Raw genomic sequence first — 176,868 nt, forward strand, 5'->3', positions numbered from 1 at the left:
ATTGATTTAACCCCAAATACTCAAGGCTTACCCCTCCGTAAGCCTTTTTAATCGGAAGCTTAAAGCGATTATTAATCGTTGCTCTAGTTGTCATTACTCTAATTGCCGTTACTCTAGCTATCTTTGCTATTTTGTCTGCCTGCAAAAACCCTTTGCTCTCTAAAAATCTAAGCATTCATAACACACGGTATTATCAGCTTCAGACCAAGACCCCATCGCTAAGACTATAAATATTAAAGATTATTCAATTGTTTATTTTTTGGCTTGCAATCTTATAAATATTCTGTAAAATTCTCGCCACGTTGCCGGCATAGCTCAGTTGGTAGAGCAACTGACTTGTAATCAGTAGGTCCACAGTTCGAATCCGTGTGCCGGCACCATTTTTACTTAGCCTCGCTTTTTTAGTGAGGCTTTGTTGTTTTTGGCTTATGTATTTTCTTATAATTTTTTGATCTGTTTGATAGCGTCGCAAATAATAAAAATTATGTTTTGACTGCGTTGAGCTGTATATATCGAACAATTCCCTCTTCAAATAACCTTTGACAAAGTTTTGCGGTCATTTGTATTTTGATTTGATCTAGCCCTCCACGCTCCGTTTTCGCTCTTGTCGCAATATATTGACTAAAACCAGCCAATACTGCTGTAGAGAGATCTTCTAGCGCGATTTGCTCAAGACCATGCTGTTGCAGGGCATGATTGATTTGAGTCGCGGTCATCAGTGATTTTAAATCGACATCAGCGGCTTTAAGTAGCCATTTATATTTCATTTTTTGTTTTGAATTTAAAACTGTGTCTGAAAGCATCAACGTATGAAAACCCAAACGACCTTTTGAATTTAAAATTGGGACGACTGAATTTAAAAATAAATTTAAATCGCTATGGTAAGCCGCATCAATACACAACACCACATCAAAAGGTTGCGTCAATAAAAGCGCATTTAAATTTAAAAAAGATTGGCAGTGAATCGCCTTAATTTGCGGGAGTTGTTTTTGAATTTTATCGACACACTGTTGTTGTAACTCAACCGCCTCTAAATCTTGAATTTGGTAGTGTTCTAACCAGTATTTTAAACTGGCACCTTGACCACAACCTAAATCCAGTACCCGATCATGTTGATTAAGCTGTACCGCTTGTGCAAGTCGTTCAGCAAGTTGCTGACAGGCTTGAGGGTAAGAGGATGTAGTCTCATCCCAATACCCTAAGTTAGTCCAAGCACACTCAGCAGAATCTCCTAACATTTTTGCATCGATTGCATATTTATGTTTTGGAAGTTTTTGCTGAATCACTTGAAGCCATTTCATTTTAAATCATTCACTTATTCAGTTATGAATTCATTAAACTTTATATGAATTCACTGGGCTTTAATAGCCAAGTTGCGGAGCCACCTCAACTTTAGGTTTTAATCCTACAAATGGCAATGGTGCACCAAAAATTTCTGCGATATGCATTGCAGAAGTTACCGCAGATTCAAGAATTGGCAAACCATCACATGACCATGAGCCACAATAGAATACTTTACGATTAGCGACTTTATGACGCGCTTGCAACTCAATGTTCAATGCTACTGTTTCAGAATCCACCACAGCACGGGTTAAGGTCACTGTAGAAATGACTTTCTTCGGATCGATGCTGGTCACAGGACGCCATGTTTGGAACACTGGAGATTTACCCACCAGACTTGGTTCAATCGAGTTCAGCCAAACTGTGAATTGTTGTTTGGTAAATTTACGGTCCATCATATAACTCAATACAGCCCAATCTTTACGATTTGGCGGCATCACTGATGCATCGGTATGCATAACCAACTCGCCTTGCTCAAACTTAAATTTTTGCAATAAAGCAATATCGTCAGCAAATTGTTGTTTATTTAAAAAGTTTTCTAATTTATTGGTCGGTGTTGCAACCACCACACGGTCAAATTGAAATTGCTCACCATGTGCATTTTCAACCAGAACAGCACTACCCTGTTCATCAACTTTGGTAATTTCAGAACCGCTATGAATATCAATACCTTCAATCAATTTATCGACAAAAGCAGGCGTTCCACCGTGTAAACGTAATAAAGCATCACCATCGGTTAATTGCTTTAAAAAGATTAAGAGCGGTTTTGCAGGCCATTCACCAATGGTTTTAGGGTCACAGGTGCAAATGGTATAAAGCACAGGCATTACTGCACCATGCCAAAATACTTCTTCAATGTCATTGTGATTGATAAAATCAGCAAGGGTAATGTCTTGATTTTTAGATTTAAAAAATTGAGAAATGGCGGTTTTAAGCTGCAACATCCCTTTGACTAAACGCCAACCATACTGCTTAATCCCTTTACGGTTATTGATAATGGGGAAATTACCAATACGGGTGCGTGATGTGGTCAACCAAGTTTCTGTTTTATCTTCAAATAACCAACTGCATGCCATAAAGGTACGCACTGGAAAGGTTTTTATACCGAGGTGTGTTGCAAGGCTCAGTGTATTTTTCCATAAATGCTGATTCATCACGCGCAAAGGTGCATCAATCAAACCACCTTCAAACTCAATGCTGTGACTATCCATACCACGACCAGGTAATGCTTCGAAGATGGTAATGTTATGACCTGCATCTTTAAGAATTCTTGCGGTGGCCAGGCCAGCCATACCACTACCAATCACTGCAATATCCAAAGTTATTATCCGTGCGTAACCATTTTTTTTATTATGAGCTATAGCCGATTAAATCGCGGTATTAAAAAGTTCCAGTTTTAACTTTTTTTGTTGGAAATTTTTTAGGAAAAATCTCCATTCCTCGGTGTTTATTTAATTTTAGTGGTTTTAGACCAAGCTCTTGTGCGACACCCTGCTTATACTTGATTGATATTTATATATATAAAAAAATACTGTTAAAAACATACAGATAATTTAACTATTTATTAAAAAAACATTTACAAATGCCAATTTATTGATTATTATTTACAGCATAAAAACGATAAATAATTCACATTTACAATAAAAACAAATAATTATGACAACACACACAATAAAAGAAACTACAGCATAAAAAGGATCTCTATAGTGTGGAATAGAGATCCTTTTTTTTACTTTGAATTTGCTTTTTAAGCAGATCAATTGCACCACTTGTAAAATGACGGCATACAAAAAACACTAAAACAACGGATATAAATTAACCAAATGAAATATATTGTGCTTTACTTCACATTTTTAATTAATTATGATGCGTGAATAACAAAACAACCCAATCAAAACAAGACATAATCATCTAAAGAAAAAACTACAGCGTAAGAGAGCTTCTGTTCGATAAGAGCAAAGCTCTTTTCTTTTTTTAAATTTCTGATCTTTTTGGTGCTAAAAATTTTACATATAAAAAAAGCGGATTTTACAATCCGCTTTTTGACTTCTCGATATCTCATACATGGCTGAACTCATAGACTAAAGACATGCAAGGTATCCGTTATACACAAATACCTATCATCAAAATCAACTAAGCTTCCGCTACAATTTCACCAAATTTGCCATTATTGAAATCGTTAAACGCTTGCACGATTTCTTCTTTGCTATTCATTACAAATGGACCATAGCCTTGGATTGGCTCATTCAGTGGTTTACCTGTAAGGACCAAAAACTTAGCATCTTGCACCGCTTCAAGTTGAATTGCTGCATCGCCATCTTTTTCAAACATGACAATCGAGCTATCAAGTACCTTTTGTGTACCATTGAGTAGCATTTCACCTTCGAGTACAACCACCAAAGTATTGTGGTCAACTGGCACATGAATAATTTGCTCATGACCCGCTTTAAGCTGACCATCCCAAACATTGACCGGACTAAAGGTTGAAGCAGCACCTTGTTGTTCAGCATATTTCCCAGCAACCACACGTAAGTGACCTGCATCATCATCAAAATGAATCACAGGAATATCTTGCGCAGAAATTGCTTGATACTTAGGTTGGGTCATTTTATCTGCTGCAGGTAAATTCACCCATAGCTGAACCATTTCAAAGATTCCACCTTTTTCAGTGAATTCATGTGAATGGAATTCTTCATGAACCAAGCCTGCGCCCGCAGTCATCCATTGCACATCACCTGTTTTAATGGTTCCACCTCCACCATGGGAGTCTTTATGAGTAACTTCACCTTGATAGGCGAGTGTCACTGTTTCAAAACCACGATGTGGATGTGAACCTACACCGTGCTGTTCATGGCTAGGTGCAAATGTATAAGGCGCTGCATAATCCAATAATAAAAAAGGACTAATCGCTTGACCTAAACGATCATAAGAAAACAAGTTTTTTACAGGAAAGCCATCACCGACCCAATGCATATTTTGATTGCGGTATACACCAATAATTCTTTTCATCTCAATACTCCTATCTCTAGGCTTTAATATGAATCCATTTTAGGTTTTTTAAAGTGATCAATACAGCAATCTACCAATACGCTGAATCCCAAATATAGGATATTCAATAGCGACGGCACAGCGTAGTTTTTAATCAATCATCTTATTTATGAGATTATTAATCTCAGTTTATAGGCTTAATTATCATGATTAAGCCACGTAACATGAAATCCATGCAAAATAATTTGTTTTGTATTTAAGCACAATTTAAATTTTAGTGACTTCAAGGATATAAAAAATGGGAAAACCTTACGTTCGTTTAAACAAAGATGATGCTGCGGTATTGTTAGTCGATCATCAAACTGGATTACTTTCTTTAGTCCGCGACATTGACCCAGATAAGTTTAAAAACAATGTTTTGGCGCTGGCTGCGGCGGCTCAATATTTTAACCTTCCCACCATTCTGACCACCAGTTTTGAAGATGGCCCCAATGGTCCACTGGTACCAGAGTTAAAAGCGCTTTTTCCAGATGCGCCTTATATCGCTCGCCCTGGTCAAATCAATGCTTGGGACAATGAAGACTTTGTCAAAGCAGTAAAAGCAACAGGGAAAAAACAACTGATTATTGCGGGTGTTGTCACAGAGGTTTGTGTTGCCTTTCCTGCACTTTCTGCCCTTGAAGAAGACTTTGAGGTCTTTGTGATCACCGATGCTTCTGGAACATTTAACCCGCTGACACGTGACTCAGCTTGGGACCGTATGAGCAATGCAGGTGCACAATTAATGACTTGGTTTGGTGCCTCATGTGAGCTACATCGCGATTGGCGTAATGATATTGAAGGTTTAGGTACGCTATTTGGTAACCATATCCCTGACTATCGTAATCTGATCAACAGCTACACGCAAAACACTTCTCAAAAATAAGACAATCGTTGTCGCTAGGAATGTAAGTCTTTGCATTCCTCGCTTTTGTTTGTGCATTTTATTTGTACAAATTTTAAAATATTTTCCTATTAATGATACTATTTTATCATCACTACACCTGAGATGAAGCTGTGCACTCTTTTGATGATTACTATTATTTCTATCTGGTGGTAAAACATGGTGGATTTAGTGCTGCAAGTGAAGCCAGTAATATCACCAAGTCTAAACTGAGCCGACGTATTCTGGATTTAGAAGCCAAATTTAATGTGACTCTGATTCAACGCTCGACACGGCATTTTAAAGTCACACCACTAGGACAAGAATTCTTTGAGGAGTGTGCAAAGATTATTGAACAGGCGGATAATGCCCAGAATGTCTTATTAAAACAAGAAATTGAATTACAGGGTCTGATTAAAATTAGTTGCCCGCCGGTGATGATGGAACATCAAATTCGACCAATTCTAAATCAGTTTTTAAAAAAATATCCCAAAGTTCGGGTTGAATTAGCACTCACCAGTCGACGTATCGATGTGCTGCATGATGATATTGATTTGGCCATTCGTACTAACTTTTCAAGCAATGAAGACTCCAGCATTATCGTTAGAGATGTGATTAAAACCACGCACTGTTTAGTGATTAGTCCTGAACTTTTAGGCGATCGTGAAATTCAACATGTCACAGAACTTTGTGAATTTCCAACCATTGTATTAGGTACAGATAAACAGCACTATCATTGGCATTTACATCATATTCAGCAACGAGAAGAAATCGATATTCCGTTACAGCCTCGGGTCAAAAGCAATGACTTAATGGGTGCGTATTATGCGGTACTCGATGGCTTAGGTATTGCTGATCTTCCATATTTAACGGTAGAACGAGACATTGCTTCAGGGCGTTTAATCCATCTGTTACCAGAGTGGTGTTCCAATATCGGTGTTGTACAGTTGGTCTATGCATCACGCAAAGGTCAACGCTTAGTCATGGAAAAATTAATTGAAGATTTAGTTGAAGGTATTCGTGCCTATGCACCTAAACACGATGGTTATATTTTATAAAGCCAAGCGAACAATAAAAAAACCAGAAGTTAAACTTCTGGTTTTTCAATTCTAATCCTAGGCAATGATTAGATTTTACCGATCAAATCAATTGAAGGTGCAAGTGTTGCATCGCCTTCTTTCCATTTTGCAGGACATACTTCACCTGGGTGTGCGTGCACATATTGTGCTGCTTTCACTTTACGCAGTAATTCTTGTGCATCACGTCCAATGCCACCGGCATTGATTTCAATAATTTGAATTTTACCTTCAGGATCAATTACGAAAGTGCCACGATCTGCAAGGCCTTCAGCTTCAATCAACACTTCAAAGTTTTTTGCCAAAGCCCATGTTGGATCACCCACCATTGGATATTGGATCTTTTTGATTTCATCTGAGTTGTCATGCCATGCTTTATGGGTAAAGTGTGTATCGGTAGAAACTGAGTAAATTTCTACGCCCATTTTTTGGAATTCAGCATAGTTATCTGCTAGATCGCCTAACTCTGTTGGGCAGACAAAAGTAAAATCAGCAGGATAGAAAAATACCACAGACCATTTACCCAAGAAGTCTTTTTCAGACACTTCGATAAATTCACCGTTTTTATATGCAGTTGCGTTAAATGCTTTAACTTCAGTATTGATCAAACTCATTTGGTCTTCCTTCAATAGGTTTCAGGGATTGCTTATCTGTGAAATCACTATACGAAATATTATTAAATCGGTAAAACTGGAGTTTTTAATAAAAATAATCGGTTTTATAGATTTATTTTTTCCAATCTGTTGGCTTGGTTTGATCGAAAATATTATTTCAAACTTTGCTTGACCTTTCACCGTTTACTCTATAGATTTTCTTTTTGAGTGGACTTTAAAAAATGACGTTCTCAATTCTTTTGGAGCAATTCCAAAACCTTCCTTTTGGTACAGACGCTTTTAAACAACTGAAAATAAACTGTGAATCTCAAATTGCTCATTCTGAGGCTGATTTTGAGAAAACGGCAATTTTTATGATTTATGGTTTTGCCAAGAACTATGTTTTACTCTATGAAGATCAAGCCATTACTGCTGAATTTGCGGCAAAAGCAAAAAACCAATTGCTAGGCTATATGCAGCAACTGGACACAGCAATTCAAACTCAAGATCGTGCAACCATTCTTAATCACTTAAATCAAGTCACAGCGCACTATATGCAAAGCTCACGAATTTTTTAATCATAGCATCGTAATTCAACAAGCTTGATTATTCAGCCTTGTTGTTGCTGATATACGCTTTCTAAACTGCACCAAGCCGCATGTGCCAATGCTGCTTGGTAAACTTTTGGCGTGGCTTTCACTTTACCTGACAACCATGCCCGACAATAACTTTCTGTCGATCCAACCATAAATGACAATAATAATTCATGGGGAATGTTCTTGATCACCCCATAATCGGGTTGCTGTTTCATCCAAGCCAGTAAGTGCTGATTACGTAAATGATTCTGCTGTTTTAGCTGATCCCGCTGAGAACTTTTAGAAATACTAAAATTGGCAGTATATAAAAATCTGGCGAAATCAGGATAGTCCATGACCCAGTCTATATAACTTGCTGTCATCACTTGGATACCCTGCTGTAGACTTTGTGCAGACAATAATGCTTGATCACGGCGTTCTGCTTGGTCTTCTATGGCTAAAATATACAGGGCTGCCACTAAACCTTCTTTATTTTTAAAATGGTGATAAATCGCTCCCACACTGGTTTGCGCACGTTCACGGATCATTTCTATTGTTGTTGTTTCAATCCCATATTCTAAAAAACAGGCTAATGCTTCCGTTAAAATCACACGTTTTAATTCTGCACGACGTCCACTATAACGACGTTCCAACAAACTTTGATTATTCATGTACAGCCTTTGATTTTATTTAAGCATTTTCTATATGACATTTTACGCGATTCAAATCGTCTGTCGAGCCAATAACAGAATTTAATTCTGTATTAGAATAATATTCTGTAAACTAAATAAGGAATACAACAATGAGCCAAACCCTAAAACTGTGGAATAGATTTAAAAATAAGCCCGCTGGCAAATGGACATTTTCAAAATTATTGTGCTTAAAAGCGCCTTATTTCAGCAGTATCTCACCTGTTTTTGAACGACTCGAAGCGAATTATGCTGAAATTAAAATCAAAAAACACCGTGCTGTACTCAATCATATTGGTACAGTCCATGCAATTGCCATGTGTAATATGGCTGAACTTGCTGGCGGAACCATGACCGACGTAACTGTGCCTTCCACGCATCGTTGGATTCCCAAAGGGATGACTGTTGAATATTTAAAGAAGGCTGAAACTGATTTAATTGCGATTGCCACGCCTGTTGAGCGCAATTTTCAGTGGAATCAAGGTAGTGATTATTTGGTCAATGTGGAGGTCAAAGACACGCAAAATAATCTGGTGTTTAAAGCCGTGATTACCATGTGGGTTTCTGCGAAAAAGTGATTGTCTAAAACCAAATCATGAAGTTCATAAAAAAACCCTTTGTTTTCACAAAGGGTTTTGATAAAGCTTGACCGTTTTTATCAACTAAAACGGTAAGTCATCATCCAAATCCGCAGGGGCAGCAGTAGGTGCTGATGGTGCAGCTGCAGGTTTAGGCGATTGAAAACCTTGGTTTACATTGTTTCCGCCATTGCCATAGCCACCTTGTGGATTGGCATTGCCGTAACCACCGCCTTGATTACCTTGATTCGCATAACCGCCACCGCCTTGGTTGTTGTTAAAACCACCTTGCTGGTTGTTATTGAAACGTGGTTGGTTATAACCACCATTGTCAGCAGCAGCGCCTTCACCTTGTTGACGGTTGTTATCAAGCATCTGCATTTGTTCGCCACGAATTTCAGTGGTATAGCGCTCTTGACCATTTTGATCCGTCCACTGACGGGTACGTAAAGAACCTTCAATATAAACTTTTGAACCTTTACGTAAATACTGCTGTGCAATCTCACCTAAACGGTTGTGCAATACAATACGATGCCATTCCGTTTGTTCTTTTCTTTCACCGGAATTTTTGTCTGTCCAAGATTCACTTGTCGCAATTGAAAATTGAGTGAGAGAACCCCCATTTGGGAAAGTTTTAGTCTCAGGATCACGACCTAAAGTACCAACTAAAATAACTTTATTTACACCACGCATTAGATGTTATCTTCCTATTCGATTCTATGTTTTACTTTATAAGAGTTATGTTTAAATGGCTACCTCTTTCCCAAACAACTGCGTTAAATGTTGTCGCGCAGCATCATCAATTTGCTGTTTATCAACTTTTATATACGCAACTTGCTGGTCAGACATAACCACAACTTCCTCAATACCACGAATTGACAACAACTGAGAAGTCCAATTATCGGTTTGTTTATCCTCAGGCAATCGTAATACGATTGATGTTAAATATCGTGGTTGAGCTAGCCCAAAACTAATGAGCAACCAAAGTATAGCAATAGCTGATAAGACACTCCAACCCATTGTTGTATTATTGAGCAAAATTAATTGTCCACCGAGTGTGCCACCAAAAAAAGCCCCTAAAAATTGAGCACTTGCATTGACACCCATCGCTGTTGCTTTGGATTGAATCGGTGCTGCTTTAGACAACCATGAAGGGAGTAATGCTTCCATGACATTAAAGGCAATAAAGAACAATCCAAGGCCTAACAACAAGATATATTTGGATTCATAACCAAAAATCAGAACAACTAATCCCGCTATAATTCCTGCAATTGCCGTTAGAAAAATGCTGCGCATTTTACGGTATTTTTCAGCCAGAATAATGCTCGGAAATGCAAAGAACAGACTGATGACCAACAAAGGCAAATAAACAATGCCATGTTGCGCCAAAGGGATTCCGGCAAAATTGATCAATTGAGAAGGCACATAAACAAACATTGCGGTAAGCAATAAGTGCAGCGCAAAAACTGAAACATGTAGACGATTTAAATCGCCCATTTTTAAGACTTGTTTGAGCTGATACAGATAACCTTGTTTAAAGTTTTTATGATGGCGTGTGGTTTTAGGCACCATAAACAACATGAGAATTGCCAATAATCCCATAATTGTTGTCACCCAGAATAGTCCTGAAATCCCCACCAAACTGGTGAGCCAAGGCCCTAAACTAAAAGCCACAACAAAAGACAATCCGATACTCATGCCCATCACAGCCATGGCTTTGGTTCGATTCTCTTCACGGGTGACATCTGCCAACAAAGCCATAACAACCGCAGATACAGCCCCAGCGCCAGCAATCGCACGGCCAATAATGACCCCATAAATGGTTTCAGACATTGCCGCAACAGCACCACCCAAAGCAAACAGCAGTAAGCCAAAAACAATCAAAGGTTTCCGACTAAAACGATCTGCCCATAAGCTAAAAGGAATTTGCAGAAGTGCTTGGCTGAGGCCATAAACGCCGACCGCTAAACCGATCAAAGCAGGTGTGGCATACTGATAAGACTGACCAACCACCGCAAACACAGGGATAATCATGAACAACCCCAACATGCGTAAAGCAAAAATACTACTTAATGCAAAGGTCGAGCGGCGTTCTAAAGGATTCATCATATCTACTGGCTTATCAAAACTGGCGAGCTAATTATCAAACACATCATCGCATATTGTGGCAACTTTGTGGAAACATTGAGCATAAAAAAGAGCACTGTTAAAGTGCTCTTGTATTGTAATCTCTTTTCTTAAAAAAGGATTAACTCTGTTGTTCAATTCGCTTGTTATATTGAATCGATGCAATCACTGCCCAAACAATAAAGGCAACACCAATCAAACCCGTTACCACTTCAGGTACATGTAAACCTGTACCACTCGCAATCATGATAAATGCCAAAGCACCAATGGCATAATGCGCACCATGCTCAAGGTAGATATAGGCATCAAGTGTACCTTTATCGACCAAGTAAATTGTCATTGAACGAACAAACATCGCACCAATGGCTAAACCAAGCATAATGATGACAACATCAGAGGTAATCGCAAATGCACCGATCACGCCGTCAAAACTAAACGATGCATCTAAGACTTCTAGGTAAATAAAGCCACCAATACCCGCTTTGATCACACCTGTAGGTGCACCATTGGCATCATGACCCACAGCATTGCCGTCTTCATCTACTTCTGGCTCGCCACCCAGTAAATGACTGAGTACTTGTACACCGATATAAATCACGATGCCCCAAATACCTGCCATTGTGACCACAAGGCGTTTCGCTTCATCTACATTTGCAGCCATAATCAGCAATGCCACTAAAGCAAGGAATACCGACATTGCTGGTACATTGGCCAAGTTGGCTAAACGCTTTTCAATCCATTTAAACCAATGGGTATCTTTGCCTTCATCCAAGAAAAAGTTTAAAAATACCAACAACAAGAATGAACCACCAAAAGCAGCAATTTCAGCATGATGTGCCAATAATTTTTCTGAGTATTGAATTGGATCATTTAATGCCATTTTCACAACATCAAACATGCCCATATCCGCTGTGACTGCAACAATCACAACAGGAAATACCAGTCGCATACCAAATACAGCAATCAAAATACCAACGGTTAAAAAGATCATTTTCCAGAAATGATCCCAATTACGCAGCACAGATGCATTTACAACAGCATTGTCAAAAGACAGAGACACTTCCATAACAGCAAGAATTGCCGTAATGGTCAGTGCAGAGAGCATGGCTTGCACGCCTGCATTTGGACCATGGGTAAAGCCCCAATATGCAGAGATTGCCAAACACACGATCGTAAAAAATATTGAGAAACCAAAATGTTTCATCATGGGAATTCGACCTACGGAGAATAGTTTTTGAATCAGAAAACTGAAATAAAAATCGCGTTTTTAATGCGCACATTATGACGACTTTTTCACATTTATCCAAAGTTCTTTGTCATATTTTTATGCAAATACAATCGAATTTTCTGCATTCAAATACCTAAAGCAATTTAGAGTTGCTATAGTCTTGCAAACTGAAATCATTTTATAACTTGAATCATTGCATAGGAAAATGACATGTCTTTTTCTCAAGACGTATGGCAACGTAATCTTGCTTTATATAACAAAACTTTAGCTCTTCCATTTAATCAAGAACTTGCGACAGGCTCATTAAACAAGGAAGCTTTTTGTCATTATGTGATTCAGGATGCGCATTATCTGGTGGCTTATGGTCGTGCATTGGCTGTCTGCGGTGCAAAAGCATTTGATGCTGACGATATCATCCAATTTACCCAAGGTGCGAAAGAAGCGATTGTGGTTGAACGTAGCCTACACGATGGATTTATGAAAGATTTTGGGATTAGCAAAGCTGACTTTGAGAATACCCCGCTTACCCTTGCCTGCCATCACTACACTGCTTTTTTAACTGCGACGGCTTGGTCTGAAAGCTATCCTGTGGTTTTGGCTTCGTTACTGCCTTGCTTCTGGATTTATGCAGAAGTTGGAAAAGATATTGTGAGTAAATCTATTGACAATAATCCATATCAAGCATGGATCGATACCTATTCAGGTGAAGAGTTTAACGAAGCAGTTAAAAATGTTTTAGCAACGATTGACCGTATTGCAGAACATTGCGATGCAGATACCCTTGAGAAAATGCATAAAGCCTATACCAAAGGCGCTGAATTAGAATGGTTGTTCTGGGATAGCGCTTATCATCAAAGACAGTGGTTGGGCTTAGATCAGTAATACAATTTTATTGAAAATTGCCGATGTAGATAAAGATGAATAATTAAGCTACTTCATATATCACATCTACAGCTATCCCTCATAAAACTGAGGGATAGCTTCAATAAAAAAGAGTGCCAAAGCACTCTTTACTCGCAACAGAATAAATTAAAACGCTATTTTAAATTTATCTGATAAATTGCTGTACTGCCACTGACTTCATTGCCCACAATCAACATAGGTTTTGAATTTGGTGAATCTTTGGCAGAGACAAACGTCAGTCCTTCAGGACCTAAATCACTTTTCTCAATCAGAATCTGTTTACCATCCTTGTTTAAGATCGGCTGACCTTTGGCATCTTTATAAACCTGATCCTGTTTAAAGGTACGATTATTAAAATACTGTATAAACACAGGCTTTTGTGGATTGCTAATGTCGTATACCATTATCCCACTTTGGCGCTCTAAGCCGATAAAGGCAAAGGTTTTTTTACCAATCGTACCCAGCGCTAAACCTTCAGGCTCAGGCCCTTTATTGTCACTTCGGTCATCAAAAGCCGCCGCTTCATGATCACTATTAAAATAATTTGGAAATAGCTCAGCAACTTTACGCTCAAACTCACTGCCTGAATCCCAAACTAACTTACCTTGTGCATCCCATATACTGAAAGAACGTGCGCCATAGCTATAAAGTTTACTATAGGTCAATAATCCATTGGCATCCAATTTTGGTGAGCCATCCGTGTTGGTTTGATAACCCATATTCCAAGCAATGTTTAAACGTCCTAATTGTGTATCATCACGGCACATGCCCGGATCAGTCGCTGTTGCACCACAATAGGCAAAAACTGTGGCATCTAGTTTGGCCCCTTTTACACCCGCAACAAGATTGGTCAAATGAGCAGGATAATCGCCTTTATTATTGAAACCTTTGACGTTGAATAAATGCTTCATTCGAATTGCTTCTGCAAAACCTTTACTTTGATCTCCAGCATAATATGCAGTTGAGTCCTTCAACCATTCACGTGAATCACCTTCATTGGCTGTGACTAAATAACTTGCCCCATTGGCTTGATAATGGGCAATTGAATCAGGTTGATACATCCCCACCAAACCCGGCCAAGCCTGAATATTAATTTTTCCATCTTTATCACTGACATCTAGCGCATTATTGGCAAGCCCATGATCTTTATAACCTAATGGAAAAATATCTGTCACTTTTTTAGCAACGATATCAATTTTGGCAATGACATTATTTTCTTGTAAGGTCGTCCAAGCAGTTTTCCCATCATTGCTGATGGTGATGTACTCAGGTTCTAGATCCTGAGCCACTGTCGCTTTAGGACCAAAAATGCGTACACCCGCTTTAATCAAATCGGCTTTTTTATCATTAAACGCTTTAAAATCGGCAAGGTTGGCGGTTGGTCGTTGAATATTGCTGATATCAATAATGCTGATTGAACCTTCAGGATCGATACTATAGTCATCATTGGGTTCAGCCTCATTTGCCACCAAAACAGTTTTACCATCTGGGCTAAATGTCAGCATATCAGGTAAAGCACCAACTTCGACTTTACTGATTAATTTCAAATCTTTGGCATTAAAAAAAGCCACAATACCCTTATCTGTTTTTTGTTTGGCTTGAACGGCTAGTGCCACAATGCCATTTTTAATCGCAACTGAATTTACTTCTGAATCAGCTAAAGCTTCACGTGCCGAAAGCTCACCAATATGCACAGGCGTTTCGGGTTTAGACACATCTAACACATCAACCAAACCTTTTTTGGCATTGACCACAAATACCCGTTTTGTTGTTGCATCATATGCGGGAATCTCTGCTGCACTTTCAGCAAAAATACCTGTTTCATAACGCCCCAATAAGCTTAAATTAATGCTTTCAGGTGTGGTTTCTTCAACCGTTGGCGCTGTTGTTTTATTATCATCATTACATGCCACTAAGCCAACAGAAAGCATTGCTAAACACAATGCTGAAACTTTTATGTTCATAAACAGCCCATTTTTTGTTTAATTTGGCTTAATGTATTCATCATGGGTGTAAGTTCCATGACAAGCAGATTACAGTTTTATGGCAATTTCTTGAACATTCAATTTGGTATCACGCCTGATTCAATATAAAGCAACGATTTCATACAGATTTAGTCAGATGATTGTTTTAAAATATTCACAAAATGGGATTATTTAAGTTCTATGACGACTACGCCATCGCACAGTAAACTCCAACCTAAATTCTATTTATTGGTTTTTTTAGTTTCGATCGGCTTTTTCATGCAAGGCTTAGATACCACGATTATCAATACCGCTTTGCCTGCTATGGCAGAAAGCCTGCAAGAAAATCCATTAAAAATGCATGGCATCGTGATTAGCTATGTCTTGGCAGTTGCTGCGTGTATTCCTTTAAGCGGTTGGTTGGCAGATCGCTTTGGGGTACGAAATATCTTTTTTGCAGCAATCGTGATTTTTACCGCTGCCTCATTGGGCTGTGCACTGTCCAATGACTTCAATCTGCTTATTGTATTTCGAGTTATTCAAGGTATCGGTGGCGCATTACTGGTTCCAGTCGGGCGACTCGCTATGTTAAAAATCATCCCTCGTGAGCAGTTTCTTTCTGCAATGAGTTTGATGAGCTTGGCGGGATTACTCGGTCCATTAATGGGTCCGATCTTAGGCGGTTGGTTGGTCGAATATGCCTCTTGGCACTGGATTTTTTTGATTAATTTACCCATCGGTATTTTAGGCACTTTTGTCACCTTTAAAGCCATGCCCAATGTGGCTGAAGCATCGGTAAAATCCTTTGATTTCAGTGGCTTTATTCTATTGGCGATTGCAATGGTGGGAATGGCTTTAGGGATTGAAAATATTGCCAGCAATGAAATCTCCAAAAGCCTGAGCTTAGGCTTACTTTTCGCTGGGATAATCTCAGCCTTGGTCTATGCCTATCATGCCCATACCCATAAAAATGCATTGTTTCGTAGTCGACTGTTTAAAAATAAAATTTATACCATCGGTGTACTCGGTAATTTCTTTGCACGCTTTGGTGGAAATGCCGTTCCCTTTATTTTGCCACTGATGCTCCAAGTTGCATTTAAAATGGAACCTTTTATGACTGGGGTAATGATGACCCCAATTGTACTCGGTTCATTATTTTCTAAACCCATCATTCGCCCGATTTTACAACGTACCGGTTATCGTCCATTTCTTCTGGTCAATACCTTATTGATCGGTGCATGTATTGCCAGTTTTGCCTTACATACAGCGGATACCCCGACATGGTTAGGTGTGGTGCATTTCTTTATTTTTGGTGTACTCAACTCGTTACAATTTGTGACCATGAATACCCTTACGCTTAAAGATCTCCCTCAACAGGATGCCAGTAGTGGGAATAGCTTTTTATCGATGATTATGATGTTATCAATGAGTATTGGGGTTGCTTTGGCAGGTACTCTACTCAATGCATTTACAGGCTATTTTAGTGAAGCGCATATAACACAAGCATTTCACTATACCCTAATTTGCTTAGGTGCGATTAACATCATTACGGCGTTGATATTCTTTCAAATTCCCAAAGATGCGCAAATTTAAGTGTTGCAATTTTTATTCAGCCATCGTTTTTTAGAACCAAAGCACGTTAAACTGATCCATCTGGATATTTAGAAAAACCATGTCAAAATACGCTGCGAAAAAACACAAACAGCAAAAAATCACTCGCAATAGCTCAGTTTTAGCGATCGCACTTTTCTGCTGCGTCATACTCGGGACTTTGTTTTTTGTTCATAATAATGCCGCCTTGGCTGAAGCCTATCCGATTAAAGGTTTCGATGTTTCACATCATCAAGGTGATATTGATTGGAAAAAAATCTCTCCGCAGCACTATCAGTTTGTCTATCTCAAAGCCACTGAAGGTGGCGATTATCAAGATGATAAATTTCAGCAGTATTGGTTAGAAGCACGTGAACGTGGTCTACGTGTGGGGGCTTATCACTTCTTTCGTTTATGTCGTGATGGTGATATTCAAGCACAAAATTTTATCAAAACAGTGCCAAATAAAAGCAATGCCTTGCCCCCTGTGATGGACTTGGAATATGACAGCAGTTGTATAAACACCTATACCAAAGAAAAATTAATCAAACACATCAAAAGTATGCATGATCAATTGCAAAAGCATTACGGTAAACAACCGATTTTTTATACCTCTAAAATCTTTTACAACATGGTTTTAACAGGTGAGTTTAAAGATACACCGATTTGGATTCGTGAATATAAAGATAAGCCTGATTTAAAAGACCAACGTACATGGACATTTTGGCAACAGAGCAACCAAGGCAAAATTCAAGGCATCGAGAAAAATGTCGATTTAAATGTATTTTATGGTGATGCAGAACAATGGCAGCAGTTTTTACAGAAAAATAAGTTGAATTAAGCGCAATCAAGATCATTCATGACATAAGCTGTCGCATATTCTTTACAAAATTTAAATTCATCAATAGAAACAAATCAAGATCGGTTAGAATAATCACACAGCGTTTCAACACTGTGTAATTCATGAGAAAAATCATCCATATTGACATGGATGCATTCTATGCATCTGTAGAGCTACTCGACCGTCCTGAATTAAAGCATCTGCCTGTGGTGATTTCCTCACATCATCCTCGGGCTGTGATTGCTGCTGCATCCTACCCAGCGCGTCAGTTTGGATTACGCTCTGCCATGTCGATGTCTCAGGCAAAAAAACTCTGCCCTCAAGTCTATGTGATTGAACCGAATTTTGAAAAGTATCGTGACGTTTCTGTAAAGATTCATGAGATTTTTCAGAAATACACTGCGCTTATCGAACCTTTATCTTTAGATGAAGCTTATTTAGATGTCACTGAAAATTTACAAAATATTCCCAGTGCCACTGAAGTGGCGGAACGAATTCGAGCTGATATTTTTCAACAAACAGGGCTTACGGCTTCAGCAGGTGTGGCACCGAATAAATTTCTTGCCAAAATTGCCTCGGATTGGAATAAACCCAATGGCATTTGCATCATTAAACCGACCCAAGTTCAACATTTTATCCATGATTTACCCCTGAAAAAAATTCCCGGTGTCGGTAAAGTCACTCAGGAAAAACTGAAAAGCTTAAACTTAGAGACTTTGGGGGATTTGCAAAAAATTGAAGAAAATATACTGATCCATCATTTTGGCAAATATGGTAAACAGTTGTTTTTATATGCCCAAGGTATTGATGATCGCCCAGTACAAGCCGAACGACAACGTCAGCAAATTTCCAAAGAAACCACATTTGATGATGATCTCAGCCTTGAACAGTGTTCAATCTATTGGGACAATTTAATTGAACGTGTTTGGCTCAGTTTAGAAAAAAAACACATGCAGGCTCGCGGTGTCACCGTTAAGTTAAAACTCAAGAATTTTCAGGTTTTACAGCACAGTAAAAGTTTTAGAACCGCACTTCAATCGCAACAAGAAATGGTTCAGGTCACTCAAATATTATTAAGCGAAATGCAAATTCCTGAGCATTTCCAATTCCGTTTAATCGGAGTGGGTTTGTATCAACTGACAGATCAGCAAGATGAAGCACAATTGTCATTATGGTAAACATAAATGAAAAAGACATGTGCGACTTCAGCTTAAATCTTTTACTTTATATCAGAAATAAAATCGTGAATTAATCTGGCCACTTGATTTGCGTGTACATTGGCCAAATCATGTTCCCCTTGTTCAATGATATGCAATCTGGAATGCTGAATTTTTTCATGCAAATATTTACCCACGCCCACAGGGCTAATGGGATCTGCATCTCCCCAGAGTAACAGGACTGGGTACGCTATTTTGTATAATAAATCATCTAAATGGGATTGATGATCGACAAACCAATTGGACACTGCAAATGTTTGCTGATAATTCCCTCGCCAATCCGCAAGCTGAAAAGGGCTTAAATCAATTCCACCAGAGCTTGCAACCAAAACCAAAGCTTTGATCAATTCAGGTTTTTGTAATGCTGCTTGAACTGCAAAAACACCTCCCATAGATTGAGCAATCACAATACAGGGCTGTTGAATTTGGTCGAGAATATAGCCCTGTAAATCGTCAAAACTATCAATATGCGGATGCTCTGGATACCCAGCAAAACTTGGATAGGCCATCACTGTTTTTTGATGATCGGCTGAAAGCTGCTGCATAACAGGTTGCCAAAACGCTGTACTTCCCGATGCACCTGGTAAAAAAATTAAATGCATTCACCCATCACCTTGATATACAAAATTTAATCATCACTCTTTAGTTTAGCGCGTTGAAAAGCAGGACGCTGCTGAATTCGTTCAGCATATGCAGCCAGTCGAGGGGTTTTATTTTTGGTTCGTTGTTGCATGGCAATCACGGGAAAACTCATTTGAATGTCGGCAAAAGAAAACTCACCTGCGGCATAGTCATGTTGACTAAAATAAGCTTCCAAAAAGGCTGCATGCTCTTTTAAACGAGGATTGCTAAAGCCGCCACGGACACCTTCTGAAATTTTCTTTGCAATAGGACGAATTAAAAAAGGAATATGTTTTGGCATATTGGTCATGACCAAGGTCATCAACAAATAAGGCATTAAAGAACCCTCGGCATAATGCATCCAGTAGTTATATTGCATTAAGTCTTTAGGATTCTGAGGCTTAAACTGATTTTTTGTATCATAGGTTGCTTGAAGATAATCTAAAATCACAGCAGATTCTGCAATAGTCAGGTCACCATCGGTCAATACAGGTGACTTTCCAAGCGGATGAACTGCTTTTAACTCAGGGGGCGCAGCGAAAGTAGGCAAGCGCTTATAGTGCTTAATCTGATATTCAAGTCCCAGCTCTTCTAAAGCCCAGATAATACGGAGTGAACGAGATTGATCTAGGTGATGTAATGTAATCATTGTATTGCCTCAGTTTTTATCATTCGACTATAAATTGATCTCAACTTTTCAACAATTCTATTACTGTATTTAAATCATTTTTTTATCAACTTTGTTTATACTCTAGATTCAATATTGGTTATTCTGAGAATAAAAATGAAGTCACTTATCCCGTTAATTTTCTTCTTTATTTGTTCAAATCTATATGCATATCAACCCAAGCTTATGTTACTGGGATCTCTTGAGAATAAGGGTGAGTCCTTTATTGATGTAAATGCACATCAAAAAATTCGTGATTCGTTTAAGCAAGCTGTCATCTATGATAAATATGCCAACCCTATTAAAGATGAGCAAGGTGCAACATATCAATCAGTTATTAAACAGCTTATTGTAGATTGCACAGGAAAAACCATCGCCATTCGGGGCGCTGATTACTTTGCAGGAAAAACATCAAACAGTAAATTAGTGAAAAAATTTGATGACATTACCTTGAGCCATGATGGTGAAACGGGAGCAGCTTTTTATTCCTTTGACGACTTAGAGTTTAAAGCCTTGAATCAAGATAAGTTCTATAACAAAATTTATGCAAACACCTGTAAATAAAATAATTTTTGAATAATCTTACTGGCAGAAAAAAAGATATTTTGTTTTTATACAAAATATCTTTTTACGGATCAGCGACAACGACCATATTTACATGGCGGTTTTTACATAGCCGTTTTTTAAATAATCGTGGTATTGATTTCCACACTACGCAATAAAGTCTTGGTCACTGGGGTTTTTTGGCAAATGTCTAACACTTTTTGATGCAACTCTTCAGACAACGGAGTGGCAAAAGACAAGCGACGCTCGACCCATTCTTTCCCCTCTTTATTGGCATTAAAATCAGCTTCAACTGTAAACTCACCCAAATCAAGACCTTTGTGTTGAGCATACATACGCAAAGTAATCATGGTACATGAGATCAAACCTGAACAAATAAAATCATAAGGCGCTAAGCCCTTGTCTTGCCCACCGAATGATTCTGGTTTATCGGTAATCAGTTGATGTTTTCCACTCACCACCTCACCTGACCATGGTTCTGGATAGGTTTTTACCTTTGCATTTGCAATAATTGCCATTTTATTTTCCTTTAATCTTTAAATTTTTAGTGAATGCCAGTTTAAATAAAAACTTGTAAACGCAACACTTGCGCTAAAGGATGATCAAGCACCTCTTTAACGCAAATTATTTAGTTTGAATCCCTGTCTAAAGATCGATAATGCGCAATGCAGCACATCACTTCGATGCTCGCATCTTGTCTGGGAATGCTGGTGCTTCTAAACGTGGACCATCATAATCAGGGATCGTTCCGAAACGGGCATCCTGATTTGCCCATTGCTCTGTTGCTGTTTTTAGTTCTTCCTGTGTTCTGCCCACAAGATTCCACCACAATAAAATAGGCGACTCAAAAGGTTCACCACCAATCAACAGTAAACGCGAGCCTTTTGGTAACTCAACCTCAATCTGTGAAATTCCAGGTTCTATCACTACCATATTGTCACTATTTAAATCATGACCATTTACTGTTGCTTCACCTTCTAATGCCATAAATCCATATTCAAAATGAGGATTCAGTGGAATACGTGTCTTGGTTGATTCTTTTGCAAAAAAATCGATCCCCACTAATTCCGTATGCACTTTGACAGGAGATTTGGTATTCATGAATTCACCGACTAAAACTGTAAATTCGATATGGTCCTGCTCTACGATGGGTAATTCTGGATAATGATCAAACTGCGGTGCCATATTGATCTTATCATCAGGCAATGCAATCCAAAGCTGTGCAGCATGCATTCTTGTTTCAGTATCGGGAGCAACTTCTGTATGGGAAATTCCATAACCAGCAGTCATTAGATTCACTTGTTTAGGACGAATCAATTGTTTAGAGCCGATGCTGTCTGTATGCATCATCGTCCCTTCGATCATCCAAGTGAAGGTTTGTAATCCAATATGTGGGTGCGGTCCAACATCCAATCCATCTCCCTGAGGAAATACGACTGGGCCAGCGTGATCTAAAAAGCACCATGCGCCAATCATGCGTTTTTGACGACTGGGTAATGCACGTTTAATGACGGTGCCTTTGCCTATTTCTGCTGAACGGATTGGAAAATCTTGAATGAACTGATTCACATATTTTTCACAATCGTCAGAGTTAGAAATCTCGGTATAGTTGGTATTGGTCATTTTGTTATCCTAAATTTGTCCATCAGCTCAGGACGTTATTGCAACATCTACAATTTCATTTTATTTAGCTTATCGGTTTTATATACATCGACCTATAGCTATCTTAATACGCTGAATACCATGAATAGGACAATAATAGTTTGGTTTTTGTTATGCAGTTTCTGATTACAAGATCTGGGAGCAATACTTTACCAAGTTGAATATTCTCTGAAATGTTTATAGGCCCGTCATCACCCTATAGCATGTTCAAAGTCTTGATCGAATTAAGCAGAAGGTGGTGGCGTAAGATCTACAAATAAGCCTGTGAAACGGCGAACCAGAGGTAAAAAAATTAATACTGTGGGAAAGGCAATCATCCATGAAAATAGCCAGACGCTAAACCATTTCGCAAAAAATCCATCGAACCACCCCACATTTTTCCATAAGTTAATCATGAAAATGGTTGCACTCATCAAAGCTGAGAGTATCAACGGCATAATCCACCCTGCATATTTTACTGGTAATTTCGGAATTCCAGCAAAAATCATGGCAGGCTTATGTTGATCGGGTCTATTTTCGATCTTGATCTCTGGTTTTAAATCACGCATTTTTCTTCACGTTCTGCTTTAAGTTTTTCATAAATTGTTTAACTGCGGGTTCAAAGTCTTGAAATAGCACATGATCACGGTGGGTAATCATCACCTCTAAAAAGAGTTTTAATCCTACCGCAAACGCTTTAGTGGTTTCTTCATCAAAAAACTCAGCAGCTTTTAAGCGCTCTACGATTTGGAAAATATCATCGTGATTACCCACATTAAATTCGATATTTTCATCGTAGGTTGATGGATGACCTTGCGCATCTGCAACATGTTGCACAGTTACATAATATTGATGTTGTTTCATAAGATTTCTCTAACTTGTTAAATATTCGGCTGGGTTTAATGTAATGTCGTACTAAATTTAATATCCAAAACATCAATATCAAACGCTTGAAAAACCTGTTCCAGTGAAGCGATCAATGATGCTTTATTGATCTGGGTTAGGTCGGCACATTGGATATTGAGTGACTCCACTTCGGATAAATAAGGCAAAGCATATTTGGCTTCATCTCTGCCATGCAGATTTTGTGTAATCAAACCGACTTTCTCTAAATCGCTCACCACTCGATATATGGTCGATAAGCTGATCTGCTTATTTTGTACATATAACTGCTGATAAATCTGCTTTGCTGTCAGTTGTGTTTTTTGGTCCAACAGCGCTTTGAATACAATCACTCTTGCTTGGGTCACTTTTAAATTTGCATGACGCAGTTTTTGTTGTACCTCAATACTCATGTCTCACCTAAACCTTCTATTGCCCCATTATTGCACTGTTATAAACGTCCAATTTCTACTGCAGCTTGATCAATTTTTTCAGCGACTTGTCTAACTTGCTCAGCATCAAAATCTTTACCCTTGAGCTTTAAGCGTAATGATGTTTTTAAGTTTTCCATCGCACGATGAATATCCAAATATTGGTCGTTTTCATGAATTTCGCGTCGAGTTTCCAAACGCTCTAATAAGTGTTTGATATGTGCATGCTGCTCTTTTAAATGTAATTTTCCAGCATCAGTAATGTGATATTGCTTACGATCACCTTCTGTATTTTCAGCATGCACAAAACCAATTTCTTCAAGATAGGTCAGGGTTGGATAGATTGTGCCTGAACTTGGAGTATAGCCTCCACCGACCAGATCACTGATGGCTTTGATAATTTCATAACCATGCTTTGGCTGTTGCTGTATCAGATGTAAAACCAAAAGCTTCATTTTACCCGATTCAAACAACCGACCTCGTCGCCCACCATAGCCTCGTTCGGTATGCTGTTCACGATGCTCAAAATCATTTTGTGAATGATCATGTCGCTCTGATTTCATCTTTATTTTTCTCAAATTGATTAATTTATGCATTTTAAGATATATCTTAATAAGTCTTAAGGCAAGACAATAGAACAAAATCAATTATAATATTTTGATAAATAATAAATTAAATAATTTTGAATCGATCTATCTTAAAAATTTAAGACATAAAAAAGACCGATTAAAAACCTTTAAACTGAATCTATTGGCTATTTTTATTGTTGTTATGGATTGCTTAAAGCTTGACTCAGTTACCCATTTTTTAAGCATTGTTTTTATGTCATGGCGCAGCAAACTTTTAATTTTCAGATCTTTAGCCTTGACATAGAGATTAATTTACATACAATGCGATTTGTAACAAAAAATTAATATTTTTATAACAAAAGGGTCACACAATGTTTAAGAAAACTTTATTTGCTGCATTACTTGCTAGTTCTTTTGGGTCTGCACATGCATACCAAGCTGAAATCGGTGGTTCACTCGGTATTGTTGATCCAGATAAAGGGGATACCTCTACTGGTTTTGCTATTGATGGAACATATTATTTTAACCCTGTTCAAGTTAAAAATAACCCATTAAACGAAGCTGCCTTTCTAGATCGCGCAAGCAACGTAAATGCTGGAATTAGCTATATCGATTATGATGCCTACGATGTAACAGCTTATGGTGTTGGTATTGAATATTTCGTTCCAAATACCGATTTTTATGCAAGTGCTGCTATTGGACGCTCTACAGCTAAGGCCGATCATGTCGATGATTTAGATACAACAACTTACTCTGCTGAAGTAGGTTACTTGCCAATCCCGGGACTTTTGATTGCAGTGGGTTTAGCAGGCTATGATAATGATTTTAATGATGATATAGATCCAACTATCCGTGCTAAATATGTCACTCAAGTGGGTCGCTATGACATGAATTTTGAAGGTGGTGCAAGCTTTGGTGATACCGATGCTTACAGCGTAGGTACGGATTTATACCTAGATAAAACTTTCAGTGTCGGATTGGCTTATTCAGGTAGTCGCACTGATGGTACTGATGAAGACAGCTTTACAATTCGTGCAAAAAAATTCTTTACTCAACAAATCAGCTTAGAAGGTTCTGTTGATTTTGAAGATGACGATAATATCTATGGTCTACGTGCTGCTTACCGCTTCTAATTATTGTTAAAACTTAAAAAACCGCTCTTGTATAAGCGGTTTTTTAATCTCTAAATTTACTGTTCTAAATGCAGCATTCTTAACTGCAAACTCACATTGCCATTAAATTGATTTTTATCCAATTCATACACGATACGTACCATATCTTGCATGGGATCAAAATTGAATTTATCACGTACATTAAAGGCAATCGCATCAATCGGTTGGCCATTTTCCAAAGCTAAACGCAATTTCAGATGCACTTCCTTTAACCAACGATAATCGATGACTTTAAAACGCCCTTCAAATACCGGTGCAGGAAACTTTTGCCCCCACGGTCCCAATTGCGCCAAAGTATCTACAGTTTGCAGTTGAAATGCCTGAGCAGGTAATTCACCATCTGTCCACAAAACCGCTTGGAATAGTGCATCATCTGATTGAGCAACCAACTCAGTAAAACGTTGTTTAAATTCTTCAAAATGTTGCTTTTGAATGGTCAAACCCGCCGCCGCTGCATGCCCACCAAAATGACTAATCAAATCAGGATATTGCTCGGCAACTTTTTCAATACTGTCTCGAATATGAATACCATCAATCGAACGTGCGGAACCTTTGATATGAATCCCATCTTTATCCGCCGCAAATACAATACTGGGGCGATGAAATTGTTCTTTTAAACGCCCTGCCACAATACCAATCACCCCTTGATGCCAATGCTCTTCAAACATGACCAGCGCTGCGGGTAAATGATCTTGATCAAGCTGTAGATTTTCCAGCGCTGCCAAAGCTTCTTGTTTGATCTCCGACTCAACTTGACGGCGTTCTAAGTTTAAATCATTGAGCTGGCGTGCCAAAGTGTGGGCTGTTTGCATATCCGTTGCCAAAAGACATTCAATACCAATGTCCATGGTTTCCATACGCCCTGCTGCATTAAGACGAGGCCCTAACACAAAACCTAAATCAGAGGCTTTTAACTCAGCAGGATCACGCGCTGCAATGTCTAATAAGGCACTAATCCCAGCACGACATTGATTCTGTTGAATCCGTTTAACCCCCGCATCCACTAGGATACGATTGTTATGGTCGAGGCTGGCAACATCGGCATAAGTGCCCAAAGCAACCAAATCCAAATATTGCGGCATTTTTGCAGCCGGCTTACCCAGTTTTGTCCGATGGCTACTTAACTTTGCCAATAGGTAAAATGCCACACCGACGCCAGCCAAAGCCTTACTTGGAAATTCGCAACCTAACTGATTTGGATTGACAACCGCTTCAGCTTGAGGCGTTTCCTTGGTCGTTAAATGGTGATCGGTGATAATCACCTGCATTCCATATGACTGCGCTTGTGCTACCCCTGCATGACTGGAAATTCCATTATCGACCGTAATTAATAGATCAGGCTGATATTTTTCAAAAGCCAAATCGGCAATTTTAGGAGTTAAGCCATAACCATATTTAAAGCGATCTGGAACGAGGTATTCAACATTGGCGCCCATTTCTCGTAAAGCCAGCATCATCAGCGCGGTACTGGTGGCACCATCTGCATCATAATCGCCGACAATCACAATTTTTTTATGTTGATCTAAGGCTTGATCAATAATTTGAATGGCTTGCTCCAAACCTTTCATTTCTGGTGCAAGTAAATATTTAAGCTTTAAATCTAATTCTTGTTCAGTTTGCACACCACGACGGGCTAAAATTTCAGCAATAAAGGGTAACACGCCCTGAAAATTTTCAGGGCGTGTGATCAATGGTCGTTGTTTAATTTGTAATTTTTGCATTTATGGCATCAAACGTTGTATTGTCCAAGATCCACCTACTTTTTCATAAGTTAGGCGATCATGTAAGCGATTTGGGCGGCCTTGCCAGAATTCATAATACGTCGGCTCTAAACGATAGCCTCCCCAAAATTCGGGTTTAGCCAATTCATTTTTTTCAGCCACTTGATCATACAATGCTTGAAAACGCTGTTGTAAATGTTCACGACTTTCAATCACGCCACTTTGTGGGGTGCTGATATGTGCTGCAATTTGGCTATCACGCGGACGTTTATGATAATAATCAGTAGATTCTTGTTCAGATATTCTCTGAACTTGACCACCCACACGAACCTGACGTTCTAACTCAGGCCAATAGAATAGCAATTCTGCATAAGGATTTTCAGCTAAGTCTAAGCCTTTTTGACTGTCATAATTGGTATAAAAATCATAACCAGCCTCGGTAGCACCACGCAATAACACAGTACGCACATGTGGACGCCCTTGTGCATTTGCGGTTGCCAACGACATTGCATAGGGTTCATGCAGTTTTGCTTCTAAAGCCAAATTAAACCAATTGAGAAACTGTGCATGAGGATGAGCATCCACCTGCTCCTCATGGAGTTCACCTTTTTGATAAGTAAGGCGAAGCTCACTTAACTCTTTAATTACATCACGCATGAAGCAAAACCTTCTACAGACGATACAATATTTTAAGCCGCATTTTGACGAACAGCATCTGCTAAATGATTTGCCAAATCAGTTACTTCTTGCAGATTATCGCCTTCTACCATAACACGGATGATCGGTTCCGTCCCTGACTTACGAATTAAAATTCGCCCACGTCCTTTAAGTGCTGCTTCTACTTTATCAAACTCGGCAACCAATGCTGGCACTGCGAATGGGTCAAACATTTGTTCAAGGCGAACATTGACCAAAACATTGGGTAAAGTTTTAAAATCTGCAACCAATTCATCTAAAGCTTTATTCTGTTCGACCAATACTGTTAACACTTGTAGGGCTGCAATGATTGCATCGCCTGTTGTGCTCTTGTCTAAAGTCAAAATATGACCAGATGGTTCGCCACCAATCACCCAGTTGTTTTCTTCTAAATTTTGCAATACATAGCGATCACCCACTTTAGCACGTACAAAAGGAACTTTGGCTTTTTCAAGTGCTAACTCTAATGCCATGTTACTCATCACTGTACCCACGATACCCGCCGGTTTTTGAGATGCTTGGGTTGCTAAAATATACAGAATATGGTCGCCATCAATCAATTTACCAAAACGGTCAACCAAAACCACACGATCTGCATCACCATCAAAAGCAATACCTAAATCTGCTTGATGCTCAATCACGGCTTTTTGTAAATTTTCAGGATGCGTAGAACCACAATCCTTATTGATATTTAAACCATCTGGTTCGTTATAAAGCGCAATAACTTTTGCGCCTAATTCACGAAATACTGCTGGGCCGACGCTATACGCTGCACCATTGGCACAATCCACCACAATTTTTAAATGGCGTAAATTGAAATGATACGGGAATGTCGATTTACAAAACTCGATATAACGACCATTGGCATCTTTAACACGCACACTCTTACCTAAGTTTGCGGTGTCTTCAATGATGATATCGTTCTCAAGCTCTCGGTTAATCGCATCTTGAATCGTATCTGGGAGCTTTTTCCCTTCATCTGAAAAGAATTTAATCCCATTATCAAAATAAGGGTTATGCGAAGCAGAAATCACGATCCCTAAGTTGGCATGCAATGCGCGGGTTAAATGAGCAATTGCAGGGGTCGGCAAGGGTCCAAGCAAATGTACATAAACACCTGCCGCATTGAGACCCGCCTGTAAAGCAGCTTCAAGAATATAACCCGATAAACGAGTATCTTTACCTAAAACCACAATCGGTTTTGATTTGGGGCTAATTTGCTTTAATACTTTCCCTGCCGCAAATCCGAGTTTAAGTGCAAATTCTGGGGTAATTGGGAGTTCACCAAATTTTCCACGAATCCCGTCTGTTCCAAAATAACTCATCTTTTACCCACTTATTATGTGTTGTATAACAATCAATTTTTAAGGTTTACTACTTTACACCAAAATAAAAAAGCCGTCATAAACTGACGGCTTTTTCCAATCAAAATATTACAAAAGATTAACCTACACGATAGTTCGGTGCTTCTTTGGTAATCGTTACATCATGCACATGTGACTCTTGCATACCTGCAGCGGTGATTTTCACAAATTTTGCATTTTGACGTAAGTCTTGAATGGTTGCAGAACCAGTATAGCCCATAGATGAACGTAATCCACCCATCATTTGATGTACGATATTGCCCATTGGACCTTTGTACGGTACGCGGCCTTCAATCCCTTCTGGGACCAATTTTTCAGCGCCTGCTTTCGAGTCTTGGAAATAACGATCGGCAGAACCCGTCGCACCAGCCATTGCACCCAAAGAACCCATACCACGGTATGCTTTATAATAACGGCCTTGGAAGAATTCAACTTCACCAGGTGCTTCTTCAGTACCCGCCATAAGTGAACCCACCATAATCGTGCTTGCACCAGCACCAATTGCTTTGGCCATATCCCCAGAGAAACGGATACCACCATCAGCAATCAATGGAATTTGATCTTTCAATGCATTGGCAACACTGTCAATTGCAGAGATTTGTGGCATACCAATACCAGCAACGATACGTGTCGTACAGATTGAACCAGGACCAATACCTACTTTCACTGCATCTGCACCCGCATCAAGTAATGCCAAAGCAGCATCACCCGTTGCGATATTACCGCCAATCACTTGGACTTGAGGGAAGTTTGCTTTCACCCAACGTACACGCTCGATCACACCCGCAGAATGACCATGCGCCGTATCCACTACAATCGCATCAACGCCGGCTTCAACCAAAGCTTCAACACGACTTGGGGTTTCTGCGCCAGTACCCACTGCAGCACCAACACGTAAACGACCTAATTCATCTTTACAGCTATTTGGATAAGATTCCGCTTTACGGAAATCTGTAACTGTAATTAAGCCTTTTAATGCATTGCTTTCATCAACCACCAATACTTTTTCAATACGGTGTTTTTGCAATAATGCTTGAATATTTTCTTTCGATTCATTTTCACGAACAGTCACAAGACGATCTTGCCCTGTCATGATATTGCTTACTGGTTGTTCCAAGTTCGTTACAAAACGAGTATCTCGGCCAGTTACAATCCCAACCACTTTGCCATCTTTAACGACAGGTACACCGCTGATGTTGTTGGCTTGTGTAATTGCCATCAAATCACGGATCGTGGTTTCAGGTGTCACGGTAATTGGATCTTTCACCATTCCCGCTTCGAATTTTTTTACACGGCGAACTTCTGCAGCTTGTGCAGAAATATCCATGTTTTTATGTAAAATACCAATACCACCGTTTTGCGCCATTGCAATCGCCATACGTGACTCAGTCACAGTATCCATTGCTGCTGAAACCATAGGGATGTTCAGTTGAATGCCGCGTGTGAGGCGTGTCTTTAGAGAGACATCTTTTGGGAGGATAGTAGAATAGGCAGGGAGTAATAAGACATCATCGAAGGTTAGCGCTTCTTGAACGATGGTCAACATAACAGTCTCGCTGGTAATTTCCGTGAGCTATTATATACAAATTTCCGTTCAATTTTCATTTTTTATTGTGCGGATTTATCTTATTCTCGATCACACTTTATTTTTCAGTATCTTATTGAAATAAAAATGGGCTTTGAATATAAAATTATCGTGGATTTAACACCACAGTAAACTGTCGACTTACAGTCTCTGCCTGATATCCTAAATTTTCCCACTTTAGCGTTAACACACCTGATCAAAGTCTTCATCATTGCTGGGTGTAGCGACTTCTATTTCGATCAGGGGAATTAAACCATAGCCTTGTCTTGCTTTTGCACATTGTGAATCCCCAGCATGTACCTGTTTGCATGAAGAACTCCGTTGCTCATACATACTACAGCTGACTTGCTGTCCAATCTCACCCTTTAATGCCACACAACGCGGTTGCTTTTGATTGGTGCCCTGCATACAAGAATACACGGCTGTCAAAGGTTCGACATAATCTGGTGGCATGGCTTCTCCTTCTGCCCAATAAAATGAGACTCGGAAAAAGGCGCAACACGCCCCGCAACTTAAGCACGCATCCTGTGCTGAGATTTGTGACAACATTTTTTTAAGATTCTCGTTATCAATTTAAAATTTTGGCAAGAAAATCCTAAAAAAAGTCGCACTCAAACTCAATATCTTTTTTGAATTTTTTATTGCGGACAGGTAAACACTGACTCATCCATCAAATCGACACCACATTGTAAATTTTCGATCCAGTCTAAAAACTGATGAATCATCTCTTTACCAATAAACGGCTTACCATGCTGCGGCACAATCATTTCAATATCCATTTGACGCACCATTTTCACCCATAAACGGATCACCCGATTGGTACACATATAGCGCTGATGAAAACCATGCATGGTTGGAATGTGCATTGCAAAATCTTCAATTGGTTTCGAGGCATCATCAACAATCGATGCACCCATATCACCTGAGAATAAAATTTTTGAAATTGGATCGTAAAACTGGAAATTTCCAACGGAATGTAAGAAATGCGCAGGAACCACGATAATGCGCGTTTCTCCCAATGGAATAGAACCACCTTGGTCAGGCAATTCGATCAGACGTTCTAACCAGCCCCCTTTCATACGGTCACTCATAAATGCTGAGTTTAAATGAGGTAAAAAGCGCGCCCATAATTTAGATGCGACCACTTTGGCATCGGTATAGACCAACCAGCGTGGCATTGAGGTAATAATGTCTGGGTCTTGGTGAGATGCCATGACATAGTCTAGATTTTGTAATCGGGTGTATTTATTAAGCTCCATGGTCAGGGGGACATAGGTCAAATCACCGCCTGGATCTAATACTGCTGCACGTTCATTATTTAAAATAAGAAACTGATTGGCTTGTACACCTTCACCTTTCACCAAACTGGTAAAACTTATACATTTATGAGTGCCATTATCAAACAAAACTTGCGACGTGGTGCGATCTAAAGCCATACCAGAAACCCCAAAACCTTTTTTAAAATAAATCTTTAGTTATCCCATACAACATATAAGGTTTTCTTCAAAGTTACAATAAATCTACAACCTAAGTTTAAAGATTATTTGTGTCATCATTCTCAGAATAATAAAAAACCCAACATTAAGTTGGGTTTTCAGCTTTAAAAATAGATGCCTTTATTGATGTTCAATCAGCTTGGAAAATTGTGCTTAAAAAAAGTAATGCTGAACTAAAGCGGCGACACCAATAATAAAGAAGATTGCAGCTCCAATTTTATGAATCAAAGCAATAGGTAATTTATCTGCCAATTTATTCCCAATAAATACAGCAGGTGCATTGACCAGCATAATCCCCAATGTCGTACCTATGGTTACCCAACCGATACTGTCAAAGCGTGCAGCAAGTGCCACTGTGGCGATTTGGGTTTTATCCCCAATTTCTGCAAGGAAGAATAATACAAAGGTTGCACCAAAGACCCCATATTTTTGCCATTTATTAATACTTTCAGATTCATCATCCAATTCATCTGGAATCAGCATCCACCCGGCCATACCAATAAAGCCAAGTGACACAATCCAAAGTAACACTGTCGGGCTAAGGACTGTGGTAATCCACTGACCAAGCACAGCCGATACACCATGATTGACAATGGTTGCTAATAAAATTGCAATTAAAATAGGAATAGGTTTACGAAAACGTGCAGCAAGAAGTAATGCGAGCAGTTGTGTTTTATCGCCCATTTCGGATAAAGCGACAACCACTAAAGAGATGAGGAAGGCATTTAACATTTCAAAGTCTCTGGCTAGCAATATTTACCGATGACTTACCCCTCCTGCTAGCCAATATGAATAGTCGCCTATTCAACGCGGAGTGATAAATCAAAGGTCTTGCCAACAAAAGATAGCTGAGTAAACACCTTCAGCTAAATTGGTTCTTTGCTATGATGACCATACTCTGTTGAGTAATTATGTTGATCATCACCCATTTATCATCTCGCAGATGACAAACAGCGGCTACTCCCCAATGAAGTACAGCTATTCTACAACGCTTTATCAATCATTTTCAATTTTTAAAAATTAAAAAATTTAAAGCTCAGATAAACTTCAAAAAATATCGTGCCAAAGCATTTTTAATGCCCGCAGAGGATGAATTCAATTTCGTTTCTTCACTAAAAATAAGCTCTCGATTTTGCTATAGGCAATTTCCATGATGAGCCCTGCAAGTTGATTTAACAATATAGTCAACCTGTCCAAAAACTCAGATGCATGAATATAATTTTTATTAAATCAATTATATAGAAAAATAAATTATTTGATTATAAAAAAACTTGCAATGCCACAGCTTACATTCAAAGTTTAAATACCTTTGCGTAGGCGATGCCTCACTTTTCAGAGATGAAAGATGACAAAAATCTTCTTTTGGGCGAGGGGTACGTCCTATACCCCCGCCCAACGGCAACATCCATGTCGCCACACGATAGAACAACCATCTATGATTCAAAAGTACAAAAAATGAATTGAATGATGATTTTAAAGCAGATTTGAAAATTATTGATAAAACAAAATTAGATCCATATAAAAAACCTCGCCTAAAGCGAGGTCTTCTATGATTTAAAACTTAAAGCAAGATGTTACGAATATCTGATAACAACTTGGTCAATTTATTGGTGAATCGCGCAGCATCCGCACCATTAATCACACGATGGTCATAAGACAATGACAATGGCAACATCAGTTTTGGATCAAAGCCTGAGCCATTCCATACCGGTTGCATGGTTGCAGGTGAAATACCCAAGATCGCAACTTGCGGCCAGTTCACCAATGGCGTAAATGCAGTACCACCAATTGAACCTAGGCTGGTAATGGTAAAATTTGCACCTTGTAAGTCTTTCGGAGAAAGTTTCTTATCCCGTGCTTTTTTACTTAACTCACCTAATTCAATGGCAATTTGCTTAATCGATTTTTGATCAGGATTACGCAATACTGGAACAGTTAAACCATCTGGTGTCGCCACAGCGATTCCCATATGAATTTCTTTACGCAACAGCACAGACTTTTGATCATCTGCCAAGTGACCCGCAAAATAAGGCTCTTCTTTAAGTAAGAACGCCACCGCTTTTGCAATAAAGGCAAGGATCGTTAAGCTAATACCATCTTGCTTAAATTTCCCTTTTAACTCACCGCGCCAAGCTTCTAATTCAGTAATATCTGCTAAATCAAATTGTGTCACTTGTGGAATGAAATTATTTAATGACAATTGCGGTACAGACACTTGCTGTAAACGCGTCATTGGTGCAATTTCACTACCACCAAATGCACTGAAATCTGGTAATGCAGGCAATCCTGAAGCGGCTGGCGCAGCGGCGGTTTGAGCTACTGCTTGTGGTGCAGTCAATTTGGCTTTAACAAAAGCAAAAACATCATCTTTCATCACACGTGCATGAGGACCAGAGGCCTCGACTTGTGATAAAACCACACCCAGTTCACGCGCAAGCTTACGCACGGCTGGACCAGCATAAACTTTGGCATTTTCAGCTTGTTGTGCTTTAGATAACTTTTCAGTACCCGCTTGAGCAACGGCCACTTCAGCTTTTGGCGCTGATGCTGTCGTTTTCGCGGCTGGTGCTGATGCAGCTTGTGATGCTTGAGCAGCTGGCTTTTCTTGTGGTGCTGGTGCAGTCTGACCCTGTGCTTCAATCGTCACCAAAGCAGTGCCCTGACTCACAGACTGATTCAATTCCACATGGATCGCCGTCACCGTACCTGCAACCGTACTTGGCACTTCTACAGAGGCTTTATCCGACTCAGCGACGCAAAGGCTTTGGTCTTTTTCAACTTGATCGCCTACGCTCACCAAGATTTCAGAAATTGTTGCTTTATCTACACCAAGATCAGGAACAGCAACTTCAACTTTACCCGATTGGGCTGGCGCTGATGCTTCTGGTGCCGCAGCTTGAGTTGGTGTTGCTGACGCTTGTTGAGGCGCTTCAGTAGGTTCTGCCGCCGAAGTCGTTGCAGCGCCTACAGTTTTCACTGTAATCAGTACCACACCTTCTTTAACATTATCGCCTTCTTTGACCACAACACTTTCAACCGTGCCAGCAACTGTACTTGGAACTTCAACTGTTGCTTTATCCGATTCCACTACAACGATGCTGTCATCTACCGCAATTTCGTCGCCCACTTTAACCAAAACTTCGCCGACCAAAGCTTTTTCAACACCAATATCTGGCACTTGAACTTCAACTGTTTGAGATGAAGCTGGCGCAGATGCTGAAGGTGCCACAGGTTCAGCTTTAGCTTCTACAGCAGGTTCAGTTTTTGCAGCTTCTTGAGCAGGTTGTACTGGAGTTTCTGCCTCTGTTGCATCCGCAGATTCAACTTCGATCAACACAGCACCTTCTGAAACTTCATCACCTTCCGTAACAGCAATACTTTTAACCACACCTGCTGAAGTGCTTGGCACTTCAACAGAGGCTTTGTCTGACTCAAGTAGAACGATACTGTCATCAACAGCGATGGTATCCCCTACTTTCACCAAGATTTCTGCAACAGTGGCCTTATCAACGCCAATATCAGGAGTTTTAACTTGCATCATTATTTCTCCTCTGTCACTTCAGTATAAGCAGCAACTTCTTGTACAGATGGGTGCGCTTGCGGTAACCATGCAACTGGACGATCAACATCAAGTTCAAATGAAGAGATTGCATCTTTCACTAAACGTGGATCAACTTCGCCTTCATCAGCAAGTTTTTTCAATGTTGCAACCACAATATGTGCCGCATCTACACCAAAGTAACTACGCAAATTACTGCGTGTATCTGAACGACCATAACCATCTGTACCCAATGTTACATATGGACGGCTATCTGGAAGATAAGCACGGATCTGTTCGCTATAGGCACGCATATGATCTGTTGCTGAAACAACAATACCATCCGTGTCACGTAATTGCTGAGAAACCCAAGACTCTTTACCGTCTTCGAGTGGATGTAGGCGATTGTATTCTTCAACAGCCATACCATCACGTGCCAATTCATTGAAGCTTGTTACGCTCCATACATTGGAATGGATTTGGTATTCATCACGTAAAATTTGCCCAGCTTTAATCACTTCACGCAGAATCACGCCTGAACCCAATAACTGAACTGTGGCTTTTTCATCTTTATTAAACAAGTACATACCACGTTTGATGCCTTCTTCAGCACCTTCAGGCAATGCAGGTTGGTCATAGTTTTCATTCATGAGGGTCAAGTAATAGAACACACGTTCCTGATTCACATACATACGTTGTAAACCATCATGCACAATCACGGCTAACTCATAACCAAAGCAAGGATCATAAGCTACACAGTTTGGAATCGTACCTGCCAAGATATGAGAATGACCATCTTGGTGTTGTAAACCTTCACCATTTAATGTTGTACGACCAGCTGTTGCACCACACAAGAAGCCTTGTGCCTGAGAATCACCCGCTGCCCATGCAATATCCCCAATACGTTGGAAACCAAACATTGAGTAATACATATACATCGGAATCATTGGTAAGTTATTGGTTGAATAACTGGTACCCAATGCTGACCAAGCGCTCATTGCACCTGCTTCATTGATCCCTTCTTGCAACATGTGACCATCTTTTGCTTCACGATAGTTCATGAGCTGTTCTTGGTCTTCTGGGGTATAGTTTTGTCCATGCGCAGCATAGATACCCAACTGACGGAACATGCCTTCTAAACCGAAAGTACGCGCTTCATCAGGTACGATAGGCACAACACGGTCTTTAATGGCTTTTTCTTTTAACAATGCGGCAATCAAACGCACCATAACCATCGTGGTTGATTGTTCTTTACCACCACTGCCTTTAAGCACACCATCAAATACTGAAATCTCAGGAATCGCCAATACTTCACTGTCTTTACGACGTGCAGGTAAATAACCACCTAAAGCTTCACGACGTGCTTTCATATATTTCAATTCAGGTGAGTTTTCACCTGGACGATAGAATGGAAGCTCTTCAAGTTGCTCATCAGAGAATGGCAAATTAAAACGGTCACGTACATATTTCAATGAATCGTGTTGCATTTTCTTGATTTGGTGGGTTTTGTTGACGGCTTCAATTTCGTCAGACAAACCATAACCTTTCACTGTTTTTGCCAAGATTACAGTCGGTTGACCATTACTAGTCATTGCTGCTGCATACGCGGCATATACTTTGTATGGGTCATGACCACCGCGATTCAGATTATCAATATCCTCATCACTTAAGCCTTTCACCAACTCCGCAGCTTCTGGGTATTTACCAAAGAATTTTTCACGGGTATAAGCGCCGCCTTTTACTTGGTAGCGTTGGTATTCACCATCTAGCGTTTCATCCATACGGGCTTTTAAAGCACCTGAGGTGTCTTTGTCCAGTAAAGGATCCCAATGACGACCCCAAACCACTTTAATTACACGCCAGCCTGCACCACGGAACAGTGACTCTAGCTCTTGAATAATTTTACCGTTACCACGTACAGGACCATCTAGACGCTGTAAGTTACAGTTAACCACCCAGATTAAGTTGTCTAATTTTTCGCGACCCGCAAGCGAGATTGCACCTAAGCTTTCTGGCTCATCCATTTCACCATCGCCAAGATACGCCCAAACCTTACGGTTTTCTTCTTTGATCAAACCACGATTCATCAAGTACTTTTGAATATGCGCTTGATAAATTGACATGATTGGACCAAGGCCCATCGAAACGGTTGGGAACTGCCAGTAATCTGGCATTAAGTAAGGATGAGGATAACTTGAAAGCCCCTGACCACCCACTTCACGACGGAAATTACTCAATTGATCTTCAGTCAAACGACCTTCTAAAAATGAACGTGCGTAAATACCTGGTGCACAATGACCTTGGTAATAGATCATGTCGCCACCAAAGCTATCGCTATTGGCACGGAAGAAATGGTTAAAACCGACATCATATAGGGTTGCTGAAGACGCGAAACTTGCCAAGTGACCACCTAAGTCATCACCTGTTTTATTGGCACGTAGAACCATTGCCAAAGCATTCCAACGAATTAATGCTCGAATACGACGCTCCATATCTTGGTCGCCTGGCATCGCTGGAGATTCTTCAACTGGAATGGTATTTAAATAAGGGGTATTTAGACGCTGAATAGGTACATGCTTCGAAATTGCTTGTTGATATAATTTTTCTAATAAAAACGCAGCACGATCCGTACCCATATGCTGGAGCACTGAATCAAAGGCATCTTGCCATTCTTGTGTTTCCTGAGCGTCGCTATCACCATAATACGCCATTTCCCACTTACTCCTTGAATAGTTTTCTATATATTATATGTATCATGTTTTGGGCCTGTTAAGTTATCGTTACAGCCAAATGCAGATTGTAAGGATTATTTAGCAACTAAATAGTTGTTGACTAATTAACACTTAAAATAACAAAAAACCGCCAATAAAGGCGGTTTTTTATACAAAATAATTTTTTATTTGATGATAGTCTGAATACAGTATTTAATTCATCGCGACTACGAATTCAACCATGCATACAGAGCATCAGTCATAAGCTCAACAATCAAATGTTTAGCGTTATGGCAACATGGCTAAGTAAGAAGATGGATTTTTACGTTGACCATCTTTCACTACTTCATAATGCAAATGTGGACCTGTGCAACGACCTGTGCAACCCACGTTGGCAATATGTTCACCAGCCTTCACCTGATCACCTACACGGGCAATTAGACGTGAAGCATGCGCATAACGTGTGATATAGCCATTACCATGGTTAATTTCTACATATTGACCATAACCAGTGCCCCAACCAGACTTGGTCACAATACCAGGACCTGTTGCATAAATTGGTGTACCACTTGGTGCTGAAAGGTCTAAACCAGAATGATGTTCTGCACGACCACCCATTGTACGGCCACCAAAATCAGAGCTTACGCGCTTCATATCTGGAAGCGGATGAGTGACTAACCAAGAATATGGAGAGTTTGCAGTGTAACGAGAAGCAGAGTTTGCGCTAGAACCGTATTTTTTAGCGATACTTGCATTGTTTAACTCGATTGGTGCATCCTGGCTACGTAAAGTAATATTCATCTTTGCTGAAGCAGGAAGATCTAAATCATCTGGATTATAAGAGCCTTGAGATAAAGTCTTGGATAATTGTTCTAAACGATCTGGTGATTGAACCAAGTCTGCAAATGCAGCGGTTGCAGCGGAAGCTGCTAAAGTAAAAGCCAATAAAATACGTCGCGTGTGCATAAAAACCTCTTTAACTGTTCTTAGTCAAGTTTCTTGAGCGATCTCATCCTTGATATCTATCGAAATGAGCGCTTAAGATAAGACATAAATATGTAGGAACCATGTATGTCTGAACCCAAAAACGTCTTTCAACCAACAAGACAACACTTAAAAACAGGAAACTTATCGTTTCTTACAAAGCAAGTTGCCGAATGGCAAAAACTTACTAAATTAATTCAACCGCTACTTCCTCAACCTGAGAATTGGCGAGTTGTCTGTTATCAATACGGTATTTTGACCATCACCGGTGAAAATCAAGCCATGATTAGTCAACTCGGTTATCTTCAAAAACAGTATATTTCTCAATTGTCACAAATCAACGAACTTCGTGATTTACAAAAACTGCAAGTTCGTTTACGTATTCAAAACAGCAATACTGAAACACCCCCACAACGCCATAAAACTGTAAGAAGCATACAACCTGCAACATCTGAAATGTTACAAAATGCCGCTAGTTTTGTGAGCGACCCTAAGCTTAGCCAAGCTTTACTACGTTTGGCAAGCAATAAAAAGTAACCTAATTAGATTAAATTAAGATTAAAACTGGTTAAAATATGACAGATATCACACTTTTTATTGTTACATTATAACACAATGCCTAAAAGACAAAGACTTATGTCACGTTGACAAAATGAATTGGGCACAGCTTCTCGTCATCAAATGTTACAATTTCATAGCTGCTTGGATCGCTTTTAACATTGCGTAAAAGTTGATTATTCAGTGCATGACCCGATTTATAGCCGTCAAATTTGGCAATAATTTGATGCCCAAGTAGGTATAAATCACCGACTGCATCCAAAATTTTATGTCGAACAAACTCATCTGCAAAACGTAGACCTTCTTCATTGACCACGCCAGTATCATCTAAACCAACAGCATTATCTAAGCTCGCACCCAATGCTAAATTATTGGCTTTTAAATAATCGAGATCTTTCATAAAACCAAAAGTACGTGCACCACTGACTTCATAGACAAATGTTTCTGTTGAAAAATCAATGGTCGCCGATTGATATTCTTTTGCAAAGGCAGGATGATCAAAGTCGATAGTAAAATTGATTTGAAAACCATCGTGAGGGGTAAAAATTGCACGCTTATCTTCTATGAGTGCTTCAACAGGTTTAAGAATTCGAATAAATTTTTTCGGTGCGTCTTGTTCTACTAATTCGCCCTGCATGAGTAAATATATAAATGGACCTGCACTACCATCCATAATTGGTATTTCAGAAGCAGACACTTCTATAATCAGGTTATCTATACCCAAGCCAGCGATTGCACTGGTGACATGTTCAATGGTTCCAACCTTGGTTTCATGACTAACCAAATTGGAACACATGAATGCTTCTTGAATCAGCATAGCATCTGCTGGCAGATCGACAGGTGGATTTAAATCGATACGGCGAAATACAATACCCCCGTCCGCCACATGCGGTAAAAAGTTAATCATGACTTTTTGTCCGCTATGTAGTCCGATGCCACTCGCTTTAACGACTCGCTTCAGGGTACGTTGTTTCAACATGCTAATTCGGTCTTCATTCTCAAATCCGCTATACGTTAGCACATTTAGCCATTGATAAAAAACAAAAAAGGTAATGAATCTCACTACCTTTTTCGTTGATATTAATTATTTTTAATAATTATCAATCATTTACGCTGTTGATTTTTCAAATAATCTTGAATACTCATTGGCGTAGAACGACCGCTTGAACTTGGTGCTGCAACAGGTGCACCATCTTCTTGACGTTTATTGATCGCTGGAACGTCATCTTCATCAACCACAGTGTTGTGGCTAGCTTGCTGGCTATATGATTGCGCAACATTGCTGATATGGGTTCTGCGTTTTGCTTCAGTTGCATCACTGGCATTACGTGTTAAACCTGTAGCAATCACAGTGACACGGATTTCATCACGTGCGTCTGGATCAAATACAGTACCAAAGAACACTTCACCTTCTTCAAGGTCAACAATCTGGTTCACAACATCTGTAATCACTTCAGTTTCACGTAAAGTCACATCAGCACCGCCAGTGATGTTAATTAACACCCCTTTGGCATTCATGATATTTACATTATCCAATAAAGGACTACGGATCGCCAAACGTGCAGCTTCTTCAGCACGGTCTGGACCACTACTCTTACCTTCACCCATCATCGCATAACCACGTGTACTCATCGCAGTTTTCAAGTCAGCAAAGTCAAGGTTAATATGACCAGGACGAACAACCAGATCAAAAATACTACGTACCGCATTCAGCAACACGTCATCTGCTTTACGGTAAGCATCTTGCATAGAGATGTCACCATAAACGCTGAGTAAACGTTGGTTCGGTATAATAATTAAAGAATCAACATGTTGTTCTAATGCTTCAATCCCTTTTTCAGCCGAACGTTGACGACGACGACCTTCAAAGTTAAATGGCGTTGTCACCACACCTACAGTAAGAATACCCATTTCTTGAGCAATCTCAGCAACAACTGGTGCAGCACCTGTACCTGTACCACCGCCCATTCCAGCAGTCACAAATACCATATCCGCACCTTCAAGGTGTTGACGGATTTGCTCACGGCTTTCTTCAGCAGCAATTTGACCTACATCTGGATTAGCACCAGCACCCAAACCGCGTGTGCTTTGCTCACCAAGTTGCATTTTAAAAGGGGCATTCATGCGATCAAGGGCTTGCTTGTCTGTATTTGCACAAACAAATTTCACACCTTTAATGTCAGATTGCACCATGTGTTGTACAGCATTACCACCGCCGCCACCAACACCAAACACAGTAAAACGGGCTTGACCGTTGTTATCGGTTTGTCCATCGTCTAAAAATTCAAATGAGGCCATGACCTTTAGATTTCCTAATATAATTTGGCAGTCACTTAAGCCCGTATACTGCCTTGATCTTCAATAATAAAAATTGTTTTTAGGATGCTGTTCATTGCAGAGCTTGTCAAGTATTGGACAGAACACTTACAACTTCCTAACAATATTCCCCAAAAAACCACACCTAAAAAATACCTTTTAATTTGTTATTTAAGGCATTCCAACCATTCACAATCCGATCAAAGAATGGTCTTCCACCTTGAACTTCAGGTTCTTCAATCGCCTCTTGCATGTCACTTTGACTAAACAAAAGTAACCCTGCTGCTGTAGCATACATTGAACGACGTAAAGATGGTAAATTCTGATCATCGGTCACCACTTGTAACGGTGGATTGCCTAAGTGTGCAGAGATACCCAACATACGACGAGCCAATGTCACCATGCCTTCAATCTGGCAAACATCACCTGTCAGTACGACACCATGATACAAACTTTGTAGTGCACTACGTTGTTCTAATTCGTATCGTACTTTACCCAAGATATCTTCATAACGTGCGATAATAATTTCCGTCAACTCAATACGACTAATGGTTTGTGGGCCATCAATTGCCTCAAACTGAATCATATGATCCGGTTTAACTTGGTGAATATCAACACAACCATGCAGTAGCTTAATCCGTTCAGCTTCTTCGGTTGTGGTTTGCAACACTGTTGCAATATCACGTGTGACATTTTCACCACCACATTGAATGGTATGGGCTAATGCCAAATGCCCTTCAATATAGACTGCAATATTGGTCGTTCCAGCACCAATATCGAGCAAACAAACGCCATATTCCTTTTCATCTTTCAGCAAACTGCCTTCTGCAGTTGCTAAACAAGATACCACCATTTTTTCAACTGAAATATTGGCGCCTTTCATTGCACGATCCAAGTTCTGCATAGTACTGATTGGCATCATCATCAATTGATAATGGGCTGTCATACTATTGGCAGATAAATTGATTGGGTTCTGTACCCACTCACTTGAATCATCCAGCTCAAAACCTAAAGGCACTGCACTTGCCAAGTAATGATCGGCTGTCATATGACTAGCTTTAGCAAGCTCTAATGCACGCACCACTTCAGTTGTCGTAATGGTATGTTCTGAATTTGAAATCGGCGTACGACCAATCGCATAATGGCTTTGTAATTCGGTGCTTGGAATAGAAACCCAAGCTGAATGAATACGACACTCAGCCATATCTTCAGCTTCTTGAACGGCTTGTTTAATTGCATTTGTGACTTTATCAAGGCTCACAATTTTGCCTTTATTCATTCCTTTATTGCGTGCGCTTGCCATGCCAATAACCTGAATATTATCAGGGGCATGTACTTTACCAATCAGTACTGAAACTTTATGTGTCCCAATGTCAATTGCAACAACTGAGGGAACAGCTTCATTCATCACTTTGCTACCATTATCTTCATTGTTTATGTTTGGCTATATGCCTCTTTTTCAAGCCACGTATTATGGCTGTGCAACCATCCCACCTGCAACGCTTATGTCATTACTGGTTACAACAAACTGACCATTCACAATTTTTGGTGAAATAGAATTTCTCCATTGAATTGCCAAACCATTTCGGTAGCGCAAATCAATGGCGGAAATATTCGACCAAGTAGGTTTCAAATCAGTTTGTGCCAAGTGACTTAAACGTTGTAGCTTACTCATGGTTTGATCTTGATCTACGATCACCCGTAGTCCCGAATCAAACTGCATAAACCAAGTCATACGTTCAGTGAGATAAAGCTCTTTTAAACGTAAGTTGACTGGGTGAAATAATTGATTAATTTCATTATAGCGACGCATCATCACTTTGGATTGGCTGAGCGGCCCATGAAGCAATGGCAGGTTTGAATAATTCTTCGCCACCGCTTCTGTATAGACATCTCCAGCATCACTCAGTAATCGCCCAGTTCCCCAACGAGCGATTGCATGACGTGGCATAATCCGCACGCGAATACCATTTGGCCATGCCCGTGAAACCACAACACGATCCACCCATGATACTTCTAGTGCTTTATCTCGAATCTGTTCTAAATCCGAGGTGAAATAATTATTTTTAACAACAGGCGCCAAATGTTGTGTAATCGCTTGTGACTCTACCGATGAGGTGGTACCTACCACTTGAAGTGTGGCCACCCGAGCATCGGTAATCACCTTATACAGACCATAGATTCCTGCAAATAGCACAGCAATAGCAATGACCATAAGCAACCAGCTTCCCACGTTGAGAAGCTTTTCCTGACGTGTTGGCGGCTTATCGTGTATTGATGTAATTGCCGCACGTTTGCGACGCATCGAAGCAGGAAGTTGAGCCATAAACTTAGTGTGCTTGTTCCGTGAGCGTTTGCGCTAAAATCGCAACACACAATTCATCAAAGCTATAACCCACAGCTTTTGCAGCTTTAGGCACAAGTGAGTGACTGGTCATGCCAGGCACTGTATTCACTTCTAACAACCAAAAATGACCTTGTTCATCTAACATCGCATCAATCCGTCCCCAACCACTGGCACCGACTGCTTGGAAAGCACGTAAACACAATTCTTGTAAGTTCTTTTCTTCTGACTCGCTTAAACCACATGGAATACCATACTCCACGTCATTACGGTTATATTTTGCCTCATAGTCATAGAATGCAACATCAGCAGGCGGTTGCAAACGAATCACAGGTAATGGCAAACCATTGAGGAAAGAAATAGTGTATTCACGCCCCGTGATCCATTTTTCAGCCATCACCACAGCATCATGTACTGTAGCTTTTTCAATTGCAGCAGCAAGCTCTTCAGCTTTTTCAACCTTGCTCATACCAACACTAGAACCTTCATGTACAGGCTTAATGATTAATGGTAAGCCAAGGCTTTCAATCACTTCAGTTAAATCAGAATCTTTGGAAATAATACGATACGGTGCAGTCGGTAAATCTGAACCTTGCCAGATTTGTTTGGTCTTAACTTTGTCCATCCCAATCGCTGAACCCTGAACCCCTGTACCTGTATACGGTACATTCATCCATTCTAACGCGCCTTGGATTTGACCATCTTCACCACCACGACCATGCAATACAATAAATGCGCGATCATAGCCCACAAGTTCCGTCACACTACGCTCTTGTGGATCGAAGCCTTCAGCATTCACCCCCGAACGTAATAATGCTTCTAAAACAGCTTTACCACTATCTAATGACACCTCACGCTCAGCAGATTTCCCACCAAGCAATACCGCTACTTTGCCGAATTTAGAAGCATTTGACACGTTTAAATCCTTAAACTTATAAGTTAGTCAATTTAATTTCTAGGCTTTATTCAAATCCAAATTTAAACAAAGCCAAATCAATTATTTTAAATACAGTTGGTTTTGAGCCAATTCTACAGAAATTGCTCCCACGTTACCCGCACCTTGTGTTAATAACAAGTCATTCGCTTGTAACACTTTTTGTATCGCGTTCTGCAAATTGCCTTCCACTGGGTCAATCAAGATCGGTTCAACTTCGCCACGCAGACGAATACTCCGCGCCAAAGAACGACTATCTGCACCAACAATCGGTTTCTCACCTGCAGAATATACTTCTAACAACAACAATTGATCGACTTGTGACAACACATCTACAAAATCATCAAAACAGTCACGAGTACGACTATAACGATGTGGCTGGAACATCATCACCAAACGACGATCTGGATGGCTGGCACGTGCAGCTTTAATCGTCGCTTCAACTTCTTTCGGATGATGCCCATAATCATCTACAAGTTTTACAGTGCCTTCATCCAACTCAAACTCACCTTGAACTTGGAAACGGCGACCTACACCACTAAAGCTTTCTAAGGCACGTGCGATCGCAGCATCAGAAACACCTTCATCTGTTGCAATACCAATCGCAGCCAGTGCATTTAGAATATTATGCAAACCCGGAAGATTAATGGTTAAACGTAATGGTTCACGACCTTTACGCAATACCGTAAAGCTTGACTGCATACCAACTTGTTCAACATCAATTGCTCGAATATCATTGTCTTCATTAAAACCATAGGTCAGCACTGGGCGACCAATACGTGGCATGATTTCACGAATATTGGCATCATCACCACAAACTACAGCCAAGCCATAGAACGGCATTTTCTGTAAGAATTTGATAAAGGTGTCTTTAAGTACATCAAAACTACCGCCATAGGTATCCATATGATCTGCATCAATATTGGTAACAATGGCCGCCATAGGCTCTAGATGTAAAAATGATGCATCTGATTCGTCTGCTTCTGCGACAATAAAACGACTAGCACCCAACGCTGCATTAACACCGGTACGGTTTAACAGGCCACCGATCACATAAGTTGGATCCATGTTCTCTTCTGCCAACATGCAGGTCACTAAACTGGTTGTGGTGGTTTTACCATGGGTTCCTGCAACCGCGATACCATGACGATAACGCATCAATTCACCCAACATTTCTGCACGGCGCACTACGGGTATACGATTTTCAATTGCTGCTTTTACTTCTAAATTTTCAGGGTCAATTGCAGTAGAAACAACCAGTACATTTGCACCTTTGATATTGTCTGCAGTATGTCCAATAAAAACTTTAATGCCGTTTTCTTCAAGTTGAACTGTTGTTTTTGATGCCTTAATGTCAGAACCAGAAACCTTATAGCCTTGGTTTTTCAATACTTCTGCAATACCACACATCCCAGCGCCACCGATACCCACAAAATGGATATGTTTAATACGGCGCATCTCTGGAATTTTAATTAGGTTTTTTGCTTTATCAGCAGGGCTTGTTGGAGACATAATCAACTCTAACTTACAAATCTTGAATTAAACCAACCACACGTTGTGTTGCATCTGGTTGAGCTTGTTGACGAGCTTTTACCGCCATTTCCATCAGTAATTGGCGGTTCATCAACGGTGTTAGTAAATCCTTTAACGAATCTGGAGTCATGCTCTGCTGCGGACAGATTTTCGCAGCACCTGTTTTCTCCAAAAATCTTGCATTGGCAGTTTGGTGATCATCTACCGCACTTGGTAATGGCACAAATACAGCCGCCACACCAGCAGTCGCCACTTCAGTGACCGTTAATGCGCCTGCACGACAAATAATTAAATCTGCGTTGCTATAGGCCAGTGCCATATCTTCAATAAATTGCTGAACCTCAACCTGTATATTTGCAGGTGCATCCGCATATAAAGCCTGTGTGGTGTCTTGTTTATTTTGCCCACACTGATGAAATACTTTTAATGGAACATCAAATTGTTTTAAGGCTTGAGGTACACATTCATTCAGAGCTTGCGCACCCAAAGAACCACCGACAATTAAAATATGTAAGGGTTCAGCCGCATTTTCGCGTTCTTTATAACGAAAAGAAGGATTATAAATTGCGGTAATTTCTGCCCGTACAGGATTACCTGTTGTCACAATTTTTTCACTTTTCGGAAAAGTATCTGGAAATGCTTCGCAGACTTTTTTAGCAATTCTTGAAAGCTGGGTATTGGTAAAGCCTGCCACTGCATTTTGTTCATGAATAATCACAGGAATACCCAACAAACGTGCAGCCAAACCACCTGGTCCCGCAACATACCCCCCAAAACCAGCCACTGCATCGACATTGAGCTGTTTCATATAGCGCATTGCGCTCAAGGTTGCTTTTAAAATTTTAAAGGGTGCAGCTAATTTACGTACAATACCATTGCCACGTACACCTTGAATATCAATTTGATAGATTGGAATATCATGTTGTTTTAAAAGTCGATTTTCCATACCTGTCGGAGTCGCCAACCAAGACACTTGGCTGCCTTGTTGTTGCAATTCTTTTGCAACTGCCAGTGCAGGGAATACATGTCCACCTGTACCTGCCGCCATCATCATGATGTGTTTCGGTGTGCTTTGCTGGGGTTCGGTCACGGTCTAATTCTTCAATGCAAAAATAAATATTTAACGAATATCTTAAACAACCAATTGTAATCACAATCCGCTATGGGGAAAAGTTTATTTACTTTTTTTCACCAAGCCTTTCATTGTTTTTTTCTACTGATTTGAAAGTTTAAACTACTTTTATCATTAATCTGTTAAAAAAAGTGGAATTAAACGTTATTTTTTTATATTTCTCGATGATTTATCATTTTTATAGCCAATCGACAGCAAAAAAATAGAGCCGCGAACGACTCTATTTTTTAGTTGAGATTTAGAATGCAGTATCCCAGCTTAAATTAAACTGACTGACCTGCTTCTAGTACATTAAACAAATCATCTGCAATTGAAGTACCAAATTGATCATCAATTTCACGAATACAGGTTGGACTGGTGACATTGATTTCAGTGACATAATTTCCAATTACATCTAATCCCACAAAAACCAAACCTTTGGCTTTTAAGAATGGTCCAACTTTGGCGGCAATGGCTTTGTCATTTTCAGTCAATGGACGAGCTTCACCCAAACCGCCTGCTGCCAAATTCCCACGCACCTCACCATTTTGAGGAATACGAGCCAAGCAATAAGGTACAGGCTCACCATTAATCAGCAAAATACGTTTATCACCATCTACAATTTCAGGGATATAGCGTTGTGCCATAATCGGTTGTGTGCCATTTTCAGTTAAAATTTCAATGGTTGAACCAATATTGACGCCATCTTGATATAAACGGAAGATCCCCATTCCACCCATACCATCCAGTGGCTTAACAATAACGTCACCATGTTCTTTTAAGAATTCACGAATCAGACTTTGCTGTGAAGTCACTAAAGTGGGTACTTGTAGATCTGGAAATTGGGTCGCAAATAGTTTTTCATTACAGTCACGCAAACTTTGTGGTTTATTAATAATCCACACCCCTTCACGCTCTGCCTGTTCCAAAATATAAGTGGTATAAACAAAGTTCATGTCAAAAGGCGGATCTTTACGCATCAACACCACATCATACGTTGCAAGCGACTCTTTGGCTTTTTCACCTAACTCATAGTAGTGATCATAATCTTCAAAAACCTGAAGCGGTGAAATCAAACCAAATGCTTTGCCTTGGTCAATATATAAGTCTTGTTGTAATGCATAGCCTAACTCATGCCCTCGACGTGCAGCAGCCCATAACATTGCCATTGTTGAGTCTTTTTTCAGGTTTACACTTTCGATGGGATCCATCACAACAAGTACGCGCATATTGATGCTCTTATAAAATTTTGGATTGAATGCAGTATAGCGGAGAATCTGGTGTACTTTTTCGAAATTTCGCTAAACTCTTAGCAATTATTGTGAATATGATGATCGAAATGCAACAAGCCATTGTGGGATTTCATTTGGATGAGGAGCAACATTATGTTGCTGAACTTGCGTGTGGGCATCAACAACATGTACGTCATCTTCCGCCTTGGCAGAATCGTCCGTGGGTGTTGACAGAACAAGGACGGCAGGAAAAAATAGGCATGTTTTTAGCGTGTAAAACGTGTGATCTTCAACAAAATAGTTTATAAGTTGAATTAGTTTCTATTCGTCAATAAAAAGAGTTATTCAATGTCGAATCAACCTGACTCAGAGATTAAAAATTACTATAACAAACTTGCGCACGACTACGATAACAACCGTTTTAACAACAGTTATGGGCAATATTTAGACCAACAAGAGCGTGCTTTTCTCAAGCATATTCTCAGTAAAACAGCACCTACACATTGTATGGATATCGGTTGTGGTACAGGTCGTTTACTCGATTATGCCGATTACGGTGTAGATTTCAGCCCTGAAATGCTGAAAGTCGCTAGAGAAAAATATCCGCATAAAATCTTGCTTGAAGGCTCTCTGACTGAAATTCCAATCGAAAACCATCAGCTCGATGTCATTTATAGCTTTCATGTGATCATGCATCAAGACCATACAACCACAGAACAGTTTCTGAATGAGGCGCAGCAAAAATTAAAAACCAATGGCAAGCTTATTTTTGATTTCCCCTCCGCCAAACGTCGACAAGCTGTAAAGCATCAACAACAAAGCTGGCATGCTGCTCATCAAATGACATTGGTAGAGATTGAAAAGCTGCTTGGCCCTCAATGGAAACTGGTTGAAAGTCAGGGCTTTTTATTTTTCCCTATCCATCGTATTCCAACGATTTTACGCCCACTGTTTAGAAGCCTAGACAGCTTGATGTGCCGTTCATTTTTAAAAGAATATGCATCATACTTGGTTGTGGTTTTAGAAAAACAACCGTCAGTAAACAATTAGAATAAGCAGGTGGAATATGCGGCAATATTTACCCAAATCATGGAAACTGCTTTATCAGTTATTACGCAGGTATTGTCGTGAACACCTTTTCTCGAAGCTACAGTTTGCCTTAAAACATCAAACACTGTGGCAATCAGACCAGCAAATTTCAACCCAACAAAGCATCAAGATAAATCATTATTTTGAAAATAAAACCCATAACATTGATCTTGCGATTCAGAGCATAAACGGTTTGGTCATTGAGCCAAATCAAATCTTTTCATTTTGGCATTTGGTAACAGCCCCGACGTTAAACAATGGCTTTAAAACAGGGCGTAATCTGGTCAATGGAAAAATTTCAGAAGATCTGGGTGGTGGGATCTGTCAAATTTCTTGCTTGCTCTATATCAATGCGTTAAAAGCGGGATTGACCATCACAGAACGACATTCACATTCGATTGATATTTATCAGGAACATGAGCGCTTTACCCCTTTAGGCAGTGATGCAACTGTGGTGTATGGCTATAAGGACTTACAGTTTCAAAATTGTTTAGATCAGGCACTACAAATTCAAATTTTCAGACAGCATGACCAACTGGTCGCCAAGTTGGTTGCTCAGCAGTATTTAAAGGAATATGCACTCAAATTTATTGTTGAAGATTCTAAAACCCATCGAATTGTACGCACCTTGCAAGATCAAAAACAGATTGAGCAAAGTATCTACTTGCTCAATTCACATACTGATTAAGCTTATTTTTCTTGAAATTGTTGTTGGCTATTTTCTATCAGGTATTGATGTGCAGTCCGTGGATCACGCGGTAAGGCCAGTTTGACACGACAGCCCAACTCGATATCATCTTTTTCAAACACAATGATTTCAGCATCTAGCTCGATCGGGCGACCAATTTCAAAATCGGTTTGATCTAAACTTTCTCCCAATAAGTCTGCATATTTCTTTTCTAAGTGCCCAATAGTTAAATCTTGAATCATGACTTTAATCGAGTATTGTTGTCTCGAACATTCAGGTTCACGTTGAATACGTGATTTCTTGATATAACTGTTCTCAGATGCTCTTAACATCAATTCATTGATTAATTTTTTCTGGGCGTGCACGTTGATATTTAAAACCAGCTCAAACTGTTCTAAACCTTTCCATTGAAATGGATATTGCCGAAAAAACATATCCCGCTCAAATTGGTAACGTTGCCAACGTCGTTGATCGATATGTTTGACCAGCATAATGCCAAGTACAGCAACCACGACGATTATCAATAGAATGAACATTTAAAATGGCACCTAATCCTTTATAGTCCATAAAAATAAGGAGCTTATGCTCCTTATCTTATCCTTTTTTTTAACTTATATACCATATTTCACACGGTAAGCTTCCATTTTTGCTAAAGCATCTTGCTCGCCTTTAGCATCTAGATAATCCATTAAGTCTTTCATGCTAATTAAAGCATGCACTGGAATCTCAAGTTCTTGTTGAACTTCTTGGATGGCAGACAGTTGGCCTTGCCCTTTTTCTTGACGATCTAGCGCAACCAATACGCCTGCAATTGTCGCACCTGCATTTTTAAGAATTGTGACAACTTCACGAATTGCGGTACCCGCTGTAATCACGTCATCAATAATCCAGACTTTTTTACCTTCTACTGAAGCACCGACCAATACACCGCCTTCACCATGGTCTTTGGCTTCTTTACGGTTAAAGCCCCAAGGCACACTTACACCATGTACTTGTGACAAAGCCACAGCTGTTGCTGCAACAAAAGGAATTCCTTTATATGCAGGTCCAAAGATCACTTCAACGTTGTTACATTGTGTTAATTTATCTGCATAACCTTGAGCTAAAAGCGATAATGCTTCACCATCGTTGAGTAAACCTGCATTAAAAAAATAAGGGCTCACACGGCCTGATTTTAAAGTAAACTCACCAAATTTAAGCACACCACGTGATAATGCGAGTTCGATAAAAGCTTGCGGGTTAAACTGAGCTGGCGTTGACATGAGGTGCTCCAAAATTCATACATTGAGGTTATGACTGCGCATGATACCAAAGAGTAGCTATCCAAGTGATCAAAAAATTTTAAGAGTTGTCTCAATTAACGTAAATGGCTTACGTTCATCCGTCACTAAAGGCCTACTTGAATGGATGGAAAAGTCAGATGCAGACGTGATCTGTATCCAAGAAAGCCGTATTACACATGAACAATGGACCGATAAATTTAAACCCGAAGGTTGGTTTACCCATCTGTTTCCTGCGGAAAAATCAGGCTATGCAGGTACAGCGATTTACAGTCGCTTGCCGTTTAAATCGATCCAGAATGGTTTGGGTTTTGAACTTGCCGATAGCCAAGGTCGTTTTATTAGCGCAGAATTTGATGTCGGTTTAGCCAAGCCTGTGCATATCTGTTCACTGTATTTACCTTCAGGTTCATCAGGTGATGAAGCACAAGCCCGTAAAGATCACTTCTTAGAAGAATATCGAAAAATTTTAAAACAATGGCGCGATGAAGATAAGTCGATCATTGTATGTGGCGATTACAATATTGTGCATAAACGAATCGATATTAAAAACTGGTCAGGCAACCAAAAATCTTCAGGTTGTTTACCGCATGAACGTGCTTGGTTAGACCATATTTATGACGAACTGGGCTATGTCGATACATTTCGTGAAGTACGTAAAGAAGCTGAAGTATATTCTTGGTGGTCCAATCGTGGACAAGCGCGTGCTAAAAATGTCGGTTGGCGAATTGATTATCAAGCATGCTCACCTGACTGGAAAGATCGCACAGTCAATGCTTGGGTCTATAAAGATGAATGGTATAGCGACCATGCCCCTGTGATTATTGATTATCAAATTTAAACAGCCCTATGCTCAATTTTTAAATAAAAATTGAGCATTTTTGTGAACAAGTGTTCACTGATTACAAGGAAATAACTTACAAATTTTGTCGTGTTATCTTATATTTTCTTCATATCAACAAGCGCATTATACACGCACGGCACAGGGACATTGTCAGGATGACAGCAAAAGGATAGGACGCCGTAGGAAGAAAAGGAAATAAGTATTTTGAATATTTATTTTTCAAGGATGTGACATTGGACGTTGTAATGAGACCCGCATAATCAGGATGATTAGATGCGGGTTTTCTCTTTTTTTAATTTCAAATTTTTTTAGTTTCATTTTTTATTTTTAAAATTTAAATCATTTAGTCAGCCAGTCTGCTGCTCGCTTCAATAAAATATTAAGCGCAAATTGTTAAATTCTGATGACAGCAATCATGCCTTTTAAAATATTTTATCTATTCTTATACTGTACATATTGGCAATTTTGCTACTCTTTCTGTCAAATCAAACAATTGAATATTAGGTTAAGACATGTTGAAAATTTATGGAATCAAAAATTGTAACTCCATGAAAAAAGCTTTTGATTTACTGACTGAACTTGGCTTGAGTTATGAGTTTCATGATTATAAAAAACAAGGCATAGATGCAGAGACGGTTAAACAATGGCTCGATCATATTGGGCAAGATCTTGTGCTCAATAAAAAAGGCACAACGTGGAAAAAACTCAGTGAACAAGAACAGCAACTAGCTTTGTCGAGTGAACAAGCACTGATTCAAGCGCTTACCACACACACCAGTTTAATCAAACGCCCTGTGATTGATCAAAATGGCCAATATGTAATTGGTTTTGATGAAGATAAAATTAAAGCTTTAAAACTTACAACATAAAAATAATCGAGCAACAAAAAGCCTGATCAATAGATCAGGCTTTTTGTTGCAGTGAATCAATCTGCTTAGTTTGCACGCACCCAAGTTTGGTTGCGACCTAAAGCAGAAATACCCATATAACCACGTAACTTTAACTGATTACCAGCAAGTTCACCTTTGAGTTTATAGGTCTTGCCATTTTTAGGATCTAGAATCGTACCATTGTCATAGTTTTTACCACCGACATTTTTTAAACCATTGACAATCGTCACGCCTTTCAATGATTTATTGTGGTAAGGGCCTTCACATTTGGTACAAGTATTTTCCTCACCTGGTGTTAAAATACTTTGAATTGTTGCCGTCAATGTTCCATTTTTTTGTTCAGTGAATTTCACAATTGCTTTTGGCTGTTTCGTTGTGTCATCAATTGTTTTCCAAACTGTTCCATTGAGTGGATCCGCAGCATTTGCAAGAACTGTTGCTGATAATAAGCCTAATGCAAGTACAATTTTTTTCATTGTTTTGTTTTCCCTAGTCTAATTGACACTTTATAGTATCAAAAATTTACGTCGATTTAGCAATTCTTGAATGTGACTATATAGTGTACCCTTGTAACAAATGTTGATAAATCAACAAAAATAAAGTCAAAAGTTTAACAATATGGAAGGAACATGAAGATTAACCCAGCTCTGAAACAATATCTTACAGAATCTATTCTTAAATCTAGCTTCAAATTTCCAAGTCGTTTCAATCTTCCCCCGGCAACTGCACGTTTTGGAATAGAACAACTTGCACGTGTTTTTCCACAACGTAAAGATGTACAGATCCGTTCTTTGCGCATTGCGGGGATTCGGGCAGAAGAAATTAAACCGCAAGCGCATGCGACTCAAATGATTTTTCATATTCATGGTGGAGCGTTTTTTGTCGGTTCTATCAAAACCCATCGGGCTTTTTTATCTGAAGTTGCTGCACGTACACAAATGCAAGTTTTACATGTCGATTACCCGCTCGCACCTGAAAGTAAATTCCCTGAAGCAAGTGATGCGATTTATGATATTTATCAGCAACTTTTAGATCAAGGCGTGCTAGCGAAAGACATTATTGTGTCAGGTGATTCTTGTGGAGCGAATCTGGCTTTGACACTCGCATTACGAATCAAAGAAGAAAATAAGCAACAACTCCCTAGCGCTTTAATCCTAATGTCACCCTTCTTAGACCTGACCTTAACAGGCGAGTCTTTACGCTATAATCAGAAGCATGATGCTTTACTGTCAATCGAAGCACTTGAATCTGGTATTGATTTTTACGTACCGAAAAACATGGATCGTTCTTTACCCCCACTTTCGCCTATTTTCGGAGATTTTGCAGGGTTGCCTCCAACCTTGGTTCAAATTGGTTCTAAAGAAATTCTTTTGTCAGATGCGCAACGTTTCGAAGAAAAAGCCAAAGCTGCTGGTGTCCAAGTCAATTACAAGCTATATACGGGAATGTGGCATAATTTCCAAATGTTTAGCCCATGGTTTGATGAAGCAAAACAATCTTTAGCAGATATTGCTGAATTTGCTCATAAAATTGACAAAGATTGATCCCAGTGTTGACCAAATAATGAACAACAGATGATTTTAAAAACCAAACTGTTGTTCATCTTTAAAAATAAAATAATCAATTTAAAAAATGAGCATTCACTAGAATAATAACCATACAATTCATTGAAACTATATTGCTTGTCAGATTTATGTTTAGTGCTTTTTCAAATTTCAACAGACTCTTAACCTATACTACAAAATTAATCACATTTTTTTAAATTATGTATATATCCTTCAATTATTTACTTCAACTTTAGTTTGAGTTTAAGTCAATAAATTGCTACATTCTAGGCATCAACAATAAAAATCCAAGTGTGGATGGATTAGATTATGCGTAATAAAATTTATTCCGAAAAACGACGTAAAATTCATTCATTATTCAATCAAGTATTGAAACACTCATTTATTGCCAAATTAATATATAAAAACCAACTGAGTAACAGTTTGGAAATCGACCCACATACAGGTATTTATAATCAGTTTGCAATTAATACCTATTTAAAAGAGTTACATCCTCAGACTGATTCTAACTTTGGTATCATTTTGCTTAGTGTTGATAACTTGTGTGAAATCAAGAACAAATACAATCTAAAAATTGCACATAAAGCTTTAGCGGCTATAGCCCAAGAGTTATTACAAAATATCCGTGAAACTGACCTTGTTGGCCGCTATAGCGAATCTGAATTTATTTTAATTCTCAGTGATGTCACTCAGGATCAAGCACGTCATATCGCAGATCGTCTATCACGTTTAATTAATCATTATGATTTAAAGATCAACAACAAAGTCATTCCACTTCAAACAAGTTGTGGTGCATCTGTTTCTAAACATGACAGCATGAGTAATGCAGTGTTACAACAAGCAGATCAAGCATTATATATTGCGAAAACCAATCGTAAACCTTGTTATTCGGGCACAGGTGTTTTGTCTTAAAACATCTGTATATTTAAAAATTAATTACACCACTATTTACTTTATATTAATAATAAAATACCTGTTTATTAACAAATAAATGATAACAATTCTTTGTTTTAATAAATTTTAATCACTATAATTTAAAAAATTATTAATCAGTACTTAATGAATTACAGCTTGAAAAACCCTGGAATAATTATGAATGAAGGTATCGAATATAAGACTTAATCCTTACTGGCAAAAGCTGAAACAACAATTAGATTCAAATATCATTATGAATTGGAGCAGTTTACATAAATGTATCTTGATTCTGTTCCTGACTGTTGCCCTTCATTTATCATGGATTGTATGGAAAATTTTTATCCTGTTAAATCCAGAAACTTGGCAATGGGTCAATATCTCCTTGATTCGTTCACAACTTGTGGTCAATGCTGGCTCAACCCTACTGCTTTTTTTTCTGATTGCATTTTGTTATTTCTTTCAAAATAAAAAATGGGCGAACACTATCCTCCCCCATATTGTCATCAGTATTTTTATTCTTTTAATGCTTGCTGATGGTTTCCTCGTTGGTATCTATAGTCCAGCTACTGTTTTTGCATTTGTTTGTATTTCTGGTGTGGGTTTAATCTTATTCAATAGAAAAATTATTTATCTGCAAATTAGCACTGCACTGTTGTTCTATATTTCAATGATGCTTTGTACTTATTGGCGCATCATTCCGTATGCCCCAATTTTTAATACACATATATTAGAAAATAATCGGCATGATAACCCGTTCTGGGTAGGTACAATGCTATATTTTATTATTCCTATTTTAATTGTATGTTTGATTTTATGTGAGATTTTACTGTCTCAGTGGCGACATAGAGAGTCATTAATCAAAAAACTCAGTGAAATTGACCCACTGACCAATTTATATAATCGTCGTTTTTTTAATGAAAAGCTTGATGATATCCAAAATAAGCAAACCGAATATGCCATTATCTTGATTGATATTGATCATTTTAAAGAAATCAATGACTTATATGGACATCATTTTGGTGATGAAGCATTGTGTCAAGTTGCCAAATTATTATCATCTCACATTCGTCAGTCGGATATTGTGGCTCGTTATGGCGGTGAAGAATTTATTATTGCCTTACCTGAAACCTCTTTAAACATTGCTCAAGCACTTGCTGAACGCTGTCGATTGGCGATTCAAAACCAAGTGCTTGAATCCCTTGATCATCATTATGTTCAGCTGACCGCCAGTTTTGGTATTGCCACCTCCAGTGACGATGACAATATTAGTAAAATTATTCATCTGGCAGACAAAGCGCTATATCGGGCGAAACAGTCTGGGCGCAATCAAGTACAGCTCTACCGCGCTCAAATCAATGAAATAGCTTAGCAGTATTCAATAGATTAAACCTGACTGCGATATTGCTCTTCACATGCTACAAATCGAAATTCTGCTTGCGCTTCTGCTATCCATTGCTTTACAGCAGGGACGGCTAATATCTTGTCGATATAACGTTGACTGTTTGCTGATACTGCAATGCCATAACCCATAAACCGCATCACAACTGGCGCATAAAAAGCATCGACAATAGTAAACTCATCACCACATAAAAAACTGTCAGGGTGTGGTCGCTCCGACCATAATTGTTCAATCCGTTTTACATCTTGCTGTAGTTTTAAATTTTCCTGCCAAAGCTGTGCACCAATATGCTTTAAATCAGCATCTAAATTCATATCACAACAACTACGCAAAGCCATAAAACTACTGTGCATTTCAGCGGACATCGATCTTGCGCGTGCACGTTGTTTTACATCTTGAGGCCACAATTGTTTTTCAGGAAACTTTTCTGCCAGATATTCACAAATCGCCAAAGAATCCCAAACTAAAAAGCCATCGTCTACTAAAGCTGGGACTTTGCCAGTTGGGTTTATTTTTAAAATACTTTGTTTAAATTGGCTGTCGAGGTCAAAGTGATCAAAAGGGATTAGGTGCTCTGTAAATGAAATATTAAAATGCTGAATCACTAACCAAGGACGCATTGACCAAGTCGAGTAATTTTTATCACCAATAAACAGTTCTAACATTTTAATACTCCTGTGTTTATTGCTTATTTTGAACTCAGCATACACAAGATAAGACTATTCTAAAAGCATTTAAAAAAATGCTCGCTTTGGAAACAAATCAAGGAGTAGATCGACTACTCCTTGACGATGTATCAGACTGAATTGATTAGAATAAGAATGCCACACCTAAACCAGCTTTATAACTACGGTCTCGCCCTTCCAAATCCACACCCACACTTCCATCAAGTTGGGTACGCTCATTAACCGCATAGATCAAACCAGAGCCTAGACCATACTTATAGTTTTGGCTTTCTGTTTTTGAATAGACAAACTCAGAGAACCCTGAAAGATTACCTGCAATTTTATAACCGACAGTAGGTACAGCGGTCACTGACCAATGACCATCTTGCACAGCATAGTTCATGGTGATTCCAGTATTGACCAAATCGTTATACTGATAATCTAATGATGTGCCGATGCTATAAATATCATCTTCTTCACTAAAACCATCATTGCCCGTTGCAATCAAAGCTTGAGCCAAAATCGCCATGGATAATTTATCATCTTTTAAGTCGATGGCTTTTTTAATCCCAATAGAAACATCACCTAAGCCAGAGTCATCCTCTTTAATGCCTTTGTACTTGGTTTGTGTCCAAGCTGGACCCTGCCAGCCTAACTGTAACTCCATACTAGAGGTTAAACCGGTACGGAGCAGCATATCGCCATTGAGGGTTACAGTTTTTGCTTTTGCGCCATCTACTTTAGTTTCTGTATAGGTCGCACTTGGTAGACCTTGCTCCCAAGCCAATTGACCCACTGGCGTGATTCCTGTTCCAAAACCTGTTCCAGGACGATCAAAAGAAAATTCTGCTGCCATTGCGCTTATACTTAGACTCGAAGCAAGGGCTAATGTGATTCTATTTAAAATTGCCATATGAAGACTCAAAATTTACGATAATTCTTTGGACATTTTCGCACCGCGACTACGTAGTAACTCTAAAGATTCTTTCTCTTCAGGTAAAGCCTGAGACCAATCTATTTGATCAAATTCACAATCAAAGAACAAATCACTGATCGAGGATAAAATAGTCTTACCTTCTTCATCTTTGGTGTTCGGGTCAACCTTATGATCTAAAAGCTTATCAATTGCAGGTACACAGGCTGCGCTTGCTGCATCCCACAGTGGACCATAGCACTCTTCAGTGTCCCACAAATAAAAGTTTGCTTTGGCATTAATTAAAGCATCCAAAATATCTAAATGCGGTTGTAAATCTTGTGCTTTTTGTTCTGCCGTTAAAGGATGACCTGCTTCATAGGCATCACAAATTTTTTCCCACCATTTAAACAATCCATCTGACCAAATTGAAACAGCTGGTCCTTTTTCAGGTTCCATAAAGTTAGGATCAAATCCATCTGCAAGCAAACGTTTGACTTGAGCAAGGTCTAAATCTTCTAAAGCCTGTATAAAGACTTGTTGTTGTGCTGATAACATTTTGATCTCACTATTCTATTCCTATACAACATTATGACGAATATTTTTAAAATAGCTTTGAAAAATTTTAATCGTGTCGCTTTTATTTTATAAATGGCATTTATTGTTCATTTATGACAAAGAAGATAATCAAGGACTGTTTTAAAACCATAAAATTGAAGACCATAAAAAAGCCCCGAAGGGCTTTTTATCAGATCATGCTTCATCTGCATCAGCAAGTTCTAGTTTTCCACCACGTGGATTTTCAATTTTTTCTAATACGTGCTCTAGGCTACGCTTTACGCGATCTATCGCACCGTGTAATGAAAGATCAATGTTTTTCGCTCGATGTTTTACCACGACTGGCTTCAAACCTGCTGCTTTGACTTCAATCATACACTGGATATCATCCGCCCCACCTTTGTCACCGTTCTCATCACTGATATGAACTGAAAACTGGGTAATACGTTCGCTATGACGTTGGAATTCTTGATTTAGCTCATCGCGTACGTAAGTAATTAAACGATCACTATTTCTAATATTTTTATCTGTACGGATTTCTATATTCATAAAAAACATCCTCTTTCTAATCAAAAAACGAGTGCAAAACTTATATTTTCGGCACACTTTGCGCCTGCTGTATAAGACAGCTTTTCACCTACAATAAATTGGAACCGTAACTCCTCTATTGCAAAGATGAACACTTTTAACGATCTGCAGATAGGTGTTCTTATACATTCAATATCAGGCCATATTGGAAAATATGCAAGTAGATTTTTAACTTTTTTATGAAAAGAATATGAAAAATGACATCTTGTTACGTTACTTTATAATTAAATGATTTAATGGATTTTTTAATGACTAATTCTGACTAAAAACATCAACTATGTTTAATTCTTAAACTTTTAATGGATATAAATTTTAAATCTTTGCTTTAAATATGCGACTCACGTTTTAAAACATTTCACCTCTTGATGTTTACATATTTATTTTCATTCCATCTAATTTTCGCTTTATTTTTATTTAAGAATCTGTATTCTTGAAGCGCTTTTCTTGGGGGAAAGGAAGAATTCATGAAACTTACACAAATTGCGGCTATCTGCGCAATCGCTTCAACTGCAACTTTGGCTCAAGCTGCGCCTGTTTGGCAAGATTTTAGTATTACTGGTCTTTATGGTGAAAACTATGAACTAACACCAGATGAGAAACAATCTACTATCACTTTTGAGTATGCTGCCAAACTTAAATACGGTGATTTCTTTGCCTTTGCTGACCGTACCAACAGTGATGGTCAGTCGGATACTTATTTTGAGGTTTCTCCACGTCTTAGCTTAGGCGCTGTTTCTGGGAAAAAACTTGAATTAGGCCCAATTAAAGACGTATTAATTGCGACCACTTGGGAAGGTGGTAAAGACATGAACAACTACCTATACGGTGTTGGTGTTGATTTAGCCATTCCTTATTTTCAATATGCGCAATTAAATTTCTACCGTGCCAATAATGAAATCCAAGAAGATGACTATCAATTGACATTTACCTATGGAATTCCATTTAAAATTGCATCTGAAGAATTCCTTGTGGACGGGTTCCTTGATTGGTCAACTGCAGAAAAAGATCAAGTTGCACACTCAAGCGAGTTGAACTGGACGACACAATGGAAATGGAATGCGGGTAAACACATTTCTCCAGATACCCGTCTATATCTTGGTGTTGAACACTCTGTATGGCACAACAAATACGGTGTTCCAGGCAAAGACGAAAATAATGTCAGCGCTTTAATCAAGTATCATTTCTAAGACTGAGCTAAATCCATTGATCAGAAAGCAAAACTTCGGTTTTGCTTTTTTTATTGCCCTTAAAAATAAATCTTTTTAGAATACCCCTATCAATTTTCCATTGACCTGTATCCATGAATTTTCAGATCCGCCCTGCTCAAGCTTCTGACCTAACTGAGATTATGCGTATTTATAATCATGAAATTGCAACAGGTTTAGCAACATGGAACAGCCAATTAAAGACTTTCGCAGATTACCAACAGTGGTTTCTAGAATTACAACAACAGCAATTTCCACTTTTTGTTGCTGAAGAAACAGCGACTCATGCCATTGCAGGCTATGCCGATTATGCAAGCTTTAGAGCAATCAACGGTTATCTATATACAGTTGAGCACTCTGTTTATATCGACCCAGAATTTACTCGACAAGGACTCGGCAAACGCTTAATGCTGAAATTGATTGAACATGCTCAACAGCACAATATCCACGTTATGGTTGCTGCAATTGACCATGAAAATACTGGTTCGATTTATCTACACCAACAACTCGGATTTAAACAAACAGGTTACATGCCACAAGTCGGACAAAAATTTGGGCAGTGGCGTGATTTGGTGTTGATGCAATTAAATTTTGATTAAAATAGAGCAGTATTTATACAGAACCCGTCGTAATTTTTTTTTGTCGCTTTTTCAAAATCTGTTGTATAACCATAAACAATATTGCTGAACTTCAGAGCGAATATCGATGAATAAAATGATAATCAGTCTATTGGCACCATTTGCATTGATACTTAATACATCAAGCCATGCTGCTGACTACGATGAACAAAATATAAAACAGGGTTGTGCCAAACTCAGTCAATATCGTAAATTGGGACAAAAATTTTACGACCAGAAAAACTATAAAAAAGCGCTTGATCAGTTTCAAAGACAAGCATCTTGGAGTGCTTTTTGTCAGTCTGTGGGTGAAGAAGACACTGGCATTCGGGTTTCAGATAATGACATCGACATTGCCAATAATAATGTGGGTTTAACGTATAGCAAACTCAATCAACCCTTATGGGCAAGAGCGTGGTTTCAAATTAAACCCACAAAAACCAGTCAATTTAATTTAAAAAAGTTAGTAACACCAAAACCAAACAATGACTTAACAGGAGAATATGCCAGTTATGCAGGTTTTGGCGAATGGAATAATATCACCATTAAAAAACGTGATCAGAAATATCTCATTCAATTCACTGGTCTATGGATGGGTGCTCGAAGCCTAATTTATGGTCCAAATATTGGCGAATTTGAAACAGAAATGCCACTTCATGCCAAGAAAGCAAGCTATCGTTTTGAAAATTGTCAAATTGACATCAATTTCACTTATAACGCCTCTTTAGGCAATTTTATTAAAGTGAAAGAATTAAATGAACAAGCCGATTGTGGCTTTGGTATGAATGTTTCATCAACAGGCTATTATCAGAAAGTTGAGCCTCAATAAAATTTTGATTCGGAATTCAAAATAGTTTAGTTTGTTGCATTATATGCTTTAATATCCTTTACTTAATACATAATAATTGGGTGAAAAATGGCAAAATTTCTAAATACGAGCGGTACAAATTTTTTCTTAGAAGAATTGATAAAAAATGCAAAAGAAAGACTGATTTTAATTAGCCCTTATCTTCGGCTTAATGACCGTATCAAAGAATTATTAGAGGATAAAAATCGTTTAAAAATTGATATTCGGATCATTTATGGGAAAAGCGATTTACATCCTGATGAAATTAAATGGATGCAAAAATTAGATTATGTACGAGTAAGTTTCTGCAAAAATCTTCATGCTAAATGTTATTTAAATGAAACAAGTTGCATTATTTCCAGCTTAAATTTATATGAATTTAGCCAAGTAAATAATAATGAAATGGGGATCTTAATCAATAAAGAAGATGATACTGACGTATATAAAGATGCCTATGAAGAAGCTCAACGTATCATTCGTATTAGCGATGAGGTTCGAATTTCTCTTGATGAAGTAAAAACAGAAGAAGTGGAAGATAATTCAAAAGAGCTATTAGAGAATTCGAGTAAATTAACTTCCTCAAAACTTGCTGCTAAACATAAGCTTAAAACGCCTGAATTATTAGATAAACTTGTAGCAAAAGGTTTTTTAACTCTAAACGATGGCGGTAAACATTATTTGACTGAACAAGGTAAAACTGTGGGTGGAGAATTCAGATCAAGCCAATATGGTGGTTATTTTCTGTGGAATGAAAATACAGAAATCTAGACTATTTTCATGTGTATTCGTTTAGCCTTAATCGAATACAAGGGTTGAAAAGAATGAAGTTCTCACTATTCATTTTATAAGTTGAGAGCTTCATTCCTCATTATTAACCATCAAATCGCCACTAAATCACGAATCCCCTTTTCAGGCATTTCTTCACCGATGCCTTGTGCAACCACTTGACCACGTGCCATCACGGTATAGTTATCGGCCAGTTCCTCGGCAAAATCATAGAATTGCTCTACAAGTACAATCGCCATTTCGCCACCATCTGCCAATTTTCGAATCACTCGACCAATATCTTTAATAATCGAAGGCTGAATTCCTTCGGTCGGCTCATCTAAAATCAAAACTTTCGGTTCTGATGCTAAAGCACGTGCAATGGCTAATTGCTGTTGCTGCCCACCAGACAAATCTCCTCCACGGCGATGTTTCATTTCGTCTAAGACAGGAAAAATTTCATATAAATGCTCAGGAACTTTACGGGTTTTTGCGCCTGAAAACTTCGCCATACCGATCAAAATATTTTCCTCTACAGTCAGGGTTGAGAAAATATCTCGCCCTTGAGGAACATAGGCCAAACCCGCGCGTACACGCTGTTCAGGGCTCATTTTAGCAATGTCTTTACCATCCAATAAGATTTGCCCAGACTTAATCGGTAAAATTCCCATCAAACATTTTAATAAGGTGGTTTTACCCACACCATTACGTCCTAAAACCACAGAACACTCACCAATCGGCGCAGTTAAAGTCACATCACGGAGAATGTGACTGCCCCCATAAAATTGATTGACGTCTTTTATTTCTAGCATATTGCTCCCCTTAACGTCCTAAATACTTTTCAATCACATCTTCATTGGCTTGTACTTCCGCCAAGGTTCCTTCGGCTAGAATGGCACCTTGTGCCAGAACCGTAACTTTCTCACTAATGGTGTCGATAAAGCTCATATCGTGCTCAACCACAACCAAGGTATGATTCTTTTTTAATTCCAAACATAACTCTGCTGTCCGTTCAGTTTCAGCATCGGTCATTCCCGCTACAGGCTCATCCAACAAGATCAGTTTAGGTCGTTGCATCAACAGCATGCCAATTTCAAGCCACTGCTTTTGTCCATGTGATAACAATCCCGCAGGCTTTTGAATAAACTCTTGTAAACGAATCTGTTGCAAAGATTCATCCAAAGCCAACTGTGCATCGGGACTTAACTTACTAAAAAAACTTTTTTTCACGGTTTTGTCTTTTGGCGCAGCAAGGAGCAGATTTTCCATCACGGTAAAATTTTCAAATACAGTCGGTTTTTGAAACTTACGACCGATACCCGCTTCTGCAATTTGTTCAGTACTCATTTTGGCAAGATCATAGTTTTGACCAAAAAAGGCAGAACCTTCGGTAGGGCGTGTTTTACCGGTGATGACATCCATCAATGTGGTTTTTCCCGCACCATTTGGCCCAATAATGCAGCGCAACTCCCCTTCTTCAATGTAAAGAGACAAATCATTTAAAGCACGGAAAGAATCAAACCATACACTGACTTTTTCTAAGTAAAGTGCAATACCATGGCTGAAATCGGCACCTTCAGCTTTGGGACGACCATAGCCCTCACCGATTTGACCACCATGTTGCGAATTTAAGCCCAAATCTGACAATAGCTCTGACATTAGTGATCCTCCTTTTTAAAGCGCTCAAGCAATCCAATCACCCCTTTAGGGAGGAAGATGGTTACAACGATAAATAATGCACCAAGGATCAATAACCATATTTCAGGATATGCAACGGTAAAATAGGTTTTAACTCCATTGATCAGACCTGCACCTAGAATTGGGCCAATCAATGTGCCACGACCACCTGCTGCAACCCAAACCGCCATTTCAATCGAATTCACAGGATTCATTTCGCTTGGATTAATGATGCCTGCTTGTGGGACATACAATGCACCTGCAATTCCGGCAATCACCGCTGAAAGGACCCATGCCGACAGTTTGTACCACAGGGTACGATAGCCTAAATATTGCAACCGGTTTTCGCTATCACGGATTGCCCCCAACACTCGACCATAAGGCTTATTCATTAAACTACGTAAGCCGATAAAGCTCAGTAACAACACTAAGGCAGTAAGGAAACATAATGTCGCTCGCATAGAAGCAGAGGTAATATCCATCCCAAGAATGGTTTTAAATCCAGTAAAGCCATTGTTCCCGCCAAAACCTGTTTCATTGCGGAAAAACAACAGTGCAGCAGCAAAAGTCATGGCTTGGGTGATAATCGAAAAATACACACCTTTAATTTTGGAACGAAATGCAAAGAATCCAAAGATAAAGGCTATCACGCCTGGTACCAAAATCACCAAAGCCAAAGCCCATAAGAAATGCTGGGTTCCGACCCAGTACCAAGGCAGCTCAGTCCAACTGAGAAAGCGCATAAAGTCAGGTAATTGCTCGCCTGCTGACTCTCGCATCAGGTACATACCAAAAGCATAACCACCCAAAGCAAAATATAACCCATGCCCCAGACTTAGAATGCCGGCATAGCCCCAGACCAGATCCAAAGCCAGTGCAACCAAGGCGAGACACATGATTTTGCCAATCAAAGTCACCCAGTATGCTGATAGGTGTAAGGCTGAATCTTGTGGTAACACATGAAACCACGGCAGAATCAGCATCACAGCGAAACATACAGCTATGGCGATTGCACTATAGGGTTTATCTGAAAGTAATGATGTGATTTTCATAGGCTTACTCCACAAAACGACCTTTGATAGCGAATAAACCTTGTGGGCGTTTTTGAATAAACAGAATCACAAGAACCAAGAGAATAATTTTGGCGAGCACTGCGCCCATACCAATTTCGAGAATTGTTCCACTCACACCTAAACCTAATGCCGCAAGCACAGCACCCCAAACCTGACCAACGCCACCCACAACAACCACAAGGAAAGCATCAATAATATAGTTTTGCCCTAGGTCAGGTCCGACATTGCCGACTTGTGCCAAGGCACAGCCTGCCAGCCCTGCAAGTCCTGAACCCAGTCCAAAGGCCATCATATCGATTCGTGCAGAGCGAATACCGACAGCACGTGCCATCTGACGGTTTTGCGTGACTGCACGGACGAATAGACCAAATCGGGTTTTATTGAGCAAGTAAACCAGTAAAAGTAATACAGCGATGGTGAAGACGATGATCGCGATACGGTTATAGGGCAGCATCAAACTAGGTGTAAGCGAAATCCCGCCTGAAAGCCATGAAATATTTGATACTTCCACATTCTGCGCACCAAAAATCATCCGGACCAATTGCATCAAAATAAGGCTGACACCAAAGGTCGCCAACAAGGTTTCTAACTGACGGCCATACAACGGGCGAATCACGGTTCGTTCTATCAACATGCCAATCAAAGCACTGACTAAAAACGCTGCTGGAATTGCTGCAATCAGGTACCAATCGACATAAGCACCCAAATGGGTTTTAAAGAAACTTTGCACCACATAAGTGGTATAAGCACCGATCATGATCAACTCGCCATGTGCCATATTGATCACACCGAGTAAGCCATAAGTAATCGCCAGTCCTAATGCTGCGAGCAATAAAATACTTGCGGTACTGAGGCCTGAAAAAACATGTCCTGTCCATTCACTGGCTTGAATGCGGGTTTTAATACTACTTTGCGCACTAACCAAAGCAGCCTTTAATTCTGGATTTAAATTTGGCTGTGTTAGCGCTTGTTCGATGATCGCCAAAACATCAGGACGACTAGAATCTTTTAGCGTTTTAACCGCTTGAATTTTGGTGAGCGTATCTGGACTATTAAAATCAATTCGTGCTTTTAACTGGGCTAAACGTGCCTTCACTTTATTATTTTTTTCATTGAGATAAAGTTGGTTGATGACCTTAATATCCAGTTCATCTAAATTATTTTCCAAAATATCAATCGCAGCCAATCGCTGCGATGCATCTGGGGACTGTAACTTGATCTTCGCCTGACCAAAGCTCAAAGCTTTATGTAAAGTGTTGACCAGCGTCACTTGATTTAAATCACCTGGCCAATCAGTAATTGCCTTTTCATCTGGATAACTGAACAGTTTATCGCCAGCTTTCATGATGTAGGTATTTCCCGAACTGTCGGTATAAAGCTCGTCGTTTTCGACATAGGCCACCAGCTTATCAAGCTCGTCTATACTTGCTGGCCATTGATTCAGCATCGCTCGACGCTTTGCAAAATCTGCACGTACAAATTTTTGAATGGCGTCATCATGACTTGCCGCTGGCTGAGCGGATGACGATTGCGCACTATGCACAGATTCAGCAAAAATCTGTTGAATAAGAAATAATTGAGAGATCGTAAAAAAAAGTGCTGCGAGTTTCAGTCTAAGTGACATGTGCAACTCCCCCTATTTTTGTTTAAATACAATGACCTTTAAAGTTGAGTCATCAGTTAAGCCCACTATGCATATAGCGGGCTTTTGGGGTCGTAAAGTCTTTATTTAGGAATGTACGGGCTCCATGGTTCCGCTTTGATCGGTTGAGGGCTCTTGTAAACCACATCAAATTGCCCATCACCACGAATTTGTCCAATCATCACAGGCTTATGCAAGTGATGATTAGTAGCATCCATACTTAAGGTATAGCCAGACGGTGCTTTAAAGCTTTGACCTGCCATCGCTTCACGGACTTTATCTACATCCGTTGTTCCCGCTTTTTCAACGGCCTGTTTCCACATATTGATGCCAACGTAGGTGGCTTCCATTGGGTCATTGGTCACCAATTTACTGGCATTGGGTAGCTTATATTCGACTGCGTATTGCTTCATCTTATTGACGAATTCGGTATTCACTGGATTCTTCACAGACATGAAGTAGTTCCAAGATGCCAAATGCCCGACCAGTGGTTTGGTGTCGATACCGCGTAATTCTTCTTCACCAACTGAAAAGGCCATCACAGGAATATCGGAAGCTTTTATGCCTTGGTTACCCAATTCACGATAGAACGGTACGTTAGAATCGCCATTGATGGTGGAAATAACCGCGGTCTTTTTACCCGCAGCGAATTTCTTAATATTGCCGACGATGGTTTGATAATTACTGTGTCCAAATGGTGTGTATTCTTCCATGATGTCTGCATCGGCAACACCTTTAGACTTTAAGAATGCACGTAAAATTTTGTTGGTGGTTCGCGGGTAAACATAGTCGGTACCTAATAGGACAAAACGTTGCGCCTTACCTCCCTCTTCACCCATTAAATATTCAACAGCAGGAATCGCCTGTTGGTTAGGTGCTGCACCTGTATAGAAAATATTTTTAGACTGTTCTTGGCCTTCGTATTGCACTGGATAGAACAACAGACCATTGAGCTCCTCTACAACTGGTAACACTGATTTACGAGAAACTGAAGTCCAGCAGCCAAAAATGACAGCGACTTTATCCTGAGTTATTAACTGGCGGGCTTTTTCAGCAAATAATGGCCAGTCTGATGCAGGATCGACGACAACGGGCTCAAGCTTTTTCCCCATCACCCCACCTTTGGCATTAATTTCATTGATTGCCATCAGTGCCGTATCTTTAAGCGATGTTTCAGAGATTGCCATGGTTCCAGACAATGAATGCAAGATGCCCACTTTAATTGTGTCACCGCCTGTAGCAGTTGCCGATTTATTTTCTGCTGCGGGTTTCGCTTCCGTTTTATCTGCGGGTTTTGAGCAAGCCGTCAGCGCAATGCTCCCCATCATTGCCACAGCGAGAAGTGTTTTTGAAAACATTTTTTGTTGGAACATCATCTTTTTCTCTCCAAACCTTTTGGTGCATTTTTGAATGCGCGATTTTGCTTTTACCTGACAGGCTTAATTCAATTTTTATGCCAAGTGGAGAATTTGTGATTTTATCGTTGAATATTTTTCCTAATAAAAAATAATAAAATCAAAATATTAGCTGCAATTATTTTTATATAAGTTGAAGATACATTGATAGGCATTAAATGCCTTTCCATCACTGGATATAGCCAGCACTTAGCAAGTAAAAATGCGAGATTAAAAGCCACACTGGTCAAATTAAGTGCAATTTTTTTTGTTTAAAATGAACGATGAGAGTGCAAAAAATTTACCCAAAATTAAATTTTTAGGGCTTTCGGGATAAATTTTGCTTTACAGCACCAAACGATTTTTGACGGGATAATCCAATCCCTGAGATGTATGGCGTAGAGGCAAAAGAATAGGAGAAAAAATAGAAAGATAATGCAGAAATTATTTGTACTACGAAGAATGTAATTCTGTTTGCATCAATGCGATGTTTCAGAGGTATCAAAAAAAATGATGCTCTGAGGCATCATTTTTTAAATATGAATGAGTTCAGCAATCAAACACTCAAATCAGCTAAATTACCTTTTTGCTCTAACCAGTCTTTACGATCACCTGACCTTTTTTTAGCAAGTAATTTGTCCAGTAAGCCTGTTGTGTGATGCGTGTCGTCCAAATCCAACTGCACCAAACGGCGCGTATTTGGATCTAAGGTGGTTTCACGCAATTGACTGGCGTTCATTTCACCCAAACCTTTAAATCGCGTAATTTGCGGGTTTTTAGATTTAACTCTCTTTAAGATAGCTTCTAACTCTTCGTTATCAAGCGCGTAATAAACATCTTTGGCATCATCGATACGGAACAATGGTGGCATTGCAACATATAGGTGCCCAGCATCGACCATTGCAGGGAAATGCTTGACGAAGAGTGCACAAAGCAAGGTCGCGATATGTAAACCATCTGAATCGGCATCGGCAAGGATACAAATTTTGCCATAACGTAATTCGGAAAGATCATCACTGCCCGGATCTACGCCAATCGCAATCGCAATATTATGCACTTCTTGAGAAGCCAACACCTCGTCAGAAGACACTTCCCAAGTATTTAAAATTTTCCCGCGAATCGGCATGATCGCTTGGAAGTTTTTATCGCGTGCTTGTTTTGCAGAACCACCGGCAGAGTCACCTTCGACAATAAACAGTTCTGATTCTTCAAGGGTATGACCCACGCAATCTGATAGTTTTCCGGGTAAGGTAGGGCCGGCAACAATCTTTTTACGTTCAACTTTTTTCGCTGCTTTTAAACGGCGACCCGCTTTCGCAATCACAATCTCAGCCAATTGCATGGCCACTTCAGAGTTTTGATTTAGCCAGAGTGCAAAAGCATCTTTGGCAATATTTAAAACAATGTTAGACGCTTCTCGGCTTGAAAGACGTTCTTTGGTTTGTCCTGAGAATTGTGGTTCTTGGAATTTAAGCGACAGGATATAATTGACCCCGTCCCAAACATCTTCAGCAGACAATTTGAGATTACGTGGCAACAAGTTACGTAACTCACAAAACTCACGCATCGCATCGGTAACACCTGAGCGTAACCCGTTTACATGGGTTCCCCCTTGTGCTGTCGGGATCAAATTCACATAACTTTCCTGAATTTGTTCGCCACCCTCAGCATTCCAGCAAATTGCAAACTCAGCGCTGGCGCGTTCAGCTTCACCCGTTGCGACAAAGGCAGGATCTGGAATGATTTCACGATCTTGTAATTCATCCATCAAATAGTCGACGAGACCATTTTCAAACTGCCATTCAATTTTTTCGTCATTAATCTGATCAATATAATTAATTTGTAGACCAGCAGCCAATACAGCTTTGGCTTTGAGATTATGTTTTAACGCTTTTAAAGCAAATTTAGGTGAATCAAAATATTTCGCTTCTGGCCAAAAATGTACTGTTGTCCCCGTAGCACGTTTTGGCGCTTTGCCTTCCAAAACCTCTAAAGGCGCAACAGGTTCACCATGTTCAAACGCCATTTTATAAAGATTGCCGTGGCGTTGAACTTCAACTTCAACACGATCGGACAAGGCATTGACCACGGAAATTCCAACACCATGCAAACCGCCCGAAAACTGATAGTTATCGGTGCTAAATTTACCGCCTGCATGCAGTTTCGTTAGGATAATTTCAATCCCGCTTTGTCCGTATTCAGGATGAATATCGACTGGCATACCACGTCCATTGTCTTCGACCGACAACGAACCATCTTTATATACCGTGACAGTAATTTTATTGGCATGTCCTGCAAGTGCCTCATCGACAGCATTATCAATTACTTCTTGCGCCAAATGGTTTGGACGAGTGGTATCGGTATACATACCTGGACGGCGACGTACAGGATCTAGACCAGATAATACTTCAAGTGATTGGGCCGTATATTGAGACACGTTGAGTTTTTTCCTTTTATTTTACGGAGTATGATAAAAATTCCAGAATCATGGGTATTTTATCTGCAAAATCTTCCATCGCATGATTACCATGCATTTCTGTCATGATCAATGATGTGTGTGGAGCTGCACTATAATACCGTTCAGCGTCACGATAATCTAAAACTTCATCACCTTGTTGCAATAAGACCAGTATTTTGTCTGCATCTTGTACAAATGGCACGGCAATCGCTTCCAAGTAGTCAAGTTGTAAACGATCTAAAGTCCATTGTTCATTGATCTTATAGGGAATTTGTTCAATCCCAAATAAGTTACTGAACAATTGCCATGGTCGCATAGCTGGATTAATTAAAACAGCAGGCACACCATATTTTGCGACCAATTGTGTCGCATAAAAGCCACCAAAGCTACTCCCCACCAGTGCAACATCAGGCAATTTTTCAATGAGCGCTGAAATTTGATCTAAAACCAGTTGCGGATGCTGGTTTAAATCAGGCAAATGCACACTATGCGATGAATAGCATCGACAATAATCATCTAGTTGTTGCCCTTTTATTGATAAAGGACTACTTTTAAAACCATGTAAATAAATAATATTCATTGAAAATAGTTTGCTTTTTTACCACCAATGTTTTAATTTTTAATGTGATTCAAATCACATTATTGTTTTAATTTGTATATGTCGGGATATTGTCCGACAAAAAACTAAAACTTAATCGCAATTATCGGTATTTTAAATAGCGTTCAGGATGAACAAGATAAGATGATTGCCTAGGGATTTATACATTGATCTACAGCAAAAATAAAGTCTTTGTTCCAGATCAATATGGATGAGGAAATAACAATGCCAAGCTTAACCCCTTTACACGAAACCTATTGTAAGTGGGATCGTTCGCCTCCAAGTCAGGCCGACGTATTAGAAGGTTTAGCGCAGTTAGTCAGCACGCCACTCAGTGGCATGGTTCAAGACTTCATCCAGTCGATTCAACGTGAAATGTTGCTGAGTATTTTTGGCTTAAGTAAACAAAAAGCCAAACGATTTCAATCCCGTCCAATTGTCGATAAATTCTATCAATTTGGTTATCACGCATTGCAAAATTATGGTAGCCACCTGATTGCTCCAATTTTACGTAAAACCATTGAACGTTTTCCAAATTTACATGATAAGCCATTGACCTCTCACATGACTTTTTTGGTCAGTGTTTTAAATGGGGTACTGGGCGATTATTTGTTGGCAACTCATAATCCGCTCGCACTGTCACCTGTGCTCTATGATCATTATGGTTCATTACAGCAAGGTGATTTGGCTGGCCGTGTGGTGATTTTCTCTCACGGTTTATGTATGAATTATCAAGACTGGACCAATCGTAACAATGGCGGTATTGGTGAGAAACTCTTGGCGCAACGTGATCACAACACCATGTTGTATTTTCACTACAATACTGGACGCAGAATTTCAGCCAATGGACGTTCATTGGCAAATCTTTTAGAAGATTTAATCAAACGTAACCCTCGCATTACCAGTATTGATTTAATTGGCCACAGTATGGGTGGCTTGGTTTCTCGCAGTGCGCTGTTCTATGGCAAACAAAACATGCACCAGTGGTTCCACATGGTTGAGAATCTGGTTTGTATTGGTTCTCCGCATCATGGTGCGTTATTAGAACGTTTCGGATTTGCCATGCAAGAGAAAGTGGGTAATTTCCCGATTGTTAAAATGATCAGCCATATCGTCAATATCCGCAGTAATGGCATCTTAGACTTGCGTTATGGAAGTGTTCGAGATGATGACTGGGAGCATAACAATGCCCGTATTGGTTTGATGGATGACAACCGTAAACCAGCTCCGCTACCATCGCATATCAATACCTTTTTAATTGCAGGTACCTTGGAGTTTGAAAACCGCAAAAACCGCACCTTAAAAGTGATTGGCGACTATCTGGTCAGTGTTAAAAGTGCCTTGGGTGAACACCCGAACCCACGTTTCCAGTTGAAATTACCTGAATCGCATAAAGCTGTGTTTTATGGCTTAAACCATCTTGAGATTCAATATCATCCTTTGGTTTCGGAACAAATTGCCAAATGGTTTTATCCGCACCATGATGAATTGGCAGAAGAACAAATTCGCAAATACTTGATTAAATTAGAAAGTATGCAAGGGATTGTTGAAACTTAATTGCAAAAAAGCTGATCTTCAATCAGCCTTTTTTGCTATTTCACTTCAATTTGATAAGACTTGTTCTGCTGAGGATCAATCATGTCACCATATTCATCAAAGTTTGATTTTTCTGCACATTGGGTATCGATCAATAAGCGTTGATTTTTTGCAATAAAGCCTTGTTTTAATTCACAAGTCCAAGCTTTATTATAAAATTTTTGGCTGAGCTTTTTGCCTGTTAAATCAAATTGCGTCACCCCAATCAGCGACTGGGCAAGCGTTCTAGCAGGATGGCTCTGCGACACAGACAATACGTAGTATCTGCCGCCATGTAACTGACAGTCTTCAATTCGACTTGAAAAATAATCTGGATCGACAATAAATTTTTTAAATGGCTGAGCGCCCAATTTGATATAGGAAACATCGGCTGGAATAGTGTCATCAAACTTAGATTTAAACTGACAAGACACATCTTTACTGACCACATTGTTGGCTGGTTTTGCAGAGACTTGTGTTGTAGCCAAGCAGACCAGTATGCCGATCCCGGCTAAATTTATTTTATGATTCATGATTTTGCTTGATTTATAAATAATTGAAGTTTATATGAAAAAAGAGCCAGTTTAGACTGGCTCTTAATGTTTTTAAATTAGTACTTTCTAAACAACTGCCACAGACTGATCAATGCCAATACACTGAAAAACAGTAATGACCAAACAGGTAAAGACTGTCCTAAGAAAGTCCAATCAACCATGGCACATTCGCCAGAACCCTTAAGCACATTTTCAAACACAGCCTTTAAAGGCAAAGTGTTGACCCAATAGTCCAGACCGGGACCACAACTTGGGACCTGATCTTTGGGTAGATTCTGTAGCCACACATGACGAGCGGCAACACCAACTGACCAAGAAATCGCAGCTAAACCCAAAAAGCTATAAATGCGTTTAAATACATTTGTTTTTGGGTTATGCAAAAAGGCAATCAGTGAAATTAGCCCTAGACCAATCAATCCAATACGTTGAAATACGCATAGTGGACATGGCACAAGGCCTTGTACATGCTCTAAATAGAGCGCAAATGACATACCAATCACACTTGCCAAAAATAAAAGACCACTTACGAAGCGATAACTACGCCATTGCATGGAACTTCCTCATTATCTAATTAATGCTTTATCTAAATTTACTCAGATAATCCTCGAAACTTATACTTGTATTTTGTTCAAGTTGCTGTTGTTCTGCGAGAGATGTTCGAGTAAGCCCCTCAAAATACGCTAAAGTTTCCGGACTTAATACATGTTGTTCGTAACTTTGGATATGTTGATTGGCCATATAGCCACCAAAATTCCATGTACCACCTTGCTCTACAGTATCGGCAATCACATGCGCTGATAGTGTTTCATCCACATCATCAATACGTGTTTGCATCACCATCAACGCTTGGCGATATAAATCTGTTGCATAGGATTGGTTGAGTAGATCTGCAAGTGGTTGCATGGCGGTGACATGTTGTTGAATCCACTCAAGTAATGGATATTCAACACCCGCTTCAATGATTTTCGCATTTGGCGCACGACCACGATTGACCACTTCAGCCTGATTTTGCTCAATAATATCTTGTTCTTCATCCCATAAATCTGGGCTTTCTTTAAGCAAGCAATACAACGCAACCACTTCCAAGAAGCCTGCTGTATCCTCATCGATGCCAATCGCACTGTATGGATTTACATCTACCGCGCGTAACTCAACATAGCCAATCCCACGATTTGACAAGGCCTGAGATGGCGTTTCCCCTGCTTGTGGCACTTGTTTTGGACGGACTAAGCTGTAGTATTCATTTTCAATTTGTAAGACGTGATCATTAATTTGAATCGGCTGACCATTGGCATCGTTTAAACCTAAATGACTAAACTGTGCATAAGGTGAATTGACTGCTTTTTGTAATTCAGCCACATAACTTTCTAAATTATTGTAATGAATACCCAATTGTTTTTGTGCAGAATTTTGATAACCAAAACGCCCCATACGCAATGCTGTGGCATAAGGTAGAAATAATGTGCCTTTGATTAAAGGCAACAATTGATGCTCACGCCCTGTCATAAAGCATTTACAGACTGAAGGGCTGGCACCTACCAAATACATCACGAGAGGAGTTAAACGAATAAAGTTACGGATTAATCCAAGATAACGATGACTGCGATAATCTTGCAGGCTTAATGCTTTAAGCGCTTGATTGCTTTCGTGTTGTTGTAATTGTTCAAATAACGCATCTGGGAAAGACACATTATAATGCACACCCGAAATCGTCTGCATACGGCGCCCATAACGGATGCCGAGACCATGACGGTATAAGGTTTTGAATTGACCAATATTGGATGTACCATATTGTGCCAAACGGATATTTTCTTCTTTGTCATCCAGCATACATGGCATGGACAAAGTCCATAGCTTTTCATCATTTTCTAAATGGCGATGCACAACAGCATGTACATCGGTTAAAAAGCTTAATGCTTCAGGAATGCTTTCTTTGGGAGGTGTAATAAACTCCATCAAAGCTTCTGAATAATCTGTGGTGATATGCGGATGTGTTAGGGCTGAGCCTAAAGACTGAGGATGATCAGCCTGTGATAAAAAGCCATTACTTTGCATACGCAGGCTTTCACGTTCGATGCCACGTAACATGCCTCTGAATAAGGTAGAATCCACCCAATTTGGTACTAAAGATTGGGAAATCGTTTCGGGTTGACTCATACTTACTCGCTTATCTTAAAGAATTTTTTAAAATAAAATGTTTTGATGCGCGCAGTATAACGTTATTTATCGATATACACGTATAAGCATCGTTGTTTTAAATGAATTATTCACTTTATTTCGGAAAAGTTTTTAACACAAACTACCTCTACAAGACATCTAAAATTTGTGATTTTATAGAAAAATTACCACTAAAGAATTGTAACTACTATGAATTATCAAGAAATTATCGATTTTTGGTTTAGTGAAGAAACTCAACCATTTTGGTTCGCAAAAAGTGACGCATTCGATCAAACTTTGCACCAGCGATTTGCACATACCTTGGATCAAGCCAAACATTGTGAGCTATGGACTTGGCGTGCCACAGCAGAAGGTCGCTTGGCTGAAATTATTGTTTTAGATCAATTCTCGCGTAATTTGTATCGAGATCATGCTGAATCTTTTGCACAAGATGCCTTGGCACTTGCGCTAGCACAAGAAGCAATTCAGCTAAATTTAGATCAGCAATTAAGCCCCGAACAGCGTTCATTCCTGTATATGCCATTTATGCATAGTGAATCAAAAATTATCCATATCCAAGCTTTACAACTTTTTGAAGAGCTGGGTAATCCACTCAATTTAGATTTTGAGAAAAAGCATAAAGTGATTATTGATCGTTTTGGACGTTATCCTCACCGTAATCAAATTTTAGGGCGAAGCTCAACGGCAGAAGAAATTGAATTTTTAAAACAGCCGAATAGTCATTTTTAATCCTATTTATTTTTATCTAAACAGCTTATGCAGAAATATTTTGCATAAGCTGTTTGACCCGCGCATCAAAGCATGCTGATCCATCAGAAACAACAAGCGTTAGAAAACATAGCTGTGTTTAATAATGGTATTTTCAATCATTTCTGCATGTATGGACTTTAACTGCTGTTCATGCGAGTCAAAACTTGAAAAGAGCGGTATGCCCTTTCCAAGAAGAACAGGCATGATAAAAACCTCTAAAGTATTGAGCAGCTTCTGTTCAATAAAGGTATTCTGCAATTGTGTTCCACCGACAATCCAGACATTGCCGTTATAATTCTGTTTGAGATGCTCAACAAGTTCATCCACACCTAAGTTCCACCGCGAAAGCGAGGCATGAGTTAAAGCTAAATCAGGATTAGAAGTGACGATAAATCCTTTCTGGTTTGGATAGGGCCACGCCTCACCAAAAGAACAAATCACTTCATAGGTTTTACGCCCCATAATCACGATATCGATATCTTGGATAAAACCATCATATCCACAGTCAATACTTTGAAATGGCGCTAAAAAGGCTACAGAACCATCCAGTGTTGCAATATAGCCATCTGCACTTGTTGCAATATAACCTTTAATTTGAATACTCATTTAACCCTCTCTCAACAGCCTTCACTCTCAACAGTCTTTATTTTTTTATCATGGATCAAATACGCATAATATAGGGCTTATTGTTTAAATTTTACGTGAACAGTCATTTATCTTGTTGAGTATCATTTTGAATTAACAAAATTCTTCTTGAAATTCATTGTCAGTCCATCAATTTAGAACAATATACTGAGGATTATAAATTCATTAAATTCCATCCAGAAGAATGGAAAGGAGAGACACATGAACAAAGTACTCATTGGTCTAACTATTGCAGCGGCGCTCACCATCACAGGTTGTGCGACGACACCAAGCAAACCACGTACCTTTGACCAGCTTGGGCAATACACTACGGTTCCACTTAACGATCATAGCTATCGCATCAGCTTCCAAGGCAATAGCAATATGAGTTTTGGAACAGCTGAAGAAATTAACCTTGTCAAAGCCGCACAAACAACGCTTTTAAATGGGTTTACTTACTTCAAGGTTTTAGATGATCCAATTAATCGCACTCAGCAACCGCCTCGTAAAGCAGTAGTTTACCCATCATCAAACTACTATCCATATGGCTGGGGCTATCGTCGTCATCCTGTGTTCTGGAATGACCCATTTTATGATATGCCACAAGTGGTGACCATTGACCCTGTGCAAATTTCCTATACGATAGAATGTTATAAAGATAAAAAATCATCACCGAATGATGCTTTTGACGCTCGTCTGATTTTGCAATCTTTAGGACAAAAATATGGTGTTAGTCCGACAGGACAAGTACTGCAACCACAGCCTGATGCGGTAACATCAACGAAATAAAAATGTAGAAATCGATTTAGGAAAATGAATGAGCGGAATTGAACAAAGTGAAGTTCTCAATGAAATTCCAAACTTAGATCGAAGCAAACGCTTTGCGACCATCGCTTTGGTGGTGGCTGTTGTCGCATGGTTTGCTTTGATCATTTCCGCCAAACTGATGCCTGAGTATGCTTGGTTTATTCATATTCTCATGCTGGGTGCTGAAGCTGGCGTGGTCGGTGGCTTAGCCGATTGGTATGCGATTACCGTGTTGTTTCGCAATCCCTTTGGGAAAATTCCCATTCCTAAATTCCTCAAAGATCACACCGAAATCATTCCACGTAATAAAGCACGTATTGCGGAATCGATGGGTAAATTTGTCCAAGAAAATTTTCTCTCCCCACAAATTGTTGAACGTAGTTTAAAAAGTATTGATCTTAGTTTTGCTGTGGGTCAATGGCTGGCCAATCCTAAAAATAACGGTCAAGTGGTGGACGTAATTCAGCAGACTGTTCCTAAAATTTTCGAATTTGTCGGGCAAGACCAAATTGGACGCTTTATTCAAAACAACAGTGTGCAATGGGTTCGAAATACTCGAATGAACCAATTGGCAAGTGAAATGTTGCGTGCAGTTTTAGAAAATGATTTCCATCAAGATGTATTACAACGTGGACTGGATATCGCCCATGAATGGATGATGACCCATCCTGAAAAAACCCGTGAAATTACCCAAACTATGTTTAAAGAGCTTGGTGTTTCACGCCTTGCCAAAGGTGCCAGCTGGATTGGGATTGATGTTGAGCAACGCACCATTGATTCAGTGATTGAAAAAGTGGAATCCATGCTTGCTGATCAGGAGCATCCAATTCGTCAAAAAATTGAAGAAGCTGCACATGAGCTTATGTTGCAATTGGCGGATAACAATAGCCATGCCAGCATCAGTTTAAATGAAACCAAGAATGCCCTGTTAGACAGCGAACCAGTACTCAACTTTATTACTGGTGCTGTGGTGATTTTATGTGATGCGGTTAAATCTGACTTGCTTAAAGCAGACTCGGGTATTGCCATGAATTTACGTATCGCCATTCAGCAGCTCGGTGAAAACTTGATGCAAAATCAGTCTGTACGTGAATTGCTGAATGATCGAATCAGCGGAATTGCCATCAATTTAAGTGACCAATATAGTGAGAAAGTGATTAAGTTTATTAGTCAACGTATCCATGAATGGGACTCTACCGAAATGATCGCCAAGATTGAAAATGAGGTAGGCGGTGATTTACATATGATCCGTGTTAATGGTGTTGTGGTGGGTGCATTTATTGGTCTAAGTTTAGGTGTGATTCGTGCTGTGATTGATTTTGCGATTTGAGAATATAAAAAAATGGGAGTCTAGCTCCCATTTTTTAGCACTGCACTTTTATCAATTTAAATGCTGTATCAATCAATCGCATAATTGATGGTCACGACAACCCGCGCAATTTTATTAATGGTGGCTTTGTCATAAGCACCGCCATAATCACTGTCATCATCAGAACCACTTTCAGGTAAAATATAAAACGCACCTTGACTTGCAGAACGCATCGCACCGACTTTTACCCCACCGACTTTTGCAAACTCATTGGCACGGCTATGCGCATTTTTAGTTGCATTGGCGATCAATGACATTTTTATTTCTTCTAGATTCGACACCAAATACTGCGGTTTTTGCTCGATGGAGATCCCCTTTTCATCTAATAAATACGCATCTTTTGCGGCTTTCTCAATCTTTTGAATATCACGACTATTTATCACTAGTGATTGCATCGCAGTATAGCCTCTAAACTCGCGGGTAAATTTCCCCTCGCCTTGATTCACTTCTTCATAATAGGGTTGAGAGCTTTTATTACCCAGTTTCATTTCTGTTGCTTTAAATCCATGCTCAATAAAGAAATCTTGTAGTGCTTTTACTTCTTGATCTAACAATTGATAGGCGGCTGAAACACTGTCTGAAGCACGACTGGTTTGCAGATGAATCTCCCAGCGCGCTAGATCTGCTTGTATGGGTTTTTCAGCCAACCCTTTGACGACTATTGAATTTTTTTCACCATTAAACTGCTTAAGTGCATAGCCCATGACACTTGCCGAGATAATGAATCCTAAACTTAGAATGAGTGCAAAGACCCATAAAGTTTTATATGTGATTGATTTATTTTCCATTATTGTAGTATCGCTAAAATTATTATAAATAAGTTATAGTAAGGATCCTACGACAAGTCAACCCACTTTGCCCCTATAAACAACATTGCGTTATAGTTTGCGTCATCTATAAAGATTGATCACGCCTTATAACTCAATCTTGGTTAATATCAGAAAATTAAAGGGTAATACCTTTAATTTTCTGATAAGTCTTAATTAAAAAATCTTTTATAAGGGTTTGTTAGTGGAAAAGAGGTTTGGCAAACCATAAATATGATTTATGGTTTGTTAGTTGCTATAGTATTAAATTAGAAGATCACACCGAAATCATTCGTTTACTCAGAGCCAAAGATGCCACTAAAACGGAGAGAAGAAAATATGAGCATGGTTAGATATACAAAAGAAGAACTTAATGAAAAGTTCAAAGACAAACGTGAAACAGAAATCCAACGTTTAGTTGCGAGAGGTAAAATCTCTGACGAACACATAGACCTTTCTGATATTCCAGAAATTACTAACTGGAGCAAAGCTATTCGCCATGAGCAACGTCATCATCCATTGAAATAACAAACCTCTCGTCTGCAAGATAAGTAATTAGACTTGCTTAAAGCTCTTTACGTTCGATTGATCCAGCTTCTTTAATTGAAGAAGCAAAGTCATTAAATAAATTATTATCTATGAAATTTCTCATTCACTAATTGGTGCAGAACTGCTGTTTTCTTAACTATTCAACTTAAAACTTTTCGTTGTTATGTTAATTTAAATCATCTAGATTTTTTAACATATTCATATCATCCTGACTAAATTTTTCTTTATCTTTAAAAGAATTTTGATGGATAGTTTCAACGCTAGAAGAAGTTTCACTCGAAGATAAATATGCAATATTTTCAGACATATTTATAAATATTTTGATATCAGTTTTATTATCACCCATGACTAAACCATTGGTATACTTCATTTTGCGTACTGATTTTTATATTTTGCGTAGATATAATAATCACTAAAAGTTTTTATATTTTCTTTTTTATAAATTTGCATTCTCCCATCTTTAAATAAAACAGTATGATTGCTAGTTTTTCCTATATATTTTTTTAATTCATGTCCATCTAAAAGATACCCATACGGATTTACCACCAACTTTAAGTCATTATTATCTATAGATTTATCAAAGATAATATCTACATTTGTTTCATAATTCTGCGAAGATATGTTTGAGCATGAAACCATAACTATTAATCCTATAAAAATTGTAAATAACTTTAAAACCATAGTTAAATCCTTAATTTATAATCTCTATTTCTCGTTGTGATTTAAAATCATTACAATAGACTTCTTTCATCAGCCCTTTTAAAACTATAGATCAACATAAAATTTCCCTCATCCTAGCCTTCTCCCAGAGGGAGAAGAAAATTTCAATACCAATATAATTCACTACTCATGATCATTTTTTTATTTGTAAAAGAGCTATATTGCATTGATTTAAATACTGTTATAAGTTCAATTTTCAAATTTCTTCATATTATGTGCCTCAATTAACTTTTTCTTTTGACTCATCGATATATTTTTTAATTTTAAAATATCTTTATTTAATAGCTTATCTGTTTCTAACAACTCTTCAAATGTCATAGATTCTAGGATCGTAATTGTATCAGGCTCTAATTGTGTAAGTTCAAACTTTGCTTTGTTCGGATCATAGTAAATAAATTTTTTTTCTCCAGAGTTTTCAAATTTTTTGTAGTACAAAATACCATCGCTAAACAACTCTTTATTTTTATAAACTTTAAATTTTAGGTGATCCTCTGCAAAAGAGTAGTTATTTTCTACAACACTATCCTTAATAATATTTTCGGTATAATACATTTTATTAAAATTAGTATTAAACACATAAAATTCATAATAAAAAACATTAGAATTAATCGAAGTTTTTTTTATTAAATCTCCTTGATTAACAATTGTTTCCTTCTTAACCAAACCGTACCATTTTGAATTAAAATCTTTTCTATATGTAAATAAATTTACATTTAAATCTTTCAAACTTTCCTTATTTTCTATACTAAAATTTAAATGAGTGGACTCTTGCATATCTTGTGAACATCCTAAGAAAAATATAAAGAAGATCAGAAAAATTATTTTTTTATTTATCAAAGCCATTTGCTCTCCAATGAATTAACGCTGCATATTCTTTAGAACCATCATCATTCTTACGATCAACTCTATGATCATTAAAAAAAGATTGAGATGATTCTGATAGTAATAAATCATTCTTATAAAAAAGCATTTTATTCACTGGAGTATTCTCACTGCGTTTTAAAGCTTTCTTCCCTTCCCCTTCATTTCCACCAACCATATATGTTGGTCCAACATCCCAAGCGACTGAAGGGCTGAGATTAATTTTATCGTAAGGATCTGATGTCAGTCCGTTTTTAAAAGTTAATGACCTTGCTAAACTTGTAAATCTTTTATCTGGGTAAAATGAAGGAAAAGAAGAAGTAGACTGTCCTGAAACAATGATATCTTTAACATTATTAGACTGTGAAACTTGACGAACAAAACGTTTATTTTTGTTCTTATAATATGCAGTATTACAACCAAAAAAATTTAGTCTAGAGTCTTTAGCCCAATAGAAATTAATTTTTTGCCAATATTCCATAATGAGTTGTGATTTATATTGAGGCTCTAACATTTCCACTGGAGTGTTATTTATTGCACTATAAATAATAGGACCATCTAACCCAGCATGTGAAAAAAAGCTTACTTCTTTTACTTCAGCTAGATCTTTCCCACCATAATGATTAACCCAATAATCTATAATTTTTTGAATTTCGGTGAATCCATGTAAAGGAGGGCAATGAACCTTATGGATAGTTTCATCAAAATTTTTGAGTGTTTTAATATTTATTAATCTCGTTTGAGCTGATTCTTTAAAAAAATCCTTACCAACATCTTTTTCAGCAACCCAGAATAAAAGAAATAATTGTTTTTTCCTAGTAATTTTAATATGTTGTATATTATTTTCTTGAGTAGAAGTTCTTGCTGTTGAAGTCTTTCTTGGTGGAATACCCATTTTTATTTTAGCTCCAAATGAATTTGGACGTCTTTTTCTTCATTTGAAAAGAATGTAGATGAGTAACCATCCTTATCTGTCATACCTTTTATTTCCGATCCATTCGGATAGATTGCTGTATATGGCGTATTTTTATAAGGAATTCCATTATCATCAGTAAATAAATATCGTAAATTGTATGTAGTACCTTCAGGGAGGAAAGGTAATCTTGTTTCCACCTTTGCCCCGCTCTTAAAAATATGCTGCCCAGCTTTTACTTCAAACTTTGCTGGAGTGATTATAGTTATCCCATTTTTATTGATAATAATTTGAGAACCACCTGCCATAGCCCACCTTTTTATTAAGTTTTTATAAAATAAGTTGTAAATATAGTTTAATATAAAAATTCAATAATTCAAAACTTACAATAAAATTATGACTTTTATCATTGCGATACAATTAAATGACAGCGCCATTATTGCAGCAGACAATAAGAAAATTGTTTTAAAAGAAACAACGGAAAGCCAATTCAACATAGAAATGGCTTCAAAAATTTATCCGTGGGATAACGGTATCATTACAGGTACTGGTGAAAGCTACGTTGTTAGTAGATCTATTGAATTATTTAAAAAATTAGCGCATTCCGATCTAAACAAACTTCCTAAATGCCTTGAAATTTCAAGACAGATGAGAGAGTTAGAAATTGGAACAAATTATTTCCAAGTGGAAAATACGAAATTGTTGTGCTCCAGTTATAGCGAACATGGTGCACAGCTCTATAAAATCGAGCGATTTGATCCATTACAACCATACAAACTGATTGCTGTTAAACCACTGGATATATCAGTTTGGCTCTTTCACGCCAACATTGAGAGCATTTCAACAGACTTACAGCATCTCTATAGAGATCTAAAAGACTATTCAACTTTCTCCAATCCAACGGATTGGGTAAATTACTACATCAGCCGAATAGCACCGATTTATCAGAAGCAAAGCCTATGTGATCCCTTAATGAGCCAAAGCTTTGATATATTCTTTCAAACTAAGGATAAGTACAACTTTGGTCATGTTCCAAATACTCAGGATGAGCTATTAGAAGTTAAAGGGTTTTAACCAAACCAGTAAAAAAAAGCTATTCAATCTAGTATGTTCAAAAATATTTGATCAAAAAAGTCTTTATGATTTTCAATCATGCGAAAATTTGATTTAAAAATCGTGGAACGTGAAAAATCAATCAAAAGCCGTTCCAGTGCGCTGAACTCTAGAACGGCTTTGACTAAAATATTGATATAAAAATGAAAATTTCAATAATTTCGTATAAGCTGTATTATGTTAATTTTAGGAAAATTAATTAATACGATCAACAGTATTATCTATTTTCTTATTATTTAGCTGATTTTTCTCAATGTCTCGACTATCACTAGTGATAGTTTTGTTAATGCTCCCCATTAAGTCATTATTTATATGATCTCTTTTTTTCAGTTTAGCTCTACTGATACGCACAGAAAATATAGCAACAGTCGTAGCTAAAATTGCTGTTAGTGTTGGTATAATAATACCTATTAGAAATCTATCATTAGCTATATATGATAAATTTGGCATCGTTTGGGTAACCGTTGCTAAAAATGTAAATACTGCTACTAATATAGACAATGTTAATGACATTGTGTGGATCAAGTCATTTTTATAATCAAGTCTTATTTTTTTATCCTCAAGAAGCTGTTCTTTTGGTAACTCTTCTTTTATTAAAGGACTTAGTAAAGCACAGAAACTTGCTTTAGACTCTACAGGAATAAAACTAGAATCCATTACTTCTTTTATTAACTCTTCAGCTAATTCTTTATTTGTATAAATATCATTAATATCAACAGAATACTTTCTAGAAGTCGCAGATCTTAATGCTGCTAATACTTCTAAATTTGGTAAATCTTTTTGAGAAATCCCTGATCTAAGGGAATAAATTAATTCTCTATTAACAGATAGTACTTTTTGTATGTACGCTTGTGTCTGCTTACTTTTAAAAAGATAATTTGTTATAAACCAAACAAGAAGACCACTAATAGAACCTCCAACAATACCAATGAACCAATTGTTGTTAATAATTTCTAGCATGAAAATACTTTTAATAAAGATAATTAATTTCAGTACTTTGCCAAAAAAATAAAATAAATACTAGAATAGGTTAAAAATTTTTATTTAACAGAAATCTCTTATGCGTAATTTCCAATATTTGAATTTTCCACTAAATCACTATCCACTTAACATAATGGGCATTATACGAAGTCATATCTACCTTTAACTATTGATAACATACAGGCTTCACAACATTCATACCAACCTTACTCCCCCAATATATTATGTAACAAAACATTACCTCACATCCAAAACCTAACTTCATCTATCTTGAACACCCATTGTCTCCCCTAACCAATAGATTTCTTAATCCTATTCAGCTCATTAAAACGACCTGCTAAACTGCCACCAATGCATTTATAAAATTAGTCTGGTCATGATCGAAATCCACTCCAAACTTCCTGCACAAGGCGTCACCATTTTTAGCATCATGACCGCTATGGCACATCGTCTTAACGCCCTTAACTTGTCACAAGGTTTTCCAGACTTTGATGCACCACCAGCTTTGCTACAAGCACTCAGCCAAGCCACATTAGACGGTTTTAACCAATACGCTGCTGGCGATGGTTTATTAGCGCTAAGAGAACAACTGGCGCAACTGTTTTTAAACCGTGATCAATTACAACTTGATCCTGTCACAGAAATCACCATCACCCCGGGGGCAACGATCGGGATTTTTAGCGTAATACAAGCCATCATTCATCAAGACGATGAAGTGATTATTTTTGATCCAAGCTATGACAGCTATGCACCAAGCGTGCAATTGGTCGGTGGTAAAGCTATTCATATCCTGCTCAATGCACCTGAGTTTTCTGTGGATTGGAATCAAGTCAAATCTGCGATTACAGATAAAACCCGTATGGTCATAGTAAATACCCCGCACAATCCAACTGGGGCGATTTGGTCTAAACAAGACTGGCTAAATTTAATTGAACTGATTCAAGATAAAAATATTATTGTGCTTTCAGACGAAGTCTATGAACATCTAATTTTTGACGGCGAAAAACATTATTCGGCATTATCATTTCCAGAACTTAGAGATCGTAGTTTTGTGGTGGGCTCTTTTGGTAAGACCTTTCATGTGACAGGTTGGAAAACAGGTTATTGCATTGCGACACCAGAGCTTATGAAAGTATTTCGTCAAATTTATCAATTTGCCAACTTCTGTGGGGTAACCCCCGTACAAATGGCGCTTGCCAATTTTATGCAACAACATCCTGAACATATTGACGGGCTATCAAGCTTTTATCAGCAAAAGCGTGACCTATTTATTTCAGGTATTGCGGATTCAAAATTTAGTTTAATTCCCTCTCAAGGCACATTCTTTCAAAATGTTGACTACAGCCAAATTCGCCCAGATTTAAATGATGTAGAGATGTGTAAATTCTTAGCGGAAGAACATAAAATTGTGGCGATTCCAGTTTCTGTTTTTTATAAGCAAGCCCCTAAAAACTTACGTTTAGTGCGTTTTTGTTTTGCTAAAAAGGAGCAAACTTTGATTCAGGCCTGTGAAATTTTAAATCAAATTTAATCCCAACCCATACAGATCATCTCTGTAAAATTAAAGCCTGAGTTACTCAAATACTCAGGCTTTTTACCCAGCGTTTGTTATATTATCAATAAGATAAAGACACTCGAAATAGACAGTAGAATAAAAGATGCCAGCTCGTCCCGATATGCTTCACCAACCCAAATTCTGGAAGGTTTTTTTAATCTTCCTTGGCCCACTGATTCTAACCAATATTCTGCAAAATCTGTCTGGAACAATTAATACCATTTTTGTTGGACAGATGCTCGGTGTAGAAGCGATTGCTGCAATTTCGGTATTTTTCCCGATTCTATTTTTATTGCTGGCTTTTGTGATTGGTCTATCTACAGGTGCAACTGTGCTGGTTGGGCAAGCGTGGGGCGCCAAAGATATCGAAAAAGTGCGTACCATTGTTGGTGCATTGTTATTTATGACCCTGATTGGTGGATCAATCATTGCCTTTTTAGGGGTGTTTTTTGCCAAAGAAATTCTATTACTTTTGGGTATAGATCCCAAAATCATGCATCTTGCACTGCCCTATGTTCAATGGATGTTAATGAGTAGCCCTTTTCTATTCATCTACATCACCTACACCTCTATTTTACGGGGTGTGGGTGACAGTACTACACCCTTGATGGCATCAAGTCTGACGATCATTGTGGGTGTGATTGTAACCCCAGCCTTGATTGGCGGTTATTTTGGTCTACCTAAGCTTGGTATTATTGCTCCAGCGATTGCCAGTGGCTTAGGCTTTATTTCGACCTTAACTTTTCTCTATATCTATTTGAATAAAAAAGATCATGCTTTAAGACCAGATTCAGCGTTAATCCAACATATCCGCTATCACCCACAATTTAGTCGCAGTATTTTGCGCTTGGGTGTGCCGACAGGTATTCAAATGGTGACCAACTCGGTCGCAGGTCTGGTGGTGATTGGACTGGTTAACCAACATGGTGCACATGCAACAGCGGCCTATGGTGCAGTCAACCAAGTGCTCAACTATATCCAATTCCCTGCATTGTCGATTGCCATTGCGGGTTCCATCTTTGCCGCTCAAGCGATTGGTGCTGGGAAATCTGAGCTGTTGGCAAAAGTGACGCGAACGGCGCTGCTGAGTAATATTGTGATTACAGGTTCATTGGTACTCTTGGCCTATATTTGTTCAAAATATTTGATGGCGTTGTTTATTACAGATCCATCAGTGATTGAATTGGGGCAACAATTACTATTTATCGTGTTGTGGTCGATTATATTCTTTGGTGCAAGTGCAATTTTTGCCTCAATCATGCGGGCCAGCGGAACCGTGACTGTTCCTATGATTTTTAATATTTTATCCATCCTGCTCATTGAAGTTCCATGTGCTTATTTATTTAGTCAGTGGTTTGGTTTACAAGGCATTTGGTATGCGCTTGCACTGACCTTTTTCAGTCTATGCCTTATGCAAGGTTTGTATTATCAATTTGTTTGGAAAAAGAAAACCATTGAGATTTTAATTTAAATGAATGGATATTGAGTTCTAATTCAACAGATTATTTCACAATATCTAAAATGAAAAAACCGTCAGCTTGACGGTTTTTTCATTTTATAAATCAATTATTTTGGTTCTAGCTTTTTACTAAACTTGGTCGCAAAACCTGTAATTTTTTGATATCCAGTCGGTAAAATACGCTGAATTAAATCTAAGGTTTTTGCATCATTTCCAATAAGCAAACGACGTTTGTCTTTCAGTACAGCATCCAACATTTGTTGAGCAGCATCTTCTGGTGGCATACGTAATAGTTTATTAAATGCTTTAGCTGATTTCTCAGGGTTCATTCCTAAAGAACGTAAGCTGTCATTCATACGTGCATCATTTGCAATATTGGTACGAATGCCGCCTGGATGAACACATAGCGCTGATACACCACACTTTTCGATATCTAATTCTTGACGTAATGATTCAGTAAAACCACGTACCGCAAATTTAGATGCATTATATGCAGACTGAGTCGGTTGCGCGGTTAAACCAAACAAGCTCGAAATGTTGATGATATGCCCATCACCTGTTTTTTTGATATAAGGCAAAAATTCTTTTGTTCCGTATACAACGCCCCAGAAATTGATATCCATAATCCATTCTAGTTCGTCATAAGATGCACCTTCTACCGTAGAACCTAAAGCCACACCAGCATTGTTAAAAATCATGTTTACAGAACCATGATTTTGCACCGTATCCGCAGCCCAAGCTCGCATTTCTTCAACTTTGGCAACATTCACTTTCTTTGAGGTCACACGAACATTATACGGTTTGACCAGTTCAACGGTTTCAGCTAAACCTTTTTCATTCACATCACTAATGGATAAATGACAACCTGCTTTTGCCAATAAAATAGCAAGTTGTTGTCCCATACCAGAGCCAGCACCAGTAATTGCAGCGACTTTGTTTTTAAAATTTTTCATTGTCTATCCTTTTTTAAACCCGCACAAAGCATTCAGAGTGATGTGCAGCTCACTTGCTCAATATAATTTTGACAATCATTATTGTCAATATTATATTATGATTTAGTCGATGTTTTTTTATACAAAAATTCTAGAATAGGTTTCAATGGCTTTTATTGCTAAAATAAGCGCTTCTTTGTGACAATCAAATATGACACGAGTAATTTTTTACAATGAATGAGCCACTTTCCACTGAAAAGAAAACTATAAATAAAGCAGCCAAAGAGCGTCAATTTAAAGGCATGTCCTTATCTGAGCGGAAACTTGCACGTCGAGAAAAGTTGATCGAAGCAGGGATTGAAGCTTATGGTACGCATGGCTTTTTTTCTGTCACCGTCAAAGATATTTGTAATGAAGCCAAGCTGACTGAACGTTATTTTTATGAGTCCTTCAAAAAAAGTGAAGAACTGTTCCAAGTCATCTTTCTACAACTGATCGAACAATTACAGCAAACCGTGATGCAAGGGGTTATGCAAGCAGCACCTGATCCTAAAAACATGATCCGTGGTGGCTTAACTGCAATCTTTACCATGTTAAAAAATGATCCACGTGTGGCGCGTATTATTTATATCGATGCCATGCTGGTTCAAGAACTGCATAATCATGCCACGATCCATGAAACGATGGGCCGTTTTGACCGATTAATTCACTCCTTTGTCACCCTGATGATGCCGCATATTAAACGCAGTGAACAAGAAATTTCCTTGGTTGCCACAGGTTTAAATGGCTATGTAACTCAAATTGCGGTGCGCTGGGTCATGGGTGGATTTAAACAATCGCTTGAAGAAATTGTCTCAGCATGTGAAATTGTATTTATATCGCTGATTGATTCATTTTCATCTAAATAAGCTTTTTAGCCTGCACAATCCTGTCATAAAATTGTCATAAAACTGTCAAATAGCGTATTTTTATGTTCAGTTTAAATAAATTTCTTTTCTCAAAATGGAACATTTATTTAAAAATGTCATGGATTATTCATCATATCGACGATTATTTGTCACATTTTTTTGCAAAAATTCGTCAACATCTTCTTTTTGCAATGATACTGTCATAATTAATCTTTGTAATAAGCCTGTCATAAATAAAAGACGGTACACCGTTCATACATAGGATATTGCGTTGTGAAAGATGACTATATATTAATCGTCGATGACGAACTTCCGATTCGAGAAATGATTCATACCTCATTGGATATGGCAGGTTTTCAATGCCTGCAAGCTGAAGATGCAAAACAAGCCCATCAAATGATTGTTGACCAACGACCGTCTTTGATTTTACTCGATTGGATGATGCCTGGCGGTGTGAGCGGTGTAGACTTATGTCGTCGCTTAAAACGTGATGAAAACTTGGCAGAAATTCCAGTCATCATGTTGACAGCACGTGGCGAAGAAGATCATAAAGTTCAAGGCCTTGATGCTGGTGCAGACGACTATATGACCAAACCATTCTCTACCCGTGAATTGGTTTCGCGTATCAAAGCTGTCCTTCGTCGTGCCAATGCACTCAGTGGCGAAAAAACCATTGATGCCAATGGATTAATACTTGATCCAGTGAGCCAACGCGTCAGTTTTAGTGATAATATTTTAGAAATGGGTCCAACAGAATACCGCTTATTGGCATTCTTTATGACACATCCTGAACGTGCTTATACACGTGCCCAGTTACTTGATCAAGTCTGGGGTGGTAACGTGTATATTGAAGACCGTACCATAGATGTACACATCCGCCGCTTACGTAAAGTGCTTGAACCTTATGGTGCTGATCGCTACGTACAAACTGTACGTGGAACGGGTTATCGCTTCTCTACCCGTGCAGATGTTGCTTTAGGTTAAGCATTCTCAAGGTAAATAAATTTCTATGTATGAACCCTACCCCGTCCCAGATCTTGCACGAGAACATAAAAAATTCCGTTACAGTAGCTTGTGGGAATTTGCAAAACAAGATTTACGCCTGCTTGGTTTTTTACTCATCATTGGCGGATTTATTGGTTTAGGGATAGGGTATTTTTGGATTTGTATTTCCATCGGTTTTGCTGTTTTTTTTCTGTTTCAATTACGCTCTTTATACTTGGTCAATGAGTGGATTTCGAATCGTCCTTACGACTCTCCACCCAATCTAGAAGGTATCTGGGGTGCGCTGCTTTTTAATGTTTATCGTGCACAACGCCAAGAACGGGTTGTTCAAGCTGAAATGGTCGGATTGATTGATCGGGCGCAATCCTCACTGATAGCTTTAGCAGAAGCTGTTGTTTTAACGGATGAATTACATCAAATTGAATGGTGGAATCCTGCTGCGGAAAGACTGTTAGGCATTCAACCGCTAGATCGTGGTCGTAATATCTTGACCATTATCCGCCAGCCGAGCTTTATTGAATATTTTAATAATATCGACCAATCTCCAGATGGCATTAAAATAAAATCTTCGGTTTATGAAGAGCATTATGTACAGATTAAACTAACACGTTTTGGCAGTGAGAGCCGTTTGCTCGTTGCTTACGATGTCACACGTGTACATAATCTGGAACAAATGCGCAAAGACTTTGTCGACAATATTTCACATGAACTTCGTACCCCGCTGACTGTACTCAGTGGTTATATCGAAACCTTTACCGACCAAGAAGATTTAAATCCGCGCTGGAAACGTGCCTTTGAACAAATGCAATCGCAAACACGGCGTATGAATGCGTTGGTCAATGACTTACTCTTGCTTTCACGTTTGGAAGGCAATAAACAGGTCGCAAAAAATCAAATCATCGATATGCCGAATTTGATGAATCAGCTTTTTGATGATGCACAAGCCTACAATGTCGATTATGGCCATACTTTAAATTTAGATATCGACAGTCATTGTGACTTAATTGGTTCTGATGCAGAGCTTGCCAGTGCGTTTAGTAATTTAATCACCAATGCGATTAAATACACCCCTAAAGGTGGCACTGTTACAATCGGCTGGCATGATGACAGTGAACATGGTTATTTCACTGTTGAAGATACCGGGATCGGGATTGATCCAAAACATATTCCGCGTTTAACCGAACGCTTTTATCGCGTAGACAGCGCACGAAGCCGCCAAACGGGTGGAACAGGTTTAGGGCTTGCCATTGTGAAGCATGTTTTAATGCAACATAATGCGTATTTAGAAATTGATTCTAAAGAAAATCGGGGGTCTATTTTTAGAGTGGTTTTCCCCAAAGAGCGCCTTGATTTTGCAGGTTAATATTTGATTTTTTTTTGATTAATTCGAATGAAACTATTTCTAGATTGTGAATTTAATGGCTTTGGTGGTGAATTAATTTCGCTGGCATTGGTTGACGAGAATAATCAACATTTTTATGAAGTTTTAGAATGTGCTGACCCAATTACTTGGGTTAAAGACCATGTCATGCCTCGTTTAAATCAAAAACCGATTTCATTAGCGCAATTTCAAAGTCGCTTACAGGTTTATTTATCTCAATATACAAGTCTTGAAATTGTGGCAGATTGGCCAGAAGACTTTGCCTTGTTTACCCGTAGTCTGGTACTTTCTGCAGGAAAATGTATCCGAACACCTCCGCTGACCATGCAGTTATGGATGCAGGATCCAATCGAAACCCATGTCCCCTCTGAAAATCCACACAATGCCTTAGCAGATGCACAGGCTTTAAAGCTGTCTTATTTCAATGCCATAAGGGTTTAGACTCGGTGACTTTCTACAACAGAAAGTGCACCTCATCATAGAACACGCAAATTAAACGGTATGCCCTAAAGCTTCGCCCATCACCACAATAGAATTGGCTTTAAACTGTTCATCCCAAGTGATTTTATTCTGTTCAAACAATACAACTGCGGTTGAACCTAAATAAAAACGTCCAAGCTCAGCACCCTTTTCTAAGGCTAAATCATGCTGGTTTAACTCTAAACGCCCTGTTGGTTTTACTTTGCCAGTCGCCACAGTTTCAATTCCTGCAACGATCATTGCACCCACGAGAACAACCGCCATACGTCCTAATTCGGTATCAAACAAACATACCATACGCTCATTACGTGCAAATAAACCTGGGATATTCTCTGCTGTAGTTTGGTTTACAGAAAATAACTCACCAGGGATATACAAGGTTTCGGTCAACGTTCCTGCAAATGGCATATGGACACGGTGATAATCACGTGGTGACAAATAAACCGTGGCAAATTCACCATTGATAAATGGTGCAGCCAATTGCGGATCGCCAATCAGTTTGTCTACAGAAAAACTTTGGCCTTTGGCCTGAAAGACATCACCATCTTTAATTTTACCCAACTGAGAAATTGCACCATCTGCTGGAGAAACAATACTGGTCTGATCTGCGTCAATTTCTCGAACACCGTCTTTTAAGGCACGGGTAAAAAATTCATTGAATGATTTATATTTTAAAGCATCACTTTGCTCAGCAATAGAAAGGTCTATCCCGTACTGTGCTTTAAATGCTTGAATCGCTAAATTTTTAACAATTGGATTTTCACTGGCTGCAACTTTACCAACAACACGGCTGAGTTGCTGTTGCGGAATGACTTTTTGTGCTTGGATAAAAATTTGTTTTTTTAACGTTGATGTAAGACTCACGCAGGTGATTCTCCAGTAATAATTGGACTATCGAGGCGATTGCCCCACTCGCTCCACGCACCATCATAGGCTTGAATATTCCAATCCAATAACCGACCCAAGATATAAGCCAGACCAGAACGATGATGTGACTGACAGTACACCACCACAGGCTGGTCAAATTGAAAGCCTAATTGTTCTAGACGTTGTTGCGTGCGTTCTAGAGGATGCAATTTTAAATGATTTTGACGATTAATTGCAGTACTCCATTCAAAATGTTGTGCACTTGGAATGTGACCGCCGCGTCGCGCTGCTAAACGCTGTCCCGTATATTCTTCTGAAGTTCGACAATCCCAAACTTGAATCGCTTGCTGTTCAACCTTTTGCAACAGTTTGGCATATTCAATTCGGTGTTGATCAAGATGTTGTAAATTGACGGTAACTAAGTGTTCAACTTTGCTAAAGCTTTCCGCTTCAGCCGAAGTTGGGTAGCCTGCTGCCAACCATGCATGAATTCCGCCATTGAGGAGGCTAGTATTATAAAAACCAAGGCAATGTAAATTCCAAATCAAACGCCCAGCCCAAGCACCACCTTCATCATCGTAGACCACAACATGATGTTCGGGAGAGATGTTTAAATACTCAATCAGCGCTTTTAAACCGTCCTCATCGGGCAATAACCCTGAAGCTTGTTCTTCCTGTCGAACCAACAGTTGTGGTTTAACATGTAAGGCATGTGGAATATGTAATTGATCATACACAGAGCTACGACTTAGATCGACAATACGAATTTTGTCATGACCTAAAAATGGCACAAGTTGTTCTGCTTCTATGAGTAATTCGAAGTTAAAGGCTGATGTAGTCATACGTTTTTCTATTTTAAGACCTTGAGCACAAATGATCTTAGCACAGTGTTTTTTACCAATATGCTGATTTTTCACATTCTTTTAGCAAAAATTCAGATATCAATTTTCACTGCTTCGACAACTTCAGGTATTTCAAAGACCTGTCGTAAGTAAGCCAAGAAAGTATCGTTATCCGTCATGGTTTTTCCGGGACTATCTGAAATTTTCGCCACCGATTGACCATTACACTCCACCAGTTTTAACACAATATTGAGTGGCGTTTGCCCCATATCATTGGTCAAATTGGTACCAATACCAAAACTAACTTGAAAGCGATCTTTAAAGTATTGATACAACGCCCATGCACGTTCAATATCTAATCCATCACTAAAGGTTAGCATCTTGGTTTTAGTATCAATTTTTAGTTTTCGGTAGTGCTGATAAGCTTTATCGCCCCATTCAAATGGGTCACCACTGTCATGACGTAAGCCATCGAATAACTTGGCAAAATACAAATCAAAATCTTGTAAGAATGCATCCATACCGACCACATCGGTCAAGGCAATGCCCAAATCACCACGATATTCTTGTACCCAGGTTTCTAAAGCCGCTTTTTGAAAATCTCTTAAGCGGACATCTAGCGCTTGGAATGCTTGTAGAAACTCATGCGCCATGGTTCCAATGGGATGAATATTTAATTCCTTTGCCAAAAGGACATTACTGGTACCTCTAAACACATTGGGTACAGCTGCATGGAAGGTCTGGATCACATGTCTTTGCCAATCTAGGCTATAACGACGACGAGTACCAAAATCTGAGACTAAAAATGGAGGAGCTTGAGTGCCTTGTTGTTGTTCAAATTTCTTTAATAATTCAACTTTGGCTTGTAGACGACGTTCACCTTCAACATAAATGTCATCATTACGAATCCGGCTAAAATAGAGTTCATTGACAATCGCCAGAACAAAAATTTCAAACATCATCGCCTGAACCATTGGGCCTTCAACCCAAATGTCTAAACGACCTTGTTCATCAATACCCGCTTTAATAAAACGGCGTTTGAGTTGGAATAATTCTAAATAGTCAACAAAATCACTTTTGATAAAACGCATACTGCGTAAATATTGCAATTCATCTTCTTGGAATTTGAGTAAGCAGAGATGATCGAGCTGCTCGTTCAAATCATCCAGAATATCCGTCAGGGGATAAACCGTAACATCTAGATTACGACAGCGAAAGTGATACACACTGTGCGTTTGAGGAAATTTATGTAGCACCACTTGTAACATGGTAAATTTATATAAATCTGTGTCGAGCAAGGATTGGATGATTGGCGCCATATCTATTTTAATTTCGCTATGCTGTTTTTATTAAAGCATATTTTTCACTGAGATAACGTAATCATTTATAAGTGATGAACTATATTTTCAGTTAAGCTCAACAGAAATCTCAGCAGAATTATTTTTTTTGATTTATCTGCTCATATGATAATTTTATAAATTCTATTTTTATTCAAAAGCTTATCAACAGCTTCAACTTTTCACCAATAGCGTACTCGCATCATCTTACTGGGTTTTCCCTGTTAGAATAGCGCTATCGTATTTTAGTCTTATTGTTTATATGCGCGCATTATTACAAAGAGTGTTAGAAGCCAAAGTTGTTGTTGATGGTGAAACCACTGGCGAAATTCAAAAAGGAATTTTGGTTTTTCTAGGCTTAGCGAAGGAAGATAATTTTGAAAAAGGTCAAAAATTAATTGATAAAATTTTGAAATATCGTTTCTTTGATGATGAACAAGGCAAAATGGGCTGGAATGTCAGCCAAGCCAATGGCGGGATTTTATTGGTTTCTCAATTCACCTTAATGGCACAAACGCAAAAAGGTTTGCGTCCAGACTTTGGGCCAGCCATGCCGCCCGCTGAAGCTCAGGCACTGTATCAACAATTGGTTGATTATGCTCGATCACAATTTAAAAATGTTGAGACGGGTATTTTCGCAGCGGATATGAAAGTGCATTTGGTCAATGATGGGCCTGTGACCTTTAACTTAGAAGTTGAATAATTAAAAGCTGAATAATCAAAATCTTGAGCTTAATGCCAATGTTTAAATCCTAAAAAGCCCGATCAGATCGGGCTTTTTAGGATTTTCGATTCGCTTAGCGTCCAATCTTCTCTTTTAAGAATTGACGTGCCAATTTAATTTTATCTTTTACTGGTTTTGGAACTTTTGGTGGAATCAGTTTAGCCACTTGGTTAAACCAGACCAACAAACTGAAATCGCCTTCCATTTTGATACTGCCGTTTTGCATACCCGTCATAAAAGCCGTTGGATCGCCTTTTACCAAAGTTTTTACACCTTGCTCACTGTCAGCAAACTGTAAAACAAAATCAGCTTTTTGTTCAGCACCTGAAACTGTATCAATTTGACCATTGTTCACAATAATTTGGCGTGCCACGCCCAAGTCAGTACCAATCTGAATACGGAACTGACGGTCATGGGTCAATTCAATAAATTTTGGACTGGTACGAGCCAATTGTTTCATACGAAGTGCTAAACCCAATACAAGCAAATCCAGTGGATCTGTACTTGCATCAACGATTGGTAACTTCACAACTGGAATTGCAGAAAGTTTCATGACATTTAAGCCTGTTGTTTTTTAAATTAGATTCGAATTTGCTCATCCTAGCATAACTTGTCATTGCGTAGACATGGCTTTCAGAGCAAAGTATAAACTGAAAAAAAGGTATACCATTATGATATACCTTGGAATGTCTAAATTGATTTTTTTCGTGTAATTAAAGTCACTATTGTTATCTTAGCGTTCATATTGACTGAAGTTTTCACTCAAAACTTATTCATCTTCATAGACTGGGGTATGTTCAATATATTGGCGATTTGCCAATGCTTTTTGTGCACGACTGTCTTCACGCAATAAAAGAGCAATCAATGCTGACATCGCCAACATAATCGCGGTTAAATAGCTATATGCGACCGAAATATCAAAGATGTTCTGTACACTATAACGCATTGCTTCCAAGGTGCCCCAGAAGATCATGCCTGCAAACATAAACCCTAACCAATGACGATAAGGGGAAAAGAAAACGGTAGCCAACGCTGCAGCAATTAGACCGAATCCAATCAATGTTGCAAATGTTGTTGATACCATAACAACCTCCGTCAAAATGATGCCTTATAAAAAAACCGTTTAAATAGGTGTTTCACAACAATTTCAAGCTTTATAATTTTTCTTAAATCACCTTATAGAAGCTTATGCTTTGCATTATGTATAGTTTTTAAGAGAAGGAAAGCGCTGTTTTCTGCTTAAACGACACACTTTGTCGCAACATTCATTTGTCATTACATTTTTTAAGAATACTGTTTTTCTCACAATCTAATTACCATCAATCATGCAGTGTCATTACAAAAAAATACACACAGCTTTTAATCCCTGAAAAACTTTTTTTAAGTTCTAAAACGAATATTTTTATCAAGCTGTTTTATTGAGCGCGAATGGCAGCAAAGTGATTCATTTTCAAATAAAAAATAGCGACTTAAAGTCGCTATTTGTCATGATTCTGCAATATAACCCATGTCATTTAAGCACGGGACAAATCTTTATCATGCACGCCTAAAAGATAAAGCACACCATCTAGACCTACACTTGAAATGGCTTGATTGGCATTTTGACGAACCACAGGTTTCGCACGGAATGCGACTCCGAGCCCTGCAATTGAAAGCATCGGCAAATCGTTTGCACCATCTCCAACCGCAATCGCTTGCTCAGGTGAAATCCCCATTTTCCCAGCCAATTCAGTCAAGAGATACGCCTTGCGCGCTCCATCAACGATATGGCCTTTAACCTCACCTGTCACGACACCATTTTCAACATCGAGGATATTGGCATGCACTTCATCAATGCCCAATTTTTCTTGTAGATATTCAGCAAAGTACTGAAAACCACCAGATAAAATCGCAGTTTTATAACCCAGTGATTTTAGTGTCGAGATTAACCGCTCGGCACCTTCTGTCACGGTTAGTCGTTCAGCAATTTGAGGCAATACCGTGGCATCAAGGCCTTTAAGTAACGCAACGCGTGCACGGAAACTTTGTTGAAAATCCAACTCCCCTTGCATTGCACGTTCAGTGATTTCAGCGACTTTATCGCCCACCCCTGCTTCTTTAGCAAGTTCGTCAATCACTTCTTGCTCAATCAAAGTCGAGTCCATGTCGAAGCAGACTAAGCGACGATTACGGCGATAGGCATTGTCTTCCTGCACCGCGACATCAATATTTAATTCAGCAGAAAGCCGTAAACATGCGGCACGCATCGCCTGTGCATCCAGCATTTGCCCACTCAAACCGAATTGAACACATGAACGTTTCAGCCCATCTTGGTGTCCATTACGTTCGGGACGACCCGACAAGCGCGTCACTGTTTCAATGTTAAAACCTTGACTTGAAACAATATTGGTCACCGCTTGCAGATGTTCGGCTGTGAGCTCTGGTGCTAAAGCGGTCACGATATAACGTGTGCGCCCACCTTCACTCACCCATTGGTCATATTCTGCGCCTGAAATCGGCTTAAAACGAACAGTTAAACCAATATCATGTGCTAAAATAAGGATGTCTTTCATGGCTAAAGCTGTTGCAGTTTGATCGTTTGACGACACTACAATACCTAAAGTCAATTGATTATGGATGACCGCCTGTCCTACATCTAATATTTGCAAAGAATGTACGGACAACACTTGCATTAATCGAGTAAACTGATTGGGTTGGTCAGGTCCTAAAAATGAAATAAGAATGATTTCTCGCATGAATTGACTCGGGTCTGAGCTACAACAATTGGAAGAATCATAATCGAAATCGAAATTTTTTGCTTTGGAAGTTTACGTTGAATGCGCCAAGACAAGGGCTATTTGCTAGCCTACTTATTGTAAGTTTTGCATTTCATACCTTTTTATTGGTAGTTGCAACAACACATCAGTTGAATGAAAACCGTGCCAGCCAAGGCCAACTCATGACCAGCCAATTGGTCACGGACAGCCTATCTGAACTCGAACCCGCAAATACGGTGTCATTGGCGCTGTTGGCAAATCGCTATGCGACCAATCCAAGCGTGGCTTCGATTCGAATACTGGATGCTAAAAAACAAGTGCTGGCAACCAGTGGTATGGCAAAAACTCGTCAAGGTGAAGTTTTTGTTCGTGATGCATTACAGAACGAGAAAAAAGTCGGCACTATTGAAATTACCTTGATCAAGCCAAGTATTGGTGAAATTTTACGTACCCAATGGCTGGCTATTTTAGTGTCCTTATTGATTCATACCTTCTTATGGTTGGCCTACCGTGCCATCGCTCGTCCAACACGTAGTGAATATTTGGCTCGCATCAACAATGAAGCCCGTTTAAAACATGAGATTCAACAACTGACAGAAGCACTTGAAGCTGAGAAAGCCAACCGCACGATTGCGATTGCCCAAGCTCAACAACAAGCGCAAGCCAAAGCAAAACCTGAACCCAAAACTCCTGTAACCACGACACTGGAAAATGACCAAGAGATTTTGGCGCTGAATATTCAGTACTATGATCCAAAACAACTGATGAATACGGTCAACCAGTCGGTTTCACTGCCTTATTTTAATTTATGTCAGATTTTTCTGAATAAAAGTATTGAACTTTGCGCACAGCATTTCAAATTGAATGCAAAAGATTTCACCATTCATCAAGAATTTAATCAGAATGGTGCAATCCTGAGTATTAATGCTGAAAAACCCAATGCAGCACAATCTATATTAATGGTTGGTTCGGTATTTCAATTATTGTCAGAAGTTCTGTATAAACGTTACCGTGAAGACAAGCGCTTTGTGTTACAGACGCGTTGTGCGGTCACCACCTCAGTAGAGGCGATGCAACTTGATGCATCTCAAGCTGCTGAGCGCTTGGTGAATCATTTAATTGCCAAAGAAATGGCATTGTATTTAAGCAATGATCAGCTCAAGAATATTGATGATTGTTATCAATTGGTTGCCTTACCAAATCCAACCAATGTGTTGACCCGTCACTCATTTATGATCAATGGTATGAATAATGACTGCGCTGAACTTGCACAAAATATTCGTACTGAGATTTTAAAAGGTAAGAAAAATACACCGAATTCTGAAGCAATCTCAGAGAATTAAATATTTATCATCTATCAAGCCCTCCTCTTTTTTTAAGTGCGAGGGTTTTTCTTTTATTACACTCAATTTCCGATAAGTTAATCTTATTTTTTTCGAAATGAGTGTCTGATCTTTATACTAAATCGCAATGTTTCAATTTTCTTCTCTTTTCATTGCCCTACAAGCTTGTGTATAACTATCTATCTCAAAGGAAGATGATAAGCATAGGCAAAATACGTAAAAACACGTTAGACTATGCTCCGAATGTACTCAATGAAAATGTCATACGACAGAACAAAAAGGTGAAGGTTGATGCCGCTCAATACTGTTGAAGAGCTTGTAGCAGATATCCGTGCAGGTAAAATGGTTATCCTCATGGATGACGAAGATCGTGAAAATGAAGGCGATTTAGTCATTGCTGCAACACACGTACGCCCTGAAGACATCAACTTTATGATCACCCATGCTCGTGGTCTTGTATGCCTAACACTGAGTCGTGACCGCTGTAAGCAACTCGATCTACCATTAATGGTCGACCATAATGGCGCACAACACAGTACAAACTTCACGCTTTCTATTGAAGCGGCAAATGGGATTACCACTGGTATTTCTGCCGCAGAACGTGCCCATACCATTCAAACTGCAGTTGCAGCACATGCCAAACCTGCTGATATTGTACAACCTGGACATATCTTCCCATTGATGGCACAACCAGGTGGTGTATTACACCGTGCTGGGCATACAGAAGCTGGCTGTGACTTATCTCGTTTAGCGGGTTTAGAGCCTGCGTCGGTGATTTGTGAAATTATCAATGAAGATGGCACGATGGCACGTCGTCCAGATCTTGAAGTATTTGCTGAGAAACATGGCTTAAAAATTGGTACAATTGCTGATCTGATTCATTATCGTATGACCAATGAACAAACCGTAGAACGTTTGGATCAACAAAGTATAGATACTGAATACGGTACCTTTGATTTATACCGTTACCGTGAAATTGGTAATCCAGACATTCATTTGGCTTTGGTCAAAGGTGAACCAAAACAAGGGGTGACGACTGTCCGTGTACATGGGTTCAATCCTGTACGTGATTTATTGAAACTCAATAAAAAAGATGGTGAGCCTGCTTGGAACCTTGATAAAGCACTCAAAACGATTGCCGACAGTGATCGAGGGGTTTTGGTCTGGATTGGTCAACGTCATTTATCTGACTTAGGCCCTGCTTTAGCAGAACTTGGTAAGCCAAAACCAACAAAATCAAATGCTGCACTTTCACAGCAATACCAAACGATTGGTGTTGGTGCACAAATTTTACGTGATCTTGGTGTTGAAAAGATGAAACTTCTTAGCTCACCATTACGTTTCAATGCATTATCAGGCTTTAATTTAGAAGTGGTGGAATACATCACTGCTGACCAAAAAACGGGTCAATAATTTTTAATCAGACTGCATTTATTGCTCAATTAGGTTTTTAGTCGGGAAATAAAAGCAGTCGGTACAACCACTTATCTGTTAAATTATCGAGGTTGCCATGGCGATTCGCCGAATTGAAGGTTTATTACATCTCGCGAGCGAAGACCGTTACGCGATTTTAGTTGGTCGTTTTAACAGCTTTGTTGTTGAACATTTATTAGAAGGTGCAATTGATACATTGCATCGTCATGGTGTAAGCGACGATAATATCACTGTCGTTCATGCACCTGGCGCATGGGAACTTCCAGTTGTGGCTAAAAAATTAGCAGCTTCTGGTAAATTCGATGCAGTGATCGCACTTGGCGCAGTGATTCGTGGCAGTACGCCACATTTCGACTTCGTTGCAGGTGAATGTGCCAAAGGTTTAGGTGTAGTTGGTTTAGATACTGGCCTACCTGTAATCAATGGTGTATTGACTACGGATAGTATTGAACAGGCGATTGAACGCTCTGGTACAAAAGCAGGTAATAAAGGTGGTGAAGCTGCCCTTACTGCTATTGAAATGGTTAACCTGTTAAAGGCAATTTAAAGCATGTCGCAAACACTCCAAGCTACTTATGCAGCAAAACGTAAAGCACGTCGCTTTGCTGTACAAGGGATTTATGAATGGCAAATGAGCCACAACCCAGTGCATGAAATTGAAGCACGTACCCGTGTTGAAAACGCAATGCATAAAGTGGATCTCGGCTATTATCATGAGTTGCTCACAGCCGTGATCGCAAACCATGAAGCATTGGATGCTTTACTTGTTCCTGTTCTGGATCGTGAACTGAGTGCATTGGACGGTGTAGAACTTGCTACATTACGTTTAGGTGCATACGAACTCAAAGACCATCTTGAAGTCCCTTATCGAGTTGTACTCGATGAAGCCATTGAGCTGGCAAAACACTTTGGTGGTGCTGACAGTCATAAATACATCAATGGTGTATTAGATCGTTTAGCAACAAGCCTGCGTGAAGCAGAAAAGCAACAAAGTAAATAAGTTGTTTTACATGGCTGAGTTTTCAATTATTGAGACCTATTTCAATCGTCAGCAGCAAACTGATGTTGATCTAGGCGTCGGTGACGACTCAGCTCTGCTCTCCCCGCCTTTGAATCATCAATTGGTGATTTGTACGGATACCCTTGTCGCTGGTCGACATTTTCCGTTAGAAACTTCTCCACATGCCATTGGCTGGAAATCTGTTGCTGTCAATCTGTCAGATATTGCTGCAATGGGTGCAAAACCCCACAGTATTTTACTCGCATTGAGCCTATCCCAAATTGATCATGACTGGCTAAAACAATTTAGTCAGGGTTTATATGATTGTTGCGATCAATTTGGCGTACGTTTAATTGGTGGTGATACCACACAAAGTCCACATCTCACCATTACCGTCACCGCACTGGGCTGGATTGAAACAGGCAAAGCCATTACCCGTTCTGGCGCACAAGTCGATGATTTAATTGTAGTCAGTGGCTCGATTGGTGATGCCGCTTTTGGGCTAAAACATTTAGGACATCCACTACAACAACGTCTAGATTACCCAACACCGCGCTGCGAATTAGGTGCTCTGTTAAAAGACTTGGCGTCCAGTATGATTGATGTTTCAGATGGACTTGCTCAAGATCTCGGGCATATCTTAGATGCCTCGGGTGTCGGTGCAAAAATAGATTTAAATCAACTCCCAATTCATCCAGCTTTAAGGCAGCTCAGCAACAATGAGCAATGGAAATATGCTTTAGCGGGCGGAGATGATTATGAGTTATGCTTTACAATAACTATGCAAAATTATGCTAAACTTTTGCAATTAAAACCAAATGTAACCACTACAATCATCGGCCAAGTTACACAAAAATCTGGGATTGTATTTGAGAAAGATGGCTTAGACCATCCACTTCAACTTCAAGGGTACCAACACTTTGCATAAACCTCCGATTGTCTTTAAAAGTATGACATGGGCTGAACGCTTTATTGTGTTCTGCGGTGTGGGCTTTGGTTCAGGCTTAGCGCCTAAAGCACCAGGTACATTTGGCTCAGCATTTGCGCTTTTGTTTATTCCGATTTGGCTTGCAATTGGTTTTTATGGCTCCATATTGGCCATCATAATCATGTCATTGGTCGGTATTTGGATTTGTGGGAAAACCGCAGAGATTATCCATGTGCATGATGATGGGCGCATTGTTTGGGATGAGTTTGCTGGGCAATCAATCACGTTCCTGCCTTTAATTTATTTAGGACAAATGAATTGGATTTGGGCACTGGTTGGATTTGCACTGTTCCGTTTATTTGATGTCTGGAAACCATGGCCTATTCGTGTCATTGACCAAAAAGTCGATGGTGGCTTTGGGATCATGCTTGACGATATTATTGCAGGCCTCTGGGCAGCAATATGTATCGTGATTTATTTATATTTTAAAATGGCTTAAGCCAGATCTGTTAGGTGTGATATGTCTACAACTGTGATCATTCTTGCTGCAGGTAAAGGAACACGTATGCGTTCTAGTTTACCCAAGGTACTCCAACCTTTAGCAGGACGCCCACTACTCGGTCATGTGATTGAAACAGCAAAACAATTACAAGCAAAAAATATCATTACAATCTTTGGTCACGGTGGTGATCTAGTTCAAAATGCATTTGCACATGAAAATATTCAATGGGTAGAGCAAACCGAACAACTCGGTACGGGTCATGCCGTTAAAGTGACTTTACCTGTTTTGCCCCAAGATGGCATTTCTTTAATCCTTTCTGGTGATGTGCCTTGCGTGCAACAAAGTACCCTACAACGCTTGGTTGATGTATCCAGTCAAACAGGCATCGGTTTAGTCACATTAACGCTTGATGATTCTACTGGCTACGGTCGCATCGTACGTAAGGATGGAAAAATCCAAGCGATTGTTGAACATAAAGATGCTTCTGATGAACAACGTCAAATTAAAGAAATCAACACAGGTATTTACTGTGTCAGCAATGCCAAATTACATGAATGGTTACCTAAACTCAGCAATGACAATGCTCAAGGTGAGTACTACCTCACTGATATCGTGGCAATGGCTTTAGCGGATGGTATGGAAATCGCATCCATTCAACCAGAATTGGCTTTTGAGGTTGAAGGCGTAAATGATCGTATTCAACTTGCAGCATTAGAGCGTGAATTTCAAAATTATCAAGCCAAATTATTGATGCAACAAGGCGTGCATTTGATTGACCCTTCACGTTTTGATTTACGTGGTCAACTCACTGCGGGTACTGACGTTCGTATTGATATTAATGTGATTATTGAAGGTCAATGTACTTTCGGAAATGGCGTTGAAATTGGTGCAGGATGTATTATTAAAAATACCCAAATTGCGGCAGGAACCAAAGTTCAAGCATATAGTGTTTTTGAAGATGCGGTAATTGGTGCAGATGTACACATTGGTCCTTTTGCACGACTACGTCCAGGTGCAAAATTGGCAGATGAAGTTCATATCGGTAACTTTGTTGAAGTGAAAAACACTTCTGTTGGTCTAGGTTCAAAAGCCAATCATTTCACCTATTTAGGCGATGCAGAAATTGGTGCGGGTTCAAACATCGGTGCAGGTACAATTACCTGTAATTATGATGGCGCCAATAAACACAAAACCATCATTGGTGATAATGCCTTTATTGGAACCAACAACTCACTGGTTGCACCGATTAAAATTGGTCATGGCGCAACCACAGGTGCGGGTTCAGTGATTACCCATGATGTAGCAGACAACAGTCTTGCATTTGAACGTGCAAAACAAATTTCGAAAGAAAATTATCAACGTCCCCAAAAGGTCAAGAAATAAGAGGATATTATTATGTGCGGTATTGTTGGTGGCGTTGCTGAACGAAGCATTACAAATATTTTAATTGAAGGCCTAAAACGTCTTGAATATCGTGGTTATGACTCGGCGGGTGTTGCTCTAGTTGATCAGGGGCAAATCTTACGTGAACGTCGTGTTGGTAAAGTTGCAAATTTAGAAGGCGCGGTTGCAGAGTCGAATATTTTAGGTTCTGTGGGTATTGCACACACACGTTGGGCAACCCATGGTAAACCAACTGAAAACAATGCCCATCCGCATATTTCTGGGCATGTTGCAGTGGTACATAACGGTATTATTGAAAATTACCAAGAGCTTAAAGATGATCTTGAAGCTTTGGGTTATGTGTTTACATCTCAAACCGATACTGAAGTCGTTGCTCACTTAATTACTGAAGCACTAAAATCATCGCCAAATTTATTAAAAGCCGTTGAAGAAATCGTACCTCAACTGAAAGGTGCTTATGCACTGGGGATTGTGCATACCGATTATCCAAATGAATTAATTGCTGTTCGTGAAGGCTCACCTTTAGTCATTGGTGTCGGTATTGGTGAGAACTTTATTAGTTCAGACCAATTGGCACTATTACCTGTGACCAACCGTTTTATCTATCTTGAAGAAGGTGATATTGCGCGTTTAACTCGTGAAACGATTGAAGTTTTTGTTAATGATCAATTGGTTGATCGTCCGGTGAAAGAGCTGGATGCAACCGTGAGTAATGCCTCTAAAGGTGAATATAAACACTACATGCTCAAAGAAATTTTTGAGCAACCTGAAGCAATTCAACAAACGATCTCTCAAGCTTTAAATGGCAATACATTACGAGAAGACTTTTTACAAAATGCTGAAATAGATTTTAAAAATGTTCAGCAAGTTCAGGTGCTTGCTTGTGGTACCAGCTACCATGCGGGAATGATTGCAAAATATTGGTTTGAACAACTGATTGATCTGCCTTGCCAAGTTGAAATTGCCAGTGAGTTCCGTTATCGCTCGCCTGTGATTGTAGATAACACCTTGTATGTTTGTATTTCCCAATCAGGTGAAACTGCAGATACCTTGGCTGCATTACGTGATACCCAAAAGCGTGCTAAAGCAAAAGGCTTAAATATCTATACCATGACGATTTGTAATGTCGCGACCTCATCTATGGTTCGTGAAACAAATCATCATTTATTAACCCTAGCTGGTCCTGAAATTGGGGTCGCATCAACCAAAGCATTTACCACACAGCTTGCGGCTTTGATGTTATTGACCCTTAAACTTGGTCAAGTTAAGCAAACCATTTCAGCTGAACGTATTGATGAAATCACTTCCGCATTGTGGCATATCCCTAAAGTCATTTTAGATACCTTACAAAATGATGCAGAAATTTTACGGTTATCTGTTCTGTTCAAAGAGAAACAGCATTGCTTGTTCTTAGGTCGCGGTACAGAATTCCCAATTGCGCTTGAAGGTGCATTAAAACTTAAAGAAATTTCATATATTCATGCCGAAGGTTATGCTGCGGGTGAATTGAAACATGGCCCACTGGCTTTGGTCGACAATGATATGCCTGTGGTGATTCTTGCACCGAATGATGACATGCTGGATAAACTTAAATCCAATATGGAAGAAGTCCAAGCACGTGGTGGTGAACTGTTTGTTTTTGCTGATGAAAATAGCGGTATCGTGGCCAAAGAACGCCAACATGTTGTCTATGTTCCAACGGTCAATACTTGGTTAGCGCCAATCGTTTATAGTGTACCTGTGCAATTGTTGTCTTATCATGTTGCGGTATTACGTGGTACTGACGTTGACCAACCTCGTAATTTAGCAAAATCAGTTACGGTTGAATAATCAATCAGTTACTCATTGAGCATATGTGTATGAAATAAATTAAGTTTTATACACATATCAATAGCTCAAGCAATCCACACAAACCGTGCGCTAAAATTGCATGAATGTGTGGATTTTTTATGCCTGATTTTTATAGATCCATCAATTTAAAAATAACCTAAACACAAACCACCCTCTTAAACTTGAACCAACAAAATCCCTGAGCGAAAAATAGCCTCCTTTTTACTTCGTATCAAAGTAAATAAGCTCGAAAGTGAATCAGTTCGTTTTAAAAACTTTATTTCTATTCTGTTTTATTAAACCTAAGTGCCTTATGGCATCAGTTTTTTAAAATTTTTGATTCACAATGCAATAAAAAATTAACATGAAGCTATTTGACAAAACAAACATATGAACATATATTCATATGTAAATAATCCAATTCAGAGGTCCTTATGGGACACAATCATAATCACCCCCATAATAGCCATAGTGATCACAACCACGCACATGTACCTGAAGCAACTACAGGAAATGAAAGAAAAATTCTGATTTCTTTCTTCATTATTTTCAGTTTTATGCTTGTTGAAGCTGCTGGGGGAATCATATCTGGTTCACTGGCACTGTTAGCTGATGCAGGCCATATGATGACGGATGCACTTGCATTAGGATTAGCATATGCAGCGTTTCGCTTTGGCCGTCGTACTGCGGATAAATCACGTACTTTCGGCTATATGCGCTTTGAAGTAATTGCAGGCCTGATCAATTCTCTAACCTTGTTTGGGATTGTTGGATGGATCGTCTATGAAGCGATTGTACGCTTTCAATCACCTCAACCCGTACTTGCAGGACCGATGTTTATTGTCGCAATTGCTGGTATGTTGGTGAATATCTTTGTTTTATGGTATCTCACACGAGATGATACGGATCATGTAAATATCAAAGGTGCAATTCTGCATGTGATGGGTGACTTATTGGGTTCTGTTGCTGCAATTATCGCTGCAATCGTCATCTGGTACTCAGGCTGGACACCGATTGATCCGATTTTGTCTGTGCTTGTATCATTACTTGTATTGCGCAGTGCATGGTCTTTGTTTAAACAAACCATTCATATTTTATTAGAAGGTGCGCCTGCCAATGCGAATACAACAGATATCACCACTCACTTATTAAAATCCGTTCAAGGCATTCAGAAAATTAGCCATATTCATGTATGGATGATTACTTCAGGAAGAGCAATGGCAACATTACATGTCCAACCTGAAGCAGGTGTTGATATCAAGACACTCACCGAACAAATTGAACATGAATTAAAAACCAAATTTGATATTGAACATCCAACTGTCGCGATTGATTGGCAAGGTGATAGCAGCTGTAGCCTTGAAAAACCGACAAAAATTGATCCTCATGCTGGACATAGTCATTAAGATCAATATGGATCAAGCACAAAATGCCACAAGGTCATTGATTGTTGCCTTGTGGCATCCACATTTTGAAATTCACTTTGCTTTTAATAATCGATTTAAAAAATAGAAAATTTAACCACACTGCTCTTCTGCAATATGTTTTGCCATATCAGACAAAACATGGCTGACATGCGTATCAGCGATTTCATATAAGACTTGTTTGGCCTGACGCTCACTTTTCACCAAGCGTGCTGAACGTAATAAACGTAAATGATGACTAACCAAAGATTGCGACAAATCGAGTGCTTCACAGATATCGCCAACTGGACTAGGTCCACGCATACAGAATAAAAGAATTCTGAGACGTGAGGCATCTCCTAAAAGTCGAAAAGTTTCAGCCAGAATAATAATCTCGTCTTGCGATATTTCTGTTGAGCCGTCTTTAAAAGTCATATATTAATCACAATCGTTGTTCATAATTTTTCATCATAAAAGATTCTACTCTTGTGCTTCTCATAAGGACAAGACTTAATCGCGATAAAGTATTTTTCTGGAGATACGGTTTTATCAAGCTGAAATAAAAAACCAAGACTTTATAAAGATTGGTTGAGTTGTAACTTCAGTTTCTTTCCGCAGGCAATAATGGTTTTTCGATCAGCATCAATTGCGCCATAAGCAATCGCCATTACACGCATTTGCAGGGTAATATCATAATGCGGATAAGAGGCAGTGCGATGAAATAAACGGGCATCGATTTCCAACATTTGCGCAAAGTGATGTAATTCCTCCAGTGTATCTGCCATCAAATGACACCATTCTTGGCCTTTAAAAGGAACTTTTGCACGATCAACATACACGCTCATAACAAGATTCATTTTCCCTATTTCGGAATTGATTATCCCATGAAATTCATACATGATTGAATACAAATTCAAGGTATAGCAAAGCGTCATTTGATGACAAAATATAATGAAAATTTATCCAGCCACACCAATCCATCTCAAGCAACTCAATCAGCTTGCCTGCACCACATATTGCCAACATTTTACTGATCTTTGGTCAGAACAAGGCCTACAAAATTTTCTCAATCAAAATTTTAGTTTAGAAAATTTGTCCGAATCTCTGCGAGATCCTGATCAAGTTTGGCTATTGCTTGAAAATGAACAAGCGCAAATTATTGGATATGCCAAGTTAAATCTCAACCAATATGAACCACATTTAGATATTACTGGTGCAGAATTACAGAAAATTTATTTGCTTGAAAATTCTGTTGGAAAAAATTTTGCATCTACGCTCATGCAAAATGCGATTGATATTGCACGTGAACATCAACAAGCTTCTGTCTTTTTAGAAGTATTGAAAACCAATATACGTGCAAAAAAATTCTATCAAAATTTTGCTTTTACAGAAAAATTAAGCATCGACTTTAAAACCGATTTATATGATATTGGTATGGATTTAATGCAACTCGAATTAACCTCAAGATGATGAAAAAATATCTGATTAGTGCATGTCTTGTGGGTGAAAATGTTCGCTACGATGCCAAGAACTGCCTACAACACAAGCTTAAACAACTGGTAGACAAGCAACAAGCCGTGGTGATTTGCCCTGAAGTTTCAGGTGGCTTAAGCACACCTCGACAGCCCGCTGAAATCGTAGGTGGTGATGGTTATCAAGTTTTAAAAGGACAAGCCAAAGTAAAAGATGCCAATGGTGATGATGTTTCAGCTGAATTTATTTTGGGTGCAGAAAAAACCCTAAAACTTTCCCAATACCATCAAGTTACACATATTATTTTAAAAGCCAACAGTCCTTCTTGTGGTTCACAGATGATTTATGATGGATCATTTTCAGGGCATAAAATATCAGGCAAAGGGGTTACAGCAGCCCTACTTGAACAACATGGCTTTAGTGTACTCACTGAAGATGAGTTTTTAAAACAGTTAGCGCATGAATAAGCACTATAAATAAAAAGAGAGCCAAGGCTCTCTAAATGAAAGGTAAATTTTAAAATAGTATTATTGTTTATTTTCAGCCATTTTATCTGCTTTCGCTGCCCAATAGGTGGCTAAAACAGGCCCAGAAATATTATGCCATAAACTAAAAATAGCACTTGGCACTGCGGTTATTGGAGATGCTGCAAAATGTATTGCCGCTAAGGTCACACCTAAACCAGAATTTTGCATCCCCACTTCAATCGCAACAGCTTTAGAGTCAGGATAAGATAGGTTGAATAGACGACTTGCCCAATAGCCTAATAAAAAGCCTAAACCATTATGTAAAATCACCACACCCAAAATCAGCAAGCCCGATTGCAAAATTGAAGCCTTACTGGCTGCAATAATTGCTGCCACGATCACCACAATGGCAACCACAGAGATCAAAGGCATCACTTGAATATATTGCTCGGTCTTTTGTTTAAATAGGCTTCTTAAAATCACGCCCAAAATAATTGGAAAAATCACCACTTTAAGAATATCGATAAACATTGAACCCGCATCAATCGGAATCCACTGGCTGGCTAACACATAGAATATCGCAGGTGTCAAAATAGGCGCTAAAAACGTTGAAACAGATGTACATGTGACGGATAAAGCAGTATTTCCTTTGGCCATATAGGTGATGACATTGGATGCTGTCCCTCCGGGGCAACAGCCGACAAGGATTACCCCTACCGCAATTTCGGGTGGTAAATTAAAAACTTTACAGAGAAAGAATGCCACACTGGGCATCACCACAAAATGTGCAACGACACCGATCACAACTGCTTTGGGATTTGACAAGACATTCTTAAATTCGTCCACGGTCATGGTCATGCCCATTCCCAGCATGATAATCCCTAAAACCCATGGAATATATGCTTTCATCCAGACAAATGCCGCTGGAAAACATAAGGCAATAAAGGCAAATACCACAACCCACAGGGCAAAAGTTTTTTGTACAAACTGACTAAAACGTAAAATTGCTGACATTGTCCTTACCCAAGCAGATTGAGGATTTCGGCTTATCTTAAAGCAAGATGTTTTAAAGCAGTAATATTTCTCAAATGCTGCAAGTCTTAATACTTATGCTGCGTTGAAAATCTCTTTTGAGATCAGGCGTTTTACACCCACAGCCAGCATTTCCTGCCATGCGTGTTGTAAAGAACCCTGTAAATCAATTGCTTTGGTCGCGTCCGAAATCACAAAGGCTTTAAAGCCTAACTTGGCGGCATCCATCGCCGTCCATGCGACACAGAAGTCTGTTGCAATCCCGACAATATACACCGTATCTATACCACGCTCTTTAAGATAGCCCGCCAAGCCTGTAGTGGTTTTATGATCGGCTTCCATAAAGGCTGAATAGCTGTCAATTTGAGAACGAAAGCCTTTACGAATGATCAGTTGAGCAGTTGGTATGTTTAGATCAGGATGAAATTCAGCATCTTTACTCCCTTGTACACAGTGTGATGGCCACAATACTTGCGGACCGTAATCTAACTGAATCAGCTCATAAGCTTTACGGTTGGGATGATTCTCAACAAATGAAATATGGTTTTCAGGGTGCCAATCTTGAGTCAATACAATATTGTCAAAATGTCGTGCCAATTGATTGATGGTTGGAATAATTTGCTCAGCATGGGCAACTTCTAAATTTCCCCCTGAAGTGAAACCATTTTGTACATCAACAACGATCAAGGCGCTACGCTCAGATTGCAACATTTCCCTACCCTTATATTGGCCAAATGACTATTATTTTAATCGTAAAAATTTAAATACTCGATGACTCAACATACAATAAAAAAGCCTACATTTGCGAGCATCTTATCAAAATCAATCGTGAAATCATCTAGAACGGTTCGCTAGATTCTAAACGGCGAGACTCAGCCGCCCAATAGAAAATTATTTTCTAGCGAGGATAGATTTTACCCTGCATTTGGATTAAAACTGCATGCCGGTCATGTTTGATAAAAAACTGAAAATTAAAAAAATTGCTTGGAAATGTGAGTGATTTGTTGCTTTTGTTAAAGAATTTCCAAGCTTTGACTAAAGCATATTGTTCTGACACGCTGAATCAGTCATAATTTGCATAAGCATTAGGCAATCTTTAAGATGATTGTTTCACGCTCAAATCAAAATACTGCAACCATCCCAATCCTTGTTTACTCAAACGCATGTGGATGGAAAAATAGGATATTTTTTTAAAATGACTCAGCAAGCACAGACCATTCAAGGCTCAATTGTCGCAATCGTCACCCCTATGTTTGAAGATGGCAGCGTAGATTGGAAGGGTCTCGAGAAGCTCGTTGAGTGGCACATAGAACAAGGCACTAATAGTATTGTTGCTGTCGGTACAACTGGCGAAGCATCTACTCTTAGCATGGCAGAACACACAGAAGTAATTAAAGAAATTATCCGTGTTGCCAATAAACGTATTCCAATTATTGCCGGTACTGGTGCAAACTCGACACACGAAGCGATTGAACTCACCAAAGAAGCCAAACAACTCGGCGCAGATGCCGCACTTTTAGTTACTCCTTATTATAACAAACCAACGCAAGAAGGTTTATTCCAACACTATAAGGCAGTTGCTGAAGCTGTTGATTTACCTATCATTCTTTACAACGTACCTGGTCGTACTGGTGTAGATCTGCACAACGACACCGCAATTCGTTTAGCAGATATTCCTCAAATCGTAGGAATTAAAGATGCGACTGGCGATGTTCCCCGTGGTAAAGAGCTGATTGATGGCTTAAAAGGTAAAAACATGGTGGTGTATTCAGGTGATGATGCGACTGCGAGTGAATTGATTCAGTTAGGCGCCCACGGCAATATTTCAGTAACAGCAAATATTGCACCAAAAATCATGAGCGAACTTTGTGCTGCTGCAATTGCAGGTGATGCTGCAACAGCGAAAAGCAAAGATGACCAAGTTGCAAAATTAAACAATATTCTATTTTGCGAATCGAACCCAATTCCAGTGAAATGGGCACTTCATGAAATGGAATTAATTGGTACTGGCATTCGCTTACCATTAACTCCCCTAGCAGAACAATACCGTGCACCACTGCGTGAAGAACTCAAAGCAGTGGGTCTCATTTAATAAGAGCTTAGTATTATGCAATTACGTTTAGGTTTAACTCTTGCCATTTCAGCTTTAAGCTTGGCGGGTTGTAGTTCCCTTGGAATCAGTAATGGTTCTTTAGATTATAAAAACACGACCACTGTAGAGCCACTTAGCTACCCTGAAGGTTCAACAGTTAGACCTGCAACGCCAATGTATCCAGCTCCTATTGTTGACCCTCTTGCACTTCAGCATGCACCAAAATTTGAAAATAAACGAGGCAACCGTTACGAAGTTCCTCGTCCAGATGTTGCTCAAATCAGTGCACCTGCTGATGAAGTTTCTGCATCAACTGAAAGTGTTGGTCGTCCTCAAATTTTAACTGATGGAAATGGCAATCCACTGATCAAAATTGATGGAAATTCTGCTACAATTTGGCAGTACGCACTTGCGACCCTCAGTAGCTTAAATCATAAGGTTATCGGCCAAAGCAAAAATGCCAATGAGGCAACTGTAAAAATCGATAATTCAACTTATGTATTGAAACTTAATTCTGTAGGTTCAAGTAACACACTTGCTGTGTTTAACGCCGATAATAGCTTTGCAGACAAAGAAAAAGCTGCAGAACTATTAACCCAGATTTACCAAAACTGGCCAGCCTAGTCGTTCTAGGCAATTTTTTTTTGCAAAAGGTTCCCCCATGTTAAAACAAACCTTGCTCTATACTGGTAAAGCGAAATCTGTTTATGAAACAGATAGCGCGGATCATCTAATTCTAGTTTTCCGTGACGATGCTTCTGCATTTAATGGCGAAAAAATAGAGCAACTAGACCGTAAAGGTAAGGTGAACAACCGTTTTAATGCCTTTATCATGGAAAAACTGGCTGCAGCTGGTATTGAAACACACTTCGAAAAACTTCTTTCTCCAACTGAAGTTTTAGTGAAAAAATTGCAAATGATCCCTGTTGAATGTGTAATGCGTAATTATGCTGCAGGTTCATTATGCCGTCGTTTGGGTGTTGAAGAAGGTTTAGAGCTTGTTCCACCAACATTTGAATTGTTCTTCAAAGATGACGCTTTAGGCGATCCTATGGTGAACGAGTCTCAAGCAATTGCATTGGGTTGGGCAAATGCTGAACAATTGGCGCAAATGAAAGAATTGACTCAAAAAGTCAATGTTGTGCTGAAAGATTTATTCGCTCAAGGCAACATGCTTCTTGTTGATTTTAAACTTGAATTTGGCGTGTTCCATGACCGTATCGTTTTGGGTGACGAATTCTCTCCAGACGGTTGCCGTCTATGGGATAAAGACACCAAGAAAAAACTCGACAAAGACCGTTTCCGTCAAGGTTTAGGTGGTGTTGTTGAAGCTTATGAAGAAGTGGCTACTCGCATTGGTGTAGATCTTTCAGATATCTAATTTTAGATACTGATTCTTCAAAAACCGAGCTTTTTAGCTCGGTTTGTTATTTTAAGATGCTGATTTTTCTAATAGGTAATCATATAAATTTTCACCAGCTTTTTTCTGAAAGCGGTTTTCAAATAAAGGCACTAAAAACTCAGGATTAATTTGTGGGAAACTGATGTCCTCAAAATCTTCATCGGATGAGTCTGCATATTGAATAATGACAATAATTTCTTCACCCTGTTGGTTTTTTAATTTTCCTTGTGTTCTTAAATCTTGTAATGCTTGAATAATGGTCTTTTGATAGTGCGCTTGCAATTCGCTATATTGCTCATCTGTATAATCCTCTCCCAAGTCCTGATACAAAGCCGTGATTGCATCGTGAACACGATTATTGGCAGTACTTGAACAACTCCATTCTGAAATCCACCATGCTTCATAGACGTCTTCAAAGGTTTTTAATTGTTCTAATGTGCATCCTACATAAAAGAAACCACAGAAATCCTCAACCATTCCCAAACCAATAGCACATAAATGCTGATCTTGTGTAAGCTGCTGAATCTCAGCGAAAGCATCTTGAATGTCTTGGTAAATCACTGAATATAAATGCTCTTTATTCATCATCATGTTCTTATCATTCACAATTTCAATGCAGAGTTTACTATCAAAGCATAAATTCTGTATATAAACCATTCGCTTATGTTGGCATTTAGCATTCGTAAAAAATTGAGCAATCGACGACTTAAAAATACTGTAAATTATTTTTGAAAAAGCGTTGCGATGAAACTTTAAACATTAAAACTTGACCTTACAATTATGGTAAGGTTTATCTTAAGTTTAAGTCTTCTTAGAGCAGGGTGAGATATGGAATTTTATATTGAAAATATGACCTGTGGTGGTTGTGCACGTGGTGTAACCAAAGCAATTCAATCTGTAGATGAAAATGCTAAGGTGATTGCCGATCCACCAAGTCACAGTGTTAAAGTTGAAACAACAGCAACACAGCAACAAGTGGTTGATGCTTTATCAGAAGCGGGCTTTCCTCCACGCTAAGCTGATTGGATAAAGTGAAAAGGGCTATCAATTTAAGGTAGCCCTTTTGCATTAAAGCAAATATAAACTGATCAAACTGGGCTCTGTCATCACAGTTATATGTCTGTATAGCACTGATCAAACCCAGCTTTTACTGATGTAAATCGTTGATCATTACTATATTTCATCAACTTGATTCAATATCATCACCTCATCACTGAGCTGTTTAAAATTATATGCTTTATCAATAATTTCAAAAGATTGTGTATCAAACTTCCTATAAAACATCACATGCTAAAATCTAGATTTCTAAACTGAGAACACTTTAAATAACCATACACTTTGCAGATTTTATTCTATTTATATTTTTAAAAGTTGTTTTCTAAATAATCTCAAGCTCACTATGATCACAACAAACCGTTACAAAAAGAGCTACAAAATAGAGTTATGCGTACATTATCAAACCGATATTCATTAAGCCTGACCGCCAGCTTAGTTTTTACATTTCTGTATCCACATGCCTACGCTGCGGAACAGATTCCAGCCAATCAAGAAGTTAAAACACTTGATACCATTGTTGTCACAGGTACCCGTTCGCTAAAACGTTCTAAAACAGATTCCTTACAACCGATTGATGTGATTAGTGCAGCGGAATTGACAGAACGTACAGGTTCAAGTGAGTTAGGTACGGCGCTGGCTAAAATTATCCCCTCGATTAACTTTCCTCGTCCAACCGTTGTCGATGGAACAGAACTCGTTCGCCCAGTGCAACTAAAAGGGCTTTCTCCTGATCAAGTTTTGGTTTTAGTGAATGGCAAACGTCGCCATACAGGGGCATTTATTAACCTTGGGGGCACCATTGGACGCGGTTCGGCACCGACCGATTTAAATGCCATTCCGATTTCTGCTATCAGCCGTATTGAAGTACTTAGAGAAGGTGCGTCTGCTCGCTATGGTTCAGATGCAATTGCTGGTGTCGTCAACATTATCTTAAAGTCTGATCCTAAAACAGGTGATGCAGGTATTCGCTACGGTATTTATGACAAAGGTGATGGTGAACAAAAACAATCCTATGTTTCGGGCGGTACTCAACTGGGCAATTATGGTTATGCCATTTTTTCTGGTGAATGGCAGGACAATGAAGCAACCAATCGCGCAGGTTTAGACCTTCGTGATCCAAACGCCACTACATACGGACAAAGAACTTTTCGTTTTGGTGATCCAAAATCAGATGAGGTAAAAGCTTCTGTTAATGCTGGTTTTGACCTTAGTGATACTGTTGAATTATATGGTTTTTCAACCTATAGCCATCGTAATGCAGAAACTGCTGGGTTCTATCGTTTGAGTAATGCCTCGAACAATGTACCTGCATTATTTCCAAATGGTTATTTACCGCTGATTCGCGGTCAATTAGATGACTTTAGTGCCGTTGCAGGCTTACGTGGGGAAGTCGCAGATTGGCGCTATGATGTTTCAGCCAATTATGGCTTAAACCAATATGATGTAAATACAAAAACCATCAATGTCGATCTATACAAAGATACAGGTTCAACACCAAATTCATTCCATAATGGACAGTTAAAGAATACTCAAGCTGTTTATAATATTGATCTGTCAAAAGAATTTGAGATCTCTGCTTTTGCAAGTCCATTAAATGTCGCGTTTGGTGCTCAATATTTAAATCAACAATATCAAATCAAAGCAGGCAATCCGGCCTCTTATTATAAAAGTGGTTCTTCAGGTTTATCAGGCTTTCGTCAAGCAGATGCCGGGAAATGGACACGTGACAGTTATGCAGGATATCTTGATTTAGAAACAGATATTACCCAAAAACTTTCAGCATCTACAGCCTATCGTTATGAGAAATATGATGACTTTGGTGACACCAATAATGCATCTCTTTCATTACGTTATAAGCTTTTACCTCAAGTTGCGGTACGTGGCTCAGTTTCTACAGGCTTTCGCGCACCGAGTCTGGCACAACAATATTTCACCCAAACTTCTTCGCAATTGGTCAATGGACAGTTTGTTGAGGCTGGAACATTTCCAAGTTCTTCACAAGTTGCACAATTGCTCGGCGCAGAAGACTTAAAAGCTGAAAAATCAAAGAACTATAGCCTTGGCTTGGTATTTACCCCGACTAAAAACCTATATGTGACTTTGGATGCCTACCAAATTGATATTGATGACCGCATTAGCTTATCTTCAAATATCAATGCCAGCAGCCCCGCTGTTCGCGCTTATTTGGTATCTAAAGGGATTACCGATACCAATTTCAGCACGGTTCGTTTCTTTAATAATGCCAGTAATACTCGCACTCGTGGTGTAGATTTAGTTGCCAATTACCAATGGCAAAACCTGCCTTATGGCGAGTTAACCACATCTTTGGCTTATAATTTTAATCGCAATAAAGTCACCGATGTCGATAAAAACCCTGAGATTTTAAATGCCTTGGGTGTCAACCTCACCCGTTTAGACCGTCGTGAACAATATGGTCTATTGGCAGGAAGCACGCCTGAACATAAGTTCAGTTTAGCCAATGATTATAAAATTGGAAATTTTGGTATCAATACCAATATCACACGTTATGGTAGCTTCGAAACTTACAGTAACTCAGGTGCTGCCAGTGATCAGAAATTTTCTGCAAAATGGCTGTTGGATTTAGCACTGACATACCAATTAAACAATTGGAAATTTACTGTTGGGGGAGACAACATTACCAATGTTTATCCTGATAAAGATGTTTATGACATCAACAAACCTACTGGCGGAAGTTTGCAATACAGCCAGTTCTCACCGTTTGGTTTTAATGGTGCGTTCTATTACGGCAAAATTAATTATAAGTGGTAGGGGTTAAAGTTAACCAAGGGCTTAAAACCGAGTTGAATGGCTCGGTTTTTTTATGTGTGTCGTTATTGGGTATATCCCCAACTTGTTCAGAAACACATACACTAGAATATAATTTTCTTCATTCATAATTTTAATTAAATCAATTCCATAGGCAAATAAGTTGTTTGATTTAAAAAACATTCATTGCACACTTTGCTTTGAAAGTTTAAATCAATTTGCGTAGGCGCTGCCTAACTTTTCAAAGATGAAAAGATACAAGTTACAAAATCTCCTGTTGGATGAGCAAATATCGGTAAGCTTGGATTACTGATGAACTTTTTTTAAGAAACTTATATACTCAAAACAAACGATATTCAGATTTAATCCAACATGATAAAAACAATTTATGCTGTCATTTTATTCTTGATCATTTTAAATCCTGCACAGGCGGAAGAGTTAAGCTGTCAGCAAGATTATCCTAAAATTATTGCGCCAGACTTAGATCAATTAGGACAAGATTTAAAGAAAAATGATTATTCATTTATGCAACAAAAAACCCATCCATCTCTGATCAACTATGTTGGTGGTGCAGAAGCTTATCAACAGCTGCTTAAATACGTTCAAAATCTGCTTACCAAATCACAGGTAGAAATTGTCAATGTACAATCAAAGCCGCCACTTTATAGCTATATCGTAGATCGTGAAGAAATTTGCTTTGTACCCAAAACCATCACCATGAAAGTTGCGGGTCAAATTCAAGCAGCATCACCCTCATTTATGGTCGCCATTCGTTCACTACAATCACATCAATGGACCTATCTGGACGGTGAAGGACTAAAGAATAATCCTCAGATGCTGTTTACACTTTTTCCAAATTTCCCCAAAGATGTGGAACCTCCATTTCAAACAGATGCCATAAAATAAGCTATTGGATGATGACTTTTATAGGGGCTGAAAAGATTTGATAAAAGTTTTGTGCATCGATCTGATATTTATAACCAGCCAAAACATATGCAGTGCCCTTTTCAGAGAAACTCAACTGACCATTTTTAATCTCATGTTTTGCAGAACCTGATAAAACGACAAAATTACTGAGTCGTTGATTGAGTTTCACGCCATCTTGCTGAACCAATTGCACATTGAGTAATACTGGCTGTTCAACTTTTACTTTGACATTTTTGGGTGCTTGAATATCAACGATGTATTTCGCATAAAGTTGCGTAGAATTGGTGGTTATTCCGTAGGTCCCTGCAATATATAATTTTTTAAATGTTTCATCATTCAATGCCCAAGGCCAAAAACTGATTCCACGGTGCTTGGTCGTTTCTAAAAGATTGATCAAATCAGCACGATAAGCTGGGTTATACGTTGAATTATATTTCTGAACATCGGTATTGATTTGTTTGGCCGCAATTAAAGTATTGCGACTATTGGGCATGCTTCCAACCAATAACCCTCGCGGTATCTCAGACAATTGTGACTGTGCACGTGCAACTTGATCTGCATTAAATGAGGTCGTGACGACTTGATTTTCAACTTGGTGCTTTTTAATTTCATCCTGCATTTTTGCAACCAATGCTGGATTGGCACTTTTCATTTCGATCATCAGTACAAAGTTTGGATTGTGCTTAAATGTAGTGAAATATTCTGCAAGGGTCGGTATTGGATAAGCTTTGTTTTTAGATTTTAATTGCTGAACCTGCGCAAGGCTCATTTCTTCAATTTTACCTGTTGAACGCGTAGTGCGATCCACTGTTGCATCATGCATCACTACAAGATGCTGGTCTTTGGTTAAATAAATATCGTTTTCAACAATATCTGCACCCAAAGCAACTGCATGTTTTGCACTTTCTAAGGTATTTTCATCTTCTAAACTGGGTACACCACGATGCCCAATAATAAAGGGTTTACGTAATAGTGTATTTTTTGGAAACTGCTTTAAAACACTGGCAAATAGCGTACTTTGCGTTGTAATAATCCCATTCACACCTGAAGTCAAAATACCGGCGACATCCTGTGGATCATTTGCTGGTGTATCAACCCACACTGTCATTAAATGACGTTGAATAAAGCTGACACTCGGTTTGTTGGCAAGGCTATGCGGAAGAACCACGATGCGTGCATAGGCCTGATTAGTACGACGCATAATTTCAGAAAGACCGACATGACTCTCCTTTAAATTTTCGCGACTTAAATCTAATGCTGTTCGAAGCGTAGGTACAATTTGATGCGCAGACTTGAGTAAATCATCACTTTTGGACAATACAGTAATATCACTAATATCATGAGATTTAGAGAGTAATTTTAAGGCTTCAATGCTTTTGGGATCTTTGATTTCTAAAACAGGAATGGTATTGCGCTGTGGATTCACCAAATATTGTTGTAATGTTTCAACCACCTGCCCTGTCTGATCAAGCAAGTTTAAATTGGCATCTAATTGATAATATAACTGATTCGCTGAATTTAATGGACTGCTGGTATTTTTAACTTTTTGAATCAGCGTCGGTGCTAAAGCGACATTAGTTTGAATTTCTTGCACTTGGGTGACTTTATTGGCTAAGTCTGGCAATGCACTGGTTTGTTCAGAGACTTGAATATTTTTAACTTTTAAGACTAGGCCTGTTGCTGAAAGCCCGATGCCGCCTTTGGCAGATCCTTGGTCAAGTTCTACATCTTGCATTAACTGGTGGTTTAAATAGTGTTGTACCCGTTGTCCAGAGACCACAATGCTGGCTTTATACCATTGATTTGCTTTGATGTTCTCCGAAAATGCTTTCGTTTCAGAGACCTCCCACTGCCCGTTACTTTTATGACGACCAAACTCCGTACCATTTTTTGCAGTGGTATCTGTTCTGAGGGTAAATTGATAATAACTGCTTGGAATCACCCCCTGAGTTTCTGTGACATCATAAATCACACTGCCCCAACGCGAGTTATTGACAGCTTGGTCTAAAGTAAATTCGAGATCAATGCGATAATTTTGCTGTTTTTCAAGATTTTGCGGTAATAAAATTGAGGTCGGACTGACTGAATTTGCTCGACCATCAATATGAAGCATCCCATTCTCAACATAGACATTGCCGGCATTGTTGCCAGGAATACGCCAGCCTTGAGGAATTGTTTTTTGCTGAACAAAACTTTGTTGATAAAGTGTTTTAAGCTGTTGCGAAGCAAGTTTAGGCTGATTTTGGGTCGAAATTTTACTTGCAAGCTCAGCATGGCTCAACATCGGCAAAGAAATTAAAACAGCAAAAGATAAAACGGATAATTTCATAAAATTTCTAAACCATTTAGAAGCACTTTGCTCAAGCGTATTTCTAAAATGGTGTCAGCCTAATTTAAATTTTGCCGATATTTTAAACCTTTATATAAAATAGAACATCTATTTAAAAGATGCCTAAGCAAATAAACTTTACAACTATTGTTGCTGCTGTTCTTGTTGCCAACGACGTTGCTGTAAACGCTCACCTTCAACTTCACGCTTATTACGAGCAGACTCATATAATTTTGTGCCTTTTAATTCAGGTGGTAAATATTCCTGTAGCACAAAATTTTCAGGGTAGTTATGAGGATAAAGATAATCCACACCATAGCCTTGTTGTTTCATAAGCTTGGTCGGTGCATTACGTAAATGGAGTGGCACAGGTAAGTTGGACGTTTTTTCTGCAAGTTCTAAGGCTTTATTGATCGCCAAATAAGTGCTGTTACTCTTTGCACTGGTTGCCAGATAAACTGCGCATTGGCCTAAAATAATTCGACACTCAGGCATGCCTATCGCTTGAACCGAGCGGAAACATTCGCCCGCTAAAAGCAAGGCATTTGGATTTGAGTTTCCAATATCTTCTGAAGCAGCGATCAACATACGACGAGCGATAAAAACCGGATCTTCACCGCCTTTAAGCATACGTGCCATCCAATACAATGTTGCATCAGGATCACTACCCCGAATAGATTTAATAAACGCAGACACAAGATCATAATGTTGCTCACCTGACTTGTCATAGCGTGCAATGTTCTGTTGCGCAACTTTGACCACGATCGCATTGGTCACAATATTTTCAATATCGGACTCAAAGGTACTGGCAATTAAATCGATTAAATTAAGTGCCTTACGTGCATCACCCGCAGCAAACTGAACCAATGCATCAAATTCTTCAATCTGGATATGGCGGTCTTTTAAAAATTTATCTTGTTGAATCGCGCGTAAAATGAGTTCTTGAATCGCCTCATTACTTAATCCATTTAAGGTATACACCTGACAACGAGACAGCAAAGCACTGTTGACTTCAAATGAAGGGTTTTCAGTGGTCGCACCGATCAGGGTAATTTTGCCTTTTTCAACCGCATTCAATAAAGCATCTTGTTGCGACTTATTAAAACGATGAATTTCATCAATAAACACCACCGGTGTTAATAAATCACCACTGTCAGCAATCACCTCACGGAGCTCTTTTACCCCTGTATTTAAGGCAGATAAGCTAATAAATGTACGATCGACTGCTTGAGCCAATAACAATGCGATGGTGGTTTTTCCAACACCAGGCGGCCCCCAAAAAATAATCGAGGGTAAATGCCCTTGATCAATCATTTGACGGAGTGGTGCTGCAACACCGAGTAAATGATCTTGCCCAATAATTTCAGACAAATCACGTGGACGTAAACGTTCTGGAAGCGGAATTTGAGTGTCTGACATACTGCTTTTTTAATTGATGAATGCTGTCCTTAGTCTACTATGGAAAATCATCAATATTGCACTTTCAGCTTTAAAATAATCGATTCTGCAAAACATCCATTAATGAGGCCTGAAATACTTGACCATGACTGAGGTGTGGATAAAGCATTAATTTTGCATCTACGCCTTTACTGGCCAAATCTAAAACCAATTGACGGTTATTTTGAATCATGTCCCGATCTGCATTTGGGCTGATTGGTCCAGTTGTAGACTGAATAATGTCACCTTCCATCACCCATAATTTTTTATTTTTTAATTGCTCAGGTGGGGCTTTTTCAACGGCTTTGAGTAATCGAGAATCTGCCCATGTGAGAGATGGACTGGCTGAAAAATAGTGTGAAAACTTATTATCTGTGCTTTGACTATTTAAAAGGGTATCTAAAACAAATAAACCAGCATAAGAATGTCCCCATAATGCGGTACGTTGCTTATCCAGTTTTACTTGCGTATTGACCCACGGCATAATTTTTTCAAACAGCACCTGTCTAAATTGTGCACTACCGCCTGCCATACGTTCAGGATTGCGTGGGTCAGCCGCCACTTTCCCAGATTCATCGGCAGGTGTGTAGTCTACAGACCGTGAAGCGGACTCAAACGGTAACTGGGTTTGATAGCCTATAGCTACCAACACGGGGCTGTCTTGTTCGGATAGTTTTTTTAACAGTGACTCATCTAAACGCGCCATAGCAGAGTTGCCATCTAACATATAAACAGCAGGTAAGATCTTATTTTTATTGATGTGTTTAGGGATACCGACCCAAACTTTATAATGCCGTTGTTGATCTGCGGATTGAAAATTTTTTACTTGAAATTGATAGTAACTGGAGCCTTGCTCCGCAATATTTGGCCCTAAAGCTTGCAAATCTGGTTTTGCATAAACATTGCAGTGAATACCGAAACTCAGGCTGATTGCACATAAACAGAATGCACTTTTTTTGAATAACCAAGATAAAGCAAACATTTTAAAACACATCAAACTGAAGAGTTTGCCTATCATATTACTATTTGATAATGATTATCAATTCATAATTGATTCAAATGATTTAACGCACCCATCTTACAATGTATTCATCAATGTCTTCTTCATTGACTTCTGTTTCGGAGATACAACGCCCAGCAGCAGATTTTCTGGCCTTAATCACATTGCTTCTTGAGCCTGTGATCAGATAGTGCCATGCCGGTAAATTTTTACCTTCATTCACCCGACGATAAGCACAACTTGAAGGCAACCAATGAATATTGGCTAATTTTTCAGGGCTTAATTGAATACAGTCAGGTACATAATCTAAACGATTAGGATAGTCAGAACATTGTGCTGTTTCACAATCGAGGAGTTTACAAGACACTTTGGTATAGGCTATTTCATGTGTGTCATCATCTTCTAATTTCACCAAACAGCACAGCCCACAACCATCGCACAACGCTTCCCACTCGGTCGGATTTAACTCAGACAGTGTATAATTCTTCCAAAACTGGGGGCGGATCTCAAAGGTCATGGCATAACATTAAAGTCATTTAAGGCGAAATAATTATATCAGTATATAAGCAGAAATTAGAAAATTTAAAACAGAACAAACCTTTACATATTGCTTTATTAATCACACTTTTTAAACACAACTTCACAAGTCCCTTAGATTTTTCTGCCTATACTGAAAATACATAACAAAAATATGGAGATGAATCTTATGTTTCGTTGGGCAATTATTTTCGCTGTGATCGCCTTAATCGCAAGTTTATTTGGTTTTGGTGGTGTTGCGGGAATGTCTAAAGACTTCGCAGTCATTCTTCTCGTTGTCGCGGTAATCCTCGCGATTGTTGGTTTTATTTCGAGAGGAAAAGTTTAGCTTTTCCTGATCAATTTTCATAAAAGAGAAGAACCTTGGTTCTTCTCTTTTTCATTTGAAAACGACCTTTTTCATTCATAAATTTTCACATTTCTATTGTAAATATTCGAAATTTAGTCATTTGAATCTTATATATTTATGCTTTAATCAATCTCATTCTCGCCGATACACAAGGATTAACAGATGGCTCTTGCAATCAAAACTCGTGAAATTCAATATCAAGCAAAAGATGGAACAACTTTAATCGGTTATTTTGCTGCACCTGAATCCGCACAACCAGTTGCAGGTGTGATTGTTGGTCCAGAATGGTGGGGTCGAAATGAGTATTCTGAACAACGTGCTCGAGAGTTGGCACAGCATGGTTTTGCTGCGCTGGCAATTGATATGTATGGTGATAAAAAAACCACCGCTGCTGCGACTCAAGCCCATGAGTGGATGATGCAAACCTTCCAACATGAGCAGACCATTGTTGAGCGTTCTGCTGCTGCTCTGGCAGCTTTAGCAGCACAACCAGAAGTCGATGCAACGCGTTTGGCTGCGATTGGATTCTGTTATGGTGGTAAAGTGATATTAGATTTGGCACGCTCAGGTGCTGACTTAAAAGCTGCGATTACTTTCCATGCAAATTTATCTGCACAAAATCCAGCGGAAGCAGAAAAATTTAAAGCGCAAGTTTTAGTGCTACATGGTGAAAAAGACAGCATGGTGTCTTTGGCAGATGTCGAATCGTTTAAACAAGAAATGCAGCATGCTCAGGTAAAATCTGAAGTGATCATCCTTAAAGATGCTAAACATGGCTTTAGTAACCCACAAGCAGATGAAAAAGCAAAAGCCAATGGCGTAGATCTAGGTTATAACGCCGAAGCAGAAAAAGCTGGATTAGCAGCAATGTATGATTTATTAGATCGCACCTTGGCTTAACCTACTCTGGCTTAATTAAAATATGTTCTACGTTGATTAAGACAACAAAACGAGGGATTAGAAATGACTGAAAAAGTATGTCCTTATTGTGACTTTGAAGAATTTGATATCATTGATAAAAATGAATTTGGTGCAATTTTGCCTGAACATAACCCTTTGTCTAAAGGTCATTCAGTGATTATTCCTTTGCGCCATATTGCTTCTTTTTTTGAGGTTTCAGAGAAAGAACGTAAAAGCCTTTCCTCTTTATTGGAACTGGCACGTAACGAGCTTAAGATTCGCCATCAACCTGAAGGATTCCATATCGCCTTTAATGATGGTCATGTGTTTGGTGAAGACCAAAGTGAACATTTCCATATTCACATTATCCCACGTTATAAAAACGAACCGCTTAAACTCGATAAGCGTTGGGGTATCATCAACGAAAACTAAGTTGTGACTATAAATGCTTTTGAAAAGACGCTTTGGCGTCTTTTTTTATGCAGATTACTGCTCAAGTTTAAGATAATTTTCCGCAATAAATTTATCTTGGTTATACTGAGCATCCAATTTTTACGCTAGATTGTTATGTCGCAATTTTCATTTTCAGATGCGCTATTGACTTGGTTTGATCAACACGGGCGCCATGATTTACCGTGGCAAGTGGCTGATGATCCATACAAAGTTTGGGTGTCTGAGATTATGTTGCAACAAACACAAGTCAAAACTGTACTGCAATATTTTGATAAATTTATCCAACGCTTTCCGACTGTCGATGATTTGGGTAAAGCCTCATGGGATGATGTTGCCCCCTATTGGGCAGGATTAGGCTACTACGCCCGTGCACGCAATTTGCATAAAGCAGCAGGCGTGGTCAGCCAGCAAGGGCATTTCCCACAAAGCTTAGAACAATGGGTGGAACTTTCAGGTATTGGTCGCTCTACTGGTGGCGCACTAATGTCGCTTGGCTTACGCCAATATGGCGTCATTATGGATGGCAATGTAAAACGTGTTTTGGCCCGTTTCTTTGCCATTGAAGATGACCTGAGTAAACCCATCCATGAACGAGCCATGTGGCAACTGGCGGAAAGTTTATGTCCAACTGAACGCAACCATGACTATACCCAAGCAATTATGGATTTGGGCGCAACCATTTGCACGCCCAAAAAGCCACTCTGCTTATACTGCCCTATGCAACAACATTGCCAAGCCCATCAACAAGGGCTAGAAACCGAACTGCCTTATAAGAAAGCCAAAAAGCCTGTTCCTGTTAGAACTGGCACAGTGTTATTAATTGAGTCAGATCAACAATGGTTATGGGAACAGCGTCCCAACAGTGGTTTATGGGGAGGCTTATGGAGTTTACCGATTTTTGAAAATGAGCTCGCGTTTCAACAGCTTTGTCAAAGTCTAAAACTTATTTCAACTGTTGAACCTGTCCAAATCTCGCATAGTTTTACCCATTTCACATGGATCTTAAATGCGCATATTGTTCGAGTTGAATCAGACCAAAAAGAATACCTTCAGGCTGAACTTGGGGGCGAATGGTTAACACCACAAAAAGCTACACAAATGGGCATCCCTACAGCCATGAAAAAATTGATCTCAGCAGTAAAAATATGACATAGTCAGACACGGGTATTCGAAGCATATTTCAATTTTAATTTGCCCTTTTGAAACTTGAAAATAAGGATTTCTCGTGTCACGTAGCATCCAATATTGCTTGATGGCCTTGCTTGCCATTATTTTAACTGCATGTACCACTGCACCTAAAAAGCCAAGCTCATCTAAGCCTCAGCTTCCACAAGCTCAAATTAACCGCCTAAAAGCAATGTCAATGCCAACCCGATTGGCAATTCCTGTAGATGGAGTAAAACCACAAAACCTCACAGATACTTGGGGTGCATCTCGCAGTGCTGGGCGAGCACATGAAGGAATTGACATCATGGCTTCACGTGGAACCAAAGTTTATAGTAGTACTGAAGGTGTGATTGCCAGCTTAAAGAGCAATAATCTGGGGGGTAAAGTGATTTGGCTCATCGGACCAGGTGGTGTTTATCACTATTATGCTCATCTAAACGATCACAAACGTGGTCTACAAGAAGGCGATTACGTTAAAAAAGGTCAGTTAATCGGCTATGTGGGCAATACTGGAAATGCACGACATACTGCACCGCATTTGCACTATGGACTATACTTAAGAGGTAAAGGCCAAGGTGCAGTCAACCCCTACCCTTATTTACGTTAATTTTAGATTGAATCAATTTAGGAATATTCCATGTCAGAAGCATTGCTTGAGCGTTTAGTTGAATTTGCAGAATCAGGCAATCAACAAAAAATTGCCCTCAATGGACAAAATCATCAAGGCTGGATTATGGAAATCACCGATGAAGCATTAATGATCAGTACTGGCTTTGCAGACAAAGCGGGTAAAGATATTTGGGTAAATTTTAAAGATTTACAACATGCGCAACTTTCCTATTGGGACAACAAACAAGATCAGTGGGTCGAATTTAAACTTTAGACAATTAAAACTTAAATCAATCAGAACAATGGTAGATCTTTTATGACAAATAAACGCTGTGGTTGGTGTTCAGATGATCCTATTTATATTGAATATCATGATCAAGAGTGGGGTAAATCCAATCGAGATGAACAGCATTTATTTGAAATGCTTTGCCTAGAGGGGCAACAAGCAGGTTTATCTTGGATTACTGTTTTAAAAAAGCGTGAAAGCTACCGCGCCCAATTTTTTAACCACCCGATTCAAACCATCGCCAATTTTACTGAACAAGAGCTTGCGCTAAAATGTCAGGATGCTGGGCTGATTCGCCATATCGGTAAATTAACGGCGATTCGTGACAATGCCGTTGCATGGCAAAACATGAAAGCTCAAGACATCGATATGGTGAACTGGTTATGGGATTTCGTCGACCAGCAAGTACAACTCAATGATGTCCCTGATTATAAATTAGCACCGGCACAAACTGAAACCAGTCAAAAGCTTTCCAAAGCGTTAAAAAAGAATGGTTTTAAATTTGTTGGTCCAACCACTTGCTATGCCTTTATGCAAGCAGTGGGTATGGTCAATGACCATGAAAATGATTGTATATCCCGCTAAAAGTTTAACTGAGCAAACAGGAAGGATTCACATGTCAAATAATACGTTTCATGCTTATGCTGCCTTAGAGGCAGGTGCAGCACTTGTGCCCTATCAATTTGATGCAGGTGAATTACAGCCTCATCAAGTCGAAGTCAAAGTTGAATATTGCGGTTTATGCCATTCCGATGTTTCAGTGATTAACAATGAATGGGGAAATTCAGTTTTTCCAGTGGTTGGCGGTCATGAAATTATCGGTACCATCACTCAACTGGGTTCAGAGGCGAAAGGATTAAAAGTCGGTCAACGTGTTGGTATCGGCTGGACTGCGGAAAGTTGTCAGCACTGTGATCCATGTGTTAGTGGTCAACAAGTGCTTTGCACAGGGGGTTCAGTTGCAACTATCGTTGGTCATGCAGGCGGGTTTGCAGATAAGGTCCGTGCAGGTTGGCAGTGGATTATTCCTTTTCCTGAAGATTTAAACCCTGAAAGTGCTGGCCCTTTATTGTGTGGTGGTATCACTGTTTTTGACCCAATCTTAAAACATCAAATTCAAGCAGTTCACCATGTTGGTGTCATTGGGATTGGTGGCTTAGGTCATATGGCCATTAAAATACTCAAAGCGTGGGGTTGTGAGATCACTGCCTTTACATCGAGTTTGGATAAAACAGATGAACTTAAAGCGATGGGTGCAGACCATGTGGTCAATAGTCGCGATGCCAATGCTTTAAAAGCACAACGTGGCAAATTTGATTTATTGCTCTGTACGGTAAATGTGAGTTTGGACTGGAAAGCATATCTCAATACACTGGCGCCAAATGGCACAATTCATATGCTAGGTTTAGTCCTCGAACCGATGCCGATTCCAGCGGGTGCACTGATTGGCGGTGCAAAATCAGTGACTGGTTCACCAACAGGCTCCCCTTTTGCATTGCGTCAATTATTACAATTTGCCGCACGCAAAAATATTGCACCACAAATTGAAGTTTATCCAATGTCAAAAATTAATGAGGCTTTGGAGCGACTTCACTCTGGAAAAGCCCGTTATCGTATCGTATTAAAAGCGGATTTCTAATTTAAGTCTGACCATCCATCACGGTTTATCAAGAACCGTGAATGGAATAAGGCTGTCGGGCTATGCATTTGCTCACAAATCAGTTTAAGCCACACTCTTGGCTGACAATTCACCTCTTACCCAATCTGCCAATAACATAATTGCATCCTGAATTTCCTGAGACAATTCATGGCCTGCATTTAAACGAATACAATTGTTATAACGGTGATCCTCACCAAAAATAATCCCTGGTACAATATTGATACTGTATTGCTGTGCATAATAATACAACGCCAAGCTATCAATCTGCTCTGGGAACTGTAACCACAAGGCATAACTTCCTTGCGGTTGATTTAAACGGATCTCTACCCCATAAAAAGCATGTTGAATAAACTGTAAATATTGCGCAACTTGAGCCATCAACTTAGGGCGTAACTCACTCAAATGCTGACGATAGGCTCGGCTATAAATCAAATCAGCAAGACCCAATTGCAATGGTGTATTGACCGAAACATTTTGTAAAATCAACTTGGCATGTAAGTGCTGTAAACGTTGTGGCAAACAGAACCAACCGACTCGATAAGAGGTCGACAACGACTTGGAAACCGATCCGCAATAAACCACATAGCCCTGTTGATCCCAATATTTAATCGGTAAAGGGCGTTTGGCATTAAAGCTACATTCAGCATAAATATCATCTTCAATCACGTAACACTGATACTTCGCTGCCAGCTGTGCGATTTTTTCTTTCTCGGCATTAGTCAAACAGAAGCCTAAAGGGTTTTGAAAGTTGGCGGTTAATAAACAGACTTTTGCGCCTGAGTTTTGCATCTCTTGTTCTAAACGCTCCAGATCAAAACCTTCGGTATTGGCAGGGATTTCAATAATTTTTCGTTTGAGCAACGCCAATAATTGCAACTGACCATTATAGTTTGGCGTGGGTACAATCACACTGTCACCGATTTGGCTAAGGCTTTGAATCATCACAGACAATGCCGGCATACAACCATTGCTGATATAAATATCTTCTTTGGCAATATAAAAACCATCTTCAGCCCAATGTGCTGACAATGCCTCTCTTAACTGAAGGTGCCCTTGGCGGTCATTATATAAAAAGTCTTCTGGCTTACTGTGCTTTAAAGCACGTTGTATTGAACGGCGTAAGGCCTCTACAGGAACTAAATTAGGCGATAACTGAATCGAACCTAAATGGATCAGTTTATTATTGATTGCTGCTTCATGAATTTGAATTTGTAAGTCTAGATTTGAAACCTCACGCGCTCTCGACTTAAAATCAGGATGGTCAGGTACAGCAATCTGTGGGGCTTTTTGCTGCGATTGAACAAAATAGCCAGACTTTTCTTTGACGTAAATCAAGCCTTGCGCTTCAAGCAATTCATAACAACTCTTTGCTGTATTCAGACTAATATTTTGCAATGCTGCAAATTTTCGCAAAGAGCTCAGACGTTGCCCAACGGCCAACTCTCCACAATAAATTTTCTGTGCAATTTGTTGTGCTAATGTTTGATATTGAAAAGCCATATCTGTACTCAAATTTTAATATTTGTTGTATCTGTATCTATAAAGTTAACAGATTTATGCTTCATTCACAGCCAATTTTTACAAACAAATTGATTTGAAAGGAGAAAAAAATGAGAACGATCGCTTTAATCAGTATTGTCTTTGGATTAACTGCTTGCCAGCCTCAGCAGGTCAATCAAGCTGCTCAGAAACAACATTTTGTATGTAAATCTTTGATTGAAGGCTTTTTAAAAACACAAAATTTAGCTGAGTATCAGCTTGATCATCTAGAACCCACCTTACACCAGACTGCAGCTGTGCGAAACTACCGCTACCATTCCAGTAGTGATCAACGGATGAAGATTAATATCCCGGTGCAAAAAGACTTGGCGTTCAAATGCCTTCAGACAGCAACTGATCATTTTGAAATCCAATTGGTCAATCCACAACAAACCAGTAGCCAAACTTTACTGAGTCTGGATTTACCACCACAAAAGACTATCGAAACTTTGACAGCTTTTGTGTTAAAAACTCAATAAATAAACGGACACGCTTTGGTAAATGTTCCTGTTGATAATACACTGCATGGATGTGTTGCTCATAAAGCTCTATTTGATCTTCAAATAGAGCGATCAAGCGTCCTTGCTTTATATCTTTTAAAATCTCAAACTCAGACAATCTCGCAATTCCATGCCCGCGTAAACACAGTTGACGGACAGTTTCACCACTGGATGCTTTGATTTTTGGTTTGACAGTAAGCCTTTCTCCATTGACTCGAATCGGCCAAGTATTTAAACGGCTGACTTTGCTAAAGCCAATTTGGGTATGATTTAAAATATCTTGCGGTGTTGCTGGATAACCATGTGTAGCTAAATACTCAGGACTGGCAACGATATATAATCGGCTTTTACACAACAAACGCGCATGTAAGCTCGAATCATTAAGATCACCAAAACGTATTGCAACATCTGTCTTATGTTCTAATAAATCGATAATCTGATCGTTACTGTTTAACTCTATTTCTATTTCAGGATACAACTGAGAAAACTCTTGCATCAACGGTGCAATCACATGTAATACAAAAGGTGTCGCGGAATCCACGCGAATCAGCCCAGATGTATCACTGTCTGATTTTAATAAAGCATCTTCTGCTTCATTGAGGTCATGCACAATTTTTCGGGCTTTTGCTAAAAATAATTGCCCCTCTTGGGTCAACTTAAGTTTACGTGTTGTCCGCTCTAATAAGGTGACATTCAGTTTAGATTCAAGTCGTTGCAAGGCTCGACTTACACCTGAAGTGGTTTGTTCAAGATGCGTTGCTGCTGCAACAATCGAACCACTATCGACAATATTAATAAAAGCCTGTAATTCTTCGAGTGTAGATTTCATTGCTGTCAGCGCTCTGTTTATTGTTGATTTCTAGTCAACAATATTTTGCATATTCCTGTGTTTTTTCGCAACAATTAAAGTAGCAAAATACACCCAATCTCAGAAAATAAAGTGAAATCCAGCATGACAAACATCGTTCCTCAATTTGGTGTCGGTACTTTCCGTTTAACAGGACAAACTGTGATTGACTCGGTCAAAACAGCCTTAGACGTTGGTTATCGTGCTGTAGACACTGCTCAAATCTATGGCAATGAAGCAGAAGTCGGTCAGGCCATTGCAGAAAGCCATATCCATCGTGATGATTTGTTTATCACAACAAAGATATGGACAGATCATTATCAAGCCGACAAACTTATTCCAAGTCTTAAAGACAGCTTACAGAAACTGGGTACTGATGCTGTCAACTTAACCTTGATTCACTGGCCAGCGCCAAGTCTAGGAATTTCTGTTGCAGAAATGATGCATAACCTGTTAGAAGCGAAAAAGCTGGGCCTAACTGAACATATTGGAATTTCAAACTTCAATATCGACTTATCGCAACAAGCCATCGCTGCTGTAGGACTTGAAAATATTGCCACCAACCAAATTGAACTTAGCCCTTATTTGCAAAATGATAAGTTGGTGAATTTTTTACAGTCACAAAATATTGATGTGACCTCTTATATGACCTTGGCGTATGGCAAAGTTTTAAATGACCCAACATTAACTGAAATTGCCAAACAGCATCAGGCTTCTAGCGCTCAAATTGCATTGGCATGGACATTGCAGAAAGGCTTTGCTGTCATTCCGTCATCGACTAAACGTGAAAACTTAATCGCCAACTTAAAAGCACAAGAGATTCAGTTATCTGCTGAAGAAATGCAATTAATCGCACAATTGGAACGAAATGGCCGTGAGGTTGATCCTGAAAACTTAGCACCTCAGTGGGATGTTTAATTCACTGCTGGAGTAAAAGTGATTTAAAGCAGAGCAAATCTTGGCTCAGGCTTTGATTAGCAAAGTTTGGTTGCTAGGTTTTTGCTTACTAGGTTTCGAAACAGGGTTTACCGCCTTTTGATCATGACTTAGATTGCTTCGCAAGATTATTTTCTTGCGAAGCTTTATTTTGTCACTTCATCAACATAGCGGCTGAAAAGTAAATGACCATCCTCGTGATTGGCCGAACACTGTTACATCCCATCATTTTCAATATGCTGTATATTTGAGATTTCTCATGAAATTAAATTTTCCCTTACTCGCATTGGCCATTGGTGCTTTTGCAATAGGAACAACTGAATTTTCTCCTATGGGCTTTCTTCCCCAAATTGCAGAAAATTTGAATATTTCAATCCCAACCGCAGGCATGCTGATCACCGCATATGCACTCGGTGTCATGATTGGTGCACCGTTTATGACCTTATGGTTTGGACGGTTTCCACGACGTAAAGCACTTATTTTAGCCATGATTATTTTTACCATTGGCAATATTCTTGCTGCAATTGCCCCCAATTACTGGGGCTTAATGGCCGCTCGAATCCTGACCAGTCTCAATCATGGGGTGTTTTTCGGGATTGGTTCCATTGTTGCAACAAGCGTCGTACCTAAAGACAAACAAGCCAGTGCAGTTGCCACCATGTTTATGGGCCTCACCATTGCCAACATCGGTGGTGTGCCTTTAGCCACATGGGTTGGGCAGAATATTGGCTGGCGTATGTCATTTGCAGCAATCGCCTTACTCGGCGTGATTACTATGCTGTCACTATGGAAAGCCTTGCCTGAAGATAAAGCAAGTCAACGTCCTGATGTCAAAGCAGAATTAAAAGTGCTGACTCGGCTGCCTGTGGTTCTTGCATTGCTCACCACGGTGATGAGTGCAGGTGCAATGTTTACTCTCTATACCTATATTGCGCCTAGCCTACAAAACATCACCCATGCAAGCCCGATGTTTATTACCTTGATGCTGGTACTGATTGGAATTGGTTTTTCAATTGGTAATCACTTAGGTGGGAAATTTGCAGACTTGTCACTGACCAAAACATTGACCAGTTTCTTGCTGTTACTGATGGTGAGCATGTTGCTGTTCCCTATACTGGCTCAAACTCAAATTGGTGCAGCATTGGCACTGATTGTCTGGGGAGCAGCAGCCTTTGCAGTGGTCCCACCTTTACAAATGCGTGTCATGTCTGTTGCTCATGAAGCACCTGGATTGGCGTCCTCTGTGAATATTGGGGCATTTAATTTAGGCAATGCTTTAGGTGCAACAGCTGGTGGAGCAGTATTGAGTATGGGCATGAGTTATGCTGCGGTGTCTATTGCAGGTGCGGTACTCACAGCTTTAGGGTTAGTGCTGGTTTTTATTCAAATGAAAATGAATAAAGCGCCTGCTCAACAATATAGCCATTCAGCGTAGCGCTTAACAATCGCCACAAAGACTGCAAGTAACCTTTCTTTCTACATCAACACATTGAGAAAGGTTACTTTCAATAGTTAAATGAGCGGAAAGATCTGCCAAGCATTATTTTTTCGAATATAGCGTTGTTTCGTCAATAAGTGATCTGCTTCAGGATTATTGATCAAACAATGCCTATTTTAAAATATCAGGCAAAGCTGTAAAGGGTTTATTCTTTGCCAATTCTGTTTTCATTTTCTGCAACATCTGATAAGGCTGCTGTTCGACCAAAATATTGGTTAAGCTTGCAGGAATGGAACCTTCTGGATTGGCGTGTCCAGAGGTAATGACTTTGACTTTATTGGCACCGAGTTTTTGAAAGGTCCAATCACCTGAATAATCTTTTAAACGCACATAGTCAGGATTTAATGCTTTACCTTGCTGAATCGCAGAATTCTTAATAAAAATGCTGCCATTTGCATCTTTAGACATGGTTCCTTTAACCACCATGTCGCGATCTTTTAACGGAAAGGGAAAATCTAAAACCATATAAATGCTGAATTCACCTTTTTTATCATCGCGAGATAACACTTCAGCTTTGGCAACATTGGGTACCCATTTCGGTGAGTTTTTGACGTCCAATACCAAAGCGACAGCACGATCAATCGGCACGTCTAATGTTGTTTCAGCTTTATAAGACAACACAGAATTACTGGCATCCTTGTATGTCCATACCTGAATGTTATTTTTATTCAAACTCAATTTGGCATTGCTTGGTAAAGCAGCTTGTGTAGTCAGGCCAAAAGCACTGATTACACAAGCAAATAACATCACTGTTTTTTTCATTTTTGAATGTTCAAAATTTGACTAATTGTTTTAATTCTATCGCATCAGATTTTAAGCTTAAATATCATTTAAGCCTAAAACGTCTTTCATATCGTATTTTTTTGCATCTTTGCCGACAACCCAAGCAGCTGCACGTACAGCACCGGCAGCAAAATTCATACGATTCGTGGCTTTATGTGTCACTTCCACACGCTCACCTTCGCCAATAAACATCACTGTATGTTCGCCCACAATATCACCACCACGAATCGTTTCAAAGCCAATGGTTTCACGTTCACGTGGACCTGTATGCCCCTCACGACCATAGACAGCAACTTTCTTTAAATCACGACCCAGTGTGTCAGCAACAGCTTCACCCATCATCAATGCAGTACCTGATGGTGCATCTACTTTATGACGGTGATGTGCTTCAATAATTTCAATATCCACAGTATCGCCAAATACTTTAGCTGCCAACTCAAGTAATTTAATCGAAACATTCACACCCACTGAATAATTTGCAGCATAAACAATCGGTGTCTGAGTCGCAGATTGATTTAATAGCTCTTTTTGTTGATCCGAAAAACCCGTTGTACCAATCACCATCGCAACACCAGCAGCACTGCATAGTTTTAAATTATGTTCAGTGGCAACAGGCGCAGTAAAATCAATCACCACATCTACATCTTTGAGGATCTCTTCCAAGTTGCCAACCACTTTGATTCCCACAGCACCAATTCCTGCAAGCTCTCCTGCATCTGCACCAATTAATGTGCTTTCTGGACGCTCTACTGCAGCAGCAAGCTGAAAGCCTGCTTGTTGTACAGCTTGAATCAATGTACGGCCCATACGGCCACCTGCACCTACAATACCAATGCGTGGAGCTGCTGACATACGATCTTCCTAAATCTGAATTTGAAAATTTGGCTCTACTATAACAAAACTCGGTTCCAAGACGACGTTTCAATATAAAAAAATACTGTGATCTTTTTACTTGCTTTGGGATCTGTTGCGCTCATTGGTACAGAATAGCCTGAACGAATAAATAGATTAATTTTATAAAATATATCGGTAAAACTTTGAAAAATTTACAACTTTTCAAATCCATTTCATCAAAATGCAAGAATCCCACAGCAGACTACATGCCACGAATGAAAATAATATGGCTTATAAGGAGATCAATATGCATTCGAATAAAGTGGCTTTCGCTCTGGTACTCGGCATGATGATGACAAATGTTTGGGCTGAATCAGCGCCTGCAACAACATCAGCAACAACTGAAGAAAAAACGCTTGCTCAACCCAATAGCAACACAGCATCTGAACCTCAAACAGAAGTTCGTGTTGAAGATATTGATGCACCAATCATCGAATAATAAGTACCTATTTTTCAGCGGTTGAGGGCATGTCCAATACCTTCAACCTCTCATTTTAAAAATAACTCAATTCAATTGTAATTATCATCATAAAAATTAGGCACTACAGCCAAACATCAACACTTATATTATTTTTAAATTATCTAAAAACTGCTTGAAATGTGTATTAAATTACAGCTAAAAATAACTAAAAAACAAAATTTAAATTTTTCAGATCTGTAAGGTCTGTTAATAATTCGTCTATGTTTGCGATTTTGCGTTTTTTTAACTGATACTAGGCACAAAATACCAAATCTAGTCTTTCTAAATAATGACAAACATCATTTTGCAAGATAACGATGTAGTAGCAAAAATACGCTACACTAAAAGCGCTTGGACGCAATCATAAAAAGCATATATCAAAGGAAATACCATGCAACTCAAAAAAATCATTTTAGGATTGATGATGACAACAACTGTTTCACTAGTTTGGGCCGAAGACACCACACCGCCTACCGCTCCATCATCAGAATCATCGACACCAGCAACACATCCCGCGGTGATACTCCCCCAAGATGATAATTCAATAGATGCTGCCCCGGATGACAACGAATTTGATTTATCACCATCGAATCAAGCATCAAAATAAAAAAAACGGAGCAACAAGATCTGTTGCTCCGTTTTTACATATTCAATGTTTAGCTTGCTAAATGAAAAGATCTAAACTCAATTAGTCAAATAAACGATCGAAGAAAGATTTTTTCTTCGGTGACGATTTATTGTCATCACTTTCCATCGTGGCTTGAAGTTCTTTCAAGAGCTCACGTTGACGGCTGGTCAAATGTACAGGTGTTTCCACCACAATACGGCAAAGTAAGTCACCTTGCATACTGCTACGTACAGGTTTTACCCCTTTACCACGTAGTCGGAACATTTTACCGGTTTGTGTACCTTCAGGCACTTTCAAACTGACTCGGCCATCCAATGTTGGAATTTCAAGTTCTTTACCTAAAGCAGCATCTGCGATACTAACAGGTACATCCATATATAAGTCTGCACCATCACGTTGGAAGATATCGTGCTCACGTACTACGACTTCAACGTATAAATCACCAGATTGACCATCACGAATCGCTTCACCTTTACCCGTTAAGCGAACGCGATCACCATTATCAACACCTGCAGGAATAGTAACTTCAAGAGTTTGCTGACGATCTGATACACCTGAACCATGACATTTGCTGCATGGATTTTTAATAATTTTACCTTGTCCACGACAGGTACTACATGTCTGCTGAACAGAGAAGAAGCCCTGTTGCATACGCACTTGACCTGCACCATGGCAAGTCTTACAGGTTTCTACATCATTTGGATTTTTTGAACCTTTACCATCACACACATCACAAGGTGCTGGTGCAGTAAAGGTAATGGTTTTCTTAACGCCTCTCACCGCTTCTTCGAGTGTTAATTCCATGACATAACGCAGGTCGGAACCACGACGCGCACGTTGCTGACCACGGCCACCTCCGCCAAAAGCGCCACCAAAGATGTCACCAAACTGACTGAAAATGTCTTCGGCGCTGAAACCACCACCAAAGCCACCGCCGCCCATACCACCTTCAAAGGCGTTATGACCCATACGGTCGTACATGCTACGTTTTTCACCGTCAGAAAGAATTTCATATGCTTCCGCACATTCTTTAAACTTTTCTTCAGCTTCTGAGTTGTCAGGATTACGATCCGGATGATACTTCATCGCCAACTTACGGTAGGCTTTTTTAATTTCATCATCACTAGCGGTTTTAGCAACACCTAAAACCTCATAATAATCACGTTTAGCCATGATTGGCGATGCTCCACAAAATTTGATAATACTTCTATGCAGAGTAAATTGGGGGCGATGTTATTTTTTACAAGCGTGAAATGTGGTTTTTTTTAAAAAACAGCTTTTTTCTGTAAATATTTAGTAAAACCTTTGAGCCATGTATTGAGTAAATATAACCACGCAATGGCACTAAATACCACACCAGCCACAGTGCACGCTTTTACCCAAATGAAACTGTCCCAATAGAAAAAGATTAACGGAATAAACCATAGCGCAGCAAAAGCTGCCAAAATCAAAAAAATGAGAGCATTGCGCATAATCCACAACGCTTGCGCATGTATCCATACCTCTGCATTATCTGCCACTGCTACTTTACGTGCTAACCAATACGCCAACACGGCTGTAATCACCGTAAACAATGCAAGAAACATAAACAAATAAGAGCTCGTAATAAATTTACGATGCTGTTCTGGATTTGTTTGCCCCATGGGTGTTTTTGACCTCAAATTTATTGCATACCGATTTACTTATTATGCAATAAAATTTCCTATGTTATTTTCTGTTAAAGATTAAGTGCTACTATATTGAAGTTTTCAATTTTTCGCACCTAATATTCTCAACAATTTATGTATTTTCTGTAGTTTTTTTAATCTTAAACCAAGTCGCATACAGCGCTGGTAAGAAAAATAACGTTAAAAGTGTCGCAATAATTAAGCCACCCATAATGGCCACTGCCATTGGTCCAAAGAAAATACTCCGAGAAAGCGGAATCATGGCCAATACTGCTGCCAAGGCGGTGAGAATAATTGGACGGAATCGACGAACTGTAGCATCCAAAATTGCATCCCATTGATTCTGCCCTGATCGAATATCTTGTTCGATCTGATCAATCAGAATCAGTGAGTTACGCATAATCATTCCAGATAATGCAATGGTACCCAGCATCGCCACAAAACCAAAAGGCTTATTGAATAAGAGCAGGAATAAAACCACCCCAATTAAACCTAACGGCGCTGTCAAAAATACAATGAATGAGCGAGAAATACTCTTTAACTGCAGCATCAGCAAAGTAAATACCACCGCAAGGAATAATGGCATCCCTGCATTCACAGAGGTTTGCCCTTTTGCCGACTCCTCTACCGCGCCACCAACTTCTAGCAAATAACCACTAGGTAAGGTTGTACGGAGCTGATCCATTTTTTCAGCCAGCTCATTGACCACGGTTGCAGGCTGTAACTTGGTCCGAATATCTGCACGTACAGTAATGGTCGGTAATCGATTGCGGTGCCAAATTAAACCATCTTCAAATTTATATTGAAGCGTAGCGATCTGCGCCAAAGGTACGGTGGTACCTTTACTTGTTGGAACAGCAAGACTGGATAATGCTTCAACATTGACACGCTCAGCCTGATCACCGCGGATACGAACATCAATCAGCTCACGTTTTTCACGATATTGATTGATAATTGCACCCGATATCGAACTGTTTAAAAAATTCGCCAAATCTTCTGAGGTTACACCCATTTGACGGGCACGATCTTGATCAATCACCAACGAAATGATTTTACTTTGCTCACCCCAGTCCAAATGAACATTTGCGGTATTTGGATTTTCACCAACCAGTTGAGCAACTTTTTGCGCTTCCTGACGAACAATTGCAATGTCTTCACCCGATACACGAAATTGCAATGGATAGCCAACAGGAGGACCATTTTCTAATAAAGAGACACGAATACGCACCTGTGGCAATAATTGGCGAATTTGCGTATCTAAGGATTTACGAATTTCATCACGATCATCCAGTGATGATGCTAAAACCACAAATTGTGCAAAACTGGCTTGTGGCATCTGTTGATCTAAAGGCAGATAGAAACGTGGTGTACCTGTTCCTACATAAGCAACATAATTATCAATACCCTTTTGCTTGGATAAAAATGCCTCGACTTTCTTGACGGCATCTTCAGTTGCAGTCAGTGATGCGCCTTCTTCCAGTTTTAAATCAACCAAAATTTCGGCACGGTTTGAAGACGGGAAAAATTGTTGGGGTACAAACTTAAACATCACCACAGACAGGACAAAAACCCCAACCGTAATTGAAATGACGGTTTTTCTATAGGTCACGCACCAATTCACCAACTTTCTAAAGCTTTGATAAAATTTAGATTGATATGGATCAAAATGCTCACCAGTATGATGAATCACGGGCTGAGGTTCTGGTTGCTTACGTAATCTTGCAAGAAGACGCTGATACCACGGTGCTTTTTGTGGCACTTTGTTAAAATCTGGAAGTAACTTATCCCCTAGATAAGGAACAAAAACCACAGCAGCAATCCATGAGACAATTAAGGCAATGGTCACCACTTGGAAAATTGAACGGGTATATTCCCCTGTGCTTGATGCGGCTGTAGCAATAGGTAAAAAACCTGCTGCGGTAATTAATGTTCCGGTCAGCATCGGAAATGCGGTACTGGTCCATGCAAAACCAGCTGCCTTCATCCGGCTATAGCCCTGTTCCATTTTGATGGTCATCATTTCGACGGCAATGATGGCATCATCAACCAATAACCCTAAGGCCAGAATCAAGGCTCCTAGAGAAATCTTATGTAAGCCAACATCAAATAAATTCATGCCTGCAAAAGTCATCGCAAGCACCAGTGGAATCGAAAATGCCACCACCAAGCCTGTACGAAAACCAAGCGAAAAAAAGCTCACCAATAAAACGATAATGACTGCTTCTGCAAGAACTTTGACAAATTCATGAATACTGCGTTGAACAGCCACTGGTTGATCTGAAACTTTTTTCAGTTCCATACCTAAAGGCAGTGATTTTTGTAAGGTTTTAAATTCCGTTTCTAGGTTTTTACCCAGTGCGATGATGTCACCACCTTTACGCATAGAAACCGCTAAACCAATTCCATTCTCACCCATAAAACGCATGCGAGGTTGTGCAGGCTCACTAAATCCACGATAAACGTCAGCAACATCGCCCAGTTGAATGGTTCTATTTCCCACCAACAAGGGCATTTTTTTCAAATCATCGACACTTTTTAAAGCACCACTGACTCGTACTTGAATACGGTCAGTGCCTGTTTCAAAAAAGCCAGCACTGGTCACACTGTTTTGCTTTGCCAAAGCCTCTTGGATTGCAGTAACTGGTACGCCCATTTGTACGGCTTTAGTGTTGGAAAGCTCAATCCAGATTTTTTGATCTTGTAAGCCCACCAGATTGACTTTACTGACATCTTTTACCCGTTGTAAGCGAAGCTGTAAACGGTCTGCATATTCTTTTAACGTTGCATAATCAAAATCTTTGCCTGTTAAGACATAGATATTCCCAAAGGTATCCCCAAACTCATCATTAAAAAACGGCCCCTGAACACCAGAAGGTAATTGTGTTTTGATATCGCCTACTTTTTTACGCACTTGATACCAAACATCTGGAATTTGGTTAGATTTTAATGAGTCTTTTGCCATAAACATGACCATAGACTCACCTGGACGCGAGTAAGCCATAATCTTGTCATAGAGCCCTGTGCTCATCAGTTCTTTTTCAATTTTATCGGTAACTTGTAAAGAAACCTCTTGAGCTGTTGCACCAGGCCAATAGGTTTGTACCACCATGACTTTAAAAGTAAATGGTGGATCTTCACTCTGAGAGAGTTTTGAATAGGAAAATAGCCCAACAATACCCAATAGGATCATAAAATAAAGTACTAATCCTTTATTTTTGAGTGCCCATTCTGACAAGTTAAAGGAGTTAAATGGACTCATGATCATGCTCCTTTTTGAACAGTTACAGCACGATTTTCACGGTCTACCGGTTTTATTTTTTGCTTTTCACGAAGTAAATGTACCCCTCCTACAACCACCCATTGCCCAGGATTTAAGCCTTTCACGACAGTAACGCTGTCACGGCCATAGCTGCCCAAAGTCACTGAAACTTTAGCAATCGTTTGGTCTGGATTCACCACCCAGATATAGGCTTGATTGTTATTTGCTGAGACGCTAGATAAAGGCACACTCAATACATTTTGAATATTTTGATTAAAGAATACCCGTGCACTTTGCCCAAGTTGAATTGCGGACTGCCCTTCTTTTAAAGCCACTTTAACCATAAATGTACGTGATTGATCGGCTGCTGGAGAAATCTCTCGAACATAGGCAGCAAATCGATCTTGAGGTTTAGACCATAAAGTCACCCATGCATTTTGTCCGACTTTAATCTCTGCAATGGCTTGTTCAGGTACACCTATCACCACTTCACGATCACCATCAATCGCCAGTTGGTATGCCGCTTGCCCTGCTGAAATCACTTGCCCAGTTTCAATATTACGTTGGGTAATCACCCCATTTTTATTGGCAATCAATTGGTTATAACCCGTTTGATTGGCGCTCACATCATAATTGGATTGGGCTTGTTTTAAACTTGCCTGAGCAGCATCATATTGATTTTTCACTGAATCATACTGTGAACGACTCACAGCATTGATCGGTAAGAGCTGCTGAAAGCGTTTAAATTCATCTGCTGCAGCCTTAGCTGCAGATTGTGCACTTTCGAGTTGTGCTTTGGCTGAGTTCAATTGCAATTGGGCATCTTTCACATCAAGTTTTGCTAAGACTTGCCCAACTTTGACACGAGCCCCAACATCGACATAGCGTTCTGTAATTTGTCCCCCGACACGGAATGCCAATGCTGTTTGCTGTCGAGCTTGAACATCCCCCGCATAACTTTTTTGGTCTTCATGTGATGTTGTAGGTTGGGTCACCATCACCAAGGGAATTTGTTCCGCTTCAGGTGCTGGTTTGCTACACCCCACTATTGTTACACTACACAATACCAATAGGCTCGTGATCATTAAATTTAAACTACGCATAGGCAAGGCTCTTAATCAAATGCATTTTTTCGGGCAAAATAGAATGAGTATATTTATTTGCTCATTTTTTAATTAATATACTGCATGGTACAGTAATTGTGAATCATGTATAGAGTAATTGACCTATTTTTCTTTTTTTGGAACTTATTGTGCAAATAACAGCTGGACGTCCAAAGGACTTAGAAAAACGGAAACACATTTTGGAAGCCGCCAAAAAGCTATTTCTAAAATTGGGTTATCACGGTTCAAGCATGAATCAAATCGCCAAAGAAGCAGGCGTTACAAAGCTGACGGTATATAACCATTTTCAAGATAAAGAAACTTTATTTAGTTGTGCCATAGAAGCAACCTGTGAAGCCTCTATCGATGCTCGACCATTACGACTCAATCTTCAAAGTGATTTTTATGCGCATTTTTTTCAGGCGTGTGAGTTGGCCCTCACTGTCATTAGCTTACCTGAAGCCATTAAACTTGAGCATCTATTGTTAGAACTTGCCGCAGAAAAAAATCCTTTGGCTTTACAGTTTTATAATTCTTCCCATCAAAGAATGTGTGCAGTTTGGCAAGATTTTTTCCAACAAGCGGTCACGCTTAAATTTATTCAAACAGATGATATTGAAAAACAAATTAATTTAATTTTGTCATTATTATTGGGTGTTCGACACCACGAGGTCTTATTGGGGATTCGCCCGATTCCTACGGAAGATGAAAAACAGCAAATCATCACCGAAAGTATTGATTTATTTATGATGAAATATAAAGCCAACTGAAATTATTTAAAAACAAAATAATGTCCAATTGTTGTTTAAGGCATACTCAATGCATATCGCATAGGCTTGTTGATATCAAAAGGGCAAAAACTAAAGCTAAATATCCAAATTAAAATTAAGCCAAAGTCGACTTCTTGCACAGTCATTTACATACTTTTGTAGGGAGTCTCTTGGATTGTGGTGGAATCACGTTATATTCGAGATAACAAGAACTGGAGAGTAACAAATGGTTCAACAAATTGATGCTCCGCTGCGTGAAGATGTACGCTTACTCGGAAACCTTTTAGGCGAAACGCTAAAGGAACATGCAGGACAAGATTTGTTTAATCAAATTGAACAAATTCGGGCTTTAGGTAAAGGCGCTCGAGATGGTCAAATTGAAGCAGAAAAACAACTTGAACAATTATTTTTAAATTTAAAAGATGATGAAATTCTGCCACTCACCCGCGCCTTTTCACACTTTCTAAATTTTGCCAATATTGCTGAACAATATCACGTTGTGCGTAGTCGTCGACAAAGTGAGTGCGATGAAAACTCACCATCACCCAATGTGCTGGATCATTTATTTAGCAAATTCAAAGATCAGCAAATTTCAGCAGAAACGCTCTATAAACAAATTTGTGAATTAAAAATTGAATTGGTTCTCACAGCGCATCCAACCGAAGTCAGTCGTCGTACTTTAATCCAAAAATATGATGGCATTAATCATTGCCTGTCTACTTTTGATCAGCAAAAACTGACACCTAAGCAACGTGCAGATGTGTTAACCGATTTAAAACAACTGATCTGTTCTGCATGGCAAACTGACGAAATCCGTCAGCATCGCCCAACCCCGATAGATGAAGCAAAATGGGGCTTTACCACGATTGAACAGACTTTGTGGAATGCGGTTCCAAAATTCATCCGTGAATTGGATGACCTCGTTCAGGACAATTGTGCAAAAGCTTTGCCTTTGGATATTTCTCCAATTCGTTTTGCATCTTGGATGGGGGGTGACCGTGATGGCAATCCGAACGTCACCCATAACATTACTCAAGAAGTTTTGTGGTTGTCACGCTGGAAAGCGGCTGACCTTTATGTGCGTGATATTGAAGATCTTCGTTGGGAACTCTCGATTGAAGCCTATTCCAATGAGCTACTTCAAGCTTTGGGTTATAGCCATCCTGAACCTTACCGTGAATATTTGCGCGCGACCCGTGAACGCCTCAAAGCAACCCGCCAATGGTTGGCAGATAAATTACGTGGTCAGCATTCAGATGTAGATCGCAGTTTAATCATTCGCCATAAAGATGAATTATTACAACCGTTATTACTTTGCTATCGTTCACTGATGGCATGTAATTTACCTGAGATTGCCAATGGTAAATTGCTCGACTTTATCTATCGAGTAAATTGTTTTGGTATTGAATTGCTTAAACTGGATATTCGCCAAGAGTCAGGTCGCCATCGCCAAGCTATCTCAGCAATTACTGAATATCTTGGTTTGGGTAATTTTGAGACATGGACAGAACAAGCGCGTCAAAATTTCTTATTGCAAGAATTACAAAGCAAACGCCCGTTATTGCCTAAACATTTAAATGAGCCTTCAGGTAGTCTGATTGAAAACCCTGATGTTCAAGAAGTCTTTGCAACCATGCGTACTTTGGCTGAACAACCCAAAGAAAGCTTAGGTGCTTATATCATTTCAATGGCGGAATATCCAAGTGATGTTTTGGCGGTATTGTTACTGCAAAAAGAAGCGGGAATTGAACATCCATTACGCGTTGTTCCTTTATTTGAAACCTTGAAAGACTTGGATGGTGCTGCAAGTACCATGAGTACCCTGTTCAATATGCACTGGTATAAACAGCATATCCAAGCTAAGCACGAAGTCATGATTGGCTATTCGGATTCTGCCAAAGATGCTGGTTTTATGTCCGCAAACTGGGCCCAGTATCGTGCGCAAGAAGAGCTGACTGCAATTGCCAAACAACATGGCGTTCAACTGACCTTGTTTCATGGTCGTGGTGGTTCAATCAGTCGTGGTGGTGCACCAACCCAACAAGCATTATTTTCTCAACCGCCGGGCTCAATTTCAGGTGCAATCCGTGTGACTGAACAAGGTGAAATGATTCGCTTTAAATTTGGTCTAGAAGAAATTGCCTTACAAAATTTGGAAATTTATGCTGCTGCGACCTTAGAAGCGACATTATTACCACCACCTGTGCCAAAACAAGCATGGCGAGATTTGATGCACAGCATGACGGATTTATCTGTTCAGGTATATCGTCAGACCGTGCGTGAAAATCCTCATTTTGTTAAATATTTACGCACCGTCACCCCTGAGCTTGAGTTACAAATGTTGCCGCTTGGTTCACGCCCTGCGAAGCGTAAAGTCAGTGGTGGGATCGAATCTTTACGTGCCATTCCTTGGGTTTTTGCCTGGACCCAAATTCGTTTAATGCTTCCTGCTTGGCTGGGTACTGGCGCAGCGATCAACCAAGTGATTGATCAAGGTCAAAAAGCGGTATTGGATGAAATGTTAAAGGAATGGCCTTATTTCCAAACCTTAATTGATATGTTGGAAATGGTCCTCTCTAAAGCCGACTCAAATATTGCACTGTATTATGAATCTCATCTTACCGATGATGAAGACTTAAAAGTACTTGGTGCTGAATTACGTCAACGCTTGCATGATGCAGTACAAACCCTGTTGGCGATGAAAGGTGAATCGCAACTGTTAAGTTCCAATGATGTACTTGATCAAGCCATGAAAGTACGTAAGCCGTATTTATTACCCTTACATTTATTACAAGCCGAATTGATGAAACGTCGTCGTGCATACTTGGCTGAATGTCAGGCGGAGCATACCCCTGTAGATCATGCACTGATGGTCAGTATTGCTGGTATTGCAGCAGGTTTACGTAATACGGGTTAAGTTCAAGTTTCTTTGAAGGGGTACATAGGTACCCCTTCAACTTAGTGACCCTCGATAAAGTCATTTCTTTGATTATGGATATAAGCAGAAAAGCATTGGTTTCTTGTTTGGAAGCAAATATTAAAACTGCTACTCATCCAAGTATCGACTTGACTTTGTTTATAGAAAATTTCTGCAATAGGATGAAGATAATAATTAAACCCATCTGCTTGTTGCTCAAAAGAACTATAACTTCGTGCTTTGCTATACAAGTTGTTTAAATCTTGCGTTATTTCCTGAATATTTTGGTTAAAAAACCAAACGATTACATCGTTATTTTGAAATTCACGAGTTCGATAAACGCCTGTTTCATCACATTCAACAGCAAAAATTTTTGCACCTGAATCACTAAAGCTTGAATAGAGCAATTTGGATGATTGGATTTGCTCATGCTGACCAACCTCCATTTCACGAATTTGTCTGGATATATTTAAACATTCTGGTAATTTTTTAAGATCAGATTCAGCATTATTAATAAAAAGTCTTATTGCTTTATCAATGACATACATTTCACCCGTTCCCGTGATAACACCACCATCCCACCCATACAACTTTACATCGTCATATTCCTCAAAATCATTGATATTTTTATCTTTTAATTGAATGTTTTTGTTATCTACAGCAACCACTACACCATCCTCAAGTTGTATAGCAATGATAAAAGTCATATTGTTCATTTTTGTAAGATATGCTAAACATATAATATCAACAAACTAATAAATGGTATAGTCATGGCTGGTGGTTCACAAATCATCATTTCAAAAAATGGCATAACAATTAAAACACCAAATGATTTTAAAGTTTTTGCCGGGCAACATCAGTTTAAAGCGGGAAGTCGTGTTAAAGCTGAAATTCCAACACTTCCTATCTTAAAAGAAGAGACTCTATTTAGTAATAAATGGGATTTTTATGATCTTTTTTATCAGACTGATTTTTCTAATGTGAAATATAAGCTCATCAATAATAAAAATAACACCTATGTTTCAGGGACACTGGATCAGCATGGACGAACCCAAAGACTAAGCTCGAACCATAATGATGACTACGATATTCTCATTGGTACAGAAGAAGATTGGACCGTGTCTGTAGATGATGGTCTTGACGATGAGGACGCGTTTGAATACCTATGCCGTTCACATGACCAGCATCATCAAGAGGTTTAATGATGGATTGCTTAGCAAATATTAAATTTCTTGATGCATTAGAACAACCTATTCAAGGATTAGTCCATCAACTTTGGGTGGGATCTTCTCTTATATCTGATCATGTTACTCCTGCCAGTGGTGAATCTGTTTGGTTTAAGCGACCTATAGGCACGATGATTGATGTGAGGATCAGGAGTAGTACATCTGGGGAATATCAATCTAAAGTCAAAATACAGCTGGTTGGAGAAAAAACCATTTTTATTGTTCGTAGCCCAAAAGTTTTACTGAAAGGCGTGAATCTTTCTACAAAGGATGTGGCAACTGGTACTTATCTAAGATCAACCTATATTGTGGCTGAAGGTGATTATTTATCTCGAATAGCGAATGATAATCAAACAACGACATCAGAATTGATCAAAATAAATAATTTAAAAAGTGATACAGATATTCATCCTGGGCAAGTGCTAAAAATCCCTGTCAAAAAAACAGCAACTCCTGAAAATAAAACTAAGCCAGTAGAAACAAAGCCTCGTCAGCAAGAAAAAACCACGATCATTGTGGTTCAGTATAAAGATACATTAACTTTAATTGCAAAGCTTACAGCTAATACGGTCGATGAAATTAAAAAGCTTAATGGGCTAAGCGATGATCATCTCCGTGAGAACCAAAAGTTAAAAGTCTATGACCGAAAAGTAGGGCTCACTCAAGCAAAAGCTAAAATTGAGAGCAAGAAAGATAAGAAGTCTACGCCACCAAAAGTAAAACAGAATGCTTCTCAAAACAAAGAAGAATCTCCTGTGGCTGAAGTGGAAGCATCTGATCCTGTCAATACTAGTGGCTTATTACCAGAGGCATGTGGAGGAGAGAAGCATTACAAACGGGCATTAGCTAGAATTTCTGAACTTCATCCAATATATCAACCCTACATAATTCAATTAATTAATACTGGCTACCAAACACTCAACATATGTTGGACAATTACGGATGGTTATAGAAGCCCTGCAGCACAAGGCGCTTTATCTAGCGGGGTTACAAAAGCGGGACCATTAAAAAGTTATCACCAATATGGTTTGGCTGTAGATGTTTGGTCTGTGCGAGATGGTGAAATTGTTGCCTATAATCAGAAATTATCTCCACAAGACAGAAGAAGTAGTGCAGAAGAAGATCATAAAAAATTAGGACCAATTGGTGAACAATTAGGATTAGTATGGGGTGGTCGATGGAAATCCCTAATTGATAGGCCTCATTTCGAATTACATCCCAATGGAAAAACATGGCGTGACTTAAGACCTCAACTTTTAGTACTTGGTATAAGTAATTATAAAAAATTAAATTTTTAGCTTTCGGAGTGTTTATGAAAAATATTTTAGCCTTGTTATTTTTTATTTTTATAGTTGGAGGTTGTACAACTAAAATCACTGATTCTTATAAATATACAGGATATGAAATTAAAAATAAATTTAAAATCTTACAGAGCTTTACCATAGATTATGAAGTTGAAAATGGAGGTCCCGTCTTTGATAATGAAATTAGTATCTATAAATTAGATAAAAAAAATTGTGTGATTGTTTCTCAAATAGATGGTGATTCTGGAGTATATGGAACTGAGACAATATTATATTTTTTCAATTCAAAATTTTTAACAGGTTACAGAGAAAATTATAGTTATACTGTTTTAAATAATGAAGGAACTCTAAAGTCGAAAATTCCAAAATATGAGAAGCATATGATTAATAATAAAAATCTTGTCGAGTTAGAAAAAGAACTTCAAAATTATATAAAGTATATAAACAGAAGAACGTTGAATCAGTGCTAACGAAAAATGAAACTATTAATTTAGAAGCAACTTCACACAAATAAAATGCCTAATTCATCAACAATTGCAAAAAAATCTCAATTTGAATGGAAAAAATTTAAGCAGTTACAAAATCCTGAATTATTCTTCTTTTTTATATTTATATTTTTTAATACTTTGATTTTACGCACTAACATTATTCAAATATTTGACCGAATGGTACAAAACATCAATTTTCCCTAATAAATGCAAGTGCTTAGTTTGACTAAAATGATTAAAACTCTCGAAAAGAAAGCGTATGATGTGTCCAATTTGTTTTTTGAGTGCTCAATTTATGTCCAACTGGTTTCCCAAATGGCGTCCTTATTCTGGCAGCATTGATGCAAGACCTGTCGGTACCAATGAGTATCTACCTCCTGCGCAAAGTGTCGTTTTAGGGATTCAACACGCATTTGCCATGTTTGGTGCAACTGTACTCGCACCCTTTTTAATGGGCTTTGACCCAAACCTTGCCATTTTAATGTCAGGGATTTGTACCATCTTATTCTTTATTGTTACGGGTGGTCGTGTTCCAAGTTACCTAGGTTCAAGCTTTGCCTTTATTGGGGTCGTAATTGCCGCTACTGGCTATGCTGCATCAGGTACGGGTACGCCAAATGCAAATTTAGCTGTTGCAGCTGGCGGGATCATGGCATGTGGTGTGTTGTATGCAATGTTCGGCTTGCTCGTGATGGCAACGGGAACCAAATGGATTGAAAAACTCATGCCACCAGTGGTGACTGGTGCAGTGGTCATGATCATTGGTTTAAACCTTGCGCCTGTTACGGTGAAAGGTGTCGCTGGCAATGACTTTAATATGTGGATGGCCTTGGTCACTGTACTGTGTATGGGTTCAATTGCTGTATTCACGAAAGGTCTATTACAACGCTTATTGCTCTTGGTCGGGTTGTTATTGGCTTATTTGATCTATTTCATTGTTGCAAATGTAATGGGAAATGGGACACCGATTAATTTCACGCCTATTCAACAAGCTGCATGGTTTGGTACACCCACTTTCCATTCACCTGTTTTTGATCTCAATGCAATGTTAATTATTGCCCCGATTGCTTTAATTTTAGTGGCAGAAAACTTGGGTCATATCAAAGCAGTCAGTGCCATGACTGGCGAAAACCTAGATTCACAAATTGGTAAAGCTTTTGTTGCAGATGGTATTGCAACCACGCTTTCTGGTGGTGTCGGCGCACCTGGTATGACCACCTATGGTGAAAATATTGGTGTAATGGCCGTTACGCGTGTTTATTCTACGATTGTTTTTGTCATTGCTGGTATTTTTGCAATTTTCTTAGGGTTTTCACCTAAATTTGGCGCAGTTATTCATACCATTCCAACGGCCATTTTAACAGGTGCTTCAATCGTGGTCTTTGGTTTAATTACCATTGCGGGTGCGAAGATTTGGATTGAAAATAAAGTCGATTTTTCTCAAAATAAAAACTTGATGGTTGCCGCAGTAACAATCATTTTAGGAACGGGTGACTTTGCCCTTCAATTTGGTGATTTCAACTTGGGTGGTATTGGTACTGCAACGTTTGCAGCATTGATTCTCAACTGGTTCTTTAGCTTAAAAGATAAATCATAATTATAAATTTAACCTATTTTAAGCAGCCAAAAGGCTGCTTTTTTTATTTTTATATAATGTGAGCATCTATCCACAAATAAACGTTTTTTATTTCTTGGAGAGAGGTCTCACTTGGTACATTTGGATGATCAAGTTCTTTTAACAAGTATTGAAATGCTGCTTTCTGTTCAGGATATACATCTATCGCTTGTGCCACAGTATCGTTTAAATTACATGGCCATCCTTCTATATTGTCCAATGTCAAAGGGAGCAGTCGTATTATCCGTTTAATTAAAGATTTTTTAAGGTTGATTAATTCTTTTGCTGTTTGATCAGATGCCTCTAATATGCGTAAATACCCTTGTATATCTGCATCATAACCACTATTTATCGCCTTAATTACATCTCGATCAATCTGAACATCGTTAAAGAGCGCAGATAAATCTTCTCCATAAATACACTGACAAAAGAATTTGATCCATGCTCCCCAACTTTGTAGGGAATGCTCATTTAAAACCTCGTCTAGAAAACCAATATCGACATCAACTTTAGGTATAAATGGGTGTAAAACCCTAAGATTTGCGCTTATTTCAACAATTTTTTCATTTAAATTTTTAGGTTTATTTTTAAAAACAACACAAAGGTCTAAATCTGACTGACCGATAATTGCAATGCCTTGAGCGACACTGCCATAAACATAGATACTATGTAAATCTTCGGCAAAGCTGCGACTAAAAGCGTTAATCACCTCTTCTAGCACGGGCTGAAATACTTTTTGAATCCTCATTGATTGCAACATTCATTCACTTTTTAATTTTTAAAAAAAATTAACAATTGAGACAAAATAAAATATACTCATTTTAATTAGACTATAAAAACTAAAAATGATGAACATGAATAAATTTTTTTTTGTTACTCTCATTATATGCCTAACAATAAATCCTCTCCTCGCAGAAAATCAAACTCTTAAAGATATTCAACTTCTTGCGGAACAAGGAAATTCCAATGCACAATTCAGATTAGGCAACATCTACTTGCAAGGAAAAGAAACAGAAAAAAACCCCATCAAAGCTTTAGATTGGTACACCAAAGCTGCTGATCAAGGGCATTCAACAGCTCAATTTGCACTAGGAGTTCTATATGACTTTGGTGAATATGCTGACAGCATAAAACAAGATTCTGTAAAGGCAATCAAGTGGTATACAAAAGCAGCAGATCAAGGTGTTGCCATTGCTCAATTTAACCTTGGAAATAACTATTACAATGGCGATGGTACAGATAAAAACTATGCAAAAGCGTTTGAATTATTTACAAAGTCTGCATTTCAAGGAAATGATGATGCTCAGTTTTATTTAGGTTTAATGTATGCTTATGGGCAATATGTTAAACAAGATTATGAGCAAGCGTTAAGCTGGTATACTCAATCGGCTAATCAAGGGAATAGTAAAGCTCAATTTAATCTTGGAAACATGTATTTATATAAAAAAGGCGTAGAACAAAATTATACTAAAGCATTTGAATGGTGGACTAAAGCAGCTGATCAAGGTCTTGTTAATGCCCAATTAAATTTAGCTTATGGTTATTATACTGGTCAAGGTACTCAACAAAATTTTGTAAAAGCTTTCGAGTGGTACAATAAAGCTGCCAATCAAAACTCTATTACAGCACAACTTTACCTAGCAAAAATGTATAGAGATGGTGAGGGTGTAAAACAAGACTATTCCAAAGCATTTGAGTGGAATAGTAAGGCATCAGCCCAAGGAGACCCCACTGCGTCCTACAACTTGGGCATTATGTATAGAGATGGTGAAGGCGTAGCTCAAAATTATAAAAATGCTTTTGATGCTTTTAACAAAGCTGCCAATCAAAATCATAGTTCAGCATTATATAATTTAGGAGTCATGCACTCTAAAGGTTTAGGTATACCTCAAAACTCTACCAAGGCTCTTGAGGCGTTTAGTAAAGCTGCTGATCTAGGACTGCCTGAAGCTAAAGAGATTTTAAATAAAGTTAAAAATACAAATACTTTGCTATATTTTTAAAGCTGAACTATTGATATTCACTCTCTTTCCAACATAGTTTTTAAACAAGGAGAAAAAAACAAATTCCCTTGATACATCCCCCGCAAAGTTTTGCTCATCACCATCACCCACAACATCATTAAAATTGCAGCAAATGCTAAGCCTGTATCTACAATAAAACTGAGATGTAATTGGTGACCTAAACTCAATATTGCCAAGGTAAATACACCCAGTGGGAAAGTCAGGCCCCACCAACCGAGATTAAAAGGTAGCTCGGTTGCCGCATGTTTAAGTGTGGTTAGAACTGCGATTGCAACCCACCACACACCAAAGCCAAGCAAAATAAAACTTGCCACAATCCCAGCATTTTGAAAGAACACACCTAAATTTTCTAACTGAATCAATGCCAAAACTTGAGGAGCCTGAGCACCTAGAACCAAGAGTGCCAATGCACCTGTACCAATTGGCCCTAAAGCTAACCAGCTCGTAATTGCCAACTCTTTGCTCGGCAATTGATGTACAGCCAAACGTAACATCAGAATGGTGAGAATCCCAAAAGCAGGCAATACAGACATCCCCCACAGCATATAACTGGCGAATAAAATAGCCACTGCCTGTTGACTAGCATGCATATGCGCTAAAAGTAAGCCGCCTGATGTTGCTGCAACTTCACAGGCCACAATTGGCAATAGCCACATTGCAGTCATTGTATGCAATTGATGATCTTGTTTATGGAACATACAAAACGGTACCAGCACCCCAATACCCACCGCTAAAACCACATCGACATACCACAACAACTGCGCAATTTGGAACGCAACATCACCATAAATGGGTATGCCATATTTTAAAAAGCCATTTAATACCGTTGCCAACCCCATTGGAATTGCACCTAAAAAGAGTGCCATTGCTGGATGGGAAAAAATCTGCTTCGCTTCTTGAGGATAGATGAGCCAGCGTAGAACATACAGTATGATAAATACAGTAAACAGTAGTGTGTTGAACTGCCATAAAATAGTTGCCAGCTGCCATAAAAAATCAGATGCAAACGGAAACTCAGGCAAGATCAGTGCAACAACCCCTGTTCCCATGGTCATGGTGAACCAGTTTGGCGTAAACTGTCGAATCACATCACCTGTTTGTTCAAGTTGGTAAAATGGCTTTTTCATCGCTTCATCCTCATTTCAGCAGATAAATTGATTATAAAAGCATCTTTTAATAAATAAAATTGATTTAATTTAATAAAATGAATCAATTTTACTGATATAAAAGTATTCTCAGTCATTTTTTTCTGGATAAAAACACAACAACAAAGACGAAACTGTGAGATTATGGCAATATATAGTCCTTTCAAATTTTAAGCTTATTTTGAAACCATGCAGCTGTTACGTCTAAATGCCTTAGCACCAAATTTTCAATTGCCCCAAACCGCTGTGACGATTGGCAATTTTGATGGTGTCCATTTGGGACATCAGGCGATGGTTTCTCAACTCAAAGAAGTGGCTAAAGCCCAAAATTTAAAAACCTTGGTGATGATTTTTGAGCCGCAACCTTTAGAGTTTTTCAAAGGTTATGAAGCACCACCACGGATTTCTTCACTCAGAGAAAAAGTAGAATATTTATCTGAATTGGGTGTCGATTATATTGCTATCGCTAAATTTGATAATCAATTCCGTAGCTTAAGTGCAGAAAACTTTGCAAGCCTGTTAAAAAACAAACTCAATGCGCAAAGTTTGATTTTAGGTGATGATTTTCACTTCGGTAAAGACCGTCAAGGCAATAGTGAATTTTTAAAACAATATGGTTTTGATGTCACCAATCTCAATACCATTGAATTTAATGGCGAACGTGTCAGTTCAACCCGTATTCGCCAAGTTCTCCAAGCGGGTGACTTATCACTTGCAGCAAAATTATTGGGTCGCCCATACAGCATGATTGGTCGTGTGCAATATGGTGATCAAATTGGTCGTACTTTGAATTTTCCAACCATCAATGTTCGACTTGGCCGTCATAAACCCTGTTTAAGTGGTATTTATGCTGTCGATGTTATTTGCGAAAGTACCTCATTGACACAGAAAGTCAAAGCTGAGAACCCCAATAAAATAGGTGTTGCTGGCTATCAAACAGATGCGTTATTTGGTGCGGGCCATGTGGGAACACGCCCTGCAATCAAACAAGAACATCCAGAATGGCGATTAGAAGTACATTTTCCAAATGTTTCTGCTAATCTGTATGGTCTGTTAATGCGGGTCACTTTCCTCGACTATTTACATGGTGAATTAAATTACCCATCACTTGAAGCGCTTCAGGCGGGAATTGATGATGATGTCGAGCGTTTGCTTGAGTTTCGCAAAAACACCCCCAAATTTCCTTTTTAACTTAAACTTTTATTGTAAAACGCGTCAGCAATGGTGCTGATAATATTGGATGACAACTTGCATGAGCGATAAGCAAACTTCTGAAAATGCAGTGGATTATAAAGCCACGCTAAACCTACCAGGTACTGAATTTGCAATGAAAGCAAATCTCGCAGTACGTGAAGCAAAATGGTTAGAAGAGTGGTATGCCGACAACATTTATCAGCAGATTCGTGCTTCGCGTATTGGCAAGAAAAAATATATTCTGCATGACGGTCCTCCATATGCAAATGGTTCATTGCATTTAGGTCATGTCGTCAATAAAGTTTTAAAAGACATTATTGTTAAAAGTCGCACTTTAGATGATTTTGACGCACCTTATGTTCCAGGTTGGGACTGTCATGGTCTACCAATCGAGCTCAAAGTCGAAGAAAAAATCGGTAAAGTTGGCGTAAAAGTTGACGCATCGACTTTCCGTAAAGCCTGCCGTGAATACGCATATACCCAAGTCGAATTACAGAAAAAAGACTTTGTTCGTATGGGCGTGTTTGGGGACTGGGATAATCCATATCTCACCATGAACTTCAAACAAGAAGCAGATATTGTTCGCGCGCTCGGTGAAATTGCCAAAGCAGGTCATATCGAACCTGGTCTAAAACCAGTGAACTGGTGTATGGATTGTGGATCATCACTTGCTGAAGCAGAAGTGGAATATGAAGATAAAAAATCTGATGCAATTGATGTGGGTTTCGGTGTTGTAGATCTTGCTGATTTGTCTGCAAAAGTTGGTGTCAGCGTTAGTAATCCAACAGATATCGTGATTTGGACAACGACACCGTGGACATTACCCGCGAACCAAGCAGTTGCCTTACATGCAGATATTGCCTATCAATTGGTGGAAGTTCAGTCTGAGCGGGGCACACAAAACTTAATCTTAGCTAAAGATTTAGTTGAATCTGCATGTGAACGTTACAAACTTGAACAACCAAAAGTATTGGCTGACTTTGTTGGTGCGACTCTCGAAAACTTACAATTACAACATCCATTGATTGTAGATCGTCAAGTACCTGTAATTTTAGGTGAACATGTCATCGCAACCAGTGGTACAGGTGCTGTGCATACTGCACCTGGACATGGTGTGGACGATTATAAAGTTGGCTTAATCTATAACTTAAAAGTAGAAAACCCTGTAAGTGGTAATGGTGTATATTTACCGACTGCGCCTCTTTTTGCAGGCGAGCACATTTATAAAGCCAATCCAAAAATTATTGAAGCATTAACAGATGCTGGCAAACTCTGGGCGCATCTGCCAATTAAGCACAGTTACCCACATTGCTGGCGTCATAAAACACCAATCATCTTCCGTGCAACCCCACAGTGGTTTATCAGCATGGATGCGAATGGGTTACGCCAAGATGCTTTAAATGCAATTGAAAATGACATCGACTTTGTCCCTGATTGGGGTAAAAACCGTATCAAGTCAATGATTGAAGGTCGCCCAGACTGGTGTATCTCTCGTCAACGGACTTGGGGGGTGCCGATTCCATTCTTTGTACATAAAGACACCAATGAATTGCATCCTCGTACCGCAGAGCTCATTGAAGATGTGGCGAAGCTCATCGAAAAAGAAGGCATTGATGGTTGGTATAACCGTGAAGCCAAAGCATTTATCGGTGATGATGCTGAACAGTACAATGCTGTTCGTGACACACTCGATGTATGGTTTGACTCAGGTACAACGCACTATGCAGTATTGCGTGAACGTGCAGAACTGCAAGATCCTGCTGATTTATATCTTGAAGGTTCTGACCAACATCGTGGTTGGTTCCAGTCTTCATTGCTCACGTCGATTGCGATCCATAAACGCGCACCTTATAAAGCCCTGCTTACGCATGGTTTTACCGTGGATGAAAAAGGTCGTAAATTATCGAAATCATTGGGTAACTTTATCCCACTTGAAGACATCATTAAGCAGTTAGGTGCTGATGGTTTACGTTTATATGTTGCATCAAGCGATTATCGTTATGAAATTGCCGCAAGTAACGAAATTTTTAGCCGTGTAAGTGACAGCTATCGTCGTATTCGTAATACTTTACGTTTCTTATTGGCAAACTTGAACGGCTTTAAACCATCAACAGATGCGTTACCTGTAGACCAATTGATTGCATTGGATCAATACATCTTACAACGTGCAGCAGACGTACAGAAAACCATTCAACAAGCTTATGAAGATATGAACTTCCATGTCGTCACCAATGCTTTGACCAGTTTCTGTATCAATGATTTGGGTGGTTTCTATTTAGACATCATCAAAGACCGTCAATACACCACTAAAGCAGATTCAACAGCACGTCATTCTGCTCAAACTGCGTTGTATCATTTGGTTCAAGCCTTTGTTCGTTGGATGAGCCCTATCTTAAGCTTTACAGCACAAGAAGCGTGGCCATTGATTCCAGAACAAACTGAAAAATATGTATTTACTGCGCATTGGTATGATATTCCAGTGGCATCAAGCACCAACTTGATCTCTGAAGCAGATTGGCAAACCTTAATTGAAGTCAAATCTGCGGTTAATAAACAGATTGAGACAGCGCGTAATGCGAAATTGGTCGGTAGTAACCTATCTGCTAAAGTTGAACTTTGGGCAAATACAGACCTACAAAACGTCTTGAAGCAATTGGGCGATGAGCTTCGTTTTGTCTTGATCACCTCTCAAGCAATTGTTTATGACTACGCTGAGCAAGGTGAAGCAACAGAGCTTGAAGGCCTACGTGTTAAAGTTTCTGCTGCTGAAGGCGAAAAATGTGCACGTTGCTGGCATGTCCTTCCAGATGTGAATACACATCATGCACATCCAGGGCTTTGTTCTCGTTGTATTATTAACCTTCCTACAGGTCAAGGTGAAGAGAGAAAATATGCCTAATCCGCAAAATAAAAAGGGCTTATTACAGTTTTATCCGCATAATTTGATGTGGCTTGGACTTTCTGTCCTTGCCATTATCATTGACCAATGGACAAAAAATATTGCAAGTGCAGAGCTGACTTATGCTCAACCTGTACCTGTACTGCCCTTCTTAAATTGGACATTACTGCATAATTACGGCGCAGCATTTAGCTTCTTGTCTGATGCGGGTGGTTGGCAGCATTATTTATTCACAGGCCTTGCAGGCGTTGTATCGATCATCTTTATTTTTTGGCTTATGCGTATGCCAAAAACCACGCTGATCTTACCTGCTGCAATCGCATTGATTCTTGGCGGCGCATTGGGGAATTTAATTGATCGTGTGACATTAGGTTATGTCGTCGATTTTATTCATTTGCATTACCAAGGCAGTAGTTTCCCTGCATTCAACATTGCCGATAGTGCGATCACTCTCGGTACGATTTTATTGTTAATTGATACCTTCTTTTTAGAAAAGCATCGTATTCAACGTGCGGAAGCGCAAAATGACTGAACAAATGATTAACCCCAATGACGAAACGCGTGTTGCGGATGGCTCAAAAGTAGAACTGCATTTTTCTGTTGCTATCGAAAGTGGTGTTGAAATTGATAACACACGTAGCCGTGAAGAGCCTGTAAGCTTAGTGATCGGGGATGGCAGTTTATTGCCAGGTTTTGAAAAAGCCTTATTTGGTCTTCGTGCAGGTGACCGTCGTACTGTTAGCCTTCCACCAGAAGATGCTTTCGGTCCGTGGAATTCTGAAAATGTGCAAAAATTCGATACAGTAAAATTCGAACAACGCCCTGTTGAAGGCCACATGATTGAGTTTGAAGACAAAGCCAAACAAAGTCTATTTGGCGTGGTTAAAACTGTCGGTGAAGACATCACTGAAGTGGATTTCAACCATCCACTCGCAGGTAAAAATATCACTTTTGAAGTAGAAATCTTCAAAGTTACTCCTGCGGGTCAACAAGGTGTGAAAATTATGTAAGCCTTTGCTCATATAATATTTAAAGCTCCTTCGGGAGCTTTTTTATTGATACAAATACCCACTTCAAAAAGGTCAAGACAAAGCAAAATCCACAGCAGCTTGCACATGGATCGACGTTGTATCAAACAGCGGAACAGAAAACTGAGTATCTCCAATGAGCATACAAATTTCTGTACATCCCAAAATAATGCCTTCAGCACCCTCTAATATTAGCTGCTCAACAATATGGATGTATTTCTGACGAGATTCTTCCTTGATCACACCTAAACACAATTCATCATAAATAATATTGTGAACCATCTGTCGATGCTCTTGGTTAGGCACCAGTACATTTATGCCTTGTTCTTCTAACCGATGCTTATAGAAGTCTTGTTCCATGGTAAATTGAGTACCTAACAAACCGACTTTGCCAATGTTCTGATTTAAAACTTCTTTTGCTGTTGCATCAGCGATATGAATAAATGGAACTGAGACCGAGCTTTCAATAGCAGAAGCAACTTTATGCATGGTATTGGTACACAGTAAAATACCTTCTGCCCCTGCTTTCTCCAACTGAATTGCCTTCTCTGTTAAATACAGTGCTGCATCGTCCCATAAACCTTGACGCTGTAATATTTCTATCTCAGCGAAATCAACACTGATTAAAACAATTTTTGCAGAGTGTAATTTTCCTAATTTTTGTTGAACGCTTTTATTCAGCTGCTGATAGTACAAGTCTGTAGATTCCCAACTCATTCCACCTAATAAACCAATCGTTTTCACTTTTTTGCTCGCTTAGAATTTTCATCTTTTCTAGGGTATTTTGAGATTTCATAAATGGTTTGCGTTTTAGACTCAAATTGAGCAAGTCAGGCATATGATCAATATCAATCAAGTTACTTATGTTTCAAACCTATATATTTTCCAATACAAGCACTTTAAATATCAAGTGACTATCGTACGATATCGTCGTGATCAAGCCTTCATTGTTTCAATTTAAATCTCGTCTTACTCATCGTTGAAACAATCTACACGATATCGCATATTTGTATGATTATTCAGCTATACTTTGATCTCATTTCAGCTCTTTATGATTCGCATGCGCCTAGACTTCTTCGATTTGCAACTTTTTATCAATATCGTGGACACAGGAAGCCTCACCAAAGGCGCAGAACGCTCGTCGATTTCACTACAGGCAGCCAGTGAACGTATTAAAAAACTCGAACAACAATATGCCACAAGCCTTTTTACTCGGCATGCCTCTGGGGTCAAACTCACAATTGCAGGTCAAACTTTTGCAGAACAGGCTTTACGTCTAATACAACAAAGTAAACAGCTTGAACAAGCGATGTCACCCTTCGCAAAAGGCCTAAGCACACAGATGACTTTGTGGTGTAATTCATCTGCACAAAGTGAATATCTGCCCTTATTACTTCCTCAGTATTTAGTTGAAAACCCCCATATTCAGATTGATCTACAGGAAGCTGAAAGTAATGAAATTATTCAGACCATTGAAAAAGGCAATGCAAAACTCGGCTTAATTTCGAGCTTTTTTAATGCACATCAATTACAAACTTTAGCCTTTTCAGATGATCCGTTAGTGCTGATTTGTCCATCAAATCATGAATTAAGCGAGCGAACAGAGCTCAGACTGGTCGATACTCTGAACTATGCCTTTGTGGGTTTAATGCAATATCACTCTCTACAGCAGTCGATTGAAAACCAAGCCAAATTGCTCAATTGTGCAATTCAGTATCGTTTAAGATTGCCAAATTTTGCTGCGATCGCACAAGTGGTTGCAAGTGGTGTCGGCATTGCCATAATGCCCAAACGGGCAGCAATGCGACTCAATCAACTCTATGCATTTGATCAAATTGAGCTGGTTGGAGAATGGGCAAAACGCCAACTACAATTAGCTGCTCAAAATTTTGATGAACTTCCAACAGCGTATCAACACTTTGCCCAATTTTTAATTTCACAAAAATCGAAACTGATTTTAGCTTAAAGACTTAAGCACCACGCTGATATTCATTTTTAAAACTAACTAAATCGCTATCATCTGCTTTGATTTTTTCAGTTTACCCAATATGGTCATAGCTTCACATGTGCGGACAGAGCCATTACACGACCATTTGTCCTCAGACTAGATCACACCAAATTGATGCAATACCGAATATAAGCCAAAAATCACCAAGCCACAGAAGAAAACTTTACGAAATTTTTGCTCTGGAATACGATAACGAATTTTTGTTCCCACCCACATTCCTATTAATGCAGGCACCAAAGCAATAAGAGATAACTGATAATCAATTGGCGTATCTTCAACAGGATTTTGATGTAAGAAAACAGCAAGACACAATGTTGAAACGGTAAAAGCTAAACCTAGAGATTGAACCAAATCATCACGCTTTAACTGCAAAGATTGTAAATAAGGGACCACAGGAATCACCACCACTCCCGTGGCAACAGTTAAAGCACCGCCTAAATATCCAATGATTGGGGAAAGCCATTTTTCATGCGGTGCAAGATTTGGCATACGTTTGGAAAATAAACCATAGAGTCCATACAATGCCAGCATTCCACCCAGTAATGCTTCACTATGAAAACCACCACTAGAGTGCCCTAAAGTTGGGAAAACACTCCAAATTGAACCGATAATAATCCCCAACAGTAAGGGATAAAAACGGCGAACTAACCGCCATACATGACCTTCAGCAAACAATTGCCAAAAGTTGGTCACCATAGATGGAATGATCAATAAAGTTGCGGCTTGGAATGGGCTAATCACAAGGCTTAAAAGTCCCATTGAAACGGCAGGTAAGCCGAGACCAATTGTGCCTTTAATCATGCCTGCAATTGCAAATACACCAATTACAAATCCCATCATGTCGTTTTACCTCAATATTCTGAGGCAATGCTACGCCAAAGCTTTGTTTTGAAATATCACTGTTTTTAGGATAGAGCCTCAAGCAATGATTGAGGCTTGATGTTGAGTGTTTTGGCTAAGTAGCTAAGAAAAGAATTTACGATCATTTTACGTTACTAGAGCAAACAAGCTTTCTATAATTTTTTTACCCCATTTGGATTTATTCACAATGAATATGTCACTTGCCAATTCTACAAAAATATTCCCCACAGCACTGATCTTAGAAAATCAGGACATGCATGATTTCAACAAAGAAATTCAACAATATTTAGAAGATTATCCAGAGACCCAGTTTATTGATATCTGCTTACATGATCTCAATGGTCATCTTCGCGGTAAGCGTATTGAAGTAAATGCCCTCCATCAATTGCAGAAAGGCTGTTACTTTCCGTTGTCTATTTATGCGATGAGCTTGGATGGTCAAGTGGTTGAAGAAAGTGGGCTGGGGAAATATATTGGTGAACCTGATCGCTTATGTATGCCCGTCTTGGGCAGTCTAAAGCCTTGTGCAGATCAACCCCATCAGCATGCCCAGCTGCTATTAACCATGAAATCCGATGATGGTTCAGATTGTGTGATTGAGCCTCGCAATATATTAAAAAGAATTTTATTGACACTGCATCAGATGCACTATTTTCCAATGATGGCTGGTGAAATCGAATTTTATTTGTCTGAAAATATCCAAGATGCCCCGTTTTCTCCCCAATCTGATCCGCTTTCTACCCAATGTTTCGATGTTGATACCCCACATAATTTTCAAACCGTTATTCAACAAATTGAATTAGAAGCAAAACGACAAGATATTGATTTAACAGGTGTTGTAGCTGAAAGTGCTTCTGGACAATTTGAATTGAATATTCAGCACAGTGACAACATTTTAAAACTGTGTGATGACATCATGTGTATTAAACGAATGATTCGTCAAATTGCGATGCAACATGGTTTAAAAGCCAGTTTTATGGCGAAACCAAATATGGCGAAAGCAGGCAGTGGCATGCACTTTCATATGAGCATACGCAATCAATGGCAAGACAATCTTTTTAAAATAGATCAGTTAAAAAATCCAAACCCCATCATGCAGAACGTGATTGCAGGTTTACTTGACTTAATGCCCGCATCCATGGCTATTTTAGCACCCAATATTAACGCATTTCGCAGATTCCAACTTGGCAATCATGTTCCACTAGAAGCCAATTGGGGCTTCAATAATCGCAATGTTGCGATTCGTATCCCCTGTTCAGATCAGGACAATCAACGCTTGGAATATCGTGTTGCAGGTGCAGACGTCAACCCTTATTTGTGTGTTGCAACCATTCTGACGGGGGTACTGCATGGCTTACATGCAGCACTGGATTTACCTCAATCAATCCAACAAGTAAAAGTGATCAACTCACGGCATTTCTTACCCTCTCATCAGCTTGAAGCACTGCAATTATTTGAAAAACATGCAGTCTTTAAACAATATTTTGGTTCAGATTTTATCCAATTATGGTGTGCATGTAAAAAGTTTGAATATCAATCTGTCATCAATAAAATCACAAATGCAGAATTGGAATGGGGCATATAAAGGGCTGATTTAAAAATTCTAATGCCTTAAATCAAAATAGTATGATGACCATAAATTAACAGTGATCAATAAAAAAATCCCTTTTATATAAAAGGGATTTTAAGCAGCTTAGACTGAATTGCGTTAAAGCTGATTATGCTTTAAGTATTGAAATAAATAACAATTTAGAAACTATTTACACACGACTTTAAAAAATGCCAGATTAATTTCATCATCATCAATATCACTTGGATCTGAATCTTGCGGATCGCTATTGATCAATTGACCATTTTTTTTATAATCTTCAACCAAAGTGATATTTGTCGTACGATCAGCACATTGGTCTAAATTATGAGAAAGTGTATAGTCACCTTTTTTCATATCCAGTTCTTCACTGTCTGCATCAGCAACAAACTTAGCCCAATAATTTACCGTTTTGTCTTTTTTCACAATACGATCGGTGTCTAGATAAAAACTACCATCCTCATCTTTGACAATAAATTTCCAATTTTCTGCAAGTGCATACTGACTCAACATTGTTGTAATGCAGATTAAAATAATTTTTTTCATACCGTTCTCTAAAATAAATATTTTTATGGGTGAAATTGAAATCACATCACCGTTATGGACGGATTTCTTTTAACTCTCTTTGGATAAAGTGCTGAATCATTTCCCGATAAAGCATTTCCACCAAATCAGGGTTGGTACCAACATCTATGGCTTTCTGACGTACTTTATTAATTACTTGTTGTACACGCTCAGGAGACTGTACGTCGTCTACATTACGTTTAAATCGGACAGCTTGATCAACATAAAATTGGCGGGTTGCAATCAACTCAATCAGTTCCTGATCCAACTGATCGATTCGATCACGTACTTGTTCTAATGATTCACATTTCTCTTTTTTAATCATCTGTTTTTTCTGCATCCTGTGCTTCTATATGATGTTGAGCGCGTTCCAACTCATTCTCGGCTTTATACTTCTGTTCTAACACATTACTAAAAATACTTTCAATCATCCAAACCCGATATAGGCTATTAAAAACGTAACGCTTTCCTTCAATACGCAATTCTAAAACAGGAAAATCAGGTTGATGCTTCTCTGCACATTGCTGATCATTGGCTGTTAATAAAGCTTCAACATCTGTATCTGTTAGATTTTCAATCCCTAAATCATGTTGCATTTGCTGTAAATGCGGCTTGAATGATAAATCACGCCCCTTGGTCCAAACCGCTTGTAAAATGTCATACATCACATCTACACGTTGCTCTTCTGGTACGCTGTAATAAAGCTTTGCCATATTTAAGGTGCTTTCAGCAGTCGGACGACAGAACGGGGTAAATTTCACTTCTGAACGCTTGGAAAGACGGGTTGCCAAACTCCAATCAAAAAAGTCCCGACCGTGATAACTCAGCGGAAATAAGTTCAACTGAATATTATAATAATTTGCGAGTTCTTCTTTGATATATGCCAATAATAACCAACTGATTGGGTCTTCTAAGGCAATATATAAATCAAGTTCAGGATGCATGGCCTGAATTTCAGCAAGCTCTTCCGCATCACTCATCAAATGCTCACGCCATTCAATGTGATTGATCAGAAAAATAGGGTTATCAATCAATAATTTTTGTTGTTTTAAGCGACGAGTCAGCCGTAATAAATCATCCACTGCATGATATTTACGTCCACCAAATTCAAAATAGCTTTCTAAAATTGGGCTTTGACCAAAAATACGTTCTGGAAAATTCTGTGGTTTTTGATGCTGACTAGCCATCACGAATAAAGTGCGCAATTTGCCATACTGCTGTTGCCACAGCATATGGAATACATCTTCGAGTAAATAAAGAAAATTTTGACCGGTCAGCGGTGTATTTCTAAGGATTGTTTCCGCTTGTTGTAATGCTTCTTGAGTTGGTTGTTCTGGTTTTTCATCATCATAACTAAAGCGATGTTGATTGGCTAAGATTTTGGCGTCTTCTAAACTATAATTGCGCCATTCCTCTATAGTCATGCCATTGGGGGGTTCTGCTGCGGTATTGGAAATAATCACTTTAAGTGGCTTTAAATCATCACTTAAAAGATCTTCCAATTGTGTCAGTTGCTGTACAGCAAGATAACTATAAACATCATCTAAACGCAGATAAATACTCAGTCCCTGTTCCGTAGATAACACCTCTTGACGAATCGGCTTTTGGTAAAACCAACTCGATCGGATTGGATCAAACCAACGGCGTAACAGTGACATGCGTAGAGCCTCGAAATAAGCACTGAAAAATAAAAGAAAATCTGATTGAAACTCGCTCAAGCATACCATTCATTCACGGGTGATGCTGAGAAAATTAATTCTAACCAGTCATAACAAAACTTATAACAATTTGAATCTGAATGATCAATATCCCAAAACTCGATAAAATTTAAATCGTTAGGTCAATGCAATAAAAAGCACCCAATTCATGAGTGCTTTTGTTTTGTTTGGGAATCTTATTTTAACGCTTAGATTTCACGCACCGCACCTTTCGACGCACTGGTGGTATGCATAGCATAAGCTTTTAATGCTTTTGAAACCTTACGTGGACGTTCTTCAGCTGGCTGCCAACCTTTTTCGTCTTGAACTTTACGGCGTGCAGCCAAGGTTGCATCATCAACAGCGAGATGAATTGTACGATTTGGAATATCGATTTCAATCAAATCACCATCTTCAACCAATCCAATAACACCACCCTCTGCAGCTTCTGGCGATACGTGACCAATGGAAAGACCTGAAGAACCACCAGAGAAACGACCATCTGTAAGTAAAGCACATTCTTTACCTAAACCTTTCGATTTTAGATAGCTGGTTGGGTAAAGCATTTCTTGCATACCCGGACCACCACGTGGACCTTCATAACGGATGACAACCACATCACCAGCTTTGATTTCATGACCAAGAATTGAATCTACAGCAGCATCTTGGCTTTCAAAGACACGAGCCGTACCATTAAATTTCAGGATCGAATCATCTACACCCGCAGTTTTTACAATACAACCGTCCACAGCGATGTTTCCGTACAGTACAGCCAAACCACCGTCTTTAGAGAATGCGTGTTCAGCATTACGGATCACACCTTTTTCACGGTTACCATCTAAAGTTTGATAATAACGGTTTTGCGAAAATGCTGTTTGAGTTGGAACACCACCTGGTGCTGAACGGAAAAACTCGTAAACCTCTGGATCTTCGGTACGAATAATATCCCATTTATCTAAGGCATCTTTCAACGTATTTTCATGTACGGTATAGACTGTTGTATCCAATAGGCCAGCACGATCCAATTCACCTAGAATTGACATGATACCGCCTGCACGATGGACATCTTCCATATGGACATCTTGTTTTGCAGGCGCAACTTTACACAACACAGGCACTTTACGCGATAAACGATCAATATCGTCCATGGTAAAATCAACACCTGCTTCATGTGCCGCAGCCAATAAATGCAATACGGTATTGGTTGAACCACCCATTGCAATATCTAGCGTCATCGCATTTTCATAAGATGCTTTGGTCGCAATTGAACGCGGTAATATGGTGTAGTCATCTTGTTCATAATGGCGCTTTGCCAACTTAACAATCAATTGACCGGCTTTTTCAAATAATTTTTGACGATTTGCATGGGTTGCTAAAGTTGAACCATTACCCGGTAAAGATAAACCAAGGGCTTCTGTCAAACAGTTCATTGAGTTGGCTGTAAACATACCTGAACATGAACCACAAGTTGGACAAGCTGAACGCTCGTATTGTTTTACTTCTTCATCGGTAAAACTATCATCAGCAGCAACCACCATTGCATCAACGAGATCAATCGCATGTTCTGTACCACGGATTTTAACTTTACCCGCTTCCATTGGGCCGCCAGAGACAAATACCACAGGAATGTTCAGACGCATTGCCGCCATTAACATTCCTGGTGTGATTTTGTCACAGTTAGAAATACACACCATGGCATCTGCACAATGCGCATTGACCATATATTCAACAGAATCTGCAATCAAATCACGCGAAGGCAATGAATACAGCATGCCATCATGCCCCATTGCAATACCATCATCGACCGCAATCGTATTGAATTCTTTTGCCACGCCACCCGCTGCTTGAATTTGTTCAGCAACCAGCTGACCTAAGTCTTTCAGATGCACATGACCAGGGACAAATTGAGTAAATGAGTTGACTACCGCAATAATCGGTTTACCAAAATCTTCATCTTTCATTCCTGTTGCACGCCATAAGCCACGTGCGCCAGCCATATTTCTTCCATGTGTCGATGTTTTTGAACGATAGTCAGGCATTTGTATTTCCAACATTGTTTGAGCTTGAAATGAATATCAATTCACTCTGGCTAAATAAAACTGATGATATAGCAATAAATCAGTCGAAATATGAACACATCATACTATAACTTAGCATATAACCAATGATCTTGAGCATGATCTTTTTTTAAACAAGACGTGTCTATTGATATTCCAACAAGCTTTGTAGATAAATAAAACATTAGAATTTAATATAACGCTATCGTGTTGGATAAGACACAAAACTTCTATGAATAATTTTTTATTTTTTAATAAAAAATATTTATCATTTAACAAAATTCACTAAATTTTATTTTATAAAAGCTCTCTAAACGAACCTCGTTTATTCACTTTCAAACAGATTATTTCTGTTTAATCAAAATGTTTTTTTGCTGATGCTTCTGCTCGGTTAACTTGGCAATCGATATCATTTGGTGATGTATGATTTATTCAAAATAAACCAGAATAGTAAATAATTTAAAACGCCCGATGAATTTCATCGGGCGTTTGCATGCAATAAGGCTCAATCTATTTGAAGAATAAACACCTTCTTTTAAACTGAATTTATTTGATTATGCATTCAGTTTTACCAAGTGATGTTTACTCGGCGATTAGGCGCTAAACACTCGACCAATTGAATTTTTTTGTTCATTCCATTGCATTTCTGATACACGTCAGTTTTATTTTCTGCTGAAAATTGAATTTGATCCGCAGGAATTCCTTGTTGTTTCAACAAATTTACAACGGTATTGGCTCTCGCCGCTGATAAACGTTGGTTATACGGAAATGAACCTAAACGGTCAGTATAACCTGCAACAAAAATTTTACTGTTCCCATCAGTTTGCTTAATCTGATCGGCAATTTTGCTAATCACTTCAGGATTTTTTACCCCACTTTTATCTGAATGATCAAAATAGAATAAAACACTGGCTGATTGGCCTGTAGAGGATAGAGCCGTTTGTTCTGTCGCGGATTGGTTATTGATGCCCCAAGCTATCAGACCTTGGCATTGTTCACCTTTCCAATATAGATTTTCTGAACGGTAGTGCTTATCAAAGTCTATGCGTAACTGGCAACGTTTATATTGATTGGAACTCGGCTCTCGAACATCCAATACATAGTTCCAAGTTTTAACAGCAAAAAGGCCTTCAGAAAATTGTGGATTCCCCAAAACATGGCGAATCTGATCTTTGCTTAAACCTTTATCTAAACGTGCCACATCATCATATTCATAACGATTCACTTGCTTTAAATAACTGTCTTTCACTTCAGGAAAATGAATTTCTTGGATATTTGATGTTTCAACTTCAGCTGCATGACTCAATGACATCACAAGACCACTGAATACACTGAACATAATTTTTTTGTTAAATGCTTTCATTTTTTCTCTCTTAAAAATTTGCGAAGAAAAAGGAAGACCGTTCGATCTTCCTCGTCTCGTGATTTAGTCAATTACACCACTGATACCGATACGAACACTTGGGTCGCCTTGAGATGCTGCCGCAACACCACCTGTAATCGACCAACGTCCATTGTCTGCAGTTTTACGTAAGGTCACACCTACCGCATTCTCACCACCATGGTATGCCGCACCTGCAGCATAGGTATATTTACCTGGAATATATGGTGCTGATTCAAGTGCCATTGCTGCTGCAATACCCGCATTGGCTTTTTTCTCAACATCATCAATCCGGTTATTGGTAATACGGAAAGCGTTGTCTAACTTATTGCTGACATTGTCAATTTTGCTATTCAATGCTTGATCCGCTTGGTTCAATGCATCGATTGCACCACCGACATTGTTATACTTAGAGTCACCTACATTGTAAGTTGGTGCAGTGAAGCTACCCGTAATATTGTCATAACCAGCACCACCGCCAAGATAATTCACAACTGCTTGGTTGGTCGTATTCAATTGGCTACCGTTGACTGCATCTTTTGATGTTGCATTGACTGCGCCATCTTTAACACCTGTCACAACACGGTTGCCATCTTTACCCGCCACACTCACACTTGTACCACCAGTATCTTTCGCAACTGTAACTGTTGCGTCTTTACCTGCTTGTTGAACTAAGCCGACAGTACCATTGTTAATATCATTTTTGATGTTGCTGATATCCGTTGAGTTTTGATCAACTTGTTGCTGAACATTCCATAATTGACCACCATTTACAGCATCTTTAGAACCTTGACTAACTGCACCATCTTTTACATTGCTAATGGTTGTGCCATTTGCACCACCACCAAGTGTGATCTTATCTTTTGATGCATCGTCATATTTAACAGCATTATTGGCAAGCTCATTGACATTGTTATTCACAGTGCCAATTGCGCTATCTAACTGCCCTTTATTGACTGCATCTGTAGCGTTAACAGCATTTGCCACATTGGTAATTGTTTTATTACCCGCGTTAATACCTGCCACCGTTACACTTGGCCCACCTGCAATAGTTAATCCTGTGTTGTTTATCACAACCGCATTATTACCAATTGAGATTCCAGCATTATTGAGAACCGTATCACCTGCTTTCACAGAATCAACTGTTAAATCTTTAGCTGTTGATACTTCATAATTGTCTGAACCATCAGCATTTTTGCTCTTATTCACAACAATATTCTGACCATTAGAAACAGTCGTTTTAGATGTTGTTGCTGCAGAGCCAATGGCTTTATCCAATGCTGTTAAAGCATCTCCAACATTCGACTGATTACCTTGTGCAACATTATAGGTTGGTCCTGTAATGGTGCCGTCAGCATTGACTTTCGCATTACCGCCCAAACCATTTACAAGTGCGTTTTGAGTAGTAACAACTTGGTTTCCAACTGCTTTTAACTGCGCTACGTTTACAGCATCTGCATCTGCGCTACCCGCTGCAACACCAGTAATTTGACGATAAATGCCACTTGCCGCATCACCAACTGCTACTGCACCAGTTGTTGATGTTGTATTGCTAATTGCTGTTTTGTCTGCACTTGTTGCAACTGACAACGCATAACCTGTAACACCTGCACTAGTCGTCGCCGCTGAGCCATTACCTAACACAACTGAACCAGCAACTGTTTTAGTCACATTGTTTCCAAGTACAAACGTATCATCTGTAAGCACTTGGTTATTATTACCCACAGAATAACTGTTCGCACCATCAACAATGGTCGGGTCACCAATGGCGCCAGAATGATTACCTTTCACTTTGTTACCAGTACCAATACTGATTGATTGTGTACCTAATGCTTCAGCACCATAACCAATTGCAATTGACTCTTTGCCATTTGCTTTCGTGTTATGACCTAAAGCAACTGAACTATCCGCGCCACTTGCAACAATTGCATTTACACCAATCGCTGTAGAGTTTAAACCACCCGCACTTGAGTCATTAGTTGTTCCCAAATCACCTTTCGACATATCGGCATTGGTATGGAAGAACTTAATACCATCGGTATTCATCTTCTGCACTGTTTGACCAATCGTCAGACGATCTGTGGTTTCTTGACCTTGCTTATCGTAGGTTAAGAACAATGAATCTTGGTTTTTATTGTCAGGTTTCGTATTTACAACTTGATCAATAATATTCACTTTGTTGCCATTACCATCTACAACTTCAGTGATGTTTTTCGTGATAGCTTGCTTCAATTGCTCTTCAGTCGCTGCTCTACCTTTAGTCGCAAAATCACTCGCTGTAAGATCTTTATTACTCAATCCTTCAATTGTGTCACTTGCCTTATTAACAACAACATTACCTACAGTCACTTTGTCGAAGTTTACGTCTTTCGCTGTTGCAACTTGATAGTTACTTGAACCATCTGCATTGGTACCAGCAGTCACAACAACATTGTCTCCAGCCGTAACTGTGGTCTTCGCTTTGGTTGCTGAATCTTTAATGCTGTTGATTGCACCATCAATTGTGTTTGAACCCGTGCCACCAATGTTGCTTGTCGTAATGATACCAGTCGTTGCATCTCTCGTGGTCAAACCGCCAATTGCATTTTTCAGACTATTACCAACATCGTACAATTGACTACCGTTGATCGCATCAGTTGATGTTGCGTTAATAGCGCCTGCTTTAACGTTGGTGATCGTGGTTCCACCTGTACCTGCAAGGGTTACGTTGTCATAGTTTGCACTACCATCAGCATTCTTGTCGTACTTCACGGCAAACTTATCAGTTTCACCTTGCGATGCATTGAGAGTATTGATTGCTTTGTTGATGCTAGTTTCTGTGTTGCCACTACCATCTTTAACCGTCAACGCTGTGTTATCTAAACCTACAATCGTATTGCCTGAACCATCTTTAACTGAGATACCATCTTTACCGATCACAGTAGAACCATTTGTACCATTGGTTCCATCGTTCACTGTAATGCCAGTTAAGTTATTGAGGTTTTTATTTAACTCAATCGCAACTTGACCATTTGTAACCTTCGTAGTGATGTTGCTATCTGCACCAACAACTTCAACCGCTTCACCTAACTTCTTGTTAACTGTATTGCCATCTGCTGCTTTTAAGCCAAAGCCAGTATTAGTAAGACCTGTACTTAAGCTATCCAACTGACCTTTGTTTACT

Annotated in this window: 172 protein-coding genes, 1 tRNA gene, 2 pseudogenes and 1 riboswitch; of the genes and pseudogenes, 80 read left to right on the forward strand and 95 right to left on the reverse strand. The window is 39.1% G+C overall.

Going from position 1 to position 176,868, the window contains the following annotated elements:
- Positions 1–304: 304 nt before the first annotated feature.
- Positions 305–380: transfer RNA gene (locus tag FY049_RS15370), tRNA-Thr, on the forward strand.
- A gap of 102 nt (positions 381–482) precedes the next feature.
- Here FY049_RS15370 and FY049_RS15375 read toward each other — a convergent pair.
- From FY049_RS15375 to FY049_RS15385, 3 genes are all read right to left on the reverse strand, one after another.
- Positions 483–1,301: an SAM-dependent methyltransferase gene (locus tag FY049_RS15375; RefSeq protein ID WP_154130711.1), complete on the reverse strand. Its 819-nt coding sequence runs from the start codon at positions 1,299–1,301 to the stop codon at positions 483–485.
- 60 nt (positions 1,302–1,361) lie between these two features.
- Positions 1,362–2,660: an FAD-dependent oxidoreductase gene (locus tag FY049_RS15380; RefSeq protein WP_154130712.1), complete on the reverse strand. Its 1,299-nt coding sequence runs from the start codon at positions 2,658–2,660 to the stop codon at positions 1,362–1,364.
- Between the two features lie 814 nt (positions 2,661–3,474).
- Positions 3,475–4,350, reverse strand: a complete 876-nt coding sequence (locus tag FY049_RS15385) for a pirin family protein (protein ID WP_004718553.1) — start codon at positions 4,348–4,350, stop codon at positions 3,475–3,477.
- A 277-nt stretch (positions 4,351–4,627) separates the two neighbouring features.
- Between FY049_RS15385 and ycaC the strand changes: the two genes are divergently transcribed.
- A complete protein-coding gene (gene ycaC, locus FY049_RS15390; RefSeq protein ID WP_004818434.1) occupies positions 4,628–5,254 on the forward strand; it encodes an isochorismate family cysteine hydrolase YcaC in 627 nt (208 codons plus the stop codon).
- A gap of 131 nt (positions 5,255–5,385) precedes the next feature.
- Positions 5,386–6,309 (forward strand): LysR substrate-binding domain-containing protein, encoded by a 924-nt coding sequence (locus FY049_RS15395; RefSeq protein ID WP_034611312.1) that lies wholly within the window; start codon positions 5,386–5,388, stop codon positions 6,307–6,309.
- 68 nt (positions 6,310–6,377) lie between these two features.
- On the opposite strand, the gene ahpC is transcribed toward FY049_RS15395, so the two are convergent.
- A complete protein-coding gene (gene ahpC, locus FY049_RS15400; protein WP_004718560.1) occupies positions 6,378–6,941 on the reverse strand; it encodes an alkyl hydroperoxide reductase subunit C in 564 nt (187 codons plus the stop codon).
- 221 nt (positions 6,942–7,162) lie between these two features.
- Here ahpC and FY049_RS15405 point away from each other — a divergent pair, with 221 nt between their 5' ends.
- The gene (locus tag FY049_RS15405) at positions 7,163–7,498 is read left to right on the forward strand and encodes a hypothetical protein (RefSeq protein ID WP_419354621.1); all 336 of its coding nucleotides are present in this window, start codon (positions 7,163–7,165) and stop codon (positions 7,496–7,498) included.
- Positions 7,499–7,530: 32 nt separating this feature from the next.
- Here FY049_RS15405 and FY049_RS15410 read toward each other — a convergent pair whose 3' ends face one another.
- On the reverse strand, positions 7,531–8,166 hold the full coding sequence (locus FY049_RS15410; RefSeq protein ID WP_315079569.1) for a TetR/AcrR family transcriptional regulator: 636 nt from the start codon (positions 8,164–8,166) through the stop codon (positions 7,531–7,533).
- A gap of 131 nt (positions 8,167–8,297) precedes the next feature.
- On the opposite strand from FY049_RS15410, the gene FY049_RS15415 reads away from it, so the two are divergent.
- The gene (locus FY049_RS15415; protein WP_419354619.1) at positions 8,298–8,762 is read left to right on the forward strand and encodes a hotdog fold domain-containing protein; all 465 of its coding nucleotides are present in this window, start codon (positions 8,298–8,300) and stop codon (positions 8,760–8,762) included.
- Positions 8,763–8,846: 84 nt separating this feature from the next.
- Here the strand turns inward: FY049_RS15415 and ssb are convergent, their stop codons facing one another.
- The 3 genes from ssb to FY049_RS15430 all read right to left on the reverse strand — a co-directional run bounded on the left by ssb (position 8,847) and on the right by FY049_RS15430 (position 12,093).
- Positions 8,847–9,455, reverse strand: a complete 609-nt coding sequence (gene ssb, locus FY049_RS15420) for a single-stranded DNA-binding protein (RefSeq protein WP_004718569.1) — start codon at positions 9,453–9,455, stop codon at positions 8,847–8,849.
- A gap of 51 nt (positions 9,456–9,506) precedes the next feature.
- Positions 9,507–10,871, reverse strand: coding sequence for an MFS transporter (locus FY049_RS15425; protein ID WP_224964568.1), 1,365 nt, complete (start codon positions 10,869–10,871; stop codon positions 9,507–9,509).
- Positions 10,872–11,010: 139 nt separating this feature from the next.
- Positions 11,011–12,093 carry a DUF475 domain-containing protein gene (locus FY049_RS15430; RefSeq protein WP_171066888.1) on the reverse strand — a complete coding sequence of 361 codons (1,083 nt, stop codon included), beginning with the start codon at positions 12,091–12,093 and terminating at the stop codon, positions 11,011–11,013.
- 234 nt (positions 12,094–12,327) lie between these two features.
- Here FY049_RS15430 and tenA point away from each other — a divergent pair, with 234 nt between their 5' ends.
- On the forward strand, positions 12,328–12,999 hold the full coding sequence (gene tenA, locus FY049_RS15435) for a thiaminase II (protein ID WP_446083971.1): 672 nt from the start codon (positions 12,328–12,330) through the stop codon (positions 12,997–12,999).
- Positions 13,000–13,154: 155 nt separating this feature from the next.
- On the opposite strand, the gene FY049_RS15440 is transcribed toward tenA, so the two are convergent.
- Positions 13,155–14,984 carry a choice-of-anchor I family protein gene (locus tag FY049_RS15440; protein WP_446083972.1) on the reverse strand — a complete coding sequence of 610 codons (1,830 nt, stop codon included), beginning with the start codon at positions 14,982–14,984 and terminating at the stop codon, positions 13,155–13,157.
- Positions 14,985–15,185: 201 nt separating this feature from the next.
- Here FY049_RS15440 and mdtD point away from each other — a divergent pair, with 201 nt between their 5' ends.
- The 3 genes from mdtD (at position 15,186) to dinB (ending at position 18,593) form a co-directional block, all read left to right on the forward strand.
- The gene (gene mdtD / locus FY049_RS15445) at positions 15,186–16,577 is read left to right on the forward strand and encodes a multidrug transporter subunit MdtD (protein ID WP_446083973.1); all 1,392 of its coding nucleotides are present in this window, start codon (positions 15,186–15,188) and stop codon (positions 16,575–16,577) included.
- Positions 16,578–16,656: 79 nt separating this feature from the next.
- Positions 16,657–17,415, forward strand: a complete 759-nt coding sequence (locus FY049_RS15450; protein ID WP_446083974.1) for a glycoside hydrolase family 25 protein — start codon at positions 16,657–16,659, stop codon at positions 17,413–17,415.
- Between the two features lie 122 nt (positions 17,416–17,537).
- On the forward strand, positions 17,538–18,593 hold the full coding sequence (dinB, locus tag FY049_RS15455; protein WP_446083975.1) for a DNA polymerase IV: 1,056 nt from the start codon (positions 17,538–17,540) through the stop codon (positions 18,591–18,593).
- Between the two features lie 41 nt (positions 18,594–18,634).
- On the opposite strand, the gene FY049_RS15460 is transcribed toward dinB, so the two are convergent.
- Both FY049_RS15460 and FY049_RS15465 read right to left on the reverse strand, forming a co-directional pair.
- Positions 18,635–19,234, reverse strand: coding sequence for an alpha/beta fold hydrolase (locus FY049_RS15460; protein ID WP_446083976.1), 600 nt, complete (start codon positions 19,232–19,234; stop codon positions 18,635–18,637).
- Between the two features lie 26 nt (positions 19,235–19,260).
- Positions 19,261–19,902 (reverse strand): glutathione S-transferase family protein, encoded by a 642-nt coding sequence (locus FY049_RS15465; RefSeq protein ID WP_446083977.1) that lies wholly within the window; start codon positions 19,900–19,902, stop codon positions 19,261–19,263.
- A gap of 135 nt (positions 19,903–20,037) precedes the next feature.
- On the opposite strand from FY049_RS15465, the gene FY049_RS15470 reads away from it, so the two are divergent.
- Positions 20,038–20,484: a surface-adhesin E family protein gene (locus FY049_RS15470; protein ID WP_446083978.1), complete on the forward strand. Its 447-nt coding sequence runs from the start codon at positions 20,038–20,040 to the stop codon at positions 20,482–20,484.
- Between the two features lie 119 nt (positions 20,485–20,603).
- Here FY049_RS15470 and FY049_RS15475 read toward each other — a convergent pair whose 3' ends face one another.
- From FY049_RS15475 to FY049_RS15500, 6 genes are all read right to left on the reverse strand, one after another.
- Positions 20,604–21,002, reverse strand: coding sequence for an OsmC family protein (locus FY049_RS15475; RefSeq protein WP_004718587.1), 399 nt, complete (start codon positions 21,000–21,002; stop codon positions 20,604–20,606).
- Positions 21,003–21,159: 157 nt separating this feature from the next.
- Positions 21,160–22,107 carry a pirin family protein gene (locus FY049_RS15480; protein WP_034611289.1) on the reverse strand — a complete coding sequence of 316 codons (948 nt, stop codon included), beginning with the start codon at positions 22,105–22,107 and terminating at the stop codon, positions 21,160–21,162.
- A 263-nt stretch (positions 22,108–22,370) separates the two neighbouring features.
- The gene (locus FY049_RS15485; RefSeq protein WP_446083979.1) at positions 22,371–22,694 is read right to left on the reverse strand and encodes a DUF2798 domain-containing protein; all 324 of its coding nucleotides are present in this window, start codon (positions 22,692–22,694) and stop codon (positions 22,371–22,373) included.
- Positions 22,687–22,989: a DUF3861 domain-containing protein gene (locus FY049_RS15490; RefSeq protein WP_270383082.1), complete on the reverse strand. Its 303-nt coding sequence runs from the start codon at positions 22,987–22,989 to the stop codon at positions 22,687–22,689. Before FY049_RS15490 ends, FY049_RS15485 begins: the two co-directional genes overlap by 8 nt.
- Positions 22,990–23,024: 35 nt before the next feature.
- Positions 23,025–23,420: a Fur family transcriptional regulator gene (locus FY049_RS15495; RefSeq protein WP_056517184.1), complete on the reverse strand. Its 396-nt coding sequence runs from the start codon at positions 23,418–23,420 to the stop codon at positions 23,025–23,027.
- 38 nt (positions 23,421–23,458) lie between these two features.
- The gene (locus FY049_RS15500) at positions 23,459–24,001 is read right to left on the reverse strand and encodes a PadR family transcriptional regulator (RefSeq protein WP_166782950.1); all 543 of its coding nucleotides are present in this window, start codon (positions 23,999–24,001) and stop codon (positions 23,459–23,461) included.
- A 377-nt stretch (positions 24,002–24,378) separates the two neighbouring features.
- On the opposite strand from FY049_RS15500, the gene FY049_RS15505 reads away from it, so the two are divergent.
- Positions 24,379–25,140, forward strand: a complete 762-nt coding sequence (locus tag FY049_RS15505) for a putative porin (protein ID WP_004718597.1) — start codon at positions 24,379–24,381, stop codon at positions 25,138–25,140.
- A gap of 56 nt (positions 25,141–25,196) precedes the next feature.
- Here FY049_RS15505 and recJ read toward each other — a convergent pair whose 3' ends face one another.
- The 10 genes from recJ to FY049_RS15555 all read right to left on the reverse strand — a co-directional run bounded on the left by recJ (position 25,197) and on the right by FY049_RS15555 (position 39,256).
- On the reverse strand, positions 25,197–26,900 hold the full coding sequence (gene recJ, locus FY049_RS15510) for a single-stranded-DNA-specific exonuclease RecJ (protein WP_446083980.1): 1,704 nt from the start codon (positions 26,898–26,900) through the stop codon (positions 25,197–25,199).
- Positions 26,901–27,557 carry a pyridoxamine 5'-phosphate oxidase gene (gene pdxH / locus FY049_RS15515; protein ID WP_446083981.1) on the reverse strand — a complete coding sequence of 219 codons (657 nt, stop codon included), beginning with the start codon at positions 27,555–27,557 and terminating at the stop codon, positions 26,901–26,903. It abuts the gene before it with no gap.
- A 32-nt stretch (positions 27,558–27,589) separates the two neighbouring features.
- Entirely contained in the window at positions 27,590–28,921 is a 1,332-nt protein-coding gene (gene glmM, locus FY049_RS15520; protein ID WP_004718603.1) for a phosphoglucosamine mutase, read from the reverse strand.
- Between the two features lie 118 nt (positions 28,922–29,039).
- Positions 29,040–30,506, reverse strand: coding sequence for an IMP dehydrogenase (guaB, locus tag FY049_RS15525; protein ID WP_446083982.1), 1,467 nt, complete (start codon positions 30,504–30,506; stop codon positions 29,040–29,042).
- Between the two features lie 222 nt (positions 30,507–30,728).
- Entirely contained in the window at positions 30,729–31,094 is a 366-nt protein-coding gene (locus FY049_RS15530; RefSeq protein ID WP_081407361.1) for a YkgJ family cysteine cluster protein, read from the reverse strand.
- Positions 31,095–31,183: 89 nt separating this feature from the next.
- The gene (locus FY049_RS15535; RefSeq protein ID WP_004718609.1) at positions 31,184–31,981 is read right to left on the reverse strand and encodes an MBL fold metallo-hydrolase; all 798 of its coding nucleotides are present in this window, start codon (positions 31,979–31,981) and stop codon (positions 31,184–31,186) included.
- Between the two features lie 213 nt (positions 31,982–32,194).
- A complete protein-coding gene (locus tag FY049_RS15540; protein WP_446083983.1) occupies positions 32,195–32,773 on the reverse strand; it encodes a TMEM165/GDT1 family protein in 579 nt (192 codons plus the stop codon).
- Positions 32,774–32,861: 88 nt separating this feature from the next.
- A riboswitch (yybP-ykoY riboswitch) is annotated at positions 32,862–33,019 on the reverse strand.
- Between the two features lie 583 nt (positions 33,020–33,602).
- On the reverse strand, positions 33,603–35,579 hold the full coding sequence (locus tag FY049_RS15545) for a 2-oxo acid dehydrogenase subunit E2 (protein ID WP_446084004.1): 1,977 nt from the start codon (positions 35,577–35,579) through the stop codon (positions 33,603–33,605).
- 2 nt (positions 35,580–35,581) lie between these two features.
- A complete protein-coding gene (gene aceE, locus FY049_RS15550; protein WP_004818397.1) occupies positions 35,582–38,290 on the reverse strand; it encodes a pyruvate dehydrogenase (acetyl-transferring), homodimeric type in 2,709 nt (902 codons plus the stop codon).
- A gap of 288 nt (positions 38,291–38,578) precedes the next feature.
- Complete coding sequence (locus FY049_RS15555) at positions 38,579–39,256, reverse strand: M23 family metallopeptidase (protein ID WP_004718614.1); 678 nt, start codon at positions 39,254–39,256, stop codon at positions 38,579–38,581.
- Positions 39,257–39,361: 105 nt separating this feature from the next.
- On the opposite strand from FY049_RS15555, the gene FY049_RS15560 reads away from it, so the two are divergent.
- On the forward strand, positions 39,362–39,811 hold the full coding sequence (locus FY049_RS15560) for a DUF721 domain-containing protein (RefSeq protein WP_419262403.1): 450 nt from the start codon (positions 39,362–39,364) through the stop codon (positions 39,809–39,811).
- 97 nt (positions 39,812–39,908) lie between these two features.
- Here the strand turns inward: FY049_RS15560 and lpxC are convergent, their stop codons facing one another.
- From lpxC to gshB, 8 genes are all read right to left on the reverse strand, one after another.
- Positions 39,909–40,811, reverse strand: coding sequence for a UDP-3-O-acyl-N-acetylglucosamine deacetylase (gene lpxC, locus FY049_RS15565; protein WP_016539103.1), 903 nt, complete (start codon positions 40,809–40,811; stop codon positions 39,909–39,911).
- Positions 40,812–40,936: 125 nt separating this feature from the next.
- Positions 40,937–42,130, reverse strand: a complete 1,194-nt coding sequence (gene ftsZ, locus FY049_RS15570; protein ID WP_004718620.1) for a cell division protein FtsZ — start codon at positions 42,128–42,130, stop codon at positions 40,937–40,939.
- A gap of 163 nt (positions 42,131–42,293) precedes the next feature.
- Complete coding sequence (gene ftsA, locus FY049_RS15575; RefSeq protein WP_004718623.1) at positions 42,294–43,556, reverse strand: cell division protein FtsA; 1,263 nt, start codon at positions 43,554–43,556, stop codon at positions 42,294–42,296.
- A 63-nt stretch (positions 43,557–43,619) separates the two neighbouring features.
- Positions 43,620–44,474 carry a cell division protein FtsQ/DivIB gene (locus tag FY049_RS15580; RefSeq protein ID WP_004718624.1) on the reverse strand — a complete coding sequence of 285 codons (855 nt, stop codon included), beginning with the start codon at positions 44,472–44,474 and terminating at the stop codon, positions 43,620–43,622.
- Between the two features lie 4 nt (positions 44,475–44,478).
- On the reverse strand, positions 44,479–45,408 hold the full coding sequence (locus tag FY049_RS15585) for a D-alanine--D-alanine ligase (protein WP_056517162.1): 930 nt from the start codon (positions 45,406–45,408) through the stop codon (positions 44,479–44,481).
- 81 nt (positions 45,409–45,489) lie between these two features.
- Positions 45,490–46,938 (reverse strand): UDP-N-acetylmuramate--L-alanine ligase, encoded by a 1,449-nt coding sequence (gene murC / locus FY049_RS15590; RefSeq protein WP_056517161.1) that lies wholly within the window; start codon positions 46,936–46,938, stop codon positions 45,490–45,492.
- A gap of 13 nt (positions 46,939–46,951) precedes the next feature.
- Positions 46,952–48,049: an undecaprenyldiphospho-muramoylpentapeptide beta-N-acetylglucosaminyltransferase gene (gene murG, locus FY049_RS15595; protein ID WP_151956710.1), complete on the reverse strand. Its 1,098-nt coding sequence runs from the start codon at positions 48,047–48,049 to the stop codon at positions 46,952–46,954.
- 305 nt (positions 48,050–48,354) lie between these two features.
- Positions 48,355–49,299 carry a glutathione synthase gene (gene gshB, locus FY049_RS15600; protein WP_004718633.1) on the reverse strand — a complete coding sequence of 315 codons (945 nt, stop codon included), beginning with the start codon at positions 49,297–49,299 and terminating at the stop codon, positions 48,355–48,357.
- A 110-nt stretch (positions 49,300–49,409) separates the two neighbouring features.
- Between gshB and FY049_RS15605 the strand changes: the two genes are divergently transcribed.
- The 3 genes from FY049_RS15605 to FY049_RS15615 are packed head-to-tail and all read left to right on the forward strand — an operon-like array spanning position 49,410 to position 51,079.
- Positions 49,410–49,610, forward strand: a complete 201-nt coding sequence (locus tag FY049_RS15605) for a DUF3565 domain-containing protein (protein WP_035371612.1) — start codon at positions 49,410–49,412, stop codon at positions 49,608–49,610.
- Positions 49,611–49,650: 40 nt separating this feature from the next.
- Positions 49,651–50,352, forward strand: coding sequence for a class I SAM-dependent methyltransferase (locus FY049_RS15610; RefSeq protein ID WP_446083984.1), 702 nt, complete (start codon positions 49,651–49,653; stop codon positions 50,350–50,352).
- Positions 50,353–50,368: 16 nt separating this feature from the next.
- A complete protein-coding gene (locus FY049_RS15615; RefSeq protein ID WP_004718639.1) occupies positions 50,369–51,079 on the forward strand; it encodes a VanW family protein in 711 nt (236 codons plus the stop codon).
- Between the two features lie 2 nt (positions 51,080–51,081).
- On the opposite strand, the gene FY049_RS15620 is transcribed toward FY049_RS15615, so the two are convergent.
- Both FY049_RS15620 and pyrE read right to left on the reverse strand, forming a co-directional pair.
- A complete protein-coding gene (locus FY049_RS15620) occupies positions 51,082–51,615 on the reverse strand; it encodes a hypothetical protein (protein ID WP_004718640.1) in 534 nt (177 codons plus the stop codon).
- 75 nt (positions 51,616–51,690) lie between these two features.
- The gene (gene pyrE / locus FY049_RS15625) at positions 51,691–52,341 is read right to left on the reverse strand and encodes an orotate phosphoribosyltransferase (RefSeq protein ID WP_004718641.1); all 651 of its coding nucleotides are present in this window, start codon (positions 52,339–52,341) and stop codon (positions 51,691–51,693) included.
- Positions 52,342–52,381: 40 nt separating this feature from the next.
- Here pyrE and FY049_RS15630 point away from each other — a divergent pair, with 40 nt between their 5' ends.
- The gene (locus FY049_RS15630; RefSeq protein WP_004718642.1) at positions 52,382–53,200 is read left to right on the forward strand and encodes an exodeoxyribonuclease III; all 819 of its coding nucleotides are present in this window, start codon (positions 52,382–52,384) and stop codon (positions 53,198–53,200) included.
- Positions 53,201–53,715: 515 nt separating this feature from the next.
- Positions 53,716–54,072, forward strand: coding sequence for a Spx/MgsR family RNA polymerase-binding regulatory protein (locus tag FY049_RS15635; protein WP_004718643.1), 357 nt, complete (start codon positions 53,716–53,718; stop codon positions 54,070–54,072).
- A 65-nt stretch (positions 54,073–54,137) separates the two neighbouring features.
- Here the strand turns inward: FY049_RS15635 and FY049_RS15640 are convergent, their stop codons facing one another.
- Positions 54,138–54,569, reverse strand: coding sequence for a DUF2147 domain-containing protein (locus FY049_RS15640; protein ID WP_004718644.1), 432 nt, complete (start codon positions 54,567–54,569; stop codon positions 54,138–54,140).
- 153 nt (positions 54,570–54,722) lie between these two features.
- Between FY049_RS15640 and FY049_RS15645 the strand changes: the two genes are divergently transcribed.
- The 3 genes from FY049_RS15645 (at position 54,723) to FY049_RS15655 (ending at position 57,942) form a co-directional block, all read left to right on the forward strand.
- Positions 54,723–55,637, forward strand: coding sequence for an alpha/beta hydrolase (locus tag FY049_RS15645; RefSeq protein ID WP_333665455.1), 915 nt, complete (start codon positions 54,723–54,725; stop codon positions 55,635–55,637).
- 330 nt (positions 55,638–55,967) lie between these two features.
- Complete coding sequence (locus FY049_RS15650) at positions 55,968–56,570, forward strand: GGDEF domain-containing protein (protein ID WP_004718646.1); 603 nt, start codon at positions 55,968–55,970, stop codon at positions 56,568–56,570.
- 184 nt (positions 56,571–56,754) lie between these two features.
- The gene (locus FY049_RS15655) at positions 56,755–57,942 is read left to right on the forward strand and encodes a GGDEF domain-containing protein (RefSeq protein WP_234623415.1); all 1,188 of its coding nucleotides are present in this window, start codon (positions 56,755–56,757) and stop codon (positions 57,940–57,942) included.
- Between the two features lie 14 nt (positions 57,943–57,956).
- On the opposite strand, the gene FY049_RS15660 is transcribed toward FY049_RS15655, so the two are convergent.
- From FY049_RS15660 to FY049_RS15675, 4 genes are all read right to left on the reverse strand, one after another.
- Positions 57,957–58,637 carry a glutathione S-transferase family protein gene (locus FY049_RS15660; RefSeq protein ID WP_224964553.1) on the reverse strand — a complete coding sequence of 227 codons (681 nt, stop codon included), beginning with the start codon at positions 58,635–58,637 and terminating at the stop codon, positions 57,957–57,959.
- A 145-nt stretch (positions 58,638–58,782) separates the two neighbouring features.
- Positions 58,783–59,550, reverse strand: a complete 768-nt coding sequence (locus tag FY049_RS15665) for a transporter (protein ID WP_151957497.1) — start codon at positions 59,548–59,550, stop codon at positions 58,783–58,785.
- A gap of 15 nt (positions 59,551–59,565) precedes the next feature.
- On the reverse strand, positions 59,566–60,108 hold the full coding sequence (locus FY049_RS15670; RefSeq protein WP_333669906.1) for an ankyrin repeat domain-containing protein: 543 nt from the start codon (positions 60,106–60,108) through the stop codon (positions 59,566–59,568).
- Positions 60,109–60,303: 195 nt separating this feature from the next.
- Complete coding sequence (locus FY049_RS15675; RefSeq protein ID WP_004718651.1) at positions 60,304–60,657, reverse strand: HPF/RaiA family ribosome-associated protein; 354 nt, start codon at positions 60,655–60,657, stop codon at positions 60,304–60,306.
- A 503-nt stretch (positions 60,658–61,160) separates the two neighbouring features.
- On the opposite strand from FY049_RS15675, the gene FY049_RS15680 reads away from it, so the two are divergent.
- From FY049_RS15680 to FY049_RS15695, 4 genes are all read left to right on the forward strand, one after another.
- A complete protein-coding gene (locus tag FY049_RS15680; RefSeq protein ID WP_004718652.1) occupies positions 61,161–61,883 on the forward strand; it encodes an outer membrane protein OmpK in 723 nt (240 codons plus the stop codon).
- Positions 61,884–61,996: 113 nt separating this feature from the next.
- Positions 61,997–62,500, forward strand: coding sequence for a GNAT family N-acetyltransferase (locus FY049_RS15685; RefSeq protein ID WP_004718653.1), 504 nt, complete (start codon positions 61,997–61,999; stop codon positions 62,498–62,500).
- A gap of 106 nt (positions 62,501–62,606) precedes the next feature.
- Entirely contained in the window at positions 62,607–63,347 is a 741-nt protein-coding gene (locus FY049_RS15690; RefSeq protein WP_446083985.1) for a hypothetical protein, read from the forward strand.
- Positions 63,348–63,434: 87 nt separating this feature from the next.
- Positions 63,435–64,133 (forward strand): phospholipase D family protein, encoded by a 699-nt coding sequence (locus FY049_RS15695; RefSeq protein WP_154129934.1) that lies wholly within the window; start codon positions 63,435–63,437, stop codon positions 64,131–64,133.
- 110 nt (positions 64,134–64,243) lie between these two features.
- On the opposite strand, the gene urtE is transcribed toward FY049_RS15695, so the two are convergent.
- From urtE to FY049_RS15730, 7 genes are all read right to left on the reverse strand, one after another.
- Complete coding sequence (gene urtE / locus FY049_RS15700) at positions 64,244–64,942, reverse strand: urea ABC transporter ATP-binding subunit UrtE (RefSeq protein WP_056517139.1); 699 nt, start codon at positions 64,940–64,942, stop codon at positions 64,244–64,246.
- 10 nt (positions 64,943–64,952) lie between these two features.
- Positions 64,953–65,789 (reverse strand): urea ABC transporter ATP-binding protein UrtD, encoded by an 837-nt coding sequence (gene urtD / locus FY049_RS15705; protein WP_004718659.1) that lies wholly within the window; start codon positions 65,787–65,789, stop codon positions 64,953–64,955.
- Positions 65,789–66,859: an urea ABC transporter permease subunit UrtC gene (gene urtC, locus FY049_RS15710; protein ID WP_004718664.1), complete on the reverse strand. Its 1,071-nt coding sequence runs from the start codon at positions 66,857–66,859 to the stop codon at positions 65,789–65,791. Before urtC ends, urtD begins: the two co-directional genes overlap by 1 nt.
- A gap of 4 nt (positions 66,860–66,863) precedes the next feature.
- Complete coding sequence (urtB, locus tag FY049_RS15715; protein WP_419281164.1) at positions 66,864–68,504, reverse strand: urea ABC transporter permease subunit UrtB; 1,641 nt, start codon at positions 68,502–68,504, stop codon at positions 66,864–66,866.
- Positions 68,505–68,605: 101 nt separating this feature from the next.
- Complete coding sequence (gene urtA, locus FY049_RS15720) at positions 68,606–69,895, reverse strand: urea ABC transporter substrate-binding protein (protein WP_034611328.1); 1,290 nt, start codon at positions 69,893–69,895, stop codon at positions 68,606–68,608.
- 577 nt (positions 69,896–70,472) lie between these two features.
- Positions 70,473–72,353 (reverse strand): DNA topoisomerase IV subunit B, encoded by a 1,881-nt coding sequence (parE, locus tag FY049_RS15725; RefSeq protein WP_004718669.1) that lies wholly within the window; start codon positions 72,351–72,353, stop codon positions 70,473–70,475.
- Between the two features lie 16 nt (positions 72,354–72,369).
- Positions 72,370–72,954 (reverse strand): YqiA/YcfP family alpha/beta fold hydrolase, encoded by a 585-nt coding sequence (locus tag FY049_RS15730; protein WP_151957493.1) that lies wholly within the window; start codon positions 72,952–72,954, stop codon positions 72,370–72,372.
- Between the two features lie 243 nt (positions 72,955–73,197).
- Between FY049_RS15730 and FY049_RS15735 the strand changes: the two genes are divergently transcribed.
- On the forward strand, positions 73,198–74,529 hold the full coding sequence (locus FY049_RS15735; RefSeq protein WP_004818342.1) for a PGAP1-like alpha/beta domain-containing protein: 1,332 nt from the start codon (positions 73,198–73,200) through the stop codon (positions 74,527–74,529).
- A 35-nt stretch (positions 74,530–74,564) separates the two neighbouring features.
- Here FY049_RS15735 and FY049_RS15740 read toward each other — a convergent pair whose 3' ends face one another.
- The 3 genes from FY049_RS15740 to gshA form a co-directional block, all read right to left on the reverse strand.
- Positions 74,565–75,080, reverse strand: a complete 516-nt coding sequence (locus FY049_RS15740) for a hypothetical protein (protein ID WP_446083986.1) — start codon at positions 75,078–75,080, stop codon at positions 74,565–74,567.
- Positions 75,081–75,157: 77 nt separating this feature from the next.
- The gene (locus tag FY049_RS15745; RefSeq protein ID WP_446083987.1) at positions 75,158–75,652 is read right to left on the reverse strand and encodes a disulfide bond formation protein B; all 495 of its coding nucleotides are present in this window, start codon (positions 75,650–75,652) and stop codon (positions 75,158–75,160) included.
- Positions 75,653–75,680: 28 nt separating this feature from the next.
- Positions 75,681–77,258 (reverse strand): glutamate--cysteine ligase, encoded by a 1,578-nt coding sequence (gene gshA / locus FY049_RS15750; RefSeq protein ID WP_151957492.1) that lies wholly within the window; start codon positions 77,256–77,258, stop codon positions 75,681–75,683.
- Between the two features lie 210 nt (positions 77,259–77,468).
- Here gshA and FY049_RS15755 point away from each other — a divergent pair, with 210 nt between their 5' ends.
- On the forward strand, positions 77,469–78,008 hold the full coding sequence (locus FY049_RS15755) for a DUF924 family protein (RefSeq protein ID WP_004718682.1): 540 nt from the start codon (positions 77,469–77,471) through the stop codon (positions 78,006–78,008).
- Between the two features lie 99 nt (positions 78,009–78,107).
- Here FY049_RS15755 and FY049_RS15760 read toward each other — a convergent pair whose 3' ends face one another.
- The gene (locus FY049_RS15760; RefSeq protein ID WP_446083988.1) at positions 78,108–78,635 is read right to left on the reverse strand and encodes a dihydrofolate reductase family protein; all 528 of its coding nucleotides are present in this window, start codon (positions 78,633–78,635) and stop codon (positions 78,108–78,110) included.
- A gap of 240 nt (positions 78,636–78,875) precedes the next feature.
- On the opposite strand from FY049_RS15760, the gene FY049_RS15765 reads away from it, so the two are divergent.
- On the forward strand, positions 78,876–79,442 hold the full coding sequence (locus FY049_RS15765; protein ID WP_446083989.1) for a CC0125/CC1285 family lipoprotein: 567 nt from the start codon (positions 78,876–78,878) through the stop codon (positions 79,440–79,442).
- Between the two features lie 28 nt (positions 79,443–79,470).
- Complete coding sequence (locus tag FY049_RS15770) at positions 79,471–80,790, forward strand: DUF445 domain-containing protein (protein WP_004718689.1); 1,320 nt, start codon at positions 79,471–79,473, stop codon at positions 80,788–80,790.
- Positions 80,791–80,858: 68 nt separating this feature from the next.
- Here FY049_RS15770 and FY049_RS15775 read toward each other — a convergent pair whose 3' ends face one another.
- Positions 80,859–81,617 carry an SIMPL domain-containing protein gene (locus tag FY049_RS15775; protein ID WP_224964544.1) on the reverse strand — a complete coding sequence of 253 codons (759 nt, stop codon included), beginning with the start codon at positions 81,615–81,617 and terminating at the stop codon, positions 80,859–80,861.
- A gap of 357 nt (positions 81,618–81,974) precedes the next feature.
- Between FY049_RS15775 and FY049_RS15780 the strand changes: the two are divergent.
- Positions 81,975–82,160: pseudogene (locus tag FY049_RS15780) on the forward strand (BrnA antitoxin family protein); the annotation flags it as partial.
- A gap of 190 nt (positions 82,161–82,350) precedes the next feature.
- On the opposite strand, the gene FY049_RS15785 reads toward FY049_RS15780, so the two are convergent.
- From FY049_RS15785 to FY049_RS15805, 5 genes are all read right to left on the reverse strand, one after another.
- Entirely contained in the window at positions 82,351–82,530 is a 180-nt protein-coding gene (locus tag FY049_RS15785; RefSeq protein WP_446083990.1) for a hypothetical protein, read from the reverse strand.
- A gap of 20 nt (positions 82,531–82,550) precedes the next feature.
- Complete coding sequence (locus FY049_RS15790) at positions 82,551–82,865, reverse strand: hypothetical protein (RefSeq protein WP_446083991.1); 315 nt, start codon at positions 82,863–82,865, stop codon at positions 82,551–82,553.
- A gap of 228 nt (positions 82,866–83,093) precedes the next feature.
- Complete coding sequence (locus tag FY049_RS15795; RefSeq protein WP_446083992.1) at positions 83,094–83,747, reverse strand: hypothetical protein; 654 nt, start codon at positions 83,745–83,747, stop codon at positions 83,094–83,096.
- Positions 83,731–84,660, reverse strand: a complete 930-nt coding sequence (locus FY049_RS15800) for a hypothetical protein (RefSeq protein ID WP_446083993.1) — start codon at positions 84,658–84,660, stop codon at positions 83,731–83,733. Before FY049_RS15800 ends, FY049_RS15795 begins: the two co-directional genes overlap by 17 nt.
- 2 nt (positions 84,661–84,662) lie before the next feature.
- Positions 84,663–84,986 (reverse strand): hypothetical protein, encoded by a 324-nt coding sequence (locus FY049_RS15805; protein ID WP_314337017.1) that lies wholly within the window; start codon positions 84,984–84,986, stop codon positions 84,663–84,665.
- Positions 84,987–85,074: 88 nt separating this feature from the next.
- Between FY049_RS15805 and FY049_RS15810 the strand changes: the two genes are divergently transcribed.
- On the forward strand, positions 85,075–85,752 hold the full coding sequence (locus FY049_RS15810; RefSeq protein WP_446083994.1) for a hypothetical protein: 678 nt from the start codon (positions 85,075–85,077) through the stop codon (positions 85,750–85,752).
- A gap of 234 nt (positions 85,753–85,986) precedes the next feature.
- On the opposite strand, the gene FY049_RS15815 is transcribed toward FY049_RS15810, so the two are convergent.
- On the reverse strand, positions 85,987–86,751 hold the full coding sequence (locus FY049_RS15815; protein WP_446083995.1) for a hypothetical protein: 765 nt from the start codon (positions 86,749–86,751) through the stop codon (positions 85,987–85,989).
- Between the two features lie 397 nt (positions 86,752–87,148).
- Here FY049_RS15815 and FY049_RS15820 point away from each other — a divergent pair, with 397 nt between their 5' ends.
- Both FY049_RS15820 and FY049_RS15825 read left to right on the forward strand, forming a co-directional pair.
- A complete protein-coding gene (locus FY049_RS15820) occupies positions 87,149–88,303 on the forward strand; it encodes a methionine aminotransferase (RefSeq protein ID WP_446083996.1) in 1,155 nt (384 codons plus the stop codon).
- A gap of 127 nt (positions 88,304–88,430) precedes the next feature.
- Positions 88,431–89,798, forward strand: coding sequence for an MATE family efflux transporter (locus FY049_RS15825; protein ID WP_154130178.1), 1,368 nt, complete (start codon positions 88,431–88,433; stop codon positions 89,796–89,798).
- A gap of 95 nt (positions 89,799–89,893) precedes the next feature.
- On the opposite strand, the gene FY049_RS15830 is transcribed toward FY049_RS15825, so the two are convergent.
- The gene (locus FY049_RS15830) at positions 89,894–90,739 is read right to left on the reverse strand and encodes an SDR family NAD(P)-dependent oxidoreductase (RefSeq protein WP_333666367.1); all 846 of its coding nucleotides are present in this window, start codon (positions 90,737–90,739) and stop codon (positions 89,894–89,896) included.
- Between the two features lie 212 nt (positions 90,740–90,951).
- Here FY049_RS15830 and FY049_RS15835 point away from each other — a divergent pair, with 212 nt between their 5' ends.
- The 4 genes from FY049_RS15835 to FY049_RS15850 all read left to right on the forward strand — a co-directional run bounded on the left by FY049_RS15835 (position 90,952) and on the right by FY049_RS15850 (position 94,453).
- On the forward strand, positions 90,952–91,626 hold the full coding sequence (locus tag FY049_RS15835) for a TetR/AcrR family transcriptional regulator (RefSeq protein WP_446083997.1): 675 nt from the start codon (positions 90,952–90,954) through the stop codon (positions 91,624–91,626).
- 273 nt (positions 91,627–91,899) lie between these two features.
- Positions 91,900–92,610, forward strand: a complete 711-nt coding sequence (gene phoB / locus FY049_RS15840; protein ID WP_004718724.1) for a phosphate regulon transcriptional regulator PhoB — start codon at positions 91,900–91,902, stop codon at positions 92,608–92,610.
- 25 nt (positions 92,611–92,635) lie between these two features.
- Positions 92,636–93,994, forward strand: a complete 1,359-nt coding sequence (phoR, locus tag FY049_RS15845; RefSeq protein ID WP_004718725.1) for a phosphate regulon sensor histidine kinase PhoR — start codon at positions 92,636–92,638, stop codon at positions 93,992–93,994.
- A gap of 27 nt (positions 93,995–94,021) precedes the next feature.
- Entirely contained in the window at positions 94,022–94,453 is a 432-nt protein-coding gene (locus FY049_RS15850) for a hypothetical protein (protein WP_333666374.1), read from the forward strand.
- Positions 94,454–94,504: 51 nt separating this feature from the next.
- Here the strand turns inward: FY049_RS15850 and asd are convergent, their stop codons facing one another.
- From asd to pncB, 3 genes are all read right to left on the reverse strand, one after another.
- Positions 94,505–95,356: an archaetidylserine decarboxylase gene (asd, locus tag FY049_RS15855; protein ID WP_105713917.1), complete on the reverse strand. Its 852-nt coding sequence runs from the start codon at positions 95,354–95,356 to the stop codon at positions 94,505–94,507.
- On the reverse strand, positions 95,353–96,201 hold the full coding sequence (locus tag FY049_RS15860; RefSeq protein ID WP_224964529.1) for a sulfurtransferase: 849 nt from the start codon (positions 96,199–96,201) through the stop codon (positions 95,353–95,355). The genes asd and FY049_RS15860 overlap by 4 nt, the downstream gene beginning before the upstream one ends.
- 92 nt (positions 96,202–96,293) lie before the next feature.
- Complete coding sequence (pncB, locus tag FY049_RS15865) at positions 96,294–97,520, reverse strand: nicotinate phosphoribosyltransferase (RefSeq protein ID WP_224964528.1); 1,227 nt, start codon at positions 97,518–97,520, stop codon at positions 96,294–96,296.
- A 280-nt stretch (positions 97,521–97,800) separates the two neighbouring features.
- Between pncB and dtd the strand changes: the two genes are divergently transcribed.
- Positions 97,801–98,241 (forward strand): D-aminoacyl-tRNA deacylase, encoded by a 441-nt coding sequence (dtd, locus tag FY049_RS15870; RefSeq protein ID WP_004818319.1) that lies wholly within the window; start codon positions 97,801–97,803, stop codon positions 98,239–98,241.
- A 94-nt stretch (positions 98,242–98,335) separates the two neighbouring features.
- Here dtd and FY049_RS15875 read toward each other — a convergent pair whose 3' ends face one another.
- From FY049_RS15875 to serB, 3 genes are all read right to left on the reverse strand, one after another.
- A complete protein-coding gene (locus FY049_RS15875; RefSeq protein WP_004718739.1) occupies positions 98,336–98,815 on the reverse strand; it encodes an SCP2 sterol-binding domain-containing protein in 480 nt (159 codons plus the stop codon).
- 216 nt (positions 98,816–99,031) lie between these two features.
- Entirely contained in the window at positions 99,032–99,346 is a 315-nt protein-coding gene (aciT, locus tag FY049_RS15880) for a ciprofloxacin tolerance protein AciT (RefSeq protein WP_004818318.1), read from the reverse strand.
- Positions 99,347–99,776: 430 nt separating this feature from the next.
- Positions 99,777–100,997 carry a phosphoserine phosphatase SerB gene (gene serB, locus FY049_RS15885; protein WP_004718743.1) on the reverse strand — a complete coding sequence of 407 codons (1,221 nt, stop codon included), beginning with the start codon at positions 100,995–100,997 and terminating at the stop codon, positions 99,777–99,779.
- Between the two features lie 77 nt (positions 100,998–101,074).
- On the opposite strand from serB, the gene FY049_RS15890 reads away from it, so the two are divergent.
- From FY049_RS15890 to FY049_RS15930, 9 genes are all read left to right on the forward strand, one after another.
- Positions 101,075–102,361 carry a hypothetical protein gene (locus tag FY049_RS15890; RefSeq protein ID WP_446083998.1) on the forward strand — a complete coding sequence of 429 codons (1,287 nt, stop codon included), beginning with the start codon at positions 101,075–101,077 and terminating at the stop codon, positions 102,359–102,361.
- 291 nt (positions 102,362–102,652) lie between these two features.
- Positions 102,653–103,774 carry a bifunctional 3,4-dihydroxy-2-butanone-4-phosphate synthase/GTP cyclohydrolase II gene (ribBA, locus tag FY049_RS15895; protein ID WP_004818315.1) on the forward strand — a complete coding sequence of 374 codons (1,122 nt, stop codon included), beginning with the start codon at positions 102,653–102,655 and terminating at the stop codon, positions 103,772–103,774.
- 97 nt (positions 103,775–103,871) lie between these two features.
- Entirely contained in the window at positions 103,872–104,342 is a 471-nt protein-coding gene (gene ribH, locus FY049_RS15900; protein ID WP_004718750.1) for a 6,7-dimethyl-8-ribityllumazine synthase, read from the forward strand.
- A 3-nt stretch (positions 104,343–104,345) separates the two neighbouring features.
- Positions 104,346–104,795: a transcription antitermination factor NusB gene (nusB, locus tag FY049_RS15905; protein ID WP_004718751.1), complete on the forward strand. Its 450-nt coding sequence runs from the start codon at positions 104,346–104,348 to the stop codon at positions 104,793–104,795.
- A gap of 10 nt (positions 104,796–104,805) precedes the next feature.
- Positions 104,806–105,723, forward strand: a complete 918-nt coding sequence (gene thiL, locus FY049_RS15910) for a thiamine-phosphate kinase (RefSeq protein ID WP_056517071.1) — start codon at positions 104,806–104,808, stop codon at positions 105,721–105,723.
- Between the two features lie 22 nt (positions 105,724–105,745).
- On the forward strand, positions 105,746–106,222 hold the full coding sequence (locus FY049_RS15915) for a phosphatidylglycerophosphatase A family protein (protein WP_016539097.1): 477 nt from the start codon (positions 105,746–105,748) through the stop codon (positions 106,220–106,222).
- 21 nt (positions 106,223–106,243) lie between these two features.
- On the forward strand, positions 106,244–107,608 hold the full coding sequence (gene glmU, locus FY049_RS15920) for a bifunctional UDP-N-acetylglucosamine diphosphorylase/glucosamine-1-phosphate N-acetyltransferase GlmU (protein WP_004718759.1): 1,365 nt from the start codon (positions 106,244–106,246) through the stop codon (positions 107,606–107,608).
- A 12-nt stretch (positions 107,609–107,620) separates the two neighbouring features.
- A complete protein-coding gene (gene glmS, locus FY049_RS15925; protein WP_262782080.1) occupies positions 107,621–109,459 on the forward strand; it encodes a glutamine--fructose-6-phosphate transaminase (isomerizing) in 1,839 nt (612 codons plus the stop codon).
- A gap of 434 nt (positions 109,460–109,893) precedes the next feature.
- The gene (locus FY049_RS15930) at positions 109,894–110,865 is read left to right on the forward strand and encodes a cation diffusion facilitator family transporter (RefSeq protein WP_224964524.1); all 972 of its coding nucleotides are present in this window, start codon (positions 109,894–109,896) and stop codon (positions 110,863–110,865) included.
- Positions 110,866–110,976: 111 nt separating this feature from the next.
- Here the strand turns inward: FY049_RS15930 and FY049_RS15935 are convergent, their stop codons facing one another.
- Both FY049_RS15935 and FY049_RS15940 read right to left on the reverse strand, forming a co-directional pair.
- Entirely contained in the window at positions 110,977–111,297 is a 321-nt protein-coding gene (locus FY049_RS15935; RefSeq protein ID WP_004718782.1) for an ArsR/SmtB family transcription factor, read from the reverse strand.
- 140 nt (positions 111,298–111,437) lie between these two features.
- The gene (locus FY049_RS15940) at positions 111,438–111,707 is read right to left on the reverse strand and encodes a DUF4031 domain-containing protein (RefSeq protein ID WP_209828378.1); all 270 of its coding nucleotides are present in this window, start codon (positions 111,705–111,707) and stop codon (positions 111,438–111,440) included.
- A 106-nt stretch (positions 111,708–111,813) separates the two neighbouring features.
- Between FY049_RS15940 and FY049_RS15945 the strand changes: the two genes are divergently transcribed.
- Both FY049_RS15945 and FY049_RS15950 read left to right on the forward strand, forming a co-directional pair.
- Complete coding sequence (locus FY049_RS15945) at positions 111,814–112,332, forward strand: GNAT family N-acetyltransferase (RefSeq protein ID WP_262782083.1); 519 nt, start codon at positions 111,814–111,816, stop codon at positions 112,330–112,332.
- Positions 112,329–112,802 (forward strand): DUF523 domain-containing protein, encoded by a 474-nt coding sequence (locus tag FY049_RS15950; RefSeq protein WP_262782084.1) that lies wholly within the window; start codon positions 112,329–112,331, stop codon positions 112,800–112,802. Before FY049_RS15945 ends, FY049_RS15950 begins: the two co-directional genes overlap by 4 nt.
- Positions 112,803–112,862: 60 nt before the next feature.
- On the opposite strand, the gene FY049_RS15955 is transcribed toward FY049_RS15950, so the two are convergent.
- Positions 112,863–113,816, reverse strand: coding sequence for a bile acid:sodium symporter family protein (locus FY049_RS15955; protein WP_004718792.1), 954 nt, complete (start codon positions 113,814–113,816; stop codon positions 112,863–112,865).
- Between the two features lie 93 nt (positions 113,817–113,909).
- Positions 113,910–114,545 carry a bifunctional nicotinamidase/pyrazinamidase gene (gene pncA / locus FY049_RS15960; RefSeq protein ID WP_262782085.1) on the reverse strand — a complete coding sequence of 212 codons (636 nt, stop codon included), beginning with the start codon at positions 114,543–114,545 and terminating at the stop codon, positions 113,910–113,912.
- 484 nt (positions 114,546–115,029) lie between these two features.
- Here pncA and dapA point away from each other — a divergent pair, with 484 nt between their 5' ends.
- Genes dapA through purC form a run of 3 tightly spaced genes read left to right on the forward strand, consistent with a single transcriptional unit; the run spans position 115,030 to position 117,307 of the window.
- Positions 115,030–115,926: a 4-hydroxy-tetrahydrodipicolinate synthase gene (gene dapA / locus FY049_RS15965; RefSeq protein WP_004718795.1), complete on the forward strand. Its 897-nt coding sequence runs from the start codon at positions 115,030–115,032 to the stop codon at positions 115,924–115,926.
- 15 nt (positions 115,927–115,941) lie between these two features.
- A complete protein-coding gene (locus FY049_RS15970; protein WP_004718797.1) occupies positions 115,942–116,550 on the forward strand; it encodes a hypothetical protein in 609 nt (202 codons plus the stop codon).
- A gap of 37 nt (positions 116,551–116,587) precedes the next feature.
- Entirely contained in the window at positions 116,588–117,307 is a 720-nt protein-coding gene (purC, locus tag FY049_RS15975) for a phosphoribosylaminoimidazolesuccinocarboxamide synthase (RefSeq protein ID WP_004818291.1), read from the forward strand.
- 51 nt (positions 117,308–117,358) lie between these two features.
- On the opposite strand, the gene FY049_RS15980 is transcribed toward purC, so the two are convergent.
- Positions 117,359–117,919: a DUF4303 domain-containing protein gene (locus FY049_RS15980; protein ID WP_262782087.1), complete on the reverse strand. Its 561-nt coding sequence runs from the start codon at positions 117,917–117,919 to the stop codon at positions 117,359–117,361.
- Between the two features lie 237 nt (positions 117,920–118,156).
- Here FY049_RS15980 and FY049_RS15985 point away from each other — a divergent pair, with 237 nt between their 5' ends.
- The 3 genes from FY049_RS15985 to FY049_RS15995 all read left to right on the forward strand — a co-directional run bounded on the left by FY049_RS15985 (position 118,157) and on the right by FY049_RS15995 (position 122,077).
- Complete coding sequence (locus FY049_RS15985) at positions 118,157–118,345, forward strand: heavy-metal-associated domain-containing protein (RefSeq protein WP_004818287.1); 189 nt, start codon at positions 118,157–118,159, stop codon at positions 118,343–118,345.
- A gap of 426 nt (positions 118,346–118,771) precedes the next feature.
- Positions 118,772–121,174, forward strand: coding sequence for a TonB-dependent receptor plug domain-containing protein (locus tag FY049_RS15990; protein WP_262782088.1), 2,403 nt, complete (start codon positions 118,772–118,774; stop codon positions 121,172–121,174).
- 369 nt (positions 121,175–121,543) lie between these two features.
- A complete protein-coding gene (locus FY049_RS15995; RefSeq protein WP_224964517.1) occupies positions 121,544–122,077 on the forward strand; it encodes a hypothetical protein in 534 nt (177 codons plus the stop codon).
- A gap of 1 nt (position 122,078) precedes the next feature.
- On the opposite strand, the gene FY049_RS16000 is transcribed toward FY049_RS15995, so the two are convergent.
- From FY049_RS16000 to FY049_RS16015, 4 genes are all read right to left on the reverse strand, one after another.
- Positions 122,079–124,427, reverse strand: coding sequence for a glycerophosphodiester phosphodiesterase family protein (locus FY049_RS16000; protein WP_224964516.1), 2,349 nt, complete (start codon positions 124,425–124,427; stop codon positions 122,079–122,081).
- Between the two features lie 144 nt (positions 124,428–124,571).
- A complete protein-coding gene (locus FY049_RS16005) occupies positions 124,572–125,846 on the reverse strand; it encodes a replication-associated recombination protein A (protein WP_004718810.1) in 1,275 nt (424 codons plus the stop codon).
- A gap of 70 nt (positions 125,847–125,916) precedes the next feature.
- Complete coding sequence (locus FY049_RS16010; RefSeq protein WP_166782910.1) at positions 125,917–126,846, reverse strand: alpha/beta hydrolase; 930 nt, start codon at positions 126,844–126,846, stop codon at positions 125,917–125,919.
- A gap of 82 nt (positions 126,847–126,928) precedes the next feature.
- Complete coding sequence (locus FY049_RS16015; protein ID WP_034614705.1) at positions 126,929–127,381, reverse strand: YcgN family cysteine cluster protein; 453 nt, start codon at positions 127,379–127,381, stop codon at positions 126,929–126,931.
- 189 nt (positions 127,382–127,570) lie between these two features.
- On the opposite strand from FY049_RS16015, the gene FY049_RS16020 reads away from it, so the two are divergent.
- From FY049_RS16020 to ahr, 8 genes are all read left to right on the forward strand, one after another.
- Positions 127,571–127,729, forward strand: a complete 159-nt coding sequence (locus FY049_RS16020; RefSeq protein WP_004718815.1) for a DUF1328 domain-containing protein — start codon at positions 127,571–127,573, stop codon at positions 127,727–127,729.
- A 183-nt stretch (positions 127,730–127,912) separates the two neighbouring features.
- On the forward strand, positions 127,913–128,650 hold the full coding sequence (locus tag FY049_RS16025) for a dienelactone hydrolase family protein (RefSeq protein WP_166782909.1): 738 nt from the start codon (positions 127,913–127,915) through the stop codon (positions 128,648–128,650).
- Positions 128,651–128,713: 63 nt separating this feature from the next.
- On the forward strand, positions 128,714–129,082 hold the full coding sequence (locus tag FY049_RS16030) for an HIT family protein (RefSeq protein WP_004718818.1): 369 nt from the start codon (positions 128,714–128,716) through the stop codon (positions 129,080–129,082).
- Between the two features lie 135 nt (positions 129,083–129,217).
- Entirely contained in the window at positions 129,218–130,252 is a 1,035-nt protein-coding gene (gene mutY, locus FY049_RS16035) for an A/G-specific adenine glycosylase (protein ID WP_004718819.1), read from the forward strand.
- Positions 130,253–130,328: 76 nt separating this feature from the next.
- Positions 130,329–130,877: a M23 family metallopeptidase gene (locus FY049_RS16040; protein WP_004718822.1), complete on the forward strand. Its 549-nt coding sequence runs from the start codon at positions 130,329–130,331 to the stop codon at positions 130,875–130,877.
- A gap of 30 nt (positions 130,878–130,907) precedes the next feature.
- On the forward strand, positions 130,908–131,153 hold the full coding sequence (locus tag FY049_RS16045; RefSeq protein WP_056517037.1) for a hypothetical protein: 246 nt from the start codon (positions 130,908–130,910) through the stop codon (positions 131,151–131,153).
- Between the two features lie 42 nt (positions 131,154–131,195).
- The gene (locus FY049_RS16050) at positions 131,196–131,750 is read left to right on the forward strand and encodes a DNA-3-methyladenine glycosylase I (protein ID WP_151956670.1); all 555 of its coding nucleotides are present in this window, start codon (positions 131,196–131,198) and stop codon (positions 131,748–131,750) included.
- Positions 131,751–131,781: 31 nt separating this feature from the next.
- Positions 131,782–132,804 carry an NADPH-dependent aldehyde reductase Ahr gene (gene ahr / locus FY049_RS16055; RefSeq protein ID WP_034614740.1) on the forward strand — a complete coding sequence of 341 codons (1,023 nt, stop codon included), beginning with the start codon at positions 131,782–131,784 and terminating at the stop codon, positions 132,802–132,804.
- Positions 132,805–132,888: 84 nt separating this feature from the next.
- Here ahr and FY049_RS16060 read toward each other — a convergent pair whose 3' ends face one another.
- Positions 132,889–134,325 (reverse strand): aminotransferase-like domain-containing protein, encoded by a 1,437-nt coding sequence (locus FY049_RS16060; RefSeq protein ID WP_004718828.1) that lies wholly within the window; start codon positions 134,323–134,325, stop codon positions 132,889–132,891.
- 110 nt (positions 134,326–134,435) lie between these two features.
- Between FY049_RS16060 and FY049_RS16065 the strand changes: the two genes are divergently transcribed.
- Entirely contained in the window at positions 134,436–134,843 is a 408-nt protein-coding gene (locus FY049_RS16065; RefSeq protein ID WP_446083999.1) for a hypothetical protein, read from the forward strand.
- On the opposite strand, the gene FY049_RS16070 is transcribed toward FY049_RS16065, so the two are convergent.
- The gene (locus tag FY049_RS16070) at positions 134,803–135,693 is read right to left on the reverse strand and encodes a LysR family transcriptional regulator (RefSeq protein ID WP_004718832.1); all 891 of its coding nucleotides are present in this window, start codon (positions 135,691–135,693) and stop codon (positions 134,803–134,805) included. The genes FY049_RS16065 and FY049_RS16070 overlap by 41 nt on opposite strands.
- 123 nt (positions 135,694–135,816) lie before the next feature.
- On the opposite strand from FY049_RS16070, the gene dkgB reads away from it, so the two are divergent.
- Positions 135,817–136,629: a 2,5-didehydrogluconate reductase DkgB gene (dkgB, locus tag FY049_RS16075; RefSeq protein ID WP_446084000.1), complete on the forward strand. Its 813-nt coding sequence runs from the start codon at positions 135,817–135,819 to the stop codon at positions 136,627–136,629.
- A 277-nt stretch (positions 136,630–136,906) separates the two neighbouring features.
- The gene (locus FY049_RS16080; protein ID WP_004718835.1) at positions 136,907–138,082 is read left to right on the forward strand and encodes an MFS transporter; all 1,176 of its coding nucleotides are present in this window, start codon (positions 136,907–136,909) and stop codon (positions 138,080–138,082) included.
- A 174-nt stretch (positions 138,083–138,256) separates the two neighbouring features.
- On the opposite strand, the gene FY049_RS16085 is transcribed toward FY049_RS16080, so the two are convergent.
- Together FY049_RS16085 and dapB are read right to left on the reverse strand one after the other, a co-directional pair.
- Positions 138,257–138,907: an START domain-containing protein gene (locus FY049_RS16085; protein WP_004718837.1), complete on the reverse strand. Its 651-nt coding sequence runs from the start codon at positions 138,905–138,907 to the stop codon at positions 138,257–138,259.
- Positions 138,908–138,964: 57 nt separating this feature from the next.
- Positions 138,965–139,780, reverse strand: a complete 816-nt coding sequence (gene dapB, locus FY049_RS16090; protein ID WP_004718838.1) for a 4-hydroxy-tetrahydrodipicolinate reductase — start codon at positions 139,778–139,780, stop codon at positions 138,965–138,967.
- 289 nt (positions 139,781–140,069) lie between these two features.
- On the opposite strand from dapB, the gene FY049_RS16095 reads away from it, so the two are divergent.
- Complete coding sequence (locus FY049_RS16095; protein WP_004718840.1) at positions 140,070–140,261, forward strand: hypothetical protein; 192 nt, start codon at positions 140,070–140,072, stop codon at positions 140,259–140,261.
- Between the two features lie 412 nt (positions 140,262–140,673).
- Entirely contained in the window at positions 140,674–140,889 is a 216-nt protein-coding gene (locus FY049_RS16100) for a hypothetical protein (RefSeq protein WP_105713935.1), read from the forward strand.
- A gap of 81 nt (positions 140,890–140,970) precedes the next feature.
- Here the strand turns inward: FY049_RS16100 and dnaJ are convergent, their stop codons facing one another.
- The 4 genes from dnaJ to FY049_RS16120 form a co-directional block, all read right to left on the reverse strand.
- A complete protein-coding gene (gene dnaJ / locus FY049_RS16105; RefSeq protein WP_004718844.1) occupies positions 140,971–142,083 on the reverse strand; it encodes a molecular chaperone DnaJ in 1,113 nt (370 codons plus the stop codon).
- A gap of 92 nt (positions 142,084–142,175) precedes the next feature.
- Positions 142,176–142,553, reverse strand: a complete 378-nt coding sequence (locus tag FY049_RS16110; protein ID WP_004718846.1) for a hypothetical protein — start codon at positions 142,551–142,553, stop codon at positions 142,176–142,178.
- Positions 142,554–142,689: 136 nt separating this feature from the next.
- A complete protein-coding gene (locus tag FY049_RS16115) occupies positions 142,690–145,836 on the reverse strand; it encodes an efflux RND transporter permease subunit (protein WP_004718847.1) in 3,147 nt (1,048 codons plus the stop codon).
- Positions 145,837–145,838: 2 nt separating this feature from the next.
- Complete coding sequence (locus FY049_RS16120; protein WP_056517017.1) at positions 145,839–146,939, reverse strand: efflux RND transporter periplasmic adaptor subunit; 1,101 nt, start codon at positions 146,937–146,939, stop codon at positions 145,839–145,841.
- Positions 146,940–147,088: 149 nt separating this feature from the next.
- Between FY049_RS16120 and FY049_RS16125 the strand changes: the two genes are divergently transcribed.
- Together FY049_RS16125 and ppc are read left to right on the forward strand one after the other, a co-directional pair.
- Positions 147,089–147,709, forward strand: a complete 621-nt coding sequence (locus tag FY049_RS16125) for a TetR/AcrR family transcriptional regulator (RefSeq protein ID WP_004718853.1) — start codon at positions 147,089–147,091, stop codon at positions 147,707–147,709.
- A 226-nt stretch (positions 147,710–147,935) separates the two neighbouring features.
- Positions 147,936–150,626 (forward strand): phosphoenolpyruvate carboxylase, encoded by a 2,691-nt coding sequence (ppc, locus tag FY049_RS16130; RefSeq protein ID WP_004718854.1) that lies wholly within the window; start codon positions 147,936–147,938, stop codon positions 150,624–150,626.
- A gap of 41 nt (positions 150,627–150,667) precedes the next feature.
- Here ppc and FY049_RS16135 read toward each other — a convergent pair whose 3' ends face one another.
- Positions 150,668–151,342 carry a hypothetical protein gene (locus tag FY049_RS16135; protein ID WP_105713937.1) on the reverse strand — a complete coding sequence of 225 codons (675 nt, stop codon included), beginning with the start codon at positions 151,340–151,342 and terminating at the stop codon, positions 150,668–150,670.
- A 54-nt stretch (positions 151,343–151,396) separates the two neighbouring features.
- Between FY049_RS16135 and FY049_RS16140 the strand changes: the two genes are divergently transcribed.
- The 4 genes from FY049_RS16140 to FY049_RS16155 all read left to right on the forward strand — a co-directional run bounded on the left by FY049_RS16140 (position 151,397) and on the right by FY049_RS16155 (position 155,241).
- Positions 151,397–151,828, forward strand: coding sequence for a hypothetical protein (locus FY049_RS16140; RefSeq protein WP_446084001.1), 432 nt, complete (start codon positions 151,397–151,399; stop codon positions 151,826–151,828).
- 2 nt (positions 151,829–151,830) lie between these two features.
- On the forward strand, positions 151,831–153,150 hold the full coding sequence (locus FY049_RS16145) for a LysM peptidoglycan-binding domain-containing protein (protein ID WP_151956667.1): 1,320 nt from the start codon (positions 151,831–151,833) through the stop codon (positions 153,148–153,150).
- Between the two features lie 14 nt (positions 153,151–153,164).
- On the forward strand, positions 153,165–153,626 hold the full coding sequence (locus FY049_RS16150) for a hypothetical protein (RefSeq protein WP_224964508.1): 462 nt from the start codon (positions 153,165–153,167) through the stop codon (positions 153,624–153,626).
- A gap of 313 nt (positions 153,627–153,939) precedes the next feature.
- A complete protein-coding gene (locus FY049_RS16155) occupies positions 153,940–155,241 on the forward strand; it encodes a solute carrier family 23 protein (protein ID WP_224964507.1) in 1,302 nt (433 codons plus the stop codon).
- A gap of 49 nt (positions 155,242–155,290) precedes the next feature.
- On the opposite strand, the gene FY049_RS16160 is transcribed toward FY049_RS16155, so the two are convergent.
- Positions 155,291–156,007, reverse strand: a complete 717-nt coding sequence (locus tag FY049_RS16160) for a nucleotidyltransferase domain-containing protein (RefSeq protein WP_056517009.1) — start codon at positions 156,005–156,007, stop codon at positions 155,291–155,293.
- Between the two features lie 106 nt (positions 156,008–156,113).
- On the opposite strand from FY049_RS16160, the gene FY049_RS16165 reads away from it, so the two are divergent.
- Positions 156,114–157,262 (forward strand): SEL1-like repeat protein, encoded by a 1,149-nt coding sequence (locus FY049_RS16165; RefSeq protein ID WP_056517006.1) that lies wholly within the window; start codon positions 156,114–156,116, stop codon positions 157,260–157,262.
- Positions 157,263–157,279: 17 nt separating this feature from the next.
- Here FY049_RS16165 and FY049_RS16170 read toward each other — a convergent pair whose 3' ends face one another.
- Positions 157,280–158,410, reverse strand: a complete 1,131-nt coding sequence (locus tag FY049_RS16170; RefSeq protein WP_056517004.1) for a TDT family transporter — start codon at positions 158,408–158,410, stop codon at positions 157,280–157,282.
- A gap of 207 nt (positions 158,411–158,617) precedes the next feature.
- Here FY049_RS16170 and ribF point away from each other — a divergent pair, with 207 nt between their 5' ends.
- From ribF to FY049_RS16190, 4 genes are all read left to right on the forward strand, one after another.
- On the forward strand, positions 158,618–159,619 hold the full coding sequence (gene ribF, locus FY049_RS16175; protein WP_224964506.1) for a riboflavin biosynthesis protein RibF: 1,002 nt from the start codon (positions 158,618–158,620) through the stop codon (positions 159,617–159,619).
- A 61-nt stretch (positions 159,620–159,680) separates the two neighbouring features.
- Entirely contained in the window at positions 159,681–162,521 is a 2,841-nt protein-coding gene (gene ileS, locus FY049_RS16180) for an isoleucine--tRNA ligase (RefSeq protein WP_004718871.1), read from the forward strand.
- A complete protein-coding gene (gene lspA, locus FY049_RS16185) occupies positions 162,514–163,053 on the forward strand; it encodes a signal peptidase II (protein ID WP_004718873.1) in 540 nt (179 codons plus the stop codon). The genes ileS and lspA overlap by 8 nt, the downstream gene beginning before the upstream one ends.
- Complete coding sequence (locus FY049_RS16190; RefSeq protein WP_004818226.1) at positions 163,046–163,531, forward strand: FKBP-type peptidyl-prolyl cis-trans isomerase; 486 nt, start codon at positions 163,046–163,048, stop codon at positions 163,529–163,531. Before lspA ends, FY049_RS16190 begins: the two co-directional genes overlap by 8 nt.
- 72 nt (positions 163,532–163,603) lie before the next feature.
- Here FY049_RS16190 and FY049_RS16195 read toward each other — a convergent pair whose 3' ends face one another.
- Positions 163,604–164,293 (reverse strand): aspartate/glutamate racemase family protein, encoded by a 690-nt coding sequence (locus FY049_RS16195; protein WP_224964505.1) that lies wholly within the window; start codon positions 164,291–164,293, stop codon positions 163,604–163,606.
- Between the two features lie 316 nt (positions 164,294–164,609).
- On the opposite strand from FY049_RS16195, the gene FY049_RS16200 reads away from it, so the two are divergent.
- Positions 164,610–165,515 (forward strand): LysR family transcriptional regulator, encoded by a 906-nt coding sequence (locus FY049_RS16200; RefSeq protein WP_056516997.1) that lies wholly within the window; start codon positions 164,610–164,612, stop codon positions 165,513–165,515.
- A gap of 138 nt (positions 165,516–165,653) precedes the next feature.
- Here the strand turns inward: FY049_RS16200 and FY049_RS16205 are convergent, their stop codons facing one another.
- Positions 165,654–166,397, reverse strand: coding sequence for a sulfite exporter TauE/SafE family protein (locus FY049_RS16205; RefSeq protein ID WP_056516994.1), 744 nt, complete (start codon positions 166,395–166,397; stop codon positions 165,654–165,656).
- A gap of 208 nt (positions 166,398–166,605) precedes the next feature.
- Between FY049_RS16205 and FY049_RS16210 the strand changes: the two genes are divergently transcribed.
- Positions 166,606–168,003, forward strand: coding sequence for a glutamine synthetase family protein (locus FY049_RS16210; RefSeq protein WP_446084002.1), 1,398 nt, complete (start codon positions 166,606–166,608; stop codon positions 168,001–168,003).
- A gap of 171 nt (positions 168,004–168,174) precedes the next feature.
- On the opposite strand, the gene FY049_RS16215 is transcribed toward FY049_RS16210, so the two are convergent.
- From FY049_RS16215 to ataA, 6 genes and pseudogenes are all read right to left on the reverse strand, one after another.
- Positions 168,175–168,552, reverse strand: coding sequence for a surface-adhesin E family protein (locus tag FY049_RS16215; protein ID WP_004718881.1), 378 nt, complete (start codon positions 168,550–168,552; stop codon positions 168,175–168,177).
- A 52-nt stretch (positions 168,553–168,604) separates the two neighbouring features.
- Positions 168,605–168,895 carry a chorismate mutase gene (locus tag FY049_RS16220; protein WP_016539541.1) on the reverse strand — a complete coding sequence of 97 codons (291 nt, stop codon included), beginning with the start codon at positions 168,893–168,895 and terminating at the stop codon, positions 168,605–168,607.
- Positions 168,888–170,228 carry a hypothetical protein gene (locus FY049_RS16225; protein WP_004718883.1) on the reverse strand — a complete coding sequence of 447 codons (1,341 nt, stop codon included), beginning with the start codon at positions 170,226–170,228 and terminating at the stop codon, positions 168,888–168,890. The genes FY049_RS16220 and FY049_RS16225 overlap by 8 nt, the downstream gene beginning before the upstream one ends.
- A 248-nt stretch (positions 170,229–170,476) precedes the next feature.
- The gene (ilvD, locus tag FY049_RS16230) at positions 170,477–172,306 is read right to left on the reverse strand and encodes a dihydroxy-acid dehydratase (RefSeq protein ID WP_056517335.1); all 1,830 of its coding nucleotides are present in this window, start codon (positions 172,304–172,306) and stop codon (positions 170,477–170,479) included.
- Between the two features lie 586 nt (positions 172,307–172,892).
- Entirely contained in the window at positions 172,893–173,687 is a 795-nt protein-coding gene (gene tpgA, locus FY049_RS16235; RefSeq protein ID WP_446084003.1) for a trimeric autotransporter adhesin/peptidogylcan-associated protein TpgA, read from the reverse strand.
- 63 nt (positions 173,688–173,750) lie between these two features.
- A pseudogene (gene ataA / locus FY049_RS16240) lies at positions 173,751–176,868 on the reverse strand (trimeric autotransporter adhesin AtaA); the annotation flags it as partial.

It is taken from the genome of Acinetobacter sp. 1125_18A, assembly GCF_052824985.1.

What these genes read in the sequence shown, in the direction of transcription:
- FY049_RS16015 (WP_034614705.1), bottom strand. Translation starts at nt 127,381, where the DNA reads ATGACCTTTGAGATCCGCCCCCAGTTTTGGAAGAATTATACACTGTCT.
- urtA (WP_034611328.1), bottom strand. Translation starts at nt 69,895, where the DNA reads ATGTTCCAACAAAAAATGTTTTCAAAAACACTTCTCGCTGTGGCAATG.
- FY049_RS15650 (WP_004718646.1), top strand. Translation starts at nt 55,968, where the DNA reads ATGCGTAATAAAATTTATTCCGAAAAACGACGTAAAATTCATTCATTA.
- pncB (WP_224964528.1), bottom strand. Translation starts at nt 97,520, where the DNA reads ATGGCGCCAATCATCCAATCCTTGCTCGACACAGATTTATATAAATTT.
- FY049_RS16160 (WP_056517009.1), bottom strand. Translation starts at nt 156,007, where the DNA reads ATGAGGATTCAAAAAGTATTTCAGCCCGTGCTAGAAGAGGTGATTAAC.
- murC (WP_056517161.1), bottom strand. Translation starts at nt 46,938, where the DNA reads ATGTCTCCAACAAGCCCTGCTGATAAAGCAAAAAACCTAATTAAAATT.
- ftsA (WP_004718623.1), bottom strand. Translation starts at nt 43,556, where the DNA reads ATGAATGAAGCTGTTCCCTCAGTTGTTGCAATTGACATTGGGACACAT.
- FY049_RS16110 (WP_004718846.1), bottom strand. Translation starts at nt 142,553, where the DNA reads ATGGGGCAAACAAATCCAGAACAGCATCGTAAATTTATTACGAGCTCT.
- mdtD (WP_446083973.1), top strand. Translation starts at nt 15,186, where the DNA reads ATGACGACTACGCCATCGCACAGTAAACTCCAACCTAAATTCTATTTA.
- aceE (WP_004818397.1), bottom strand. Translation starts at nt 38,290, where the DNA reads ATGGCGTATTATGGTGATAGCGACGCTCAGGAAACACAAGAATGGCAA.
- FY049_RS15790 (WP_446083991.1), bottom strand. Translation starts at nt 82,865, where the DNA reads ATGGTTTTAAAGTTATTTACAATTTTTATAGGATTAATAGTTATGGTT.
- FY049_RS15465 (WP_446083977.1), bottom strand. Translation starts at nt 19,902, where the DNA reads ATGATTACATTACATCACCTAGATCAATCTCGTTCACTCCGTATTATC.
- FY049_RS15620 (WP_004718640.1), bottom strand. Translation starts at nt 51,615, where the DNA reads ATGTTCATTCTATTGATAATCGTCGTGGTTGCTGTACTTGGCATTATG.
- FY049_RS15615 (WP_004718639.1), top strand. Translation starts at nt 50,369, where the DNA reads ATGCGGCAATATTTACCCAAATCATGGAAACTGCTTTATCAGTTATTA.
- FY049_RS16215 (WP_004718881.1), bottom strand. Translation starts at nt 168,552, where the DNA reads ATGAAAAAAATTATTTTAATCTGCATTACAACAATGTTGAGTCAGTAT.
- FY049_RS15430 (WP_171066888.1), bottom strand. Translation starts at nt 12,093, where the DNA reads ATGAAACATTTTGGTTTCTCAATATTTTTTACGATCGTGTGTTTGGCA.
- FY049_RS15530 (WP_081407361.1), bottom strand. Translation starts at nt 31,094, where the DNA reads ATGTTGTCACAAATCTCAGCACAGGATGCGTGCTTAAGTTGCGGGGCG.
- ppc (WP_004718854.1), top strand. Translation starts at nt 147,936, where the DNA reads ATGGTTCAACAAATTGATGCTCCGCTGCGTGAAGATGTACGCTTACTC.
- FY049_RS15460 (WP_446083976.1), bottom strand. Translation starts at nt 19,234, where the DNA reads ATGCATTTAATTTTTTTACCAGGTGCATCGGGAAGTACAGCGTTTTGG.
- FY049_RS15630 (WP_004718642.1), top strand. Translation starts at nt 52,382, where the DNA reads ATGATACCAAAGAGTAGCTATCCAAGTGATCAAAAAATTTTAAGAGTT.
- FY049_RS15490 (WP_270383082.1), bottom strand. Translation starts at nt 22,989, where the DNA reads ATGAAACAACATCAATATTATGTAACTGTGCAACATGTTGCAGATGCG.
- pyrE (WP_004718641.1), bottom strand. Translation starts at nt 52,341, where the DNA reads ATGTCAACGCCAGCTCAGTTTAACCCGCAAGCTTTTATCGAACTCGCA.
- FY049_RS15955 (WP_004718792.1), bottom strand. Translation starts at nt 113,816, where the DNA reads ATGTCAGCAATTTTACGTTTTAGTCAGTTTGTACAAAAAACTTTTGCC.
- FY049_RS15375 (WP_154130711.1), bottom strand. Translation starts at nt 1,301, where the DNA reads ATGAAATGGCTTCAAGTGATTCAGCAAAAACTTCCAAAACATAAATAT.
- phoR (WP_004718725.1), top strand. Translation starts at nt 92,636, where the DNA reads ATGTATGAACCCTACCCCGTCCCAGATCTTGCACGAGAACATAAAAAA.
- dapB (WP_004718838.1), bottom strand. Translation starts at nt 139,780, where the DNA reads ATGTCAGCAGCTCCACGCATTGGTATTGTAGGTGCAGGTGGCCGTATG.
- FY049_RS16170 (WP_056517004.1), bottom strand. Translation starts at nt 158,410, where the DNA reads ATGAAAAAGCCATTTTACCAACTTGAACAAACAGGTGATGTGATTCGA.
- FY049_RS15820 (WP_446083996.1), top strand. Translation starts at nt 87,149, where the DNA reads ATGATCGAAATCCACTCCAAACTTCCTGCACAAGGCGTCACCATTTTT.
- FY049_RS15755 (WP_004718682.1), top strand. Translation starts at nt 77,469, where the DNA reads ATGAATTATCAAGAAATTATCGATTTTTGGTTTAGTGAAGAAACTCAA.
- FY049_RS15735 (WP_004818342.1), top strand. Translation starts at nt 73,198, where the DNA reads ATGCCAAGCTTAACCCCTTTACACGAAACCTATTGTAAGTGGGATCGT.
- FY049_RS16005 (WP_004718810.1), bottom strand. Translation starts at nt 125,846, where the DNA reads ATGTCAGACACTCAAATTCCGCTTCCAGAACGTTTACGTCCACGTGAT.
- ahpC (WP_004718560.1), bottom strand. Translation starts at nt 6,941, where the DNA reads ATGAGTTTGATCAATACTGAAGTTAAAGCATTTAACGCAACTGCATAT.
- FY049_RS15645 (WP_333665455.1), top strand. Translation starts at nt 54,723, where the DNA reads ATGAAGATTAACCCAGCTCTGAAACAATATCTTACAGAATCTATTCTT.
- FY049_RS16010 (WP_166782910.1), bottom strand. Translation starts at nt 126,846, where the DNA reads ATGTTTGCTTTATCTTGGTTATTCAAAAAAAGTGCATTCTGTTTATGT.
- FY049_RS15485 (WP_446083979.1), bottom strand. Translation starts at nt 22,694, where the DNA reads ATGCGTGATTTAAAACCAGAGATCAAGATCGAAAATAGACCCGATCAA.
- FY049_RS15760 (WP_446083988.1), bottom strand. Translation starts at nt 78,635, where the DNA reads ATGAGTATTCAAATTAAAGGTTATATTGCAACAAGTGCAGATGGCTAT.
- FY049_RS15680 (WP_004718652.1), top strand. Translation starts at nt 61,161, where the DNA reads ATGAAACTTACACAAATTGCGGCTATCTGCGCAATCGCTTCAACTGCA.
- FY049_RS16000 (WP_224964516.1), bottom strand. Translation starts at nt 124,427, where the DNA reads ATGAAATTATCCGTTTTATCTTTTGCTGTTTTAATTTCTTTGCCGATG.
- ahr (WP_034614740.1), top strand. Translation starts at nt 131,782, where the DNA reads ATGTCAAATAATACGTTTCATGCTTATGCTGCCTTAGAGGCAGGTGCA.
- guaB (WP_446083982.1), bottom strand. Translation starts at nt 30,506, where the DNA reads ATGTTGACCATCGTTCAAGAAGCGCTAACCTTCGATGATGTCTTATTA.
- FY049_RS15405 (WP_419354621.1), top strand. Translation starts at nt 7,163, where the DNA reads ATGACGTTCTCAATTCTTTTGGAGCAATTCCAAAACCTTCCTTTTGGT.
- FY049_RS16155 (WP_224964507.1), top strand. Translation starts at nt 153,940, where the DNA reads ATGTCCAACTGGTTTCCCAAATGGCGTCCTTATTCTGGCAGCATTGAT.
- FY049_RS15730 (WP_151957493.1), bottom strand. Translation starts at nt 72,954, where the DNA reads ATGAATATTATTTATTTACATGGTTTTAAAAGTAGTCCTTTATCAATA.
- lspA (WP_004718873.1), top strand. Translation starts at nt 162,514, where the DNA reads ATGCCTAATCCGCAAAATAAAAAGGGCTTATTACAGTTTTATCCGCAT.
- FY049_RS15690 (WP_446083985.1), top strand. Translation starts at nt 62,607, where the DNA reads ATGAATAAAATGATAATCAGTCTATTGGCACCATTTGCATTGATACTT.
- FY049_RS15995 (WP_224964517.1), top strand. Translation starts at nt 121,544, where the DNA reads ATGATAAAAACAATTTATGCTGTCATTTTATTCTTGATCATTTTAAAT.
- FY049_RS15605 (WP_035371612.1), top strand. Translation starts at nt 49,410, where the DNA reads ATGCAACAAGCCATTGTGGGATTTCATTTGGATGAGGAGCAACATTAT.
- aciT (WP_004818318.1), bottom strand. Translation starts at nt 99,346, where the DNA reads ATGGTATCAACAACATTTGCAACATTGATTGGATTCGGTCTAATTGCT.
- FY049_RS16060 (WP_004718828.1), bottom strand. Translation starts at nt 134,325, where the DNA reads ATGGCTTTTCAATATCAAACATTAGCACAACAAATTGCACAGAAAATT.
- FY049_RS16080 (WP_004718835.1), top strand. Translation starts at nt 136,907, where the DNA reads ATGAAATTAAATTTTCCCTTACTCGCATTGGCCATTGGTGCTTTTGCA.
- urtE (WP_056517139.1), bottom strand. Translation starts at nt 64,942, where the DNA reads ATGCTAGAAATAAAAGACGTCAATCAATTTTATGGGGGCAGTCACATT.
- FY049_RS15410 (WP_315079569.1), bottom strand. Translation starts at nt 8,166, where the DNA reads ATGAATAATCAAAGTTTGTTGGAACGTCGTTATAGTGGACGTCGTGCA.
- FY049_RS16140 (WP_446084001.1), top strand. Translation starts at nt 151,397, where the DNA reads ATGGCTGGTGGTTCACAAATCATCATTTCAAAAAATGGCATAACAATT.
- FY049_RS15810 (WP_446083994.1), top strand. Translation starts at nt 85,075, where the DNA reads ATGACTTTTATCATTGCGATACAATTAAATGACAGCGCCATTATTGCA.
- glmM (WP_004718603.1), bottom strand. Translation starts at nt 28,921, where the DNA reads ATGAGTTATTTTGGAACAGACGGGATTCGTGGAAAATTTGGTGAACTC.
- FY049_RS15875 (WP_004718739.1), bottom strand. Translation starts at nt 98,815, where the DNA reads ATGAAACTTTCTGCAATTCCAGTTGTGAAGTTACCAATCGTTGATGCA.
- dtd (WP_004818319.1), top strand. Translation starts at nt 97,801, where the DNA reads ATGCGCGCATTATTACAAAGAGTGTTAGAAGCCAAAGTTGTTGTTGAT.
- FY049_RS15785 (WP_446083990.1), bottom strand. Translation starts at nt 82,530, where the DNA reads ATGGGTGATAATAAAACTGATATCAAAATATTTATAAATATGTCTGAA.
- FY049_RS15535 (WP_004718609.1), bottom strand. Translation starts at nt 31,981, where the DNA reads ATGGCTTTAGATCGCACCACGTCGCAAGTTTTGTTTGATAATGGCACT.
- FY049_RS16095 (WP_004718840.1), top strand. Translation starts at nt 140,070, where the DNA reads ATGCATTCGAATAAAGTGGCTTTCGCTCTGGTACTCGGCATGATGATG.
- FY049_RS16100 (WP_105713935.1), top strand. Translation starts at nt 140,674, where the DNA reads ATGCAACTCAAAAAAATCATTTTAGGATTGATGATGACAACAACTGTT.
- FY049_RS15425 (WP_224964568.1), bottom strand. Translation starts at nt 10,871, where the DNA reads ATGATGAATCCTTTAGAACGCCGCTCGACCTTTGCATTAAGTAGTATT.
- FY049_RS15545 (WP_446084004.1), bottom strand. Translation starts at nt 35,579, where the DNA reads ATGCAAGTTAAAACTCCTGATATTGGCGTTGATAAGGCCACTGTTGCA.
- FY049_RS15775 (WP_224964544.1), bottom strand. Translation starts at nt 81,617, where the DNA reads ATGGAAAATAAATCAATCACATATAAAACTTTATGGGTCTTTGCACTC.
- FY049_RS16045 (WP_056517037.1), top strand. Translation starts at nt 130,908, where the DNA reads ATGTCAGAAGCATTGCTTGAGCGTTTAGTTGAATTTGCAGAATCAGGC.
- FY049_RS15555 (WP_004718614.1), bottom strand. Translation starts at nt 39,256, where the DNA reads ATGCACACGCGACGTATTTTATTGGCTTTTACTTTAGCAGCTTCCGCT.
- FY049_RS15800 (WP_446083993.1), bottom strand. Translation starts at nt 84,660, where the DNA reads ATGGGTATTCCACCAAGAAAGACTTCAACAGCAAGAACTTCTACTCAA.
- serB (WP_004718743.1), bottom strand. Translation starts at nt 100,997, where the DNA reads ATGCGAGAAATCATTCTTATTTCATTTTTAGGACCTGACCAACCCAAT.
- FY049_RS15540 (WP_446083983.1), bottom strand. Translation starts at nt 32,773, where the DNA reads ATGTTAAATGCCTTCCTCATCTCTTTAGTGGTTGTCGCTTTATCCGAA.
- FY049_RS15675 (WP_004718651.1), bottom strand. Translation starts at nt 60,657, where the DNA reads ATGAATATAGAAATCCGTACAGATAAAAATATTAGAAATAGTGATCGT.
- FY049_RS15665 (WP_151957497.1), bottom strand. Translation starts at nt 59,550, where the DNA reads ATGGCAATTTTAAATAGAATCACATTAGCCCTTGCTTCGAGTCTAAGT.
- FY049_RS15745 (WP_446083987.1), bottom strand. Translation starts at nt 75,652, where the DNA reads ATGCAATGGCGTAGTTATCGCTTCGTAAGTGGTCTTTTATTTTTGGCA.
- pncA (WP_262782085.1), bottom strand. Translation starts at nt 114,545, where the DNA reads ATGTTGCAATCTGAGCGTAGCGCCTTGATCGTTGTTGATGTACAAAAT.
- FY049_RS15660 (WP_224964553.1), bottom strand. Translation starts at nt 58,637, where the DNA reads ATGTTAGAACTGTTTATTGGTGATAAAAATTACTCGACTTGGTCAATG.
- FY049_RS15970 (WP_004718797.1), top strand. Translation starts at nt 115,942, where the DNA reads ATGCAATTACGTTTAGGTTTAACTCTTGCCATTTCAGCTTTAAGCTTG.
- nusB (WP_004718751.1), top strand. Translation starts at nt 104,346, where the DNA reads ATGTCGCAAACACTCCAAGCTACTTATGCAGCAAAACGTAAAGCACGT.
- FY049_RS16020 (WP_004718815.1), top strand. Translation starts at nt 127,571, where the DNA reads ATGTTTCGTTGGGCAATTATTTTCGCTGTGATCGCCTTAATCGCAAGT.
- urtD (WP_004718659.1), bottom strand. Translation starts at nt 65,789, where the DNA reads ATGTCAGAGCTATTGTCAGATTTGGGCTTAAATTCGCAACATGGTGGT.
- FY049_RS16225 (WP_004718883.1), bottom strand. Translation starts at nt 170,228, where the DNA reads ATGTCACTGTTACGCCGTTGGTTTGATCCAATCCGATCGAGTTGGTTT.
- ileS (WP_004718871.1), top strand. Translation starts at nt 159,681, where the DNA reads ATGAGCGATAAGCAAACTTCTGAAAATGCAGTGGATTATAAAGCCACG.
- pdxH (WP_446083981.1), bottom strand. Translation starts at nt 27,557, where the DNA reads ATGCGTGATGTAATTAAAGAGTTAAGTGAGCTTCGCCTTACTTATCAA.
- FY049_RS15475 (WP_004718587.1), bottom strand. Translation starts at nt 21,002, where the DNA reads ATGGCAATTATTGCAAATGCAAAGGTAAAAACCTATCCAGAACCATGG.
- FY049_RS15560 (WP_419262403.1), top strand. Translation starts at nt 39,362, where the DNA reads ATGTCTGAACCCAAAAACGTCTTTCAACCAACAAGACAACACTTAAAA.
- FY049_RS16115 (WP_004718847.1), bottom strand. Translation starts at nt 145,836, where the DNA reads ATGAGTCCATTTAACTCCTTTAACTTGTCAGAATGGGCACTCAAAAAT.
- FY049_RS16120 (WP_056517017.1), bottom strand. Translation starts at nt 146,939, where the DNA reads ATGCGTAGTTTAAATTTAATGATCACGAGCCTATTGGTATTGTGTAGT.
- FY049_RS15825 (WP_154130178.1), top strand. Translation starts at nt 88,431, where the DNA reads ATGCCAGCTCGTCCCGATATGCTTCACCAACCCAAATTCTGGAAGGTT.
- FY049_RS15415 (WP_419354619.1), top strand. Translation starts at nt 8,298, where the DNA reads ATGAGCCAAACCCTAAAACTGTGGAATAGATTTAAAAATAAGCCCGCT.
- urtB (WP_419281164.1), bottom strand. Translation starts at nt 68,504, where the DNA reads ATGTCACTTAGACTGAAACTCGCAGCACTTTTTTTTACGATCTCTCAA.
- mutY (WP_004718819.1), top strand. Translation starts at nt 129,218, where the DNA reads ATGTCGCAATTTTCATTTTCAGATGCGCTATTGACTTGGTTTGATCAA.
- FY049_RS15635 (WP_004718643.1), top strand. Translation starts at nt 53,716, where the DNA reads ATGTTGAAAATTTATGGAATCAAAAATTGTAACTCCATGAAAAAAGCT.
- FY049_RS15935 (WP_004718782.1), bottom strand. Translation starts at nt 111,297, where the DNA reads ATGACTTTTAAAGACGGCTCAACAGAAATATCGCAAGACGAGATTATT.
- FY049_RS15940 (WP_209828378.1), bottom strand. Translation starts at nt 111,707, where the DNA reads ATGAGCGTGTATGTTGATCGTGCAAAAGTTCCTTTTAAAGGCCAAGAA.
- FY049_RS15470 (WP_446083978.1), top strand. Translation starts at nt 20,038, where the DNA reads ATGAAGTCACTTATCCCGTTAATTTTCTTCTTTATTTGTTCAAATCTA.
- urtC (WP_004718664.1), bottom strand. Translation starts at nt 66,859, where the DNA reads ATGAAAATCACATCATTACTTTCAGATAAACCCTATAGTGCAATCGCC.
- FY049_RS15655 (WP_234623415.1), top strand. Translation starts at nt 56,755, where the DNA reads ATGAAGGTATCGAATATAAGACTTAATCCTTACTGGCAAAAGCTGAAA.
- FY049_RS15765 (WP_446083989.1), top strand. Translation starts at nt 78,876, where the DNA reads ATGAACAAAGTACTCATTGGTCTAACTATTGCAGCGGCGCTCACCATC.
- FY049_RS16190 (WP_004818226.1), top strand. Translation starts at nt 163,046, where the DNA reads ATGACTGAACAAATGATTAACCCCAATGACGAAACGCGTGTTGCGGAT.
- ssb (WP_004718569.1), bottom strand. Translation starts at nt 9,455, where the DNA reads ATGCGTGGTGTAAATAAAGTTATTTTAGTTGGTACTTTAGGTCGTGAT.
- FY049_RS16065 (WP_446083999.1), top strand. Translation starts at nt 134,436, where the DNA reads ATGAGAACGATCGCTTTAATCAGTATTGTCTTTGGATTAACTGCTTGC.
- FY049_RS16145 (WP_151956667.1), top strand. Translation starts at nt 151,831, where the DNA reads ATGGATTGCTTAGCAAATATTAAATTTCTTGATGCATTAGAACAACCT.
- FY049_RS15480 (WP_034611289.1), bottom strand. Translation starts at nt 22,107, where the DNA reads ATGACCAATACCAACTATACCGAGATTTCTAACTCTGACGATTGTGAA.
- FY049_RS15505 (WP_004718597.1), top strand. Translation starts at nt 24,379, where the DNA reads ATGTTTAAGAAAACTTTATTTGCTGCATTACTTGCTAGTTCTTTTGGG.
- dkgB (WP_446084000.1), top strand. Translation starts at nt 135,817, where the DNA reads ATGACAAACATCGTTCCTCAATTTGGTGTCGGTACTTTCCGTTTAACA.
- FY049_RS15450 (WP_446083974.1), top strand. Translation starts at nt 16,657, where the DNA reads ATGTCAAAATACGCTGCGAAAAAACACAAACAGCAAAAAATCACTCGC.
- dinB (WP_446083975.1), top strand. Translation starts at nt 17,538, where the DNA reads ATGAGAAAAATCATCCATATTGACATGGATGCATTCTATGCATCTGTA.
- FY049_RS15500 (WP_166782950.1), bottom strand. Translation starts at nt 24,001, where the DNA reads ATGAAATCAGAGCGACATGATCATTCACAAAATGATTTTGAGCATCGT.
- FY049_RS16205 (WP_056516994.1), bottom strand. Translation starts at nt 166,397, where the DNA reads ATGATGGGATTTGTAATTGGTGTATTTGCAATTGCAGGCATGATTAAA.
- FY049_RS15385 (WP_004718553.1), bottom strand. Translation starts at nt 4,350, where the DNA reads ATGAAAAGAATTATTGGTGTATACCGCAATCAAAATATGCATTGGGTC.
- lpxC (WP_016539103.1), bottom strand. Translation starts at nt 40,811, where the DNA reads ATGTTGAAACAACGTACCCTGAAGCGAGTCGTTAAAGCGAGTGGCATC.
- FY049_RS15495 (WP_056517184.1), bottom strand. Translation starts at nt 23,420, where the DNA reads ATGAGTATTGAGGTACAACAAAAACTGCGTCATGCAAATTTAAAAGTG.
- dnaJ (WP_004718844.1), bottom strand. Translation starts at nt 142,083, where the DNA reads ATGGCTAAACGTGATTATTATGAGGTTTTAGGTGTTGCTAAAACCGCT.
- FY049_RS15850 (WP_333666374.1), top strand. Translation starts at nt 94,022, where the DNA reads ATGAAACTATTTCTAGATTGTGAATTTAATGGCTTTGGTGGTGAATTA.
- FY049_RS16210 (WP_446084002.1), top strand. Translation starts at nt 166,606, where the DNA reads ATGAATATGTCACTTGCCAATTCTACAAAAATATTCCCCACAGCACTG.
- FY049_RS15695 (WP_154129934.1), top strand. Translation starts at nt 63,435, where the DNA reads ATGGCAAAATTTCTAAATACGAGCGGTACAAATTTTTTCTTAGAAGAA.
- FY049_RS15670 (WP_333669906.1), bottom strand. Translation starts at nt 60,108, where the DNA reads ATGTTATCAGCACAACAACAAGTCTTTATACAGGCTTTAGAAGATTTA.
- FY049_RS15835 (WP_446083997.1), top strand. Translation starts at nt 90,952, where the DNA reads ATGAATGAGCCACTTTCCACTGAAAAGAAAACTATAAATAAAGCAGCC.
- FY049_RS15740 (WP_446083986.1), bottom strand. Translation starts at nt 75,080, where the DNA reads ATGAATCATAAAATAAATTTAGCCGGGATCGGCATACTGGTCTGCTTG.
- glmS (WP_262782080.1), top strand. Translation starts at nt 107,621, where the DNA reads ATGTGCGGTATTGTTGGTGGCGTTGCTGAACGAAGCATTACAAATATT.
- thiL (WP_056517071.1), top strand. Translation starts at nt 104,806, where the DNA reads ATGGCTGAGTTTTCAATTATTGAGACCTATTTCAATCGTCAGCAGCAA.
- gshA (WP_151957492.1), bottom strand. Translation starts at nt 77,258, where the DNA reads ATGAGTCAACCCGAAACGATTTCCCAATCTTTAGTACCAAATTGGGTG.
- FY049_RS16025 (WP_166782909.1), top strand. Translation starts at nt 127,913, where the DNA reads ATGGCTCTTGCAATCAAAACTCGTGAAATTCAATATCAAGCAAAAGAT.
- FY049_RS16150 (WP_224964508.1), top strand. Translation starts at nt 153,165, where the DNA reads ATGAAAAATATTTTAGCCTTGTTATTTTTTATTTTTATAGTTGGAGGT.
- FY049_RS16050 (WP_151956670.1), top strand. Translation starts at nt 131,196, where the DNA reads ATGACAAATAAACGCTGTGGTTGGTGTTCAGATGATCCTATTTATATT.
- FY049_RS15915 (WP_016539097.1), top strand. Translation starts at nt 105,746, where the DNA reads ATGACATGGGCTGAACGCTTTATTGTGTTCTGCGGTGTGGGCTTTGGT.
- FY049_RS15815 (WP_446083995.1), bottom strand. Translation starts at nt 86,751, where the DNA reads ATGCTAGAAATTATTAACAACAATTGGTTCATTGGTATTGTTGGAGGT.
- tpgA (WP_446084003.1), bottom strand. Translation starts at nt 173,687, where the DNA reads ATGAAAGCATTTAACAAAAAAATTATGTTCAGTGTATTCAGTGGTCTT.
- ftsZ (WP_004718620.1), bottom strand. Translation starts at nt 42,130, where the DNA reads ATGGCCTCATTTGAATTTTTAGACGATGGACAAACCGATAACAACGGT.
- FY049_RS15580 (WP_004718624.1), bottom strand. Translation starts at nt 44,474, where the DNA reads ATGGCTCAACTTCCTGCTTCGATGCGTCGCAAACGTGCGGCAATTACA.
- FY049_RS15990 (WP_262782088.1), top strand. Translation starts at nt 118,772, where the DNA reads ATGCGTACATTATCAAACCGATATTCATTAAGCCTGACCGCCAGCTTA.
- FY049_RS15770 (WP_004718689.1), top strand. Translation starts at nt 79,471, where the DNA reads ATGAGCGGAATTGAACAAAGTGAAGTTCTCAATGAAATTCCAAACTTA.
- ribF (WP_224964506.1), top strand. Translation starts at nt 158,618, where the DNA reads ATGCAGCTGTTACGTCTAAATGCCTTAGCACCAAATTTTCAATTGCCC.
- purC (WP_004818291.1), top strand. Translation starts at nt 116,588, where the DNA reads ATGTTAAAACAAACCTTGCTCTATACTGGTAAAGCGAAATCTGTTTAT.
- FY049_RS16220 (WP_016539541.1), bottom strand. Translation starts at nt 168,895, where the DNA reads ATGATTAAAAAAGAGAAATGTGAATCATTAGAACAAGTACGTGATCGA.
- FY049_RS15440 (WP_446083972.1), bottom strand. Translation starts at nt 14,984, where the DNA reads ATGAACATAAAAGTTTCAGCATTGTGTTTAGCAATGCTTTCTGTTGGC.
- gshB (WP_004718633.1), bottom strand. Translation starts at nt 49,299, where the DNA reads ATGCGCGTACTTGTTGTGATGGATCCCATCGAAAGTGTAAACCTGAAA.
- dapA (WP_004718795.1), top strand. Translation starts at nt 115,030, where the DNA reads ATGACTCAGCAAGCACAGACCATTCAAGGCTCAATTGTCGCAATCGTC.
- FY049_RS15860 (WP_224964529.1), bottom strand. Translation starts at nt 96,201, where the DNA reads ATGACTACATCAGCCTTTAACTTCGAATTACTCATAGAAGCAGAACAA.
- ribBA (WP_004818315.1), top strand. Translation starts at nt 102,653, where the DNA reads ATGCCGCTCAATACTGTTGAAGAGCTTGTAGCAGATATCCGTGCAGGT.
- FY049_RS16165 (WP_056517006.1), top strand. Translation starts at nt 156,114, where the DNA reads ATGAATAAATTTTTTTTTGTTACTCTCATTATATGCCTAACAATAAAT.
- ilvD (WP_056517335.1), bottom strand. Translation starts at nt 172,306, where the DNA reads ATGCCTGACTATCGTTCAAAAACATCGACACATGGAAGAAATATGGCT.
- tenA (WP_446083971.1), top strand. Translation starts at nt 12,328, where the DNA reads ATGTCTTTTTCTCAAGACGTATGGCAACGTAATCTTGCTTTATATAAC.
- ycaC (WP_004818434.1), top strand. Translation starts at nt 4,628, where the DNA reads ATGGGAAAACCTTACGTTCGTTTAAACAAAGATGATGCTGCGGTATTG.
- FY049_RS15640 (WP_004718644.1), bottom strand. Translation starts at nt 54,569, where the DNA reads ATGAAAAAAATTGTACTTGCATTAGGCTTATTATCAGCAACAGTTCTT.
- FY049_RS16030 (WP_004718818.1), top strand. Translation starts at nt 128,714, where the DNA reads ATGACTGAAAAAGTATGTCCTTATTGTGACTTTGAAGAATTTGATATC.
- FY049_RS15980 (WP_262782087.1), bottom strand. Translation starts at nt 117,919, where the DNA reads ATGATGATGAATAAAGAGCATTTATATTCAGTGATTTACCAAGACATT.
- FY049_RS15830 (WP_333666367.1), bottom strand. Translation starts at nt 90,739, where the DNA reads ATGAAAAATTTTAAAAACAAAGTCGCTGCAATTACTGGTGCTGGCTCT.
- FY049_RS16200 (WP_056516997.1), top strand. Translation starts at nt 164,610, where the DNA reads ATGCGCCTAGACTTCTTCGATTTGCAACTTTTTATCAATATCGTGGAC.
- FY049_RS15945 (WP_262782083.1), top strand. Translation starts at nt 111,814, where the DNA reads ATGAAAATTTATCCAGCCACACCAATCCATCTCAAGCAACTCAATCAG.
- FY049_RS15610 (WP_446083984.1), top strand. Translation starts at nt 49,651, where the DNA reads ATGTCGAATCAACCTGACTCAGAGATTAAAAATTACTATAACAAACTT.
- ribH (WP_004718750.1), top strand. Translation starts at nt 103,872, where the DNA reads ATGGCGATTCGCCGAATTGAAGGTTTATTACATCTCGCGAGCGAAGAC.
- FY049_RS16135 (WP_105713937.1), bottom strand. Translation starts at nt 151,342, where the DNA reads ATGAACAATATGACTTTTATCATTGCTATACAACTTGAGGATGGTGTA.
- FY049_RS15805 (WP_314337017.1), bottom strand. Translation starts at nt 84,986, where the DNA reads ATGGCAGGTGGTTCTCAAATTATTATCAATAAAAATGGGATAACTATA.
- FY049_RS16070 (WP_004718832.1), bottom strand. Translation starts at nt 135,693, where the DNA reads ATGAAATCTACACTCGAAGAATTACAGGCTTTTATTAATATTGTCGAT.
- FY049_RS15930 (WP_224964524.1), top strand. Translation starts at nt 109,894, where the DNA reads ATGGGACACAATCATAATCACCCCCATAATAGCCATAGTGATCACAAC.
- FY049_RS15795 (WP_446083992.1), bottom strand. Translation starts at nt 83,747, where the DNA reads ATGGCTTTGATAAATAAAAAAATAATTTTTCTGATCTTCTTTATATTT.
- recJ (WP_446083980.1), bottom strand. Translation starts at nt 26,900, where the DNA reads ATGCAAAAATTACAAATTAAACAACGACCATTGATCACACGCCCTGAA.
- FY049_RS15950 (WP_262782084.1), top strand. Translation starts at nt 112,329, where the DNA reads ATGATGAAAAAATATCTGATTAGTGCATGTCTTGTGGGTGAAAATGTT.
- FY049_RS16085 (WP_004718837.1), bottom strand. Translation starts at nt 138,907, where the DNA reads ATGAAAAAAACAGTGATGTTATTTGCTTGTGTAATCAGTGCTTTTGGC.
- FY049_RS15985 (WP_004818287.1), top strand. Translation starts at nt 118,157, where the DNA reads ATGGAATTTTATATTGAAAATATGACCTGTGGTGGTTGTGCACGTGGT.
- glmU (WP_004718759.1), top strand. Translation starts at nt 106,244, where the DNA reads ATGTCTACAACTGTGATCATTCTTGCTGCAGGTAAAGGAACACGTATG.
- FY049_RS15685 (WP_004718653.1), top strand. Translation starts at nt 61,997, where the DNA reads ATGAATTTTCAGATCCGCCCTGCTCAAGCTTCTGACCTAACTGAGATT.